The sequence below is a fragment of the Catellatospora vulcania genome, from assembly GCF_009720385.1.
Classification (GTDB): Bacteria; Actinomycetota; Actinomycetes; order Mycobacteriales; family Micromonosporaceae; genus Catellatospora; species Catellatospora vulcania.
The window spans coordinates 530937-761622 of the sequence record NZ_ML769302.1 but is presented as its reverse complement, the minus strand read 5'-3'; the positions used below and the strand labels follow the sequence as shown (position 1 = coordinate 761622).

At 70.9% G+C, this 230686-nt stretch carries 191 protein-coding genes, 18 tRNA genes, 1 other RNA gene and 4 pseudogenes (1 of these 214 running past the window's edge); 84 read left to right on the top strand and 130 right to left on the bottom strand.

Features of this window, described 5'->3' with window-relative positions:
* On the top strand, positions 1 to 41 hold the final stretch of the coding sequence (locus tag F6W97_RS07775) for an inorganic diphosphatase (RefSeq protein ID WP_155369420.1). The gene continues 451 nt to the left of window position 1, outside the view; 41 of the gene's 492 nt are visible here — the last part of the coding sequence; its start codon lies off the left edge, out of view; the stop codon is at positions 39 to 41.
* Positions 42 to 108: 67 nt separating this feature from the next.
* Here the strand turns inward: F6W97_RS07775 and eccCa are convergent, their stop codons facing one another.
* Entirely contained in the window at positions 109 to 4119 is a 4011-nt protein-coding gene (gene eccCa, locus F6W97_RS07770) for a type VII secretion protein EccCa (RefSeq protein WP_155369418.1), read from the bottom strand.
* Positions 4120 to 4332: 213 nt separating this feature from the next.
* Here eccCa and eccD point away from each other — a divergent pair, with 213 nt between their 5' ends.
* Together eccD and mycP are read left to right on the top strand one after the other, a co-directional pair.
* On the top strand, positions 4333 to 5781 hold the full coding sequence (eccD, locus tag F6W97_RS07765) for a type VII secretion integral membrane protein EccD (RefSeq protein ID WP_155369416.1): 1449 nt from the start codon (positions 4333 to 4335) through the stop codon (positions 5779 to 5781).
* A 151-nt stretch (positions 5782 to 5932) separates the two neighbouring features.
* Entirely contained in the window at positions 5933 to 7147 is a 1215-nt protein-coding gene (gene mycP, locus F6W97_RS07760; protein ID WP_407924552.1) for a type VII secretion-associated serine protease mycosin, read from the top strand.
* A gap of 19 nt (positions 7148 to 7166) precedes the next feature.
* Here the strand turns inward: mycP and F6W97_RS07755 are convergent, their stop codons facing one another.
* From F6W97_RS07755 to F6W97_RS07735, 5 genes are all read right to left on the bottom strand, one after another.
* Positions 7167 to 8345 (bottom strand): MarP family serine protease, encoded by a 1179-nt coding sequence (locus tag F6W97_RS07755; protein WP_155369413.1) that lies wholly within the window; start codon positions 8343 to 8345, stop codon positions 7167 to 7169.
* A 4-nt stretch (positions 8346 to 8349) separates the two neighbouring features.
* Positions 8350 to 9036 (bottom strand): NUDIX hydrolase, encoded by a 687-nt coding sequence (locus F6W97_RS07750; protein ID WP_155369412.1) that lies wholly within the window; start codon positions 9034 to 9036, stop codon positions 8350 to 8352.
* Positions 9037 to 9058: 22 nt separating this feature from the next.
* Positions 9059 to 9805 (bottom strand): TlpA disulfide reductase family protein, encoded by a 747-nt coding sequence (locus F6W97_RS07745; protein ID WP_196279012.1) that lies wholly within the window; start codon positions 9803 to 9805, stop codon positions 9059 to 9061.
* Positions 9806 to 9903: 98 nt separating this feature from the next.
* Positions 9904 to 10644 carry an endonuclease III gene (gene nth, locus F6W97_RS07740; protein ID WP_196279011.1) on the bottom strand — a complete coding sequence of 247 codons (741 nt, stop codon included), beginning with the start codon at positions 10642 to 10644 and terminating at the stop codon, positions 9904 to 9906.
* 10 nt (positions 10645 to 10654) lie between these two features.
* The gene (locus F6W97_RS07735; protein ID WP_155369586.1) at positions 10655 to 11836 is read right to left on the bottom strand and encodes a CapA family protein; all 1182 of its coding nucleotides are present in this window, start codon (positions 11834 to 11836) and stop codon (positions 10655 to 10657) included.
* A 242-nt stretch (positions 11837 to 12078) separates the two neighbouring features.
* On the opposite strand from F6W97_RS07735, the gene F6W97_RS07730 reads away from it, so the two are divergent.
* Both F6W97_RS07730 and F6W97_RS07725 read left to right on the top strand, forming a co-directional pair.
* Positions 12079 to 12756 carry a Crp/Fnr family transcriptional regulator gene (locus tag F6W97_RS07730; RefSeq protein ID WP_120317442.1) on the top strand — a complete coding sequence of 226 codons (678 nt, stop codon included), beginning with the start codon at positions 12079 to 12081 and terminating at the stop codon, positions 12754 to 12756.
* Between the two features lie 756 nt (positions 12757 to 13512).
* Entirely contained in the window at positions 13513 to 14631 is a 1119-nt protein-coding gene (locus tag F6W97_RS07725) for a chaplin family protein (RefSeq protein ID WP_196279010.1), read from the top strand.
* 439 nt (positions 14632 to 15070) lie between these two features.
* Here the strand turns inward: F6W97_RS07725 and F6W97_RS07720 are convergent, their stop codons facing one another.
* The 7 genes and pseudogenes from F6W97_RS07720 to F6W97_RS07690 all read right to left on the bottom strand — a co-directional run bounded on the left by F6W97_RS07720 (position 15071) and on the right by F6W97_RS07690 (position 24590).
* A complete protein-coding gene (locus F6W97_RS07720) occupies positions 15071 to 17092 on the bottom strand; it encodes an acetyl/propionyl/methylcrotonyl-CoA carboxylase subunit alpha (RefSeq protein WP_155369407.1) in 2022 nt (673 codons plus the stop codon).
* On the bottom strand, positions 17089 to 18366 hold the full coding sequence (locus F6W97_RS07715) for a carboxyl transferase domain-containing protein (protein WP_155369405.1): 1278 nt from the start codon (positions 18364 to 18366) through the stop codon (positions 17089 to 17091). The genes F6W97_RS07720 and F6W97_RS07715 overlap by 4 nt, the downstream gene beginning before the upstream one ends.
* Positions 18367 to 18621: 255 nt before the next feature.
* A pseudogene (locus F6W97_RS07710) lies at positions 18622 to 19431 on the bottom strand (serine/threonine-protein kinase); the annotation flags it as partial.
* Between the two features lie 3 nt (positions 19432 to 19434).
* On the bottom strand, positions 19435 to 23046 hold the full coding sequence (locus F6W97_RS07705; RefSeq protein ID WP_155369403.1) for an adenylate/guanylate cyclase domain-containing protein: 3612 nt from the start codon (positions 23044 to 23046) through the stop codon (positions 19435 to 19437).
* Between the two features lie 7 nt (positions 23047 to 23053).
* The gene (locus F6W97_RS07700; protein ID WP_155369401.1) at positions 23054 to 23755 is read right to left on the bottom strand and encodes an MBL fold metallo-hydrolase; all 702 of its coding nucleotides are present in this window, start codon (positions 23753 to 23755) and stop codon (positions 23054 to 23056) included.
* 178 nt (positions 23756 to 23933) lie between these two features.
* Positions 23934 to 24395 carry a RidA family protein gene (locus tag F6W97_RS07695; RefSeq protein WP_155369399.1) on the bottom strand — a complete coding sequence of 154 codons (462 nt, stop codon included), beginning with the start codon at positions 24393 to 24395 and terminating at the stop codon, positions 23934 to 23936.
* A 36-nt stretch (positions 24396 to 24431) separates the two neighbouring features.
* Positions 24432 to 24590, bottom strand: coding sequence for a DUF4177 domain-containing protein (locus F6W97_RS07690; RefSeq protein ID WP_120317449.1), 159 nt, complete (start codon positions 24588 to 24590; stop codon positions 24432 to 24434).
* Between the two features lie 134 nt (positions 24591 to 24724).
* Between F6W97_RS07690 and F6W97_RS07685 the strand changes: the two genes are divergently transcribed.
* The 3 genes from F6W97_RS07685 to F6W97_RS07675 are packed head-to-tail and all read left to right on the top strand — an operon-like array spanning position 24725 to position 27864.
* On the top strand, positions 24725 to 25723 hold the full coding sequence (locus F6W97_RS07685) for an Rv0361 family membrane protein (protein ID WP_155369398.1): 999 nt from the start codon (positions 24725 to 24727) through the stop codon (positions 25721 to 25723).
* 20 nt (positions 25724 to 25743) lie between these two features.
* The gene (locus tag F6W97_RS07680) at positions 25744 to 26730 is read left to right on the top strand and encodes an ArsA family ATPase (protein ID WP_155369396.1); all 987 of its coding nucleotides are present in this window, start codon (positions 25744 to 25746) and stop codon (positions 26728 to 26730) included.
* 9 nt (positions 26731 to 26739) lie between these two features.
* Positions 26740 to 27864, top strand: a complete 1125-nt coding sequence (locus tag F6W97_RS07675; RefSeq protein ID WP_155369394.1) for an ArsA family ATPase — start codon at positions 26740 to 26742, stop codon at positions 27862 to 27864.
* Between the two features lie 76 nt (positions 27865 to 27940).
* Here F6W97_RS07675 and F6W97_RS07670 read toward each other — a convergent pair whose 3' ends face one another.
* Positions 27941 to 28237: a WhiB family transcriptional regulator gene (locus F6W97_RS07670; RefSeq protein WP_120317452.1), complete on the bottom strand. Its 297-nt coding sequence runs from the start codon at positions 28235 to 28237 to the stop codon at positions 27941 to 27943.
* A 524-nt stretch (positions 28238 to 28761) separates the two neighbouring features.
* Here F6W97_RS07670 and F6W97_RS07665 point away from each other — a divergent pair.
* Positions 28762 to 31149 carry a penicillin-binding protein gene (locus tag F6W97_RS07665; protein WP_196279023.1) on the top strand — a complete coding sequence of 796 codons (2388 nt, stop codon included), beginning with the start codon at positions 28762 to 28764 and terminating at the stop codon, positions 31147 to 31149.
* A 68-nt stretch (positions 31150 to 31217) separates the two neighbouring features.
* Here the strand turns inward: F6W97_RS07665 and F6W97_RS07660 are convergent, their stop codons facing one another.
* Positions 31218 to 31673, bottom strand: a complete 456-nt coding sequence (locus tag F6W97_RS07660; protein ID WP_155369392.1) for a GatB/YqeY domain-containing protein — start codon at positions 31671 to 31673, stop codon at positions 31218 to 31220.
* 72 nt (positions 31674 to 31745) lie between these two features.
* Here F6W97_RS07660 and F6W97_RS07655 point away from each other — a divergent pair, with 72 nt between their 5' ends.
* Complete coding sequence (locus F6W97_RS07655; RefSeq protein WP_155369391.1) at positions 31746 to 32621, top strand: metallophosphoesterase; 876 nt, start codon at positions 31746 to 31748, stop codon at positions 32619 to 32621.
* A gap of 58 nt (positions 32622 to 32679) precedes the next feature.
* Positions 32680 to 32753: transfer RNA gene (locus tag F6W97_RS07650), tRNA-Pro, on the top strand.
* Between the two features lie 210 nt (positions 32754 to 32963).
* Here F6W97_RS07650 and F6W97_RS07645 read toward each other — a convergent pair.
* The gene (locus tag F6W97_RS07645) at positions 32964 to 36122 is read right to left on the bottom strand and encodes a S8 family serine peptidase (RefSeq protein WP_155369390.1); all 3159 of its coding nucleotides are present in this window, start codon (positions 36120 to 36122) and stop codon (positions 32964 to 32966) included.
* A gap of 266 nt (positions 36123 to 36388) precedes the next feature.
* Between F6W97_RS07645 and F6W97_RS07640 the strand changes: the two genes are divergently transcribed.
* Both F6W97_RS07640 and F6W97_RS07635 read left to right on the top strand, forming a co-directional pair.
* Positions 36389 to 36640 carry a hypothetical protein gene (locus F6W97_RS07640; RefSeq protein ID WP_155369389.1) on the top strand — a complete coding sequence of 84 codons (252 nt, stop codon included), beginning with the start codon at positions 36389 to 36391 and terminating at the stop codon, positions 36638 to 36640.
* Positions 36641 to 36937: 297 nt separating this feature from the next.
* Positions 36938 to 38389, top strand: coding sequence for a diguanylate cyclase (locus tag F6W97_RS07635; RefSeq protein ID WP_155369388.1), 1452 nt, complete (start codon positions 36938 to 36940; stop codon positions 38387 to 38389).
* A 117-nt stretch (positions 38390 to 38506) separates the two neighbouring features.
* On the opposite strand, the gene F6W97_RS07630 is transcribed toward F6W97_RS07635, so the two are convergent.
* Together F6W97_RS07630 and F6W97_RS07625 are read right to left on the bottom strand one after the other, a co-directional pair.
* Positions 38507 to 39568 carry an aspartate-semialdehyde dehydrogenase gene (locus F6W97_RS07630; RefSeq protein WP_155369387.1) on the bottom strand — a complete coding sequence of 354 codons (1062 nt, stop codon included), beginning with the start codon at positions 39566 to 39568 and terminating at the stop codon, positions 38507 to 38509.
* A gap of 2 nt (positions 39569 to 39570) precedes the next feature.
* The gene (locus F6W97_RS07625; protein ID WP_155369386.1) at positions 39571 to 40836 is read right to left on the bottom strand and encodes an aspartate kinase; all 1266 of its coding nucleotides are present in this window, start codon (positions 40834 to 40836) and stop codon (positions 39571 to 39573) included.
* A 296-nt stretch (positions 40837 to 41132) separates the two neighbouring features.
* Between F6W97_RS07625 and F6W97_RS07620 the strand changes: the two genes are divergently transcribed.
* The gene (locus F6W97_RS07620; RefSeq protein WP_155369385.1) at positions 41133 to 41909 is read left to right on the top strand and encodes a hypothetical protein; all 777 of its coding nucleotides are present in this window, start codon (positions 41133 to 41135) and stop codon (positions 41907 to 41909) included.
* Positions 41910 to 42285: 376 nt separating this feature from the next.
* Positions 42286 to 43998 carry a 2-isopropylmalate synthase gene (gene leuA, locus F6W97_RS07615; protein ID WP_407924551.1) on the top strand — a complete coding sequence of 571 codons (1713 nt, stop codon included), beginning with the start codon at positions 42286 to 42288 and terminating at the stop codon, positions 43996 to 43998.
* Positions 43999 to 44071: 73 nt separating this feature from the next.
* Here leuA and F6W97_RS07610 read toward each other — a convergent pair whose 3' ends face one another.
* Complete coding sequence (locus tag F6W97_RS07610; protein WP_230686476.1) at positions 44072 to 45550, bottom strand: MFS transporter; 1479 nt, start codon at positions 45548 to 45550, stop codon at positions 44072 to 44074.
* A gap of 95 nt (positions 45551 to 45645) precedes the next feature.
* Here F6W97_RS07610 and F6W97_RS07605 point away from each other — a divergent pair, with 95 nt between their 5' ends.
* Both F6W97_RS07605 and F6W97_RS07600 read left to right on the top strand, forming a co-directional pair.
* Positions 45646 to 46326, top strand: coding sequence for an HNH endonuclease family protein (locus F6W97_RS07605; protein ID WP_230686475.1), 681 nt, complete (start codon positions 45646 to 45648; stop codon positions 46324 to 46326).
* Between the two features lie 126 nt (positions 46327 to 46452).
* Positions 46453 to 46692, top strand: a pseudogene (locus F6W97_RS07600) (hypothetical protein); the annotation flags it as partial.
* Between the two features lie 2 nt (positions 46693 to 46694).
* On the opposite strand, the gene F6W97_RS07595 reads toward F6W97_RS07600, so the two are convergent.
* A complete protein-coding gene (locus F6W97_RS07595) occupies positions 46695 to 47789 on the bottom strand; it encodes a hypothetical protein (RefSeq protein WP_155369382.1) in 1095 nt (364 codons plus the stop codon).
* A 156-nt stretch (positions 47790 to 47945) separates the two neighbouring features.
* On the bottom strand, positions 47946 to 49616 hold the full coding sequence (locus F6W97_RS07590) for an ABC transporter substrate-binding protein (RefSeq protein ID WP_155369381.1): 1671 nt from the start codon (positions 49614 to 49616) through the stop codon (positions 47946 to 47948).
* Positions 49617 to 49862: 246 nt separating this feature from the next.
* Here F6W97_RS07590 and F6W97_RS07585 point away from each other — a divergent pair, with 246 nt between their 5' ends.
* Complete coding sequence (locus F6W97_RS07585) at positions 49863 to 52040, top strand: DNA polymerase III subunit gamma and tau (protein WP_155369380.1); 2178 nt, start codon at positions 49863 to 49865, stop codon at positions 52038 to 52040.
* A gap of 188 nt (positions 52041 to 52228) precedes the next feature.
* Here the strand turns inward: F6W97_RS07585 and F6W97_RS07580 are convergent, their stop codons facing one another.
* The 8 genes from F6W97_RS07580 to ffs form a co-directional block, all read right to left on the bottom strand.
* Complete coding sequence (locus F6W97_RS07580; protein ID WP_155369379.1) at positions 52229 to 53245, bottom strand: ABC transporter ATP-binding protein; 1017 nt, start codon at positions 53243 to 53245, stop codon at positions 52229 to 52231.
* A 64-nt stretch (positions 53246 to 53309) separates the two neighbouring features.
* Positions 53310 to 54443, bottom strand: a complete 1134-nt coding sequence (locus F6W97_RS07575) for an ABC transporter ATP-binding protein (protein WP_155369378.1) — start codon at positions 54441 to 54443, stop codon at positions 53310 to 53312.
* Positions 54440 to 55453 carry an ABC transporter permease gene (locus tag F6W97_RS07570; RefSeq protein ID WP_155369377.1) on the bottom strand — a complete coding sequence of 338 codons (1014 nt, stop codon included), beginning with the start codon at positions 55451 to 55453 and terminating at the stop codon, positions 54440 to 54442. Before F6W97_RS07570 ends, F6W97_RS07575 begins: the two co-directional genes overlap by 4 nt.
* 114 nt (positions 55454 to 55567) lie before the next feature.
* Positions 55568 to 57325, bottom strand: a complete 1758-nt coding sequence (locus F6W97_RS07565; protein WP_155369376.1) for an ABC transporter substrate-binding protein — start codon at positions 57323 to 57325, stop codon at positions 55568 to 55570.
* A gap of 69 nt (positions 57326 to 57394) precedes the next feature.
* Positions 57395 to 58405 (bottom strand): ABC transporter permease, encoded by a 1011-nt coding sequence (locus F6W97_RS07560; protein ID WP_155369375.1) that lies wholly within the window; start codon positions 58403 to 58405, stop codon positions 57395 to 57397.
* Positions 58406 to 58772: 367 nt separating this feature from the next.
* The gene (recR, locus tag F6W97_RS07555; protein ID WP_155369374.1) at positions 58773 to 59366 is read right to left on the bottom strand and encodes a recombination mediator RecR; all 594 of its coding nucleotides are present in this window, start codon (positions 59364 to 59366) and stop codon (positions 58773 to 58775) included.
* A gap of 12 nt (positions 59367 to 59378) precedes the next feature.
* Complete coding sequence (locus F6W97_RS07550) at positions 59379 to 59684, bottom strand: YbaB/EbfC family nucleoid-associated protein (protein WP_230686474.1); 306 nt, start codon at positions 59682 to 59684, stop codon at positions 59379 to 59381.
* 134 nt (positions 59685 to 59818) lie between these two features.
* Positions 59819 to 59914: signal recognition particle sRNA small type (ffs, locus tag F6W97_RS07545), an RNA gene on the bottom strand.
* Between the two features lie 60 nt (positions 59915 to 59974).
* On the opposite strand from ffs, the gene F6W97_RS07540 reads away from it, so the two are divergent.
* The 4 genes from F6W97_RS07540 to deoD all read left to right on the top strand — a co-directional run bounded on the left by F6W97_RS07540 (position 59975) and on the right by deoD (position 61941).
* Positions 59975 to 60062 (top strand) — tRNA-Ser (locus F6W97_RS07540).
* A 357-nt stretch (positions 60063 to 60419) separates the two neighbouring features.
* Positions 60420 to 60959, top strand: coding sequence for a hypothetical protein (locus F6W97_RS07535; protein ID WP_155369372.1), 540 nt, complete (start codon positions 60420 to 60422; stop codon positions 60957 to 60959).
* A 22-nt stretch (positions 60960 to 60981) separates the two neighbouring features.
* A tRNA-Ser gene (locus F6W97_RS07530) sits at positions 60982 to 61071 on the top strand.
* Positions 61072 to 61230: 159 nt separating this feature from the next.
* Entirely contained in the window at positions 61231 to 61941 is a 711-nt protein-coding gene (gene deoD / locus F6W97_RS07525) for a purine-nucleoside phosphorylase (RefSeq protein ID WP_155369371.1), read from the top strand.
* A gap of 67 nt (positions 61942 to 62008) precedes the next feature.
* Here the strand turns inward: deoD and F6W97_RS07520 are convergent, their stop codons facing one another.
* Both F6W97_RS07520 and F6W97_RS07515 read right to left on the bottom strand, forming a co-directional pair.
* The gene (locus F6W97_RS07520) at positions 62009 to 63364 is read right to left on the bottom strand and encodes a DUF6114 domain-containing protein (protein ID WP_155369370.1); all 1356 of its coding nucleotides are present in this window, start codon (positions 63362 to 63364) and stop codon (positions 62009 to 62011) included.
* Positions 63365 to 63427: 63 nt separating this feature from the next.
* Positions 63428 to 64054 carry a DUF6230 family protein gene (locus F6W97_RS07515; protein WP_155369369.1) on the bottom strand — a complete coding sequence of 209 codons (627 nt, stop codon included), beginning with the start codon at positions 64052 to 64054 and terminating at the stop codon, positions 63428 to 63430.
* 632 nt (positions 64055 to 64686) lie between these two features.
* Between F6W97_RS07515 and F6W97_RS07510 the strand changes: the two genes are divergently transcribed.
* Complete coding sequence (locus tag F6W97_RS07510) at positions 64687 to 64911, top strand: winged helix-turn-helix domain-containing protein (protein ID WP_144119775.1); 225 nt, start codon at positions 64687 to 64689, stop codon at positions 64909 to 64911.
* Between the two features lie 138 nt (positions 64912 to 65049).
* On the opposite strand, the gene F6W97_RS07505 is transcribed toward F6W97_RS07510, so the two are convergent.
* Both F6W97_RS07505 and F6W97_RS07500 read right to left on the bottom strand, forming a co-directional pair.
* Positions 65050 to 65122: transfer RNA gene (locus F6W97_RS07505), tRNA-Arg, on the bottom strand.
* A 59-nt stretch (positions 65123 to 65181) separates the two neighbouring features.
* A tRNA-Ser gene (locus F6W97_RS07500) sits at positions 65182 to 65272 on the bottom strand.
* A gap of 144 nt (positions 65273 to 65416) precedes the next feature.
* On the opposite strand from F6W97_RS07500, the gene F6W97_RS07495 reads away from it, so the two are divergent.
* Together F6W97_RS07495 and F6W97_RS07490 are read left to right on the top strand one after the other, a co-directional pair.
* A complete protein-coding gene (locus F6W97_RS07495) occupies positions 65417 to 67720 on the top strand; it encodes an MSCRAMM family protein (protein ID WP_155369368.1) in 2304 nt (767 codons plus the stop codon).
* Between the two features lie 160 nt (positions 67721 to 67880).
* Positions 67881 to 70205, top strand: coding sequence for a carboxypeptidase regulatory-like domain-containing protein (locus F6W97_RS07490; RefSeq protein WP_155369367.1), 2325 nt, complete (start codon positions 67881 to 67883; stop codon positions 70203 to 70205).
* 40 nt (positions 70206 to 70245) lie between these two features.
* Here the strand turns inward: F6W97_RS07490 and F6W97_RS07485 are convergent, their stop codons facing one another.
* Entirely contained in the window at positions 70246 to 70620 is a 375-nt protein-coding gene (locus tag F6W97_RS07485) for a hypothetical protein (protein WP_155369366.1), read from the bottom strand.
* Positions 70621 to 70654: 34 nt separating this feature from the next.
* Positions 70655 to 71452 (bottom strand): CPBP family intramembrane glutamic endopeptidase, encoded by a 798-nt coding sequence (locus F6W97_RS07480; protein ID WP_155369365.1) that lies wholly within the window; start codon positions 71450 to 71452, stop codon positions 70655 to 70657.
* A 63-nt stretch (positions 71453 to 71515) separates the two neighbouring features.
* Here F6W97_RS07480 and F6W97_RS07475 point away from each other — a divergent pair, with 63 nt between their 5' ends.
* Positions 71516 to 72628 carry a globin domain-containing protein gene (locus F6W97_RS07475; protein ID WP_155369364.1) on the top strand — a complete coding sequence of 371 codons (1113 nt, stop codon included), beginning with the start codon at positions 71516 to 71518 and terminating at the stop codon, positions 72626 to 72628.
* A 69-nt stretch (positions 72629 to 72697) separates the two neighbouring features.
* On the opposite strand, the pseudogene F6W97_RS07470 reads toward F6W97_RS07475, so the two are convergent.
* A pseudogene (locus F6W97_RS07470) lies at positions 72698 to 73651 on the bottom strand (helix-turn-helix domain-containing protein); the annotation flags it as partial.
* Positions 73652 to 73971: 320 nt separating this feature from the next.
* Between F6W97_RS07470 and F6W97_RS07465 the strand changes: the two are divergent.
* Together F6W97_RS07465 and F6W97_RS07460 are read left to right on the top strand one after the other, a co-directional pair.
* Positions 73972 to 74754 (top strand): (2Fe-2S)-binding protein, encoded by a 783-nt coding sequence (locus F6W97_RS07465; protein WP_155369582.1) that lies wholly within the window; start codon positions 73972 to 73974, stop codon positions 74752 to 74754.
* A gap of 217 nt (positions 74755 to 74971) precedes the next feature.
* Complete coding sequence (locus F6W97_RS07460; RefSeq protein WP_155369362.1) at positions 74972 to 75244, top strand: hypothetical protein; 273 nt, start codon at positions 74972 to 74974, stop codon at positions 75242 to 75244.
* 188 nt (positions 75245 to 75432) lie between these two features.
* Here F6W97_RS07460 and F6W97_RS07455 read toward each other — a convergent pair.
* A tRNA-Ser gene (locus F6W97_RS07455) sits at positions 75433 to 75519 on the bottom strand.
* A 75-nt stretch (positions 75520 to 75594) separates the two neighbouring features.
* Here F6W97_RS07455 and F6W97_RS07450 point away from each other — a divergent pair.
* Positions 75595 to 76566, top strand: a complete 972-nt coding sequence (locus F6W97_RS07450) for an NAD(P)H-quinone oxidoreductase (protein WP_155369361.1) — start codon at positions 75595 to 75597, stop codon at positions 76564 to 76566.
* Here F6W97_RS07450 and F6W97_RS07445 read toward each other — a convergent pair.
* The 7 genes from F6W97_RS07445 to F6W97_RS07415 form a co-directional block, all read right to left on the bottom strand.
* Positions 76520 to 77224 carry a glycosyltransferase family 2 protein gene (locus F6W97_RS07445; RefSeq protein WP_155369360.1) on the bottom strand — a complete coding sequence of 235 codons (705 nt, stop codon included), beginning with the start codon at positions 77222 to 77224 and terminating at the stop codon, positions 76520 to 76522. The genes F6W97_RS07450 and F6W97_RS07445 overlap by 47 nt on opposite strands.
* Before the next feature lie 154 nt (positions 77225 to 77378).
* Positions 77379 to 77936 (bottom strand): hypothetical protein, encoded by a 558-nt coding sequence (locus tag F6W97_RS07440; RefSeq protein WP_155369359.1) that lies wholly within the window; start codon positions 77934 to 77936, stop codon positions 77379 to 77381.
* Between the two features lie 34 nt (positions 77937 to 77970).
* Positions 77971 to 79386, bottom strand: a complete 1416-nt coding sequence (locus F6W97_RS07435; RefSeq protein ID WP_155369358.1) for a sensor histidine kinase — start codon at positions 79384 to 79386, stop codon at positions 77971 to 77973.
* Positions 79379 to 80059, bottom strand: a complete 681-nt coding sequence (locus F6W97_RS07430) for a response regulator transcription factor (protein WP_155369357.1) — start codon at positions 80057 to 80059, stop codon at positions 79379 to 79381. Before F6W97_RS07430 ends, F6W97_RS07435 begins: the two co-directional genes overlap by 8 nt.
* A 196-nt stretch (positions 80060 to 80255) precedes the next feature.
* The gene (locus F6W97_RS07425; protein ID WP_230686472.1) at positions 80256 to 80750 is read right to left on the bottom strand and encodes a hypothetical protein; all 495 of its coding nucleotides are present in this window, start codon (positions 80748 to 80750) and stop codon (positions 80256 to 80258) included.
* A gap of 89 nt (positions 80751 to 80839) precedes the next feature.
* Positions 80840 to 81784 carry a rhomboid family intramembrane serine protease gene (locus F6W97_RS07420; RefSeq protein ID WP_155369356.1) on the bottom strand — a complete coding sequence of 315 codons (945 nt, stop codon included), beginning with the start codon at positions 81782 to 81784 and terminating at the stop codon, positions 80840 to 80842.
* A 10-nt stretch (positions 81785 to 81794) separates the two neighbouring features.
* Positions 81795 to 82319, bottom strand: coding sequence for a peptidylprolyl isomerase (locus F6W97_RS07415; protein WP_155369355.1), 525 nt, complete (start codon positions 82317 to 82319; stop codon positions 81795 to 81797).
* 222 nt (positions 82320 to 82541) lie between these two features.
* On the opposite strand from F6W97_RS07415, the gene F6W97_RS07410 reads away from it, so the two are divergent.
* A complete protein-coding gene (locus F6W97_RS07410) occupies positions 82542 to 83222 on the top strand; it encodes a hypothetical protein (protein ID WP_155369354.1) in 681 nt (226 codons plus the stop codon).
* Positions 83223 to 83285: 63 nt separating this feature from the next.
* Here F6W97_RS07410 and corA read toward each other — a convergent pair whose 3' ends face one another.
* From corA to F6W97_RS07395, 3 genes are all read right to left on the bottom strand, one after another.
* Positions 83286 to 84350, bottom strand: a complete 1065-nt coding sequence (gene corA / locus F6W97_RS07405) for a magnesium/cobalt transporter CorA (RefSeq protein ID WP_230686505.1) — start codon at positions 84348 to 84350, stop codon at positions 83286 to 83288.
* A 509-nt stretch (positions 84351 to 84859) separates the two neighbouring features.
* Positions 84860 to 85954, bottom strand: a complete 1095-nt coding sequence (locus tag F6W97_RS07400) for an aminotransferase-like domain-containing protein (protein ID WP_155369352.1) — start codon at positions 85952 to 85954, stop codon at positions 84860 to 84862.
* A gap of 154 nt (positions 85955 to 86108) precedes the next feature.
* On the bottom strand, positions 86109 to 86507 hold the full coding sequence (locus F6W97_RS07395; RefSeq protein WP_120321578.1) for a CBS domain-containing protein: 399 nt from the start codon (positions 86505 to 86507) through the stop codon (positions 86109 to 86111).
* A 212-nt stretch (positions 86508 to 86719) separates the two neighbouring features.
* Here F6W97_RS07395 and F6W97_RS07390 point away from each other — a divergent pair, with 212 nt between their 5' ends.
* From F6W97_RS07390 to F6W97_RS07375, 4 genes are read left to right on the top strand one after another with little or no spacing between them, the layout of a single operon-like run.
* Entirely contained in the window at positions 86720 to 87469 is a 750-nt protein-coding gene (locus tag F6W97_RS07390) for a phosphocholine cytidylyltransferase family protein (RefSeq protein ID WP_155369351.1), read from the top strand.
* Positions 87457 to 88527 (top strand): iron-containing alcohol dehydrogenase family protein, encoded by a 1071-nt coding sequence (locus F6W97_RS07385; protein ID WP_155369350.1) that lies wholly within the window; start codon positions 87457 to 87459, stop codon positions 88525 to 88527. Before F6W97_RS07390 ends, F6W97_RS07385 begins: the two co-directional genes overlap by 13 nt.
* Positions 88514 to 89218, top strand: coding sequence for a CDP-alcohol phosphatidyltransferase family protein (locus tag F6W97_RS07380; protein ID WP_155369349.1), 705 nt, complete (start codon positions 88514 to 88516; stop codon positions 89216 to 89218). The genes F6W97_RS07385 and F6W97_RS07380 overlap by 14 nt, the downstream gene beginning before the upstream one ends.
* 54 nt (positions 89219 to 89272) lie before the next feature.
* Positions 89273 to 90718 (top strand): ATP-binding protein, encoded by a 1446-nt coding sequence (locus tag F6W97_RS07375; RefSeq protein WP_155369348.1) that lies wholly within the window; start codon positions 89273 to 89275, stop codon positions 90716 to 90718.
* Between the two features lie 136 nt (positions 90719 to 90854).
* On the opposite strand, the gene F6W97_RS07370 is transcribed toward F6W97_RS07375, so the two are convergent.
* The gene (locus tag F6W97_RS07370) at positions 90855 to 92009 is read right to left on the bottom strand and encodes a glycosyltransferase family 4 protein (RefSeq protein WP_155369347.1); all 1155 of its coding nucleotides are present in this window, start codon (positions 92007 to 92009) and stop codon (positions 90855 to 90857) included.
* A 50-nt stretch (positions 92010 to 92059) separates the two neighbouring features.
* On the opposite strand from F6W97_RS07370, the gene F6W97_RS07365 reads away from it, so the two are divergent.
* Both F6W97_RS07365 and F6W97_RS07360 read left to right on the top strand, forming a co-directional pair.
* Complete coding sequence (locus F6W97_RS07365; RefSeq protein ID WP_155369346.1) at positions 92060 to 92914, top strand: Fpg/Nei family DNA glycosylase; 855 nt, start codon at positions 92060 to 92062, stop codon at positions 92912 to 92914.
* A gap of 207 nt (positions 92915 to 93121) precedes the next feature.
* Positions 93122 to 94690 carry a sugar transferase gene (locus tag F6W97_RS07360; RefSeq protein WP_155369345.1) on the top strand — a complete coding sequence of 523 codons (1569 nt, stop codon included), beginning with the start codon at positions 93122 to 93124 and terminating at the stop codon, positions 94688 to 94690.
* Between the two features lie 52 nt (positions 94691 to 94742).
* On the opposite strand, the gene F6W97_RS07355 is transcribed toward F6W97_RS07360, so the two are convergent.
* Positions 94743 to 95300 (bottom strand): Uma2 family endonuclease, encoded by a 558-nt coding sequence (locus F6W97_RS07355; protein ID WP_155369344.1) that lies wholly within the window; start codon positions 95298 to 95300, stop codon positions 94743 to 94745.
* Between the two features lie 195 nt (positions 95301 to 95495).
* On the opposite strand from F6W97_RS07355, the gene F6W97_RS07350 reads away from it, so the two are divergent.
* The 8 genes from F6W97_RS07350 (at position 95496) to F6W97_RS07320 (ending at position 106368) form a co-directional block, all read left to right on the top strand.
* Positions 95496 to 96173 (top strand): response regulator transcription factor, encoded by a 678-nt coding sequence (locus tag F6W97_RS07350; protein WP_155369343.1) that lies wholly within the window; start codon positions 95496 to 95498, stop codon positions 96171 to 96173.
* Positions 96170 to 97324 (top strand): sensor histidine kinase, encoded by a 1155-nt coding sequence (locus F6W97_RS07345; protein WP_230686471.1) that lies wholly within the window; start codon positions 96170 to 96172, stop codon positions 97322 to 97324. The genes F6W97_RS07350 and F6W97_RS07345 overlap by 4 nt, the downstream gene beginning before the upstream one ends.
* Complete coding sequence (locus tag F6W97_RS07340; RefSeq protein ID WP_155369342.1) at positions 97287 to 99215, top strand: DUF4153 domain-containing protein; 1929 nt, start codon at positions 97287 to 97289, stop codon at positions 99213 to 99215. The genes F6W97_RS07345 and F6W97_RS07340 overlap by 38 nt, the downstream gene beginning before the upstream one ends.
* 67 nt (positions 99216 to 99282) lie before the next feature.
* Entirely contained in the window at positions 99283 to 100038 is a 756-nt protein-coding gene (locus F6W97_RS07335) for an ABC transporter ATP-binding protein (protein WP_155369341.1), read from the top strand.
* Positions 100029 to 101636, top strand: a complete 1608-nt coding sequence (locus F6W97_RS07330; RefSeq protein WP_155369340.1) for an ABC transporter permease — start codon at positions 100029 to 100031, stop codon at positions 101634 to 101636. Before F6W97_RS07335 ends, F6W97_RS07330 begins: the two co-directional genes overlap by 10 nt.
* A 106-nt stretch (positions 101637 to 101742) precedes the next feature.
* Complete coding sequence (locus F6W97_RS41195; protein WP_269059668.1) at positions 101743 to 101868, top strand: hypothetical protein; 126 nt, start codon at positions 101743 to 101745, stop codon at positions 101866 to 101868.
* Positions 101869 to 102099: 231 nt separating this feature from the next.
* Positions 102100 to 104418 (top strand): hypothetical protein, encoded by a 2319-nt coding sequence (locus F6W97_RS07325; protein ID WP_155369339.1) that lies wholly within the window; start codon positions 102100 to 102102, stop codon positions 104416 to 104418.
* A gap of 135 nt (positions 104419 to 104553) precedes the next feature.
* Positions 104554 to 106368, top strand: coding sequence for an NHL domain-containing thioredoxin family protein (locus tag F6W97_RS07320; RefSeq protein WP_155369338.1), 1815 nt, complete (start codon positions 104554 to 104556; stop codon positions 106366 to 106368).
* A gap of 90 nt (positions 106369 to 106458) precedes the next feature.
* On the opposite strand, the gene F6W97_RS07315 is transcribed toward F6W97_RS07320, so the two are convergent.
* The 3 genes from F6W97_RS07315 to F6W97_RS07305 are packed head-to-tail and all read right to left on the bottom strand — an operon-like array spanning position 106459 to position 108725.
* Positions 106459 to 107193, bottom strand: coding sequence for a LamB/YcsF family protein (locus F6W97_RS07315; RefSeq protein ID WP_155369337.1), 735 nt, complete (start codon positions 107191 to 107193; stop codon positions 106459 to 106461).
* On the bottom strand, positions 107177 to 108154 hold the full coding sequence (locus F6W97_RS07310) for a 5-oxoprolinase subunit C family protein (RefSeq protein WP_155369336.1): 978 nt from the start codon (positions 108152 to 108154) through the stop codon (positions 107177 to 107179). The genes F6W97_RS07315 and F6W97_RS07310 overlap by 17 nt, the downstream gene beginning before the upstream one ends.
* Entirely contained in the window at positions 108147 to 108725 is a 579-nt protein-coding gene (locus F6W97_RS07305) for a 5-oxoprolinase subunit B family protein (protein WP_155369335.1), read from the bottom strand. Before F6W97_RS07305 ends, F6W97_RS07310 begins: the two co-directional genes overlap by 8 nt.
* Positions 108726 to 108796: 71 nt before the next feature.
* On the opposite strand from F6W97_RS07305, the gene trhA reads away from it, so the two are divergent.
* On the top strand, positions 108797 to 109477 hold the full coding sequence (gene trhA / locus F6W97_RS07300) for a PAQR family membrane homeostasis protein TrhA (RefSeq protein WP_155369334.1): 681 nt from the start codon (positions 108797 to 108799) through the stop codon (positions 109475 to 109477).
* Positions 109478 to 109646: 169 nt separating this feature from the next.
* Here trhA and F6W97_RS07295 read toward each other — a convergent pair whose 3' ends face one another.
* Positions 109647 to 110159 carry a SixA phosphatase family protein gene (locus F6W97_RS07295; RefSeq protein WP_155369580.1) on the bottom strand — a complete coding sequence of 171 codons (513 nt, stop codon included), beginning with the start codon at positions 110157 to 110159 and terminating at the stop codon, positions 109647 to 109649.
* A gap of 179 nt (positions 110160 to 110338) precedes the next feature.
* Positions 110339 to 112174 (bottom strand): acyl-CoA dehydrogenase, encoded by a 1836-nt coding sequence (locus tag F6W97_RS07290; protein WP_155369333.1) that lies wholly within the window; start codon positions 112172 to 112174, stop codon positions 110339 to 110341.
* 320 nt (positions 112175 to 112494) lie between these two features.
* On the opposite strand from F6W97_RS07290, the gene F6W97_RS41190 reads away from it, so the two are divergent.
* Positions 112495 to 112629, top strand: a complete 135-nt coding sequence (locus tag F6W97_RS41190) for a hypothetical protein (protein ID WP_269059667.1) — start codon at positions 112495 to 112497, stop codon at positions 112627 to 112629.
* On the opposite strand, the gene F6W97_RS07285 is transcribed toward F6W97_RS41190, so the two are convergent.
* Both F6W97_RS07285 and dcd read right to left on the bottom strand, forming a co-directional pair.
* Positions 112626 to 113753, bottom strand: coding sequence for a PP2C family protein-serine/threonine phosphatase (locus F6W97_RS07285; RefSeq protein WP_155369332.1), 1128 nt, complete (start codon positions 113751 to 113753; stop codon positions 112626 to 112628). The two genes, F6W97_RS41190 and F6W97_RS07285, sit on opposite strands and share 4 nt — an antisense overlap.
* A 173-nt stretch (positions 113754 to 113926) precedes the next feature.
* Positions 113927 to 114505 (bottom strand): dCTP deaminase, encoded by a 579-nt coding sequence (dcd, locus tag F6W97_RS07280; protein ID WP_155369331.1) that lies wholly within the window; start codon positions 114503 to 114505, stop codon positions 113927 to 113929.
* A 183-nt stretch (positions 114506 to 114688) separates the two neighbouring features.
* On the opposite strand from dcd, the gene F6W97_RS07275 reads away from it, so the two are divergent.
* Together F6W97_RS07275 and F6W97_RS07270 are read left to right on the top strand one after the other, a co-directional pair.
* The gene (locus F6W97_RS07275) at positions 114689 to 115195 is read left to right on the top strand and encodes a pyridoxamine 5'-phosphate oxidase family protein (RefSeq protein WP_230686470.1); all 507 of its coding nucleotides are present in this window, start codon (positions 114689 to 114691) and stop codon (positions 115193 to 115195) included.
* Positions 115196 to 115270: 75 nt separating this feature from the next.
* Positions 115271 to 115344 (top strand) — tRNA-Gly (locus F6W97_RS07270).
* Between the two features lie 77 nt (positions 115345 to 115421).
* Here F6W97_RS07270 and F6W97_RS07265 read toward each other — a convergent pair.
* The 7 genes from F6W97_RS07265 to F6W97_RS07235 form a co-directional block, all read right to left on the bottom strand.
* Complete coding sequence (locus F6W97_RS07265) at positions 115422 to 115931, bottom strand: hypothetical protein (protein WP_155369330.1); 510 nt, start codon at positions 115929 to 115931, stop codon at positions 115422 to 115424.
* A gap of 114 nt (positions 115932 to 116045) precedes the next feature.
* Complete coding sequence (locus F6W97_RS07260; RefSeq protein WP_155369329.1) at positions 116046 to 116387, bottom strand: hypothetical protein; 342 nt, start codon at positions 116385 to 116387, stop codon at positions 116046 to 116048.
* A 73-nt stretch (positions 116388 to 116460) separates the two neighbouring features.
* The gene (locus F6W97_RS07255) at positions 116461 to 117342 is read right to left on the bottom strand and encodes a polysaccharide deacetylase family protein (protein ID WP_230686469.1); all 882 of its coding nucleotides are present in this window, start codon (positions 117340 to 117342) and stop codon (positions 116461 to 116463) included.
* 54 nt (positions 117343 to 117396) lie between these two features.
* Positions 117397 to 117834, bottom strand: coding sequence for an acyl-CoA thioesterase (locus tag F6W97_RS07250; RefSeq protein WP_155369328.1), 438 nt, complete (start codon positions 117832 to 117834; stop codon positions 117397 to 117399).
* Positions 117835 to 117844: 10 nt separating this feature from the next.
* A complete protein-coding gene (locus F6W97_RS07245; RefSeq protein ID WP_155369327.1) occupies positions 117845 to 118474 on the bottom strand; it encodes a TetR/AcrR family transcriptional regulator in 630 nt (209 codons plus the stop codon).
* A 183-nt stretch (positions 118475 to 118657) separates the two neighbouring features.
* Positions 118658 to 119560 (bottom strand): diacylglycerol kinase catalytic domain-containing protein, encoded by a 903-nt coding sequence (locus F6W97_RS07240; protein WP_155369326.1) that lies wholly within the window; start codon positions 119558 to 119560, stop codon positions 118658 to 118660.
* 20 nt (positions 119561 to 119580) lie between these two features.
* Positions 119581 to 120618, bottom strand: coding sequence for an SPFH domain-containing protein (locus F6W97_RS07235; RefSeq protein WP_155369325.1), 1038 nt, complete (start codon positions 120616 to 120618; stop codon positions 119581 to 119583).
* 96 nt (positions 120619 to 120714) lie between these two features.
* Between F6W97_RS07235 and F6W97_RS07230 the strand changes: the two genes are divergently transcribed.
* On the top strand, positions 120715 to 121392 hold the full coding sequence (locus F6W97_RS07230) for an NUDIX hydrolase (protein ID WP_155369324.1): 678 nt from the start codon (positions 120715 to 120717) through the stop codon (positions 121390 to 121392).
* A 160-nt stretch (positions 121393 to 121552) separates the two neighbouring features.
* On the opposite strand, the gene F6W97_RS07225 is transcribed toward F6W97_RS07230, so the two are convergent.
* Both F6W97_RS07225 and F6W97_RS07220 read right to left on the bottom strand, forming a co-directional pair.
* On the bottom strand, positions 121553 to 122494 hold the full coding sequence (locus F6W97_RS07225) for a C40 family peptidase (protein ID WP_155369323.1): 942 nt from the start codon (positions 122492 to 122494) through the stop codon (positions 121553 to 121555).
* Positions 122495 to 122631: 137 nt separating this feature from the next.
* A complete protein-coding gene (locus tag F6W97_RS07220) occupies positions 122632 to 123465 on the bottom strand; it encodes a LamG-like jellyroll fold domain-containing protein (RefSeq protein ID WP_155369322.1) in 834 nt (277 codons plus the stop codon).
* Positions 123466 to 123648: 183 nt separating this feature from the next.
* Between F6W97_RS07220 and F6W97_RS07215 the strand changes: the two genes are divergently transcribed.
* On the top strand, positions 123649 to 125628 hold the full coding sequence (locus F6W97_RS07215; RefSeq protein WP_155369321.1) for an N-acetylmuramoyl-L-alanine amidase: 1980 nt from the start codon (positions 123649 to 123651) through the stop codon (positions 125626 to 125628).
* Positions 125629 to 125691: 63 nt separating this feature from the next.
* On the opposite strand, the gene F6W97_RS07210 is transcribed toward F6W97_RS07215, so the two are convergent.
* The 5 genes from F6W97_RS07210 to F6W97_RS07190 all read right to left on the bottom strand — a co-directional run bounded on the left by F6W97_RS07210 (position 125692) and on the right by F6W97_RS07190 (position 132130).
* Positions 125692 to 126684, bottom strand: coding sequence for a C40 family peptidase (locus tag F6W97_RS07210; RefSeq protein WP_155369320.1), 993 nt, complete (start codon positions 126682 to 126684; stop codon positions 125692 to 125694).
* 278 nt (positions 126685 to 126962) lie between these two features.
* Entirely contained in the window at positions 126963 to 127973 is a 1011-nt protein-coding gene (locus F6W97_RS07205) for a hemolysin family protein (RefSeq protein WP_155369319.1), read from the bottom strand.
* Positions 127966 to 129258, bottom strand: a complete 1293-nt coding sequence (locus tag F6W97_RS07200; protein ID WP_155369578.1) for a hemolysin family protein — start codon at positions 129256 to 129258, stop codon at positions 127966 to 127968. The genes F6W97_RS07205 and F6W97_RS07200 overlap by 8 nt, the downstream gene beginning before the upstream one ends.
* A 206-nt stretch (positions 129259 to 129464) precedes the next feature.
* Complete coding sequence (locus F6W97_RS07195; RefSeq protein ID WP_155369318.1) at positions 129465 to 131633, bottom strand: (Fe-S)-binding protein; 2169 nt, start codon at positions 131631 to 131633, stop codon at positions 129465 to 129467.
* Between the two features lie 233 nt (positions 131634 to 131866).
* On the bottom strand, positions 131867 to 132130 hold the full coding sequence (locus tag F6W97_RS07190; RefSeq protein WP_155369317.1) for a cell division protein CrgA: 264 nt from the start codon (positions 132128 to 132130) through the stop codon (positions 131867 to 131869).
* A 115-nt stretch (positions 132131 to 132245) separates the two neighbouring features.
* Between F6W97_RS07190 and F6W97_RS07185 the strand changes: the two genes are divergently transcribed.
* From F6W97_RS07185 to F6W97_RS07170, 4 genes are read left to right on the top strand one after another with little or no spacing between them, the layout of a single operon-like run.
* Positions 132246 to 133049, top strand: a complete 804-nt coding sequence (locus F6W97_RS07185; protein ID WP_155369316.1) for a DUF881 domain-containing protein — start codon at positions 132246 to 132248, stop codon at positions 133047 to 133049.
* Positions 133050 to 133067: 18 nt separating this feature from the next.
* On the top strand, positions 133068 to 134297 hold the full coding sequence (locus F6W97_RS07180; RefSeq protein ID WP_230686467.1) for a class E sortase: 1230 nt from the start codon (positions 133068 to 133070) through the stop codon (positions 134295 to 134297).
* A complete protein-coding gene (locus F6W97_RS07175; protein ID WP_155369315.1) occupies positions 134297 to 134587 on the top strand; it encodes a hypothetical protein in 291 nt (96 codons plus the stop codon). The genes F6W97_RS07180 and F6W97_RS07175 overlap by 1 nt, the downstream gene beginning before the upstream one ends.
* Positions 134588 to 134592: 5 nt before the next feature.
* Positions 134593 to 135240: an aminodeoxychorismate/anthranilate synthase component II gene (locus F6W97_RS07170; RefSeq protein ID WP_155369314.1), complete on the top strand. Its 648-nt coding sequence runs from the start codon at positions 134593 to 134595 to the stop codon at positions 135238 to 135240.
* Between the two features lie 74 nt (positions 135241 to 135314).
* Here F6W97_RS07170 and pknB read toward each other — a convergent pair whose 3' ends face one another.
* The 7 genes from pknB to F6W97_RS07135 all read right to left on the bottom strand — a co-directional run bounded on the left by pknB (position 135315) and on the right by F6W97_RS07135 (position 143897).
* Positions 135315 to 137021: a Stk1 family PASTA domain-containing Ser/Thr kinase gene (gene pknB, locus F6W97_RS07165; RefSeq protein WP_155369313.1), complete on the bottom strand. Its 1707-nt coding sequence runs from the start codon at positions 137019 to 137021 to the stop codon at positions 135315 to 135317.
* On the bottom strand, positions 137018 to 138295 hold the full coding sequence (locus F6W97_RS07160; RefSeq protein WP_155369312.1) for a serine/threonine-protein kinase: 1278 nt from the start codon (positions 138293 to 138295) through the stop codon (positions 137018 to 137020). Before F6W97_RS07160 ends, pknB begins: the two co-directional genes overlap by 4 nt.
* On the bottom strand, positions 138295 to 139815 hold the full coding sequence (locus F6W97_RS07155; RefSeq protein WP_155369311.1) for a peptidoglycan D,D-transpeptidase FtsI family protein: 1521 nt from the start codon (positions 139813 to 139815) through the stop codon (positions 138295 to 138297). Before F6W97_RS07155 ends, F6W97_RS07160 begins: the two co-directional genes overlap by 1 nt.
* Positions 139812 to 141131, bottom strand: coding sequence for an FtsW/RodA/SpoVE family cell cycle protein (locus F6W97_RS07150; RefSeq protein WP_155369576.1), 1320 nt, complete (start codon positions 141129 to 141131; stop codon positions 139812 to 139814). Before F6W97_RS07150 ends, F6W97_RS07155 begins: the two co-directional genes overlap by 4 nt.
* Positions 141132 to 141285: 154 nt before the next feature.
* Positions 141286 to 142653 carry a PP2C family serine/threonine-protein phosphatase gene (locus F6W97_RS07145; protein ID WP_155369310.1) on the bottom strand — a complete coding sequence of 456 codons (1368 nt, stop codon included), beginning with the start codon at positions 142651 to 142653 and terminating at the stop codon, positions 141286 to 141288.
* Positions 142650 to 143141 carry an FHA domain-containing protein FhaB/FipA gene (locus tag F6W97_RS07140; protein ID WP_155369309.1) on the bottom strand — a complete coding sequence of 164 codons (492 nt, stop codon included), beginning with the start codon at positions 143139 to 143141 and terminating at the stop codon, positions 142650 to 142652. The genes F6W97_RS07145 and F6W97_RS07140 overlap by 4 nt, the downstream gene beginning before the upstream one ends.
* Before the next feature lie 6 nt (positions 143142 to 143147).
* Positions 143148 to 143897 (bottom strand): FhaA domain-containing protein, encoded by a 750-nt coding sequence (locus F6W97_RS07135; protein WP_155369308.1) that lies wholly within the window; start codon positions 143895 to 143897, stop codon positions 143148 to 143150.
* A gap of 279 nt (positions 143898 to 144176) precedes the next feature.
* Here F6W97_RS07135 and F6W97_RS07130 point away from each other — a divergent pair.
* Positions 144177 to 144262 (top strand) — tRNA-Leu (locus tag F6W97_RS07130).
* Positions 144263 to 144488: 226 nt separating this feature from the next.
* Here F6W97_RS07130 and F6W97_RS07125 read toward each other — a convergent pair.
* The 4 genes and pseudogenes from F6W97_RS07125 to F6W97_RS07110 all read right to left on the bottom strand — a co-directional run bounded on the left by F6W97_RS07125 (position 144489) and on the right by F6W97_RS07110 (position 148181).
* Positions 144489 to 145703: an ABC transporter permease gene (locus tag F6W97_RS07125; protein WP_230686466.1), complete on the bottom strand. Its 1215-nt coding sequence runs from the start codon at positions 145701 to 145703 to the stop codon at positions 144489 to 144491.
* Positions 145704 to 145876: 173 nt separating this feature from the next.
* Positions 145877 to 146524 (bottom strand): annotated as a pseudogene (locus F6W97_RS07120) (ABC transporter ATP-binding protein); the annotation flags it as partial.
* Entirely contained in the window at positions 146521 to 147645 is a 1125-nt protein-coding gene (locus F6W97_RS07115) for a peptidoglycan-binding protein (RefSeq protein ID WP_230686465.1), read from the bottom strand. The gene F6W97_RS07115 and the pseudogene F6W97_RS07120, both read right to left, overlap by 4 nt.
* Positions 147642 to 148181: a hypothetical protein gene (locus F6W97_RS07110; RefSeq protein ID WP_155369306.1), complete on the bottom strand. Its 540-nt coding sequence runs from the start codon at positions 148179 to 148181 to the stop codon at positions 147642 to 147644. The genes F6W97_RS07115 and F6W97_RS07110 overlap by 4 nt, the downstream gene beginning before the upstream one ends.
* A 164-nt stretch (positions 148182 to 148345) precedes the next feature.
* On the opposite strand from F6W97_RS07110, the gene F6W97_RS07105 reads away from it, so the two are divergent.
* From F6W97_RS07105 to F6W97_RS07080, 6 genes are all read left to right on the top strand, one after another.
* Complete coding sequence (locus tag F6W97_RS07105) at positions 148346 to 149002, top strand: response regulator transcription factor (protein ID WP_155369305.1); 657 nt, start codon at positions 148346 to 148348, stop codon at positions 149000 to 149002.
* Positions 148999 to 150201 (top strand): sensor histidine kinase, encoded by a 1203-nt coding sequence (locus tag F6W97_RS07100; protein ID WP_155369304.1) that lies wholly within the window; start codon positions 148999 to 149001, stop codon positions 150199 to 150201. Before F6W97_RS07105 ends, F6W97_RS07100 begins: the two co-directional genes overlap by 4 nt.
* An 88-nt stretch (positions 150202 to 150289) precedes the next feature.
* Positions 150290 to 150775 carry a SigE family RNA polymerase sigma factor gene (locus tag F6W97_RS07095; protein ID WP_155369303.1) on the top strand — a complete coding sequence of 162 codons (486 nt, stop codon included), beginning with the start codon at positions 150290 to 150292 and terminating at the stop codon, positions 150773 to 150775.
* Positions 150768 to 152078 (top strand): sialidase family protein, encoded by a 1311-nt coding sequence (locus tag F6W97_RS07090; RefSeq protein ID WP_155369302.1) that lies wholly within the window; start codon positions 150768 to 150770, stop codon positions 152076 to 152078. Before F6W97_RS07095 ends, F6W97_RS07090 begins: the two co-directional genes overlap by 8 nt.
* 171 nt (positions 152079 to 152249) lie before the next feature.
* The gene (locus F6W97_RS07085; protein WP_155369301.1) at positions 152250 to 153314 is read left to right on the top strand and encodes an NAD-dependent epimerase/dehydratase family protein; all 1065 of its coding nucleotides are present in this window, start codon (positions 152250 to 152252) and stop codon (positions 153312 to 153314) included.
* A gap of 29 nt (positions 153315 to 153343) precedes the next feature.
* Positions 153344 to 154162, top strand: coding sequence for a WecB/TagA/CpsF family glycosyltransferase (locus tag F6W97_RS07080; protein ID WP_196279007.1), 819 nt, complete (start codon positions 153344 to 153346; stop codon positions 154160 to 154162).
* A gap of 151 nt (positions 154163 to 154313) precedes the next feature.
* On the opposite strand, the gene F6W97_RS07075 is transcribed toward F6W97_RS07080, so the two are convergent.
* Positions 154314 to 154652, bottom strand: a complete 339-nt coding sequence (locus tag F6W97_RS07075; protein ID WP_155369300.1) for a hypothetical protein — start codon at positions 154650 to 154652, stop codon at positions 154314 to 154316.
* A gap of 166 nt (positions 154653 to 154818) precedes the next feature.
* Between F6W97_RS07075 and F6W97_RS07070 the strand changes: the two genes are divergently transcribed.
* Positions 154819 to 155592: a hypothetical protein gene (locus F6W97_RS07070; RefSeq protein ID WP_155369299.1), complete on the top strand. Its 774-nt coding sequence runs from the start codon at positions 154819 to 154821 to the stop codon at positions 155590 to 155592.
* Positions 155593 to 155698: 106 nt separating this feature from the next.
* On the opposite strand, the gene F6W97_RS07065 is transcribed toward F6W97_RS07070, so the two are convergent.
* Together F6W97_RS07065 and F6W97_RS07060 are read right to left on the bottom strand one after the other, a co-directional pair.
* Positions 155699 to 155917, bottom strand: coding sequence for a DUF397 domain-containing protein (locus F6W97_RS07065; protein ID WP_120321590.1), 219 nt, complete (start codon positions 155915 to 155917; stop codon positions 155699 to 155701).
* On the bottom strand, positions 155887 to 156771 hold the full coding sequence (locus tag F6W97_RS07060; protein ID WP_155369298.1) for a helix-turn-helix domain-containing protein: 885 nt from the start codon (positions 156769 to 156771) through the stop codon (positions 155887 to 155889). The genes F6W97_RS07065 and F6W97_RS07060 overlap by 31 nt, the downstream gene beginning before the upstream one ends.
* Positions 156772 to 157153: 382 nt before the next feature.
* On the opposite strand from F6W97_RS07060, the gene F6W97_RS07055 reads away from it, so the two are divergent.
* Positions 157154 to 157471 (top strand): hypothetical protein, encoded by a 318-nt coding sequence (locus tag F6W97_RS07055; RefSeq protein WP_155369297.1) that lies wholly within the window; start codon positions 157154 to 157156, stop codon positions 157469 to 157471.
* A 172-nt stretch (positions 157472 to 157643) separates the two neighbouring features.
* Positions 157644 to 157967, top strand: a complete 324-nt coding sequence (locus F6W97_RS07050) for a hypothetical protein (RefSeq protein WP_155369296.1) — start codon at positions 157644 to 157646, stop codon at positions 157965 to 157967.
* 70 nt (positions 157968 to 158037) lie between these two features.
* Here the strand turns inward: F6W97_RS07050 and F6W97_RS07045 are convergent, their stop codons facing one another.
* Both F6W97_RS07045 and F6W97_RS07040 read right to left on the bottom strand, forming a co-directional pair.
* Positions 158038 to 158853, bottom strand: coding sequence for a PASTA domain-containing protein (locus tag F6W97_RS07045; protein WP_155369295.1), 816 nt, complete (start codon positions 158851 to 158853; stop codon positions 158038 to 158040).
* 165 nt (positions 158854 to 159018) lie between these two features.
* Entirely contained in the window at positions 159019 to 159696 is a 678-nt protein-coding gene (locus F6W97_RS07040) for a PASTA domain-containing protein (RefSeq protein WP_196279006.1), read from the bottom strand.
* 97 nt (positions 159697 to 159793) lie between these two features.
* On the opposite strand from F6W97_RS07040, the gene F6W97_RS07035 reads away from it, so the two are divergent.
* Positions 159794 to 161032 (top strand): hypothetical protein, encoded by a 1239-nt coding sequence (locus tag F6W97_RS07035; RefSeq protein ID WP_155369293.1) that lies wholly within the window; start codon positions 159794 to 159796, stop codon positions 161030 to 161032.
* 58 nt (positions 161033 to 161090) lie between these two features.
* Here F6W97_RS07035 and F6W97_RS07030 read toward each other — a convergent pair whose 3' ends face one another.
* Together F6W97_RS07030 and F6W97_RS07025 are read right to left on the bottom strand one after the other, a co-directional pair.
* Complete coding sequence (locus tag F6W97_RS07030; RefSeq protein ID WP_230686464.1) at positions 161091 to 162338, bottom strand: CapA family protein; 1248 nt, start codon at positions 162336 to 162338, stop codon at positions 161091 to 161093.
* 52 nt (positions 162339 to 162390) lie between these two features.
* Positions 162391 to 163866: a glutamate--cysteine ligase family protein gene (locus tag F6W97_RS07025; protein ID WP_155369292.1), complete on the bottom strand. Its 1476-nt coding sequence runs from the start codon at positions 163864 to 163866 to the stop codon at positions 162391 to 162393.
* A 157-nt stretch (positions 163867 to 164023) separates the two neighbouring features.
* On the opposite strand from F6W97_RS07025, the gene F6W97_RS07020 reads away from it, so the two are divergent.
* On the top strand, positions 164024 to 164494 hold the full coding sequence (locus tag F6W97_RS07020; protein ID WP_230686463.1) for a MarR family winged helix-turn-helix transcriptional regulator: 471 nt from the start codon (positions 164024 to 164026) through the stop codon (positions 164492 to 164494).
* 287 nt (positions 164495 to 164781) lie between these two features.
* Here F6W97_RS07020 and F6W97_RS07015 read toward each other — a convergent pair whose 3' ends face one another.
* Positions 164782 to 167247, bottom strand: coding sequence for an ATP-binding protein (locus tag F6W97_RS07015; protein ID WP_155369290.1), 2466 nt, complete (start codon positions 167245 to 167247; stop codon positions 164782 to 164784).
* 264 nt (positions 167248 to 167511) lie between these two features.
* On the opposite strand from F6W97_RS07015, the gene F6W97_RS07010 reads away from it, so the two are divergent.
* On the top strand, positions 167512 to 168315 hold the full coding sequence (locus tag F6W97_RS07010) for a hypothetical protein (protein ID WP_155369289.1): 804 nt from the start codon (positions 167512 to 167514) through the stop codon (positions 168313 to 168315).
* A 106-nt stretch (positions 168316 to 168421) separates the two neighbouring features.
* On the opposite strand, the gene F6W97_RS07005 is transcribed toward F6W97_RS07010, so the two are convergent.
* From F6W97_RS07005 to F6W97_RS06980, 6 genes are all read right to left on the bottom strand, one after another.
* On the bottom strand, positions 168422 to 169567 hold the full coding sequence (locus tag F6W97_RS07005) for an acyl-CoA dehydrogenase family protein (RefSeq protein WP_155369288.1): 1146 nt from the start codon (positions 169565 to 169567) through the stop codon (positions 168422 to 168424).
* A gap of 11 nt (positions 169568 to 169578) precedes the next feature.
* Positions 169579 to 171099 (bottom strand): acyl-CoA carboxylase subunit beta, encoded by a 1521-nt coding sequence (locus tag F6W97_RS07000; protein WP_155369287.1) that lies wholly within the window; start codon positions 171097 to 171099, stop codon positions 169579 to 169581.
* Between the two features lie 269 nt (positions 171100 to 171368).
* The gene (locus F6W97_RS06995; RefSeq protein ID WP_196279005.1) at positions 171369 to 172265 is read right to left on the bottom strand and encodes a chaplin family protein; all 897 of its coding nucleotides are present in this window, start codon (positions 172263 to 172265) and stop codon (positions 171369 to 171371) included.
* A gap of 374 nt (positions 172266 to 172639) precedes the next feature.
* Positions 172640 to 173437, bottom strand: coding sequence for a hypothetical protein (locus tag F6W97_RS06990; protein ID WP_155369285.1), 798 nt, complete (start codon positions 173435 to 173437; stop codon positions 172640 to 172642).
* The gene (locus F6W97_RS06985) at positions 173430 to 173924 is read right to left on the bottom strand and encodes a SigE family RNA polymerase sigma factor (RefSeq protein ID WP_155369284.1); all 495 of its coding nucleotides are present in this window, start codon (positions 173922 to 173924) and stop codon (positions 173430 to 173432) included. Before F6W97_RS06985 ends, F6W97_RS06990 begins: the two co-directional genes overlap by 8 nt.
* A gap of 90 nt (positions 173925 to 174014) precedes the next feature.
* A complete protein-coding gene (locus tag F6W97_RS06980) occupies positions 174015 to 174929 on the bottom strand; it encodes a hydroxymethylglutaryl-CoA lyase (protein WP_155369283.1) in 915 nt (304 codons plus the stop codon).
* Between the two features lie 176 nt (positions 174930 to 175105).
* Between F6W97_RS06980 and F6W97_RS06975 the strand changes: the two genes are divergently transcribed.
* On the top strand, positions 175106 to 178339 hold the full coding sequence (locus F6W97_RS06975; protein ID WP_155369282.1) for a S8 family serine peptidase: 3234 nt from the start codon (positions 175106 to 175108) through the stop codon (positions 178337 to 178339).
* 75 nt (positions 178340 to 178414) lie between these two features.
* On the opposite strand, the gene F6W97_RS06970 is transcribed toward F6W97_RS06975, so the two are convergent.
* The 5 genes from F6W97_RS06970 to F6W97_RS40500 all read right to left on the bottom strand — a co-directional run bounded on the left by F6W97_RS06970 (position 178415) and on the right by F6W97_RS40500 (position 185010).
* A complete protein-coding gene (locus tag F6W97_RS06970) occupies positions 178415 to 179752 on the bottom strand; it encodes an acetyl-CoA carboxylase biotin carboxylase subunit (protein ID WP_155369281.1) in 1338 nt (445 codons plus the stop codon).
* A 171-nt stretch (positions 179753 to 179923) separates the two neighbouring features.
* Positions 179924 to 180526, bottom strand: coding sequence for a TetR/AcrR family transcriptional regulator (locus tag F6W97_RS06965; protein WP_407924550.1), 603 nt, complete (start codon positions 180524 to 180526; stop codon positions 179924 to 179926).
* A gap of 44 nt (positions 180527 to 180570) precedes the next feature.
* Entirely contained in the window at positions 180571 to 183438 is a 2868-nt protein-coding gene (locus F6W97_RS06960) for a hypothetical protein (RefSeq protein ID WP_155369279.1), read from the bottom strand.
* A 296-nt stretch (positions 183439 to 183734) separates the two neighbouring features.
* Positions 183735 to 184487 carry a hypothetical protein gene (locus F6W97_RS06955; RefSeq protein WP_155369278.1) on the bottom strand — a complete coding sequence of 251 codons (753 nt, stop codon included), beginning with the start codon at positions 184485 to 184487 and terminating at the stop codon, positions 183735 to 183737.
* A gap of 1 nt (position 184488) precedes the next feature.
* A complete protein-coding gene (locus F6W97_RS40500) occupies positions 184489 to 185010 on the bottom strand; it encodes a SigE family RNA polymerase sigma factor (protein WP_407924559.1) in 522 nt (173 codons plus the stop codon).
* Positions 185011 to 185194: 184 nt separating this feature from the next.
* Here F6W97_RS40500 and F6W97_RS06945 point away from each other — a divergent pair, with 184 nt between their 5' ends.
* The gene (locus F6W97_RS06945) at positions 185195 to 185977 is read left to right on the top strand and encodes a maleylpyruvate isomerase family mycothiol-dependent enzyme (RefSeq protein ID WP_196279004.1); all 783 of its coding nucleotides are present in this window, start codon (positions 185195 to 185197) and stop codon (positions 185975 to 185977) included.
* 52 nt (positions 185978 to 186029) lie between these two features.
* On the opposite strand, the gene F6W97_RS06940 is transcribed toward F6W97_RS06945, so the two are convergent.
* Both F6W97_RS06940 and F6W97_RS06935 read right to left on the bottom strand, forming a co-directional pair.
* Positions 186030 to 187931: a hypothetical protein gene (locus tag F6W97_RS06940; protein WP_155369275.1), complete on the bottom strand. Its 1902-nt coding sequence runs from the start codon at positions 187929 to 187931 to the stop codon at positions 186030 to 186032.
* Between the two features lie 82 nt (positions 187932 to 188013).
* Positions 188014 to 188787, bottom strand: coding sequence for an SGNH/GDSL hydrolase family protein (locus F6W97_RS06935; protein ID WP_155369274.1), 774 nt, complete (start codon positions 188785 to 188787; stop codon positions 188014 to 188016).
* Between the two features lie 104 nt (positions 188788 to 188891).
* On the opposite strand from F6W97_RS06935, the gene F6W97_RS06930 reads away from it, so the two are divergent.
* Positions 188892 to 189578: a DsbA family oxidoreductase gene (locus F6W97_RS06930; RefSeq protein WP_155369273.1), complete on the top strand. Its 687-nt coding sequence runs from the start codon at positions 188892 to 188894 to the stop codon at positions 189576 to 189578.
* 79 nt (positions 189579 to 189657) lie between these two features.
* Here F6W97_RS06930 and F6W97_RS06925 read toward each other — a convergent pair whose 3' ends face one another.
* From F6W97_RS06925 to F6W97_RS06910, 4 genes are all read right to left on the bottom strand, one after another.
* On the bottom strand, positions 189658 to 190143 hold the full coding sequence (locus F6W97_RS06925) for a hypothetical protein (protein WP_155369272.1): 486 nt from the start codon (positions 190141 to 190143) through the stop codon (positions 189658 to 189660).
* Between the two features lie 115 nt (positions 190144 to 190258).
* Positions 190259 to 191251, bottom strand: a complete 993-nt coding sequence (locus F6W97_RS06920; RefSeq protein ID WP_155369271.1) for a hypothetical protein — start codon at positions 191249 to 191251, stop codon at positions 190259 to 190261.
* A gap of 224 nt (positions 191252 to 191475) precedes the next feature.
* The gene (locus F6W97_RS06915) at positions 191476 to 192624 is read right to left on the bottom strand and encodes a hypothetical protein (protein ID WP_155369270.1); all 1149 of its coding nucleotides are present in this window, start codon (positions 192622 to 192624) and stop codon (positions 191476 to 191478) included.
* The gene (locus F6W97_RS06910; RefSeq protein ID WP_230686462.1) at positions 192621 to 193145 is read right to left on the bottom strand and encodes a SigE family RNA polymerase sigma factor; all 525 of its coding nucleotides are present in this window, start codon (positions 193143 to 193145) and stop codon (positions 192621 to 192623) included. Before F6W97_RS06910 ends, F6W97_RS06915 begins: the two co-directional genes overlap by 4 nt.
* Before the next feature lie 178 nt (positions 193146 to 193323).
* Between F6W97_RS06910 and F6W97_RS06905 the strand changes: the two genes are divergently transcribed.
* Both F6W97_RS06905 and F6W97_RS06900 read left to right on the top strand, forming a co-directional pair.
* Complete coding sequence (locus F6W97_RS06905) at positions 193324 to 194610, top strand: MFS transporter (RefSeq protein WP_230686461.1); 1287 nt, start codon at positions 193324 to 193326, stop codon at positions 194608 to 194610.
* Between the two features lie 115 nt (positions 194611 to 194725).
* Positions 194726 to 195583: a PIG-L deacetylase family protein gene (locus F6W97_RS06900; protein WP_155369268.1), complete on the top strand. Its 858-nt coding sequence runs from the start codon at positions 194726 to 194728 to the stop codon at positions 195581 to 195583.
* Between the two features lie 6 nt (positions 195584 to 195589).
* Here the strand turns inward: F6W97_RS06900 and F6W97_RS06895 are convergent, their stop codons facing one another.
* From F6W97_RS06895 to F6W97_RS06840, 12 genes are all read right to left on the bottom strand, one after another.
* Complete coding sequence (locus F6W97_RS06895) at positions 195590 to 196525, bottom strand: threonine/serine dehydratase (protein ID WP_155369267.1); 936 nt, start codon at positions 196523 to 196525, stop codon at positions 195590 to 195592.
* 73 nt (positions 196526 to 196598) lie between these two features.
* A tRNA-Cys gene (locus F6W97_RS06890) sits at positions 196599 to 196672 on the bottom strand.
* A 7-nt stretch (positions 196673 to 196679) separates the two neighbouring features.
* A tRNA-Tyr gene (locus F6W97_RS06885) sits at positions 196680 to 196762 on the bottom strand.
* A 19-nt stretch (positions 196763 to 196781) separates the two neighbouring features.
* Positions 196782 to 196855: transfer RNA gene (locus tag F6W97_RS06880), tRNA-Glu, on the bottom strand.
* 10 nt (positions 196856 to 196865) lie between these two features.
* Positions 196866 to 196942 (bottom strand) — tRNA-Pro (locus F6W97_RS06875).
* A gap of 12 nt (positions 196943 to 196954) precedes the next feature.
* Positions 196955 to 197028 (bottom strand) — tRNA-Arg (locus tag F6W97_RS06870).
* 11 nt (positions 197029 to 197039) lie between these two features.
* A tRNA-Ala gene (locus F6W97_RS06865) sits at positions 197040 to 197112 on the bottom strand.
* A 67-nt stretch (positions 197113 to 197179) separates the two neighbouring features.
* Complete coding sequence (locus F6W97_RS06860; protein ID WP_155369266.1) at positions 197180 to 197623, bottom strand: HNH endonuclease; 444 nt, start codon at positions 197621 to 197623, stop codon at positions 197180 to 197182.
* 32 nt (positions 197624 to 197655) lie between these two features.
* A tRNA-Gly gene (locus F6W97_RS06855) sits at positions 197656 to 197729 on the bottom strand.
* 17 nt (positions 197730 to 197746) lie between these two features.
* Positions 197747 to 197817, bottom strand: a tRNA-Glu gene (locus F6W97_RS06850).
* Positions 197818 to 198288: 471 nt separating this feature from the next.
* Positions 198289 to 200259: a cell wall-binding repeat-containing protein gene (locus tag F6W97_RS06845; RefSeq protein ID WP_155369265.1), complete on the bottom strand. Its 1971-nt coding sequence runs from the start codon at positions 200257 to 200259 to the stop codon at positions 198289 to 198291.
* Positions 200260 to 200462: 203 nt separating this feature from the next.
* Positions 200463 to 200732 (bottom strand): hypothetical protein, encoded by a 270-nt coding sequence (locus F6W97_RS06840; protein WP_155369264.1) that lies wholly within the window; start codon positions 200730 to 200732, stop codon positions 200463 to 200465.
* A gap of 31 nt (positions 200733 to 200763) precedes the next feature.
* On the opposite strand from F6W97_RS06840, the gene F6W97_RS06835 reads away from it, so the two are divergent.
* Positions 200764 to 201594, top strand: coding sequence for a PIG-L deacetylase family protein (locus tag F6W97_RS06835; RefSeq protein WP_155369263.1), 831 nt, complete (start codon positions 200764 to 200766; stop codon positions 201592 to 201594).
* A gap of 372 nt (positions 201595 to 201966) precedes the next feature.
* Here F6W97_RS06835 and F6W97_RS06830 read toward each other — a convergent pair.
* From F6W97_RS06830 to gyrB, 6 genes are all read right to left on the bottom strand, one after another.
* Positions 201967 to 202042, bottom strand: a tRNA-Ala gene (locus F6W97_RS06830).
* Positions 202043 to 202067: 25 nt separating this feature from the next.
* On the bottom strand, positions 202068 to 202196 hold the full coding sequence (locus F6W97_RS40495) for a DLW-39 family protein (RefSeq protein ID WP_230686460.1): 129 nt from the start codon (positions 202194 to 202196) through the stop codon (positions 202068 to 202070).
* Positions 202197 to 202219: 23 nt separating this feature from the next.
* Positions 202220 to 202293: transfer RNA gene (locus F6W97_RS06825), tRNA-Ile, on the bottom strand.
* 242 nt (positions 202294 to 202535) lie between these two features.
* On the bottom strand, positions 202536 to 203321 hold the full coding sequence (locus tag F6W97_RS06820) for a DUF3566 domain-containing protein (protein ID WP_155369262.1): 786 nt from the start codon (positions 203319 to 203321) through the stop codon (positions 202536 to 202538).
* Between the two features lie 3 nt (positions 203322 to 203324).
* Positions 203325 to 205817: a DNA gyrase subunit A gene (gyrA, locus tag F6W97_RS06815; RefSeq protein ID WP_155369261.1), complete on the bottom strand. Its 2493-nt coding sequence runs from the start codon at positions 205815 to 205817 to the stop codon at positions 203325 to 203327.
* A gap of 133 nt (positions 205818 to 205950) precedes the next feature.
* Positions 205951 to 207909, bottom strand: coding sequence for a DNA topoisomerase (ATP-hydrolyzing) subunit B (gene gyrB, locus F6W97_RS06810; protein WP_230686459.1), 1959 nt, complete (start codon positions 207907 to 207909; stop codon positions 205951 to 205953).
* 451 nt (positions 207910 to 208360) lie between these two features.
* Between gyrB and F6W97_RS06805 the strand changes: the two genes are divergently transcribed.
* Positions 208361 to 208915 (top strand): hypothetical protein, encoded by a 555-nt coding sequence (locus F6W97_RS06805; RefSeq protein ID WP_155369259.1) that lies wholly within the window; start codon positions 208361 to 208363, stop codon positions 208913 to 208915.
* Here the strand turns inward: F6W97_RS06805 and F6W97_RS06800 are convergent.
* The 5 genes from F6W97_RS06800 to dnaN all read right to left on the bottom strand — a co-directional run bounded on the left by F6W97_RS06800 (position 208900) and on the right by dnaN (position 213545).
* Positions 208900 to 209508, bottom strand: coding sequence for a hypothetical protein (locus F6W97_RS06800; protein WP_155369258.1), 609 nt, complete (start codon positions 209506 to 209508; stop codon positions 208900 to 208902). The genes F6W97_RS06805 and F6W97_RS06800 overlap by 16 nt on opposite strands.
* A gap of 341 nt (positions 209509 to 209849) precedes the next feature.
* A complete protein-coding gene (locus tag F6W97_RS06795; protein WP_155369257.1) occupies positions 209850 to 210383 on the bottom strand; it encodes a DciA family protein in 534 nt (177 codons plus the stop codon).
* Complete coding sequence (gene recF, locus F6W97_RS06790; RefSeq protein ID WP_155369256.1) at positions 210376 to 211482, bottom strand: DNA replication/repair protein RecF; 1107 nt, start codon at positions 211480 to 211482, stop codon at positions 210376 to 210378. The genes F6W97_RS06795 and recF overlap by 8 nt, the downstream gene beginning before the upstream one ends.
* A gap of 1 nt (position 211483) precedes the next feature.
* Positions 211484 to 212359: a phosphogluconate dehydrogenase (NAD(+)-dependent, decarboxylating) gene (gnd, locus tag F6W97_RS06785; protein WP_155369255.1), complete on the bottom strand. Its 876-nt coding sequence runs from the start codon at positions 212357 to 212359 to the stop codon at positions 211484 to 211486.
* A 37-nt stretch (positions 212360 to 212396) separates the two neighbouring features.
* Positions 212397 to 213545, bottom strand: coding sequence for a DNA polymerase III subunit beta (gene dnaN / locus F6W97_RS06780; RefSeq protein ID WP_155369254.1), 1149 nt, complete (start codon positions 213543 to 213545; stop codon positions 212397 to 212399).
* A 647-nt stretch (positions 213546 to 214192) separates the two neighbouring features.
* On the opposite strand from dnaN, the gene F6W97_RS06775 reads away from it, so the two are divergent.
* Both F6W97_RS06775 and F6W97_RS06770 read left to right on the top strand, forming a co-directional pair.
* Positions 214193 to 214723 (top strand): SigE family RNA polymerase sigma factor, encoded by a 531-nt coding sequence (locus F6W97_RS06775; RefSeq protein WP_155369253.1) that lies wholly within the window; start codon positions 214193 to 214195, stop codon positions 214721 to 214723.
* Positions 214720 to 215484 (top strand): hypothetical protein, encoded by a 765-nt coding sequence (locus F6W97_RS06770; RefSeq protein WP_155369252.1) that lies wholly within the window; start codon positions 214720 to 214722, stop codon positions 215482 to 215484. Before F6W97_RS06775 ends, F6W97_RS06770 begins: the two co-directional genes overlap by 4 nt.
* Here F6W97_RS06770 and dnaA read toward each other — a convergent pair.
* Positions 215481 to 217112 carry a chromosomal replication initiator protein DnaA gene (gene dnaA, locus F6W97_RS06765; protein WP_155369251.1) on the bottom strand — a complete coding sequence of 544 codons (1632 nt, stop codon included), beginning with the start codon at positions 217110 to 217112 and terminating at the stop codon, positions 215481 to 215483. The two genes, F6W97_RS06770 and dnaA, sit on opposite strands and share 4 nt — an antisense overlap.
* Before the next feature lie 666 nt (positions 217113 to 217778).
* Here dnaA and rpmH point away from each other — a divergent pair.
* The 8 genes from rpmH to F6W97_RS06725 all read left to right on the top strand — a co-directional run bounded on the left by rpmH (position 217779) and on the right by F6W97_RS06725 (position 223897).
* Entirely contained in the window at positions 217779 to 217916 is a 138-nt protein-coding gene (rpmH, locus tag F6W97_RS06760; RefSeq protein WP_144119903.1) for a 50S ribosomal protein L34, read from the top strand.
* Between the two features lie 20 nt (positions 217917 to 217936).
* Positions 217937 to 218380 carry a ribonuclease P protein component gene (gene rnpA / locus F6W97_RS06755; RefSeq protein ID WP_155369250.1) on the top strand — a complete coding sequence of 148 codons (444 nt, stop codon included), beginning with the start codon at positions 217937 to 217939 and terminating at the stop codon, positions 218378 to 218380.
* Entirely contained in the window at positions 218377 to 218661 is a 285-nt protein-coding gene (gene yidD, locus F6W97_RS06750) for a membrane protein insertion efficiency factor YidD (protein WP_155369249.1), read from the top strand. Before rnpA ends, yidD begins: the two co-directional genes overlap by 4 nt.
* Complete coding sequence (gene yidC, locus F6W97_RS06745; RefSeq protein WP_407924549.1) at positions 218658 to 219533, top strand: membrane protein insertase YidC; 876 nt, start codon at positions 218658 to 218660, stop codon at positions 219531 to 219533. The genes yidD and yidC overlap by 4 nt, the downstream gene beginning before the upstream one ends.
* 194 nt (positions 219534 to 219727) lie before the next feature.
* Entirely contained in the window at positions 219728 to 220276 is a 549-nt protein-coding gene (locus tag F6W97_RS06740; RefSeq protein WP_230686501.1) for a Jag family protein, read from the top strand.
* An 11-nt stretch (positions 220277 to 220287) separates the two neighbouring features.
* Positions 220288 to 221019 carry a 16S rRNA (guanine(527)-N(7))-methyltransferase RsmG gene (gene rsmG / locus F6W97_RS06735; RefSeq protein ID WP_155369247.1) on the top strand — a complete coding sequence of 244 codons (732 nt, stop codon included), beginning with the start codon at positions 220288 to 220290 and terminating at the stop codon, positions 221017 to 221019.
* A 519-nt stretch (positions 221020 to 221538) separates the two neighbouring features.
* Positions 221539 to 222810, top strand: coding sequence for a ParA family protein (locus F6W97_RS41365; protein WP_281286677.1), 1272 nt, complete (start codon positions 221539 to 221541; stop codon positions 222808 to 222810).
* Positions 222811 to 222850: 40 nt separating this feature from the next.
* A complete protein-coding gene (locus F6W97_RS06725; RefSeq protein ID WP_155369246.1) occupies positions 222851 to 223897 on the top strand; it encodes a ParB/RepB/Spo0J family partition protein in 1047 nt (348 codons plus the stop codon).
* Positions 223898 to 230686 lie beyond the last annotated feature (6789 nt).

The following is a 230686-nucleotide window of genomic DNA, read 5'->3' as shown; positions in this document are numbered from 1 at the left end:
TGCGCTCGTTCGAGCGCGCCAAGGAGAACGGCGGCCACTGAGGCCGGACATGTCGAAGGGGCGCGGCGGAGAGGTCTCCGGCCGCGCCCCTTCGGCGTGGTGTGCGGCTCAGAACGCGGGCAGCTCGGCGAGCTGAACCAGCCGGGAGCCGCGGCGGGTGATGAGGCGGCCGCGGCCGGGCGGCATGCGGTCGTACTTCATCCGGCTGCCGAACGGTGCGCTCACGATGTTCTCGGCGGACAGCATCAGGTAGGGCGCGTTGGCGGCGGCCAGGCGCGACAGCGCCGCGTCGTAGCTGGACCGGTTGCCGCCCCAGTTCGCGCCGGCGGCCGAGATCAGGTGCAGGCCGACGTCGCGGGCCTGGAACAGGAAGTCGGCCAGCGGCTCGATGGGGTGGCCGCCGCCGGAGACGACCACGTCGTAGTCGTCGATGATGAGGAAGAACTCACCGCGCCCGGCCAGCCAGGGCCGCAGCGGCATGTCCTGCGGGCGGGTGCCGTCCGGCGGCCTCCGCTCCTCCATTTTGACCCGGATCGCCTCGATGTAGTCGCGGATCTGGGACAGGTTGCTGATGTAGGCGAGTTGGTGCTCGGTGGTCACCGCGCCGAGCAGGCTGCGCCGCGGGTCGATGATGATCATCTTGGCCTGGTCGGGGGTGTACCGCTGGGTGATCGTGCGGGCGATCTGGCGCAGCAGCGTCGACTTGCCGCTCTCGCTCTCCCCGAACGCGGTGAGGTGCACGTCGGCATAGAAGTCGACGGTCGCCGGGGTGAGGTCGTCGGCGATGCCGATGGGCAGCGTCCACTCCCCGCCGGTCTCCAGGTTCATCCGCTCGTACGCGTACACGCTGGGCAGCATGCGCACCCGGGGCGCGGGCATGCCGTCCCAGTGCTTGGCGATGTGCCGGACCAGGTCGTCGCGGTCGCCGACGGCGTCCACGTCGGGGCGCAGCGCGAGCGTGAACAGCCCTTCGGGGGTGAGGCCGAAACCGGGCCGCGACGGCACCTGGGGTGCGATCTTGCGTACCCGGCAGATGGTGTCGCCGGGGTCGCCCAGCCGCAGCTCGATCTTGCTGCCGAACTGGTCCTGGATGTTGGCCCGGAAGTCGCGCCAGCGCAGCGAGGTCGCCACGACGTGCACGCCGTAGGCCAGACCGCGGGTCGCGAAGTCCGTGATGACCGGATCCAGGTCCTCGTAGCTCTCCTTGAGCGTGCTCCAGCCGTCCACGACCAGGAACACGTCGCCGTACGGGTCGTCGGTGAACCGCCCTGCGGCCCGCAGCCGCCGGTACGCCGCCATGGACTCGATGCCCTGCTCGGCGAACCGGGTCTCGCGCATGTTGAGCAGCTGCGCGACCTCGCTGACGGTGCGCCGGACCATCAACGAGTCCTGCCGCCCGGCCACGCCGCCGACGTGCGGCAGGTCGCGCAGCGCGCCGAGCGAGCCGCCGCCGAAGTCGAGGCAGTAGACCTGCACCTCCTGCGGGGTGTGGGTCAGCGCCAGGCCGGTGATCAGGGTGCGCAGCAGGGTCGACTTGCCGCTCTGGCCGCCGCCCGCGATCGCCACGTGCCCGGCGGCCCCGTCGCCCAGCCGCAGCCACTGCAGGTCGCGCAGCTGCTGAGCGGGCTTGTCGACGATGGCGACCGGCACCCGCAGCGCGCCGCGCAGGTCCGGGTTGGCGACCGTCAGGCCGCGGCCCTCGACCAGGCCGAGCTGCCCGAAAGCGAGGTCGAGCGGGTCGGAGACGTCCAGCGGCGGCAGCCACACCTGGTGGGCCGGCTGGCCCTGGCCGACCATGCGCTCGATCATGACGTCCATCAGGCTCTCACCCGGCTTGACGTCCCAGTTGACCTCGGGCTCGGCGTTCGCCGGGCGCTGCGGCACCGGCACGAAGTGGTTGCTGAAGTCGTAGACCAGGTCGCGGCCGTCGACCCGGCGGGCGGCGGCGGTCTCCCCCGCCTTCTTGAACGAGCCGGACACGTACGCGCCCTTGAAGCGCTGCAGCGGCTCCGAGCCGAACTTCAGGTAGCCGTGGCCGGGGGCCTTGGGCAGGTCGTACGCGTCGCCGACGCCGAGCACGGCCCGCGACTCCATCGCGGAGAAGGTGCGCAGGCCGATCCGGTACGACAGGTGCGTGTCCAGGCCGCGCAGCCGGCCCTCCTCCAGGCGCTGGCTGGCCAGCAGCAGGTGGATGCCGATGGACCGGCCGACCCGGCCGATCTGGACGAAGATGTCGATGAAGTCGGGGTTGGCGGTCAGCAGCTCGGAGAACTCGTCGCAGACGATGAACAGCGAGGCCAGCGGGGCCAGCGCGGCCCCGCCCGTACGCGCCTTCTCGTAGTCCTTGAGGTTGGCGAAGTTGCCCGCGGCGCGCAGCAGCTCCTGGCGGCGCAGCACCTCGCCGGTGATCGCGTCGCCCATGCGGTTGACGAGGTGGCTCTCGCCCTCCAGGTTGGTGATGACCGCGGAGGTGTGCGGCAGCCGGTCCAGCGAGGCGAACGTCGCGCCGCCCTTGAAGTCGACCAGCACGAAGTTGAGCTGCTCGGAGGAGTGCGTGGCGGCCAGGCCGAGCACCAGCGTGCGCAGCAGCTCCGACTTGCCGGAGCCGGTCGCGCCGACGAGCAGGCCGTGCGGGCCCATGCCGTCCTGCGCGGACTCCTTGATGTCGAGTTCGACCGGTGAGCCGTCCGGCCCGACGCCCAGCGGCACCCGCAGCATGTTGCGGTTCGCGCGCGGCGACCAGCCGTACGCCACGTCGAAACGCTCCGGGTCGGGAATGCCGAGCAGGTCGGCCAGGCCCTTCTCGGAGGTCATCGCGTTGCTGCTGGTGACGGTCGTGGCGGACAGGCGCAGCGGGGCGAGCCGGCGGGCCAGCGCCTCGGCCTCCACCACGCTGAGCCGGTCGGCGACGCCCACCTCGGCTACCGAGGACGCGGTGACGGTGTGCAGCGCCCGCTCCCGGCCGCGCACCTCGAGGGTGAGCATGCCGCGCTCCAGCAGCCGCGGCGGCGGGGAGTCGAGGTCCAGGATCGTCATGCCGGACAGGCCCTCGGGCACGGCGAGCTGCCCCGCCCCGGCCATGTCCGCGCCGTCGAGCACGACGACGACGTGCGGCGCAGCCTCGCCCGCGCCGAAGCGCGGCCGACCGGCCAGCACCTCGGCGAGCAGGCCCTCCATCTCCTGGGCGGAGGTGGCGAACAGCCGGGCCGGGCCCAGCGCGTCCACCCGGCTCGGGTGCTGGTGGTGCGGCAGCCACTTGGCCCAGTCCCACGCCTCGCGACGGTAGGACGAGCCGCAGATCGCGATGACCAGGTCTTCGGGCGCGTGGAACACGGCGAGCTGCGCGAGCATCGCCCGGGTCAGGCCGTGCACGTCGCCGCCGTCGCGGTGGTCGGCGGCGAACCCGGTGGTGGCCGTGTTGCTGCTGTACATGCCGTCGTTGCGCGGGGCGGCGCTGTCGCCGCGCAGGAACACCCGGCCGAAGCCGCGCATGGACAGCGCCACCGGCAGGTCGGGAACCACGGAGTACGCGTCGAGGAAGCGCCGCAGCGCCCCCGCGGTCATCGGCTCCAGCTCTTCGAGCGGGCGGGTCTCCGGCGGCAGCAGCGGGGTGGCCAGCGACTGCGGGCCGATGCCCACGCGCACGATGCCGAAGTCGGGGTCGTGCGGGCGGCGCTCCCAGAGCCGGAAGCTGTCCACCGTGGACCACAGCCGCTGCGGGTCGGGGTGGCGGTAGAACAGGCCGGTGCGCTGCTGCTGGACGGCCTGGCGGGCACGGCGGCGCAGCCCGGCGAGGTGGCGCAGGTACTCCCGCCGCGCCGCCATCATCTCGGCCTTCTTCGGCTGGCCCGCGCCGTTCATCAGGCTCGCGGCGATCATGCCGAGGCTGGAGACGCCCATCATGCCGCCGGCCACATAGGACATCTTGTCGCCGTTGCCGCGGCCGACCATCATCGCCATGCCCAGACCGCTGCCCAGCATCGGCAGGATCATCATGGCCTGCTGCCAGCGTCCACCCGCGGCCTGCGGAATCTCCGGCGGCGCGTCGATGACGAGCTCCCCGGCCGGAATCTCGGGCGCGGGACGCCGGGGTGCCCGCTTGACGATCACCGTACCCATGCGACGCCCTCCCCAAGACGGTCGGCTGAGTCATGGCGTGCCCGCTGCCGCAGCCTTAATCGCTGCCATCCTTACGCTTCGCTGCAGGATGACACCGAGCGGCCGCTCTCGCGGGCACGACGCCCGCCATGCTAGGCCATGCCACGGTTGTGCGCCCGTGCGCGGGAACGGCGCGGGATGACGCGCTGCGGCACAACGTGGTAGACGTACCGGGTGAGCTACCCCGCCGCCACGACCGCGTCCCCCACCGGCCTTGCCCGCATCACGCTGCACACCCCGCAGCGCCGCGTCGACGTGGCGCTGCCTGAGCAGGTGACGGTGGTGGATCTGCTACCGGATCTGCTGCGCCACGCCGGGGTCGGCCTCGCCGACGACGGCGAGCAGCACGGCGGCTGGGTGCTGCGCCGCGCCGACGGCAACCCGCTGACCGAGACCATGTCGCTGCAGCAGCAGTCGGTGCGCGACGGTGAGATCCTGCACCTGGTCCCGGCCCAGGAGCAGTGGCCGGAACTGGAGTACGACGACGTCGTCGAGGCGATCGCCGAGGGGGCTCGCCGCCGCGGCACCGTGTGGACCCCGGCGGCCACCCGCATGGCGACCCTGGTCGGCGCGGGCGTGCTGCTGGTGGCGGGCGTGCTGGCCCTGGTGCACGGCGGTCCGCAGTGGACGCCGGGCGGTTACCTCGCGCTGACCGTGGCGGTGCTGCTGCTGGTCGGCGGCGTGCTGGCGTCCCGGGCGTACGGCGACGGCGTCACCGGCAGCGCGCTGGCGGGCTTCGCGCTGCCGTACGCGTTCGCGGGCGGCGCGCTGGTGCTCGGCGGCGCGGACGGGGTCGGCGCACCGGGCCTGCCCGGCTGGCTCGGTGAGGCGCAGCTGCTGGTCGGCTGCGTGGCGGTGCTGCTGTTCGCGGTGCTCGGCGCCGCGGGGGTGGGCCACGGCCTGCGCGTGTTCACGGCGGGCGGCACGGCGGGCCTGCTCGGCGCGCTGACCGCACTGCTCGCCGGGCTCGGTGCGGCCGGTGCGGCCGCCGTGCTGGTCAGCGCCCTGGTCTGCGGCATCGGCCTGGTGCCGGTGCTGGCCATCCGGTTCGGCAAGGTGCCGGTGCCCTCGGTGACGCCGCCGCGCCCGGCGGACGGCGAGAGCGCCTTCGCGACGGTCCCGACGGCCCGCAACGCCGCCGACCTGCCCGACCGCTCCCGCGTCTTCGCCGCCGTGGCGCGCTCGGAGGAGCTGCTCACGGGCATGCTCATCGGGTACGCCGTGCTGATGGCGGCTGCCGGGTTCATCCTGGTGACCTCGGGCGGCACGGCCGGCCGGGTGCTCGTCGCGGTGTGCGCGACCGCGCTGCTGCTGCGCTCGCGCCTGTTCGTCACGGTGCGCCAGCGGGTGCCGCTGGTCGCCGCGGGCCTGTTCGGCCACCTGCTCCTGCTGGGCGCGGCCGTGTGGCTGTCCGAGGGCAGCGGCCGGGCCTTCTTCGCGGTCGGCACCGTCGTGCTGGCCCTGGTGATCGTGCTGGCCGGGCAGACCTGGTCCCGCAAGGCCCCCTCGCCGTACGTCGGCCGCGCCGCGGACCTGTTCGATCTGCTCGTCGTCGTCTCGGTGGTGCCGGTGGCGGCCTGGGTGCTCGGCGTGTACGGGCTGATCCAGGGCTGGGCGGCGTAGCCGGGTCCACCGGTTCGCGTCACCGAGAGGGGCGGCGATTCTTTCTCCACGCCGGAACACGTGTGAGAATGGCGGAACTGTGCCCAGACTCCGGACGCCCCGACTGGTCAGCGCCGTGCCGCGGAAAGATGCGACGGCGCTGCTACGTGTCGTGAGCGCGCTGACCCTGGCCGCGCTCGGCAGTATCGCCGCGACCACCCCGCAGGACGCGCCCGTGTCCGAGGTGTCGCAGCTGCGGGCCGACGCCGCCGAGCAGCGCGCCTCCCGCGCCGGGACCACGGACGAGCAATGGCAGCTGGGCACGCTGCAGGCCACGCGGGCCTGGCAGCTGGCTGACGGAGCGGGCGTCGTCGTCGCGGTCGTCGACTCCGGCGTCGGCGACCATCCCGACCTGAACGGCCAGGTGCTGAGCGGGCTGGACCTGGTGGACAGCTCCGGTGACGGCCGCGACGACCCGGTCGGCCACGGCACCACCGTCGCCGCGCTGATCGCGGGCCGCTCCGACGACGGCCGCGGGGTGATCGGGCTCGCGCCGAAGGCGAAGATCCTGCCGGTGCGGGTGCTCGACGAGGGCAACAAGTACGACGACGCCCGGGTGGTCGCCGAGGGCGTGCGCTGGGCGGTGGACCACGGCGCGAACGTGGTCAACCTGTCCCTTGGCGGCAGCGTCACCAGCGACGCGCTGGCCGAGGCCATCGACTACGCGTTCGACAAGGACGTCGTCGTGGTCGCCTGCGTCGGCAACGTGAGCACCGGCGGCCCCACCGAGATCTGGTATCCGGCCCGCGAGCCGGGCGTGCTCGCCGTCACCGCGATCGCCCCCGGCGACCGCCACCTGCTCTGGCCTGGCTCGCTCACCGGCGCACAGGCCGTGCTGTCCGCGCCCGGCACCGACCTGGTCGGCGCACGGCCCGGCGGCTACTGGAAGGTGCAGGGCACCAGTTTCGCCGCGCCGCTGGTCTCCGCGACCGCGGCGCTGGTCCGCTCGCGCTGGCCGGACATGCCCGCCGCCGACGTGGTGCAGCGCCTGATCTCGACCGCGCAGGACCTCGGCCGTTCGGGACGGGACGACAAGTACGGCTTCGGCCTGGTGGATCCGGTCGCCGCGCTCACCGCCGAGGTCGCGCCGGTGGTGACGAACTCGCTGGACAACGCGCCCCCGCCGGGCAAGACGGGCTTCGGCACCGCGCCGAGCCCGGCCACCAGCCCTTCGACGAGCACCCCGACCCCGGCCACGTCGCCGTCCGCCACGCCGCCGGTCGACGGTGACGTGCTGCCGCGCCGCGAGCGCGGCGGGCTCAACCTCGTCCGGCTCGAAGCCGCTCCCGGCCCGCTCCTCGACCTGCGGCCCGCGGCCCTCGGCTAGACCTGCCGGCGGCTGCCGTTCAGGCGCACTTGCCGGTACCGACCTCGCTCGTACGGGTGCGGCCCATCAGCGCGACTGTGGAGGCCTCGTCGGCGGTGACCGCGTACCCGACGTTCGGGTCGTCGGCGGCCGCCGCGAAGATCACGCCGAGCACGGTCCCGTCCGCGGAGACCAGCGGGCCGCCCGAGTTGCCGCTGCGCACCAGGCCCTTGATGGTGTAGACCTCGCGGGTGACGGTGCCGTCCTCGTAGATGTCCGGGCCGGTGATGTCGCCGACGTCGCGCACCCGGGCGGACTGCGCGTTGTACGGCCCGTCCAGTGGAAAGCCCAGCACGATCGCGTCAGCGCCGCTCCTGGCGGCTGAGTTCGCGAATCGCATCACGGGCGCCTTCAGCGACGGCACATGGATCACGGCGAGGTCGCGCTCCGGGTCGTACACCACGACCCGGCCCGACAGCCGGGCCCCGTTGAGCTCTATCCGGATCGTCTTCGTGCCCGCCACCACGTGCGCGTTGGTCATCACATGCTCGTCGGCGAAGACGAAACCGGAACCCTCGATGCGGCGGCTGCAGCTCGGCGCGCTGCCGAGCACCTTCACCACCGACTTCTTGGCGTTCAGCACCACCTGCGACCCGGCCAGCTTCGGATCCGGCGCGGGCACGTCCTTGACCTGGGTGGGCACCAGGTCGCCGAAGACCTCCGGGAAACCGTTCGTGTCGACGGTGTCGCGCAGTGCCTCGGTCAGCGTCTTCGCCTCGCCCGGCATCACCGAGTCGATGGCGGCGAGCAGGCTGCTGTTGCGCACCGCCTTGGCCAGCCAGGGCTGCGAGGCGTCGCTCAGCGGGACCGCGACCAGCCAGGCCACCAGCGCCACGGCGAGCACGGAGACGACCGCGCCGCCCAGGTCGTCGACCGTCTGCCCGGCCCGGTTGGTGATCGCCCGCCGCAACTTGCCGCCCCACCAACCGGCCAGCGACTGCCCCAGCACGGCCAGGCCGAACACCGCGATGAGCGACACCACGAGCTTGAGCACCTGGTCGGTGAGCAGCCCCGCCAGCAGCGGGCCGAGCTGAAGGCCGATCAGGGCGCCCCCGAAGAACCCGATGAACGAGAGCATGCCCACCACGAAGCCCTGCCGGTAGCCGCTCACGCCGAAGAGCAGCAGCAGGAGGATCAGGACACCGTCGACGACCGACATCGGCTCAGCCTACGGAAGGGACATCGGCGGTGCCACTAAGCGTGGCGGGCGAGCTGGGCAGGGCCTCGATCCGGTCGGTGGGCCAGGGCCGCGCCCAGCCGCCGAGTTCCAGCAGCGCGGACAGCACACCCGCGGTGAAACCCCAGACGAGCATGCCGCGCGACTGGAAGGCCGGGCCGATCCACCCGCTGGAATGGCGTACCCGCAGGCGGTGGTCCGGGTCGGCGAGCTCGGCCAGCGGCAGCCGCGCCACGTGCGCGACCTCGCCCGGGTCGTGCGCGCCGACCGGGTGCGGCGTATGCCACCAGGCCAGCACCGGGGTGACCAGGAAGTCGGTCACCGGGATCCACAGCGTGGGCAGCTGCGCCAGCACGGTGACGCTGGCCGGGTCCAGCCCGACCTCCTCGTTCGCCTCGCGCAGGGCTGTCGCGCTCAGGTCGGCGTCCGCCGGCTCGACCGCGCCGCCGGGGAAGGCCGGCTGGCCGGCGTGGTTACGCAGGGTCGCGCTGCGCTGCATGATCAGCACGTCGGGGCCGTGCTCGCCCTCGGCCAGCAGGATGAGCACGGCCGCGGGCCGGCCGCCCTCGTCGGGTGTCGGGATGCGGGTGAAGTCGACGGCACGCGCGGCGCGCACCCGGGTCAGCAGCGGTTCGAACCACGCCGGCAGCTGCCCGGTGACCACTTCACTCATGCCTTCTCCTCGGAGCGCTCGTTCATACGCGACCGAAGTGCTGCTGGAGCAGCTGCTCCAGGGTCTGGTCGGTCAGCGCCACGTCGCGGTAGACGCTCGCCCGGCCGTCCGCGCCGACGAACAGCGTGAGCGGCAGCAGGTTCTCGCCCACGGCGACCTTCAGCCCGCCGGACCGGTCGTACACGCTCGGCAGGCTCACCTTCAGCTCGTCGGCGAGCCAGGCGGCGGCGTCGCGGCCGTCCTCGGTCACCACGCCGAGCACCGACACCCGGCCGCTGTCGGCCAGCCGCTGGAACACGGGCAGCTCCCTGCGGCACGGCCCGCACCAGGAGGCCCACAGATTGATCACGAGCGGACCGCGCAGCGAGGACAGGCGCACCGCTTCGCCGCCGGCCATGCACTCCAGGGTCAGCTCAGGAAGATTGATCACCCGGGTGTCCCGGCGGGCCGGTGAACCGCTGGCGGCCGCGCCGTTCGCCTTCGGCGCCGAGCTGGTCGGCAGTGTCGCGATGGGCCCGTCGTGGCCGGTGGTCGGCACGACCGCTCCTTGGACGACCGAGGGTGACGCAGGCACCGGCCGACCGCTCGCGGCACCCGTGGCCGGTGCCGTGGTGACCCGGGGAGTCGCCGACGGGGCAATGGTCGCGGCACCGCCGCTGAGCGTGGCGCATGCCGCGAACGGCTGTGGCACGGTCTCGTCCGGCCCGGCAACTCCACCCGTCGAGGTGCACGCGGCCAGCAGCGTCGCCGCCAGAGCGGCCACCGCCATGGCGCTCTTTCGGGGAAGTTGCTGCTTCATCGGAGCAGATGGCAGCACTTTCCCCGAAAATGCGGCTCCGGCTGGGTCCCGGCTGAGGGCGCGAGGGCTCATGCGCCGACTCCGGCGAGGGCGGCGATCTCCGCGGTACGCGGGCCCTTGAGCAGCTTGACCGCCTCGGCGGGATCGACGGGGCCGACGCCGTACGACGGGCACATGCTTGCCAGCGGGCAGGCCCCGCAGGCGGGCTTGCGGGCGTGGCAGACCCGGCGGCCGTGGAAGATCACCCGGTGCGACAGCATCGTCCAGTCGCGCTTCTCGACGAGTGCGCCCACCGCGTGCTCGATCTTGACCGGGTCGGTCTCCTCGGTCCAGGCCCAGCGGTTCACCAGCCGCTGGAAGTGGGTGTCCACGGTGATGCCGGGGACACCGAAGGCATTGCCGAGGATCACGTTGGCGGTCTTGCGCCCGATGCCCGGCAGCGTCACCAGCTGCGCCAGCGTACGCGGCAACTCCCCGCCGAACCGGTCGACGAGCTGCTGGCCGAGCCCCATCAGGGAGGCCGCCTTGTTCCGGAAGAAGCCGGTCGGGCGGATCATCTCCTCCAGCTCCACCCGGTCCGCTCCGGCGTAGTCGGCGGCGGTGCGGTACTTCGCGAACAGGGCCGGCGTCGTCATGTTGACCCGCACGTCGGTGCACTGCGCGGACAGGATGGTCGCGACCGCCAGTTCGAGCGGGTCGGTGAAGTCCAGCTCGCAGTGCGCGTCAGGATGGATGACGGCGAGTTCGCGCGCCATTCGCCGGACCCGGCGCTTGCGCGCCAGGTCGGTCTCGCCCGTCACCGATACCACGGCAGAGAGCCTACGTCGCGGGTGAGCTGATCGCCCCGTCCGCGCTCAGCACCGCGCCGCTCTTGCCGAAGTCGTCCTTGGTCATCTGGGTGATCAGGCCGAGCGCGCGATCCTTGGTGTCGGGCTGCGGGACGCCGTGCGCACCGCTGAAGATCGTGGACTGGAACTGGCCGGAGACGAAGCTGCCGTCCTTGTTCAGCGTCACCTTCAGTACACCGCCCCAGCCCAGCCGGCCCTCGCTGCGCAGCTGGCCGCCACCGGCGAAGTTGCCCAGGCTGTACGCGATGAGCCGGCCCTTGTAGAACTCCATGCCCCGCACCACGTGCGGCCCGTGCCCGATGATCAGGTCGGCGCCCGCGTCGATCACGGCGCGGGAGAACGCGTGCGGGTTGCCCCGGTTCTCGCCGAGGAAGTTCTCGGTGCCCGGCCGGACGTGGCTCTTCTCGGCGCCCTCGGCCCCCATGTGCACCTGCACCACAACCAGGTCGGCCTGCTCCGCGGCCTTCGCCACGACCTTCTTGGCCGAGGTCAGGTTGAGCAGACTGTTGTTGCCCGCGTACGAGGAGAAGCCCAGCACCGCCACCTTGACGCCCTTGACGTCGACGACGGTGATCTGATTGGTGGCCCCAGTGTGCTTGAGCCCGGCCGCGTCCAGCGCCTTCTGGGTGTTGGTGAACCCGGTGCTGCCGTAGTCGCGGCTGTGGTTGTTGGCCGTGTTGAGCAGGTCGAACCCGGCGTCCACCAAGTGCTTGGCGTAGGACGGCGGCACCCGGAACTGGTGGCAGTTGACCGGCTCGCCCGGTTTGGGCGCCGGGCACTTGCCGGTGCCCGTCTCGTCCGTGATCGGCTGCTCCAGGTTGCCCATCACCAGGTCCGCCGGCAGCAACGGCTTGATCTTGTCGAAGTAGCCCTTGCCGCCGTTCGGCGGAAGATCCTGCGGCGCGTCGCCCATGATGATGTCGCCGGTCGCGGACATACTGATGGCGTTGGCCGCCGGGTCCGCAGTGGGCTCGGCCGGCGCGGCAGTCGGCGTGACGGCGGCGCCCTCGGGCGCGTGCCACTGCGCTGTCACCGCCTCGGCGGGCGAGGTGACGGCCGAGAAGCCGAGGCCGACGACTGTGACAAGGAGCACGATCGCGCCCGCGGCGGAGACCCCCGGCCGTGCACGAAGCGATGCGAACACCCGGTCCATGGTGGAGCGGGGCGGCGTTTCGGGCGACGATGCGGGGGTATCGGGGCGGCTCAGGGGGTGTATGGACATCGCCGGGCACTCTACCCGCCCGGTGCCACGACCGGCACCGGAGCAGGTCGCAGGATTACGGGGGTTGGCGTCCGGTTGCCACCTGCGTGCGCCTAGACTGACCTCGCGCGGCGTACGTGTAGCGACGAGTTAATCCACGGTATGCCCACGATCCGCGTCGATGGAGGTAGGCGATGGACGAGGTGCTGGCTCGTAGCGGGATCTTCCAGGGTGTCGACCCGGAGGCCGCCGAGGCACTTGCTCGTGAGATGGAAACGATCGAGATCCGCAAGGGCGAGATCGTGTTCAACGAGGGTGAGCCAGGGGACAGCCTCTATATCGTACTCTCCGGCAAGATCAAGTTGGGTCGACGCGCCGCCGACGGCCGGCAGAACCTCGTCTCCGTGATGGGTCCTTCCGACATGCTCGGCGAGCTGTCCCTGTTCGACCCCGGCCCGCGCACCGCCACCGCCACCGCGGTGACCGACGTGCGACTGGCGCGGCTGCGCAAGCAGGCCCTGCGCCCGTGGCTGAACAACCGGCCGGAGATCGCCGAGCAGCTGCTGCGGGTGCTCGCCCGCCGCCTGCGCCGCACCAACGACGCGCTGGCCGACCTCATCTTCACCGACGTGCCCGGCCGGGTCGCCAAGAACCTGCTGCAGATGGCGGGCCGCTTCGGCACCCGCGACGGCGGCGTGCTCCGGGTGACCCACGACCTCACCCAGGAGGAGCTGGCGCAGCTCGTCGGCGCCTCGCGCGAGACGGTGAACAAGGCCCTGGCCGATTTCGCCTCCCGCGGCTGGCTGCGCCTCGACGGCAAGAGCGTCATCATCCTCGACCCGGAGCGCCTGGCCCGCCGCGCCCGCGTCTGACCTTCCGCACCACACACGCGCCCACCTCCCGCGCCCACCCGGCGCGCGACGGTGGGCGCGCCTGTGTCCGGCCCGGCGGCGCTCGCCCCGTGCGTCATGCCCACGCCGGCCGGCCTGCCCGCACTGACCACCTCGCCCTGCCCCGCCCTGCCCGGGCCCCTGCGCCCCCTGCGCACCCCGCGCGTCTTGACCGCCCTGCTCGTCCTGGCCGGCCCGCGCGTCCTGGCCGCCCTGCGCGCTCCGCCCGCCCGTCCCCCGGCCGCCCGCCGCGGAGGGCTCAGCCCTCATGATCGCTCGACTTGCCCGGTACACGGGCGTATGCGGGCTCAAGATACGCGCACCTGCCGGGCAAGTCGGATGACCTTGGTGCGGTCCCGGCCCGGCCTGGCCCGGCGGCGAGGTCATACGTTCGGTTGGGGTAGGTGGGCCGAGCGACGGATGAGGGTCCGCGTCGTTAGGTGTGAGGGCAGGTGGTGACGGAACCCTCTGGATTCGTACGAAATCCGGACATACCTGTGCATATTGGCTGGTCAAAGTGTCGGGAACTTGTCGCTGACATGTCAGCCCATGAGGGACTTCGTTGGTCCGAGTGGTCGCGAACCTCGCAAATTGAGCGCGGCTAGACGTGTCCACATTGACCGATCGTGCGGTGACCTTTCGCCTGTGCTTGGGCGAACTGGACACCTCAGGCGCCGCCCCGATCGGTCGGTCGGATGTCTCCGACGATCGAAAGAGGTCCCTACCACTATGAACACGTTGGTTCGACGCACACTGAAGGTCGGCGCGCTCACTGCCGGCGCAGTCATGGCCACCGGCACCGCCGCGTACGCCGAGGCCACCGTCATCAGTGCGGGCAACACCGGGGTGCTCAACGGCACCCAGGTCTTCGCTCCGATCCAGGCTCCGATCAACCTCTGCGGTGTCGCCGCGAGCGTGGGCGGCGACGCGATCGCCGGCTGCGTCGGTGGCAGCGCCGCCGAGCTGGAGGGTGTGTACGACGCCCACCTGATCAGCACCAACAACCACGGCATCCTGAACGGCACCCAGGTCTTCGCGCCGATCCAGGCCCCGATCAACGTGTGCGGCGTGGCCGCGGGCGTGCTCGGCAACGCCGCGGCGAAGTGCAAGGGCGGCGCGAGCGCCGACCTCGACGGTCACCACCACAAGAAGAAGCACCAGTGCGACAGCCAGTGCGGTGGCGGCTACGACCGCGAGTCGACCGAGTCGGGTGACCTGCTGGGCGGCCTGCCGCTGGTGGGCGGCCTGACCAACGGCGGCCTGCCGCTGGTCGGCAACCTGGGTGGCAGCGGGCTGCCGCTGGTCGGCAACCTCACCGACGGCGGTCTCCCGCTCGTCGGCAGCCTCGGCAACGGCGGCCTGCCGCTGGTCGGCAACCTGACGAAGGGCGGCCTGCCGGTTGTCGGCGGTCTGCTGGGCGGCCAGGGTGTGGCGCGCAACGCCGACGCGATCGACATCGACGCCCTGGACGCGGTCGGCACCATGGGCCAGTTCGACACCGAGAGCGACGCCGCCGAGCACAACGCCAGCAACGGCGGCAACGGCGGCGGCACCGGCACGACCTGCAACAGCGGCTGCGGAGGCAACGGCGGTGGCCACAACCACCACCCGAAGCCCAAGCCGAAGCCGCGCCCGCAGCCCTGCCCGGACCACGGTCACGACCACGACCACCACCAGGGCAAGCACCACCGGCACGACGGCGACGTCAAGATGATCAGCGCCGGCAACCACGGCATTCTGAACGGCACCCAGGTGTACGCGCCGATCCAGATCCCGATCAACGTCAGCGGCGTGGCCGTCGGCGTGCTCGGTGACGCGGCCGCCTGGAGCGTCGGCGGCGCGTCGGCCAACCAGTAGCCGTCCGGCCTGCCGGCGGGCACGGCCCACGATGACTTGAGAAGTCACCCGCGGACCGGAACCGGCGAAACACTGCACCCGCCTCACCCCGCCGGCAGGCCGGCAGCCAGCGCGAGACCCTTTCGCTGACCGAAGAACCGCGCTGGCCCCAGCACCACCGAGGACGTCCCCAGGACCGGACACCATCCAGTCCGGCCCGGGGGACGTCCTTTCTCGTCCCCCGGGCGCCCACCCCCACCCCTCCCGCGCGCCCTACGGGCCGCCCACCGTGGGCCACCGGACCACTCCAGCCGCCAGGGACCGCCGCCAAGGGCCGAGTCCCGGGGCAGTCGGCAACCTTTGAAGACTCGCGCCCTCAGGAGGCTCCTGAGGGCGCGAGTCTTCAAAGGTTGCGGCGGGCACCGTACCGGGCCGGGTGGCCGAGGCGCGGGAGAGAGGGTCAGGCGGGGGTGAGGACGGCGAGGAGGGCGCCGGTGTCGACGAGGACGCCGGGGCGGACGTTGACCGCGGCGACCACGCCGTCGGCGGGGGCGTGCACGGGGTGCTCCAGCTTCATCGCTTCCAGGGTGAGGAGGAGGTCGCCGGCCCCGACGCGCTGGCCGGGGGCGACCAGGACGCGGCCGACAGCCCCGGGCAGCGGGGCCGTCAGCGAGCCTTCCTCCAGCTCCTGCACCGGTTCCGGGAAGCGGGGCAGGCGGCGCAGGGCGAGCGAGCCCTCGGCGCTGTCGACGTACGCGGTCTCGCCGACCTCGTGCACGTGCAGGGCGAGCCGGATGCCGGCCACGTCGAGCACGACCTCGTCCGGTGCTGCCGAGACGACCGCGACGGGCGGGTGGTCGTCGACGGGGCCGACCTGGCCCAGCCCCGCGAGGTCGAGCTCCTCGGGGTCGACGGCGCGGACCCACCACTGGGCCAGCGCGCCGGTGCCGTCGAGGCGGTAGCCGACCTCGACCGGGCCGGCGGGGCCGTCGTACACCACGGTCTGGGCTCCGGTGGGCACGTTGCGCCAGCCGGACGGGATGCCGCGCTGCACCGGGGCCGCGGCCCGCCGCCGGGCGGCGGCGGCCAGCGCCGCGGCCAGGCAGCTGAGCCGGACGGCCTCCACCGAGGACAGCAGCGGCGCGAACACCTCGGGCTGCCGGTCGAGCAGGCCGGTGTCGATCTGGCCGGTGAGGAACGCCGGGTGCCGCAGCACCCGGACCAGCAGGTCACGGTTGGTGACCAGGCCGTGGATGCGGGTACGGGCGAGCGTGCCGGCCAGCATGCGGGCCGCCTCGTACCGGGTGGGCGCCCAGGCCACGAGTTTGGCCAGCAGCGAGTCGTAGTGCACGCCGACGACGGTGCCGGGCTCGACGCCGGAGTCGACCCGGATGCCGGGTTGGAGCATGGGCCGGAACTGGGCCGAGACCTCGGGCACCTCGAACCGGTGCACCTGCCCGGTGGCGGGCAGCCAGTTGCTGGCCGGGTCCTCGGCGCACAGCCTGACCTCGATCGAGTGCCCGCGCATCGGCGGCGCGGACGCGAACGGCAACTGCCCGCCCTCGGCCAGGTACATCTGCAGCCGCACCAGGTCGAACCCGGTGACGCACTCGGTGACCGGGTGCTCGACCTGCAGCCGGGTGTTCATCTCCAGGAAGTAGAACTCCCCGTCGGGGCTGAGCAGGAACTCGACCGTGCCGATGCCGACGTAGCCGATGGCCTCCGCGACCAGGACGGCCGCGGCGCACAGGTTCTCGCGCAGCTCAGGGGAGACGGCCGGGGACGGCGCCTCCTCGATGATCTTCTGGTGGCGGCGCTGGATGGAGCACTCCCGCTCGCCCAGCGTCACCGTGTTGCCGTGCTGGTCGGCGGCGATCTGCACCTCGATGTGGCGGGCCTGCTCGACGTAGCGCTCGCAGAACACGGTCGAGTCGCCGAACGCGCCGAACGCCTCGCGCCGGGCCGAGGAGACGGCCTCGCCCAGCGACTCGGCGTCGCGCACGATGCGCATGCCGCGGCCGCCGCCGCCGATGGCGGCCTTGACCAGCACCGGGTACTCGTCCACCGCGGACGGATCGGTCCAGCTCGGCAGCACCGGCACCTCGGCCTCGGCCAGCAGCGCCTTCGCGTCGATCTTGGAAGCCATCACGGAAATGATCTTCGAGGGCGGTCCGACCCAGGTCAGCCCGGCGTCGACCACCGCCGCGGCGAAGTCGGCGTTCTCGGCGAGGAAGCCGTAGCCCGGGTGGATCGCGTCGGCCCCGGTCTTGCGGGCCGCCGCGATGATCAGGTCGCCGCGCAGGTAGGTCGCGCTCGGCGCGGAGCCGGGCAGCTGCACGGCATAGTCGGCCTCGGCGACGTACGGGGAGTCGGTGTCGGCGATGGAGTAGACCGCGACGGTCTCCACCCCCACCGCCCGGCAGGTCGCGAAGATGCGACGGGCGATCTCGCCCCGGTTGGCCACCAGCAGTCTGCGGATCATGACGCCACCTCACGCTCAGGCGCGTTGCCGGGTGCCCTGCGGGCCGGCGACGCGCTCACCGATAGGCAGATGCCCAGCACGGTCCGGGTGTCGCGCGGGTCGATCACACCGTCGTACGGCTCAGTGGACTCCTCGCCCACCGGCCAGCTGAACCGGAAGCCGGGCCCGGCCAGCGCCCAGGACCCGGGTGACGTGCCCAGCACCAGGGTGATCCGGTCGGCCTGGGCCAGCGCCCGCAGCAGCAGCGCGGAGCTGTCCGGCTGAATGTGCCCGGCCGGGTTGGCCAGCACGAGCACGGGCACGCCCGCCTTGCCGGCCAGCCGGGCCAGTTCCACGCCCTTGTCGGCGCTGTCGGGGTCGATCACCGGCCCGGCCGCCGCGAGCACCGCCACCGGGTGGCCGTGCACCGCGCCGAAGCCGGCCAGCAGCGCGCCGCCCCGCTGGGGGCGGAACTCGTCCAGGTCGGAGCCGTCGAGCACCCGCGCCAGCACCTCGCGCGGGTCGGTCACCGCGGACGGGTCGGCGCTGGCCACGGCGAGCAGCTCCTCCGCCTCGTACCGTGGCGGCTCGATCGCGCCGGGCAGCGGCCCCCGCTGGAAGGTGACCAGGCGGCGCACCGTCTGACGCACCATGCGCAGCGCGTCGCGCTCGTCCTCGGCGACCATGTCCATCCGGGCCGCGTCGCCGCGCCCGCGCACCGTGATGGCGTGGTCGGCCAGGCCGGGCAGCGGGGCGAGCCAGGCGTCGAGCGGGCCGAAGACGGCGCAGAGCACCGGCGCGGCCATCCGCCCGAGCCGCGCGAAGCAGGGATCGGGCACCCCGGCCCGGCCCTGCTCCTCGGGTGTCGACTCCAGCAGCAGCACCAGCGGCAGCAGGTGCCGGTCGGCCAGCTCCACGGCGCGGGCGAACTTGGCCCGGCCCGCCTGGGCGGGTCCGCCGACGTACACGGTCGGGTCGTTGGCGATGATCATGCATTCGATGCCGTCGACCACGCCCAGCGCGGTGACCAGCCCGGCGCCGACCGGCTCCCCCGCTGGGCGGCCCGCCGTGGCGGCGAGTTCCAGCAGCGCGGTGTCGGAGTCCACGAGCAGCTCGATGCGCTCGCGGGGCAGCAGCTTGCCACGGGCGTGGTGCCTGGTCACCTCCTTCTCGCCGCCGCCGTCGCGGGCCTGCCCGTGCGCCTGTTCCAGCGCACGCAGGGCCGCCTGGGCGGTGCTTCGGTTGTCCAGGAAGGAGGGCGCGCGGGGGTCCAGCGCGGTGTCGAGAGTCGCCATGGTGAACCTGCTCCTCGGTGCTCCACCGCTTGTTGACACCAGAGCAACGAGTGGTTCAAGGAGGGCGACACGCGCCCGGCGGCGCGTCGTGCCTTACACCCCAGGGCGGGTGACGTATCCACGCAGGTGCGGGCGCCTATTCGATCACTGGAAGAGTTTGTCGATGAGGTTGCCGAAAAAGCCCTGGCGCTGGGGCGGGACCTCGGACGGGCCGACGTTCGAGACGTCGACGGTCGAGGTGTCCTCCTGCGCCGGGCCGTCCAGGTCGACGGCGGCCAGCAGCTCCTCCAGCGCCCGCGCGGTGGGCCGGGCGCCGGGGTCGTTGTCCATGCCCTGGCGCAGGATGGCGCACAGCGCGGCGGGCACCTCGGGCAGGTCCGGCACGGGCAGCGCGAACATCTCGATCAGCGTGAGCAGGCCGGGCGGGTGGTCGCGTTCCCAGCGCGGCGGGGCGCCGCGCAGCAGCGCGTACAGGGTGGCGCAGAGCGCGTACACGTCACCGGGCGGTGCGGGCTCGGCCCGGCGGAACGCCTCGGGCGGCGCGTACGCCGGGGTCATCACGTCGAGCGTGATGTCGGGGTCGCGGATCTCGGCGAGGATGGCCAGCCCGAAGTCGGCCAGGGCCGGCTCGCCGAAGTGGCTGATCAGGATGTTCGCCGGCTTGACGTCGCGGTGCACCACGCCCCGCTCGTGCGCGTCGGCCAGCGCGTCGGCGATCTTGACGCCGAGGTCGCGCACCTCGTGCGGGCGCAGCGGCATGCGGTCCTGGTACGAGCCCGCGTACAGCTCCATGATCAGGTACGGGTGGTTGTCCGAGGTCAGGCCCGCGTCGAACAGGTCGGCCACGTGGGGGTGGCCGGACATCTTGCCCGCGGCCCGCGCCTCGCGCAGGAAACGCGAGCGGTCGCGATCGGTGTCGACCGTGCGGTTCTCCACCTTGACCGCGACCTCGCGGCCGACCGACTCCTGGACAGCCCGGAAGATCGTCGCGTAGCCGCCGACGGCGAGCAGCGACAGATCGGTGAGCCCGGGGATGTCCGGGAACGCGGTCGGGGTGTGCTTCACGCGCTAGACGGTAGCGCCTCGCCCCGACGTGACGGCACCCCATGTCGCCAATGCAACGGCACGTTCGCTCGTCTGCTGGGTCCCGTCCGCGAGCACGCGCGCCCGCTCGGCCGCGACCAGCGCCTGTTCGTCCTTTCCGGCGGCGGCCAGGACGCGGGCGTACGACGCCGCGGAGCGCACCAGGCTGCGCACGTCCACGGCGGGCAGCGACTCGGCCAGCTCCGCGGCGGCCAGCGCCTCCTCGACCTGGCCGGCGGCCAGCAGCGCGTCCGCGTACAGGGCGACGCCCTGGCGGCGGGAGTAGAGCATGGACGGCGCGTGCGGCGCGGCGGCCACCGGGGTCAGCAGCCTGATCGCCATCGCGGTGTCGCCCGCGGCCAGCCGCGCCGCGCCCAGCAGCGCCCGCGGGCCGACCCGGGCCGGGTCGAGCACGCCGTACGGCGACACCATGGTCAGCACGGAACGGGCGTCCAGCTCGGCGGCCTCGAAGTCGCCGCGGTCCAGCGCCACGAAGCCGCGGACCGTGCCGGCCATGCCCACCAGCAGCGGATGGCCGACCTTCTCGCCCTCCTCCAGCGCCTCGCCGAGCAGGTCCTCGGCGTGGCCGTACTCCCCCAGCCCGCGCGCCACCACGCCCCGGGCGACCAGCGCGAAGCCGCGCCCCCAGACGTCCTTGGCGGCGGCGAAGTCGCGGTAGGCACGGCGCGCCTCGCGGTCGGCCTCGCCCAGCTCGCCCAGCTCCGCGGCGGCGAACGCGGCGACCGCCCGCAGCGTGCCGACCGCCCACGCCTCGCCGACGCGCTCCCCGAACGGCAGGAACACGTGCGCCAGGCGCAGCGCCTCGGTCAGCCGGCCCGACAGCAGCCGGGCGAACGCGGACGTGCCGCGCAGCCAGGCCCGGCCCACCGGGTCCTTGGCCTCGGCGAACAGCCGGGCCGCGCGGGCCAGCGCCGCGTCCGCGCCGGCGAAGTCGCCGCGGGTGGTGGTCACCCAGGCCAGGTTCTGCAGCGACCAGGCCTGCGACTTGCGGTCGCCCGCGGTGACCGCGATCTGGTACGCCCCGGCGAACCGGCTGGACGCGTCGCCCAGCCGCCCGCCGAGGAAGTCGGCCATGCCCAGCCGGCGCATCGCCTCGGCGCGCTCGCCGGGCAGCTCGGCGTCGGTGGCCGTGGTCAGCGCCTCCGACCAGAGCCGGTAGGCGTGGTGCGGGTCGCCCTGCGACACGTGGGCCCGGCCCGCCAGCAGCAGCGCCCCGGCCCGGGTGCGCGGCTCGTCGGTGGCATCGGTGACCAGCTTCTCGGCGTCGTGCAGCGCCTCGGCGATCCGGCCGTACTGCAGCAGCGAGCGGGCGTGCACCAGGCGGTCGGCCACTGGCAGCGCGCCGGGGGCCAGCCGCGCGGCGCGCTCGCCGTAGGCGACGGCCTCGGCGGGTTCGCCGGACTGCCCCGCCCGGCGGGCTGCCCGGCCCAGTGCGGCCACGCCGAGCGGCGCCACCTGGCGGGCGGGCACGTCGGGGCGCAGCCGTACGGCGTCGGCCAGGCGGGTGGCGCGTTCGGCGTGCTCGGCCACGAAGGCGTCGCGCATCGCCTCGGTCACCCCGGTCAGCCCCGGCACGGCACGGCCCGTGGACACCTGGACCGGCGGCTCGCCGGGCGCGGCCCACCGGGCCAGGAAGGCGTGCCGGTCGGCGAGGTCGGCCTTGCCGACGCCGCCGTACGCGGCCTCGCGCAGCAGCGGGGTGGCGAAGGCGAACCCGCCCCGCACCCGGCGCAGCATGCGGCGTTGCAGCAGCTCGTCGACGGCCCGCTCCAGCTCCACGGCGACCACGGCGGCGGGCCGCCCGTCCCGGCCGGAGCGGCGCTCGCGCAGCGCCTCCAGCGCGCCGGTGGGCACCTCATCACCGACCACGGCCGCGTCGCGCAGCACCGCCCGCGCCTCGGTGGGCAGCGCGTCGATACGGGCCGCGAGCACCGCGGCCAGGTCGCGGGAGAGCAGCTGGTTGCCCAGCGAGCCGGGGGTGAGCCGCCACTGCGCGCCGGCCTTCGTCAGCGCGCCGCGCTCCATCAGCAGGGTGGTCAGCTCCGCCAGGTAGAACGGGTTGCCCTGGGCGGTGGTGAGCAGCCGGTCCTCGTCGGCCTGCGGCAGCCGCCCGCCCTTGAGGTAGGCGGTCAGCAGCCGGGCGGCGTCCGCACCGCGCAGCGGCGGCAGCGTGTTCGCCTCGGCGTCGGCGACCCGGGTCAGCTGCCCGGCCCGGCGCACCAGCTCGGGGCGGCCCAGCAGCAGCACCAGCACCGGCCCGGTCAGCGCCTCCAGCGTGACGCCGAGCGCGTCGAGGGTCTCCGGGGTGCCGTCGTGCAGGTCATCGACGATCACGACCAGCGGCGACTCGGTGGCCAGCGCGTCCAGCAGCCGCGCCACGGCGACCGCGAGCGTGGCGGTCTCCCGGCCGGGCTGCTCGGGGTCGTCCCCGGACAGCCCGTGCCACTGCGCCAGCTCGTTCGGGTCGGCGTAGCCGAGCAGCGACAGCAGCGCGTCGACGTCCACGCTGACCGGCTTGCCGGGCTCGCTGCGCTGGGTCAGCCGGGTGGTCAGCCGGCGCAGCCGCTCGTCGGCGACCTGCCGGGTGACCGCGGTGGCCGAGTCGGCGGGCAGGCCGATGGCCAGTCTGACCAGGTCGGACAGTGGCGCGAGGCGGCGGCGCTCGCCGTAGGCGGCACACCGCACCGACAGCACCCGGGCCTGGGTGCGCGCCGCGAAACGGCCGGCACTGACTTCGTACCCGTTGGCGAAGCGCTCCACCTCGGTGGCGAACCGGGTCTTGCCGATGCCCGCCTCGGCGGTGAACACCAGCACCCGCGGCTCGTCGCGGTCCACGACCTCGGCCAGGCGACCGGCGACCCGGCCCAGCTCGGGCTCGCGGCCCACGAACGGGCCCTCCTCGCCCAGCCCCGCCCGGCTGCCCCGGGCGTCGTGCAGGCCCAGCAGCTCGTACGTCTCGACCGGTTCGCGCTTGCCCTTCAACCGCAGCGGACGCAGGTTGCGCCAGCCCGCCACGGACCCGGTCGCCGCCACCGTGCGCGCCCCGGCGTAGACCGCGCCCACGGCGGCCGCGTCGGCCAGCCGGGCGGCGGTGTTCACCGTGTCGCCGATGACCGTGTACTCCAGCCCGGCCTGCACGCCCGCGACCACCGGCCCGGTGTTCAGCCCCAGCCGCAGCCCGGTCGGCGCGCCGCCGCCGCGCTCGTCGTCGAGCACCCGGCGCACGGCCCGCTGCATCGACAGCGCGGCCCGCACGGCCCGCTCGGCGTCGTCCTCGTGCGCCACCGGCGCCCCGAACACGGCCATGATGCCGTCGCCGGTCAGCTTGTCGACGTGCCCGCCGAACGTCTTCACGGCCCCCGCCAGCGCGGACAGCACCCGGTCGGTGACCGCGCCGACCCGCTCCGGGTCGCGCTCCTCCGACCACGAGGTGAAGTCGGAGAGGTCGCCGAAGAGCACCGTGACGACCCGGCGCTCGGTGGCGGGCAGCGTCGCCGCCGCGGGCAGGGCAGCCCCGCAGTGGTGGCAGAAGCGGGCCGCCGGCACCGGGACGGTCCCGCAGACAGGACAGGTCATGACAGCTTCACAGCTCGCTCAACGTCGCCAGGTACGCCAGTTGTGCCCGCACGGTCCACTCGGCCGCGAAGCGGATCCCCGGGTCGACGTCGGCGTAGACGAGGTCGACCACTTCCTCCGGGGTGCGCGCGCCCTGCTTCAGCGCGTTACGCACCTGGTCGAGGCGCTCCAGCCGGTGGGCCCGCAGCCAGGCCGCGGCCACCGCGCAGTTCGGCAGCGCCGGACCGTGTCCGGGCAGCCCCGGCACGGGGTAGCCGGTCAGCGTGTCCAGGCTCGCCAGGTAGGCCCCCACGTCCCCGTCGGGCCAGGCCACCACGCTGCTGCCGCGGCCCAGGATGGTGTCACCGGTGAACACGACCCTGGTCCCGTCGCGCTCCGCGACGAAGCACACTGAATCAGCGGTATGTCCAGGGGTGTCCAGCACGGTCAGCCAGTCCGGGGCCTCGCCGACGCTCGCGCCGGTCATCGCCGCCAGGGTGGCCACACCTTCCACATGGTCGTGGTGGCCGTGGGTGACCAGGATGCGGCGCACCGGCCCGGCCGCGACGATCGCGTCGAGGTGGGCGGGGTCGTCCGGGCCGGGGTCGATGACGGTGCCGTCGGCGAGCAGCCAGGTGTTCGTGCCGTCGAGGGTCATCGGGCCGGGGTTGGGTGCCCGCAGCCAGGTCACCCACGCCGGGAGGAGCTCCGAGGTCAGCCGCGCCGTCATGCCGAGAACTCTACTGAGCCGCGCGCCGGTCGCCCGCTCCCACGGTGGTCAGGTTTCGTCCCCCGCCCCGCCCGCGCGCCCCACCCGGCTTTATATAAACGTTGGCCTATCTGGATGAGAAATTCGCGATCGAACTCCTCCAGATAGGCCAACGTCTATGAAGAACGGTGCGGCGACGTCAGTCGCGGACCTCGGCGATCAGCTCGACCTCGACCGGGGTCCCCAGCGGCAGCTCGCCGACGCCGACGGCGCTGCGGGCGTGCTTGCCCTGCTCCCCGAAGACCGCGGCGAACAGCTCGGACGCCCCGTTGATGACGCCCGGCTGACCGGTGAAGCCGGGCGCGGAGGCCACGAAGCCCACCACCTTGACGATTCGGACGACCTTGTCCAGGCCGACCAGCCATTCAAGTGCGGCCAAGCCGTTGAGCGCGCATCGGGCGGCCAGCTCTTTCGCCTGCTCGGGGCTGATCTCGGCGCCGACCTTGCCGGCGGCCATCAGCTTGCCGTCGGCCATGGGCAGCTGGCCGGAGACGTACACGTGGTCGCCGGACCGGACCGCCGGCACGTACGCCGCCACCGGCGGGACCACCTCGGGCAGCTTCAGGCCGAGCTCAGCAAGCTTTTCGTACGGGTCAGACATCTTTGTCTCCTTCACCGCGTGTCCGCGGGGTTGTGCTCAGGCGGACTTCGGCCGCTTCAGGTAGGCCACCAGCTGCTCGGGGTTGGGGCCGGGCACGACCTGGACCAGCTCCCAGCCGTCGGCGCCCCAGTTGTCGAGGATCTGCTTGGTCGCGTGGACCAGCAGAGGCACGGTGACGTACTCCCACTTCGTCATGGCCATAACCTAACGTGCCGGGAGGATCTCCCTGGTCGATCCCTGCTGCGACAGGGTGCGAGGTGCGGTTAAGCTGAGCCGCCGCGGGGGCAGCTGAGTGTCGCGGCCTCGTAAAGAAGACCAGGGGAGATCGCATGACCCAGCCGCACGACGAACAGCAGCCGACTGCGCCGCAGCCGACGCAGCCGGCGTACCCGCCGCCGTCGGACCCGTTCTCGTCCCAGACGGTGACGCCGCCGACGACGCCGCAGCCCGCGGTGCCGCTGCCGCCCGAGGCCGAGCCGACCCCGGCCCAGCAGGCCCCGGCCACGCTGCCGATCGCCGAGAACCCGCCGGTGTCCGGCGCCCCCTCCCCGGTCTCGGGCGCGCCCGCGCCGGCGTTCCCGACCCCGCCGACCGCGGGGTACCCGACGCCGCCGACTGCGGCCTACCCGACCACGCCGCAGGCCGGCTACCCGGTCTCCGGCCAGCCCGCGTACCCGACCTCGGGCCAGCCCGCGTACCCGGCGCAGCCCGGCTACCCGGCCCCGGGCCAGCCGGCGTACCCGACCTCGGGCCAGCCCGCATACCCCACCTCGGGGCAGCCGGCCTACCCGACCTCGGGCCAGCCCGCGTACCCGGTGTCCGGCCAGCCGGCCTACCCGGGCATGACCTACCCCGGCGCACCCGGCGTGCCGGCCGCCCCGGTCAAGAAGAGCAAGGCGCCGCTGATCATCGGCATCGTGCTCGGTGTGCTCCTGCTCCTCTGCGGCGGCGGCATCGGCGCGTACGTGCTGCTGGCCCAGAACAACGAGGGCACCGGCGCGACGTCGGCCAAGGACGCCACGCAGAACTTCCTCACCGCGGTCTACAAGAACGGCGGCAACGCCGCCGCGGCCGAGAAGCTGGTCTGCGGTGACGCCCGCGACCGCAAGGACATCGACGCGAAGATCGCTGAGATCAAGTCCCAGACGGCCCAGCTCAAGGGCCCGAACTTCACCTGGGAGACCCCGAAGATCTCCGGCGAGACGGCGACCCAGGCGACGGCCGAGGTCACCATCAAGCTGGTCACCAGCGACGAGAAGATGTCCGAGCAGAAGCTCACATTGACGCTCGTCAAGCACGAGGGCTGGTTCGTCTGCGAGGTCAAGTAGCCACCTGGCACCATCGAGGGGTGCGAGACGACGGTAACGACGGGCCGGCCAGGCGCAGTGCACATGACACTGCCTGGCCGGCCCGGCTGCATGTGGTGACCGGAAAGGGCGGCGTCGGCAAGACCACCGTCGCCGCCGCACTGGCTTTCGCGCTGGCCGCGGGCGGGCAGCGCACGCTGCTGGTCGAGGTCGAGGGGCGGCAGGGCCTGGCCCAGCTGTTCGAGCTGGAGCCGCTGCCGTACGCCGAGCGCCGGCTCGGCGACGCCGGGGTGGACGTGCGGCTGCTCGCCGTCGACCCCGAGGAGGCGCTGCTGGAATACCTGGAGATGTTCTACCGGATGGGGGCTGCCGGGCGGGCGCTGCGCAAGCTGGGCGCGATCGACTTCGCCACCACCGTCGCCCCGGGCCTGCGCGACATCCTGCTCACCGGCAAGGTGAAGGAGGCCACCACCCGCACCGACGACAGCGGCCGCCGGGTGTACCGGTCGGTGGTGCTGGACGCGCCGCCCACCGGCCGGATCGGGCGCTTCCTCAACGTCACCGCGGAGGCCGCGAAGCTAGCCAAGCTCGGCCCGATCAAGTCGCAGAGCGAGGGCGTGGCCGCGCTGCTGCGCTCGCCGATGACCTCGGTGCACGTGGTCACCCTGCTGGAGGAGATGCCGGTGCAGGAGACCGCGGACGCGCTGCACGAGCTGTCCGCGCTCGGCATCGGCGTCGGGAAGATCATCGTGAACTGCGCCCGCCCGCCGCTGCTCGACGAGGGCCGGGTGACCCAGGCCGAGCTCAAGCGCGGGCTGGCCGCGGCCGGGCTGCCGGTCGACCGGCGTACGGTGACCGCCCTGCTCGACGAGTCGCGCGACCACCTGGCGCGCCGCGCGCTGGAGGAGGAACTGCGCGGCGAGCTGGCGACCCTGGGCCGCCCGGTGGTCGAGTTGCCGCTGCTGCCGGACGGGGTGGACCTGGCCGGTGTACGGCACCTCGCCGGGCTGCTGCGCCCCGCCCCTTAGGCTGAGCACATGCTCGACGTGGACGCCCTACTGGCTGATCCCGGCGTACGCATCGTGGTCTGCTGCGGTTCGGGCGGGGTCGGCAAGACGACCACCGCCGCGGCCCTGGCAGTGCGAGCCGCCGAGGAGCACGGCCGCCGTACCGTCGTGCTGACCATCGACCCGGCCCGGCGGCTGGCCCAGTCGCTGGGCCTGACCGAGCTGGACAACACCCCGCGCCCGGTGGACGGGCTGTCCGGCGACGGCGACCTGCACGCGATGATGCTGGACATGAAGCGCACCTTCGACGAGGTGGTGCTCAGCCACACCGCGCCGGAGCGGGCGAAGGAGATCTTCGCGAACCCGTTCTACCAGGCCATGAGCTCGACGTTCTCCGGCACGCAGGAGTACATGGCGATGGAGAAGCTGAGCCAGTTGCGGGCCACCGACCGGTGGGACCTGATCGTGGTGGACACCCCGCCGTCCCGGTCGGCGCTGGACTTCCTGGACGCGCCGGCCCGGCTGGGCCGTTTCCTGGACGGCCGGATGCTGCGCCTGCTGATGGTGCCCGCGCGGGCCGGCGGCAAGAGCATGTTCAACCTGGTCACCGCCTCGTTCGGGGTGTTCTCCAAGGCGGTGCAGAAGATCCTCGGCGCGCAGCTGCTGACCGACCTGTCCGGCTTCGTGTCCGCCCTGGACTCGACGTTCGGCGGGTTCCGCGAGCGGGCCGACCGGACCTACCGGGTGCTGCAGGATCCGCAGACCGCGTTCCTGGTGGTGGCAGCCCCGGAGCCGGACGCGGTACGGGAGGCCGCCTACTTCGCCGAACGGCTGGGCGCGGAGCGCATGCCGCTGGCCGGGCTGGTGCTCAACCGGGTGCACCGGTCGGAGCTGCCGGACCTGTCGGCGGCCGACAGCGCGGAGGCGGCCGAGAAGCTGTCCGCCGAATACGCGGAGCACACCCTGACGGCACAGGCGCTGCAGGTGCACGCCCTGCTGATGCGGCAGGTGGCCCGGGAGACCGAGGTCTCGACCGGCTTCACCGACGAGTTCCCGCTGGTGCCGGTCGCCTACGTGCCGGCGCAGCCGACCGACGTGCACGATCTGGCGGGCCTGCGGGCGATCGGCGCGGCCCTGGCCGAACGCACCGAGTGAGCACGGAGGCAACCGAAGGGCCGCTCCCGCCGATCCGGCAGAAACGGCCCTTCGGTGATGAGATGGGTGTAATCAGTCAGACACGGACCAGCTCACGGCGGTCCTGCTCCTGCATGGCGACCTCGAAAGCGCGCTTCCAGCTCGCCACGTGCGGGTGGCGGCGCAGCAGTGCGCGGCGCTCCCGCTCGGTCATGCCGCCCCAGACGCCGAACTCGATGCGGTTGTCGAGTGCGTCCGCCAGGCACTCGTACCGAACCGGGCACCCGCGACAGACTCTCTTGGCGACGTTCTGCTCCGCGCCCTGAACGAACAGCGCGTCCGGATCTCCGTTCCGGCACGCCGCGAGACTGGGCCAATCGTTGACCATGCCCATGTGTCCACGTCCCCCCTGACGTTCCCCTCACCGCTCGCGACTTGCCCTTTTCGGCAGACCAATGGTCCGCTGAGCAGGGCACATCCCCCCGATGGTTCCCCCGAACCGACGCGAACGGTGTGCGTTACTCGCCCGCCCATCATGCTCCGTAGTCAGACGATTACGCAACGTTGTCAGCCAAAATGGCGGAAAAAGGTCTTTTACTGCGTGAGCCAGTACCTGAGCAGCGAGTACGCGCGCCGGGGGTGACGTCCGCCCGCGGGCCCGGACGGGGGTCCGGCGGCCCGCGGCGGAGCGTCGATATGCGAGTAACGGGGCGGCCAGGATGTCCGGGGGGACATCTCGTGACCGGGGCGACGCAACCACACGCCAGGGGTCGTGCGTCTTGGACAACGAACACATGCCCGGAACGGTTGCGGGCGACGGGGGCGTCACTGCGCCGCACCCTGCCCACGCAGCCTGAACCGGTATGGTGCGGCACGCGACACCGAAACCTGCTCACGTAACCTGAGGCGGTGACCCTGATGCGAAAGCGCGACCACAACATACTGGCCAACGCCGCATCTCTCCTGATTTGCGGCCTGCTAGCCGGAGTGGTGGTGGCTGCGGCCGCATTCCCCGCGGTGGCACTGTCCGGTCTGGCCGCCAAGGCGGGCGGTGAAGCCTTCGGTCAGCTCCCCGACGAGCTGGTCGTCAAGCGCTCCCCCCAGATCAGCTACGTCTACGCCAACGACGGCAAGACGCTGATCGCGACCATGTACGACGAGAACCGGCGCGACCTGCCGATCGCCGAGATCCCCAAGATCGTCCAGCAGGCCATCCTCGCCGCCGAGGACCAGAAGTTCTACGAGCACAACGGCGTCGACGTGATGGGCATCGCCCGCGCCTTCGTCGCCAACAAGCAGGCCGGCGACGTCCAGCAGGGCGCCTCGACGCTGACCATGCAGTTCGTCCGGCTGTCCATCTCGTACTCGGCCGACACCGCCCAGGAGGTCGTCGACGCCACCGAGGACACCACCAAGCGCAAGGTCCGCGAGATGCGCTACGCGATGGCCATCGAGCAGCGGATGTCCAAGGAGCAGATCCTCGAGGGCTACCTCAACACCGCATACTTCGGAAACCGGGCATACGGCATCTACGCCGCGGCGCAGGTCTACTTCGGCAAGGAGCCCGCGACGCTGACCGCCGCCGAGGCCGCGTTCCTGGCCGCGCTGGTGAAGTTCCCCGGTGACTTCAGTGTGGAGACCCGCTCGGGCGAGAAGCTCGCCGTCGACCGCCGCAACTACGTGCTGGGCGAGATGGTCGGCACCGGCGCGCTCACCGAGCAGCAGGCCACGCTGGCCAAGGCCGAGGCGCTGAACGTCGTCGGCAAGATCACTCCGAACGGCTGCGTGCAGGCGACCAAGAACGCCTGGGGCTTCTTCTGCGACTACTTCCAGCGCTGGTGGAACGACCAGGAGGTGTTCGGCACCACCGCGTACGACCGGGAGCGCACCCTGAAGTCCGGCGGTTTCCGCATCGTCACCTCGCTGGACCCGATCGCCCAGAACGCCGCCAACAAGAACATCGCCGCGCAGATCTCGACGAAGAACGACAAGGCGCTGATGCTGGCCGCGATCGAGCCGGGCAGCGGCAAGGTGCGGGCGCTGGCGGTCAACCGCAACTTCAAGCTCGACAGCAAGACCAAGCCGCAGAACGGCCTCTCCTCGGACCCGAAGAAAAGGGCGAAGAAGGTCCTCGGCACCTACCCGAACACCACCAACCCGCTGATGACCGGCGGTGACGGGTTCACCGGCTACCAGGCCGGCTCCGCGTTCAAGATCTTCACCATCGTGGCCGCCCTGGAGAAGGGCTACCCGCTGGCCACCAGCATCGCGACCAAGAAGCAGTTCATCACCAAGTTCCCGGTCAGCGGTTCGGACGCCAACTGCAACGGCTACTACTGCGCCAGCGGCGGCGGCGGCGCCATCCAGAACATGTGGACCGGCTTCGGCAGCTCCGTCAACACCTTCTTCGTCCCACTGGCGATCATGGCCGGGATCCAGAACGTGGTGAACGTGGCCAAGAAGATGGGCATCACGTTCCACGACGAGCCCAACACCAATCAGGACGACCTCGGCTACTCCAACAACGCCAGCCAGTGGGGCGCGTTCACGCTCGGCGTCTCCGCCACCACGCCGCTGCAACTCGCCAACGCGTACGCGACCATCGTCGCCGACGGCCTGTACTGCGAGCCCACCCCGGTGGAGTCGATCACCGATATCAAGGGCAACAAGCTCTCCGTCGCCGACAAGCGCTGCAAGCAGGTCATCGCGCCGGACATCGCCCGCGCGGCCGTCGACGCCGGGCGCTGCCCGGGTGGCGACGACTCCGCCTTCCGCGAGTGCAACGGCCACGCGACCAACCGCACCTCCCGCGGCATCGTCGGCAAGCCGATCACCGGCAAGTCCGGCACCACCGACAAGGACCGCTCGGCGACTCTGACGCTGTCCACCAAGCAGCTGACCGTCTCCGGCTTCCTCACCAACCCGGACTGGGCGTTCGACACGGGCATGGACCACGACACGGTCAACCCGGCCGTGCAGAAGACACTGCGCGACTACATGAAGGGCAAGCCCGCGGTCGCCTTCACCAAGCCCAGCCGCAAGATCGCGTACGGCGACCAGATCTCCATCCCCTCGGTGGAGTGCAAGTCGGTGGCCGAGGCCCGGGCGATCCTGCGCGCCAAGGGCTTCGAGGTCGACGTGGCCACCGAGCAGGTCGACTCGAAGTGCGCGAAGGGCATGGTGGCCGGCACCACGCCGAGCGGGCGCACCATCAAGAAGGGCCCCGTCACGATCGAGATCAGTAACGGCACGAAGGCCCCCAAGCCAGGCAACGGACCCGGCAACCCGCCACCGCCGGGAGGCTGACCCGTCCAGCAGACGAGGCCCCGTTCGCACCACGCGAACGGGGCCTCGCCCTTTGCTCAGTTCAGAAGTCAGCCGGCCAGCTGGCGGCGTACCTCCGCGGAGACCTTGCCGCCCTCGGCGCGACCGGCCACCGCGGCCTGCACCGCCTTCATGGCCGGGCCCATCGACCCCATGCCGCTGAAACCGCCCGCAGCCAGCGTCTGCGACACCAGCTGCGCGATCTCGGCGTCGGTGAGCTGCTTCGGCAGATACCGGGCCAGCACCTCCTCCTCGGCACGCTCCTTCGCGGCCTGCTCGGCACGGCCCGCGTCGGCGAACGCCGTCTCGGCCTCCCGGCGCTTCTTCGCCTCCTTGGCGAGCACCGCGAGCACCTCCTCGTCGTTCAGCTCACGCTTGGCCTTGCCGGCGACCTCGGCGACGCCGACGGCAGCCAGCGCCATCCGCAGCGTGCCGGTCACGACCTCGTCCCGCGCCTTCATGGCCGAGCGCATGTCCTCGGTCAGGCGCTCCTTCAGGGTGCCCATACCCACCTCTCCGTGCTCCGCACATCCGACGGCACTGTGGTGCCCCCGGGCGATGAAACTACTCTTAGCCTCATGGGTCCGCTCGGGAAAATCGCGTTGGGCGCCGTCGTGGTCGGCGCGGGCACGCTGGCATACGGCACGCTCATCGAACGCAACTGGTTCACGCTGCGCCGCTACGACGTGCCGCTGCTCGCCCCCGAGGCCGAGCCGCTGCGCGTGCTGCACCTGTCCGACCTGCACCTGACCCCCAAGCAGCTACGCAAGCAGCGCTGGGTGCGCGAGCTGGCCGGACTCGACCCCGACCTGGTCGTGGTCACCGGCGACAACATGGCCCACCCGGACGCGGTGCCCGGCGTGCTCGCCGCGTACGAGCCGCTGCTGGAGCTGCCCGGCGCCTTCGTCTTCGGCTCCAACGACTACAGCGGCCCGGTGCTGAAGAGCCCCTTCGGCTACTTCCGTGAGGACCGCGAGTACGAGCACGGCGTCGAGCTGCCCACCGAAGACCTCCGCGCGGCCTTCCTCGACGCGGGCTGGGCCGATCTCAACAACAACCGCGCCACCCTCAAGGCCGGCGGCCGCGTCGTCGACCTGGCCGGTGTCGACGACCCCCACATCGACCTCGACGCCTACCCCGCCGGACCGGCCGACCCGGCCGCCGCGGTGCGCATCGCGCTCAGCCACGCCCCGGAGCCCCGGGTCCTCGACGCGTTCGCCGCCGACGGCTTCGAACTGCTGCTGGCCGGGCACACCCACGGCGGACAGGTGCGGGTGCCGGGCGTCGGCGCGCTGGTCACCAACTGCGGCCTGGACCGCAGAATGGCCCGCGGGCTGCACCGCTGGGACCGCGCCTGGCTGCACGTGTCGGCGGGTCTGGGCACCCATCCGACGGCTCCCGTGCGCTTCGCCTGCCGCCCGGAGGCGACCCTGCTGACGCTCATCCCACGCTGAGGGGGATACCCGTTTTGGAGCCGGGGACCGGGTCAGCTAGTATTTCGGAGCACCGCTTCGGGGTATAGCGCAGCTTGGTAGCGCGCTTCGTTCGGGACGAAGAGGCCGTCGGTTCAAATCCGGCTACCCCGACCGAGGTAAGTGCAGGTGAGGGCCGGTCTTCCGCCAAGGGAGACCGGCCCTCACCGTTTCAAGATCTGCTCTGCGAGAAACCGGGGAGAAGATCTTGAAAGTCGACGGTCACATCGCGCCTGTCCGCCCCGTCAGAGAGTCCCTCACGCTCCGCAGAAACCAGCGGGCCCCGCACCCGGAAGGGTGCGGGGCCCGCTGCTGTTTCGCCGGTCAGCCCACGAACGAGAAGCTGTAGCCGGGGTTGGCGCGCCCGTCCGTGTCGCGGACGGCACCGACAACCACCCGGTACGCGACCCCGCTCTCGGTGAGCGGCAGGTACCGGACCAAGCCGTCGGCCGAGGTCATCGTGCGGTAGAGCGTGATCTTGCGGGTGGCCGGGTCGTAGCTGACCTTCACCGGCACGGGAACTCCCGTGTTGCCGCGCAACAGTTTGACGGTCTGGCCGTTGACCGTGGCCGGGTCCAGCCCGGCCGCCATCGTGACGGTCACCTTCGTGGTGGGACGGGCGGTGGCGGCGCCGACCGAGAAATCGGCCACGCTGGTCGACCACACCCAGTCCTGCGCCCCGACCGGGAGCGTCACGCCAGGTGGCAGCGCCCCCTTCGAGTTGTACGCCACGGAGTAGCCCGCGTAGTAGTTGACCGCCGTGACGACGTCGGGGTAGGTGTCGCCGTTCAGGTCCCCGAGGACGAGGCAGTCCGATGAGGGCCACTGCGCCACGGACATCGGCGAGTCCTGACCCGCGCCGAGCGTCCCGTTGGACTGCTGCCGGAAGAGCCGGACCGGACCGCTGTTGTAGGTGGCGACGACGTCCAGTCGACCGTCCTTGTCCCAGTCGGTGAGCTCTACACCGATCGCGTTGACGCCCGTGTTGATCGTCTGCGACTTCGTGAGCGTCTTGTCAGCTTGCTGCTTGAAGACGTCGAGCGGACTCGGGTCGACGGCGTACGTGACCGAGACGACGTCGTCCAGACCGTCGCCGGTCACGTCGCCGACCGCGATCCCGCGGATCGGCACCGTGTTGGTGGTCGAGTAGTTGGTGTGGGTCCACCCGGCCACGGCGTTGAGATGCACTGCGAACTTGCTGCTGCTGTTGAACGAGACGACGTCGAGCCGGCCGTCGTTGTCGAGGTCGCCGACCTCGACCTCCCCGTTGCCCTCGTTGTCCGTGGCGACCTGGGTCTTGGTGAAGGTGCCGGCGGGGCCCTGCGTGAGCAGGAAGATCCCCGCGCCGGAGGCGACGATGTCCTTGTCGCCGTCCTTGTCGAAATCGGCCGCGGTCAGATCGACGTGCCCCTGGGCGTCGGAGACCTGGAGGCCGGCGTCGAGGGTCCCGGCCGCGTTCTGCGCGAGCATCTGGACGCCGTTGCCGGTGCCGAGGAAGACATCGTTCTTGCCGTCACCGTTGCCGTCGAGCACCGCGACGCTGGGCGATCCGCCGCCCGCGGGCGCGTAGCCGACCGCCGGGTTGAACGTGCCGTCGGCCTTCTGCGTGGAGACGAGGACCTTGTTGTCCGTCGCGGGGTCGTTGTAGGCCGACGTCGCCACGAGGATGTCCGGACGCCGGTCGTTGTTGACGTCGCCGATCGCCACGGCGTCGGTGAAGGAGTTGCCGAAGATGTGGCTGCTCGGGCTGGCGAACGGCGGCACGACGGCGGGCGGCTGGACCGTGAAGTAGGTGCTCAGCGTGTAGTTCCTCGCGTCAGCCGAGCCGTTGAAATTCTCGATCTTCACGTAGTAGGTGCCGGCCGGCATCAGCTTCGAGACCTCCTCGGCATTGCCCGGAGCCGAGCCGTCGGAGTGTCCGATGATGTGCAGCGTCGCGTCGTACACGCCGAGCACGATGTCGACGTTCTGCGGCCTGGCCTCGTCGTGGGCGGGCGGGGTGGCCCGCACCGTGAGCGTCCCGTCCTGGGCGAGCACGACCTTGTACCAGTCGACGTCGCCCTCGACGGCGATGGTGGCGGTGACGCTGGAACCTGCAGGAACCGTGGTCGCGCGGGCCGGCACATCGTTCGGCTCGGACGTACCGGCCGACAGCTGCGGGAACACGCTGCCCGTCGTGCCGCCGAGGGCCGCGTACGCGTCGAGCATTCCCGCGCCGTAGTAGGGGTCGAAGCCGCGGGGTCCCGCGTCGCGGGTGGTGGACTTCAGCCGGTCGATGATCTGGGCCGGGGTCCAGCTGGGGTTCTTGGCCTTGAGCAGTGCGGCGACACCCGAGACCATCGGTGCCGAGAACGAGGTGCCCGACCACCAGCCGTAGCACCACGACGGGTTGCAGTCGGCGGCACGCGGGAAGGTCGAGAAGACGTCGAAGCCGGGCGCCACGATGTCCAGGTGCTCGCCGAACGAGCTGAAGTCGGTGAGGCGGCCGCTGTCGTCGGTGGCGCCGACCGAGATGACCTCAGGGAAGGCCGCCGGGTACTGCGGCACGTCGTTGCCTTCGTTGCCGGACGAGACGACCACCACGGCGCCCTTGCTCACGGCGTACTTGACCGCGGTGTGCATCACGGTGCTGCCGCCCGGTCCGCCGAGTGACAGGTTGATCACCTTTGCGCCGTGGTCCACGGCCCAGGTGATGCCCTCGGCGACATCGGAGTCGCTCGCGTACTCGCCGTCGAAGACCTTGATCGGCATGACGCGGCCGTTCCAGGTGACGCCGGCGACGCCGGCGCTGTTGTTGGTGTTGGCCGCGATGATGCCGCTCACGAACGTTCCGTGGCCGGCCGTGTCGGCCACGCTCGCACCCGGGCTGACGGCGTTGTATCCGGCGACGGTACGGCCGACGAGGTCCGGGTGGCCGGTGTCGACACCGGTGTCGACCACTGCCACGACGACGCTGGACGCCGACTTCAGCAGGTTCCAGGCCGACGGCATACGGATGGTCGACAGGGCGTACTGCTCGCCGTAATAGGTGTCGTTCGGCGTCGCGGTCAGGTAGCGGACCCGGTCGTACTCCGCCGTGGCGACGGCGGGATCCTTGCCGAGCTTCGTGATCGCGGCGTCGGCGGACCCGGCGGTCGTGATCTTCAGGTAGCCGTTGCTGAGTGTCCGGGCGAGCTTGCCGCCGATCGCCGCGAGCATCCGGTCACGGTCGGCCGTCGAAGCGCCGGACCGCAGCTTGACCAGGACCGTTTTCGGCTGGTTGGCAACGGCTTTCCGCTTGCCAGGGCTGATTGCCGCCCGGTGCGTGACTTCGCGGCCGTTCGGCAACCGGGTGACCTTGCGGCCCTGGTCGTCGGTGAACGTGGTGAGTTGATTCGCCTGCGTCGCAGCGGTCAGCGCGTTCGCGCCGGAGGGAACCGCCGATGTGAGCGAGGCGAGGAGTACGGCGCTGAAAGCAGCCGCAAGCGGTCGGTGGATCCGCACGAAATCCTCCCCGTGAGGTCTGTGCGCACAAGGCGCCGCAGCAGCTTGGCAGGCTCCCGTGGCAGGCACAACCGACGTTCGGCCAATAGAGGATCATCTGGACCAGGCGCATCGGCAGGCGATCCTGTTCGCGCATCGGCGCATCGCGTCGGGCGGACCGGGCATCGCACCGCGCGAGCACGATCAAGGCAGTGGCCCGGTCGCGGGGCCACGTGACGAGCGCTGCTGTCGTACGCTGCGAACCGTTCCCGGCCCGAGGAGGCGGCGTGCGCCATCCGGCACAGACCGGCAGGTTCTTCTACATCGCGGTCACGTTCACGCTCTTCGGCCTGGCCTGCGTCGGCGCGGTCACCTCCGGGCCGAGTGAGACCTACCGCCCGCTGGCGTTGATGGTCGGCTGGGTGCTGCTCGCCATCGGGTTGATCAACTTCGCGGTGCACGCGGCCGCGGTGCTGATGCGTGATCACGAGATGTGGCGTGCCACCCACTTCACCGAGGTCACCGAGATCGACGAGTGAGCCGCAGTCACCCGAAAGAGTGACCTCGGCGGTCGGCAAGGTTGATCGCATCGTGACGCACCGTCGAACACCGCCATAAGTCGACGATCGGCGCATAAGGCCCACGCCCTCCCGACACGTGGGACGAAGAGGCCGAGATCACGTCGGGTGCGGACCGGTGAGCAGGGCAGGGATGCCCACTCGCCCGATGGTCACGCCGGGCGAACGATTTTCATAATGGCCGCTGTACCCGCCTACGGTGAGTAAACTTCATCGCCGTAAGCCCCTCACCCCGGACAAAGAGCGAAATCCTGCCTCGTGCCCCTTTCTCGCATCATTGATGATGTTTCCGCAGCACTGCGAACCTCCCGCAGCGCGGTAGAAGCCTGCAATGCCACGGTCTCCGTGCTCAGCAGGCCCACGCCCGCGCTGATCGAGGCGCTGCTGCACGTGAAGGATCAGCTCCGGTGCGTCTCGGCGAGCGGCGCCTGGCAGGTGTTCTCCGCCGTCCCGCTGGGCCACGGCGTGGTCGGCCGGGTGTACGCCAGCGGCAAGCCCGTCACCATTCTCGACGTCGCCAACGACCCGGACTACATCCGGCTCGGGCCGCCGATCACCTCCGAGATCTGCGCGCCGATCATCGACCGGACCGGGCACCCGGTCGGCGTGATCAACGCCGAATGGGCCGAGGCGCAGCCGCTGGACGGGTGGGAGGAGACCCTCACCGAGGCCGGCCGGCTGCTCGGGGCACGCCTTTCCGAGCTGGGCGGGCCGCCCGCGGAGACCCGCAGCGAGCAGCTGCTGCGGCACGCGCTCGCGCTCACCAACGCCGAGACCGATGCCGACGTGCTGATCCGCGCCTGCCGCGCGGCGCGGGAGGTGACCGGGCTGGCCGCCGCCGTGCTGCTGCGGCCCGCTCCGGATCTGCTGCCCGAGGATCAGGACCTGCGTGTGGTCGTCGCGGCCAGCTCCCCGGAACCCCGTGACCGGCCCCTGGTGGCCCGGCTGGGGCAGATCGACCCCGACCGGCTCGCCGCCCTGCTCGACGAGGCCTGCCGGTACGGCGCGTCGTACACCCTCGGTGATCCTGCTGTGCTCGACGCCCGCGGGTTCGAGGCGCTGACCGCCGCCGGGGTGCGCACCATGATCGCCGTACCACTCGGGGCCGGCACGCCTGTGGTGTCCTCCTCGGTCGGCGCGCTGGTGGTGCTGGACGAGACCGCGATCGTGCCGGACAGCGCGCTGGTGAACCTGCTGGAGCTGCTGGCGGCACAGGCCAGCACGTGCCTGGAGAAGCTGACCACACTGCGCCGCCTGCACCTGCAGGCCAACTCCGACCCGCTGACCGGCCTCGGCCATGGCGGGCCCTTCGGCGACCGCCTCGCCAACGCCACCCCCGGCCGGACCGCGCTGCTGGCCATCGACATCGACCAGTTCAAGGCGGTCAACGACACGCTCGGCCACGCCGCGGGCGACCGCGTCCTGGTGCAGATGTCCAGTGCGCTGCAGCAGGCGCTGCGGCTCGGTGACGAGCTGTTCCGGGTCGGTGGTGACGAGTTCGTGGCGGTGATCGACGTGCCCAGCGCCGCGGAGGCGCTGCTGGTTGCCGAGCGGCTGGTCGCGGCGGCACGGGCCACCGGACGCACGATCAGCGTGGGGGTGGCCGTCCAGGGCGAGCTGGAGCCGCCGGAGGCCGCCATGTACCGCGCCGACCAGGCCCTCTACGCCGTCAAGCGCAACGGCCGCAACGGGGTCCGGCTGGCCCCCTGACGGCCCGCCCTTCGCCTCCCGCGCCCCATCGCTGCGCAGGTCACGTCACGTGCTGCGTTAAGAAGGGCACCTTCTGCAACGCATAGCGTTGTGAAGGTGCCCTTCCTTTCGTTCGGGTCAGGGGCGGAACTCGGCGGCGAGGAGCTCGGCGATCTGGGCGGTGTTGAGGGCGGCGCCCTTGCGGAGGTTGTCGCCGGTGACGAAGAAGTCGAGGGCGCGGGGGTCGTCGACGGCGCGGCGGATGCGGCCGACCCAGGACGGGTCGGTGCCGACGGCGTCGATGGGCATGGGGAACTCCCCTGCCGCCGGGTCGTCCACGACGATCACGCCGGGCGCGCCCTGGAGGACCTCACGGGCGCCCATGGCGTCGACCTCGGAGCCGAAGACCGCGTGCACGGCGACCGAGTGGCCGGTGACCACGGGGACGCGTACGCACGTCGCACTGACCTTGAGGTCGGGCAGACCCAGGATCTTGCGGGACTCGTTGCGCATCTTCAGCTCTTCGCTGGACCAGCCGCCGTCCCTGAGGGAGCCGGCGAACGGCACCACGTTGAGCGCGACGGGCGCGGCGAACGGGCCCAGCTCGTCGCCGACGGCGTGGCGCACGTTGCCCGGCCGGGTGCCGAGCACCCGGTCCCCCGCGATCTTGGCGATCTGGTCGTGCAGGGTGTCCACGCCGATCTGCCCGGCTCCGGAGACGGCCTGGTACGAGGCCAGCACCAGCTCCTTGAGGCCGTACGCGTTGTGCAGCGGGGCGATCGCCACGATCATCGCCAGGGTGGTGCAGTTGGCGTTGGCGATGATGCCCTTGGGCCGGTTGCGGATCTGCGCCGGGTTGATCTCGGGGACGACCAGGGGGACGTCGGGGTCCATCCGGAACGCGCCGGAGTTGTCGACCGCGACCGCGCCCCGGGCCGCGGCGATCGGCGCCCAGTAGGCGGAGACCTCGTCGGGCACGTCGAACATGGCGACGTCGACGCCGTCGAACGCCTCCTCGGTCAGCGCGACGACCTCGACCTCCTCGCCGCGCACGAGCAGGCGGCGACCCGCCGAACGCGCGGAGGCGACGAGCCTGATCTCGCCCCACACGTTGCGGCGGTTGCTGAGGATGTCGAGCATCACCGTGCCGACAGCGCCGGTGGCCCCGACCACGGCGAGAGTGGGCAGCTTATGGCTCATGCTCAACGACCGGTTCCGGCGTACACCACGGCCTCTTCGTCGCCGCCGAGTTCGAACGCGTCGTGGACTGCGCGGACTGCGGAGTCGAGGTCGGTGTCGCGGCAGACGACCGAGATGCGGATCTCCGAGGTCGAGATGATCTCGATGTTGACCCCGGCGCGGGCCAGCGCCTCGCAGAACGTGGCGGTGACGCCCGGGTTGGACCGCATGCCGGCGCCGACCAGGGAGATCTTGCCGATGTGGTCGTCGTAGAGCAGGCCCTTGAAGCCGACCCGCTCCTGGATCTTCTGCAGGGCGGCCATCGCGGTGGGGCCGTCGTCCTTGGGCAGAGTGAAGGAGATGTCGGTGCGCCCGGAGGCCTCGGTGGAGACGTTCTGCACGATCATGTCGATGTTGATCTCGGCGTCGGCCAGCGTACGGAAGATCGACGCGGCCTCGCCCGGCTCGTCCGGCACGGAGACGATCGTGATCTTCGCCTCGTTGCGGTCGTGCGCGACGCCGGTGATGAGTGCTTGCTCCACGGAAAGGTCCTCCATTGATCCCGTCACCATGGTGCCGGTGTTGTTCGAGTACGACGAGCGGACGTGGATCGGCAGCCCGAACCGGCGGGCGTACTCCACGCTGCGCAGGTGCAGGATCTTCGCGCCGGACGCGGCCAGCTCCAGCATCTCCTCATAGGTGATCTGGTCGACCTTGGCCGCGTTGGGCACGATGCGCGGGTCGGCGGTGTACACGCCGTCCACGTCGGTGTAGATCTCGCAGACGTCGGCCTTCAGCGCGGCGGCCAGCGCCACCGCGGTCGTGTCCGAGCCGCCGCGGCCGAGCGTGGTGATGTCCTTGGTGTCCTGGGCGACACCCTGGAATCCGGCCACGATCACGATCGCGCCCTCGTCGAGCGCGCCGCGCAGGCGGCCCGGGGTGACGTCGATGATGCGCGCCTTGCCGTGCACCGACGTGGTGATGACGCCGGCCTGCGACCCGGTGTACGAGCGCGCCTCGTAGCCCAGGTTGTGGATGGCCATGGCGAGCAGCGCCATCGAGATGCGCTCGCCCGCGGTGAGCAGCATGTCGAACTCGCGGCCCGGCGGCAGCGGGCTGACCTGGTGCGCCAGGTCGATCAGCTCGTCGGTCGTATCGCCCATCGCGGAGACGACCACGCACACGTCGTTGCCGGCCTTCCGCGTCGCGACGATGCGCTCGGCGACCCGCTTGATCCGCTCAGCATTGGCGACTGACGAGCCGCCGTACTTCTGCACGACGAGGGCCACGGTTGCACGGCTCCTCTCCACCTCAGGGACTAAAGACGCTTCAGCTTAGCGGCGGCTCATGCCGCACCTGCCGGGTCGATCCCAGCTGTCGGGCAGCGCGACCCGAGAAGTCCGAGATCCTCTTCCGTACGGCTCCCGCCGCCGTGCAGTCACCCGCCTGTTCCGCATCGCCGCCGCAGGATTTAACGGTTGTGACGCGCGCCACAGACCGCGCGTTGCCTGCTTAATCGCCGATCTTGTGTCAGTCCGGGGCGCGTCACGCCGAAGACGGGGCGGGTTGGGTTGAGAATGGGCGCGTGCGCCGGGCTGTCCTCTCCCTCTGTCTCCTCGCCGCCTGCTGGTCGGTCTCCGCCTGCGGCGGCGGCACACCGCAGACGGCGCCCACGTCGGCCGCCCCGGTCTCCACCGTGGCCGCCGAGCCGACCGAGCCCCGGGCGCAGCTCGCCGCGCGGGCCGCCGCCGCCAAGGACCTGCGCCAGGTGGCCCTCTACACCTTCAAGGCCCCGAAGCGACCGGACCGCCGCGTGGTCATCACCCGGGCCGTCGACGGCACCTGGCGCATCGACGTACCCGGCGGGGCGCACAGCGGCGCGGTCGACATCGCGCTGGTGTTCGCGGGCGGCACCCTGCACCAGTGCGCGCTGGCCGCGGGCAATCACCCGTACTCGGGCTGCGTGCGGATCGCCGGGGCGCTGCCGGCCAAGGCCGATCTGAAGATCCAGCACCTGATCAGCGACTGGCAGCACATGCTCACCGACCGGCGGCTCGCGCTCGCGGTGGCCGAGGTCGCCCCGCTGCCCGGGGCCCGCGGCCGGTGCTACTCGGTGGAGTCTTCCGCGGCCAGCATCGCGCTGCCGCTGGACGCGGGCATCTACTGCTACGAGGCCGACGGCACGCTGACCGCCGCCAAGGTCGGCTTCGGCACCCTGCTGCTGGAGGGCACCCCCGGCCTCGCCCCACCGTCGGTGCAGCTGCCCGGCCCGGTCGTGCCCGGCAACCCGCTGCCGCTGAACGCGCCGCCGTCCCCCAAGCCCTCGGCCAGCACCTCCACCTCGCCATCGCCGAAGGCCTGACCTGAGCCCTGCGCATGATCACTCGACCTGCCCGGGCAGGTGGGCGAATGGCTGGTCGAGATACGCACGAGTGCCAGGCAAGTCGAGCGATCTTGGGACTTGCGTCCCAAAGAGCGGACTTGCGGGCCGGATGGCGATCTATGGGCGTAGAGTGGCCGACATCATGTGCTGCGTGAGCCTCCTGCTTCGCCGCCGCGACGAGGTCTGACCGACCGGCACCTCGTCGCGGAGTAGCGACGTGCGCTCGCCCGCTGGTCCCCGCATTTCCGGGTTGCCCGGCAGAAGTTGCCGGTTCAACGAATCTTGATGACGGCCTATGTCGCCTTGGGCACATTCTGCCGCCGGACCACGCGCGAAACACATGATGTCAAGGAGCATGGAAGCCATGTCTGCTGCTGCTCAGCGCCCCAGCAAGATGCCGTACCAGCGTTACCGCGGCTACCACGAACAGTTCCAGGTCGAGGTACCCGACCGCGCCTGGCCGACCCGCCGCGTGAGCGCCGCCCCCCAGTGGTGCGCGGTCGACCTGCGCGACGGCAACCAGGCCCTGATCGACCCGATGTCCCCCGACCGCAAGCGCCGCATGTTCGAGCTGCTGGTGCGGATGGGCTACAAGGAGATCGAGGTCGGTTTCCCGGCCGCCAGCGAGACCGACTTCTCGTTCGTACGGCAGCTCATCGAGGAGCAGCTGATCCCGGACGACGTGACCATCCAGGTGCTGGTCCAGTGCCGCGAGCACCTGATCGAGCGCACCTTCGAGAGCCTGCGCGGCGCCAAGCGGGCGATCGTGCACTTCTACAACTCGACCTCCACGCTGCAGCGCGAGGTGGTGTTCGGCCTGGACAAGGACGGCATCACCGCGATCGCGACGGACGGCGCGCGGCTGTGCCAGAAGTACGCCGAGATCATCACCCCGGACACCGAGATCCGGTACGAGTACTCCCCCGAGTCCTACACGGGCACCGAGCTGGAGTACGCGCTGGAGGTGTGCTCGGCGGTCATCGAGGTGATCGACCCGACGCCGGACCGCCCGCTGATCATCAACCTGCCGGCCACCGTCGAGATGGCCTCGCCGAACGTGTACGCCGACTCGATCGAGTGGATGGACCGGCGGCTGCCGCGGCGTGACTCGGTCATCCTGAGCCTGCACCCGCACAACGACCGCGGCACCGGTGTCGCCGCCGCCGAGCTGGGCCTGCTGGCCGGCGCCGACCGGATCGAGGGCTGCCTGTTCGGCAACGGCGAGCGCACCGGCAACGTCGACCTGGTCACGCTGGGCCTGAACCTGTTCAGCCAGGGCATCGACCCGCAGGTCGACTTCTCCGGCATCGACGAGATCAAGCGCGCCGTGGAGTACTGCAACCAGCTGCCCGTGCACGAGCGCCACCCGTACGCCGGGGACCTGGTCTACACGGCGTTCTCCGGGTCGCACCAGGACGCGATCAAGAAGGGCCTGGACGCGCACGCCCGCAGGGCCGAGAAGGCCGGGGTGCCCGTCGAGGCGTTCGAGTGGGGCGTGCCTTACCTGCCGATCGACCCGAAGGACCTGGGCCGCTCGTACGAGGCCGTCATCCGGGTCAACTCGCAGTCCGGCAAGGGCGGCGTCGCGTACATCATGAAGTCCGAGCACCAGCTGGACCTGCCGCGCCGGCTGCAGATCGAGTTCTCGGGCGTCGTCCAGCGCCGCACCGACGACGCGGGTGGCGAGGTCACCCCGGCCGAGATGTACGCCGTCTTCGCCGACGAGTACCTCACCGACCGCCGCCTGGCGGTGCGCTCCTACTCGGTGGCAACCGTCGACGGCAAGGTGGAGCTGGTCGCGGAGGCCGATCTGGACGGCAGCGCCTGTCGCCTGACCGGCGTCGGCAACGGCCCGATCGACGCGTTCATCCATGCGCTGAGCGACCACGCGGTCAGCGTGCGGGTGCTGGACTACGCCGAGCACGCGCTGACCTCCGGCGGTGACGCGCAGGCCGCCGCGTACGTCGAGTGCGACGTGGACGGCGAGACCCGCTGGGGCGTCGGCGTCGACGCGAACATCGTGACCGCCTCGCTGAAGGCCGTCGCCAGCGCCGTCAACCGCCACTGACCAAGACGAAGGAAGGGCGCCTTCTTGACGGACGTCCGTCAAGAAGGCGCCCTTCCTTCGTTCGGTCCGGGGTTCAGGGGCAGCGGCCGCGTTGGAGGACCTGCGGGAGGTGGCTCTCGCGCTGCTCGGGGGCGGCCGTGCGGGCCGGGCGGTCCAGGCGGACCTTGCCGCACACGAACAGGGCCAGCACGGCGGCGAGGACCATCGCCCCGGCGCACCACATCCCGGCGTCGTAGAACGCTGCGCCCAGGGCCGCGCCGTTCTCGTATTCCTCGCCCGACAGCCCCACCACCAGCGGCAGCGCCGCCACGGCGAGCAGCGAACCGGCCCGTGCCGCGGTGTTGTTGACGCCGCTGGCGACCCCGGCGAAGCGCACCTCGACGGCGGACAGCACCGAGGCGGTCAACGGCGCGACGAGCAGCGTCAGCCCGAGGCCGTAGATGAGCACGCCGGGCAGGATCCCGGTCAGGTAGCTCACGCCGGGGGTGATCTCGCGGATCAGCATGATTCCCGCTCCGCAGCACAGTGGGCCTACCGTCAGCTGCAGTCTCGGCCCGAACTTCGTGGCTGCCGCGCCGGACAGCTCCGAGCCGAGCAGCATGATCAGCGTCATCGGCAGCGTGGCCAGCCCCGCCTCCAGCGCGTCGTAGCCGAGCCCGGTCTGCAGGTAGATGACGAGCAGGAAGAAGAAGCCGCCGAAAGCGCCGTAGGTCAGCACCGTGTACAGGTTGAGCACGGAGAACACGCGCGAGCGGAACAGCCGCAGGGGCAGCATCGCGGCCGTCGCCCGAGCCCGTTCCACCAGCAGGAAGCCGATCGCCCCGGCCAGCCCGAGCACGAACCCGCCCAGCACCGCGATCGACGCGAATCCCTGCTCCGGCCAGGCGATCAGGGCGTACGTGACACCACCCAGCGCGGTCGCGCCGAGCAGCGCCCCGGCCACGTCGAAGTGGTGCGCCGACGCGCTGTCCCGGCTCTCCGGCACGTAGACCTTGCTCAGCCAGACGACCACCACGGCCAGCGGCAGGTTGATCAGGAAGATCCAGCGCCAGGACACCTGGTCGATGAGCACCCCGCCGACGAAGGGGCCGAGCGCGGTGGTCGTGCCGGCCAGCCCGGACCAGGCCCCGATCGCACGGGCGCGGTCCTCCTGCCGGAACGACGACTGCAGCAGGGCCAGCGAACCGGGCGCCAGCAGCGCCCCGCCCACACCCTGCACGACCCGGGCCACGATCAGCGTCTCCACGTTCGGCGCGATGCCGCACACCAGCGAGGCCAGGGTGAACCAGACGACGCCGGTGACGAATATCCGACGCCGCCCGAGGTGGTCGCCCAGCGCGCCGCCGAGCAGCACGAACGCGGCCAGCGTCAGGGTGTACCCGTTGATCACCCACTGCAGCTGGGCCAGGCTCGCGCCCAGCTCGCGCCCGAGCGTCGGCAGCGCCACGTTGACCACGGTGGAGTCGAGGAACGCCATGCCGGAGGCGAGCACCGCCGCGGCGAGCGTGCCCCGCCCGGCGGCGCTGCTCATCCGCAGTCCGACCGGCTCCATTCCGTCCATTGTCGTCCCCCCGCCCGCCGCCGCGCCGGGTAACGCGAAGGTGACGGATGCGTGGTGATGGTGAGGACTACTCGTATGGTGAGCGGGTGCGATCCCCCAAACGCCCCAGACGTACCAGAATTCTCCTGCTCCTGGTGGCGGCCGTCGCGGCCGTCGCGACCACCACCGCCTGCGACCCGGTCGAAAGCGGTCCCGGCAGCCCGGCCGGGCCCGGTGGCGTCAACGTCGACCCGAACGCGGGCAGCAACGCGCTCGCGTCACTGTCCACCCTGAAGGTCGCCGCCGCGCGGCCGATGACCGGCTACACGCGGGAGAAGTTCCCGCACTGGAACAAGGCCGGGTCCAACTGCGACGTGCGCGACACCGTGCTCGCCCGCGACGGCAAGAAGATCAAGCTGGACGGCTGCAACGTCACCGGCGGCGAGTGGTCCAGCGTGTACGACGGCCTCAAGACCAGCGACCCGCTCAAGGTGGACATCGACCACATGGTGCCGCTGGCCAACGCGTGGCGCTCCGGCGCGGACGAGTGGACCAACGAGAAGCGCTCGCAGTTCGCCAACGACCTGGACCGGCCGCAGCTGTTCGCGGTGTCGGCGACCAGCAACCGGTCCAAGGGCGACCAGGACCCGTCGACCTGGAAGCCGCCAAGCAAGGACTATTGGTGCACTTATGCGCAACAATGGATCACGGTGAAGACCCACTGGAAACTCACCGTGACCACGGCCGAGAAGGCCGCCCTGACCGACATGCTGGGGACCTGTGTATGAGCGAGCACGCCCGCACTCGTGTGGTGGACATCCGTAGCAGGTTCATCGCATGAGCGCGCGAAGCGAGCGAATCATCAGCGCCGGTATTCATGCTGCGAACGCGCGAAGCGGGTTCGCAGCATGAGCGCGTTGACCACGAACATCGTGGCCGGGCCTGGCGGTGTCATGACCGACGAGGTGGGCGTGGTCACCGGTGAGCTGACGCTCGCCACGGAGCTGGGCGGCGACGGCACCGCCCGGCTCCGCGTCCAGTACCTGGGCGCCGAGGAGTGGTACACGGTGACCGGCGCGACCGTGCCGGTCACCGACCCCGCCCAGGCGCTGCACGCGCTGGCCGTGGGCCTGCTGAACCGCCCGGAGGGCTGACCTCAGCCGCGGTCCGCGGCGCGCTTGCGCAGGGCGAGGGCGATGCTGGTGCCGACGATGAGCAGGCCCAGCATCGAGTACACCAGGATGCCGGTCACCTCGTCGAAGAAGCTGTAGGGCTCGTCGGCGGCCAGTTCCTCCTGCACCGCGACGGGCACGTGTTCGGGCTGCGTCAGGGTGACCGCCTGGTTCTCCGAGTCCGGCCCGGCCGCGGCGGGGTCAACCGGCACGGCCCGCGGCGCGGGCTCGGCGAACACGTCGCTGCGGGTGCCGGGCAGGTGCCTGGTGCAGCGGCCGGTGTCGTACACGCAGACCATGTAGACGGCCAGGTTGTCGGTGACGATCCGGTCGTACGCGCCCTCGACCGTCATCGCGACGTGCGGCTCCGCCGGCTCCGCGCCGGTCAGGCGCATGGTGAAGCCGAGCCGCCGGGACTGTCCGGCAGGCAGCTCGACCAGGCAGGCGTCGCCGTCGTCCTCGGGGCAGTCGGACCAGGCCACGTCGTCGAACCCGGCCGCGACCGGATCGGCGACGCGCAGCCGGGCGGGCACCGGGCCGGTGTTGCGGTAGAGCACGCCGAGCGTCGCGGTGTCCCCGGTGTGCAGGTCCACCCGCGGCTGCTCGGCGACCGCCGCGACGTCGGTGTAGGGCGGCGACGAGATGGCGACCCCGAACGTGCCGTACGCCGCGGGCACGCCGATGCCGCGGGCGCTGACGGACACCGTGCCCGCCTCGCCCAGCGCGGCCTTCTCGCGGGCGCGCAGGTCCAGCCGGATGGCGAAGCCCTGGCCCGGGTTGATCCGGTCGACCTTGCAGGTGGCGGTGGTCTTGGTGTGGTCGCACCAGTCGGCCGAGGCCAGCTCGACCCGCTGGCCGAGACCGCCGGTCAGCCGCACCTGGAGCACGACCTTGCTCAGGTCGTGGCCGGTGGTGTTCTTCAGGCTGACGACGGTGTCCCCGCCGCCGAGCGCGGTGGCCCCGGCCGCGGCCGGCAGGTCGAGCTTGAGCCCGCCGTCGGCCGGGGCGGCGGCCGCGGGCAGCCCCGCGGCGAGACCCAGGGCGGCTCCGAACGCGACGGTCATCCAGCTGCGGACCACGATTCCCCCATCGAGCGCGGCACGTGACCCGTGCGCGCGGCGCGGCCCGCGCTATGCGGGTCGATTTGCTCTGGCAAGGTGGCAGGCTACCGCTTATCGCCGCATAACCAGACAATCCGATGGCTGCGACACGCGCCGTTCCCGCCGGGGGATCTGTCAGGTGAACAGCGCGACGGCGAAGTCCTCATCGGTGAGCGGGCTGGGCGTGATCCCGATCAGGTTCTTGTCCAGCACCAGCGCGTCCGGCCCGTGTGCCAGTGGCACGGCGGGCAGCAGCTCCAGCAGGCGCGCGTTCAGCTGCTCGTACAGCGGTCGCCGCCGGGCCGGGTCGCCCGTCCCGTCGACCGCCTTGAGCTGCGCGAACAGCTCGGCGTCGGTGAACCCGAACTCGGCGTTGGGCTTGGCGAACAGCTGGCCCATGAAGTCGTAGGCCTCGCCGTAGTTGCCGGTCACGCCGTACAGGTGCAGGTCGTGGGCGTTGCCCTTGGACACCGTGTTCAGGTAGTCCGGCGTCCAGCGCTGCTCGACCCCGTCGACCTCGATCCCGGCGGCGCGGAGGTCGGCGGCCAGCAGCTCGAAGATCTTCTTCGGGTCGGGCAGGTACGGCCGGGTGACGTTGCGCGGGTAGTGGAAGCGCAGCCGCAGCCCGCTGCCGTAGCCCGCGGCGGCCAGCAGCTCCTTCGCCTTGGCCGGGTCGTGCGGGTACGCCTCGACGCCGGGGTTGTAACCGGGGAGCAGCTCGGGCTGGAAGTTCAGCGCGAGTTTCGCGCCCTCGGGGAAGACCTCGGCGACCAGCCGCTGCCGGTCGACGGCGTACGCGATCGCCTGGCGCACCTCCGGCTTGGCCAGGGCCGGGTTGCCGCTCTGGTTGATGCCCAGGTAGAGCGTGTTGAACGCCGGCCGGGTCAGCACGTGGAAGCCCTGCTCGGCCAGCGGCTTGCGGTCGGCGAACGCGACCAGGTCGTAGCCGTCGATCTTGCCGTCCAGCAGCGCCTGCTTGCGCAGCCCCGCCTCGACGGTTTGGAACACCAGGTGCTTCACCTTGGCGGCCGCGCCGTGGTAGCCCTCGAACGCCTCCAGCTCCACCTTGCGGCCAGGCTTGTCCCAGGACACGAAGCGGTAGGGACCGGTGCCCACCGGGCTGTTGCCGTACGCCGGGTAGCGGCTGCCCGCGACCGGCTTGTCCGCGGCCTTCTCGCGCAGCGCCTTCGGGCTGGAGATGGCGAACGCCGGCAGGGTGAAGGCCGCCGGGAAGCGGCTGCTGGCCCGGGTGAGCGCGATCTCCGCGGTGGCCGGATCGCGGGCCGTGCACGACTTGAACAGGCTAGCCCCGAGGCGGCTCGACGCGTTCTTGGCGAAGCCACCGAAGACCATCTGCCAGGCCGCGCTGATGTCGCCCACCTGGAGCGCCGCAGGGAAGCGATGCCAGCGCTGGAAGTTGGCGCAGACCGCCGCGGCGTCGAGGTCGGCGCCGTCGTGGAACTTGACGCCCTGCCTCAGGTGGAAGGTCCAGACCGTGCCCGTGCCGTCGACGGAGAAGGTCTCCGCCAGGCCCGGCCCGGCCACTGCGGCGCCCGGCTCGGGCTGCAGCAGCGTCTCCAGCACCTGCCGGGTGATGCGCAGCGACTCGGCGTCGGGCGACAGGGCCGGGTCCAGGATGCGGATCTGGCCCATCGCGAAGACCAGCCTGTCCTCGGTGCTCACGGCGGGCGGGGGGCTGGACGCGGTGACGGGCGGGCCGTCCTTGTCGCCGGTGCAACCCGCGGCGGGCAGCAGCGCCGCCGCCGTGATCGCCGCCGACCAGATCCGCCACCGTCGCGCGCGCATCGCGGCCACCTCTGTCCTATTTGCGTGAGAACTCGACGACGCAGGGTCACCCTGGGCTGACCATAACGGCCGTCGATGTGTTGTCGCACGTGCGAGCGGGCAAGTGATACCGAACCGTTGTTCGGAATCGCCCCGGACACCGGAGACATATCGCCCGGCGGGGCCGCAGCGCGCACCGGTCCAGCAGGCCGGTGGTCAGACCTGCGCGGTACGGTAGCGGGCGACGTTCGTAGGAGGTGTACGCCCGTGGCGCTGGCGCTGTATCGCAGGTACCGGCCTCGCACCTTCGCCGAGGTGATCGGCCAGGACCATGTCACCGAGCCGCTCATCCAGGCGCTCAAGAGCGGTCGGCTGAACCATGCCTACCTCTTCTCCGGCCCCCGCGGCTGCGGCAAGACCTCCAGCGCGCGCATCCTGGCCCGCTCGCTGAACTGCGCCAAGGGCCCGACCCCGGAGCCGTGCGGCGAGTGCGACTCGTGCAAGGCCCTGGCCCCCGATGGGGCCGGCTCGATCGATGTGATCGAGATCGACGCGGCCAGTCACGGCGGTGTCGACGATGCCCGGGAGCTGCGTGAACGAGCGTTCTTCGCGCCCGCCATCAGCCGCTACAAGATCTACATCATCGACGAGGCGCACATGGTCTCGTCGGCGGGCTTCAACGCGCTGCTGAAGCTGGTCGAGGAACCGCCGGACTACGTCAAGTTCATCTTCGCCACCACCGAGCCGGAGAAGGTGCTCGGCACCATCCGCTCGCGCACCCACCACTACCCGTTCCGCCTCATCCCGCCGAGCGCGCTGCGGCCATACCTGGAGCAGCTCTGCAAGCTCGAGGGCGTCGCGGTGGAGCCGCTGGTGCTGCCGCTGGTGGTGCGGGCGGGCGGGGGTTCGGCCCGGGACAGCCTGTCCGTGCTCGACCAGCTCATCGCGGGCTCCGGACCGGCCGGGGTGACCTACGCGCGCGCGGTGGCGCTGCTCGGGGTCACCGACAACGCCCTGATCGACGAGATGGTCGACGCGCTGGCCGCCGGGGACGGGGCGGCCGCGTTCGGCGCCATCGACCGGGTCGCCGAGGCCGGGCACGACTCCCGGCGTTACGCCAACGACCTGCTGGAACGGCTGCGCGACCTGATCATCCTGCGGCAGGTGCCGGACGCGGCCGGCAAGGGCCTGATCGACGTGCCCGAGGAGCAGCTGACGCGCATGCAGGCGCAGGCCGCCCAGCTCGGCTCGGCGACCCTGTCCCGCTGCGCGGACATCGTGGCCAACGGGCTGGTGGAGATGCGCGGCGCGACCTCGCCGCGGCTGCTGCTGGAGCTGATCGCGGCCCGCATGCTGCTGCCCGCCGCGGACGAGTCCGGAGCCGCCCTGCTCCAGCGCCTGGAGCGGCTGGAGACCGGTTTCGTGCCCGGCGCGGTCGCGCGCCCGGCGGGCGACGACACCCCGGTCCGTCCGCAGGCGCCGACGGGCCAAGCCCAGCGCGAAACCGCCCCCGGCCAGCGCGACTCCGGTTCCGACCAACGGACCGCCGACGGCGCCGGAGCCTCCGCGCTCACCGGTCGCGAGGCCGCTCGGGCGGCTGCGGCCAGTGCCGCGGCACACGAGAAGCCCGGCTCGGCCGCCCGCCCTGAGGCGACCCGGCCGGACGGTGACCCGGACCGCCGCGCTGCCGACTCCTGGCCCTCGCCCGAACCGGCCCGCACGGCCGAACCGGCCCGGGTGCCCGAACCAGCTCGCACCGAAACCACCCCGGCGCCCGCGGCCGCGCCTGCCCCCGCGGCCGTCGCGGCGAGCACGCCGCAGGCCGGGACGGACGACGCGACGGCGGTACGCCGGTCCTGGGACGAGATCGTCCGGCTGGTGGGCCGCACCAGCAAGAAGGCGGCGGCGTTCGCCCGCGAGGCGGTGGTCCGCGACATCGACGGCAACACGCTGGTGCTGCTGTTCAAGCACAAGATCCACGCCAACGGGGTGGAGAACGACCCCACCCCGTTGATGGAGGCGGTGCACCAGGTGCTCGGCGGCAAGTGGCAGCTGCGCTGCGAGGTCGGCGGAGATCCCCGCGCCGCGGCGGTCGCCCCGGCCTCCGCTCCGCCGCGCAACACGCCGCCGAAGGCGGCCCCGGCGCGCGCCCCCGCGCCCGCGGGCGACGACTGGCCGACCCCGGCCCGTGTGGGCGGAGCCGCACCGGCCGCACCCGCACAGTCCACGGGACGGCGCGCTGCGGCCACCGACGACGGCCCCCCACTGGAGGAACCGCCGTACGACCCGGAGTATGACGGGCCGCCGCCGCGCACCATCGAGGGCTTCGACCCCGGCGACGAGCCCACCGACGAGATCGTCGACGCCGCCGTGGCCCGCCAGACCACCGAGCAGGCCGCCGTCGACTCCCTCCGCCGCAGCTTCAACCTCGAAAAACTCGACTGACCCACCCCGCCCTACCGCACCGCGCGACCACCCGGCCCCGCCGCGCTCCGGGCCGCAACTCTTAAAGAGTCGCGCCCTCGTGGTGGCCGATGGCTGCGACTCTTCAAGAGTTGCGGCGGGTGGGGGTGGGGGAGACGTGGAAAGGCCCCGAGGGCGTGTGCCTCGGGGCCTTTTCGTGGGTGTCGCGGTCAGCGCTTTTCGCCCAGGGCCATCGGGAAGTGGCAGGCGGCCAGGTGACCGGCGTTGTCGTCGCCGTGGCGGACCAGCGGCGGCGGCGTGGTCGCGCAGATGTCCTGCGCCTTCCAGCACCGGGTCCGGAACCGGCAACCCGACGGCGGGTTGATCGGGCTGGGCACGTCGCCGGTGAGCAGGATGCGCTCACGCTGGCCGAGCTCGCGCCGGCGCGGGTCGGGCACCGGCACCGCCGACAGCAGTGCGGCCGTGTACGGGTGGCGCGGTGCACGGTACAGCGACTCGCGGTCGGCGACCTCGACGATCTTGCCGAGGTACATCACCGCGACCCGGTCGGAGATGTGGCGCACCACCGACAGGTCGTGCGCGATCACCACGTAGGTCAGGCCGAGCTCGGTCTGCAGGTCCTCCAGCAGGTTGACCACCTGAGCCTGGATCGACACGTCCAGTGCCGACACCGGCTCGTCCGCGATGATCATCTTCGGCTTCAGGGCGAGCGTGCGGGCGATGCCGATGCGCTGGCGCTGGCCGCCGGAGAACTCGTGCGGGTAGCGGTTGTAGTGCTCGGGGTTGAGACCGACCAGCTCCAGCAGCTTCTGCACCTCGCGCTTGACGCCGTGTTCGGTCTTCACGCCCTGGATCCGGAACGGCGCGCCGACGATGGCGCCGACCGTGTGCCGGGGGTTCAGCGACGAGTACGGGTCCTGGAAGATCATCTGCAGGTCGCGGCGGAACGGGCGGAGCCGCCCCTGCGACATGTGCGAGATGTCCCGGCCCTCGAAGTGGATGCTGCCGGCGGTCGGCTCGATGAGGCGGGTCAGCAGCCGGCCGGTGGTCGTCTTGCCGCAGCCGGACTCGCCGACCAGGCCGAGCGTCTCTCCCGGCAGCACGTCGAAGTCGAGGCCGTCGACGGCCTGCACCGCGCCGACCTTGCGGCGCAGCACGCCCTTGGTGATCGGGAAGTGCTTCTTCAGGCCGCGCACCGACAGCAGCGCCTCGTCAGGGGTACTCATGCGACCTCCTCGCTTCGCTCGTCGGCCGCATCGATCAGCCACATGAATCGCTCGCTGTGCTCGCTCATGCGACCTCCTCGCTTTGCTCGTCGGAGGCCGACGGCAGCTCTGACATGCTCGCCACGCTCTGCCCCGTGCCCTCCAGGGTCGGCTTGATCTCGTCACGCCAGATCTGCTGACGCACCTGCGCCGGCATGTGGCAGCGCACCCGGTGCCCGCTGGTACCGGTGAGCTGCAGCTCGGGCACGAGCGTGTCACTGGCTCCCGCGGTGCGCCCCTCGAAGGCGCAGCGCGGGTGGAAGGCGCAGCCGGACGGGATGTTGATCAGCGACGGCGGCGTGCCCTTGATGGGCAGCAGCCGCTCGGTGACCGGCTGGTCCAGCCGCGGCATCGAGCCGAGCAGGCCCCAGGTGTACGGGTGCTCGGGGTTCTCGAAGATCTCGGTGGCCGCGCCGTACTCGATGCACTTGCCGCCGTACATGACCAGCACGTCGTCGGCGAGTTCGGCGGTGACGCCCAGGTCGTGGGTGATGATGATCAGCGCGGAGTTGAACTCCTGCTGCAGGTCGCGCATCAGGTCCAGGATCTGCGCCTGCACCGTCACGTCGAGGGCGGTGGTCGGCTCGTCGGCGATCAGCAGCTCCGGGTCGCAGGACAGCGCCATCGCGATCATCGCGCGCTGGCGCATACCGCCGGAGAACTGGTGCGGGTAGTCGTCCACGCGCTTGTCCGGCTGCGGGATGCCGACCCGGGCCAGCAGATCGATCGCGTGCTTGCGGGCGACCTTCTTGGACACCTTGTGGTGCACCCGGTACGCCTCGATGATCTGGGCGCCGACGGTGTAGTAGGGGTGCATCGCCGACAGCGGATCCTGGAAGATCATCGCCATCCGCTTGCCACGCAGCCCGCGTACGGTCTCCGGCGACGAGCTGACCAGTTCCTGGCCGTCCAGCCAGATCTCGCCCGACACGTTCGCGTTGCGGCGGTGGTAGATGCCGAGGATGCCCAGGCTGGACACCGACTTGCCGGAGCCCGACTCGCCCACGATGCCGAGCGTCTTGCCCCGCTCCAGCGAGAAGGACAGTCCGTCGACGGACTTGACCACGCCGTCGTCGGTCGGGAAGTGGATCTTCAGATCGCGCAGCTCAAGGAACGGCCGGGCGGTGGGATCCTGCCGAGGAGAGATCACGGTGTTCATGACAGCCTCACCCGCGGGTCGACCACCGCGTAGAGCATATCGACGATCAGGTTGGCGACGACGACGAAGAACGCCGCGAACATCGTCACGCCCATGATCTGTGGGAAGTCCTGCTTGTTGATGGCGTCGATGGCGAAGTAGCCCAGGCCCTTGAGCCCGAAGGTGCTCTCCGTGAGGATCGCGCCGCCGAGCAGCAGGCCGACGTCCAAGCCGAAGATCGTGATGATGGGGGTCAGCGCGGCGCGCAGGCCGTGCTTGGTGACCACCACCCGTTCGTGCAGGCCCTTGGCCCGCGCGGTGCGGATGAAGTCCTCGCCCATCGTGTCGAGCATGCCGGCCCGGGTGAACCGGGCGTAGGCCGCCGCGTTCAGCATCGCCAGCGTGATCCAGGGCAGGATCAGGCTGAACGCCCACTCCCCCGGATCATCCGTGAAGTTGACGTAGGTGCCGCCGGGCGCGGTCAGGTCGAACTGGTAGCTGAAGAAGTAGAGGAACATCAGGCCGGTGAAGTACGGCGGCAGCGACACACCCGCCAGCGCGCCGGTCATCGCGGCCCGGTCGAAGAAGCTGCCCTTGCGCAGCGCGCTCAGCACGCCGACCGCGACACCGCCCACCAGCCAGAGGATCGAGGCCCCCACGGTCAGCGAGAAGGTGACCGGAAGCCGGTCCACCAGGTCGTCCCAGACCGGGTGGTTGGTTCGGAACGAGTAGCCGAAGCAGGGTGCGGCGCAGTGTTCGATGCCGGTGCCGTAGTCGTAGTCGGTGCCGACGAAGATCGCCTTGATCCAGTTCCAGTACTGCAGCCAGAGCGGGTCGTAGAAGCCCAGTTTCTCGGCGAACAGCTGTTGGGCGTGCGCATCGGCGGTCCGGCCGAGGTATCGCGCGGCGAAGGTCTCGGGCGTGGCGCCGGCGAGGCGCGGCAGGCCGAAGAAGATCAGGAACGTCGAGATGCTGACCACGAAGAGCATCAGCACCGCGCCGATGGTCCGGCGGATGAAGAAAGTGACCACGATTTCGGCTTGGGCAGCCGGTCCGGCCGGGCAAAACGAGCCCGGCCGGACCGGCCACCCTGCGCCTTCACCTACCTTTGATGATTGCCAGGTGGGTTGGAGCAGGTGTGCTGCTTACTGCGCCACACCCATGGAGAGGTAGTCGTACTGACCGAACGCCTCGTTGACGAAGACGTTGGTCGCGCCCTTGCCACGCAGCGTGAGGGCCTTGGACCACACGCCGGGCAGGATGACCGCCTCCTCCATGACGCGCTTGTCGATCTGCGCCCAGAGCGCTTCGCGCTTCTTGACGTCGGTCTCGGCGAGCGCCTGGTCGATCAGGGTGTCGACCTCGGGGATGATGACCGAGAGGTTCGACGAGCCGCCCGAGTCACGGATGACCCGGCTGTCCACGATCTGCGACAGGAAGCCGTAGCCGTCGTTCCAGTCCGCGCCCCAGCCGTTGGCCATCAGGCCCAGGCCGGTGGACGGGCTGTTGCGGTAGGACGGCTTGCCGGCGTACAGCGAGAAGTAGTCACCGGTCGGGAAGCCCTTGATGGTGACCTTGATGCCCACGCGGGCCAGCGCCTGCTGGAACGCCTCGGCGGTCGCCTTCTCCTTGGGACGCTCGGCCCGGAAGCCCATCGTCACGTCGAAGCCGTCCGGCTTGCCGCAAGCCTGCAGCGCGGCCTTGGCCTTGTCCAGGTCACCCTTGTTGTCCGCACCCGCCGGGTAGACGTTGGTCGGCGCGTAGCCCGGGATCTGCGGCGGCATGATGCTGGTGGCGATCTGGCCACCGGCGAACTCGCCACCGAAGGCGGCCTGGTACGAGGTGCGGTCCATCGCGTACATGACGGCCTCGCGGCACTCCTTCTTGTCGAAAGGAGCGACCTTCGGGTTGATCGAGGTGTACCAGAGGCGGGCGACGGCCGGGTTGTCGGCGTACGCCTTGATGTCCTCGTTCTGCAGCACCTTCGGCAGCGCGGCCGGCTGCACACCGGTGCCCGCGATGTCGACGTGCAGGTCACCCGAGATGAGCTGGTTGTCGATGTCGTCGGCGTTCAGGCCGATCTTGACGTCGTACGCGTCCGGCAGAGCCTTGCGGTTCGGGTCGGTCGCCTTGTCCCAGTTCGGGTTGCGCTTGAGCGTGAAGCCCTTGCCCGCCTCGTACTTGTCGAACATGTACGGGCCGGAGGCGACGACGTGCTCCTTGTACTTCACACCGGTGTCCTTCGCGGCCGGCACCGGCACGGTGGCCGGCAGCATCGCGAAGTAGTCGAAGCCACCGAAGGCGGACTTCAGGTGGAAGACGATGGTCTGGTCGTCCGGGGTCTCGATCGCCTTGGTGTCGGCGGCCTTGTCCTTGAACGGGCCCTTGTAGTCGGCCTCGAGGTCCAGGAAGTCGTTGAAGTAGGTGTAGCCGTTGACCAGCACCTCCTTGTCCATCGACCGCATGACCGCGTACTTCACGTCCTTCGACGTGATCGGCGTGCCGTCCTCGAACTTGACGCCGGCGCGCAGCTTGTACGTCCAGGTCTTGCCGCCGTCGCTGGGCTGGCCCAGGCTCTCGGCGAGGTCCGGGACCAGCTCGGAGCTGGCAGCGCCCGGAGCCGGCTTGAACATGACCAGCGACCGGCCGTAGAGGCGGAGCAGGTTCCAGGAGAGGCCGTAGTAGGTGTCGCCGGGGTCAACGGAGTCCCAGTCGGACGAGATGGCCATCTTGAGCGTGCCACCCGGCTTGTCAGACGGGTTGAACACCGAGGTGAGCGCACCGTTGAACTCGGGCTTCACCTCCTGGGTCTTCGGAGTTTCTTCACCGGAGCCGCAGGCTGCGGTCACCGCGAGTGCGAAAACGGCCGTGGCCGCCGCCAGCACCCTTCCCTTGTTTCTCACTAACTTCCTCCCTGGGGGGAGCGGTCCGTGTCTCGAACCGCGCTGTGGGTGGTGTTGCGTTGGCTCGGGTCAGCGCTTGCTCTTGGGATCGAGCGCGTCGCGGAGTCCGTCGCCGAAGAGGTTGAAGGCCAGCACGGTGATGAAGATCGCCATGCCGGGGAAGAACATGAAGTGGACCACCGAGTTGCGCGCCGCGTCCGAGAGCAGACCGCCCCAGGTGACACCGGGCTCGCCGACGACCTGCCGCTGCACACCGACGCCGAGGAACGACAGCGCCGCCTCGAACAGGATGTTCGTCGGGATCAGCAGGGTGGCGTAGACCAGGATGGGCGCCACCAGGTTCGGCAGCATCTCCTTGACGATGATGTACGGCCCGCGCGCGCCCAGGCTGCGGGCGGCGTCGACGAACTCGCGCTCGCGCAGCGACAGCGTCTGCCCGCGCACGATCCGGGCGATGTACGGCCAGTTGAAGAAGCCGATGATGAAGATCAGCAGGGCGATGCGCAGCGAGTTGCCGGTCAGCCCGAACGCCGTGTCGGGCAGCACGCCGACCAGCGCGATCGCGAACAGCAGCAGCGGGAACGCCAGGAAGACGTTCATCAGGAAGCTGATCACGGTGTCGGCCATGCCGCCGAAGAAGCCGGCGATGACGCCCATGGCCGAGCCGATGAGCACCGACACCAGGGTGGCGAGGAAGGCGATCAGCAGGGAGACCCGGGCCCCGTAGACGATCTCGCTGAACAGGTCGCGGCCGTTCTGCGGCTCCAGGCCGAAGAGGAAGTCACCGCTGATGCCGCTGTTCTCGAAGAAGAGGAAGTCGCCGCGCGGCAGGCCGCCCAGCTCTGCCGCGAGCAGGTCGGCATCCTGGTGGAACTCGTTGGGCGGGTGGCCGAACCAGCTCACGATCAGTGGGGCGAAGACCGCCATGATGATCAGCAGGATCACGACTATGCCGCCGGCCATGGCCGCCTTGTCGCGCTTGAGGCGCGTCCAGGCGATGCGGCCGAGGGAGCGTCCCTCGATCGCCTTCGCTGGCGCCTTCGTCCCCTCGGGGGCCGAGGTGTCGGTTCGCGTGGCCATATACCGGCTGCCTCCCTGCGGAGGCGACGACGTCGCACCGGTACGCCCGGACGGGCGGGGGGCGGTGCGCCGCGCGCGACATCCGCTCGGTTGTTACCTGCGTGATTCGCGCCGCCCGACCCTCTCTCCACCGTGGGGGCGGTCAGATGACAGGGCGACAGCGGTGGAGTGTGGTGCACGCCACCGCATGATCAGAGCATTCTTCGCAAGTTCGTCCGGCGTCAAGCTCACAGGGTGCCTGTAACCAAGTTCAGGCCGGTCCGTGATGAGGGCGTTATAAAAAACGGACGCCAGGTACGAAGAAAATCGCAGGTAAAAGCTAAGAAGACATCGAACTATGCAAATCTTTACGGCGCTGAACGGCCGCTCAGAGGGTCCGTCGGCCCTCGAAGGCGCGACCGAGAGTGATCTCGTCGGCGTACTCCAGGTCGCCGCCGACGGGCAGGCCGCTCGCCAGCCGGGACACCGTGATACCCATCGGCTTGACCAGCAGCGCGAGATACGTCGCCGTCGCCTCGCCCTCGGTGTTGGGGTCCGTGGCGAGGATCAGCTCGGTCACCAGCCCCGAGCTGAGGCGGGCCATCAGCTCGCGGATGCGCAGGTGGTCGGGCCCGATGCCCTCCAGCGGGTTGATCGCCCCGCCGAGCACGTGGTAGCGGCCGCGGAACTCGTTGGTCCGCTCGATCGCCACGACGTCCTTGGGCTCCTCGACCACGCACAGCGCATCGTCACGCCGCCGCGGATCGCGGCAGATGCGGCACTGCTCCTCCTCGGCGACGTTGAAGCAGAGCACGCAGAAGCGCACCTGCTCCTTGACCCGGGTGAGCGCGGCGGCCAGCCGCTTGATGTCCGTCGGATCGGCCGAGAGCACGTGGAACGCGATGCGCTGGGCGCTCTTGGGCCCCACTCCGGGGAGCCGGCCGAGCTCGTCGATGAGGTCCTGGATCGCGCCTTCGTACACGGTCGGCCGGGCCTAGAAGGGAAGGCCCATGCCGCCGAGACCGGCGGACAGCGGACCCATCTTCTGCTCGGTGAGCTTGCGCACCTCGTCGGCGGCATTGGTGATCGCGGCGGACACCAGGTCCTCCAGGGTCTCCACGTCCTCCGGATCGACCGCCTTGGGGTCGATGGAGATGCTGCGGAACTCGCCGGAACCGGTCATCTTCACGGTCACCAGCCCGCCGCCGGCCGTGCCGGTGACCTCAGCCTCCGCCAGGGCCGCCTGCGCCGAGGCCAGCTGCGCCTGCATCTTCTGCGCCTGCTTCATCAGCTGCTGCATGTTCGGCTGTCCACCCGGCCGCATCGCCGCACTCCCCTACCAGTCACCCGTCGGATGTCGCCCTCAGCCTAGTCCCCGCCACCGTCACGAATATTGATCATGAGGTCGAGTGGCCGCGGGCGGCGGGCGTGGGCACGAAAGGGCCCCCGTGCACCCGGTATTGCCTGCTTATCCTTGCTGCCTTCCGGCCCTGGGGAGGTTCACAGGGTGCCGCCGCACGGGGGCTGAGCAAACTGTACCCGGCGGGGGTGCACGTGCCGACCCCGACCCCGGTATGTATCCTTCTCGACGGAGGATTCGCCTAGAGGCCTAGGGCGCACGCTTGGAAAGCGTGTTGGGATAAAACCCTCACGAGTTCGAATCTCGTATCCTCCGCCACCAGCGCAGCATATGCGCCGCGCAAAGCCCCGGTCCCCTGTGGATCCGGGGCTTCCGCCGTTTCGGGGCCTCATCGTCACCGCGGGCCCGAGGCCGCCGTTCTGTTCCATGCGGGCCTTCTCCGCTGGACGGCTCCGGGCGCCGCAGATTTCTGGGCGGACTTTCATCCCTCTCTGGGAACTTTCACCTGGTTAGCGATGCATAAAACACCGCCAGACTGGATATAAACGGGCAAGGTGCAACGTGAATCGACCTCAGCGTGAGGTGGCAGTCACGGAATGTAGTCGTATAGTCGAGGGCACGACCTCACCCCCGGTGGGAGTCGCCTCACAGGCCGTTGTCTTTAGGGGGACAGCCATGCGCGGAGCTCTCGCCCTCGCGACCGTCATGATGCTGAGCGCAGCGTGCGCCCAGGCGACGCAGGCCACGACCGCCCCGGCACAGGGGCCGGCCGTCAGCGCCACGCCGGTGGTCCAGGGACCGGACATCGTCCACCTGCAGGGGGTGCGCGACGTGCGCTTCGGCGCCAAGCGCGCGGACCTCGAACCGCGCCTGGACAAGGCACGCAACGGCTGCAGCACCCAGGTCACCGGCATGCCGCAGGGCAACCTCGTCTTCGCCGCCGACGACCGGCTGGTGATGATGTGGTTCGACGCGCCGCTGCGCACCCCTGAGGGCGTGCACACCGGCAGCTCGCTGCAGGAAGCCCGGACCGCGTACCCGGACGCCCAGGTGCTGACCGCGCCCGCGGGCAGCCACCGCTTCGACGGGCTGCTGGTCGTCCAGGGCGATCGCGGCTACCTGTTCCTGCACGACGGCGTCACCGTGCAGAAGGCCGTGGCGGGCTACGGCGAGTACCTGACCCGACTCTTCAATACCGGTTTCGGGAGCTGCTGAACCTTCGTGTAGAGTCTCCGGCGGTGGCGTGTCCGAGCGGCCTAAGGAGCACGCCTCGAAAGCGTGTGAGGGGGTAACTCCTCCGAGGGTTCAAATCCCTCCGCCACCGCCAAACGGCAGAACGCCCGGCAGTCCTTCCACGGACAGCCGGGCGTTCTCCTTTTTCGCGCAGATCGTGCCCCTGGCTCCGACGCGGCGAGGCAGAGGTGACCGAAGCCGCCTGGGGCTGATCTGCCGCCGGGGCCCGACGACCGCGTGGGAAGATCGGCTAATGAGTACGCATATCGGCGCCAAGCCCGGTGAGATCGCGGACCGGGTCCTCATGCCGGGCGACCCGCTACGGGCCAAATGGATCGCGGAGAACTACCTCGAGGACGCCAAGTGCTACTCGACGGTGCGCAACATGTTCGGTTTCACCGGCACCTACCAGGGCACCCGGGTCTCCGTGCAGGGCTCCGGGATGGGCATGCCCTCGGCCTCCATCTACGCGCACGAACTGATCAACGAGTACGGCGTGAAGACCCTGATCCGGGTGGGCTCCTGCGGAGCCCTGGCCGAGTCGCTCAACCTGCGCGACGTGGTCGCCGCGATCGGGTCGAGCACCGACTCGAACATGAACCGGATGCGCTTCGACGGCCTGATCGACTACGCGCCGGTGGCGAACTTCGCCCTGCTGCGAAAGGCGGTCGAGGTGGCCGAGCAGCGCGGCATCACCATGCGCGTCGGCCCGATCCTGGCCGCGGACGCCTTCTACACCGACCGTCCCGACCTGTACGACACCCTCGCCGACTACGGCGTGCTCGCGGTGGAGATGGAGTCGGCGGCGCTGTACACGATCGCAGCCCGCTACGACGCCCGCGCGCTGACCATCCTCACCGTCAGCGACCACATCAAGCGCGGCGAGGCCACCACGGCGCAGGAGCGCGAGCAGACGTTCTCGCAGATGGTCGAGATCGCGCTCGACACCGTCGTCGCCGCCTGACCCACCTCGCACACGACAAGGCCCCCGGCCGCGGAGCGCTCCGCGGCCGGGGGCCTCTTGGTCGTGCTCAGATCCGGTGCTCGTCGATCTTCATGTCGGGTGCCCGCAGCTTGGGCGAGTCGACGTACACCAGGTCGATCACCGGGTCGGTGAAGAAGACCAGCGGCGGCGTCAGCAGCGGCGGCTCGTCGGGCGTGTAGTCGACGTCCAGCACGCCGAGGGCCTTGCCCCGGAACCGGCTGGTGTAGAAGTACACCCGGTCGCCCTCCACCGTGAGCTTGGGCGTGGTGATGTCGGTGACCCAGTTGTCCTTGCCGTACACCCGCAGCCGGAAATCGTTGGTGTCCGACTTGTCCATGGAGAAGCGGAGCGTCCGTACGGTCCCGCCGTCCTTGGTGGGCAGCTCGACGATCCCGTCGAAGGCGAGCCCGTACATCGTCACCCGGCTGCCCGTCATCAGCGCCGGCCGCTCGGCGACCGGCTGCTGGCCACGGGCTGCCTTGATGATCGGCGCGGGCGACGGGGTGGGGCTGCCGGACGGGTCGGGCGAGGCCGACCCGCTCGGCGAGGGACTGCCGGACGGATCCGGCTTCGGGGAGGCCGACGGCTTCGGCCCCCCGGTCGGTGACGCCGACGGCTCCTCCGGGGAGGGGCACGGTTCCGGCGACGCCGACGGCGACGGGCTGGGCGACGCCTGGTCGGCGCCGAGCAGGCCGCCGACCGCGTCGAGGATCCCGCCGATGACCTCGCGCACCGGCCCGGTCCGGACCGCCGCCGTCTGCGTGCCGCAGTCCGCGGCCCGCGCCGGCTGCTGTGCCACGACGAGGCTGAGTGCGCTGGCCGCGAGCGTCGCCACGGCGATCACCATGGCGGCGTGACGCGGGCCGCCGTGGTGCCGGTCGTCGGCGACGGTCTGGTCGTCGCCTGCCTGGCGGGGGGCGGGCACTCCGTCGCGCAGCGGGTTCACCGCGCGCGGCAGGGTGTCCGTCATCGGGCCGTCGAGCAGGCCGTCCATGTCCGCGTGCTGGTCGCCGTCGTCACCGGACTCCGGCTCGCCACCGCCCGCCGGGTCACCGTCGGCCGGGTTCCACGCGAAGATCAGGCCGCCGCCGGCGATGCCGAGCAGCGTCCCGAGGAACCAGCCGCCCAGGTTGACGGCGAGCAGCGAGTAGATCGCGACGAACACGGCGATCAGGCCGTAGAACATCCGCTGCGCGGGCGTGAACCAGGCCAGCAGGCCGGCCAGCACGAGCATCAGCGGGATGAGCAGTGCCTGGAAGCCGTTGATGCCGACGCTGAGGGTGGCCCCGTCCAGGGTCATCTTCGTGGTGGCGATGATCTCCACGCCGGCCAGTGCGGCCAGCAGACCACCCCAGAACGGCCGGCTGCGCCGCCAGGCGCTGAACCGCTGCCACAGGGTCACGGGTGCCTCCAAGAATCAGGGTGACCGGGAACGTGCCTAGCCGACACGTCCCCGGTCAACAGCTCAGCCAGCGAAGCAGCCCGTGCTGTCCATGGAGACCGTCAGCGACAGCCCGTTCAGCGCGAACGTGCCGGCCTGGGTCAGCCGGGCGATCTGCTTGACGCCCGTGATGTCGGCGCGGTCGGCCTCCTGGCCGAACAGGCCGGCCTGGCCGTGGTGCGGACCGCCGGCGGTCAGCTCGGAGGCGTCCGCACCGATGTTGATGTTGGTGAAGACGGCGTCGCCTTCCAGGCTGTCCATGCCGATGAGCAGGTCCTTCGCCTTCACCGGCGCGCCGTCCTCACGGCCGGCCCGGATGAACAGCGTGACGTTGCCCAGGCCCGGGATCGGCGTGGTGACCGACTGGCACAGGTTGGTCAGCGTCGCGTCCTTGATCGCCGACATCGCCACCGGGTGCGGCGTGCCGTTCTTCTCCTGGACCACGCTGCCGTACTGGCTGAAGCCGTCGGCCACCAGCTTGTCCGCCGAGATCTTGGCGGTCTGCCCGGAGACATGGAAGGTGACCGGGACGGCGCCGTTGGCCACGCCGGCCATCAGGCCGGAGACCGCGATGGTCGCCGGGATCACCACGGCGGCGAAGCGCCGCCATCTGGTACTGCCCAGTACCAGATTGCCTTGCGAGTCCTTCACAGGTCCTCCTCGCGATGGGGTTGCCCCGCGGCGCACCGCCTGCGGGGTCTGTCTTCGCCGTGCGCAGGGTGAGACCGCGCTCGGGGTGCCGACGATGTTTCCGTCTTATGACGCGGACCACAAGAGCCAAGCTACTGACCAGTAACAGTCGGTGGTGTGCTCGTTCCATTGCAGTGACGCACCGTCATGAATCGCCTGGCATTTCGCAGAAGATGCCCGCTTTGCCGATGACGGGCGTCACACACCGTCGAGATTTGCTGATCAGTAACGTTTTGGTAACGGCGCTCTGCGTGCGGCTCTCCCATCGGCCGAATGGCCAGGTCCGGCCGCCGACTGGATCTTATATAGACACCCGACCATGCGAGCGTGGCGACCGACCCGATGACGTCGGCGCACTGGAGGGCGCGGCGGCTCGCGGCACACGTGAAGCGTCCGCCGCGCCCGGCATACCGCCTACGCGTCCCTCGCAGCAGTCGGCACACCAACGGTCTCCATCCCCGGGGTGCGAGCCAGGGAGATGAGACCGCCATCACCATAAACGAGCTAGTTGACTATGTCTAGATATCCAGCTGAAGAGTTGATTCGGGGCGAGTGACGGTGATCTACTACTGAGGCGAGCCATGGGAGATGGTATGACCGCGAAGTACGAGCGGCTGGCTAACGCCATCCGCGAGAAGATCCGCTCGGGGGAGCTGAAGCCGGGCGACAAACTGCCGTCCATCAGCCAGATCCGGGAGGAGTACCAGATCAGCTACGGTTCCGTCCGCGGCGCGATGCTGGTGCTCAAAGCCGAGGGCCTGATCGAGGGACGCCAAGGGGACGGAGTCTTCGTCAAGGACCCCAACCGCAAGGACTGACCCCCTCCGACGCCTGCACGCCCGCGCCGCCACGGTGGTGCGGGCGCGACGGCGTGTGCGCCGACAACGCTCATGCAGCACGTCGAAACCCGGAAACGCAAACGCCCCCCTGAACATTGCTGCTCAGGGGGGCTTCTGTGCGCCCGAAGGGACTCGAACCCCTAACCTTCTGATCCGTAGTCAGATGCTCTATCCATTGAGCTACGGGCGCTCGCTTGGTGCGGGATCAGCATACACGGCCGGTTTCCCGGCCGTTCAGGTGGTCCTGCGCGGAGGCTCCGGGATTCGAACCCGGGAGGGGCTTTAAGACCCCAACCGCATTAGCAGTGCGGCGCCATAGACCGAACTAGGCGAAGCCTCCATGGCGATCCTCAGGTTGCCCTGTTGACCACCGACGCAGAAGAATACCGTGCCCCCACGGCCGAGAGCAAAGCGGATACCGTGTCGCGCACGGGGACTTCCCCTCGCTGTGTTCAACCCCTCCTTCACACCAGTCGAGGACCACATGCGCAGGACACCGCTGCGCCGGGTCGGACTCGTGCTGCTCGCTGCGACCATCGCCACCATGGGACTGGCCGCGCCTGCCCACGCCGACCCGGACACCGGCACCATCACCGGACACCTCACCTACAACGGCCAGCCCGTCGCCGACGCCCAGGTCAACGCCTCGGGCGACGGCTGGGGCTCCGCCTCCACCGATTCGACCGGGCGATACGAGATCACCGGGCTTACACCCGGCCCGTATGTCGTCCAGTTCCAGGCCGCAGGCCACCCGGAGCAGTTCGCCCACAACGGCCGCACCTGGGACGAGGCTGCCCAGATCGCGGTCACCGCCGGGGCGGTGACCACCGTCGACGAGAGCCTGCTGCCGTTCGGCACCGTCACCGGTCGCCTGGTCGACGCGGACGGCAACGGCCTCAGCGCCTACATCACCGCGCAGGCCGACAACGGCATGAGCTCGTCGGCCTGGTTCTCGGACGGCGACTTCACGCTGGGCGTGCACCCGGGCCGCTACCAGGTCCAGTTCCAGTTCGGCAACGGCACGTCCCAGTGGGCGTACGGCGCCCGCGACAACGGCGCCGCGACGTACTTCGACGTCGCCGCCGGCCAGACGGTCACCGTCAACGACACCAAGCTGCCGGCCGGCAGCGTGGCCGGCCGGATCACCGCGGCCGACGGTGGACCCGCCGCCGGTGTCGACGTCCAGCTCTTCGAGGTCAACGGCAACTACGGCCCGAGCGCGTACACCGAAGCCGACGGCACCTACCGGATCGACGGCGTGTTCAGCGGCGAGTGGCGGATGCGCGTGACCCGCGAGTCCGGGCTGCAGCAGTGGTACCCGAACGTGTGGACCGAGCAGGCCGCCGGCACCGTCACGGTGACGGCGGACAGCGTGCGCACCGTGGACCAGCAGCTGCTGCCGACCGGCTCCATCTCCGGGCACTTCACCGACGCCGGCGGCGACGGGCTGGCCGACGTCTCGGTCGGGCTCCAGAACGCCGCCGACGGCAGGTACCTGGACGTGTCGGCGACGACCGACGCGGACGGCGCCTACAGCTTCCCCGAGCTGCCCGCCGCCCAGTACGTGGTGCGGTTCGACGGCGCGCAGGGCGTCGACCAGTACGCGCGCGGCAAGACCAGCTACGGCGCCGCGGACCGGGTCGCCGTCACGGCCGGCCAGAACACCGTGGTCGACGACGTCAAGCTGCCCAGCGGCAGCCTGAAGGTGACCGCGAAGAACGCGATCACCGGTGCCGCGGTCGGCTCGTTCTCGGTGGACGTGGGCGTCCGCTCCGAGAGCACCGACAACGGGGTCGTCACCATCTCCGACCTGCGGGCCGGGGACTACGTGGTGCGCCCCTGGGCGAACGGCTACGCAGCGACCGACGTTCCGGTCACCATCACCGCGGGTGAGCAGGCGACGGTCGTGCTCACGCTGACCCCGCAGGCCAAGCTGGTCACCAAGGTCGTGGACAAGGCGACCGGGCTGCCGTTGGCCGGTGTCTGCGTCTTCACGATCCTGCCGGCGCACCCGGTGCTGCCGGACGGCTGTGAGCCCACCGCCGCCGACGGCAAGGTCACGCTGAACGTCGACCCCGGCAAGGTGCAGCTGTTCGCCTTCCCGTCGAACGCGCCGGGATACGGCGCGCAGTGGCTCGGCGCCAACGGCGGCACCGGCCTGCAGGGCCAGGCGCGGGACTTCACCCTCACCGCCGGGCAGACCCTCACCGCACCCACGATCAAGATGGACAAGGCGGGGACGATCACCGGCAAGGTCACCACCAAGACGGGCGGCATCCAGTACGGCTCGGTCCGGGTGCTCGACGAGGGCTTCAACGTCGGCGGCGGGCTCGGCTCGGTCGACGTCGACACCGACGGCCGGTACACCATCGACTTCCTCGGGCCGTACCAGTGGCCGCTGCTGTTCAAGGCGCTGGACCACGCTCCGCAGTGGAGCGGCGGCACCGGCAACCGGTTCATCTCCGAGCGGATCACGGTGACGGCAGGTCAGACCACCACCTACGACTACAAGATGACCCGGGGCAACCTGATCACCGTGAAGGTCCCGGGCCAGCTCGGCACCGGGTTCGTCCTGGTCGAGAACGCCTCCGCCGGCGACGTCTCCGGCGCCGGGTGGACGGAGCAGAGCTTCGCGGACGGAGCCACGTTCCGGGTGCTCGGCCCGCAGACGGTGAAGATCCGCTGGATCGAGAGCGACGGCTGGAACTGGTACGGCGGAGCCGACCGCGAGCACGCGACCGTCGTGTCCGTCCCGGCGGGCGGCAACACGGTGTTCGTGCTCAGCTGACGGATCACCTGCACGGGCGGGGCCGGGACGTTTCGTCCCGGCCCCGCCCTCTTGATATCGGGCAGCGCATTGACGGACCGGACCGCTAATGTGCGATCCACATTCACGGGGGCCCTTCATCACCCGTGTGTGCACATCCCCTCTCACACCTTGAGGACGTATGCGCAGACACACGCTGCGCCGGCTCGGGTTGACGCTGCTCACCGTCGCGGTCGCCACCATGGGACTGACCGCGCCGGCGCAGGCCGCACCCGCAACCGGCACCATCACCGGACAGCTCACCGACCACGGCGTGCCCGTCGCGGGCGTCGCGGTGGACGCCTACGGCGAGAGCTACGGCTCCGCCGTCACCGACGAGGACGGCCGCTACCGGATCGCCGACCTGGTGCCCGGCAACGACTACCGGGTCTACTTCATGCCGCCGGGTCGGCTGCCCCAGTACGCTCACCGCGCCGTCGACTGGGACTCGGGCACGCCGATCACGGTCACCTCGGGCGCCGAGACGGTCGTGGACGACAGCCTGATCCCCGTCGGGACCATCACCGGCCGGGTCACCCGCCCCGACGGCAGCCCGATCGCCTGGTGCTGGGTCTCTGTCGCGCTGCCGGACGCCAACAGCATCACGGGCACGTACACCGATCAGAACGGCTACTACACGCTCTCCTCGCCCACCGGGCCCCAGCGGCTCCGGTTCACCGGGCCGATCGCCGAGCAGTACGCGCCCGGCAAGCGCGAATACAGCGAAGCGGGCCTGTACGAGGTCGTCGAAGGCCAGACCATCACCGTCGACGAGACGGCGCTGGCCGTCGGCACCGTCGCCGGGCGCGTCACCCGGGTCGACGGCTCGCCCGTGGCCTGGCAGACGGTCGTCGCCGAGCCGGTGACCGGCGGCAACGACATCGGCGTCGCCAGCACCGACGGCAACGGCGCGTACCGGATCGACGTCCTGCCCGGCGACTACGTGGTCGGCCTGGAGTTCGGCGAGTCGATGAAGTACGTGCCGGGCGGCCGGTCCCGCGCGGACGCCCAGGTGTTCACGGTTGCCGCGGACACGGTGACGACCGTCGACGAGGTGTTGCGCGGCACCGGCCGGGCGCAGGGCAGGTTCACCGACAGCACGGGCAACGGCCTGGACAACGTCAGGGTCTCCTTCGAGGACACCGTCAACGGCGGCTGGTTCACCGCGACGACCGACTTCGACGGCTACTGGCGCCGATACGACATCCCGGAGGGTGACTACAAGGTCTATTTCTCCTCGACGGACCACGGAATCAGCCAGTGGGCGTACGGCAAGGTCAGTGCGGCCGAGGCCGAGACGATCACCGTCGCGGCGAGCCAGACGGTGTACGTGGACGACACGAAGCTGCCCGGCGGCAGCGTCCGGATCACCGCGAAGAACGCCGTCACCGGTGCCGTCATCGAGGACTTCTCCGTGTCGTCCGGCCGGTTCCACGCGGTGGGCTGGCAGGGTGTCGCGCTGCTGCCCGACGTGCCCGCGGGCGCCCACGAGCTGAACGTCTACGCCATGGGCTTCGTCAACACGGTGGGCGTGCAGGTCACCGCGGTGGCGGGCGAGCAGACCGAGATCGAGGTGGCCTTGCAGCCGTACGCCCGGCTCAAGGCCCAGATCGTCGACGCCGAGACCGGCGCGCCGATCGAGGGCGTCTGCCTGCACCCGGCGACCACGGACCGGTTCCGGCTGTTCGAGGGCTGCCAGTCGGCGAGTGCGGCCGACGGCTACGTAACGATCTTCGTCGAGGCGGGCCGCTACCAGGTCTTCGCGCTGCCGGAAGGTGACTCGCCCTACGGCGCGCAGTGGGTCGGCCAGGACGGCGGCACCGGTGACCAGCGCGAGGCCAAGTCGTGGACGTTCACGGCGGGCCAGCTGCGCGACATCCACAAGATCCGGATGGACCGTGCCGGTGTCATCACCGGTGTCGTCACCGGCGCCGACGGGGCTCCGGTCACCGGCGGCAAGGTCGCGGCCGCCACCCCGGTGGTCGGCAACGGCAGCCTCGGGGAGGTCGCGATCGGCGGCGACGGCCGGTACACCGTCGACTTCCTCGGGCCGTACCAGTGGCCGCTGAGCTTCCGGACCGGCTCCCACGCCTGGCAGTGGAGCGGCGCACAGGCCAAGCGGCACGACGCGGTCGAGGTGAGCGTGCAGGCGGGTCAGACCACCACCTTCGACCAGCAGCTCAAGCTGGGCACCGAGGTCCGGGTGACGGTCGCCGGCGGGCCGCCCGGTGGTTTCGCCGTGGCGTACACGGTCGGCACCGGTGACGTGGCCGGTTACGCCTGGGTCGAGCAGTCCGGCGCCGAGGCGGTGTTCCGGGTGCTCGGCTCGCAGCACGTGAAGTTCCAGTACGACACGGGCAGCGGCAACCGGCACGGCTGGTACGGCGGCACGGACTTCGCCTCGGCGACGTCGGTGCGCGTCTACGCCAACGGCACCCCGACGGTCGTGTCCTACCAGTTCAGTTGATACGCGCAAGGGGGCGGCCGTGGGCCGCCCCCTTGCTTCGTCAGCGGGCGGACAGCCGCCCGGCGAACGCGGCCGCCAGCACGGCGCCCGCCATCAGCACCGTGAAGCAGACCCAGGCCAGGGGCCACGGGTTGGCGTCCGGGGCCCGGTGGGTCAGGTACGACACCAGCAGCAGCGCCGACGGCACGCCCGCGCCGAGCGGCATCGCCTGCCAGGGCGGGACCCCGGCCCGGCCGAGCCACAGCCCCAGCGCGAGCAGCACCAGCACGAACACCACCACGGCCCAGGTGCGCACCGGTGTCGTCTCGATCAGCTCACCCGGGTGCTCCGGCCGGTTGCGCAGGTCCCAGGGGATCAGCAGCAGGTAGGCCGCCCCGGACAACACCGGGGCGAGCACGCTCGCGAGAGTCCGCATGAATGCATGCTTACCCCGCTTGGGCGAAGATCGCTCAGATCCAGTCGAGCTGGTCGGCCAGCAGGGCGTATCCGACGAAAGCCACGATGTCGAGCAGCGAGTGCGCCACGATCAGCGGCCCGGTGCGCCGGTAGCGCAGGAAGAACAGCGCGAACACCACGCCCATCACCGCGTTGCCGACGAAACCGCCGAAGCCCTGGTAGAGGTGGTAAGCGCCGCGCAGCAGCGCGCTGGTCGCGATCACGGCGGGCACGCCCCAGGACAGCTGGCGCAGCCGGGTGATCAGGTAGCCGACGACGACCACCTCCTCCAGGATCGCGTTCTGCACCGCGGCCAGCAGCAGCACCGGCAGCGCCCACCACACCTCGCCGAGGCCTTCGGCGACGACGGTGGTGTTCAGGCCCAGCTCCCGGGCGGCCACGTACAGGGCCAGCCCGGGGATGCCGATCGCGGCGGCCAGCAGCGCCCCGGATCCGGCGTCGAAGCCGCGGCGGGTCCCGTCGAGCCCGAGCAGGCCGCGTGCGTCGAAGCGGCCGTCCCAGCCGGGCCCGCGGTTGAGCAGGTGGGCCGCGAACAGGGCCGGGACCAGCGCGAAGAAGATGCCGGCGAGCTGGAACGCCAGATCCAGCCAGGGCCGGTCCGGGGTGCGCGCGACGTTGAGCTCGGAGGCCTGCTGGTTCAGTGGCGCCGGGCGGGTCAGTTTGTCGATCAGCGACAGCGCAGACCACACCGCGGAGTGCCCGAGCGAGACGCCGAGCAGCAACCAGACCTCGTTGCGCAGGACCGGTCGGGTGGGGGCGGTGATCCCCCGGACGAGCTCTTCAGCAGCCATGACACAAGAGGGTCGCACAGTCTGTGCGACGGGCGACCGCGTTGCGTTGACATCGTTACGAACGTGAGCGACCTTCAGCGGCTGTTGAAAGAAAGCTGGACACTTGTCGAGGAGCAACAGGACAAAGTGGCCGGCTATTTCTACGCGCGGATCTTCCTCAACAATCCGGGCGTGCGGGACATGTTCCCGGTGACGATGGACGTGCAGCGGGCCCGGTTGCTGGGGGCGATCGTGACCGCGGTGCAGTCCGTCGACGACCCGGAACGGTTCGACGAGTATCTGCGCTCACTCGGGCGCGACCACCGCAAGTTCCAAGTGGTGCCCGAGCACTACGAGGTGGTCGGCGCGGCGCTGCTGGAGGCGATGCGCACGTTCGCCGGGCCCGAGTGGTCCTACGAGTACGACCAGGCCTGGCGGGACGCGTACGACGTCATCGCCCGCAAGATGCTCGCGGGCGCCTCGGCGGACAGCAACCCCGCCTGGTGGCACGCGGAGGTCATCGCGCACGAGCGCCGCGCCAACAACATCGCGATGCTCACCGTGCGCCCGTTCCAGCAGCTGGAGTACCGCGCCGGGCAGTATGTGTCGGTCGAGGCGCCCAAGTTCCACCCGCGGGTGTGGCGCACCTACTCGGTCGCCAACGCGCCGCGCACCGACAACACGATGGACTTCCACGTGCGGGCGCTGGGCGCGGGCTGGGTCTCCGGCGCGCTGGTGCGCCGGGTGCAGGTCGGCGACCTGGTGCGGCTGGCCGCCCCGATGGGGTCCATGGTGCTGGACCGCCGGTCCACCCGCGACATCGTCTTCGTCGCCGGCGGCACCGGGCTATCGCCGATCAAGGCGCTGCTGGAGGACCTGACCACGTTCAACCGCACCCGCTGGGTGCACGTCTTCTTCGGCGCGCGCAACCGCGACGACCTCTACGACCTGGCGGCGCTGCAGGAGATGGCGGCCGCGTACCCGTGGCTGTCGATCGTGCCGGTGTGCAGTGACGACCCGGGCTGGGGCGGCGAGGAGGGCTCGGTCGCCGACGCGCTGGCGAGGTTCGGCCCGTGGATGGAGCACGACTTCTTCGTCTCCGGCTCGCCGAGCATGGTTCGCGGCACGCTCCGCGCGGTGTCGCAGCTCAAGGTGCCGCAGACCCGCATCCGGTACGACGCCTTCAGCGAGCACTGAGCCGCCGCCCACCGACCTGAGGCCCGCCGGACCGGCGGGCCTCGTCGTGTGTCAGTGCGCCGCGACCACGGGCGGTGCGGAGGTCACGGCGCGGAAGCGCCACTGCAGCTGGAACCGGGCGTTGAGCGAGGGGTCCTCGGTGCGCCAGGTGAACACCGCCCGGTCGCCCTCCAGTTCGCGCACGATCGGGGTGCGCAGCGGAGCCTCCTCGGCCGCCATGGACGTCTCGACACCCCACACCTGCGGGTCGAGCATGGCCGGGAAGCGCATCTGCACCACCAGCCGCCGCGTGGGCAGCCGGACCGCGCGCTCGAACCAGCTGCCCCATTTCAGCTCGTCGACGCGGTAGCGGTACTCCACGGTGGTCCGCTCGCCAGGATAGAGCGGAAACCGGCCGTCGGCGTTCTCGAACAGCAGCCAGATCTCCTTGAACGCGTCACGGTCCTGCTTCGCCCGCCACACCATGGGCTCGGCGGCCCCCGGCTCCCCGCAGAACGCCACCAGGTGCAGTTCGTCCAGCCCGAGCGGGTACGCCCGGTGGTGGGCGTTGGAGCGCTGCGGCTGGCCGGGGTAGCGGTCGACGGCGACCCGGATCAGGTAACGCGTCACCGGCTCGTTGCCCGCGTTGTAGAGGGCGCGGCGCACGATGACGTGGTAGCCGCCGTCCACGTACGTCAGCTGGGCTTCCTCCAGCTCGACGACGAGGCCCGTGCCGGGCGGCAGCCACTGGGTGGGCACCGCCGGTTCCCGGGTGAGCAGCGTGGCCGGCCCGCGAGCCTGCCTGGCCTCCTCGTACTCCTGGAAGCGGCGCCAGATCACGCCGCCCGCGTTGAGCACGGCTTCGGCCCGGCGGGCGAAGTCCTCGGTCGGCCGATGTCTTCGGCCCTCGATGTGGCTGATGTACGACGGATCGAACCCCATCCTGCTGGCGAGCTGCTTCTTGGTCATGCCGCGGTCGATCCGCCACCGGCCGAGCTCGGCGGCGAACGCCTCGACGGCGCGTTCCACCGGCGAAACGCTCATGACCCTGCCTCGCTCCGCTCGGTCATGCCACACCCCGCCCCCTCCTCCGCTCGTCGTGAATCCTCATTCTTCGCGGCTACGGGACCAGTTAATGGGAACTGCTGATTACCTGACAAAAACCTTGACAGGCGATCAAGCGGCCAGGCGGTGCGGCAGTCGCCAGAACCCCCGCAGAAGTGACACACGGTGAGCGAATTGGCGTAAACTGGCACCGGTCTGGTTAGCCTAGCCTTATCGGGGTACAGTGAGGTCAACCCCGTGATGTGCTGGTGCATGTGCGAGAAAGGTTCGGTGAGGAACGAGTGCGTACACTAACGCCTCTGGTCCTGACCGACGCTCTGCGCCCCCTCGCCGTCACCCTCAGTGCAGTACGCCGTCGCCGAGGGCTCTCGGCCGTGCACGGGCTCGCCGATCCACTGCTGGTGACCGACGACGAAGGCTGGACCCCGGCCGGCCGACTGCTCGACGGTTCGGCCCTGCCGGCCCTGTTCGACACCGCCGTCCAGCGCTGGGGAGCGGCCCCGCACGCCGCCGCGACGCTGGCCTGGAAGTCGTACACCTACTGGGTCGCGATGCCGGCCGTGCTCAGCTGGGCCGCCGCACGCCGCGTGCCGATCGTCGACACGGACACCACCCTGCTGCGCTTCGGCGGCGACGAGCCCGGTGCGGCCCTGGTGCAGGTCGGCCTGCGCGCCCCTCAGGTCGCGGTGCTGCCCGACGACCCGCTGGCGCACTCCGGCATGCCCGGCATCACCGTCGTGCCGGACGAGACGCTGCTGCTCAAGACCCTGCGCACCAGCCTGCTCGACCATCACCTCGACCCGCTGTCCGAGCGCATCCGCGCCGAGGTCAAGGTCGGCCGGCGCACCCTGCTCGGCTCCGTCGCCTCCGGCATCGCGTACGCGGTGCTGCGCAGCGCGCCCGCCCTGCCGGGCTCGACCTCCGCCGGCGCCGCCCAGCAGCTGCTCGACGCGCTGGACCTCGCCGACCTGGTCGACATCGGCACGGGCGAGAACGGCGAGCCCGAGGTCCACCGGCGCACCTGCTGCCTGGCCTTCACCCTGCCGCAGCCGAAGGTCTGCTCCGGCTGCTGCCTGCGCTGACCTCCCGCCGTTGCCCGGCAAGGAACACCGTTTCACGAGTCTCGTTCCCCATCGCGGCGCGTGAACTCGATTCCTATGTAGATGAACGGCGTGAGCCGCGCTTCAGTGTCTCCACCTGCGATTCACTCCTCGCCGAAGGAGTGACGGAAGCTATCGCCGCTCCGCACGAATCGATATGTTGGCATCTCCTATCACTCCTAGTTATGGAGGTGTCACGATGCGCAAGCTCAACGGCATCGGCAAGCGGCTCGCCGTCATCGGCGCGGCCACCCTCGCGTTCGCCGGAGCATCGGCGATCGCGGCCACCCCGGCCCACGCCACCCCCGGCGACTGCAGCGCGTACCTGGCGGCGCAGGGCTTCGGCGGGGTCGAGTTCGGGCTCGCCTGCACCCTGGGCGACCTGTCCTACACCGTCTGCACCACGCAGCTCACCCTGCTGAGCGTCCCGCCGGCGACGGCGGACGTGGCCTGCCGGCTCGCGGCGGTCTGACGGTGCGAACGGGTGCGGCCCTCGAACATCCTGGGTCCGAGGGCCGCACTCCCTCAATGTAAGTGCCGCGCCCACACGGTGGAGACCGGCCGTTCGCCGGAGTCTCACCCATGCGGCACCAGCACGGCTCAGGGCCGGCGGGAAGAGTTTCTCCCGCCGGCCCTGAGCCGTGTTCCGCTGGTTCGCGGCGGAGGGTAAGGGATTCGAACCCTTGAAGACATCGCTGCCTTAGTGGTTTTCAAGACCACCGCCATCGGCCACTAGGCGAACCCTCCTGGCGTATCGCCGACGACCAGTGTGCCAGACGTGCCGCGCGCCCGTCCGGACCGGTCTCGGGGCAAGATGGTCTGGTGCACGCGATGACGATCCCCGCCAAGGGTGAACTTGCCTGGTCAGAGGTCCCCGATCCGGTCCCGGCCGAGGGCGGTGTGCTGATCAGGATCGCTGCCACCGCGGTCAACCGGGCCGACCTGCTCCAGGTCGCCGGCGTCTACCCGCCGCCCCCGGGCGCGCCGCCGTACCCGGGCCTGGAGTGCTCAGGCGTGATCGAGCAGGGTGCCGGGCCGTGGCGGCCGGGCGACGAGGTGTGCGCGCTGCTCGGCGGGGGCGGGTACGCGGAGCTGGTGGCGGTCGACGCGGCACACGTGCTGCCGCTGCCGGACGGCGTGGACCTGGTCACCGCGGGCGGGCTGCCCGAGGTGGCGTGCACGGTGTGGTCGAACCTGACCATGGTCGCGGGCCTGCGGGCCGGGGAGACGGTGCTCATCCACGGCGGCGGCAGCGGCGTGGGCACGTTCGCGATCCAGTACGCCAAGGCACTGGGTGCGCGGGTGGTGGCCACGGCGCGGGCGGCCAAGCACGAGCAGCTGCGGGAGCTGGGCGCGGACGAGTGCCTGGACTACACCAGCGACGATTTCACCGGCGTGGGCGCGGACGTGATCCTGGACATCATCGGTGCGGCCTATCTGGAGCGCAACGTGCAGGCGCTGGCGACCGGCGGCCGGCTTGTCGTGATCGGCTTGCAGGGCGGCACGAAAGCGGAGCTCAACCTGGGCGCGCTGCTGGCCAAGCGGGCCTCGGTCACGGCGACCGCGTTGCGCTCCCGGCCCGCGGCGGAGAAGGCCGCGATCGTGGCGGGGGTCCGGCGGGACATGTGGCCGCTGCTCGCGTCAGGCGCGATCCGCCCGGTGGTGGACCGCGTGCTGCCGCTGACCGAGGCGGCGGCCGCTCAGCGGACCGTCTCGGCCAACGAGCACGTCGGCAAGGTGTTGCTGGTTACTTCCGGGCCGACTTCGGCACCGGGCGCAGCCGCTCGCGCATGAGGATCAGCAGGGCTTCGATCCCGTCCATCGCGGTGATCTTCTTGCCCTCCTCGCGGGTGCGGGCGGTGTAGCTGATCGGCACCTCGTACGGCCGGTTCTTGCGGCGCAGGAGCTTGCCGGTGACCTCCGCCTCCATGCCGAAGCCCTTGGACTTGACGTTCAGCGAGCGGTAGAGCTCCAGCGGCATCAGCTTGAAGCAGGTCTCGAGGTCGCCGATGTACGAGTTGAACAGCACGTTGGCGAACAGGGTGACGCCCTTGTTGCCCATCACGTACCAGAACGAGAAGGCGGCGTGGCCGCCGAAGCTGCGATTCCCGTAGACGACCTTGGCGCGGCCGTCGAGCACGGGGCCGAGCAGCTTGGGGATGTCCTTGGGGTCGTACTCCAGGTCGGCGTCCAGGATGACCATGTAGTCACCGGTCGCGGACTCGACGGCGGTGCGGATGGCCGCGCCCTTGCCGGCGTTCTTCGCGTGGTGGTAGGCCTGCAGCCGCGGGTCGTCGCAGGTGTTCAGGATCTCCGCGGTGCGGTCCTTGCTGCCGTCGTTGACCACGACCAGCTCGATCTCACACGGGTAGTCGACGGCGAGTGCCTGCTTGAGCGCCTCGCCAAGCCGGGCCTCTTCGTTGTAGACCGGCATGAGAATCGATAGCTTCACGGGGCTCTCCGCTGCTGACGCTGGCTGGACCGGCCGAGTCTAGCCCTTGTGTCGGATCCCCGCACATCAGGAGAGGTCAACGCCCCCTGACAAAAAGGAAGGGCACCTTCTTAACGGTATACGTCGTGGAAGGTGCCCTTCCTCACTCGCCGGCTCAGCGGGCCAGCGGGATCACGATGAGGCGGGCGGTGGGGGTGTCGCCGTCCTTCGGGCCGGCGACGGCCACCTGGGCGCCGGCCTTGAGCTCGGTGGCCTGGATCGTGGCCCGCTTCTCCACCACCCGCAGCTTCTCCCCGTAGTGCCAGGTCTGGGTGAATCCGTCGGCGGACTTCACGGTGATCGACGTCGCGTCGACGGCGGTGACCACACCCCGCTGGACGAGCACGGTCACGGGGCCCTTCTTGCTCTCCACGACAGCCTCGCCGTGCTGCACGTCACGGCGCAGGGCGACCCGCAGCGCGTGGCGCTTGCGCCAGTTCTCCGCCCGCTCGCCGAGCTTGTCCTTGGCGTCGGGTGCGGGCGAGGCGGTGGTGTCGAGTTCACTCTCGGCGGCGACGAGGTCCATGGGCGCGACACCCATCGCGGCGAGCGCCTCGGCCTCGACCGAGGCGACCAGGCCGGTGGCGGCCGACGACATGTCAGACGGGCCGCAGGCGGTCAGGCCCAGCAGTGCGGACAGACCCAGGGCGACGGTGAGGCCGATTCTTCTCATGACGCCAGGCTCTCCCGCCCTCGCCTGGCGGCGGTCAGGCCGATGTTCGGGGCAGGTAAACCGTGAACCGGGCCCCGCCCTCGGCCGCGTGACCGGCCTCGATGACCCCACCGAGGCGTCGGGCCAGCCCCGCGGCCAGGGCCAGGCCCAGGCCGCTGCCGGTCTGGCGTACGCCCTGGTAGCGCTGGTGCAGCGCGCCGCGTTCGAAGGCGACGGCCAGGTCGTCGTCGGTGAGACCGGGGCCCCCGTCGCGGACCTCGATCGCGGTGCGGTCGGGCAGGGGGCGTACGGCCACCACGATCGGGCGGCCGGGCGGCACCACCCGCAGCGCGTTCTCGACCAGGCCGTCGATGATCTGGCGCAGCCGCAGCGGATCGGTGTGCACCCACACCTCGCCCGCCGGGACCTCGGCGTGCACCGGCACGCCTGCCTGGGCGCCGCGCGGTCCGAAGGCCCGCTCGGCCGAGGTCACCAGCGACACCAGGTCGACGTCGGTGAGCTGGATGGCGAAGTCGGCGGCGTCGAGCCGGGCCAGTGAGAGCAGGTCGGCGACGAGCCGGTCCAGGCGCTCGGCCTCGGCGAGCACGGTCTGCCCGACCTCCTGGGCGCCGTCGGGGCCGACCACGCCGTCGGACAGCGCCTCGGCGTACCCCTTGATGGTGGTCAGCGGGGTGCGCAGTTCGTGCGAGATGGACAGCAGGAACTCGCGCTGGCGTCCCTCGCTGGTGGCCAGCGCCTCGGCCAGCTCGTTGATCGAGTGGGCGAGCCGTTCCACCTCCTGCGGCGGCTCGGCGGCCAGGCGCACCGTGCGGTCGCCCGAGCTGAGGCGGGCCGCGGCGGTGGCCGCGTTGCGGATGGGGCGGGCCAGCCTGCGGCCGAGCAGCACGCCCGCCAGCACGCCCGCGCCGAGCCCGGCCAGCAGCGGCAGCCACAGGTTGCGCAGCACCTGCCGGCTGATCCCGGTGGCGGCGGGCCGGGCGAGCACCACACCGTCGCCACCGCCGAGCGTGCGGCCCTCCACCATCGACGGCCGGCCGCCGACCATGACCAGCCGCTCGCTGACCGGCTTGCCGTCCGCGACCTGCTGCACCACCCGGGCGGGCAGCCCGGGCCGGTCGGCCGCACCGGAGGTGATCAGGTACGCGTTGACGTCTCCGTCGAGCTTGCGCAGCTGCTCGATCAACTTGGCGTCCGCGGCGGCGGCCCGCCGGGAGCGCAGCACCTGGGCCACCACGTCGGTCTGCGAGGCGAGCCCTTCCCGGGCGGCCCGCTCGGCGGCGCGGGCGGCCAGCGGCACCGCGACCAGCGCGCCGGCCACCAGCGTGATCAGCGCGACGATCACCCCGGCGAGCACGGCCCGGGTGGTCAGCGTGCTCGTGCTGACGGTGGGCCGGGAGGGGGCGGCGAGCACCCGGATCGGCACGGTGAGGTCGGCACGGCGGTCAGGCATCGGCGGTGTACCCCACGCCCCGGACGGTGCGCACGATGATCGCGGCCTCGCCGAGCTTCGCCCGGACCTGGGCGACGTGCACGTCCACGGTGCGGGTCCCACCGTGTGCGGCGTACCCCCAGACAGCGGACAGCAGCTCGTCGCGGGTGTAGACCCGGCCGGGCCGGCTCATCAGGTGCGCCAGCAGGTCGAACTCGGTGCTGGTCAGTTGCACGGCGGCAGCGCCGACGGTGACCTCGCGCCGCGCGGGGTCGAGTCGCACCGGCCCCACCACCCGGCTGCGGTCGGGCTCGGGCGTCCCGCCGGAGCGCCGCAGCACCGCCTTGAGCCGCGCGACCAGCTCCCGCGGACTGAACGGCTTGGTCAGATAATCGTCGGCCCCCAACTCCAGCCCGACGATGCGATCGACCTCGTCGTCGCGCGCGGTGAGAAAGATGATCGGCACCCAGATGTCCTCGGCCCGCAACCGCCGGCAGATCTCCGTCCCGTCCATCGACGGCAACGCGATGTCCAGCACACACGCGGCCGGCCGCAACCTCCGCGCCGCGGCAAGCCCCGCCGCCCCATCGGACTCCACCTGCACCCCGTACCCGTCCCGCTGCAGGTAAAGCCGGATCAGATCCGCGATAGGCCGCTCGTCTTCAACGACGAGCACCAGCCCTTTCTCACTCACGCCGCCATCATGTCCGACCCATGTACGAACCACGTAAGCGCGCCGCAAACCTTCCCCCGCCCCCGCCGCCACCCCACCCCACCCCAACAAAGCGACGATCTTGCGCGAACCGTGGGTGCGACACGCTCATATCGGGCGTACCGGCAACGGTTCACGCAAGATCGTCGCGATCTTGGCGAGGACCCGGGGGGATGGGTCAGGCGCCGACGAGGTGGTCGGCGAAGGAGGCGTAGGGGGTGGCGTTCATGCCGGCGGTGCGCTGGGCGATCAGCTTCGGCTTGAAGACGTGGCTGAACAGGGCGTCCAGGTGCCAGACCTGCTTGGGGTGTCCCGCGTGGATCCAGAAGCGCTCCCGGATGCCGTCGACGGCGGTGGCCGCGAACTCGATCGCCGACAGGCGCGGGTCCGGGTGCCAGGTGACGTTGGCGAGGTGGCGCAGGTCGGTGTTCAGGTGCAGGCGGAGCCGGCGCATGATGCGGCTCTCCTGGGTGATCACGAGCCGGCGGTACGTCAGCAGCATCAGGAACTCACGGCCGAGCGGGCGCTCGGGGCGTAGGGCGCGGGCGACGAGCACGGTGGCGTCACCGGCTTCGACACAGCGCCGGAAGATCGGCATATGCCGGCTGACCGTGGCCATGGGAATGCCGGCCTCGCCGGTGGCGGGAAGGAACGTACGCGAGAAGACGTCCATGTAAGGAGCAACGAGCGCGCGTGACACACGTCACGCGGGTCACTCATGCGATCAGCGCTCGACCATCGTCGATGTGACGATTTCCCAGGTCAGCGGGTCAGTGACAGGGCCACTGTCACACCCATGAGGCCGAGGAACGTCAGCACCAGCACGGCCGTCTGCACCAGGGTCCGGTTCTCCCTGGGCGCGTACGCCAGACCGGCGCCCACGATCGCGCCCGTGGCGAGCCCGCCGAGGTGGCCGGCGATGCCGATGCCCGGGATGGCGAAGGAGATGGCCACGTTCACCACGATCACCGGGATGATCGCGGACGCGTCCCGGCCCAGCCGCTTCAGCACGAAGAAGTAGATGGCGAACAGGCCGTAGATCGCGGTCGAGGCGCCCGCCCCGACCCCGTTCTCGCTGAAGATGTAGCCGGCGACGTTGCCGCCGATGCCGCAGAGCAGGTAGGCCGCCGCGAACCGGACCGGGCCGAGCGCCGCCTCCAGCGGCCGGCCGAGCACCCACAGCGCCCACATGTTCATCACGAAGTGGATGACGCCGTAGTGGATGAACATCGCGGTGAACAGCCGGTAGTAGCCACCGTCGTTCAGCCCCGGCCAGACCGAGCCGAAGTCCGGGAACGCACCCGCGTAGATCGCCCCCTGCGGGCCCACGGTGATCGTTTCGCCCAGCACGCCGCCGATGAACTGCCACTCGGTCACGTTGGTGAACAGGCCCCCGGCGAACAGTGCGGGCATGCCCACCAGCAGCGCGCCGGCGATGAGCGCGAGCAGGTTGAGCCCGATCAGCGTCTTGGTGACGTAGCCGTGCATGCCGACCTGGGACCCGCCGAAGTGGGTCAGCGCGGGGCGCTGCGTACGCCGGCCCTCGGCCACGCAGTCGGGGCAGTGGTGGCCCACCGAGGCCGGGATCATGCAATCCGGGCAGATGGGCCGCTCACAGCGGGTGCATTTCAGGTGCGTCTCCCGCCCCGGGTGGCGGTAGCAGCTCGGTACGGGCGGCAGGCCACCCTGGGGTGCGGGAGACGTCATGGGTGCGAGATTAGCGCTCGATGTCGATTCGCTCGATGACGATCGCCTCGCGCGGCTTGTCGCCGGCGTCGGTCGGCGAGCTGGAGATAGCGTCGACGATCTTCTGCGAGTCCGCGTCGGCGACCTTGCCGAAGATGGTGTGCTTGAAGTTCAGCCAGGTCGTGGCACCGGTGGTGATGAAGAACTGCGACCCGTTGGTCTTCGGGCCGGCGTTCGCCATCGCCAGCAGGTAGGGCTCGCTGAAGCTGAGTTCCGGGTGGAACTCGTCGTCGAAGGTGTACCCCGGGCCACCACGACCGGTGCCGGTCGGGTCGCCAGTCTGGATCATGAAACCGTCGATCACCCGGTGGAACGGCGTGCCGTCGTAGTACGGGCCGGTGATCGGCTGGCCGGTACGCGGGTCGGTCGCCCCCGCCTTGGTGCCCTCCGCCAGCTCCACGAAGTTCTTGACCGTCTTCGGGGCGTGGTTCGGGTAGAGCTCCAGGCGGATGGGACCGGCGCTGGTGTGCAGGACGGCGAAACGGGCGTCAGCCACGTCTAACTCCTGATATTCGAGTGGTTGGTTACCGACAGATTCTCCCATGTGCCCGTTCCGGGTGTGCGATGGCGTCCGGCGAGGCAGGATGGCAGTCAGGGACATGAACGGGGCGCGCTTTCGTCGTGACGGCGCGCCCTGCGATACCACCGCACGGGCGCGGGGGCGTCTGGAGCGATCGTCTGCCTCGCGCGGGGGTGCGGGGCAGGAAGGCGGGGGAAGATGCTCGGATTTCACAAGAAGACGCGCGCGGAGCTGATGCGCGAGGAAATGGGCCAGAGCTGGGACCATTTCCTGCAGGCGGCGACACATGCCGCCGGCGGGGTCGGGGCGTCGTTCGGTCCGACCACCGGACGCATGCGCCAGGTCACCTCGCGGGGCATGGGCTCGACGATGTCCGCCCTCACGCCGCTCGCCGCGGCATACCGGGAGGGCGCCGCCGACGCCATGCACGCCAGCAAGAAGGCTCATGCCAAGGCGCGCAAGCACAAGAAGGGGGGCCACGTGTCACGCAGTGGCAACACGGGGATGCTGATCGGGCTGCTCGCCGCGGGCGCGGCCGTCGGCATCGCCGGTGCGCTGGTCATGAAGCGCCGTCGCCAGCAGCAGTGGTCGGAGTACGACCCGAGCCAGGCGCTGGAGTCGATGCGCTCGGAGACCAAGTCGATGACGGACAAGACGGCCGGCAAGGCCGACTCGGTGATCGACAAGGCCACGCAGCACACCAGCAAGGCCATGGACAAGACGGCCGACAAGCTGCACGAGGCGGCGTCCTCGCTCAAGGGCGGCGGCCGCGACACCATGAAGTCGAAGGTCGGCGACGCAGCGGAGGCGGCCAACGACGCCACCGACAGCTTCGCGTCGAAGTACTCGTCCAGCGGGTCGAAAAACGGCCGCATGTGACCCTCGACGTCAACAGGGGCACCTTCTACAGCGCATAGCGATGTGAAGGTGCCCTTGCTTTGTTCAGAGCCAGCCGGAGCGGCGGAGCATGCGGTAGACGGCGTATGAGGACGCGAGCATCACGGACAGGGCCATCGGGTAGCCGTAGGTCCATTTGGTCTCCGGCATGAAGTCGAAGTTCATGCCGTAGATGCCCGCTATCGCGGTGATGACCGCGGCGATACTCGCCCAGGCGGCGACCTTGCGCATGTCGTTGTTCTGGTCGACGGTCACCTGCGCCAGCCGCGCCTGCATGATCGAGATCAGCAGGTCGTCGAAGGAGCTGACCTGGTCGACGACCCGGGCCAGGTGGTCCTGCACGTCCCGGAAGTACTTGCGCAGTTCCTTGGTGACCTCGGGGGTGTCGCCGATCAGCGACTGCAGCGGCCGCTGCAGCGGCAGCACCGCCCGCTTGAACTCGACCAGCTCCCGCTTGAGCTGGTAGATGCGCTGCATCCGGCCGCTGGAGTCGCGGGCGAAGACGCTCTCCTCGATCAGGTCGACGTCCTGGCTGATGCCGTCGGCGGCCTCCACGTAGAGGTCGACCACGTGGTCGAGCACTCCGTACGCCACCGCCCAGGGGCCCTGCTTGAGCAGCTCGGGCCGCGCCTCCAGGTGCGTGCGCACCGGCTTGAGCCGGCAGGCCTCGCCGTGGCGTACGGAGATCACGAAGTCCGGCCCGATGAAGAGCATGATCTGCCCGGTCTCCACCACCTCGGAGTGCTCGGTCAGCTCCTTGTGCTCGACGTAGCGCGCCGCGCGCAGGGCCAGGAAGTGCACCTCGCCGAACTGCTCCAGCTTGGGCCGCTGGCCCGCGTTGACGACGTCCTCCACGGCCAGCTCGTGCAGGTCGAACGCTTCGGCGATGCCCTCCATCTGCTGGGTGTCCGGCGCGTGCAGGCCCAGCCAGACGAACCCGCCCCGGTGCCGGCGTGCCTGTGCGAGCGCCTCCCGGTAGTCGCCGGTCGACGGCTGGCGGATGCCGTCGAGGTATACGGCGCAGTCCACGATCGCGTCGCGGCGCTCGCCGGGCTGCGCGGGCACCTGACCGGCGTCGGCGTCTCCGCTCAGCCCCACCAGGCGGCCCATCACGCGGGCGGGGGCGGTGAAGGCGCGGGTCAGGCGATCGCCGTTGGAGGCGCGCCGGCCGTTGTCGTCTCGGATGTCGTCAACCACGATCGCCTCCTCCGCCGGGTCGCCGACCGCCGGAGACTCCTCAGACAGGCTACTTGGCGGTCGGACCGGCGCGGACGCGCGTGATCGTGAGTGGACTCGGCGCGGCGGGCAGAAAAGAGGCGCCGGGTGGACCATGTGTGCCGCTATCGGGGGGAATGCGACTCGGTCCACCCGGCGCCGGAACGCCACCCGGGGTGGGGGTGGGCGACGTTCCTTTTTCATTGGGGGCGGGGGCAATGCGGGCGGGGGCCCACGCGCCACGAGGTCCCGATCACCGCGGCAAGCCGCGTGCTCATCACTCGGTCGGCGACAGGCGCCCGACGCATTGTGATCCTCGTAACCTCGCGAGGGGAACCCCACCCGCCCCCGATCCGACTGTCAGAAATACGACAGAACAGCCGTCGGATATCCGAACCGGCGCATCAACCGCGAACGGCGTCGATGGCCTCGGCGAGCCGGCGCACACCCTCGTCGATCTGGTCGGCGGTGACCGCGCTGAACGCGAGCCGCAGCGCGTTCTGCCCGCCCTCCAGCAGGAAGTCCGAACCCTTCACCACGGCCACGCCGCGCTCGGCGGCAGCCGGCAGCAGCTTGTCGACGTGCACGTCGCGCGGCAGCTCGATCCAGAGGAAGTAGCCGCCGTCGGGCTCGGTGAACGACACCCCGTCGATCCGCTTGCGCAGCGACTCCGCCAGCACCGTGGCCCGCTCGGCCAGCGCGGCGCTGACCGTGGCCACCGAGCGGTCGATGTCGCCGGAGGCGCAGAACTCGTACACGATGCCCTGCGCGACCTGGCCCGCCGAGATGTAGAGGTTGGTGGCCTTGCCGGCGATCGCGTCGATCAGGGGCTTGTCCCCGACCAGGTAACCGACCCGGACACCCGGGCAGACGGTCTTGGTGAAGGAGCTGGCGTGCACCACGACGCCCGCGGTGTCCAGCGACAGCATCGTCGGCAGCGCGTCGCCGCGGAACCGGATGTCGACGTACGGGTCGTCCTCGAAGATCGTGAAGCCGTACTCCTGCGCCAGCGCGAGCAGCTCGTGCCGCTTGGCCTCGGACAGCGTCACACCAGCCGGGTTCTGGTAGTTCGGGATGATGTGCGCGAGCTTCGGGCGCACCCCCGACTCCAGCAGGGTGCGCAGCTCCGCCGTGTCGATGCCGTCCGGGTGCAGCGTCACCTGGTGCACGACAGCGCCGAGGTTCTTCAGGTTCAGCAGGGTGCGGTCGTAGGTCGGCTTCTCCACCACGACGTGGTCACCGGGCTGTACGAGGTGGTTGAAGAGGAACGCGTCGGCCTGCAGGGAGCCGTTGGTGATCAGCACCTGGTCGACGGCCACCCCGTGCTTGGCCGCGATCCACTTGCGGAGCGGGCCGTAGCCGTAGGAGTTGCCGTACGCGGTGAGCCCGGCCGGGTCGTTGGCGAAGGCGCGGACAGCCGCGGCGCTGAGCCCTTCGACATCGACGATGTCGAGGCTCGGAGCGCCCCGGGCGAACGAGATGAGCTGCTCGGCGGTCATGTTGAACAGGTTAATGCGCCCGAAATGCGAGAACGCTCCACCCATCCCTTCGTGTCATCCGCCATGATCACGACGATCCTTGCGGGAACCGGGGCCGCCCGCCGAAAACCGGCGTGCGTGAACCACGGTTCCCCGCAAGATCGTCAAAGGCGGGTCAGACGGAGGCGGCGGCCTCGGCCCGGCGCAGTGCCCAGACCCGCATCAGGTCGCGAACGGAGATGATGCCGAGCACCTCGTCGCCGTCGAGCACGACCAGGTGGCGGAACCCGCCGCGGGCCATCGCCATGGCGGCCTCCTCGAGGCTCCAGTGCGGCGCGGCGTAGACGACGTCCCAGGTGATGTGGTTGGCGCACTGCTCCACATCCGGGTCGAGGCCGGAGCCGATGGCGTTGAGGACGTCGCGCTCGGTCATGATGCCGAGCCCCTCGCCGTCCGGATCTATCACGATGGCCGAGCCCACCCGGCGCATCGCCATCAGCTGAGCCGCCTGGCGCAACGTGTGCTGTGGGCCGACCATCAGGACCGGCTTGCTCATCGCCTCACGAACATGCATCGCGTGCGCCTGTGCAGCGTTAGCCATATGCAATCACCCCTTCGGAACGCAACCCCATTGAAACGCACCGTACGGACATCTTGGGCCGGGTTGTGGGCAACTCACAAGACTTGTTATAGGTCGCGGCTTGTGCTGGCTCGGCCGCCACGCTCAGGTGCAGTAGCCTTCACCAGCGACGAAACACCTCCATACCCCCCTCGAAGGAGCCACCAATGATCGGGATGGTGCTGGCCGCGGGCGCTGGACGCCGGCTGCGCCCCTACACCGACACGCTGCCCAAGGCCCTGGTGCCGGTGGACGGCGAAACGACGATCTTCGACATCGCCCTGCGCAATCTGGCGAAGGTCGGGCTGACCGAGGTCGTGGTCGTGGTGGGTTACCGCGCCGAGGCCGTCGAGGCCCGCCAGGCGGCCCTGGAGAGCAAGTACGGCGTCACCCTCACCCTCGTGCACAACGACAAGGCCGAGGAGTGGAACAACGCGTACTCCCTCTGGCTGGCCCGGGAGCACTTCGCCCGGGGCGTGCTGCTGGTCAACGGCGACACCGTGCACCCGGTCTCGGTGGAGCACACCCTGCTGGCCGCGGCCGAGGCCGCCGAGCACGCCGACGCGGGCATCGTGCTGGCGCTCGACGACCACAAGAAGCTCGCCGACGAGGAGATGAAGGCGATCTTCCACGAGGACGGCCGCCTGGCGAAGATCACCAAGCTGATGGACCCGGCCACCGCGCACGGCGAGTACATCGGCGCGACGCTGATCCGCCCCGAGGCCGCCGACGCGCTGGCCGACGCGCTCAAGACCACCTTCGACCGGGACCCCAACCTCTACTACGAGGACGGCTACCAGGAGCTCGCCAACCGCGGCGGAGTCATCCGCGGCGCGTCGATCGGGCGCATCGACTGGGTAGAGGTCGACAACCACGACGACCTGGCCCGCGCGCGGGAGATCGCATGCCGCTACTGACCCGCTCGGTGCAGACCCCGCTGAGCATCGACGTCCGGCGGGGCGCCGTCGCGGGCCTGGCCGCACTGCTGGCCGACCGGCGCATCTCGGCCGGCGGCGACGTGGCGGTCGTGGTGGGCCCGGGCCAGGGTGAGCGGATCGTCGACCTGATCGGCCCCTCGCTGGACCGGGCCGAGTTCATCAACATCGAGGGCGGCACCCTCGAATCCGCGCTCGACCTGGGCCAGCGCCTGCGCGGGCGCAACTACGACGCGGTGGTGGGCATCGGCGGCGGCCGGACCATCGACACCACGAAGTACGCGGCCTCGCGGTACGGCATACCGATGGTCAGCGTGGCGACCAGCCTCGCCAACGACGGCATCGCCTCCCCCATCGCGACGCTCGACCACGACGGCGGGCGGCCGTCCTACGGCGTGCACATCCCGCTCGCCGTGGTGGTGGACCTCGACTTCGTCGAGGCCGGGCCGGACCGGCAGACCCGCTCCGGCATCGGCGAGACGCTGAGCAACGTCAGCGCCATCGCCGACTGGGAGCTGGCGCACCGGGTACGCGGCGAGCCCGTCGACGGCCTGGCCGTGGCGATGGCCCGGTCCGGGGCCGAAGCGGTGATCAACCACCCGGGCGACGTCACCGACGACGTCTTCGTGACGCTGCTCGCCGAAGCGCTGATCACCACGGGCCTGGCCATGGCCATCTGTGGCACGTCGCGGCCGTCCAGCGGCGGCTGCCACGAGATCTCGCACGCGCTGGACATCCTCCGGCCGGGCACCGCGGCGCACGGCGAGCAGTGCGGCGTCGGCGCGCTGTTCTGCACCTACCTGCGCGCGTCCGTCGACAAGGTGCATGAGGCACGGTTCGCCCAGCTCAGCGCTTGCCTGAAGCGGCACGGGCTGCCGCGTACGCCGGCCGACCTCGGCATCAGCGACTCCGAGTTCGTCGCGGCGGTCGAGTTCGCCCCGCGGACCCGGCCCGACCGGTACACCATCCTCGAACACCTCGACCTCAGCCGCGACGAGCTGGGCGAGCGGGTGGCAGACTACGCGGATGCCGTCCACTGACACGCTGACCACGCCCCGCCCCGGGGTCGCCGACTTCTACGCGGTGAACCGGGGCGGCGGGCTGTTCTCCGAGGCGTTCAGCCAGCGCCTCGGCGCGGTGTTCGCGCTGGTCGCGGCCCGCACGGGGCTCAAGCCGACCCACCTGACCCTGCTCAACCTGGTGCTCGGCATCGCCGTGTCGACAGTGCTGGTGCTGCGGGCCCAGGACGGCACCGCGGCGATCACGCCGCTGTACGGGCTGCTCGCGTTGCTGGGCTGGCAGGTGGCGTACTCGCTGGACTGCGCCGACGGGCAGCTGGCCCGGGTGACCCGGCAGGGCAGCCCGGCGGGTGCCCGGATCGACATCCTGTGCGACGTGGCCTCGCAGATCCTGCTGGTCACCGCGCTGGTGGCGGTTGCCCGGCCGCCGGTATGGCTGGGCGCGCTGTTCGCCGCCTCCTGGATGGTCAACCTCGTCACCAGCGTGCTGGCCTCCGCAGGTGACGCGAACTCGATGGTCACCTCGACGTCGCTGCCAGTCCGCATCGTGAAGCTGGTCCGCGACTACGGCGCGGTCATCTTCGTCGCCGGCTTGGTGCTGACCGTCGCCCCGGCCCTGACGATCTGGTTCATCGCCGCGTTCACCGTGGTCAACTTCGGCTTCCTGCTGGCCAGCATCACCTTCACGGCCCGTACGGCACTGCGCGGCTGAGTTGTTAGAACCATAGTTCTTAGAACTACACCTCTAAGAACTATGGTTCTACCTATGCTCGCGAAACCGGACAACGTCTTCGACCGCACCGCCGAGTGGGCCGCGCTGGCCCGCTTCGCCGGCTCCCCCGCTGCCAGCGCCCGGTTCGGCGTGGTCAGCGGGCGCCGGCGGCAGGGCAAGACGTTCCTACTGGATGCGCTGGCACGGGCGACCGGCGGCTTCTACTTCGCGGCGACCGAGGACACCGAGCTGGAGTCGCTGCGCCGGTTCGGACGTGCGCTGGCGGCCCGGGCGGGCACCGGCGGCGAGTTCCAGCTGCACAACTGGGAGGACGCGCTCCGGCAGCTGTACGCCGTGGTGCCGGATGGTTTGATCATCATCGACGAGCTGCCCTACCTGCTCGCCGCCAGTCCTGCGCTCGCCTCGCAGCTGCAGCAGGTGCTGGACCCCGGCGGGATCGCCCGTGAGACGACGTCGAAGCTGCTGGTCTGCGGCTCGGCGATGGCCGTGATGGGCAGCCTGCTGTCCGGCAACGCCCCGCTGCGCGGCCGGGCGAGCCTGGAACTGGTCGTGCCACCCATGGACTACCGCACCGCAGCGGACTTCTGGGGAGTGCTCGACCAGCCGGAACTGGCCGTGCTGCTGCACAGCGTCGTCGGCGGCACACCCGCGTACCGGCACGAGTTCGTGCACTCCGACGCCCCCGCCGACCTCGCCGACTTCGGCGACTGGGTGGTCCGCACGGTGCTGAACCCGTCCGTCCCGCTGTTCCGCGAGGCCCGCTACCTGCTGGCCGAGGAGACCGGGGCCCGGGACACCCCGCTCTACCACGGTGTGCTGGGCGCGATCGCGCTCGGCCACAACACCCGCGGCGGCATCGCCGGATACCTGGAACGGCCGTCGACGAACATCAGCCACCCACTGACCGTGCTGGAGGACTGCGGGCTGGTGTCCAAGGAGCCCGACGCCTTCCGCACCGGACGCTCGACGTACCGGATCGCGGAGCCGCTGATCACGTTCTACTCGGCGGTGATGCGGCGCAACTGGAGCTTCCTGGAGCGGGGCATGGCCGAGCAGGCCTGGCAGGCCGGGCAGGAGACGTTCCGGGCCCAGGTCGCCGGCCCACACTTCGAGCAACTGTGCCGGGAGTACGCCCTACGCAACGCAGTCGCCCTGTTCGGCGCGCCGCCGAGCACTGTCGCCGCGGGCACTGTCGCGGACCCGGCCGCCAAGTCGCAGATCCAGGTCGACGTGGCCGTGCTGGGTACCGAGGGCGCGGTGCTCTCGCTCGGCGAGGCCAAGTGGCAGCAGACCATGGGGCTGCCCCACCTCGACCGGCTGCGCCGGGCCCGCGACCTGCTCGCCGCCAAGGGCCACCGGACCGGCGGCACCCGGCTCGCCTGCTACAGCGGCGCGGGCTTCACGCCCGACCTCCGCCGCGCCGCCGAAACCGACAACGTCCTGCTGGTCGACCTCCCGGCGCTCTACGCCGAGCCGTGACTGTCGGTCGACCTTGACCGGCGCGGCCTTGATCGTTCGACTTGCCAGGCACCTGTGCGTATCTTGCGCGCGGATACCCACAGGTGCCGGGCAGGTCCGCCGATCATGGGCGGCACGCGGCTGGGAGCGCGGCGGGTCAGGGACGGCGGAGGGAGTCGTAGACGGCGAGGAGCTGGCCGGTGACGACGTCGGGGTGGAAGGTGTCGAGGTAGCGGCGGCGGGCCACGTCGGTGAGGGTGGGAGCGGCCTTCAGGGCGTCGGGCAGGGCCGCGGCCCAGTCGTCGACGGTGGGCGGGACCGCGAAGCCGGCGTTGTCGATCAGGTACGGGATGCCGCCGAGGTTGGTACCGATCACCGGGCGGCCGTTCGCCAGCGCTTCGAGGATCGCGGTCGGTAGCACGTCGTGCCAGGTAGACGGCACGGCGACCATGGCGGAGGTGCGCAGTGCGGCGCGGACCCCCATGCGGTCCATCGGGCCGAGGTACTCGACGTCGGCGCGCTCGGCGGCCACCTGCTCGGCCAGGGGGCGCAGCTCGCCGTCCCCGGCGATCCGGAGTCGGCCCAACGCGCCGTCGGGGTGCCGCCGCCACGCGTCCAGCAGCAGGCCGAGCCCCTTCTCCGGGGACAGCCGGGCGGCGAAGAGCAGGCCGTCGCCGGCCGCCGGGGGCGGACCTGGGTCCTCCACCGCGTTCGGCTTGACCGTGATCTGGCGGTCGGTGATGCCGTAATCGCGCAGATGGTCGGCGATGGCCTCGGTCAGCGCGATGTAGCGGTCGACCGAGCGCCAGGTCGAGCGGTGCACCGCGAGCGTGGTCGCCATGATCGCGCTCTGCGCGGTGGAGCCCCGGTAGCACTTGTGCTTGATCGCGGGCAGCGCGAACGCCTTGCCCCGGCACTCGTGGCAGGCATGGCCGTCGCGGAAGTACAGGCCGGGTGCGCATACCTGGCGGTAGTTGTGCACGGTCTGCACCACCGGCACGCCGTGCGCGTGGGCGGTGCGCACCACCCAGGGCGACAGCAGGGGGTACGGGTTGTGCAGGTGCAGCACGTCCGGGCGCTCCTCGCGGAGCAGCCTGGCCAGGTCCTTCTGCGCGGAGGGGGCCCAGATCGGGGAGATCGGCAGCAGCACCTTCTGCGCGGCCGACAGCGACGGGATGTCATCGGAACTGCGCAGGAACGGCAGCACGGTGACCCCGGCCGCTTCCAGCTGCGCCATCTCCAGGTCGACGATGACGTTCTCGCCCGAGGGCAGCTCGGAGCGGTACCGATTGTGGGCGACCACGACCTTCAACGGTTTCCTGCTCTCTGCTCGGCTGACCCTAGAACGGTAGCGTTAGCGCCGTGCCCGAGTTGCCCGAGGTGGAGGCGCTCGCCGCGTACCTGCGCGAGCGAGCGGTCGGCCAGCGCGTCGAGCGGGTCGACGTGTCTGCGATCAGCGCCCTCAAGACGTTCGACCCGCCCCTGTCCGCGACCCATGGACTGACGATCACCGGTGCCGGCCGGCACGGCAAGTTCCTCGACATCGAGCTCGGGGACCTGCACCTGGTGATCCACCTGGCCCGTGCGGGCTGGCTGCACTACCGCGACGCGCTGCCGGACACGTTGCTCAAACCGGGCAGCGGGCCGATCGCGCTGCGGGTGCGGCTGGCCGACCGGTCGGGCTTCGACCTGACCGAGGCCGGCACCCGCAAGAAGCTCTCGGCGTACCTGGTGACCGACGTGAACCAGGTGCCCGGTGTCGCCCGGCTCGGGCCGGACGCGCTCGGCCTGGACCTGGCGGGTCTGACCGAGTTGCTGCGCCCCCTCAACTCACAGATCAAAGGGGTGCTGCGGGACCAGCAGGTGCTCTCCGGGATCGGCAACGCCTACTCCGACGAGATCCTGCACGTCGCCCGCATCTCGCCGTTCGCGCGGGCCGACCGGCTGTCTCCCGGGCAGCTGGAGAACCTGTACGAAGCGGTACAGAAGGTGCTGAAGGAGGCGCTGGAGCGCTCGGTCGGGCAGAAGGCGGCGACGCTGAAGTCCGAGAAGCGGGCCGGGCTGCGGGTGCACGGCCGGACGGGGCAACCCTGCCCGGTGTGCGGCGATACGGTGCGTGAGGTCTCGTTCGCCGATTCGAGCCTGCAGTACTGCCCCACCTGCCAAACCGGCGGAAAACCGCTCGCAGACCGTCGACTTTCCAGACTCCTGCGCTAGTGTCACGCACAGCCCAGTTCGTATAGTGTCCCGGTCCTGGAGTCTTCGGACGCATCGCCAACACGGTGTCTCCCCCGACCCCGGACAAACCATGCGAGACTGAACGATGTGGGCGACACCCGTCCTGCCGCACGTTCCCATCGCAGGGCTGCAGCACCTGCCGGCGCCACCGGGCAGGAACGTGACGCACGGGAGGACCCAGGTGAGGTGACGACGAGCCTGAAGCACCCGACCACCGTGCCCAAGCGGTCGAATGTCCCGGATTACGTAGCCGACCGATACGAGCTGCCCCCCGTGCCCAAGACCAACGGCGTCGCCCGCAACGCGTTCGCCCGGCCTACCGCGCGCCGGGCCCGCTGGCACCGGCCGTACATCCTGTGCCTGGTCATCGGCGACGTGCTCTGTGCGATGGCGGCGAGCTGGACCGCGATCTCCCAGTTCTCGATCAATCGGGTCACCTCCGGTTTCGACCAGATCGTGCAGTTCCAGCTGGTCGCGTACGGCATCATGCCGTTGATCTGGCTGCTGCTGCTCTGGGGCAACGGCGCATACGACCGGCGCGTGATCGGTCTGGGCACCGACGAGTTCAAGCGGGTCTTCCGCGCCACCATCGCCGTCGCGGCGACCGTCTCCTTCCTCGCCTTCGGTTTCCAGAAGGCCGGGCCCGGCGAGGGTCTGTCCCGCGGCACCGTCGGCTTCGTGATCATCGCCGCGATGGCGTACATCTTCGGCATGCGCCTGCTCGCCCGCCGCGCCCTGTACGTGGTGCGCCGCCGAGGCAGGCTGGCCACATACCGGATGCTGCTGGTCGGTTCGCTGCCCGAGACGCTCTTCGTCTACAAGGTCGTCTCGCGCAACCCGAAGGCCGGGCTGGTGCCCGTCGCCATCCACCTGCACGAGCACCTGCCGGCCTCCCGCCGGGCCCAGGCTCCGGTGCCGGTGCACTACGGCCGCAACCTCGTCGACCTCGTACACGAACTGCGCGCCGACACCATCGCGGTGTGCGGCTCGGCCGGCGCGGAGCCCGACGAGCTGCGCCGCCTGGCCTGGCAGCTGGAGGGCACCGGCATCGACCTGGTGGTCGCGCCGCAGCTCACCGACATCGCCGGGCCCCGGGTGCACATCCGCCCGATCGAGGGCCTGCCGCTGCTGCACGTCGAGGAGCCCAAGCTCTCCGGCATGGCCTGGCTGGCCAAGAACCTGCTGGACCGGGTCGCCGCCTTCTTCGGCCTGCTGCTGCTCGCCCCGCTGCTGCTGGTGATCTCGCTGGCCATCTCGATCACCGACCGCGGCCCGGCGTTCTTCCGGCAGCTGCGGGTCGGCCACGAGGGCCGGGTGTTCAAGGTGTGGAAGTTCCGCACCATGTACACCGACGCCGAGGAGCGCAAGAGCAAGCTCGAAGCCCAGAACGAGGGCGACGGCATGCTCTTCAAGATCCGTGACGATCCGCGGGTCACCCCGGTCGGGCGCTTCCTGCGGGCCAGCTCGATCGACGAGCTGCCCCAGCTGATCAACGTGCTCAAGGGCGAGATGTCGCTGGTCGGGCCGCGCCCGCTGCCCGCCGACGACGGCGACTACCTCGGCGACGTGCGCCGCCGGCTGCTGGTGCGGCCCGGCATGACCGGCCTGTGGCAGGTCTCCGGCCGCTCCGACCTGAGCTGGGACGAGGCGGTCCGGCTGGACCTCTACTACGTCGACAACTGGTCCCTGGCGTACGACCTGAGCATCCTGTGGCGCACCGTCGGCGTGGTGCTGCGCCGCAAGGGCGCGTACTGACGAAGACCTCAGAACGGCCGGGCAGCCGCGAGCTGCCCGGCCGTTTCGCTGTTCAGGCGAAGATCTTGGCTAGATCCAGCTCGTACGGGAACGGCGCGGCACCGCTCATCGTGCCGGTGCGCTTCTCCTCAGCGAGGTAGCCATCCGAACGTGGCTGGGTGAGCGCCAGAACCTCCTGGGACCGTGAGTCGACGATCCAGTACTCGGCGACGCCGATCATCGCGTAACCGGAACGCTTGAGCACCAGATCGTTGCTGGGGTTGCTCGGCGATACCACTTCGATTACGAGCTTCACCCCGGCCGGGGGCAGCGCCGGGAGCGAGCTGTCGAGCAGGCCGGCGTCGAAGATCACCAGATCGGGGATGAAGAAAGAGGTGCCGTCCGGACGTAGCACGGCGATGTTTTCGCTCACGGCCAGCGCATCGGGCGCCTGCCGATCAAGGGCACGACGCAGCCGGTAGACAAGGTTCGCGTGAGGCAGCGGAGGTGGTGGGGTCACGAGCAGGGTCCCGTCGAAGATCTCGTACCGGTAGCCGTCGTCCGGCGAGTCGAGCAGGTCCTCGAACTGCCAGGGGCGCAGCGGCTGAGGCCGGAGCAGCGGATGGGTCATCGTTGTCACCCGTCCTCTCTATCGGTGCCCGTGTGACATCTCCAGAGTGCAGCACCAATCTGCGGTTAGGAAGCTTCCCCAGGTCAAATAGGGGACGCTCGGCGCGGCCGCCGGTGCGCTCGCACCATGGCCGCGCACAAGTCCTTCACAACTGGGACTGAGGATCCGCACAGGTGACCGCTACAGTCCCTGGTCATGAGTGAACGTCGCGTCCTGGTGGTGGAGGACGATCCCACCATCGCCGGGTCGGTGATCGCCCGGCTGCGGGCCGAAGGTTTCGCGGTCGCGCACGCCGGGACCGGTCCCGCCGCCGTGGAGGCCGCGGGGCGGCTGAAGCCGGACCTGATCGTGCTGGACCTGATGCTGCCGGGCTTCGACGGGCTGGAGGTCTGCCGCCGGGTGCAGGCGCAGCGGCCGGTGCCGGTGCTCATGCTCACCGCCCGCGACGACGAGAACGACCTGCTGGTCGGGCTCGCCGTGGGCGCGGACGACTACCTCACCAAGCCGTTCTCGATGCGGGTGCTCGCCGCCCGGGTGCACGCGCTCATGCGCCGGGCCGAGCGGTCCACCGCGCCGGACGCGCCGATCAAGCTGGGCCCCCTGGAGATCATCCGGTCGGAGCGCCGGGTGCGCCGGGACGGCGCCGAGGCGCACCTCACCCCGACCGAGTACGACCTGCTGGTTTACCTCGCCGAGCGGCACCGGGCGGTGCTGCCGCGGGAGCGGCTGCTGGCCGAGATCTGGGGCTGGGCCGAGGGCTACGGCACCCGCACGGTCGATTCCCACATCAAGGCGCTGCGCCGCAAGCTGGGTGCCGACCTGATCCGCACGGTGCACGGAGTCGGATACGCCCTGGAAGCCGAAACCACGTGATCGAACGTGTCCTGGACTGGCTCACCCACCCCATGTACCGGGTGCTGGGGCCGCTGATCGTGCTGTCCAACCGGGCGCTGGACCGGCTGCCGCGCCCGCTCGACCCGTTCCGGTCGATCAAGCTGAAGCTGGCCATCCTGCTCGGCATCTCCGGCGCGACCGGCCTGCTGGTGTTCTGGGGGCGGCTCGGGTTCGTCAACTGGCCGGTCGCCATCTCGGCCGCCCTGGTCGGGGTGATCACGCTGCAGGTGCTGGCGCACGGCATGACCAAGCCGCTGCGCCAGATGACCGCGGCGGCGCGGGCGATGGCCCGGGGCGACTACAGCCGCCGGGTCCGCGCCACCAGCCGGGACGAGGTCGGCGAGCTGGCCCGCGCCTTCAACCTGATGGCGGCCGACCTCGCCGCCAGCGACCAGCAGCGGCGCGAGCTGATCGCGAACGTGTCGCACGAGCTGCGTACGCCGATCACCGCACTGCACGGGGTGCTGGAGAACATCGTCGACGGGGTGAGCGAACCCGACCCGGCGACGCTGCGCACCGCGCTGGCGCAGACCGAGCGGCTGGCCCGGCTGGTGACCGAGCTGCTGGACCTGTCGAAGGTCGACGCCGGTGCGGCGACGCTGCGCCGGGTGCCGATGCCGGTCGCGGAGTTCCTGGCCCGGGTCGTCGAGGAGGCGAGCCTGAACGCCCCCGCGACCCGGTTCCGGCTGCACGACGTCGACCCGCACACCATCAACGCCGACCCGGCGCGCCTGCACCAGGTCTTCGCGAACCTGCTGGAGAACGCGGCCCGGCACAGTCCGGCCGGCGGGCTGGTCACCGTCAGCGCCCGGCCGTCCGGCACCGAGACCGTCTTCGAAGTGCTCGACCAGGGGGTGGGCATCGCGCCTGCCCTCCGGGAACGCGTCTTCGAGCGTTTCACCAGGGGCAAGAGCGCCGAGTCGTCCGACGGCGGCACGGGACTCGGCCTCGCCATCGCCCGCTGGGCGGTGGAACTGCACCACGGCACCATCGCGATCGTCGACCCGCCAGGCGGGATCGGCTGCCGCATCCGCATCACCCTGCCCCAGAAGTCCATACCTCATCAGTCGCCCGCAGAAGTCGGAGCCAACGATGTCAGACACCTCTCCGGACACCCCACCGCAGCCTGACGAGTCCTCGCCACCTGCCGTGGAGTCGACCGTGCCGGCGAAGAAGGCACCGGCCCGCAAGCGCACGCCCGCCAAGGCCGCGGCCACCGCCCCGGACGCGCCGGAGGCGGAGCCGACCACCACGTCGGAGGCCCCGACCGCCGACGCAGCCCCGGCGCAGGCTCCGGCAGAGACCTCGGCCGACGCTTGGACCGCACCGGACCCGGGAACCCCGGCCACCGCGACCGCCACGGAAAGCCCGGCCGCCGAGGCGACTCCCGCCCCGGCCGCCGCGACGACCGCTGCACCTGCTGCCGTACCGGCTGCCGTACCGGCTGCTGTGCCGGTCGCGGCAGCCGCGGTGCCGCCGCAGACCTACCCGGCCGACATGGCCAGGTTCTCGCCGCTGCCGCCGCCCCCGCCCGGTTTCCTGCAGACGCGCTGGCAAGGGCCCGACTACTCGGGCGGTCCGGCGGCCTGGATCGCCGCGCTGATCGGCGGCCTGGCCACCGCGATCGCGCTGCCGCTGAGCCGGCCCGGCATCGGCTGGCTGCTGGTGGGCCTGGTCATGACGGGTGCGGTCTGGCATGCGGCGCGGTTCGGGCCGAAGCCGGACACGAAGGTCGAGCGCTGGGTCCGGGTCGGCTGGGCGGTGCTCGCCGTGGCGCTGCTGGCCGTCGGCACCTTCCGTGACGCGGGCTGGCTCTACGTCTTCTGCGTGCTCGGCGCGCTGGCCTGCGGTTCGCTGGCGGTGGCCGGCGGCCACTCGGTCCGCGCCGTGATCGTGGGCGCGCTGGCGCTGCCGCTGGCCTTCTTCCGGTCCATCCCGTGGCTGGCCAAGGGCGCGAGCGCCTGGCAGAAGACGCGGGAGAAGAGCGGCACCGCGGGCCGCATCGGCCTGTCCCTGCTCGTGACGATCGTGCTGCTGGTCGTCTTCGGTGCGCTGTTCGCCTCCGCCGACCCGGCGTTCTCGAAGCTGCTGGGCGACATCCTGCCTGAGATCAACGCCCGCGCCATCTTCCGCGGGGTGCTGTACACCGTGGTCGGCGGCCTGATCACCGCCGGTGCGATCTTCACCGTGCTGGCCCCGCCGGACCTGTCCGGGCTGGAGCGGCCCGCCACCCGGCGCATCGGCCGCATCGAGGTCGCGCTGCCGCTGGGCGGCCTGGTGCTGCTGTTCGCCGCGTTCGTCGCGGTGCAGCTGCGCTTCTTCTTCGGCGACAAGGCCTACATCCAGAAGACCAGTGGGCTGACCTTCTCCGAGTACGCGGTGCAGGGCTTCGGCCAGCTGCTGGTGGTGACCATGCTGACCCTGGTCGTCATCGGCCTGGTGTCGCGCTGGGCGGCGAAGGAGAACCGGCAGGACCGCATCCTGCTGCGCACCCTGCTCGGCGCGCTGGTGCTGCTGAGCATGGTGATCGTCGGCTCGGCCGTCTGGCGCATGTGGCTCTACCAGAACACCTACGGCTGGACCCGGGAGCGGCTGTTCTTCGGCTCGGTCGAGCTCTACCTGGGCGGCGTGTTCATCCTGATCGCGATCGCCGGGTGGAAGCTGCGGGCCACCTGGTTCCCGCGGGCGGCGGTGGCGGGCTTCGCCGGGCTGCTGCTGTTCCTGGGCGCCGCGAACCCGGAGCACTTCATCGCCGAGCAGAACGTCGAGCGCTTCCAGAAGATCGATTTCTGGTACCTGCGGGCGCTCGGCCCGGACGCGGCGCCGGCCCTGGCCCAGCTGCCGGAGCCGTACCGCAGCTGCGCGCTGAGCTGGATGATCCGCGACCTGAAGGCCAACCCGGATCAGTGGTACTCCTGGAACCTGAGCCGTGCCCACGCCCGCGAGATGCTGGAAGACATCCAGACCATGCCCGCCGGCCGGGCCTGCACCGAGTCCGACAACCTCAACTCGCGCAGGTAGTCCGCGGCCTGCCCGTCGCCTCTGCGCAGGGGCGACGGGCGGGCCCCGCGCGTCTACAGTCGGACGCGTGATCGAGGACAGCGCGTTCGCCCTGCAAGGGCTCGTCAAGAGGTTCGACACCAAGGTCGCCGTGGACGGCGTGGACCTGGCGGTGCCGGCGGGTTCGTTCTTCGGCCTGCTCGGGCCGAACGGGGCCGGCAAGACCACCACCCTGTCCATGGCCGTCGGCCTGCTGCGGCCGGACGCCGGGCGGGCCCTGGTGCTCGGCCACGACGTGTGGCGCGACCCGGTCCGGGCCAAGTCGCTGATCGGCGTGATGCCCGACGGCGTACGCCTCTTCGACCGCCTCGACGGCACCGAGCTGCTCACCTACCAGGGCCTGCTGCGCGGCATGGCGCCCGACGTCATCGACGCCCGGGTCACCGAGCTGCTGGACGTGCTGGCCCTGACCGACGCCGGGCGCACGCTGGTCATCGACTACTCGGCCGGTATGAAGAAGAAGATCGCGCTGGCCTGCGCGCTGCTGCACGCGCCCCGGCTGCTGGTGCTCGACGAGCCGTTCGAGGCCGTGGACCCGGTCAGCGGCGCGGCCATCCGCGACATCCTCACCCGTTACGTCGCCGGCGGCGGCACGGTCATCTTCTCCAGCCACGTGCTGGAGGTGGTGGAGCGGCTGTGCACGCACGTCGCGATCATGGCGAACGGCCGGATCAGCGCCGTCGGCTCCCTCGACGAGGTGCGCGCCGGGCGGACCCTGGAGGACGCCTTCGTCGCGGTGGTCGGCGGGCGCGTGGCCACCGGCTCGGAGCTGTCATGGCTCTGACCTTCGCCCGCCTCAAGCTGCGCGTGCTGCGCAACGGCTTCCGCGGCCGCCCCGGCAAGGTGGTGCTGTTCGTGATCGGCGCGCTCTGCGCGCTGTTCTACGGCGCGATGGCGGCGCTGTTCTTCCTCATCCCGTTCCTGCCCGACGGCCCCGACTTCGGCCCGCTGGTCCCCGCGTTCGGCGGGACGCTGCTGGTGCTCGGCTGGATCATGATGCCGCTGGTCTGGTTCGGCGTCGACGAGACGCTGGAACCCGGCCGGTTCGCGCTGCTGCCGCTGCCCCGGGCGACGCTGCTGCGCGGCCTGCTGATCGCCGCGGTGCTGGGCGTGCCCGCGTTCGGGACGCTGCTGGCCACCTCGGGCCTGGCCATCGGCGCGGGCCTGGCCGGGGGCCCGCTGCCGGCCGTCGTCGCGGCCGTCGGCGTGCTGCTCGGCCTGCTGCTGTGTGTGGTGGTGAGCCGGGCCGTGACCAGCGGTTTCTCCCGCGCCCTGCGCGCCCGCCGGACCCGCGACCTGGCCGCGGTCGTGCTCGCCGTGCTCGCCGCGTCGCTGGGCCCGCTGCAGTACCTGCTCACCTCGGGCGCGCAGCAGGTCGGCACGCAGCGGCTGACGGCCGTCGCCGACGTGCTCGGCTGGACCCCGCTGGCCGCGCCGTACGTGGTGGGCCTCGACGCGGTGCAGGGGCGCTGGGGCGCGGTCGCCGCGCGGCTGGCCATCACGGTCGTGACGATCCTGCTGCTGGCGTGGTGGTGGTCCCATTCGCTGGAGTCGGCGATGCTCGGCACGTCCGGCGGCGGGGCGGTGCGGGTGCGCACGGCCACCGGCGCTCCGGTCGCCCGGTTCTTCGGGCGCGGTCGTCAACCGCGCACCGCGTACGGCGCGATGGTGACGCGCGAGCTGCGCTACTGGGTGCGCGACGTGCGGCGGCGGGCCAGCCTGATCACGTTCGCGGTGATCGGGGTGTTCCTGCCGGTGGTCACGAACCTCGGCCCGAGCGCGGATGGCAACCTCGTCGCGAGCAGCGTGCACGGCGGCTCGATGGTGCTGGTCGGCGCGCTGGCCGGGCTCGGCATCGCGAACCAGTTCGGCTACGACGGCACCGCGTACGCGATGCACGTGGTGTCCGGCGTGCCGGGCCGGACGGAGCTGCGGGCCAGGACGGTCGCGTACTCGTGGTACATCGTGCCGCTGCTGCTCGGCCTGGCGGTGCTCAACGCGGTGCTGCGCGGGGACCTGCTGCTGCTCCCGGTCATGTTCGGCACCCTGTTCGCCGCGTACGGCACCGGGCTGGCCTGCTCGATGCACGTGTCGGTGTGGGCGGCGTACTCCCTGCCGGAGAACCAGAACCCGTTCGCGATCAACACGGGCACCGGCGTCGCGAAGAGTTTCCTGGCGATGGCGGCGTGGCTGGCCGGCATGGTGCTGGCCCTGCCCGTGCTGCTGCTGGTGCTGCTCGGCGGCTCGGTCGGGGCGGTGCTGGCCCTGCCGGTCGGGCTGGCGTACGCGGGCGGCGCGGTCTGGCTCGGGCTGATCACCGCCGGTGACATCCTCGACCACCGGCAACCCGAGCTCCTGGCGGCGATCACCCCGCGGTCATGAGGCGTTCACCTACGAATCGTCGGTCCGTGGTGCAGCTCACCGAATAATCGTTGGAGTTAGCAGGGCTCCATACGCTGTAATAGTCGGTATGAGCATCATGAAGAAGATGCGGACGCGGAGCCGCAGCGCCGAGCAGATCCACCTCGAGCGCACCCACGCCGAGCGCGCGCACCGTCGCCGCGCCGCGGAACTGGGTGACCCCATGGCAGCCGTCTTCGTACGCCTGCACTGAGACGTTTCTCCTCCTCCAAGAGCGTTGCGGCCCCTGTCGCGCCATCCGGCGACAGGGGCCGCAATGCGTCGCGGTCCTGGCAGGCCACCGACGTGAACCCACCTCCCGTATTCCGGTCGCGCGTGAGTACCGGTACGGTGGGCACGGCCGCCACCCCTCGGCTCCTGACCCCTGCGCTCCTTCCGCACGGTGTCGCCCCAGGGCTGGCGAAAGAGAGGGAGGCGTGCGCGTATGACGTCCGAGGCACCGCAGCAGTCCGGCTGGCCGCCGGCTGACGCAGCCGAACGCAACAACGGGTTCGGCTTGTTCGAAGCGCCGCCGGCGCCCGACGAGTTCCCGGTCTTCACTCCGTACGGCAGCGCGCCGGAGGAGTCTTTCCCGCCGGACTCGGTTGCCGGCCAGGCCCCGCCGGCGTTCACGGGATTCCCCGCCGAACCCGCGGCCGCGGCGACGACCGGCGACGAACCGCCGTACGTCCCGGCCCCGGCCGTCGTGCCGATCCCGGGGGTCCGCCACGAGATGTCGTCGTCGTTCGCGGCGCACGAGCCGTTCGTCTCCTCGGCTCCCCCGGCCGAGCCGGACTGGTCGACGCCGTCGGCCCAGCCCGACTGGGCCACGTCGCAGGACTGGTCCACCCCCGCCGAGCAGCCGTGGCAGGCCGAGCCCGCCGCGGAGCAGCCCTGGCAGCCGGCCGCCGCCGCGCCCGCCGCGGAGCAGTGGCCCGACTACTCCGACTTCGGCCAGCCGCAGGAGCAGCCGCCCGCCGCTCCCGCCTACGAGCCGCAACCGGCCGAGCCGGCCAGCTCCTCGGTCTCCTGGGCCGCCTTCGCCGCGGGCGAGTCGCCCAAGCCCAGCGCCCCGTCCGGCCCGTGGACGCCGCCGCCCGCGGTCGCCGCGCTGATGGACCCCGAGCCGGAGGCCCCGGCCGCGCCGGCCTACGAGCCGCCGCCCGCGTACGAGCCGGCCCCGCCGCCGTACGAGCCCGCGCCGTACGCGCCGACCTCGTCCTACGAGCCGACGCCGTCGCCCTCCTACGAGCCCGCCTCCTACGAGCCGGCGCCGTCGTATGAGCCCGCCCCGTCGTATGAGCCCGCGCCGTCGTACGAGCCCGCGCCGTCGTACGCGCCCGCGCCGTCGCCGGCCTACGAGCCTGCCTCGTCGTACGAGCCGTCGCCGTCGCCGTCGCCGTCGTACGAGCCCGCATCGTCGTACGAGCCCGCATCGTCATACGAGCCGACGCCGTCGCACGAGCCCGCGTCATCGCCGTCGTACGAACCGGCCTCGGCCTACGAGCCCGCACCGTCCTACGAGCCGGCCCCGTCGTATGAGCCCACGGCCCCGGCTGCGCCGGCCTACGAGCCGGCCGCGGCTCCGGTGAGCACGCCGCCGACCGCCGGTCCGGTGAGCACGCCGCCCGCGCCTACGACGCCGGTGAGCACGCCGCCGGCCATCCCGGTCACGCCGCCGCCGTCGGTGGCGCGCGCCTCCGCCGGGGTCGCCTCCGTGTCGGTGCCGACCGCCAGCCGGGTGAGCCCGGCCGAGGATGTGCCCGCTTCGATGCCCAAGTCCCAGGGTCGGGTGTACGGCTCCGCCACGGTGTCCGCGCCCGTCGAGCCGGAGACTCCGGCGGCCGCGCCGACGTCGCCGCCGCCCCCGCCCCCGGCGCGGCCTGCGGCCGGTGCCGCGCGGGCCACCGCTCGGGTGACCGTGGCCGGCGCCCAGCCCGTTCCGGCGGAGCCGCACGCCGCCCCGCCGATCGCCCGTTCGTCCACCGTGTACGGCGCGCCTGCACGTCCGGCCGAGCAGCCCGCTCCGCCTGCCCCCGAGCAGGCCGGACCGCAGGGTGGCGCCCCGGCGCCGGCTCAGCGCCAGCCCCGCCAGCACGCGTTCGGCGATCTGCTCCAGCCCGCCGGGGCTCCGCAGGCCGCCGCCGTACCTCCGGCCGCGCCGCCGGCTCCGGCCGGCCCGCCGCCGTCGGTGTACGGCGCACCGCCCTCGTCGCCGCCCGGTCCGCCGGCACGCGGCCCCATGCAGCCGCCGGGCCGTCCGTCCGGTCCTCCGCCTGGCGCGGGCTTCGTGCCCGGCCAGCGCCCGCCGATGGACTCGCCGCCGCCCCTGGCCCAGGACCAGTCGAAGTTCGACAAGTTCAAGCCCGACGAGACCGGCACCGGCACCGGCGCCGTCGAGATCAAGCCGGTCCGCACCGGCCGCGTGATCATCATGGTGGTCGTGGGCTGCGCGCTGCTGCTCGCGGTGGCCTTCGGCGTCCTGATCGGCGTGCAGAAGCTGCTCAGCGGCGGCGAGCAGGATCCGACGTTCGGCGTCGGGGACTGTCTCAAGCAGTCGGGCGGCCTGGCCGTCGCGGCCGTCTGCACGGAGCCGCAGACGTACAAGGTCGTCTCGGTCGGCGACAGCAAGGAACAGTGCACGGACAAGACGCAGCCGCACGTCACCGTCGGCAGCAAGGTGCTCTGCCTGGTGCCCAACAGCGCGGAGGGCGGCCAGCCGTCCACGGCTCCGTCGGAGCCGGCGGCCACGCCGACCCCGTGACCTCGCCGAACTCGTAAGTGACGAAGGGCCCTGTGGTGGTGACCACAGGGCCCTTCGTCTCGTCCGCTCGGCGGCGGTCGTAGTGATGGTCACACCCGGTCCGGGCCCCGGCGGGGCGTGTCGCATGATTGGCAGATGGCAGAGGTACGAGTGCGCGCGCCTGAGCTGCGCGGCCGGGCATGGCTGAACACCGGTGGAAAGGACCTGAAGCTCGCGGATCTCCGCGGCAAGATCGTCCTGCTCGATTTCTGGACCTTCTGCTGTATCAACTGCCTGCATGTGCTCGACGAGCTGCGCCCGCTCGAGGAGCAGTACGCCGACGTGCTCGTGATCATCGGGGTGCACTCGCCGAAGTTCGAGCACGAGCGCGACCCGGTGGCGCTGGCCGCCGCGGTGGAGCGCTACGGAGTGGACCACCCGGTGCTTGACGACCCGACCATGGACATGTGGCAGCAGTACGCCGCCAAGGCCTGGCCGACCCTGTCGGTGATCGACCCCGAGGGCTACGTGGTGGCGAACATGGCCGGCGAGGGCCACGCCGAAGGCCTGCGCCGGCTGCTGGACCAGCTGATCGCCAAGCACGAGGCGAAGGGCACGCTGCACCGCGGCGACGGCCCGTTCGTGGCCCCGCCGCCGAGCGACACCCTGCTGCGCTTCCCCGGCAAGGCGCTGCCGCTGCCCGACGGCACCGTGCTCGTCTCCGACTCGGCCCGGCACAGCCTGGCCGTGCTCGACCGGGACCTGTCTGCGGTGCGACGGCGCGTCGGCACGGGCGCGCGCGGGCACGCCGACGGCGGCCCCGAGCAGGCGAGCTTCTCCGAGCCGCAGGGCGTGTGCCTGCTGCCGCCGGACGTCGCCGCCCTGGTCGGCTATGACGTCGTCGTCGCGGACACGGTGAACCACCTGCTGCGCGGCGTACGCCTGGACGACCTGGCCGTGACGACGGTCGCCGGCACCGGCAAGCAGTGGCGGTCCAGCCTCGACGACCACGCCCACGACGCCCGTGCCATGGACCTGTCCTCGCCGTGGGACGTCGCCTGGTACGACGGCAAGGTCATCGTCGCCATGGCGGGCACGCACACGCTGTGGTGGTTCGACCCGGTGAAGCGGACCGTCGGCCTGTACGCGGGCACCACCGTCGAGGCGCTGCGCGACGGCGCGCTGGACCAGGTGTGGATGGCGCAGCCGTCCGGCCTGTCCACCTCGCCCGACGGCCGCCGGCTGTGGCTCGCCGACTCGGAGACCAGCTCGCTGCGCTGGATCGAGGACGGGCAGATGCACACCGCGGTCGGGCAGGGGCTGTTCGACTTCGGGCACGTGGACGGCCCGGCCGAGCAGGCGCTGCTGCAGCACCCGCTGGGTGTGTGCGCGCTGCCCGACGGCTCGGTGCTGATCGCCGACACGTACAACGGCGCGGTCCGGCGCTGGCAGGACGGCACGGTGTCCACCGTGGACAGCGGACTGGCCGAGCCCAGCGACGTCGTGCTCGACGCGGACGGCAGCGTGATCGTGGTCGAGTCGGCCGCGCACCGGCTGGTCCGGCTGGCCGCCACCACGGCCGGCGTGGTCGACGGCGGGCGGCACAAGGTCGAGCGGCCGCCGTCGCCGCTGGCTGCCGGCACGATCACGCTGGACGTCATCTTCACGCCCGCGCCGGGCCAGAAGCTGGACCGCAGCTTCGGCGACCCGACCCGGCTGGAGGTGTCCGCCTCTCCGCCCGAGCTGCTGCTCGAAGGGTCCGGGGTGACCACCGACCTGTCCCGCAAGCTGGTCCTCAACCCGGCGGTCCCGCAGGGCGTGCTCCAGGTCGTGGCGCAGGCGGCGACCTGCGACGCCGACGCCGAGTACCCGGCCTGCCACCTGACCCGTCAGGACTGGGGCGTGCCCGTCGTCATCACGCCCGACGGCCTTGACCGCCTTCCCCTCATCCTGCGCGGCCTCGACGCCTGACCTCCGCCCCGACTCCCGCGGCGCAACTCTTAAGCTTCGACCCCCACCTGGCCCCGACTTTTAGGAGTCGCGGCCACGGTGGGTGGGGGGTCAGGAGAGGAAGGGGCGCAGGCGGACGTCGGCGTACTGGAGGGCTTCGCGGACGGCGCGGGCGAGGGCGACCGCGCCGGGCGTGTCGCCGTGCAGGCAGATGGAGTCGACGGCGTGCGGCAGCACCGTGCCGTCCAGCGCGATGACCCGCTGGTCCACCGCCATCAGCAGGGCGCGGGCCACCACCTCCTCCTGGTCGGTGATGACAGCCCCGGGCTTGCTGCGCGGGAGCAGGGTGCCGTCGGCCCGGTAGGCCCGGTCGGCGAAGCCCTCCGCGTAGACCGGCACGACCGCGTCCCCGGCCGCGGTCGCCAGCGGCGAGCCGGGCGCGCACAGCACCGGCAGCGCGGTGGCCTGCGCTGCCTCGACGATCGCGTCGATGTGCGCGGTCGCGTGGTAGAGCGCGCCGTGGGGTTTGAGGTAGCGAACCCGGGCGCCCTCGGCCGCGGCGAGCGCCTGCAGCGCCCCGACCTGGTAGATGATCTCGTCGCGGAGCTGGTCTAGGTCGTACTCGATGAACCGGCGGCCGAAGCCGGCCAGGTCGCGGTAGCCGACCTGCGCGCCGACGGTCACGCCCTGCCGCGCGGCCAGCTCACAGGTGCGGCGCATGGTCGCCGCGTCCCCGGCGTGGAAGCCGCAGGCGACGTTGGCGCTGGTCACCACGTCGAGCAGGGCCTCGTCGTCACCGAGTTCCCAGCGGCCGAAGCCCTCGCCGAGATCAGCGTTGAGATCCATGGAAGAACACCCTAGTGCCTGGACGCGCCTGCGCGAGCAGCCCGAGATCGGCGGGATGGACCACCGCGACGACCGGGTAGCCCCCGGTGGTCGGGTGATCGGCGAGGAACACCAGCGGCCGCCCGTCGCCGGGCACCTGGACCGCCCCGGCCAGCAGGCCTTCGCTGGGCAGCTCGCCGGTCACCGCGCGGGCCAGCGGCGGCCCGTCCAGCCGCACCCCGATCCGGTCGCCCTGGCCCACCGTGTACGCATGTCGCAGCAGCTCACCGGGGTCGCTGAACCAGTCGTCGCGCGGACCGCGCCGCACCCGCAGCCGGATCTCGCCGCCCGGCATGGTCGCCGGAACGAAGTCGACCGCGAACGGTCCCGCTCCGGACGCCGGCATCGCCCCGGTTTCCGGACCGCGGACTTCAGGGCTGACGGCGTCGCGGGCGGGGGGCGCGGCGGCGCGCCTCGCGTCGCCTGCTCCGGGCAGCACGCTGCTTGCGGCCCGCGCACCGGGGTCGCCCGGTCCGACCGGCAGGATCCGGCCGGTGTTCAGTGGCTCGGGGCCGATGCCGGAGAGGGTGTCGGTGCTGCGGGAGCCGAGCACGGGCGCGACCGCGATGCCGCCCGACACGGCCAGGTAACTGCGGATGCCGTACCGCGGGAGTCCGATCGCGAGGCTCGAGCCTGCGGGCAGCCCGAAGGCCACCCCGTAGGGCGCCGGGCGGCCGTCGACCGACAGTGGCGCGGCCGCGCCGGTGAGCGCGCACCAGACCGACGTGTGGGCCCGCAGGGCCGCGCCGCCGTAGGTGAGCTCGATCGCGGCACAGCTCTCCGGGTTGCCGACGAGCCGGTTGGCCAGCCGCAGCGCCGCGATGTCGAGCGCGCCGGACCGGGACACCCCGAGTTCGGCGTAGCCGACCCGGCCCAGGTCCTGCACGGTCGCCAGCGGCCCCGGCGCCAGCACCTCAAGCATCGGTGAACCTGACCGACGTGCCCGGTGCGAGCAGCGCGGGCGGCTCCCGGTCGAGGTCGAACAGGACCAGCTCGGTGCGGCCGACGAGCTGCCAGCCGCCGGGTGAGCTGCGTGGATAGATCCCGGCGTACGGCCCCGCGAGCGCGACGGATCCTGCCGGCACCCGGGCCCGCGGGCTGGCCAGTCGGGGTAGCCACCGCCGCTCGGGCAGCCCGGCCAGGTAGCCGAAGCCGGGCGCGAACCCGCAGAACGCGACCGTGAACTCGGTCTCCCGGAGCACCCGCGCCGGGTCGGCCTGCCAGGCCGAGGCGACGGCGTCGAGGTCCGGCCCGTCCCAGTGCACCGGGACGTCCAGGCGCGACGGCGGGGCGGGCGGGGCCGCCGAGGGTGTGAGGTCGGTCCAGCGCGGCTCGCCCCGCACGCCGCGCAGCAGCACGGTTCGTGCCGCGGGCACGATCTCCTCGCACGTCAGCTCGCCGCGCTCGCGGGCGGCGCGCAGCGTGCGGAACCACGCCGCCGGGTCGTCGACCTCCAGCAGCAGGCCGTCCCAGCCGTACCTCCTGACCAGCACGTCCCAGATGTTACCGGCCTCACGCCCAGAGGCTACGCGCGAGTAACCTACGGTGCCGTAGCCTAGGGGGCATGACTGGCACAGCCACCCCGCAGCGCCTGCGCCCCGTCGACATCGGCAAGCCCCGGATGCGCGGCTGGCTGCACGCGTACGCCTTCTTCGTCGCGCTGGTCTGCGGCATCGTCCTGGTGTCCATCGCCGCGTTCCGGCCAGGCAGCACACCCGTGATCAGCGTCGCGGTCTACAGCATCACCGTCTGCGGGCTGTTCGGCGTCAGCGGGCTCTACCACCGGCGGGTCTGGAGCGAACGCGGCTACCAGACCATGCGGCGGCTCGACCACGCCATGATCTTCATCTTCATCGCGGGCACGTACACGCCGTTCTGCCTGCTCCTGCTGCCGCCGGGCAAGGCCGCGCTGCTGCTGGCGCTGGTCTGGGCGGGCGCACTGGGCGGGGCGGCGATGTCGCTGATCTGGCCGCACGCGCCGCGCTGGGTGTCCGCGCCGCTCTACCTCGCGCTGGGCTGGGTCGCCGTCGCCGTGCTGCCCGACATCCTGCACAACGGCGGCGTCACCGCGCTAGTCCTGCTCATCGTCGGCGGCCTGACCTACAGCGTCGGCGCCGTCTTCTACGCGCTGCGCCGCCCCAACCCCTGGCCGACCGTCTTCGGCCACCACGAGTTCTTCCACGCCTGCACCCTGCTCGCCGCGATCTGCCACCACATAGCCATCTACTTCGCCCTCTTCGCCTGACCCACCGCCTTCGCCCCGCGGACCGCCCGCCAGCCCGCCGGCGCCCCGCCGGCCCGCCGGCCCGCCCCGGCGCAACTCTTAAGGAGTCGCGGACTCAACGGCCCTCGGAAGCCGCGACTCTTTAAGAGTTGCGGCAGGGGAGCGCAGGGGAGCGCAGGGGAGCGGCGGGTCAGGCGCGGGCGGTGTGGGCGGCGACGAGTTTGGCGGTGTCGGTGACGGGCCAGTCGGACTCGGGCTGGTGGACGGCTATGCCGCAGGTGCGCAGGCCGTCGGAGTCGACCTCGCCGCCGCCCGTGTCGAGCAGTTCGGAGAGCTGGGAGATGGTCGGGTTGTGCCCGATGACGAGGACCGTGCGGAACTCCGGTTCCACGGTCCGGATGAGGTCCATCAGGTCGTCGGGCGCTCCTTCGTACAGCTGGCGTTCGTAGCGGACCACCGGCGACCCGGCGCCGGCCAGCGCGACCGCGACCCCGTGCCAGGTCTGGCGGGTACGCCGAGCAGGCGAGCAGAGCACGAGGTCGGGCACGTATCCGTGGTTGACCAGCCACGCGCCGGCCGTGGCGGCATCGGCGTGCCCGCGGTCGGTGAGCGGGCGATCGGTGTCGGACAGGCCGACCGGGCGGTCGGCCTTGGCGTGACGCAGCAGCACCAGAGTGCGTGGGCGCGTTGCGGCGCCGGTCAGCGGAGCCATGAGCCCAGCTTGCCGCAAGCGGCGCGGTTGCGCATCCCAACTTCGGCGATAACAACCCGGGCACCCGGCCGACCCGCGGATACGGGAACGGCGCCCCCGCTGCTGCGGAAGCGCCGTTCACCTATTCGTGGGATGGGCGCGGGGCGTGGCCGGGGCCGCGTCCCGTGGGGTCAGAAGGAGGCCTCGTCCAGGTCCATGGCGTCGAGCGTGGCCAGCTCGACGATGCGCCGGTCGGAGCCCAGCCGCGGCAGCACCTCGCGCGAGAAGAAGCGGGCGGTGGCCACGACGCCGTTGTAGAAGGCCTCGTCGCTGCCCGGCTCGCCGGACAGCTTGCGCAGCGCCACCTCGGCGCGGCGCAGCAGCAGCCAGCCGACGACCAGGTCGCCGATGGCGAGCAGCAGGCGGCGGGAGTGCAGGCCGACCTTGTACAGCGCGCGCGGGTCGTCGCCCTGCGACTCGGCCAGCCAGCCGGTGAAGGTGCCCAGCATCGCCTGCACGTCGCCCAGGGCGGCGGCGAGCGATACCCGCTCCTCCTTGAGCTGGCCGTTGCCGGACTCGTTGGTGAGGAACTCCTGGATCTCGCCGGCCACCGACATCAGGGCCCGGCCGTTGTCCCGCACGATCTTGCGGAAGAGCAGGTCGAGGCTCTGGATCGCGGTGGTGCCCTCGTACAGGGAGTCGATCTTCGCGTCGCGGACGTACTGCTCCAGCGGGTAGTCCTGCAGGAAGCCCGAACCGCCGAAGGTCTGCAGCGACTCCGAGCCCAGCAGCTCGAACGCGCGCTCGGAGCCGCAGCCCTTGACCAGCGGCAGCAGGAAGTCGTTGATCGCCGAGGCCCGCTTGGCGGCCTTCTCGTCGCCCGCCGCGGTGGCGATGGCGACCCGGTCCTGCCAGTACGCGGTGTACGCGACCAGAGCGCGCAGGCCCTCGGCGTACGACTTCTGCAGCAGCAGCGAGCGCCGCACGTCCGGGTGGTTGGTGATGGCGACCCGGGGCGCGGTCTTGTCCGTCATCTTCAGCAGGTCGGCGCCCTGCACCCGCTCCTTGGCGTAGTCCAGCGCGTTGAGGTAGCCGGTCGACAGCGTCGCGATGGCCTTGGTGCCGACCATCATGCGGGCGTTCTCGATGATCAAGAACATCTGGCGGATGCCCTCGTGCACCTCGCCGACGAGCCAGCCCTTGGCCGGGACGCCGTGGCCGCCGAAGGTGGTCTCGCAGGTCGTGGAGACCTTGATGCCCATCTTGTGCTCGACGTTGGTGACGAAGACGCCGTTGCGCTCGCCCAGCTCGCCGCTCTCGGCGTCGAAGTGGAACTTCGGCACCACGAACAGGGACAGGCCCTTGGTGCCCGCAGCGTGGCCCTCGGGGCGGGCCAGCACGTAGTGGATGATGTTGTCGGACATGTCGTGCTCGGCCGAGGTGATGAAGCGCTTCACGCCCTCGATGTGCCAGGAGCCGTCCTCCTGCTTGACCGCCTTGGTGCGGCCGGCCCCGACGTCCGAGCCCGCGTCGGGCTCGGTGAGCACCATCGTCGAGCCCCACTTCTTGTCGACGAACAGCTCGGCCCACTTCTTCTGCTCGTCGGTGCCCTCCAGGAAGAGCACGTGCGCGAACGACGGGCCCGAGCCGAACATCCAGACCGGCGCGTTCGAGCCGAGCACCAGCTCGGCGAACGCCCAGGTCAGGGTGCGCGGGGCGGAGCTGCCACCGAGGGCGGGCGGCAGGTCCAGGCGCCAGAACTCCGAGTCCATCCAGGTCTTGAAGGACTGCTTGAAGCTCTCCGGCATGGCCACGGTGTAGTTCGCCGGGTCGTAGACCGGCGGGTTGCGGTCGGCGTCGGCGTAGCTCGCGGCCAGGTCGACGCGGGCCATGCGATCGATCTCGCTCAGCACGCTGCGCGCGGTGTCGGCGTCGATGTCGGCGAAGTGGCCCTCGCCGAAGGGCGTGTCGAAGACCTCGAACAGGTTGAACTCAAGATCCCGCAGGTTGCTCCGGTAGTGGCTCATTCTTCCCGCCCTCAGCGCATTCAGTTACCGACCAGTAAGTCCGACTCTATTACTCACCAGTAACCACCGGCAAGCGAACTGCCGAGAAGTTCACATCACACCAGTGGGTCCAAGATCGCTGTTTACGGCCAGAAATTGCGGTCACGCACCACTTTCCGACCGCAAACAGCGATCTTCGCCCGCAACCCGCCAGGACATAGTCCCCAAAACGGACATAAGCAAGCCACCACGCCGCGCCGCGCAACCTTTCCGCATCGACGTCGTTCTTCCGGGTGACGCGCGGGCACCCTCGCCCCGCCGCCACAGGGGAGGAAGAAAAGATGATCGAGAACCTGCGCAAGCTGCTGTTCGAGCCCCGCTACCCGGTCCGCTACATCGGCCGCCACCGGGCCCCGAGCGCGCTGCCGGCACTGACCCTCGCGGTCCGCCGCAACCGGTCGACCTCGGTCGCCTAGTTCGTCGCGCCGAGTTCCCAGCTGGGCACCGGCAACGGGGTGGGCTGCGACGGGCCCGCGTACTCCATCAGGATCAGCGCGATGTCGTCGTCGAGCCGGTTGTGCACCCATTCCATCAGTGCCGACTCGACCGAGGCCAGTCCGTCGCCCACGGTGCCGTGGCCGAGCAGCTTCCAGGCCCGCTCGGTGATCGGGAAGAACTCGCCGTCGCGTCGCGCCTCGGCCAGGCCGTCGGTCAGCATCAGCAGCCGGTCCCCCGGCTCCAGCCGCTCCACCCGGCTGCGGACCACCGGCATGAAGCCCAGCGGCGGCGCCGGCGAGGGCGGATCAAGGGTGATCACCTCGCCGCGCCGGATCAGGATCGGGGCCGGGTGGCCGCAGTTGACGATGGTGAGCGTGCCGCCGCGCTCCTCGACCAGGCACGCCGTGACGAAGTCCTCGTCGCCCACGCTGCGGGCCACGGCCCGGTCCAGGTCGGCGACGATGGCACGCAGGTCGGCCCGTTCGAAGGCGACATGGCGGTACGAGCCCAGCACGATGCTCGCCGTGCGCACCGCGTCCAGGCCCTTGCCCCGCACATCACCGATGATCATGCGCACGCCGTACGGGGTGTCCAGCGCCTCGTACAGGTCGCCGCCGATGTCGGCCGCGGCGGTCGCGGAGATGTACCGGCCCGCCACCGCCAGCGTGCCCACCTTCGGGCCAAGGGGCCGCAGCACGGCCTGCTGCGCGATGGTGGCGAGCTTGGCCAGCTCGGCGATGCGTTCGGCCTGCCGCTGCCGGACCACCGCGACCAGCGCCGCGATGCCGGTCGCCAGACCGATGCCGATGACGTTGATGAACGCGGACAGGTCGTCCTGGCTCATCCCGAAAAAGGCGAAGACCGTGCCGACCGCCGTCGCGACGCCCCCCGCGACCAGCACGGCCTGCCACGGCGCGAACACCGCGGCGAGGAACGGCACCGTCGCCATGAGGCCGATGAAGCGCGCCTCACGGCCGTCGGCCAGCTCCACGGCGCTGATCAAAAAGAGCAGCACGAAGGCCGCGCCGAGTCCGGCGCGGAATCCAGGGCTTAGCGGGCGGCCGCCCGACAGGGCAAGTGGTATGCGTACGGCAACCAGCATGCCTGATCAACTCCGCCACACCGCTCAGATTGTCTCGTCGGCGGACCGCATTCTGTACGGTCGGATGAGACGGTCTTTCACGTTTTTTCAGAAACTGTTTGGCTGGTTTTGGAAACGGGCAGCGTCCGGGTACTTTCCGCCATCCGGCGGAGTCTCGACTCAGGCGGCCGGGCTCAGGCCGTCGGCCACGTGCGCCAGTTGAGGTACGACCGCGACGCCGTCGGGCCGCGCTGTCCCTGATACCGCGAACCGTTCACGCTGGAGCCGTACGGGTGCTCGGCCTCCGACGACAGCCGCAGCACGCACAGCTGGCCGATCTTCATCCCCGGCCAGAGCCGGATCGGCAGCGTCGCCACATTGGACAGCTCCAGCGTCACGTGCCCGGAGAAGCCCGGGTCGATGAAGCCGGCCGTCGAGTGCGTCAGCAGGCCCAGCCGGCCCAGGCTCGACTTGCCCTCCAGCCGCGCCGCGAGCTGGTTGCCGAGGGTGACCACCTCGAGCGTCGAGGCGAGCACGAACTCGCCCGGGTGCAGCACGAACGGCTGCCCGTCCTGCACCTCGACCAGCGTCGTCAGGTCGTCCTGCTGCTCGGCCGGGTCGATGTGGGTGTACAGGTGGTTGTTGAAGACCCGGAACAGCCGGTCCAGCCGGACGTCGATGCTCGACGGCTGCACCAGGCTCGGCTCGAACGGCTCCAGCTCCAGCTGGCCGGACTTGATCTCGGCCACGAGGTCCCGGTCGGATAGCAACACGCTGGGGAGCCTACCTTCCGGCGGCGCCGCGCCGCGATTTCGCCGCCCCGGCCCGTCCGAACGGGCGGAATTCTCCGCTCCGCCGCAGCCCACGAGCGCTTCTTCCGCCGGCGATCACTCGATGGGGGACGTACCGCGTGTCTCGATAGCGATCTCGAACATGTGTTCGATAAAGTCCCGCTCATGGCTACCTGGACCGAATTCGCCGCCGCCACGCCGTGGCTGGCCTCGTCGATCCGCGCCCTGCTGCACCAGTACGGTCCGGGCATGGGCTACCTGGCGACCGTACGGGCCGACGGCGGGCCGCGGGTGCACCCCGTCTCCCCCATCGTCACCGACGAGGGCCTCTACTGCTTCGTGATCGACTCACCGAAGCGGCGCGACCTCGAACGCGACGGGCGCTACGCCCTGCACGCCTTCCCCGCCGAGGACAGCGACGTCGAGGCGTACGTCAGCGGCCGCTCCTACCCCGTCACCAGCACCACCATCGTCGAGCGCCTCGTCCGCCGGCACCGGGCCGCGCCCACCCTCGACTGGCGGCTGTACGAGCTCACCGTCGAGTCGGCGCTGCTACACCGGCACGAGGCCGGCGCATACCCGCACACCTGGCGCGACCCGGCCGCGGGCAGGAACGGGCCGGCGCACGAACGCCGGCCCCGCAAACCGTTCCTGCAGCTAGTGGCGGCGTGAACGAAGTACGCGGCGAACTGCCGCGGTTACCTACGTGCACGTGACCCGTGACGTCAGGTACAGTGGTGGCCGCTCGCGGGTGTAGTTCAATGGCAGAACATCAGCTTCCCAAGCTGACAGTGAGGGTTCGATTCCCTTCACCCGCTCCACGAAGAAAAGCCTGGTAGGACACGAGTCCTGACCAGGCTTCTCTATTCCTCACGATCACGTCTCCCCGCCAGACCGGTCAGCCGACGTGCAGCACGAAGGCCTCGTGATCCCCGAGCGCGGCTATCTGATCCCGCAGAATCTCCAGGCCCTCGCGCGCGGCTGTGCCGGCTTCCTCGAACCCGTAGCCCATCTCTTCGAAGTGCTGAAGCAGCTCCTGATCGCTGTGCACGGCGGGATCCAACTGCGGTAGGTGCACCTTGTGCGTCGACGTCATCAGCACCGTCAGGTTGTACGAGGAGTTGATGACGTCGCTCTCGGTCCCGTACTCGGATTCGAACAGGTCAACACCCCGGTCGCTGAGGTACGTCAGCAGGTACAGCATGCAGTAACCCGACCAGCCGTAGTCATCCCCGAGCTCTCGGCCGACTGTGCGCAGCGTGTCCCCCGGCAGCTCGTAGTCACCGTCGGCCACATCCTCGAACGTGACATCCGGTCTCGCATCAAGTGCGGCGGCGAGTTCGGCCGCGGCCACCAGCCTGGCGATGTGCGCGCGGTCGAGGACGTAGAAACTTGCTATCGCGGACACTTGTCCTGCACCTCAGTCCTCATCATGATCGGGCGAGTGCCGACACGGTACAGGCTGACTGCCTGGGCTCCTCCGCCCCTGACCCGGGCTGCCGCCGGGCCTGGTGCCCGCTCACTAGTCCAGGGTCGCGCCGCTGTGGCAGTGCGCCGTGGTGCGTATGCCCAGCGGGACGGAGTCGGTGGCGAAGCCGGTGACGAACACGGCCGCCAGGACGAGCGCCCCGACGAGCCCGCCGACCGCGAAGTCACGTGACTCCGGCGCGTCGGTTTCGAAGAGCGTGGACAGGCTGCCCAGGAACACGATGGACCAGGGAACCACGCCCAGGAAAGCGGCGGTGAGGTACCACGCCTGTGCGCAGTTGCCGAAGTCGGACCGGCTCAGCAGGTACACCAGCGCTGCCGGAGACAGTCCGACCAGGACACCTGAACTCCGTCGCACCCATCTGGCCGCCCCCATGCGGCGAGGCTATGACATCCGGCCCGATTCGTGGGGGCAGCGGCCGCCGGCCTGGGACGTTCCTTCGCCCGGTTCAGCCTGCCAGCACCTCGGACAGCGTCGCGGGCTTGAGGCCGCGCTCGGCCAGCCCTTTGAGGATGTGCGGCAGGGCCTCGTCGGTGAAGCGGGCGTTGGCCTCGGTGACGTGCAGGATGATCACGGAGCCGGGCTTGACCTTCTTGAGCACCGCGTTGACGATCGGCCGCCAGTCGGTGGCGAACGGGTCGCCGCTGACGACGTCGCCGTCGACGACGGTCAGGCCCAGCGAGGCCATCGCGCGCAGTGCGGCCCGGTCGTGGCACAGGCCGGGGAAGCGGAAGTAGCGGGTCTGGCGTCCGCCGTACCGTTCGATGATTTTGAAGGTCTTCGCGACGTCCTCGGTCATCGCGGCCGAGGGGATGCGCGGCAGGTCGTAGCAGTCGGCGGTGAACGCCTGGTGGCCGAAGGTGTGGTTGGCCAGCTCGAAGCGCGGATTACGGGCGAGGCGTTCGGTCAGCTCCGGGTAGCGCTGCACCCACTTGCCGGTCAGGAAGAAGGTGGCCGGGATCTTGTCGCGCTCCAGCATCTCGATGATCCGGACGTTGGCGTACGACTTGACGTTGCCGTTCTTGAGCTGGGCCAGCATGCGGTCGGTCATGTCCGCGTCGAAGGTGAGCGCGACCAGGTCGCCGGTGCGCGGGCCGTGGTCGACCACCGGCGGCAGCAGCCCGGCCTTGGTCTGGCCGGGGCGGCCCGGGGCGGCGCTCGGCGACGCGGTGACGCTAGGCGTGGGCGACGGCGCAGCCGGGGACGGTGCGGCGGCGCTGCTGGTGGGCGGGGGTGCCACGAAGGTCGGCTCGTCCGCCTCCGCCCCGCACGCGGCCAGCAGGACGGCGGCCACGGCGCACAGGGCGGGCACGGCGGAGGGGAGACGCACGCGGCAATGATGGCAGGTGGAGCGCCTCCCCTGTCGCCCTAACCCGAAACCTTCTCAGCGCAGCAGCCGGCCGGCGATCTTGCGACCCTGCTCGGTCCACGGTGCGGGGCGGCCGGTGCGGTCCATCTTCACCATGACGCGGCGGCCGTCGGCGAAGACCGTCGTGCCGTCCTCGGACAGGAACCGGAAGCCGTACACGGCGCTGGTCTCGCCCATGCTGTCCAGCCAGAACTGGACCTTGATCGGGCCGGTGCCGCGTACCGGCGCGTGGTAGGTGATGGCGAACTCGCGTACCGCGGCGATCATGTCGGGGCTGCTCGGCGCCCCGTCACGGAAGCCGTAGCCGTGCTCGGCCCAGAACTCCGACATGGCCCGTTCCAGGATCAGGGCGTAGCGGGCGTTGTGCATGATGCCGACGATGTCGAGGTCGTCGATGTGTACGACGGCCCGGCGGACCGTGCCGGTGGTGGCGTCGAGCGTGGCGGTGGTCATCTGGGGCCTTTCAGTGGTGCGGGAGCAGGTCGGGGTCGGTGGCGAGGCCGCGCAGGCGGGCGAGCACGGCTTGGCGGGCGTCGTCGAGGCTGCGCGCCAGCAGGCGTGAGTGCAGCAGCGCCGCGACCCCGGCCGCGTCGACCTCGAAGGCCAGCCGCTGGGGTACCGTGTCCGCGGGCAGCTCGCCCAGCTCGACGGCCTCGGTGACCAGGCGCTCCAGCAGCGTGATCCACTCGCCGAGGACGACGGCGAGCCGGTCGGGCACTGCCCCGGTGCGGCCGGTGGACTCGAACTCGGCGTTGGCGAAGAAGCAGCCGCCGGGGAGCACTCGCTCGCTGTAGAAGGCCAGGCGGGACTCGTGCAGCGCGAACAGGCGGCGCACCCCGCGGGGTACGTCGAGGGCCGGGCCGACGACGCGGCGGGCCCACTGGTCGCGGGCGTGCTCGATCGCGGCGAGCTGCAGCTCCTCCTTGGAGGACCAGTGCGCGAAGAGCCCGGACTTGCTGACGTGCAGGCGGTCGGCGAGCTGGCCCAGGGACAGCCCGTCAAGCCCTGCCTCGCTGGCCAGCGCCACGGCGGCGTCGAGCACCGCGGTGCGGGTGCGCTCGCCGCGGGCCAGCCGGCCGTCTGTTCCGGTCATGGGTGCCAGGGTATAAAAAAGACCGATCGGTCGTACGGTTTTGTGAGGCGCCTCACGAGATCGCGCCTGTCGCCGCAGCTCAGCACCACCGAGCCGACGGGAAGGGCATCTTCCGCATCGCAAAGCGAGGGATCGAGCTGCTGCTCGTCTCGCCGACGCGAGCTGACGATGCCCTTCCTCGGTTCAGGGGGTGACGAGGTTGAGGTGGCGGGTGCCGGTGGCGATGGTGATGCGCTGGCCCCAGGCCAGCACGAGGTGGTCGGATTCGACGCCGTCGGCGAAGGCGACGAGGCGCTCGCTCTCGCTGGTCAGGGTGAGGCGCTGGCCTGCGCCGATGCGGCCGGCGGTGAGTTTCGCACCGGTGGCCGGCGAGGGCCACGCCTCGCGGACGAACCAGCACAGGTCGGCGGCGTCCTGGCCGGGCAGCGTGTTCGCGAGGTTGCGCATCAGGGCGACCGAGGCGCACCAGCCGGTGGCGCCGGTGCCTGTGCCCACCAGCACCCCTGACGACGAGTGCCGTTCCTGCTCGCCCTGCGGCGTGGTGATGACGTAGCGGGACGACTGGTGGGTCTGGTGGCCCACGTAGATCTCGTTGAGGCCGGCAAGCTGCTGGCCGTCGTCGAGAGTGGCGACCGCCATCGCGCGCGACTGGGTGGCGGCGCGGCCCGCGAGCACGGCGGGCAGCAGGTCCGCCAGGTCGCGGGCGGCGAACCGGGCGAGCACCCCGGGGTTGCGGTCGGGCTCGGGGTTCACGCCGAGCACCGGCTGCCCGGCCAGGTACTTCGCCACGTTCGCGACCAGGCCGTCCTGCCCGACGGTGACCACGATGTCCTCGGCGGCGAACAGGAAGCGGGACAGGTCGTCGCGGTGCACCTGCCCGCGCCGCCAATCCGCCGGCACGGCGGCGCTGACCGTCGACAGCGCCGCCTCCTGCGCGGCGTGGCGCGCCTCCACCTCGGCGATCTCCCTCCCCCGTTCCCTCAGGAAGTACGCCGCGGCGGCGCGCGTGCCGTGCCGGCCCAGCAGCTCGTCGAGCTCGCTGCGCCGGGACACCACGACCACCCGCGGGGCCAGCGTCGCGCTCATGACTCCTCCTCGCTGCTCGCTCAGCGGTCCGACGAGCCCGCGCCGAAGCGCGACAGCAGGCCCGTGATGACATCGGGAGTGACCGTGAGCTGGCCGATCTCGGGCAGCTGACCGGCCAGCTCGCGCAGCGCCAGGCCCTGCAGCACCTCGGGGCGCAGGTCCCGGTATGCCGCGAGCTTGGCCGCCTCCGCCTCGCCCTGGGCCACGCCGAGGGCCCGGACACCGGCGGCCTTGGCCTCGGCCAGGAGCTGCTCCTTCTCCGCCTCGGCGGCGTTGAGCAGCTTCTCGCGCTCGGCACGGCCCTGTGCCTCGACGAGCTGCGCGGAAGCGACCAGCTCGGCCTTGCGGCGGGTGTTGGCACCGTTCTGCTCGACCAGCTGCTGCTCGCGCCGGGCCAGCTCGATCTTGTTCTGGAGCTCGTTCTCGGCGATGCCGCGCTCCTGCTCGACGGCCTGGGCTCGGCGGGCGAAGGTGGCCCGGTCGGCTTCGACCTGCACCGCCTCCCGGGTCGGGGTCTGCAGGGCGCGCTCCAGCTCCGGCTCGGGCCGGATCGCCACCACGCGGGCGCTGACCACCTGCACGCCCAGGTCGGACAGGCGCGGCTCGTTGCCCAGCGCGACCGACACCGCCTCGCGGACCGCGGCGACCTCGGTCAGCGCCTGGGCCAGCGGGAGCTTGGTGAGCAGGTCGAGCGCGGGCTGCTGGGCGAGCTCGGCGAGCAGGGTCGCGATCTGGTCCAGCGGGCGGGCGCGGGCCTTGCCGAGGTACGGGTCGATCGAGAAGTCGAGCCGGCCGACCGCGACGGCCGGGTCGGCTACCCGGTAGGTCACCGTGGCCTGCACGGTGACGTCGGTGAAGTCGCTGGTGCGGGCGTGGAACAGCAGGGGCAGTTCGCGGTCGTCGACCGGCACCTCGCTGAGCACGGCGGTCAGCGGCCGGTACCAGAAGGCCAGGCCGACGCCTTCCCGCTTGGCCTGGCCGCGCACGCTGTGGCGCACCCAGTTCGTCGGCGTGCTGCGCAGGTGGCGCATGAAGAAGCGCTTGGACACGTCAGCCATCGTGATCGTTCTCCTTCGGAGGATTCCCCGGTCCCTTTTTCGTCAAGATGACGATAAGCTCCGTGATACATTCTCGTCAAGGTGGTGATAAATCAGATGGCCGACTTTCCCGCGTGCTTCGTCACAGCTGACCTGGTGGTGCTGACGGTGCAGGACAACGAGTTGCGGGTGCTGCTGGTGCGGCGGGGCATCGAGCCCTACCGGGGGGTCTGGGCGCTGCCCGGCGGCTTCGTGCTGCCCGACGAGGACCTCGACGCGGCCGCGGTACGCGAACTGCGGGAGGAGACCGGGCTGACCGCGCCGGTGGGCCACCTCGAACAGCTGGCCAGCTACGGCGCACCCGGCCGGGATCCGCGCGGCCGGGTGGTGACCGTGGCGTATCTGGCACTGCTGCCGCACCTGCCCGCCCCGGTCGCGGGCAGCGACGCGGAGGGCGCGGCCTGGGCGGCGCTGCCCGTCGCAGACCTGGCCTTCGACCACGCGCGCATCCTGGCCGACGGCGTCGAGCGCGCCCGCGCGAAGCTGGAGTACTCCCCGCTGGCGACGGCTTTCTGCCCGCCCGAGTTCACCATCACCGAACTGCGCGAGGTCTACGAGACGGTCTGGGGCGCGCGGCTCGATCCCCGCAACTTCCACCGCAAGGTGACCGGCACCCCCGGCTTCGTGGAACCCGTAGGCCGCAGCATCGCCGCCGAACGCGGCCGCCCGGCCCAGCTCTTCCGCCGCGGCCCCGCCCGCCTCCTCCACCCGCCCATGCTCCGCCCCACCCCCTGACCCCTCCCGCGCCCGCGACTCCCCTGCCGCAACTTTTAAAGAGTCGCGGCCTCGGAGGGTGTCCGAAGCCGCGACTCTTTAAAAGTTGCGCCGGGGTGGGGGTCGGGCCGGAGGCCCGGGGGCGGGGTCAGGCGGGCCCGGGTTCAGGCCGGGCCCGGGGTCAGGCGGGGCGGCCGAAGCTGTGGATGGGGGCGGCGTCCATGCGGCGCATGGCGATGGGTTTTCCGGTCTGGGAGGCGTGGACGATCCAGCCGTTGCCGGCGTACATGCCTACGTGGTGCAGGTCGTTGTAGTAGAAGACCAGGTCGCCGGGTTTGAGGTTGGCGCGGGTGACCGACTTGACGGCGGCGCGCTGGGATCTGGCGTTGTGCGGCAGGGAGACGCCGGCCTGCGCCCAGGCGGCCTTGGTCAGGCCCGAGCAGTCGAAGGTCGACGGGCCGTCGGTGCCCCAGCCGTACATCTTGCCGATCTGGCGGCAGGCGAACTGGACCGCCTTACCGGCGGCGCCACCGGGATACGTCGTCGGGCAGGGCACGGGCGCGAGCTTGCCGATGCCGGAGCCGGAACCGTACGCCTGCAGCCGCAGCTTGTTCAGCTTGGCGATCTCCGCCTCGATGGCCTTGGTCCGCGTCCCCTGCTCAGCCTCCGTCTTGGCCAGCTGCGCGATGGTCTCGTCCAGCGGCTGTTTCACGGCGTCCAACGAGGCCTTCGCCGTCATGGTGTCGGCGATGCGCGCCTTCTTGTCGTGCGCCAGCTGGTCGAGCACGACCAGCCGCTCGGCCATGGCGGTGGCGTCACCGCTGCGCAGGAACGCGTTGACCTGGGCCAGGGTGCCACCGCGGTAGAGCTGGTCGGCCAGCACGCCGATGCGGGCGCGGGTGACGGACACCTGCTGCTCCAGGGGCGCGAGCTGGGCGGCCAGCTCGTCGGCCTTCTTGCGCTGCTTGGCCAGCTTCGACTTGGTGGCGTTGTGCTCTTCGATGACCGGTTCCAGCTTGTCCCACTGCTCGTCGATCTGTTTCTCGATCTCGGCAGGGGTCGGGCCGGCTTGGGCCTGCGCGGCGGGCGCGAGCAGGGCGAGAAGGACGACGGCGACCGTCATGAGGCCGCGCCGTATGCGTGGTGCGCTGGGGAGCCCCGCGTCGTGGGGCCGATTATGGCTACACACGGGGATTCACGTTAGGCAAGACCGTTACAAGAACGCAATTCCGTCGATGCCGTCGCGTGTCACCTGGGGCTCTATCCGATCGCGACGAACAGGTCGTCGAGCGTGCCGTGGAACTGGTCGTTGTTCGGGGCGACGCCCTTGCCGCCGATACGCAGCGGGGCGTCGTTGGAGATGGCCAGGTCAGCGGGGATGGTGGCCTCGCCCTGCGGCACCCCGTCCACGGAGATGCGCAGCACGGCGCCGTCGCGGGAGCACTCGACGGTGTGCCAGCTGCCGTCGGCGACACCCTTCGTGGCCTGCGCCACGTTGATGACGTTCTTGCCGTTCTGCGGACCGGCCACGACGCAGGAGGGGATGCCCTTGACCCCGTCGACCTGCAGCTTGAACTGCGTGCCGAACTGCGAGTAGCCCTTCTGCAGCACGTTGGCGCCCTTGCTCGTCTCCTCCGGGGCCATCAGCACGGCCGCGCCCCAGCGGAACGCGCGCAGGCCGGGGTTGAGCGCCGGGCTCGCGCCGGCGTCGAGGATCGCGCGGGGGCACTGCTTGTCGTCCTTGCTCGCGCACGGGCCGGGGAAGCGCACCGCGAAGTCGCCGTCGCGCGGCACGAGCGAGACGTCGCCGCCGGTCTGGCTCTCCTCGCGCACCGCGAGGGTGCCGGCATCCGAGCCGACCACGCGGGCCTGCTCCAGGCCGTTCTTGAAGTCGAACACCACGCCTTCGCCGATGACCGGGGCGGACGGGCTCGGGGCCGCGGCGCTGGGGCTCGGGGCCGCGGAGGCGGACGGCGACGGGGTCGCGCTGGGAGCCTCGGGCTCGTCACCGCTCAGCCACACCACCAGGACCGTGCCGACCACCGCCAGCAGGACGAGTCCGGCAATGATCGCGGGCCACCGCTTGATTCCCATTCGCACATGTTTACCAGAGCTCCGCACGCCCCGGATACCCGGTGAACAGCCGTCGCACCTGCCGGAACGGCCCATGCCACTTCTGAAGAATAGTTTCATGTCTGCAACTGATAGCGGTAACTATTGACTAACCGTACGGCCGAAGGCAGGGTGACCGCATCGGACAGTCGAAGGGAGCCGTACGTGTCACCCCGAATCCCCCTGCGCCGGTTGGCGCTGCTCACCGCGGTGGGTCTGGGGCTCGGCGCCGGCGTAACGCCGGTGGCCGCCCAGGCCGAATCACCACCCACCCGGCAGGCCGACTACCAGGCCGCCGCCCAGGAGTACGGCGTACCCGTGGACGTGCTGCTGGGCGTCTCCTATCTGGAGTCCCGCTGGGATGCCAACGCGGGCGCGCCCAGCACCTCGGGCGGCTACGGCCCGATGCACCTCACCGACGCGGCCTACGTGGCCGCGCTCGCCCCGGCCGCCGCTCCGGAGACCGCGGGTGACCCCGCGCCCGCCGAGGACGCCCGCGGCGACGACAGCCGCCCCAAAGCGGCCGGCCACCCCGTCGACGCCCCGGCTCCGGCCGAGGCGGCGCTGCACACCCTGCCGGCCGCGGCGGAGCTGACCGGCCTGTCCGCCGAGACGCTGCGTGCCGACCCGGTCGCGAACATCCTCGGCGGCGCCGCGCTGCTGGCCTCGTACCAGGAGGCGCTCGGCGCGCCGAAGGGCGCGGACACCGACCCGGCCGCCTGGTACGGCGCGGTCGCCCGCTACTCCGGCGCGGACAGCGAGCAGGCGGCGGCGGCGTTCGCCGACGAGGTGTACGCGACGCTGCGCGACGGCGTCGCCCGCACCACCGACGAGGGCCACGCGCTCACCCTGAGCGCCCGGTCGGTCACCCCGATCAAGGACTGGCTGATCCGGCTCGGCCTGCGCAAGCTGGCCCGCCCCGACGGCATCGAGTGCCCGATCGACATCTCGTGCGAGTCGCTGCCCGCCCCGTACGAGGCGTTCGGCGACGGCGACTACGGCAACCACGACCTGGGCAACCGGCCGCAGCAGCAGCGCATCGAGTACATCGTCATCCACGACACCGAGGCCAGCTGGGCGACGACCCTGAAGCTGGTCGCCGACCCGACGTACGTCAGCTGGCACTACTCGCTGCGCTCGGTCGACGGGCACGTCGCCCAGCACGTGAAGGCCAAGGACGTCGGCTGGCACGCGGGCAACTGGTACGTCAACGCCAAGTCCATCGGCCTGGAGCACGAGGGCTTCGCGGCGAACGGCGCCTGGTACACCGAGGCGCTCTACCGCACCTCGGCGAAGCTGGTGCGGCACCTGGCGCTGCGGCTGGGCATCCCGCTGGACCGCAAGCACATCATCGGCCACGACAACGTGCCCGGCACCATCACCTCCACGGTCGCCGGCATGCACTGGGACCCGGGCCCGTACTGGGACTGGTCGCACTACTTCGACCTGCTCAAGGCCCCGTTCCGCGGGCTGCCGGAGCCGCTGGCGGGCCACGCCGGGCTGGTCACCCTGAACCCGGACTACGCCACCAACAAGCCCGCGTTCACCGGGTGCACCGGTGCGGCGAGCAACCCGTGCCCGCTGCGGTCCAGCTCGTCGGTCATCCTGCGCACCGCGCCCGACCTGACCGCCCCGCTGGTCCGCGACCCGGGCCGGTGCGGCACGAAGGCGAGCACCATGGTGGTCAGCGACCACTGCGCCCGCGCCTCGGCGGGCCAGACGTACGCCGTGGCCGAGCGCTCCGGCGAGTGGACGGCGATCTGGTACCTCGGCCAGAAGGCCTGGTTCCGCAACGCCGACGCGGGACCGCTGTGGAACGTCGGGTTCGTCGTCGAGCCGAAGCCGGGCCTGGCGAGCATCCCGGTGTTCGGGCGGGCCTACCCGGAGGCGGCGGCCTACCCGGCCGGCGTGCCGGTGCAGGCGGTCAGCCCGCTGGCGCAGTACACGATCGCGGCTGGTCAGCGTTACGCGGCCGGGCCGGTGCTGGCCGGGGAGTACTACCGCGCCGCCACGTTCGACGGGTCGGGTCCCGGCGACCGCACCGTCATCCGGGGCGAGCAGCAGTACGTGCAGATCCAGTTCGGCCAGCGCATCGGGTACGTGCTGCGGGCCGACGTGGTGCTGAAGCCGGCCGTGTCCTTCTGACCGGTACCACGGAAGAAGGGCTCCCCGCGGTCGCGGGGAGCCCTTCTTCTTAAGCGTTGGGGGTCAGTAGGCCCGGCGGTAGCCGGCGACCGGCATGACGTCGATGTACTGCATCCGGACCACGTCACCGGTGTGCGGCGCATGCACCATCACCCGGCGGCCGCCGACCGTGCCGACGTACATGCCGACGTGGTGCAGGTCGCCGTAGAAGAAGACCAGGTCACCGACCTGAGGCGTGGACACCTTCGTCGTCTCGCCCCACTGGTCCTTGGTGTAGTGGGTGAGGCTGACGCCCGCCTTGCCGTACGCCCACTGGGTCAGGCCGGAGCAGTCGAAGCTGCTCGGGCCGGCGGCGCCCCACACGTACGGCTTGCTGATCTGCTTGCAGGCCCACGAGGCGGCGGTCTGGCCCTTGCCCGAGCCCATCTGCGCCGGGCAGGCCGCACCGATCTTCAGCGCGCCACCGGAGCCGCCCGAGCCGTAGGCCTTCGTCCGCAGCTTCTGCAGGTTGGCCATCTCCGCCTCGATGACCTTCTTCTTCTTGGCCATGTCCTCGTCCTTGACCTTCTGCTCGGCGATGGCCTTGTCGAGGGACTCCTTCTCGACGTCGAACTTGGCCTTCGCCTCCGCGGTCGCGGAGATCTGCTCCTGCTTACCGTGCGCGATCTGCTGGAGGATCATGAGCTGGTCCGCGAACTGCTTGGGCGAACCGCTGCCCAGCAGCGCGTTGACCTCGGTGCTGCGGCCGCCCTTGTAGTACTCCGAGGCGATGACGCCGACCCGGGTCCGGGTCACCTCGACGGTCACCCGCAGCGGCTGGAGCTTGGCGTCGAGCGTGGCCGCCTTCTTCTGCAGCTTCTTCAGCTCGCTGTGGACCTTGTTGTAGTCCTCGATCAGCGGCTCGAGCTTCTCCCACGTCTTGCTGATCTCGGCCTCGATCTCACTGATCGACGGCTCGGCGTGCGCGGGCAGCGCCGGCGCGACGCCGACGAGCATGGCTGCGACCAGCACAAGCGCTCGGGTGAGCGAGCGCGACGCGGTACGGAGGGGGGTCACCGGAGCTCCTTTTCCGCCGACCGCGACCGGTGAAGCAGGGGGTGAACCCGGGCGCGGTGTCCGGGGCGGGGTCGCGAGGGGTCACAACCCGGCGTACGCACCAGACGGTGACCAACCCTAGAAAAGAAGGTGAGCTGGTTTCAAGCCAGAACGGAGACAACTTCGCTGAGCTGCCCTGATGTCACTCAGCGTGCCCCACGATTCCCGGCCTGCGGAGCTGACGGCGGAGGCCCTGACCTGCGCGGGCGTCGCCGCGGTCACGCTCGGTCAGGACCGCGTCAGGCCGCCGGGGCCATGATGGCGTTGAGCACATCGTCCAGCGTCACCACACCCACCGGCAGCTGGCCCTCGCTCACCAGCACGATGTGCCGGCGCTCGCGGCGCATCGACAGCAGCAGCTCGGCCAGCGACCGGTCCGGCGGCACGATCGCCAGCGGCCGGATCAGGGTGCCCGGGATCGGCTCACGGCGGCTGGCGCCCTCCAGCCCCAGCACGTCCTTGATGTGCACGAAGCCCAGCACCCGCCGGGTCCCGCGGGCCACCACCGGGAACCGGGACCGGCCGGTGCGGGTGGCCAGCACCTCCAGCGTCGCCGGGGAGGTGTCGTCGGTGACGATGGTGACCGACGACCAAGGCCGCAGCGCGTCCCCGGCGGTGCGCTGGTGCAGCGCCAGCGCGCCCGCGATCCGGGCGTGCTGCTCCGGGTCCAGCAGACCCTCGGTGTGCGCCTGCTGGACGAGACCGGCCAGCTCCTCGGCCGTGAAGACGGTCTTGACCGCGTCCGCGGCCTCGACCCGCCACAGCCGCAGCACCTTGCGCGACGCCCACTTCATCGCCACCAGCAGCGGCTTGGTGGCGATGCAGAACGCCAGCATCGGCGGCCCCAGCCAGAGCACGCTGCCCTCGGGCCCGGCCAGCGTGATGTTCTTCGGCACCATCTCGCCGATCACGGTGTGCAGGAACACCACGATGAGCAGGGCGATCACGAACGCGATCGGGTGCCGCAGGTTCTCGGGCAGGCCGAGGGCATGGAACGCCGGCTCGATGAAATGGGCCAGCGCCGGCTCCGCGATCGCGCCCAGCGCCAGCGAGCACAGCGTGATGCCCAGCTGCGCGCCCGCGATCATCAACGGGATCTGGTTCATCGCCGACAGCGCCCAGGCCGCCGGGCGCGAGGTCTGCGCCTTCGGCTCGATGACGGTACGCCGGGAGGCGATCAGCGCGAACTCGGCGCCGACGAAGAACGCGTTGCCCAGCAGCAGCGCCGCGGTGATCAGCAGTTCAGTCATCGTCGTCGCCCGCCAGCCGGACCAGCCGCACCTGCTCCACCCGGTGCCGGTCCATCTCCACCACGGTGAACTCCCAGTCGTTGGCGACCAGGGCGTCGCCCACCACCGGGATCCGGCCCAGCTCCGCCATCAGGTATCCGGCCAGCGTCTCGTACGGCCCCTCGGGCAGCCGGAACCCGGTCTGCTCGTCCAGCTCGTCCTCGCGCAGCATGCCGTCGACCAGCCAGGTGCGCACACCGCCGGGGACGGTCACCTCGATCGAGCCCGACTCCTCCTCCTCGGCGGTGTCGTGCTCGTCGGCGATCTCGCCGACCAGCTCCTCGACCAGGTCCTCGATGGTGACCACACCGTCGGTGCCGCCGTACTCGTCGACGACGATGGCGAAGTCGGAGCGGCCCGCCCGCAGCGCGGCGACGACCTTGTCCAGGTCGAGCGAGCCCGGCACGAGCACGGGTTCGCGAGCCACCGCGGCGACCGTGGTCAGCGAGCGGCGGGCCGGGGGCACCGCGAGCGCGTCGTTGACCGAGACCACACCGGTGACGGTGTCCAGCGTCTGCTCGTACACCGGGAAGCGGCTGTGCCCGGTCTCCCGCGCGGCCTCGAACAGCTCCGCGACCGTGGCCGAGCCGGCCAGGCCCACCACGTCGATGCGGGGTGTCATCGCCTCGGCCGCGTGCTTGTCGCCGAAGCGCACCGTGCGCTGCAGCAGCAGGGCGGTGTCGGAGGGCAGCGCGCCGGCCTGCGCCGAGATGGCGGCCAGCAGGCCCAGCTCCTCGGGCGAGCGGGCGCTGGCCAGCTCCTCCTGCGGCTCGATGCCCATCCGGCGGACCAGCCAGTTGGCGGTGCCGTTCAGCGTGAAGATCAGCGGCTTGAACATGCGCGAGAAGACCCGCATCGGTCCCGCCGTACGCAGTGCCACCGGCATCGGTCGGGACAGCGCCGCGTTCTTCGGCACCAGCTCGCCGAAGAGCATGGAGAACAGGGTCGCGATGCCCAGCGAGATCACGTGGCTGAGCCCGGCGGACACGCCCAGCGGCTCGACGAGCGGCCGCAGCGCGGGCTCGGCCAGGTAACCGGTGAGCAGTGCGGTCAGCGTGATGCCCAGTTGCGCCCCGGAGAGCTGGAAGGACAGCTCCCGCAGGGCCCGGCGCACCGTGCGGGCCGGGCGCTCGCCCCGGTCGGCCCGGGTGTCGATCTCGGCCCGGTCGACCGTGACCAGCGCGAACTCGGCCGCCACGAAGAACGCGGTGCCGACCGTGAGCAGCACGAAGAACAAAATGGGCAGGATTGCCGACAACGCGTCGATGACGAGATCACCTCAGCGCCCGATTCTGCCAGAACCTCGCACCCCACCCACCCCCGCGGGCGCGCCGACCCCCGCACACCTGCCGCAACTCTTGAAGACTCGCGCCCTCAGCACGTGGCGGAGGGCGCGAGTCTTTAAGAGTTGCGGCCCAGGACCGGCCCAGGACCGGGCCGGGCGGGTGGGGGTCAGGCGGTGGGGGTCGGCTTGACGGAGCGGAGGAGGACTGAGGCGACGTCGATGACCTCGACCTCCTCCTGGCCCTTGGAGCGGACGCCGTCGGTGATCATCGTGGAGCAGAAGGGGCAGCCGACGGCGATCGTCTTCGCGCCGGTGGCCAGGGCCTCCTCGGTGCGCTCGACGTTGATCCGCTTGCCGATGCGCTCCTCCATCCACATGCGGGCGCCACCGGCGCCGCAGCAGAACGAGCGCTCCTCGCGGCGGCCCATCTCGATGATCCCGGTGCCGCCCCCGGCGGACGTGGTCGCGCCCGCGCCGATGGCCGCCCCGAGCACCTCGCGCGGCGGGGTGAAGACGCGGTTGTGGCGGCCCAGGAAGCACGGGTCGTGGTAGGTCAGCCCGCCGTCGATCGGCGCGACCGGGGTGAGCTTGCCGGTCTTGACCAGGTGTGCCAGCAGCTCGGTGTGGTGCACCACCTCGACGTCGAGACCCAGCTCCTGGTACTCGTTGCCGATGGTGTTGAAGCAGTGCGGGCAGGTCGCGACGATCTTCAGCGCGCCCGACTCCTTGATCGTCTCGACATTCTGCTGGGCGAGCATCTGGTAGACGAACTCGTTGCCGATGCGCCGGGCCGGGTCACCGGTGCAGGTCTCGTTGTTGCCGAGGATGGCGAAGTTGACTCCGGCCTCGTTGAGCAGCGTGGCGACGGCCCGGGTGGTCTTCTTGGCCTTGTCCTCGAACGCGCCGGCGCAGCCGACCCAGAACAGGTACTCGAACTCCTCGGTCTCGCCGACCCGCGGCACCGCGAAGTCCAGGCCCTTGGTCCAGTCCTCGCGGGTGTTGGGCGGCGCGCCCCACGGGTTGCCCTTGTTCTCCAGGTTGCGCAGCATCGCACCGGCCTCCGACGGGAAGCTCGACTCGATCATCACCTGGTAGCGGCGCATGTCGACGATGTGGTCGATGTGCTCGATGTCGACCGGGCACTGCTCCACGCAGGCGCCGCACATGGTGCAGGACCACAGCGCGTCCGGGTCGATGACGCCCAGCTCGGCCGCGCCGCCGACGAGCGGCCGCTCGGCCTCGGCCAGCGCGAGCACGTTGACGTTCGCCAGCTGCTCCGCGGTGCCCTTCTCGTCGCCGGACAGGTCCTTGCCGCCGCCGGCCAGCAGGTAGGGGGCCTTGGCGTAGGCGTGGTCGCGCAGCGACAGCACGACCAGCTTCGGCGACAGCGGCTTGCCGGTGTTCCAGGCCGGGCACTGCGACTGGCAGCGGCCGCACTCGGTGCAGGTGGAGAAGTCCAGCAGGCCCTTCCACCCGAAGTGCTCGACCTGGGAGACGCCGAAGGTGTCCTTCTCCGGGTCGGCCTCTTCGAGGTCGATCGGGGCGCCGTTGGAGGTCATCGGCTTGAGCGCGCCGAGCGCGGGGGCTCCGTCGGCGTTGCGCTTGTAGTAGATGTTGAAGAAGGCCAGGAAGCGGTGCCAGGCCACGCCCATGGTCACGTTCAGGCCGATGGTGATCGCCCAGGCCATCGAGACCAGGATCTTGATCAGCGCGGTGATCGTGATGGCGTTCGGCCAGGCGGGCAGGACGGCCCCGAGCGCGTGCGACAGCGGGGTGGCCCAGGCCGGGTGGTGGAACATGTCGTTGGCGACCTTGAAGCCGCGGATCAGGAAGCCCAGGATCAGCACCGCGAGGATGACGTACTCGACGAAGTAGGCCTGCCACATCGTCGAGCCGGCGAAGCGGGAGTTCGAGGTGCGGCTGGGCCGCTGGCGCAGCCGGATCGCGATCAGCACGATGATCGCCGGGATGCCGAGGATGCCGATCCACTCGGTCACGAAGGCGAAGACGTCCCAGCCGCCGAGGACCGGCAGCTCCCAGGCCGGGTTGACGACCTCGAAGTAGGCGCCGGCGACCAGCGTCGACAGCACTATGAAGCCGATCATCACGAACCAGTGGGCCGCGCCGACCACGGACCACTTGAACATCCGGGTGTGGCCGAAGGTCTCCCGGAACATGGTGGCGAGCCGGGTGCCCCGGTCGTTGGAGCGCGTGGGGTCGGGCTGGCCGAGCCTGATCACGGCGAGCATCTGCCGCACCGCCCGTACGACCAGCGCCACCGCGACCGCGGTCACGGCCACTGCGAGGACCGTACTTACGATCTGTACGCCGCCCATACCCACGCCTCCCTGCGTCGGAACAGCCTTTTGTATAAATCCCACCGCAGCCTACGCCCTAGTTACCGTTCAGTAATGTGAGGGTTCGCACAGGCTGTCCATCACCCTAGGCCAGCAGCAGGTCAGCGGGGCCGCGGACGGTCCCGGACAGCAACCGGGGTCACGGCCGCCGCGCGCATGGCGCAGGCGGCCGCGACCCCGGTTCGCGAGCTATCGTGGGCGGCTGCGGAAGCTCAGCGCCACTTGGAGAGAAGACCGAGCGCGCCGACCATGGCGCCGAAGCCGACAGCGAGGTTCCAGTACCCCCAGCCCGCCACCGGGTACAGCGTTTCGGACAGGTAGTACACCACCAGCCACGCGATGCCGAAGACGATCAGACTGACCGCGGTGATCGGCAGCCAGATCGGGCTCGGCTTCTTGTCCCCGGCGGTCGCCGAGGGCAGCACGTCGGTGGGCGGCGTGTAGATCTTCTTCTTGCGGACCTGCGACTTCGGCACGGTTGTCTCCTGGAGGGGCCCTGCCCACACCGGTCGATGACCTCGAGCATGGGCCTGAATAATGTTCGACGGATAGCGTAGTCAGATCGTCGCGTTTTGGCACGGAGGGGGAGTGGTGGAATACACATCCGGCACCTCGTCATGGCGTAAAGCCGTGCTCCGAGCCGGGCGCGCGTTCAATCGCCTGCCCGGTCGACGCCGCAGCGGGTGGACCCTCGGCGTGCCGCTGATCGCGGTCACTGCAGGCCTGCTGTTCACCGTGAGCGCGACCACCTCCCAGGGAACCACGCTACGCGAGGACAACAGCGTTCGGCTGGATCAAGTGGTAGGCAAAAAAGAGGCCGAGGTCGGCGCAGCCCTGCGGGACGTGAACCGGCTGCGCGCCGACGTCGACCGGCTGACCGGCGCGCAGGCCGGCGGCGACGGCCCGCTGGCGGAGGAGCGCGCCCGTGGCGAGAGCTACCTGGCCGACGCCGGGCTGACCGCGGTGCACGGGCCGGGCCTGACCGTACGCATGGACGACGCGCCGCCCGGCGGCAACGGCCTGTCCACCGGGGCCACCCAGGACGACCTGGTCGTGCACCAGCAGGACGTGCAGGCCGTGGTGAACGCCCTGTGGGCGGGCGGGGCCGAAGCCATGACGATCATGGGCGTCCGCGTCGTCACCACCACCGCCGTGCAGTGCGTGGGCAACACCCTGCTGCTCGAAGGACGGCGCTACTCCCCCGAGTTCGTGATCTCGGCGATCGGCGACCCGGTCAAGATGCAGGCGTCACTCGACGCGGCCCAGGGCGTGCGGGCGTTCCGTGACGCTGTACGCGCATACGGGCTGGGATATAGCGTCACCCGGGAGACCGACATCGTTGCTCCCGCGTACCAGGGATCGGTGCTGCTGCGCCATGCCTCGGTGCCGCGTTAGTAAGAGCCGGAGACACGGATGAGCAGGCATCGGGCACAAGAACCCGAGGACGACCAGACGACCACGTTCCCCCGCGTGGTCGAGGCCGCGCCCACGGCGGACGCCTCCATCACCAGCGTGCTGCCGATCGTCCCCGCGGACGCCACCACCGTGCTGCCGATCATCACCTCCGCCGGCGCGCCACCGGCACCTCGGCCCGCCGCGCCGCTGGACCAGGTCAGCCCGGCCGCGCCGCTGAGTCCGGCCGCGCCGACGAGCCCGGCCGCGCCCGTCAGTCCTTCCGCGCCCTCGAGCCCCGCTGCGGCCGACGAGACGACGCTGCTGCCCCTGATCACCGACCAGACCGCCCGACCGCCCGGGATCGCCCGGCCCGCGCCCGCCGTGGTGACCGGACGAGCGGTCGCCACCGACGAGACGGGCCTGCTGGGCGCGATTCCGCCCGCGCCGCCGCCCTCGCCCGAGGACGAGGTCAAACCGTCGCCCCGGCCCCGCTGGAGCGGCGAGCCGCCGCCGGTTCCGGTCAAGGCGATCCGGGCGGGCGAGAAGAACTACCGGAGCATCCACTCCGAGTACACCCGTACCACGGTGGGCTCGGTGGTCCGCACGACGCTGCGGGGCACCGGCGAGCTCATGATCACGTTCGGCCTGATCATCCTGCTGTTCGCCGGGTACGAGGTGTGGGGCAAGACGGCCATCGTCGACGCCCACCAGAGCGAGCTGGAGCAGGCGCTCAACTGGGACGAGCCGACCGTCGGCCCGACCCCGACGGCGTCGGCGGCCCCACCGCTCGCGCCGCTGCCCGGCAACGCCGTGGCCAAGCTCTACCTGCCCTCGCTGAAGAAGCACTGGGTGGTGGTGCAGGGCGTCACCCAGCGCGACATCCGGTACGCCCCGGGCCACTACCCCAACAGCGCGATGCCGGGCCAGAAGGGCAACTTCTCGGTCGCCGGCCACCGCAACCGGGCCACCTTCTGGGACCTCGACAAGCTGCACGCCGGCGACAAGATCGTCGTGGAGACGAAGTCCGCCTTCTACGTCTACGAGGTGGTCAAGCAGCGCATCGTGCTGCCGACCGCGGTGGAGGTGGTGCGCGCGGTGCCGCCGACCATGGAGGCGGGCAAGCTGATCACGCTGACCACCTGCAACCCGAAGTTCGACAACTACCAGCGGCTGATCATCCACGGCAAGCTCGTCGACGAGCAGCCGCGCTCCGAGGGACGCCCGGTCGAGCTGGCGGGGATGGCCTGATGTACGCGTGGATCTGGCGCAAACTGCCCTTCGGCCTCGGCGGCAAGCTGGCCGGCTCGCTGGTGCTGCTCGGCGTCGTCGGGGCGCTGCTGTGGTATGTGATCTTCCCCTGGGCCGAGCCCCTGCTGCCCTTCGACGACGTCCAGGTCGGCGACCCCGACAGCGGGTACACGCAGCTGGACGAGACGATCCCGGACCCGTCGGGCACGCCGTCCGGCGATTCGGGCGACGGCCACGACATCCCCTACGACACCGGCGAGACCCCGGCGCCGTCGACCAGCGCCAGGTGAGGCCCATGCGTGTACTGGTGATCGACAACTACGACTCGTTCGTCTACAACCTGGTGCAGTACCTCGGCCAGCTCGGGGTCGACTGCGAGGTCCGGCGCAACGACCAGATCAGCGTCGCCGACGTCGGGCGGGTCGGCGCGGGCGGCGTGCTGCTCTCTCCCGGGCCGGGCGCGCCCGAGTCGGCCGGCATCTGCCTCGACGTCATCGCCGCGTACGCCGGGAAGATCCCGCTGTTCGGGGTGTGCCTGGGGCACCAGGCGATCGGCCAGGCGTTCGGCGGCACGGTGACCCGCGCCCCGGAACTGCTGCACGGCAAGACCTCGCAGGTCACGCACACCGGCGTGGGCGTGCTGGCGGGGCTCCCGGACCCGTTCACGGCCACCCGGTACCACTCGCTGGCCGTGCTGGAGGAGACCTTGCCCGCCGAGATCGAGGTCACCGGGCGGACGGAGTCGGGCGTGGTGATGGCGATGCGGCACCGCACGCTGCCGATCGAGGGCGTGCAGTTCCACCCGGAGTCGGTGCTCACCCAGGGCGGCCACCTGATGCTGGCGAACTGGCTGGCCTCCTGCGGCCACCCGCAGGCCCTGGACCGCGCGCCCGAGCTCGCCGAAGAGGTCGAGCAGCGCCGCCTGGCCGCCTTCCCCGCCTAGCCGCCCCGCCGAGCCGGCCCGGAACGACGACGGCGCCCGTCCCCGCGAGGGACGGGCGCCGTTCACAGCTGTGGTCAGCCCGGCGACGCCGAAGGGCTCGGCGAGGTCGGCGGCGGCTCCTCGGCCTTGAAGACGACGATGGTGATGGTCGAGCCCAGCGCCTTCATCGTGCCCGCCGGCGGATCCTGGAACTGCACCGTGCCGACCTTGTCGGGATCGCCGGTCGGCGGCCCCTGCTTCACGTCGTACTTGAAGCCGGCCCCCTCCAGGATCGCGATGGCCTGCGCCTCGGTCTTACCGGTGACCGGCGGCACCGCCTTGCGGTTGCCCTTCGACACGAAGACCTGAACGGTCCCACCCTCGGTGACCTTCTCGCCGGCGGCCGGGTTCGTCTCCAGCACCTCACCGGCGGGCCGGTCGCTGTCGCGCTCCTTGAACTCCCCGACGAGCTTGCGGCCGGACAGCAGGCTCTCCGCGTTGGCACGGGTCGACCCGACCATCGGCGGCACCTCGACCAGCGGCTTGCCGCCGCAGATCTGGAAGCCGACCTCGGACTTCTCCCGGACCTCGCTGCCCTTCGCCGGGTTCTGTTTGGCGACGGTGTTCTCCTGGCAGTCCGACTGCAGCAGCGGGTCGTCGAGGCGCGCCTTGAGGCCGGCGGCCGTCAGGGTTTCCCGCGCCTGGGCCTCGGTCAGGCCGAACAGGTCCGGGACCGGGACGTCCTTGGGCTGGCTGGCGATGATCAGGCCGGCGGTCAGCGCGACCACGGCCAGCACGCCCAGGGCGGTCAATGTCGCGATGACCCAGCCGGAGGCGCGGCGGCGGCGGGCGTCGCCGACCCGGGCCGGGGCGTTGCTGCGGTTGCCGCCGGTCCGCGCGGGGGCGGTCATCGGGATCGTCTGCTCCTCGCGGAGCACCGGCGTCGCCAGGACCGGGCGGCCCGCGGCGGCGCGCAGCAGGTCGGCACGCATCTCACCGGCCGACTGGTAGCGGTTGGCCGGGTTCTTGGACAGCGCCTTGAGCACGACCGCGTCGATGTCGGGGGTGACGTCCCGGTTCGACTCGCTCGGGGCCGGGGGCTCCTCCCGTACGTGCTGGTAGGCCACCGCGACCGGGGAGTCGCCGACGAACGGCGGGTGCCCGCAGAGCAGCTCGAACAGCACACAACCGGCGGCGTACACATCGGAACGGGCGTCCACTGCCTCGCCGCGGGCCTGCTCCGGGGAGAGGTACTGCGCGGTGCCGATGACGGCGGAGGTCTGCGTCATGGTGGTCGCGCCGGACGCGAGCGCCCGCGCGATGCCGAAGTCCATGACCTTGACCTGGGCGTTCGGCGTGAACATGACGTTGCCGGGCTTGATGTCGCGGTGGATGATGCCGTGCCGGTGGCTGAACTCCAGCGCGGCGCAGATGTCCGCGGTGATCTCCATGGCGCGCCGGGGCATCAGTCGCCCCTCGGCGGCCAGCACCTCCTTGAGGGTGCGGCCGGCCACGAACTCCATCACGATGTAGGGCAGGACCTCGCCGGTGGGCCCGCGCTCCTCGCCGGTGTCGTAGACCGCGACGATGGCCGGGTGGTTCAGGGCCGCCGCGTTCTGCGCCTCGCGGCGGAACCGCATCTGGAACGTCGCATCCCGTGCCAGGTCCGTGCGCAGCAACTTGATCGCGACGTCGCGCCCGAGGCGCAGGTCGCGTCCGCGGTGCACCTCGGCCATGCCGCCGTAGCCGAGCAACTCGCCGACTTGATACCTGCCACCCAGCAGGCGGGCCTGCGCGTTCATCGCGTACGTCGTCCTTCGGTCATTGGGTCCATGCTCACGTGGTCCGCCCCGTTCAGCCATCCGCGGGCCGAAAGTGTGACAAGTTCGGAATGTACGGCGCTGCCCCCGAGGGCGTTGCCCTTCTTCTTCTCGTTCTCTCGGACCAGGTAGCCGATGTAGCCGGCGCACGCGAGCACTGCCAGCATCCCGAGGACCACCAGGATCACGGTCAGGGCGGTCCGCCCGCCGCTGCCGGCGGGTGTGGGAGCCTGCGGCCCGTACGGTACCCCGTGGACGGGGGTCAGTGAGGCAGGCGCAGCCGGGACAGGCGCAGATCCTCGCTGGTAGCCCCCGTTGGGGCGAACCGGAACGGGGGTGGCCGGGCTCAGCGGGCGCGACGGGCCCGGCGAGACCGGGCTGGCCGAGACCGGGTTCGGCGACACCGGCTGCACGGGCAGCGTCGGTCCGGTGCCGTGGGTCAATGCCCCAGCGGCCTGGCGGGCGGCGTTGGCGAACGAGGCCGCCGTCGGCCACCGGTTGCCGGGCTCCTTGGACATGGCCCGCTCGACGATCTGGCGGACCACCGGCGGGATGTCGTTCGGCATCGCCTTGGGGGTGCCGGTGACGTGCTTCATCGCGATCTCGAGCGGGGTGTCCCCGTCGTAGGGCCGGTGGCCGGTGAGGCACTGGTAGGCCACCACGCCCAGCGAGTACACGTCGGACGCGGCCGAGGCGCCGACGCCGGAGGCCTGCTCCGGGGCGAGGTAGGAGGCGGTGCCCATGACGGCGCCGGTGGCCGTCAGCTGGCTGGCCGCCGCCGACCGGGCGATGCCGAAGTCGGTCAGCACCAGCGTGCCGTTGGGGCGCACCAGCAGGTTGCCCGGCTTCACGTCGCGGTGCACGATGCCCTTGTCATGGGCGGCCTGCAGCGCGTCGGCGGCCTGCGCGATCAGCAGCATGGTGCGGGCCGGGGTGAGCCGGCCGACCTTGTTGAGCGTCCGGTTGAGCGGGTCGCCCTCGATCAGCTCCATGATCAGGTACGCCAGGTGCTGGTCGTTGCCGAAGTCGTAGATACGCACGACGCCCGGGTGGTTGATGCCGGCCATCGTCTTGGCCTCGGCGTGGAAGCGCTTGACGAAGCCGGGCTCCTCCAGCAGCGCCGAGAGCATGATCTTGATGGCGACGGTGCGGTCGAGCACGTCGTCGGTGCCCTTCCAGACGTCGCCCATGCCGCCGGAGGCGATCCGCGAGTCGATGCGGTAGCGGCCGTTCAGCACGGTGCCAGGGGAGACCATCACTTGCCACCCTTGTCCTCGATCACGCCTTTCATGACCAGCCCCGCGATCCGGGCCGCTTCCCCGCTACCACCCTTGCCGGCATCATCCAGGATCACTGCGACAGCGGCGACCGGTCGGCCGTCCTTCATCGCGAACCCGATGAACCAGCCGTCGGAGCCCGCGTTGGCCTCCTCGTCGGCGGTGCCGGTGCCGGTCTTGCCACCGACCTGGTACCCGTCGATCTGCGCCTTCTTGCCGGTGCCGTTCTCGACGACGCTGAACATCATCTCGCGCAGCTGGGCCGCCTCGCCCGTGGTGCAGCTGCGGCGCAGCTCCTTCGGGGCCGCGGAGTACAGGCCGGTGGTGAGGTCCGGCCCGACCAGCCGCTCGATCAGGTACGGCCGCATCTGCGAGCAGCCGTTGGCGATCGCCGCGGCGACCATCGCGTTCTGCAGCGGGGTCACCCGGACCTCGTTGAGGCCGATCGACGAGATCGCGATGTTCGGCTTGTCGTCGCCGCCCGAGCTGGTGGTCAGCGGGCCGAGCACGCTCTCCTCGACGCGCAGGCCGCGGTCGGTCGCGGACAGGTTGCCCACCCGCAGGCTGTTGTCGTAGAAGCCGAACGCCCGCGCGGTGTCGTTGAGCCGCTGCGAGCCGAGCTCGACGCCGAGGCGGGCGAACGCCGTGTTGCAGGAGACGGTCAGCGCCTCCTTCAGCGTGAGCTGCTCCTCGGGACAGGTCGACGAGGTCGCGTTGCGGATGATGTGCGACGTGCCCGGCGCCTGGTAGCCCGGACCGGCCTGCAGTGGCGTGTCCGGGTTCCGGTTGGCGGACAGCGCCGCGGCCGAGACCAGCACCTTGAACGTCGACGCCGGCGGGTAGGTCTCCTGCAGCGCCCGGTTCAGCAGCGGGTTGCCGGCCTGGCCTTCCAGCTTCTTGTACGCGTCACTCGCCTTGCCGTCGTGGGCGACCAGCGGGTTCGGGTCGAAGCTGGGGAAGGACGCCATGGCGAGGATCGCGCCGGTGTTCGGGTCCAGCGCGACCACCGCGCCCGACTTCGCGCCGAGCTTGTTCTTGGCCAGCTGGTCGTACGCCGTGTCCTGCGCGGTCTTGGACAGCGTCAGCGTCACGTTGCCGCCGGCGGTGTGCGAGCCGGTGAAGATGTCGCGCAGCCGGTCGGCGAAGAGCTTGTCGGAGGTGCCGGAGAGGATGTCGTTCTCCAGCTGCTCCACGCCGGTTGCCGTGCCGTTGACCGGCTTGTAGCCGATCACGTGCGCGTAGGCCGCGCCACCGGGGTAGCTGCGCAGGTACTTCAGGTTGTTCTTGGTGGCCGTGGAGAGCGCGATCGGCTTGCTGCCGGGGTTGCTGACCATGATGTAGCCGCGCTGGCGGTCGTACTCGTCGATCTGCACGCGCCCGTTGTAGGGGCTGGTCCGGTAGTCGTTGCCCTTGTACGCCTGGACCCAGTTCAGGTTGGCGAAGAGCAGACCGAACAGCACCATCACGACCACGCCGACTCGTCGCAGAGGGGCGTTCACCGGCGTACACCTCCCGTCGATGCGGGCGTGCGCGCCGCGTCTGAGATCCGCAGCAGCAGCGCCACCAGCAGCCAGTTGGCCACCAGGGACGAGCCGCCCGCGGACAGGAACGGCGTGGTCTGACCCGTCAGCGGGATCAGCTTGCTCACCCCACCGATGATCACGAACACCTGCAGCGCCAGCGTGAACGCCAGACCGCCGGCCAGCAGCTTGCCGAACGAGTCGCGAACGGCCAGCGCGGCGCGCAGGCCGCGGGAGACGACGAGCAGGTACAGCGCCAGCATCGCGGCGAGGCCGAACAGGCCGACCTCCTCGCCCATACCGGCGAAGATGAAGTCGTTGCGCACCTCGGGCACCAGCAGCGGGTTGCCCGCGCCGGGCCCGGTGCCGAACATGCCACCGGTGCCCAGGCCCATCAGCGACTGCACGAGCTGGTAGCCGCGGTCGTACGGCTCGGCGAACGGGTCCAGCCAGATCTCGACCCGCTGGCCGAAGTTGGTGAACGGGCCGCCCACCACGCCGGCCAGCACGTACGCCAGCACGGCCCCGCCGAAGAACAGCACCAGACCGATGATCAGCCAGCTGACCCGCTCGGTGGCGATGTAGAGCGTCACCACGAACATGCCGAAGTACAGCAGCGAGGTGCCCAGGTCCTTCTCGAAGATGAGGACCAGGAGGCTCATCGCCCAGACCACGATGACCGGGCCCAGGTCGCGCCCGCGCGGGAAGTCGATGCCGAGGAAACGGCGGCTGGCCAGCGCCAGCACCTCGCGCTTGCGGACCAGGTAGTACGCGAAGAAGGCCAGCAGCATCAGCTTGGCGAACTCACCGGGCTGAATGGCGAAGAAGCTGCCGAACCGGATCCACAGCTTGGCGCCGTTGACCTCGGAGACGCTGCCCGGCAGCACCGCGGGCAGCATGACCAGGACGATGCCGGCCAGGCCGAGCGTCCAGGCGAACTTGGAGACCTCGCGGTGGTCACGGACGAACCACAGCAGCACCATCGCCCCGGTCACCGCGATCAGCGTCCAGAGCAGCTGCTTGCCGCCGTCGCCCGCGAAGATCGCGAGCTCGGGCCGGTCGTCGATCTTCGCGCGGCCCAGGTCGAGCCGGCGCAGGAACGCCACGCCGAGACCGTTGAGCAGGGCCACTGTCGGCACCAGCACCGGGTCGGCGAACGGCGCACGCAGCCTGATGACCACGTGCAGCGCCAGGAACACGGCGGTCAGCACACCTGCCGGGTACCAGAAGTCCATCGTGACCGTGTCGAGCATGTTCGCCTCGACCGCCGCCAGGTAACCGGCGACCATGGCCATGGCCAGCAGGAGCAGCCACAGCTCGGTGCGGCGCACCCTGCGGGCCGCCGGATCCAGGCGCAGCAGCGACGGCTTGGCCGCCACAGGCGTCTCGGGGACGACTGCGGCTGCTGCGGGAGGGGCGGTATGGGGGGTGGTCACGACGTCCTCAAGCTCAATTCGGCCGGCAGGGCACCGGACTCGGCACCACCGGCTCGCTGGGCGGGCTGCTCGCGTCGGCGGCCGGCAGCGGGGTGGCCGTCGGCGTGACCCCGGGCGACGGCGTCGCCGAGGGAGCGGGGCTGGCCGAGGTCGGGCAGCTGGGCAGGATGTTCATGTTGGCCGGATCGTCGCGGATCAGGTTCTCCAGCCGGGAGACCGCGTCGGCCTCGTTGTCGGCCTGGATCCCCTTGCGGACCTGCTCCTGGGCGATGCTGGTCAGGTCGTCCAGCGTGACCTCGCTGACCTGCTCCGGCTGGGAGAGGTCGAAGCCCGCGATCTGGCCCGGCACGCCGCGGAAGATCGCCACCTGCCCGGCCTCGGTCGCGCCGATGTAGTAGCGCGACTGCGAGTAGTCCCAGGCGAACCAGACGCCCGCGCCAAGCACCACGAGCAGGCCCAGCACGAGCAGCCCGGCACGCACCGGGTGCCGGGCGCGCCGCGCCGCGGGTTCCGCGGGCGGCGGCGGCTCGGCTGCGGCCGGGCGCGGGGTGGCGGTCAGCGCCGAAGCGCGGGCCGCCGGGGTCGACTCGACCTGGGCTTCGCTGGTGTTGCCGCGATCGCGGGCGGCGGCTCCGCCGACCACGGGCGCCTGCTCGACGATGTCCTCGTCGGTGGCGTCCGCGATGATCACGGTGATGTTGTCCGGCCCGCCGCCCCGCAGGGCGAGCGCGATGAGGCGCTCGACGCAGGCGGTCGGGTCGACGTACTCGCGCATGGTCTGCCCGATGGTGTCCGCGCTGACCACGCCCGACAGTCCGTCGGAGCAGATCAGGTAGCGGTCGCCGGGGTGCACCGGCCGGACCGTGTAGTCCGGTTCGATGTCGCGCCCGTCCATCGCGCGGGTGAGCAGCGAGCGCTGGGGATGGCTGCTGGCCTCCTCCGCGCTGATGCGACCCTCGTCCACCAGCATCTGGACGTACGTGTCGTCCTTGGTGATCTGGTTGAACTCGCCGTCGCGCAGGAGGTAGGCCCGCGAGTCGCCGATGTGGGCCATGCCGAGTTTGGAGCCGGTGAAGAGCATCGCGGTCAGGGTGGTGCCCATACCCTCCAGGTGGGGGTTGGCGTCCACGGTGTCGCGAAGCTGCTGGTTGGCGAGGTTGACGGCCGACCGGAGGGCGTCGACGATCGCATCGCCGGGGACGTCCTCGTCGAGCGGGGCCATGGCGCCGATGACGATGTTGCTGGCGACGTCACCGGCGGCCATGCCGCCCATGCCGTCGGCAACGGCGAGCAGCCGCGGCCCAGCGTAGACGGAGTCCTGATTTCCGTCTCGGATGAGGCCGCGGTCACTGCGGGCCGCGTAGCGCAGGATGATTGTCATGGCCGTAATTCGAGGGACGTGCGGCCGATGCGAATCGGCACGCCGAGGGGTACGGGAGTAGGTCCGCTCACCTTGCTGCGGTCCAGATACGTGCCATTGGTCGAGCCGAGGTCCTCCACCATCCACTGCCCGTCCCGGGGGACCAGGCGGGCGTGGCGGGCGGAGGCGTAGTCGTCGGTGATGACCAGCGTGGAGTCCTCCGCCCGGCCGATGGTGATCTGAGCCTCGCCCAGCGTGATCTTGGTGCCGGCGAGCGAGCCCGCCGTGACCACCAAGGTGTGCGCGGCCCGGCCCTTCTTGACCTTGGCCGGGCGCGCGCTACCCGCCGCCTGCGCGTTCCCCGCGACTCCGCGGGGTGCGGCGACCAGCCGGCTCGTACGCGAGCCGGCGAACAGATCCCGTCGGATGACGCCGACCACCGTGAACACGAAGATCCACAGCAGCACGAGGAAACCGAACCGGGCGGCGGTGAGGACGATTTCAGGCAAGGCCGATCAGCCGTCCACGCGGAACGTCAGGGTGGTCGTGCCGATCTGGATCATGTCGCCGGGATTCAGGGCGACCGCGGAGACCCGCTGGCCGTTGACCATCGTCCCGTTGGTCGACCCGAGATCGGTCAGCACCACCTGGGCGCCGTCGAAGTCCAGCCGGGCGTGCCGCCGCGAGATGCCGACGTCGGGCAGGCGCAGGTTGGCCTGGTCCCCACGACCGATCGTGGTCGAGCCGATGGCCAGCGGGAACGTCCGCCCGTCACCGGAGACGAGGCGCACGTTGCGCGCGCCGCCGCCACCCGGCGGTGGGCCGGCCTGCTGGCCGCCGTACGGCGGGTACTGCTGCGGCGGGGCCTCGTAGCTCGCCTGCGGCGCCTGATCGGCCGTGTAGACCTCGGCCGAGACCCGGAACATGCCCGTGTCCAGCCCGTCTCCACGCTCGATCTCGACGATCACGTCGCCGTACACCGTCCAGGCCTGCTCGCCGATGAACTCGGCCTGCGACTGCGCCAGCTCCTGAGCCAGCGCGGCCGCGTACGGCGCCAGACGACTGTGGTCGTAGGGCGAGAGATCGATCACATAGCGGTTCGGCACGAGCGTGCGCCCACCAACCAGGATCGCCTTGTGAGCTTCTGCCTCACGCTGCATGGCATTCAGGATCTCCACAGGGTGGACGACCCCCTTGAATACCTTCGCGAAGGCGCCCTCAACCAGGCCTTCCAGGCGTTTCTCGAAGCGTTGCAACACGCTCACCGGTCCTCCTCGGGTTCCGAGGACATGATGTTATCTGCCCTCCACTCCCGCGTCTTCGCCCAATACGTCCGCCGTTGCCGACGCCACGCCAGCATGACGACCATCCTTGCCTCCGATTTCACCCATGGCCAGGTGGTCGTGTTAATGTTCTCCCCGCAACGCCGACCGGGATAACCGGTTGGCGAGGCGGAGCAGGCATAGCGTAAGCTGTGCCAGCACGCAACGGGAGGTGACTCCCTTGCGAACCGCGGGGACTCCCAAAGTTCCTGCACACGCCGCGGGGATGTGGCGGAATGGCAGACGCGCACGGTTCAGGTCCGTGTGTCCGAAAGGACGTGGGGGTTCAACTCCCCCCATCCCCACCAGCAAGTTGAGGTCTCCTCCGGGAGACCTCTTCTTTTTGTCCAGGTTGGGCAGCGGGCACCGGACTGTCGGCGGTTTCACAGAAAGATCGCTGTTTCCGGTCAGTACCGCCTCACCTCGGCCTCACCTGCGCCACCGGGCCGACCGTCCCCCGGCCCAGACGGGTCCCGGTGTTCGGAAGGGCACCTTCTTCTACGCGGAGCGTCAAGAAGGTGCCCTTCCTCGCAGTCACGGCGTGGCGAGGGCTTCCGTGGGCGAGAGCCGGGACGCCCGGATCGCCGGATACAGCCCGGCCAACCCCCCGATCACCAGCGTCGCCCCCAGCCCGCCGAGCATCGCCCAGGCCGGGACCACCGTCGGCCAGCCCTGGTACGCCGAGTAGGCGGAGGTCACCGCGATGCCCAGGAGCACCCCGCCGACCCCGCCCAGCGCGGACAGCAGCAGCGACTCGGCGAGGAACTGCAGGCGGACCTGCCCGCGGGTCGCGCCCAGCGAGCGCCGCAGCCCGATCTCGGCCCGCCGCTCCAGCACCGAGATGACCATCGTGTTGGCCACCCCGACCCCGCCGACCAGCAGCGCCACCGCGCCCAGCCCGAGCAGCAGCCCGGTGAACGCCTGGTTGGCGGCCTGCTTGGCCTGCAGCGCGTCGGACGGCCGCGACACGTCGACCTCGTTCGGGGCCTCCGGGTTCGCGGTCGCCGCGAGCACGCCCTGCACCGCGGTCACGGCCGACTCGACCGAACGGGTGTAAACGATCGTCGGATGACCGTCGAAGGCGAGCCGGTCGGCGGCAGCGGGCCAGCCGACGAGCACCGCGGCGTCCAGTTCGGGCGCCAGCGGCACCGGCTCCAGCACGCCCACCACGGTGAACCGCTGGCCGCCGACCATGATCTGGGTGTCCGGGCCGACCGCGCCGATGCCGAGCCGAGTGGCCGTGTCCGCGCCGATCACCACCGCCGGGTAGCGCTCGGTGGCCTCGTTGAGCCAGGTCCCGGCCCGGAGTTTCGCCCCGACCGTGTCCATCAGGTCGAGCCGGGCGGCGTACACGCCCAGTCCGTTGGTCTGCGCCGCGGGGATGCGGTCCGACCGGTAGACCTTGGCTCCGTCGACCTTGCCGACCGCCGACACCTGCTCCACCGGGGCGATCCGAGCGATCATCGCGACCGACTCCATCGGCAGCTGGGCATCCGCGCCGAACATGGTCCGGCCCGGGGTCACCGTGAGCAGGTTGGTGCCCAGTGCGGCCAGGGTGCGGTCCAGTTCGGCCCGGGACGACGACGAGATGCCCACCACGGCGATCATCGCCGCGATGCCGATCGCGATGCCCAGCGCCGACAGGAACGCCCGCACCGGCCGGGTACGCAGCCCCACTCCCCCGACGCGGAGCACGTCGCGGGGTCGCATCCGGGCCGGATGGAGCCTGGGCAGGGCGGGGGCGGTCATCGTGCCCTCCCGCCGGCGCCCAGCGCGTGCGCCGCTGGTCCCGCCGGCGGATCAGCCGCCGCCGAAGCCTCGCCGGGGGCGGGTTGCCCCACCGGCATGCGGCCCGCAGTCGGCACGGCCGCGACGGCCGGATGACCCGCAGGCTGGGCCACGGCGGCCGGGCCGTTGTCGGCGACCACTTTCCCGTCGCGCATCTGCACCTGGCGGGGCACGCCGGCGGCGATCTCCCGGTCATGGGTGATGATCACCACAGTGGTGCCCGCGGCGTGCAGCTCGTGCAGCAGCGCCATGATCCCCGCGCCCGAGGCCGAGTCCAGGTTGCCCGTGGGCTCGTCGGCCAGCAGCAGCGGCGGATTGCCCACCACGGCCCGCGCGATGGCGACGCGCTGGCGTTCGCCGCCCGACAGCTCGTGCGGCTCGTGGTCCATCCGGTGGGCCAGCCCGACCCGGTCCAGCGCGGCGACCGCCCGGCGGCGGCGCTCGCCGAGGGCGTGCCCGCCGTAGAGCAGGCCGTCGGCGACGTTGTCCAGCGCGCTCACCCCTGCGGCGAGGTGGAACTGCTGGAACACGAAGCCGACCCGGGCCGCCCGCAGTGCCGACAACTGCCGGTCCGACAGGTCCGCCACGTCGTAGCCGGCGATGCGCACCGACCCGGCGCTGGGCCGGTCCAGCGTGCCGATGATGTGCAGCATGGTCGACTTGCCGGAGCCGGACGGCCCGACGATCGCCGCCAGCTCGCCCGCGCCCACGGCCAGCGACACCCCGTCCAGGGCGGCGACTCCACCCGGGTAGACCTTGGTGACGCCGTCCAGGGCGATCATCGGGGGATCCCCACGGTCATGCCTTCGGCGAGGCCCTCGCCGTTGACCTCGACCCGGCCACCGGAGAACAGGCCGGTCTCCACCGCGAGGTAGCGGCTCGCGCCGTTCTCGACGACCTCGACGCCGTACCCGCCCTCGCGCAGCGCGACCAGCGCCGACACTGGCACGGTGAGCACGTCGGCGCGCTCCGCGGCGGTGAAGGTGACGTCGACGGCAGCCTGGTTGAAGCCCGCGACCGCCTTCTGGTCGGCCAGCGAGACCACCGCCTCGATCTTGGTGGTGGCCTCCTCGCCCTGGCCGCCCGCCTCGATCACGGTGTACGCCTTGGCCACCTTGCCCTCGGCCGTGCCGCCCGCGGGCAACTCGACCTTCACATCTGCGCCCACCTTGGCCAGCCGCTGGTCGGCGACGTCGAGTTGCACCACCACGACCCGGACCGTGCCCGTGTACTTGAGCACCGCCGCACCGGGCTGCGCCGGCGCGCTCACCGTGGCCTCCAGACTCTCCACCCGGACCTGCCCGGACGCGAAGACGACCCGGCCGAACTCGACCCGGCCCGTCTCCGCGAGCCCGAGCTTGTCCTGCCACTTCTTCACCGCGGTGGCGGTGGACGCGGTGAACTCGCTGTCCACCGTGAAGCCGGTGTAGCCGAGCGCCTTGAGGTTCTGCTCCAGCTGCCTGACGTCGGCCCCCTTGTCGCCTGCCTTGAGCTCGCGGTACGCGGGCACGTTGCCGTACATCAGCACGGCCGGACTGTTATCGATCTTGTAGAGGGGTTTGCCGCGGTTGACCACCGCGCCGGACTCGGGCAGCCAGGTCACCGTCCCGTTGAGCCGGTTCACGGCCGAGTAGGTCGGGCCGAAGCCGAGCTCGCCGTCGAGGGTCTGACTGTCCTGCAGGGTCTGCCGGGTGACCGGGGCGGTGGCCGGAGGCAGGTTGCTCGCGGGCGGCGTGCTGCCGTTCCCGCCGCCGAAGCCGACCGCGGCGGCGGCCGCGGCCCCGCCAGCGGCCAGCGCGCCGACGACGAGCAGCGCGGTACGTGCCCCGCGTCGGCGGCGGCGCCGGACGGGAGCCGCCGCATCGGGGGTCTCCAGTGGGGCGAGCTGTGCGGTCTCGGTCACGGCGCCTTCTTCATGGTCGCGCCGGGCATGAACTTCTCCTGGCACAGCTTCTGCGCGGCCTCGAAGTCCGGGTCGTCGCCGATCGACTTGTCGATCATCACGCGGCCGCCGTCCGGGTCCGGGAAGTTCGGCACCCCGTTGTCACGCATGCACTGGGCGAACTTGCGCATGTTCTCCGCCGCCTCGGGGTCGAGCTGACCCGGCCCGCCCTCGCCGAACGGCGAGTACTGCTTGCACGCCTCCTGCGCCTTCTCGAACTTGTCCCGGTCGACCGGTCCGCCGCTGATACGTATCCGGACCGGACCGCCGTTGGGATCGGGGTCCGGCATGTCGACGCCGTTCTCGCGCATGCACTGCGCGAACTTGAGGCTTTTCTCCTCCTGGCTCAGGCTCGGCCCGGCGCTGGGCGTCGCCGCCGCGGTCCCGTTGCCGACCGAGGCGATGCCGTCGTCGCCGTCCGGCTGCGCGCAGCCGGTCAGCGCCAGCGCCGCCATCAGGGGCAGCGCCAACGCCGCCCCCAGTAGCCCTCGCTTCATCGCGTGTCTCCTTCGTCGGGCCGCCGGCCGGTCGCCGGCGGCACGGGGGCCAGTTCACGCGGGGGGCCGTTTCGCGGCCGTTTCCGCTCGCGATAACGCCGAGGAAACATCACGTCGGGTAACTATTGGCGGGCCGGACCAACCGGCGGGGAGGCGGACCGGACATGCGGGTACTCGTGGTCGAAGACGAGGCGCTGCTCGCCGACGCCATCGCCGAATGGCTGCGTGACGACGCGCACGCCGTCGACGTGGTGTACGACGGTGACGCGGCGCTGGAACGGCTGGCCGTGCACGACTACGACGTGGTGCTGCTGGACCGGGACCTGCCGGTGGTGCACGGCGACGACGTCTGCCGGTTCCTGGTCGACTCGCAGGCCGACGCCCGGGTGCTGATGCTGACCGCGGCCGCCGAGGTGGGCGACCGGGTGTCCGGGCTGACCCTGGGGGCCGACGACTACCTGTCCAAGCCGTTCGCGTTCGCCGAACTCGCCGCCCGGGTGCACGCGCTGGGCCGGCGTGCCCGCCCGGCTGCCGCGCCGACCCTGGTCCGCGGGGGGATCCGGCTCGACCAGGCCCGGCGGGAGGTCTTCCGGGACGGCCACTACGTGCCGCTGTCGCGCAAGGAGTTCGGTGTGCTGGCCGAGCTGCTGCGGGCGGAGGGGGCGGTGGTCTCCGCGGAGAGCCTGTTGGAGAAGGTCTGGGACGAGCACGCCGACCCGTTCACCTCCGCGGTCCGGCTGACCATCCTCAAGCTGCGCCGCAAGCTGGGCGACCCGCCCGTCATCACCACCGTCGCCGGAGTGGGGTATCGCCTCCCGTGAGACTGCCGTCGTACCGCCTGACCATCCGGGCCCGCCTCACCCTCGTCTACGGCGGGCTGTTCTTCCTGGCCGGGCTCGCCCTGCTGGTGGTGACCTACTTCCTGGTCGACCAGTCGCTGCTGCAGAAGTTCACCTTCCGCGCCCCGCTGCCCGACCTGGCCCAGCCGCCCGGGGTGGCCGGGCTGGCCGAGCAGGGCGGCACGCGGGTGCGGGTGCTCATCGACAACAACCCCGACCTCGTCTACTACATGGACAAGCAGGCCGAGTCGCTGCGCCACGCGACCATGATCGCGCTGCTCCAGCAGGGTGCGATCGCGCTGGTCGTGGTCGGCGCCGTCGCCATCGCGCTGGGCTGGCTGCTCGCGGGCCGGCTGCTGTCGCCGCTGCACCGGATCACCGACACCGCCCGCCGGATCAGCACCGCCCCGGCCGCCGACCGCGGCCTGCACGAGCGCATCGCGCTGCGCGGCCCGAACGACGAGATCCAGGAGCTGGCCGACACCTTCGACGCCATGCTGGCCCGGCTCGACCAGGCCTTCGACGGGCAGCGGCGCTTCGTCGCGAACGCCTCGCACGAGCTGCGTACGCCGCTGACGCTGAACCGGTCGCTGGTGGAGCTGGCGATGCACCGCAAGACCGCGTCCGACGACGTGAAACGGCTCGGCGAGACGCTGCTGGACATCAACGGGCGGCACGAGCGCCTGATCGAAGGGCTGCTGCTGCTGGCCCGCTCGGAGAACGAGGTCGTGGAGCGGCGGCCGGTGGACCTCGCCGACGTCGTCGACCACGTCGGCCTGCAGAGCGCGGGTGCGGCGGCCGAGGCCGACGTCGCAGTGGCCGTCGAGCCGGCCCCCGCGGAGACCACCGGTGACCCGGTGCTGCTGGAGCGGGTGGCGCAGAACCTCATCGGCAACGGCATCCGGCACAACGTCCGGGGCGGCTGGGTGCGGGCCGCGACCGCCACCCGGGGCGACCGGGTGGAACTGGAGGTGTCCAACAGCGGGCCGGCGGTGGCGGCGTACGAGGTGGAGGGGTTGTTCGAGCCGTTCCGCCGGGGCAGCGAGCGCACCCGCTCCGACCAGGGCGTGGGGCTCGGCCTGTCGATCGTGCGCGCGATCGCCCGCGCGCACGGCGGCACGGTCGCGGCCCGGCCGCGCGAGGGCGGCGGGCTCGTGGTGACGGTCTCGCTGCCCCGCTAGATATTCGCCTGCAACATTCCCGCGTCCCACCGCGTGCCAGAGGAAAGCCGCCGCTGTGGGCGGCCCCGGCCCGCACGGGGAGCGTCGTATGTCACCACCCGCAGGGTTCACCGAGCTCTACGCGACCCACTTCCAGCGCCTCGCCACGCAGCTCTACGCCTACCTCGGCGACCACGCCGAGGCGCAGGACCTGGCGCAGGAGGCGTTCTGCCGGGCCTACGACCGCTGGCACCGGATCAGCGCGTACGACGACCCGATCGGCTGGGTGCGCCGGGTCGCCTGGAACCTGGCCACCAGCCGCCTGCGGCGGCGCGCCACCGCGCTGCGCTACCTGGCCCGCCAGCGCCAGGAGCACGTGGCCGGGCCGGAGCCGGACCGGGTCGCGCTCGTGGAGGCGCTGGCGAAGCTGCCCGCCAAGCACCGGCTCGCGGTCGTGCTGCACCACCTCGGCCGGCTGTCCACCGCCGAGATCGCCGAGCAGCAGGGCGTCGCCGAAGGCACCGTCCGGTCCTGGCTGTCGCGCGGCCGGGCCGCGCTGGCCGCCCATGTCAGCGAGGAGAGCAGCCGTGCCTGAGCCGATGGACCAGACCTTCGCCGACTTCGCAGACCGCACCGCGGGCACCTTCCGGGCCGCGCCGGTCGAGGCCGTGGCCGTGGCGGTACGCCGCCGCCGGCGCACCCGGCGCGGCGCACTGGCCGCGCTCGCGCTGGCCGCGGTCATCGCGCCGCTGACGCTGCTGAGCCTCGGCGGGCGCGGCGAGACCCCGCCGCCTGTGATCACTCCGTCCACACCCGCGGTGACCAGCCCCACGGGCAGCCCGTCGCCCAGCCCGTCGCCGGAAGCCGGCCCCGCCGTCGAAGTCCGGCCGGTGCAGGTGCCCGGGGTCCCGCCCGGCTTCCCCCCGCACCTCGTGTTCACCGACGCCGACCACGGATGGGCCCTGCTGGAGCGGTGTCCGGCCGACAGCACGGCATGTGTGGAGGACGACTGCTCGCAGGCCGGCCACACGTGCGCCGTGGTGCTGGCCCGCACCGAGGACGGCGGGCGCACCTGGCGCCGGGTCACCGGCGTGCCGAGCCTGGACGGCAAGGTGATCAACATGTACGCCCTCGACGCGCAGACCATCACGCTGCACCTCATCAGGGAGAGGTTCCTGCTGACGCGGGACGGCGGAGCGACCTTCTCGAGCCACCGGCTCTCCACCCCGCCGAAGGAGGCGCTGCTGGCCGACGCCCGCGCGTACGGCCACGAGGGCTACATGGTGACCTGCCCGGGCGCGACGGGTTTCGAGGACGGCGCGTCCGGCGTCGAGTGCGAGCGTGAGCAGCTCGTCAAGATCGGTTCTGGCCCGGTGCGGCCGCAGCCCAGGCTCGGCGGCATGCCCAACAGCGCGTCCTCGCTGCACCGCGGCGCGGACGGCCGGTTCTGGCTGCTCACCTCGCCCGAACGCGAGGGCGGTGCCATGCGGATCCAGCTGAGCGAGGACGGCGCGCGCACCTGGCGGCAGGTGCCCGTACCCGCGCAGGCGAGCAGCTTCGGCCTGCTGCTGTCCCCCGACGGCGCCGAGGTCTGGCTCACGGGCGACGCGCAGCAGCTCTGGCGGCTGGTCGACCGAGCCTGGCAGCGCCAGGCGGATCTGCCCGAGGAGAGCCCGCCGTACCAGATCGTGGCGCTGGGCGGCGGCATCCTGCTCGCCGCCAACGCGGCAGGGGTGTGGCGGCTGCAGGACGGCGTCTTCGCCCAGGTGCCCGGCCTGCCCGAGATGAGCCTGAACCACCTGCCCGACGGTACCCTGCGCGGCTACGCGATCGGCTCGGTCTGGCTGAGCCCCGGCACCGGCACGGCCGCCGACCGTCCCTGGATCAAGATCCAATAGCGGCGGGCGGGCGGTGTCGACTCCTCCCCCGGGCGTCACGCCCCAGAGGACGTCGGCACCGCCCCGTCGGCGGAGTGATCCGGACCCCGGCTGACGGGTAGGCACGGGGCGTAGTGGGCCAGGTAAGCTCTCCGCTGGTCGCGTTCGTCGATTGGTTACAGGGAGTGTCTGGTGAGCGTTGCGTTGGTGACCGGTTCGGCCGGTCTGATCGGTTCCGAGGCAGCCCGCCACTTCGCCGGCCTGGGTATGCACGTCGTCGGGCTCGACAACGACATGCGCAAGTACTTCTTCGGCGAGGACGGGTCCACCGCCTGGAGCCTGGTGAACCTCACCAGCAAGCTCGGCGACTCGTACACGCACTACGACGTCGACATCCGCGACCGTGACGTGCTCAAGAAGATCTTCGAGCGGTACGGCAGGGACATCTCCCTGGTGATCCACACCGCGGCCCAGCCCAGCCACGACTGGGCGGCCAAGGAGCCGTTCACCGACTTCGACGTCAACGCCGTCGGCACCCTGAACGTGCTGGAGTACACCCGCCAGCACAGCCCCGACGCGGCGTTCATCTTCTGCTCGACGAACAAGGTGTACGGCGACACCCCGAACCGCCTGCCGCTGGTCGAGCAGGAGACCCGGTACGAGATCGACGCGAACCACCAGTTCGCCAACGGCATCACCGAAGACATGACGATCGACAACAGCATGCACTCGATCTTCGGCGTCTCGAAGGTCGCCGCGGACGTGGCGGTGCAGGAGTACGGCCGCTACTTCGGCATGAAGACGGCCTCCTTCCGCGGCGGCACGCTGACCGGCCCGGCCCACTCCGCCGCCGAGCTGCACGGCTTCCTGGCGTACCTGATGCGCTGCGTGATGGAGGGCCGGACCTACAACCTGTTCGGCTACAAGGGCAAGATGGTCCGCGACGCCATCCACTCGCACGACGTGCTCACCGCGTTCGAGGCGTTCTTCCGCAGCCCGCGCTCCGGCGAGGTCTACAACCTGGGCGGCGGCCGCTTCTCCAACACCTCGCACCTCGAGGCCTTCGCCATCGCCGAGAAGATCGCCGGCAAGGAAGCGAAGGTCAACTACGTGGAGCAGGCCCGCATGGGCGACCACCAGTGGTACGTGAGCGACATGGCCAAGTTCCAGGCGCACTACCCGGACTGGCAGATGACCTACAACGTGCCCGCTATCCTCAACGAGATCTACGAGGCCAACGCCGACAAGTGGATGTAGGCCCCCACCTGCGCGAACAAGGAACCCGGATGACGACGACGCTGAACAGCGGCAGCAAGCGCAACGTGCTCGGCGTCCTCGTCGACGCCACCGACTACGCCGACGCCACCGAGCGGATCATCCGCGCCGCGGCGGAGGGGCGGCCGTACGCGGTCACCGCGCTCGCGGTGCACGGGGTGATGGAGGGCGTCGCCGACGGCACGCTCGGCGCGCAGCTCAACAGCTTCGACCTGATCACCCCGGACGGCCAGCCGGTGCGCTGGGCGCTGAACCTGCTGCACGGCGCGGGCCTGCGCGACCGGGTCTACGGCCCGGAGCTCACCCTGCGGGTGCTCGGCCGCGCCGCCGAGCAGGGCCTGCCGGTATATCTCTACGGCTCCACCCAGCCCGTGCTGGACCTGCTCATCCCGGCGCTGATCGCGAAGTACCCGGCGCTGAAGATCGCCGGTAGCGAGCCGTCGAAGTTCCGCGGCGTACAGCCCGGCGAGGCCGAGCAGATCGCCGCCCGGATCACCGATTCGGGCGCGCGTATCGTGCTGGTCGGCCTCGGCTGCCCGCGACAGGAGAAGTTCGCCTACGCGATGCGCCCGCACCTGGAGATGCCGCTGCTGGCGGTCGGGGCGGCGTTCGACTACCACGCCGGCGGGCTGCGCAAGCCGCCCGCGTGGATGCAGCGGCACGCCCTGGAGTGGCTGTGGCGGCTGGGCCTGGAGCCCAAGCGCCTGTGGCGCCGCTACCTGATCCTCAACCCGAAGTACCTGGCCCGCCTCGGCGCCCAGAAGACCCGCCTGTGGCGCGCCACCCCGGTGACCCCGGCCACGGACTCCCCCGCCACCTTCGCGGTCTGACCGCCCCGGGCCTGCCACCACCGGCCCTGCCCCGCCCCTGGCCGCAACTCTTAAAAAGTCGCGGCTTCCAGGGGAGTCGGATGCCGCGACCTTTTAAGAGTTGCGACCCGGAGTGAGGGCGGGTCGGCGGATGGCAGGTCGGTGGGTGGGGTTATTTGCGGAGGTAGATGAGGCCCAGGACTGAGCGGGTGGCGTCGAACCAGCGGTCGAACCATTCCTCGGTGGGCGGGGTGTTGCGGGGCGGGAGCTCCAGGAGCAGGCCGCGTAGCAGCGGGTGGTCTACCAGCGTCGACTCGGCGGGCATGTCCAGCCAGCTCGACGGGGTGAACGACTGGTCGCCGAACCGGTCCAGGCCGAGCGCCTGCAGCGGCCCGGGGCCCGGCTCCAGCAGGGTGTCGCCGGGCAGCTGGGCCCGTTCGGAGTCGCGCAGGCTGCGCTCGCGCGGGGCGGGGCTGGCGTTCTGGCTGGGCACGTGTTCAGGCATCGTCATCTTCGTCCTACCCGGTCGGCGAGTTTCGCGGTGTGGTGGGGCGCCGTCTGATACAACGACCGCAACGGAATGCAGGCGACGGTCTACCCGCGATCGTCACTGCACGTGTTGCTTGCGTGACTAAGCGCAAGCTAACCAGTTGTGCTTCACGTGCGGGGGAACCACCATGGCTGCTGAACCGGCGTCCACACCATTGCCGTCCCAGGTCACGCCGGCGCAGCTCATCGGCGAGATCAGCCGGCTGGTACGGCAATTGCCGTGCCCGCACTGCGGCCAGGAGGACGCCGGCTCCACGCGAGCCCACTACCAGGCGCTGGTCCCGGCCGCCCGGGAGCCCTACGACGACGTCGCCCCGCTCGATCCGCTGGACGAGATCGGCGACGAGGAACGCTGGCTGTGGCGGCTGGTCGAGGAGGCCGAGCGGGTGGCCGAGGCGGCGCCGCCCGGACCGGACCCGCGCCAGGTCGCGCTCGCCGAGCAGCGCTGCCTGGAGGCCTACGAGGCCGAGCAGAAGGTGCAGGCGCGCATCCATGCGACCATCGCCGCGCTGGCCCAGCCGTCGTCCTGGCTGCGGCCACGCCATCGGGCCGCGCTCGCCCGGCATCTGCGCGAGGACCGGTCCGCCGCCGTGCTGACCGCGATCCAGCGGGGGCGGATCGAGGAGATCCGCGGGCGGCTGCGTGCGGTCTCCAACCGGCGGGCGGACTACCTCACGATGCATCGCGCCACGCTGGAGGCCGGGCGCAACGCGCGGGTGGAGCTGACCCGGGTGCTCGACGACCTGATCGACCGGTACGCCCGGATGACGCAGCCGCCCGCCTGGTTCAAGTTCGGGCTGGACTACCCACCGGAGCCGGGTACCCGCCGGGAGTGGCTGCAGCAGGCCCGCGAGACCATGATCGAGCGGCGGCGGGCCAACCTGCACAGGGTTTTGCTCTAACGGGCCGGCACGGCAAAGGACCCCCTTCGGCGCCTTTGAGGGTGGCGCGAAAGGGGGTCCTTCGCAAGCATGATCCAGAGTTGTCGGCCCCGGGCGCGGGTCCGACCTAGAGATCGAACTCCCCGTCTTTGGCACCCTCCACAAAAGCGTCCCACTCGTCCGGCGTGAAGATCAGTGCCGGACCGGTGGGGTTCTTGGAGTCGCGCAGCGCGATCGCACCACCCACGAATGCGACTTCAACACAGTTGTCGCAGTTCGGTCCACTCCGTGTGCTCTTGTACCAACGTGCTTCGCTCAGATCGACTCGAAACCCCTTGGTCTCGATTTCCATAGTGGCTCCTCCGCCAGTTGTGCGATCAGCTCGGCGGACTCCTCGGGGCTCAACGCAGCCCTCCGGATGTTCTCGAAGATCTTGGTGTACTTCCCCAGCTCGTCGTTTTTCTCCAGGAAGAGTCCCCCGGTCGCATTCTCCGCGTAAACGACATCTGAGTCACCCTGTTCGGGAAACTCCAGAATGGCGAAAGTACCGTCCATACCGGCGTGTGGACCTGCCTCGAACGGCAACACCTGCAAGGTCACGTTAGGCCACGAGGTTGCTTCGGCCAGTAGTCGAAGCTGGTCTCGCATAACCTTGTCGCCGCCCACGGGCCGGCTCAACACCGACTCATCGAGCACCACCTGAAACCTGATCGCATCGTCTTGTCGCGTGAGCAACGATTGACGGCCCATCCGGACACGGACACGATTCATGATCGCTTCTTCGTCCCAGTCCGGCCAGGCGCCGCGAATCATCGCCTCGGCATACTCAGCTGATTGCAGCAGGCCGGGGACAACCTGCTGTTCGTACGCGCGGATGGAGCTGGCCGCGGCCTCCAGTCCGACATAAGCGCCCACGAGCACGCTGCTGTACGGATGCCACCAGCCCTTCTGCCGTGCCTCCTTGGCGATCTCCACGAGCACGTCGACCTCGTCGGTCGGCGTGCCGTAGATGGTCAGCATGTCGCGGACGTCGCGACTGGTCACCGAGCTGTGCCCGGTCTCGATCCGCGAGATCTTGGACTGTGAGCACTCCATCCTCTCGGCCACGAACTCCAGCGTGATGCCGGCATGTTCGCGCCGCTTGCGCAGTTCGGCGCCGAGTCTTCTTCGGCGCACGGTCGGGCTCTGTCGGGTTGTCACGGCGCACCTCCGCGACGCACGTCGGCGGAGGCACGAAGTCGGTGCCCCCGCCCGGTGGAATTGCATATGTCGTGTTGCGAGTCTGCTCCGACGATCGGCGAATCTTCAACCGGCCGAACGCACAGAGGGTGCGACACGACATCACTGGGCTGACCGACACCAGCTTGTCATATACCGGACGAAGGACACCAGAGCGCATACGCACTTTGCAACTTGCATTCAGCAAAGTCTTCCGGCACAGTGTCTGTTATGGCCCTCGCTGTGCTGATCTTCCGTTTTCATGATCACGCACGGTGGGCGGAGCTTCACCTCTAGCGTTCAACGAGCGACTCCCGAATACGTGTTGTCCATATCGCACCGGTACGAGAGAGCAGGAGAAAAGGTGACTCCCCAAGCCGGCGACATCCTCCACGTCACTCGCGAAGCCAGCGTCCAGTTCCTCCGCCCGATGATGTTCCGGGTGATCCGCGTGCACGACTGGCCGACGTACGAGGGCTGGGTCTGGCTCGACGGTTACCAGCTCAACGCTGCCGGTGACGCGGTGGAACGGCGCTCGATCTTCGTACAGCGCGCCGGCCTGCGTATCGTGCCCGACAACAGCGCCGCGGCCCGCGCCCGCACGTCGCCCGCACGGGCCGGCCAGCGTCCTTCGCTGAGCCGCACCCCGCACCTGCGCCCCGCGACCGCCGGCGCACGCTGAGAATTTCTCGCGATCCGCCTCCGGTCGGCCCACACCGGATCTACGCTCGAAGAACCCTAGTTGAACGACGGTGGCGACTCGCCCGGCCGAATGCGGTCCGCAGGCGGCCGCGACGAGTCTCTATCGTCTGCCTCCGCGTGGCACGGCACCCGCTCACCCGGGGGACGGCGCCATGGACATCAGAACGATCGCTTCTGGACGTGAGCCCAGGGCGACCATTCCACATCGGTCCCACCGGCTGGCCGCACTGTGCGGTGCGGCGCTGGCAGCGGCGTTCTTCACGCCGGTGCCGGCCACGGCCGGAACGACCGAGGTGCGGTCCGCAACGGTAGCGGACGCATCCATCGCCCGGCAGGCACCGGCGCCCGCCGCAGTCAGTGCCCATTCGGTGCCGTCTGAGCTGATGGCACACTCACTCATCTCCACCGGGATGATCGGCATCGGTCTCGCGCTGGGCGGGATCGTCATCGTCACCCACCGGCGCCGCCAGTGGTGACGACCGCTCTCCCGAAACAGAACGCGCCCATGCCGTATGACGGCATGGGCGCTGTTCACGTGCAGGACGGTCAGTCGCCGTCCGGGCTCGGGCTCTCCTCCGGGCTGGGGCTCGCCTCGGGGGACGGGCTGGCCGGCGGCGCCGAGGCCACCACGATGGTCACCGTCGATCCGGGTTCCAGCAGCGTGCCGGGTTCCGGTTCCACGTCCACCACGGTGCCCGGGTCGGCCTCGTCGGTGACGCGCTCGGTGATCCGCGGGTTCAGGCCCACCGCGTTCAGCGCGTCGATGGCCTCCTGCTGCGACAGGCCCACCAGGTCGGCCGGCACCGGGACCGCCGACGCCTGCGGTGACGGCGACGCCGACGGGCTCGGCGCGGCGCTGCTGGGCGCGGCCGAGGTCAGCGCAGGGCTCGGTGAGCTGCTCGGGGCCGGCGTCGGTCCGCTGCCGCGCAGCGCGAACCAGGCACCCACCCCGAACAGCGCCAGCAGCAGCAGCGCGATGCCGATGATGATCAGAGGTGCCCGCCAGGTGCGCTCGCCCTCGCCGTACTCGACGCCCGGCGGCGGGGTGGCGTCCCGCATCGGCCGGGGCTCCCGCTCGGGCACACCCGCGCGGCCGGTCCAGACGTCCTGAGCCGGCATGACCGAGGTGCGCTCGTCCGGCGGCACGGAGCGGCCGCCGACCGGCGGGATCACCGAGGTCGGCTCGTTACCCGTCGGCGTCGCGGCAGGCCCGCCCGCGGGCAGCACGGTCGTCGCGTCGTCACCGCGCCCCCCGCCCGCGGGCAGCACGGTCGTCGCCTCGTCGCCCTGCCCGCCGGCCGGCAGCACCGTCGTCGGCTCGTCGCCGGGCGCGGGCCGCTCGTCCGCTCGGTGAGCAGGCATCGGGGCGGTCTCATCGGGTGGGGGCGACCAGGGGTCGCTCCCGCTCGCTGCCGGATCGCTGTCGTCGTGCCGCTGCTCATCGGACATGCTGAGGTCCTACCACGTCGACGGGTCGGTTACGCCTTACCGGGTGCGTGGCGCACCGGAGCAGGCCAGGCACCGTCATCAGCCCGCGGCCGGGGACGGTGGTGCGGCCGTCTCGCAGGTGAGCGAGACCTCCGTGTTCCACTTGAGCTTCGTGCCGGCCTCGGCGCTGGCCGCGGTGACCGTGCCGACCTTCTCGGCCGGATACGGCCCGACCCGCAGGCCTGCCGCGACCACGGCCTTCTTGGCCTCCTCGCAGGACGTGCCCACCAGCGTCGGCACGTCCACGTCGACGGTCGAGCCGGCGACGAAGATCTTGATGCTCGTACCCGGGCGCACCGGGGCGTCCGCGGCGGGCTCGGTCTTGACGATGGTTCCGGGCTCGCCCTCCTGGTCGAAGACGACGTTGACGGTCACCTTCAGTTCCGTGATGAGGTGGCGGCGGGTGCCCTGGAACTCCTGGCCTAGCACGTTCGGCATACGCGTGCCCTCGGGAGCCGCCGAGGTGCTCGGCTCGACCGTCGGGGTGGGCGAGGGCAGCTCGCTCGGGGAAGGGCTGGCCTCCGCCGATGCCACCACACTCGGGGTGGGGGTGACCTGGGCGTTCGGGTCGCCGTCGCCGGCGACGAACCATCCGATCGCGAGCCCCGCGACGGCCAGCAGCACGGTCGCCGTCGCCAGGATCGCGATGGTGCCGGGGCTGAACCCACGTGGTCGCTGCGGCGTCAACGGCGCCGTCTGTGCCCACGGGTCGGTCATGATGGTCTCCTCTTTCGGGTACGCCCGGCGAACGCTACGCCGCAACGAGAGTAAACCGTTCACACGAACCGCCCTCGCATTGCTATACGCTCGCGTCATGTCACTTCAGGGCCCGGGTACGCGGCTGGGACTGAGCTCCGTCGCCGTCGCGGTGGGAGTCGCCGCCGCAGCGGGAGCAGCACAGTTGGGCGTCGGATACGGCTTGGGCGTCTTCTCCTGGGTCCCCACCGTGCACGGCGGGGACGAGGCCGCCTGGCTGGCGAGTCTGGCCTGGACGGTGTGGATTTCCGCCCTGTCGGTGGTGCTCGGTGCCGTAGTGGCCGATCGCGTCGGCCAGCCGACTGTCCAGTCGTCGACAGCGGTCCGCGTGCTGCGCCGCGCCGCGCTGTCGATCGCGGCGGCACTGGGTGGTCTGGTCGTCGTCGCGCTGACCGCGGTGCCCGCCCGGGTCGCCGAGCGTGCCGACACGTTCGCCCCGCACCTGATCGTCGGCGGATACGCCATCGCCGGGGTGCTGCTCGGCCTGTTCATCTCGGTGGCCGCCCTGGTCGCCCGCTCGATCGCGGCCAACGTGCTGGCCACCGGCGGCTGGTTGTGGCTGCTCGCGGTCACCGCGGTGGCCGACGGCATCGCGGCCGGGCGCCAGACCGTCGTGGCGCAGCTCGGCTCCTGGCCGGTCACCACCGACGGGCCCTGGTTCCGCAGCGTCTACCTGCCCGGCGCGGCCATCGCCGCGCTGGCCGCCGTGGTCATCGGGTTCCTCGCCGCACTGCCCGCCGCCCGCCGCCGGGACGGCCAGGCTGGGGTCGCGCTCTCGGGCGCCGCCGGCCCGGCCCTGGTCGCCGTGGCCTACCTGCTGGCCGCGCCGAAGCTGACCGGCGCGCTGCCGGAGCAGCTCTCCGCCCATCTGGTCGCGCCCTACGCCGTGTTCGCCGGCCTGATCGGCTCGGTGCTGGCGCTGGTGCTCTGCAGCCCGCGCCGCCCCCGGCCGGTGAAGGCGGCGACCGCGCCCGTCCCACCGCAGTACACCGGTGCCGACGCCACCCCGGCTCCGGCCGTGCCAGCGCAGGCCACCCCGGACAAGAGCGACGCGGACAGGACCGGATCGCTCAAGGACACCTCCGGCAAGGAGGCGTCGGGCAAGGCCGCCTCCGGCAAACCGGCCTACGGCAGGGCCTCCGTCGCCAAGGCCGCCCCGGCGCAGGCCGCCGCCGAGAAGCCGGCGGACGAACCCACCGCTGACGTGCCGGTCAGCGACACACCGGCCGGCACGGGCGACGCCGTCTCCCCCACGGCTGGCCCGCCCAGCCCGAAGCAGCCCCGCAAGAAGCGCTGACCTGCCCTGATCGGCACGGCCCTCCCGGCAGTCGGGCGGCCCGTCACGACAGCTCGGCTCAGCGCACCACGACCAGGCCGACGCTGCCCGCCCCACGCGAGCGCAGCACCCGGGCGGAGCGCTCGCCGCTGGCCCGGCAGGCCGCGCGGCGGGCCGCCGGACACGCAGTCACCAGCAGCACCCGGGCCGGACCATCGTTGAGCTGCATGTACGTCGGCAGCGCGGCGACCGCGGAGACGGTGAACCGGCCCGGCGCGGTCTCCACGAAGGTGAACCTGCTGATCACCCCGTCGCGGGTGTCGTCGGAGAAACTCTGGTTCGACACGTGGTTGCCCATGCCGTACGCGACCCAGCGCCCCGCGATCCGCTCGAACGGCTGCACCACGTGCGCGTGGTGGCCCAGGATCAGGTCCACCGCGCCGTCCCGGAGCAGCTGCCGTGCGACGGCCACCTGCTGCTCGTTCGGGCGGTGCTGGTACTCGGTGCCCCAGTGGATCGACACGATGACGACCTCGGCCCCGGCCTGCCGGGCCCGGCCCGCCGCCTGCCGGACGCGCGCCGGATCGAGGGCGTTGACCAGCCAGTCCTTGCCCTTCGGCCGGGTCAGGCCGTTGAACGAGAAGGTGTAGGACAGCAGCGCGACCCGCACTCCGCGTACCGTGACGATGGTGGGCTTGTCCTGCTCGGCCCGGCTGCGGGCCATGCCCGCGTGGGCGATCCCGGCCGCGTCGAGGGCGGCGAGCGTGCGCCGCACCCCGGCCTCGCCGCCGTCCAGGGAGTGGTTGGACGCGGTGGAGCAGGCGTCGTAGCCGGTCTGCTGCAGGGCGGGCACGATCTGCGGCGGAACCTTGAAGATCGGATAACCGGTGAACGGGCCCTGCGGGCCGCCCAGCGGCGTCTCCAGGTGGCAGACGGCCAGGTCGGCCGACTCGATCACCGGGCGCACCCCCTTGAGCAGCGGCGCGAAGTCGTAGCCGCGGCCGCCCGCGTCCCGCTGCGCCTGCCGCCACAGGCCCCCGTGCAGCAGCACGTCGCCGCTGCCGACGACGGTGAACGAACGCGGCACGAACGGCCCGCCCACGGGAGCAGGCGAACCGGTCGCCGGGCTCGGTGAGGGCACCGGGGACCGGCTCGGCGCGGGCTGCGGCACCGGCACGCTCGCGGCCGGCAGGACCTGCGTCGACGAAGGCCGCGGGGCTCCCCCGGGCAGCCACGGCGGCAGCGCCACCGCGGCGACCACAGCCGCCAGCGCGGCCAGCGTCGCCGGCAGCGCCCAGGGCCGGGCGTCATCACTGTCACCGGTCACGGCTGCACCCTCCCCCGAGGTCGACGGTCACACCATCCGCTGTCAGGCCGAATCAGCCCACGGGCCAGGTGTGCACCGGTTCGTTGGTGCGCTGGTGTTCGGCGTACCGGCCGACCATGGCGCGCAGCGCCGCGGGCCGGGTCGCGCCGGCCGCCTCCAGCGCCCGTACCGTGGCGACCTGCCAGGTGGAGCCGTTGCGCCCGGTGAGGCAGCGCTGCTCGATGATGCCCAGCAGGCGGTCGCGGTGCGCCGGGTCGACGCCGAACCGGTCGAGCCCTTCGGCGGCCTTCGGCAGCAGCATCTCCAGCACCAGGTCGGTCACCCGGATCTCGCCGAGGCGCGGCCACCAGACCGGTGCGGCGATGCCGCGGCGGGCGGCGGCGTGGAAGTTGTCCTGCGCCACGCTGAAGGGCAGCTGCGTCCAGAGCGGACGGTCCTCCTCCACCAGCGCACGCACGAGTCCGAAGTAGAGCGCGCCGTTGGCCAGCATGTCGACCACGGTCGGGCCCGCGGGCAGCACCCGGTTCTCCACCCGCAGGTGCGGGCGGCCGCCCATGATGTCGTACACCGGCCGGTTCCAGCGGTAGATGGTGCCGTTGTGCAGCCGCAGCTCGCCCAGCCGGGGCACGCCGCCGCTGTGCAGCACGGCCAGCGGGTCCTCCTCCTCCGCGATCGGCAGCAGCGGCGGGAAGTAGCGGACGTTCTCCTCGAACAGGTCGAAGATCGAGGTGACCCAGCGCTCGCCGAACCAGACCCGGGGGCGTACGCCCTGGGCCTTCAGCTCGTCCGGGCGGGTGTCGGTGGCCTGCTCGAACAGCGCGATCCGGGTCTCCGACCAGAGCTGGTGGCCGAACAGGTAGGGCGAGTTCGCCCCGACCGCGACCTGCACCCCCGCGATGACCTGCGAGGCGTTCCAGTAGGCGGCGAACTCCGCGGGCGAGACCTGCAGGTGGAACTGCAGGCTGGTGCAGGCCGCCTCGGGGGCGATGGAGTCGGTGCGGATGCGCAGCCGGTCCGCTCCCCTGATGTCGACGCCGATCTGCTCGCCCCGGGCGGCCAGGATCTCCTCGTTGAGCGAGCGGTAGCGCCCGTTGACGGACAGGTTCTCGGTGACCGTGTGGTCGGTGGTGAGCGTCGGCAGGATGCCGATGGTGAGGATCGCGGCGTCGTGCTTGCGGGCGTGTGCGTCCGCGCGGCGCAGGCTCTCAATGATCTGCTGCTCATACAGCACCAGCCCGTCTTCCGAGATGAGCCGCGGCGGGACGTTCAGCTCCAGATTGAACCGTCCGAGTTCGGTCTGGAACTGGGGATCGGCCAGGTCGCGCAGGACCTCCTCGTTCACCATCGTCGGCAGGTGGTCCGCGTCGACGAGGTTCAGCTCGATCTCCAGCCCGGTGGTCGGATGGTCGTGGTCGAAGCTGAAGTCGTTGAGCATCAACGCGAACACGTCCAGGCAGCGTCTCACCTTCTGGCGGTAGTGCTCCCGTTCCTGGCGGGTGAACGTCTGCAGCGAAACGTCCTTGCCCATGAGCCCTCCCCGACACACGGTCACCAAACGAACCCTCAGAGTACGGTTCGCGGGCGACAGTCGTATCGGGTGGTCGTCCCGATTGGCACACCCGTCGTCCCACTCTGCGGGAAACGAAGGGCAACAAATGTGCCATCTCTCCATATACGATGCGCAAATGGAGCTACTCGAGGATTCGAGGCTCACCGCCATGGGCCTTTTGACAGAGGCGTACACCAGCCTCAACACCCTCTGCGCGGAGCAGCTCGCCGCGCACGGCCTGGCACCCGTCGAGTTCGAAGTGCTGCTGCGACTGGCCCGCTCTCCCGAACGACGGCTGCGCATGACCGACCTGTCCCGACAGACCTCCATGAGCACGAGCGGGGTGACCCGCATGATCGACCGGCTCGAGCGGGAGGCCCTGGTCTGCCGGGTCCCCTGCGACATCGACCGGCGCAGCTCGTTCGCCGCCCTCACCAGCAAAGGCCTGGCCCGCCTGCAGGAGACCGTTCCGGGCCACCTGGAACTGCTTGACGAATGGCTCATCGGCCCACTGACCCAGCGCCAACTGCAGGGCTTGCTCGTCGGCCTGCGCGTGGTGCGCGACGCGGTCCGCCCGGAGGCGACCGCCGGCATTCATGACCAGTGACGATCCCATGCCGCGGGCAGTGCTGCCGCTGCGGCAGAACCGGCGGCAGAAGTGCCGAAGTCGCGCCAGAAAGGACGGTTAAAGCCCCGAATCGGGTGAACCGGGCTGCTAGCGTCATGGCCCTGTGGAGGACGGCCGGGCCGACACGGTTGTCGGCGGTCCTGCACGGGGCTGCATCGGCGCGGGCGGAGACGGCGGGGGGCGCGGTTCGCTTCGGCGGCCGCGGAGGGACATCATCCGTCGGGGGGCCGCCCGCGCCGAACGCAGCTTCCGGGCTCCGCCACCGGTCAGAGGTGGCTGAGCAGTTCCAGCGTTCGCGGCGTGAGCGAGATGCCCGTGCTGTCCCGCAGCTCATAGAGCCGGGTCACCACCTCGGCCGGCTCGTCGCTGGTCGCCGCCAGCCCGACCAGGGCCTCCATCATGTCCCGCCGGTCGTTGAGGCCGCTGGTCAGCCGTGCCGCCGCCGCGAACCACGAGGCCGCGAGCGTGCGGTGCCCGCGCTGCCAGGCCACCGTCGCCTCGATCATGGCGCAGTACCAGTCCTCCTCGGGCTCGACCGAACCTGGCACGTCGAATCCGGGGTCCGGCTCGTCCTCCAGCATCGCGCGGATGTCGGCCAGCGTCTTGTCCGCCTCCTCCAGCCGCCCGCCCTGGGCGTACGCCAGCCCCACCACGCCCACCAGCCGCCGGCGCTCGCCCGGATTGCCGACCTCGGCCAGCATCTCCACGGCCTGCTGCCCCACCCGCACCGCCTCGTCGTAGCGGCCGTCCAGGCGTAGCACCTCGGCCAGGTTGGCCCGCGCCAGCGCGCGCAGTTTGTGCTCCCCGGACCGCGCCGACAGCCGGTCCACCGCGGCCAGCCGCCGCTGCGCCGCGGCGAGATCACCCTCGCGCAGGTCGTGCCAGATCAGGTTGTGCTGGGCCACCGCCATGTCGTTCACCCGGCCGGTCCGGGTGGCCAGTGCCAGCGTCGCCTCGCCGTGGCGGCGGGCGTCGTCGTACTCCCCCGCGCTCTGGTGCACGAACTGCAGCACCCCGCGCGCCGCCAGCTCCCCGGTCACATCGCCCACCAGCAGGAACGCCGCCAGTGCGGTCTCGCCGCGGGCCAGCTCGGCCCGGCCCGCGCCGTGTTCGGCCGCGAGCTGCACCACGCCCAGGTTCGCCCAGGCGCGCACGATCGGGTCGGCGTCGGCGGTACGCGGGTCGTCGAGCAGCCGCAGCAGCCACTGCCTGCCCTGCTGGTCCCGGCCGCGGAAACGCCACCACCGGGGCAGCTTCGAGGCCAGGCACAGCGCGGTGTGCGGATCGTGCTCGGCGGAGTGGGCCAGCGCCGCCCACAGGTCGCTGGCCAGGTCGTCGAGCCGGGCCACCGCCGCGGCCAGGGTGGACCCCACCATCGTCGGGGCGGTGCGGGCCGCGAACCGGGCGAAGACCACTCCGTGCCGGCGGCGTGCGGCGGCCAGCTCGCCGGCCACCTCGGCCTGCTCGGCGGCGTACTCCTTCACGACGTCCAGCAGCACGAAGCGGAACGCCCCCGAGCCGCGCACCTGCACCAGGCCCAGTTCCACCAGCCGTTCCAGCACGGGCACCACGTCGACCTGCGGGCCGAGCAGCTCCTCGGCCAGCTCGACGGACCAGCGGTAGCCGAACACGGCCAGCCTTCGCAGCGCCTCCCGCTGCGCCGGCTCCAGCAGGCGGTAGCTCGCCGTCACCACGTCGCGCAGGGTCACCAGCGGCGGCGAGGCGGCGACGTCGGCGCTGCCCAACTCCAGCAGGCGGTTGCCGTACCGGGCGAGCATCTCGGCGGGGTCGAGCACCCGGCCCCGGGCGGCGGCCAGCTCGATCGCCAGCGGCAGCCCGCCGAGGCGGCGTACCAGCGTGACCAGCGCCTCGACCTCGACGTCAGCCGACGAGCGGCGCACCTGCCGCCACCGGGCCAGGAAGAGCGCGCTCGCCGGGTGCCGTTCCGCCTCGGCCAGCGTGCGTGTTCCGGCCGGAGGCAGCGCCAGCGGGCCCAGCGGCCACACCTGCTCGCCCGCGGGACCGAGCGGGGCCCGCGCCGAGGCGAGCACGCGCAGCGCGGGGGCCTGCGCGAGCAACTCGCCCAGCACGGTCCGGAAGGCGTCCGGCGACCGGTCCACCGCGTCGATCATGAGCAGAACCGGCTGCTCCAGCCGGGTCGGCAGGTCAGCGGGGCGGTTCACGCCGAGGACCGCGCAGACGACGTCGCGCACATCGGTGACGGTGTCGCCCGCCGCGATGCTGATCGCGGCCACCCCCGCCGGGAACTGCGGCTGCACCAGATGGGCGACGCTCAGGGCCAGCGCGCTCTTGCCGACCCCGGCGAGGCCCACCAGCGTGGTGAGCCCCGGCTGGGCGACCAGGTGTGCCGCCAGCGCGGCCGACTCCTCCGCCCGGCCGTAAAGCTCGGGCGGCGCCGGCAGGGTGAACGTCGCGGGCCGCGGGGGCGGCTCGGGCCGCTGCTGGGCCTGGCCGCGTGCGGCCGTGTAGAACTCCGTGGCCGGGTCGCCGGTCAGCCCCAGCGCGCCGACCAGCAACTCGACCGTGCTGCGCTGCGGTCGTGAAGCCCGGCCGTGCTCCAGGTCCCGGACTGTGCGCACGCCGAGCCCGGCCCGCGCGGCGAGTTCCGACTGGGTCAGCCGCGCGGCGTCCCGGTGCGCGCGAAGGAGCGCGCTGAAGGAGGCCGCCGACGTGTCGGCGGCCTCAACGGGAACCGGGTGACCTGGGACCATGGCCGCAAAGACTACGCATCCGAAACCGAACGTGGGAGTCGAGCGTCTACTTTTTGGCGCACTCACCGGGCATGACCGGTGTCACACCGCAACCTTTCCGCCGACCGGCCGCGTGCCGGGCCCGAGCGGCACTGTCCGACCGGCGACAGGCCGCAACCGGATCGCCGCCCATCGAGTGTCTTCAGTCACCGGGCCGTCACGGGGCGGTCCGGTATACGACGGGGACCTCGGCCGTGCCGCGGTCGACCGGTGGAAGGAGCGCTCATGACCGCACCGAACATTCCGTGGCGCGTGCTGGCCGTATCAGCGCTGGTCGCAGCGCTGGCCGGGGGCTGCGACCGGCCGGGGCCCCCGCCGGTCACCGCGCCGGCGTCCGGCACGTCGCAAACGCTCGCCCCGGCGAGCCCGGAGCCGACCGGGCAACCGTCCGCGCAGCCGTCGCCCGAGCCGCCTGCGGGCGGCCGCTGCCTGGACACCTACCCGGGCCTCATCGCCGACGCGCTGTTCCTGCCGGGCACGTTCACCGAGGACCGGGGCGAGCTCTGCTATCACGTCCGGCCGGCCCCGCCCGGCGAGCCGGACCCGGCGGGGTACGACATCCTGCCGCGGGTGTGCGCTACGGGCACGCTGCCCAGCGAGGCGCTGGTCGCCGACCGGCGCGGCGGCCGCCGGCTGTGGAACAGCAGCAGCACCCCCGGCGAGATCTCCACCGACAGTTACGACCACACGGTCACCCGCTATTCGGCCGGCGGCGCCCGGAACTACCTGGCCGACCTGCGCGCGGCCGTGAACCGCTGCGGCTCCTACACCCGCGACGGCGCCCGCTACGAGTACTCCCTGGTCACCGCGCCGAAGCTGGGCGACGAGTCACTGCGGCTGGTACTGCACCACCGCTACCTGCAACCGCAGGAGGCCTCACCCCGAGAGGCGCGATACCTCATCGCCGTGATCCGCCGGGGCGACCACGTGGCCGTCGTCTTCGACCACGGCTGGGAAGGCACCCCCACCCGCACCGCCGCCATCACCACCGTCTTCACCGACGCCGCCCGCCTCCTCCCTACGCCCTGACCCGGCCGTTCCCCCGCACAACTCTTGAGGAGTCGTGCCTTCCGGACCGCCGGAAAGGCGCGACTCCTCAAGAGTTGCGGCAGGAGAAGGGGCGCGGGGGGCAGGGTCAGCGGAGGCCGAGGTCGCGGGCGATGATCATGCGCTGGATCTCGGAGGTGCCTTCGCCGATTTCGAGGATCTTGCTGTCGCGCCACATGCGGGCGACCGGGAACTCGTTCATGAAGCCGTAGCCGCCGTGGATCTGCGTGGCGTCCCGGGCGTTGTCCACCGCGACCGTACTGGCGTGCAGCTTCGCGATTGCCGCCTGGCGCTTGAAGTCCTCGCCGGCGACCAGCCGCTGCGCCGCGTCGCGCCAGGCCAGCCGCGCGGTGTGGGCGCGCGTCTCCATGTCCGCGATCATGAACTGGATGGCCTGGTACGACCCGATCGTGTGCCCGAAGGCCTCACGCTGCGACGCGTACTTCAGCGACTCGTCGACGCAGCCCTGGGCCAGGCCCGTGGACAGCGCGGCGATGGCGATCCGGCCCTCGTCGAGGATCTGCAGGAACTGCGCGAAGCCGCGGCCCCGCTGCCCGAGCAGGTTCTCCACCGGCACCCGGCAGTCGACGAAGGTCAGCTCGTGGGTGTCCGAGGAGCACCAGCCGACCTTGGAGTAGCCGGGCGCGACCGTGAAGCCGGGCGTGCCCGACGGCACGATGATCGAGGAGATCTCGCCCTCGCCGGTCCGCGCGGTGACGGTGACCAGGCTGGTCATCGTGGTGCCGGAGTTGGTGATGAACGCCTTGCTGCCGTTGATGATCCACTCGGTGCCGTCCTCGGACAGCCGGGCCGTGGTCCGCGTGCCGCCCGCGTCGGAGCCGGCCCCCGGCTCGGTGAGGCCGAACCCGGCCAGCGCCTCGCCCTTGATCAGGGCGGGCAGCCAGCGCTTCTTCTGCTCGTCGCTGCCGAATCGGTAGATCGGCATCGCCCCCAGCGAGATGGCCGCTTCCAGCGTGATGGACAGCGACGAGTCGACCCGGGCCAGCTCCTCCAGCACGATGCACAGGGCGAGGTAGTCGCCGTCCATCCCGCCGAACTCGCTGGGGAACGGCAGCCCGAACAGCCCCATCTCGCCCATCTGGCGGACCAGGTCGTACGGGAACTCGTGCCGCTCGTACAGGTCGCCGATCACCGGCGCCACCTTGTCCTGGGCGAAGCGCCGCACGGTGTCGCGCAGTTCCCGGTGTTCCTCGGACAGCCCGAAGTCGGTCATCACGGCCTCTCTCAAACAGGAGTCACGCCGTGTCGGCGGCGTGAGAAGTGACGGTCCTTGCCCTGTGCGGCGCGGTACCGCTGGATGAGCTCGTCGCGGAGCCGATCGGGCTCCACGATCGAGTCGATGACCAGCTCGCTGGCGAGCCGGACCAGGTCGATGTCGGTCTCGTACTCGGCGCGCTTGGCGGCGATGAACGCCTCCCGCTCGGCCTCGTCCTCGATCGCGGCGATCTTGTTGGCGTAGACGGCGTTCACCGCGGCCTCGGCGCCCATGACGGCGATCTTGGCGGTGGGCAGCGCGATGGTCGCCTCGGGCATGAACCCTGGTCCGGCCATGGCGTAGAGGCCGGCGCCGTAAGCCTTGCGCACCACGACGCAGATCTTCGGCACGGTCGCCTCGCTGATCGCGGTGACCATCTTCGCGCCGTGGCGGATGATGCCCTGCCGCTCGACCGCGCTGCCGACCATGAAGCCGGGCACGTCGCACAGGAACAGCAGCGGCACGTTGAACGCGTCGCACAGCTGCACGAACCGGCTGGCCTTGTCCGCCGAGTCGACGAAGAGAACGCCACCCTTGTGCAACGAGTTGTTGGCGACGATGCCTACGACCTGGCCGTCGAGGCGGCCGAAGCCGACCGTCAGCTCCTTGGCCCAGCGCGCCTGGATCTCGAAGTACTCGCCGCCGTCGAGCAGGCCCTTGACCAGCTTGCGCATGTCGAACGCGCGGCGCTCGCTCTCCGGCACGATCGCGGCCAGGTCCGTCTCCGGCGCGGGCAGCGAATCCTGCACGGGCGGCTGCTCGGTCCAGTTGGCGGGCAGGAAGGACAGGTAGCGGCGGACCACGCCGAGCGCCTCGTCCTCGTCCTTGCACAGGAAGTGGCCGACGCCGGACTGCTCGGTGTGCACCTTCGCGCCGCCCATCGCCTCCAGCGTCGTCTTCTCGCCGGTGACCATCTCGACCATGCGGTCCGAGCCCAGGTACATCGAGGCGTTGCCGTCGACCATGGCGACCACGTCGCAGAACGCGGGGATGTAGGCGCCGCCCGCCGCGCTCGGCCCGAACAGGGCGCACACCTGCGGGATGCTGCCCGAGGACTTCACCTGCTGGTAGAAGATGTTGCCCGCGCCCCGGCGGCCGGGGAACAGGTCGACCTGGTCGGTGATGCGCGCGCCGGCCGAGTCGACCAGGTAGACCATGGGCACGCCCTGGCCGTAAGCCCGCTCGATGATCCTGATGATCTTCTCGACGGTGCGCGCGCCCCAGCTGCCGGCCTTGACCGTGGAGTCGTTGGCCATCAGGCACACCGCCCGGCCGTCGATGGTCGCCTGGCCCGTGATCACGCCGTCGGCGGGCAACCCGTGCGCCAGCGCGTTGGCGAACATCCCATCCTCGACGAAAGAGCCCTTGTCCACCAGCCGGGCGATGCGCTCGCGCGCGAACAGCTTGCCCTTGGCCTCGTTGGCCTGGTGGTACTTCGGCGCCCCACCGGCCCCGATGCGCTCTCTCAGCTCATCAAGTCCCTCGTGCATAACGCGCCTCTCCTCCCACCGGGCACAACCTGAACGATCGTTAGGCTACCACCATGTGAGACGCGCCGCTTCCCCCCGTCCGCCGACCCACCGGCGCCCCCTGCCGCAACTCTTAAAGAGTCGCGGCCTCAGTCGGCCCCGGATGCGGCAAGTCTTTAAGAGTTGCGGCAGGTGGGGGGCAGGGCGGCGGGCGGCGGGCGGGTAGGCGGCGGGGTAGGCGAAAGGGCCGGCGCGCGTCCGCGCCGGCCCTTTCTGGTGGGGAAGATCGTTCAGCAGAAGTTCGCGGTCGAGCCGCCGACGCTGGACGCGTTGGCGTTGCCCAGCAGCGCGCCCACGGCCACGCCGGAGACGTCGATCGGCGCCTGGACCGGCACGAACACCTGGTTGCCGCTCAGGATCCCCGAGTTGCCGAAGGTGTTCCAGTTCAGGTCGCAGGTGCTCGGCGCGGCGTGCTGCCACTTCTTGCGTGCATTCATCAGCTGCTGCTGCTGCGCCTGCTTGGCGCCGATGCCGACGCTGGCGCTGGTGTTGCCCACCGCGCTGGTCAGGCCACTGGTCAGCCCGTTGATCGGCAGCAGGCCGGTGATGACGTCCAGCGGGGAGCTCTCCGCCACGGTGCTCTCGATCGGAGCCGCCGTGGACACGAAGTCCTTCGTCTTGTTCTTGCCCTTGTGCTGGTGCCAGCTCGGCTCGCCGTAGGGCTGCGGGTACGGGTCCTCGTCGGTGTCCTCGCCGGGCTGGCCGGGCAGGTTGGCCTCGGAGCCACCGACGCACCACGCGTTGGCGTTGCCGAGCACGCCGACCCCGACGCCGCAGGCGTCGATCGGGACCTGGATCGGGGCCAGCACCTGGTTGCCGCTCAGGACGCCCGAGTTGCCGAAGGCGCTCCAGTCGGTGGCCAGGGCGTCCTCGCCGTAGTTGGCCTCGCTGCCACCGGTGCAGCTGGCGTTGGCGTTGCCCAGGATGCCGATGGCGATCCCGCAGATGTTGATCGGGGCCTGCACCGGCAGCTTGATCTGGTTGCCGCTGCCGATGCCGCTGTTGAAGGAGGTGTTCCAGTTGTCAGCCGCGTGCGCGCCCGTACCGCCGACGAGCAGCACGCCGGCGGACAGGACGCCGACCTTCACGGACGTCTTGGTCCACGTGCCCAGCGAAGTCGCAGTCATGTGAATCGCAGTGCCTTTCGATCTGGAATTGCCACGGGGAGATGCAGTGTCTTGCCATGTCACGGCTACTTTTCGTAGCGACCTATGTGCACGATGAGCGCGCCGGAGCACGGTCACTCCGGCTGTCGACGTGCGCTCGTGGTCACCTGAATCGGCTCGTACAAATAGGGCATTTATGACATCGCAAGGGTCAACGAGCCTGCCATTCGCCGGACACGGATCAACCGTCCGATCTCCAGGGGTGCCGAATGCCATTCCTGGCACGAATTATTCCTTATGTCCGATTTGATCTACTTCTGGAGTTCAGTAACAGTCGGAAAAGCGACAGGGAGTGACCGACGGTCACTCCCTGTTCGCATTGCATCATCGCGATTTCAGCAGACCGCCATCGTCGCGCAGATCCTTTCCGCCGCCCGGACAGCCAGCTGCCGCACCTCGGCAGGCGACGTGCCCTCCCGGTTGTGGATCACGGCATACACCGCGCCGACCCGGAACGTGGCATACAGGAAGGTGCGGTCGGGCTTGTCCGGCATCTTGACCACGAAGGTGACCAGCAGGGACTCGTCTCCGGCGAAGCCGGTCTCGGAGATCGTGAAGGAGTGGGTGAACCCGCCGCCCATGTCGAGGAGCGCACAGTGCTCGAAGCCCGCCCGGTCATGGGCCAGTTGCTGGGCGGCGAGCTCAGCCGAGGCGTAGCCACCCACCCATTGGGTGTATTCCGCGGTCTGCCGGGCCGGGTCGAGGCGGTACGCCGCCGTCCGGCGGACCGCGTACCCGGCGACCGGGGCCTTCGGGGTGCCGTCCCACATCCCTTCGGACTGGCACCGGGCCACCGAGTCGTACCTCGGGTCGTCGACCTCGCCCGGCATCAACTCGACGCCCGCGCCGATGTCGGCCGGCGTGAGCAGCGCGGTGGACGGGATGTCGCTGACACCCGCCGACGCGCTGACCTGTGGCGATGCGCCCGGCTGCGGTTCAGCTGAGCCGCCGCCGAGCGCCATGGCCGTGCTCACGCCGGTCACCACCAGCAAGACCGCGGCCGCGCCCGTGGCGGCCGTCCGTACGAGCCGCCGCCGGTCGCCGCGACGCCGGATCTCGGTGGGCGAGGCCCACGCCACCGGTGGGAGTTCTGCGCCGAATCCGGCGAACTGCTGATCGAGATCATCACGCATGGCGGCGTCCCGTCGTCTCGGTACGGAGCAGGGGGGCGAGTGCCTGGCGGCCGCGGGAGAGCCGGGCCTTGACGGTGCCCTCGGCGACACCGGTCTCGGCGGCGATTTCCGCGACGGACCGGCCCGCGAGGTGGTGCAGCACGATGGCCCGGCGCTGGTCCTCGGGTATGCCGCGCAACGCGGTCACCAGTGCCACGGTGTTCTCGTCCGGCGCTGGAGCGGCCGGCTCCGCGCCGTGCCGGCGATGGGCGGTCAGCGCGGACTTCGTGCGCCGCCAGCGGCTCACCGCGATGCGGTACGCGACGGTGCGGACCCAGGCCTCCGGGTCGCCGTAGTCGCCGATCCGGCCCCAGTGCTGCCAGGCCCGGGCGTACGCCTCCTGCAGCACGTCCTGCGCGTCCTGCAGGTCTCCGTTGACGGCATAGACGTACCGCAGCACCCGCTGCCTGCTGCTCAGGTAGAACTCGTCGAACGAGGGTGGCGACATCCAGGTCTCCCGTTGGTGGCTGTCATGTCACCCACCAGTCACGCCTGCGACCACCCCGCGGTTGCGAACGATTTTCGGCGTACCTTGACGTCAGCTCACCGTGCGGCTGCGCGGGCCCGCCCGCAGCACTCCGGAGGGCAGCTCGCGGCCGACGATCTGCTCGGCCAGCCGGGCCGCCTCGATCAGCTTCTCCAGGTCGATCCCGGTGTCGACGCCCATGTCGTGCAGCATGTGCACGACCTCCTCGGTGGCCACGTTGCCCGACGCGCCCGGCGCGTACGGGCACCCGCCCAGGCCGCCGACGCTGGCGTCGTACTCGGTGATGCCGAACTCCAGCGCCGTCAGGATGTTGGCCAGGCCGGTGCCGCGGGTGTTGTGGAAGTGCAGCAGCATCGGCACGTCCGGGTGCCGCTCGCGGACGATCGACAGCAGCTCGCGTACCCGGCGCGGGGTGCCCATCCCGGTGGTGTCGCCGAACGCCACCCGGTCCGCCCCGTCGGCGACGACCCGGTCCACGATCGCGGCCACTCGCTTCGGATCCACGTCCCCCTCGTACGGGCAGCCGAAGCTCGTCGCGATGATCACCTCGGCGGTGGAACCGCCCTCGTGCAGCGCGGGGATGAGCTGGGCGATCTCGTCCAGCGACTCCTCGGTGGCGCGGTTGATGTTGCGGCGGTTGTGCGTGTCGCTGGCCGACACCACCACCTCGACCTCGGTGAACCCGCCGGCCAGGGCCCGCTGGGCACCGCGCAGGTTGGGCACCAGGGCGCTGTAGCGCACCTTCGGGTCGCGGGCCGCCGTGCTCCACACCTCGTCGGCGTCGGCCATCTGCGGGATCGCCTTGGGGTGCACGTATGACACGGCCTCGATGCGGCCGACGCCGGTGGCGCTCAGCGCGTCGATCAGCCTGACCTTGTCGGCGGTAGGCACGGGGTCCTCGTTCTGCAGCCCGTCACGCGGGCCCACCTCACGAATCGACACCCGGTCCGGCAGCACAGCAACCATGCGGCCACCTTAACCCTCGTTAACCTCGCCTGCCCACCCCTCCCCTGACCTCGCCGTTTGCTGAACCTTCACAAGGATTTGAGGTATTCACTCATTTCTCTGCACAACGCATCGACCATTCGACGCGTCTCTACGAACGACAGTCCAAGGCGGACTGATCGATCGGACGGAGGAACATGCGATCCAGCAGAGGAACGAGGGCATTGCTGGCCGGGGGGATCGCCGCCGCGCTGCTGATGGCCGCGCCCGGCACCGCGGGCGCTGAACAGGCCGCCTCACCACAAGCGGCGCGGGCCGCGCTCGGCAACGCGAAGACGCAGACGGTGGCACTGATCACCGGTGACCGGGTGTCGGTGCACGGCAACGGCCGGATCAGCCTGACGCCGCGCGACGGCGTCACGTACCGCAGCTACCGAGTCAAGGACCACCAGTACGTCATTCCGTCCGACGCGGTGCCGCTGCTCGCGGCGAACCGCCTGGACAAGCGGCTGTTCGACATCACCGAGCTGCTCGCGGTCAAGGCCGCGCGCAAGACGACGCTGCCGCTCATCGTCTCGGGCGCGAGCGCAGCCCCCGGCCTGACCGCCGAGCGCAGGCTCCCGGCCGTGAAGGGCTTCGCGGCCGAGGTTGCGGAGGAGTCCCTGGCCACACAGTGGCAGGCGACCCGCAAGGCGAGCACCGGCAAGATCTGGCTGGACGCCGTACGCAAGCCGGCGCTGGACGTCAGCGTCCCGCTGATCGGCGCACCCGCGGCCTGGTCGGCCGGGTTCGACGGCACCGGCGTCAAGGTCGCCGTGCTCGACACCGGCGTCGACATCACCCACCCCGACCTGGCCGGCAAGATCAGCGCCCGGCAGAACTTCACCGAGGGTGAGGAGGACGACCTCGACCGGGTCGGCCACGGCACGCACGTCGCCTCGACCATCGCGGGCAGCGGGGCCGCCTCCGGCGGCAAGTACAAGGGTGTCGCCCCCGGTGCGTCGCTGTTCGACGGCAAGGTCTGCGTCGAGTACGGCTGTGCCGAGTCGTGGATCCTGGCCGGCATGCAGTGGGCGGCCGAGTCCGGCGCCGACGTGGCCAACATGAGCCTCGGCGGAACCAACACCCCCGAGATCGACCCGCTGGAGCAGGCCGTCAACGACCTGACCGCGCAGTACGGCACCCTGTTCGTTATCGCGGCGGGCAACTCCGGTGCGGACGAGACCGTCGGCTCCCCGGCGACCGCGGAGGCGGCGCTGGCCGTCGCCGCGTTCACCAAGACCGACGAACTCGCCGACTTCTCCAGCCGGGGCCCCAGCGCCGACGGCTGGACTGTCAAGCCCGAGATCGCCGCGCCCGGCCAGGACATCGTGGCCGCGCGTAGCAAGGACGGCTTCCTCGGTGAGGCCGGCCAGCAGTACATGCCGCTGTCCGGCACGTCCATGGCCACCCCGCACGTCGCGGGCGCTGCGGCGCTGCTGACCCAGGTGCACCCCGAGTGGACCGCGGCACAGCGCAAGTCCGCGCTGATGGCCTCGGCCAAGCCGTCCGCCGACATCGGCGTGTTCGCGCAGGGCGCCGGGCGGGTGGACGTCGCTCGCGCGATCACCCAGCAGGTGACCACCAGCCCGGCGTCGGTCACGTTCGGCCTGCAGGAGTGGCCGCACGAGGACGACGACGTGCGCACCAGCACCGTCACGTACCACAACGGCGGCAGCTCGGCGGTGACCCTGCAGCTCGCGCTGACCGGGGCGCCCGCCGGGATCTTCGCGCTCAGCGCCGACACCGTCACGGTGCCGGCCGGCGGGGACGCGTCGGTGACCATCAGCGCCGACACCCGCCAGGGCGGCGACCTGACCGGCGGCATCGGCGGCCGGATCACCGCGACCGCGTCGGGTGTCTCCGTGCAGACCCCGTTCGGCGTGGTCCGCGAGGAGCTCAAGCACACAGTCCACGTCACCGCCACCGAGCGGGACGGCGACGCGGCCGAGAACGCGTTCACGGTGCTGTTCGACTTCCAGAACTTCCGTGACTACATCGTGGCCGGGACGGGCGGCGACCTGCGCCTGCCGCCGGGCAAGTACTTCGCGTTCAGCTGGATCGACGAGGAGAACGGCGACAGCTTCTCCACCACCCAGGTGGTGTACCCGCTGTACACCGTGAGCGGTGAGCAGTCGCTGTCCATGGACGCGCGTGGCGCCGGCAACTTCGACGTCACCGTGCCCGACCCGAAGGCCGACGTGCTGCTGGCCGCCTACGACGTCAACATGTCGTACGGTGACGCCGGCATCGGGGTCGGCGTGCTGGCCGACGCGTTCGCCAACGTGTACGCCAAGCAACTCGGCCCGAAGAAGGTGGCCGGTCTCAGCTCGGCGCTCACCGGCACCCTGGCCGAGGTCGACGAGGAGGGCAACCCGGCCCTCTCGCCGACCGCGTACAACCTCGGCTGGTACAAGGGTGACGGCATGCTGACCGGCCTGGTCAAGCACCTGCGCTACAGCGACCTCGCCACCGTGAAGGCCACCCACGCCGTGCTCGACAAGGGCACCAACGGCGTGAAGCTCAACTTCATCGCGCCGCCGGACGGCGGAGGCGGCTGGGCCACCGGCTGGCCGGTGCCGCTGCCGTTCACCCGCACCGATTACTACGCGGGCAACGTGCCGTGGCAGGTCGAGTTCATGGTGGAGAAGCCCGCCGTGGGCGACGACTGGCCCGAGACGGTGTCCGACAACAGCGCCAAGGCGGACTACAAGGCCGGCAAGACCTACCACGAGCAGTGGAACAAGGGTGTGTTCGGGCCCAGCGTGGCGCCGTTCTTCCCCGGTGACGTGCCGGCGGAGCGCACGGGCGACGCCATGTACGTCGGTCCGGCGCTGCTCGGCGACGGGCAGGGCAGGGCGGGCTTCGGCCAGATCACCAGCGGCCGGGGCGCGCTCTACCGCAACGGCGAGCTGATCGCCGAGGCCACGGACGGGCCGTACGCCTTCATCGAGGAGGTCGACCCGGCCAAGGCGTCGTTCCGGTTCGACGGCAGCCTGGAGCGCGACTCCCGGCTCACCACGAAGATGTCGGTGAGCTGGACGTTCCGTTCGGGCCACGTGGACGGGTCGGCGTCGCTGCCGCTGACCGCGGTCGCCTTCGCGCCGAAGCTGGACGAGAACAACGTCGGCAAGGCCGGCGGCCTGGGTGTCTACCCGGCGACCTTCACCCAGACCGCAGGCTCCGGCCGCGTGGTCAAGCTGTCGGTGAAGGCGTCGTACGACGACGGCAAGACCTGGGTCAAGGTGCCGGTGCTGTGCTTCGGCGGCGACTGGGTCGTCATGGTGGCGCACCCGAGGGCGGGCGGCTTCGTGTCGCTGCAGGCCTCGGGCGCGGACTCGAAGGGCAACACCTTCGACCAGACCGTGATCCGGGCGTACGAGATCCGCTGATCACATCATGAAGAAGGGGCCCGGCGACCGTGGTCGCCGGGCCCCTTCCCGGTGCGCCGGCAGATCGGCGCCGGCTCAGCGCATCCGCGAGACCAGCCCGGTGTCGTAGTCGCCGGAGACGAACTCGGCGTTGTCCATCAGCTCGGCGAAGAACGGCAGGTTGTTCTTCGGGCCGATCAGCTCGAACGCGGCCACCGCCGCCTTGGCCCGGATGATCGCCTCGGCCCGGTCGGCGCCGTACACGATGACCTTGGCCATCAGCGAGTCGTAGCTCGGGGTGACGATGTTGCCCTCGGCGTAGCCGGAGTCGACCCGCACGCCCTCGCCCACCGGCTCGATCCAGGTCGTGATCGTGCCGGGTCCGGGCAGGAAGCGCTTCGGGTCCTCGGCGTTGACCCGCAGCTCGATGGCGTGGCCCACCGACGCCAGCGTGGAAGGCTCGAACTGCACCGGCAGCCCGGCCGCGACGCGCAGCTGCGCCTCGACCAGGTCGATGCCGAAGACCAGCTCGGTGACCGGGTGCTCGACCTGCAGCCGGGTGTTCATCTCCAGGAAGAAGAACTCGCCGGTGGCCGGGTCGAACAGGCACTCGACCGTGCCCGCGTTGCGGTAGCCGACGGCCTCGCCCGCGCGGACCGCGGCGGCCAGCAGCTTCGTGCGCTGCTCGGGGGTGAGCGCCGGGGACGGCGACTCCTCGACCAGCTTCTGGTTGCGCCGCTGCACCGAGCACTCGCGCTCGCCCAGGGCGATCACGGTGCCGTCGGCCATGCCGAGGATCTGCACCTCGACGTGGCGCACCCGCGGGAAGTAGCGCTCCAGCAGCACCGAGCCGTCGCCGAACATGCGCTCGGCGAAGCCGCGCACCTTCTCGTACTGCTCGGTCAGCTGGCCTGCGTCGTTCGCGACGGCCATGCCCATGCCGCCGCCGCCGGCCGCAGCCTTGACCATGACCGGGTAGCCGATCTCCTCGGCGGCGGCCAGCGCGTCCTCGACCGTGGCGGCCGGGTCCGCGGTGCCGGGGGCGACCGGCACTCCGGCGGCGGCCATCAGGTTGCGAGCGTTGATCTTGTCACCCATCGCGGTGATCGCGTCGGCGCCGGGACCGACCCAGATCAGGCCATTGGCGGCGACGGTACGCGCGAAGTCGGCGTTCTCGGAGAGGAAGCCGTAGCCGGGGTGGATCGCCTGCGCGCCGGTCTGCTTGGCGGCGTCGAGGATCGCCTCGGCGTTGCGGTACGACTCGGCAGGGTTGGCCGGGCCGACGCACACCGCCTCGTCGGCCTCGCGTACGAACGGCAACTCGGCGTCGGCCTCGGAATACACGGCGATGGTGCGGATGCCCAGCCCTCTGGCGGTGCGGATGATGCGCCGGGCGATCTCTCCCCGGTTCGCGACCAGCAACGACTCGATCATGCCGTGTCCCTCCTACGCTCAGCCAACCACACCAAGCCTAAACGCACGTTAAGTTCCGCCCGCCAAGCGGGGCCGCGACGCGGTCGCGACCAGCAGTTTCGGGGAAACTGCGGCTTCCGGGCACGCCGAAGGCGCAGTTTCCCCGAAACTGCGCAACGGTGCGCGGGGGCGTCAGCCCAGGAGGGCGGCCAGGGCGGCGGCGCGGAGGAGGGTGGCGCGGCGTTGGCGTTCGACTTCGCCGCCGAGGAAGGGGGTGGAGTTCATCAGGCCGAAGGCGGCGTGGGCGAGGACCCGGGCCTCGCCGCCGGTGACGTCGCTGCGTACGGCGGTCAGCACCTGCACCCACTCCTCCACATACTGGCGCTGCAGCCGCCGGATCTCGCGGCGCGGCTCCTCGGGCAGGCGGTCCAGCTCGTGCAGGTGCAGCGCGATCACGGCCGGGTTGGCCAGGGCGAACTCGACATGGAAGTCGACCAGGGCCTCGACCGCGGCGCGCGGGTCGCCGACGTGCTCGGACACCTGGCCGCGGCCACCCGCCAGCAGGCCCTCGCTCACCGGCATCAGCGCGGCGACGAGCATCGCCTCCTTGCCGGCGAAGTGGTGGTAGAGGGCGGGCCCGGTGACGCCGGCGGCGGTGCCGATGTCGTCCATGGACACGCCGTGATAGCCGCGCGCGGCGAACAGGCCGACGGCGATCTCCAGGATCTCCTCACGTCGCGACCTGCGTGCCGGCTTTGCCGGGGGGGTGTCTACCTGCTGCTCCACTGCCGTCACCCGGGACATGCTACTCGCCGGTCAAGCCGAAGCTTAACGCCCGTTTAGTCCAGTTCGAACCCATATTCCCCTGCCAACCGGCGGGCTTCGTCCGCCCGGTCGCACTGCATCAGCGTGTGCGCGAGCGCGTACGCCGCCCGCGGCAGCGTCGCCGAGTCCCGGGGCAGGCCGTTGAGCACCTCCCGCAGGATCGGCTCGGCCACCTCGGCCCGGCCCAGCGTCAGCAGCACCTCGCCCATGGTCAGGTCGGCCAGGAACGCCTCCCCGAACGCCTCCAGCCCGCGGAAGCGCTCGGCCGCCCCGCGCACCCGGATCAGCGCCGCCTCCGGATCACCCGCGCCGACCATGGCCCGCGCCCCGTCCAGGGCGAGCCAGGCCAGCTCGTACTGTGCCTCGGGCTCCTTGGCCAGCCCCGGCGGCAGCTCCGCGACCGCGGCGTCGGCCAGCTCCACGGCCTGCCGGGCCCGCTCGGGATCGTCGGCGTACATCGCGGCCACGGCCTGCCGTCGCCTGGCCCGCATCTCGTCCAGCGGCAGCCGCGCCATCCGGTACGCCGCAGCGGCCGAGCCGAGCCGGGTCGCGGCCAGCGCGTCACGATCGAGGTCGAACAACAGCTCGCCGGCCTGTTCCAGGACCCGGGCCCGCCCCGCCGCGTTGTCGAACCCGTCCAGGTTCGCCGCGAGCTGATCGAGGTACGACAGCGCCTGGTCGGTCTCGCCCAGCCGCTGGTAGATCGCCGCCAGCAGGTGGCGTACCTGGTCGGCGAGGTTCTGGTTGCCGGCCCGGTCCGCGCCGTACACCGCCTCCTCGGCGACCTCGGCGGCCTCCTCCACCCGGCCGGTGTTGAACAGCGCCACGGCCAGGTGGAACCGGGCGTGTTCGGCGTCGTCGTCGTGCTCCTCGCCTGTCTCGGGCGTGCCGCCGAGCCGGGCGACCATGGCGACCAGGTCGTCGACCGCCTCCCGGGCCCGCGGCGTGCCGGCCAGCAGTACCGCGCGCCGCTCCCGGACCTCGCGCTCCAGCGGCTCGGGCAGCACCCGCGCCAGCGCCCGGTCGAAGGCCGCCGCGGCGCCGGCGTTGTCGTCGAGCATGCTCAGGCCCTGGCCGAGGAAGAACTCCCCCAGGCCGATCATCTCGTCCTGGCCCCCGGCCACGGCCTGCTCGATCAGCTGCCGGGCCGCGTCCGCGGACTCCTGCACCCGCCCGTCCGCGCCGAGCGCCTGCGCCCGCAGCAGCATGACCTGCAGCCGCACCCGCGCACCCGGGTCGGGCTCGCCGACTGCCGCGACACGGTCCAGCTCCCGTAGCGCCTCACCCGGCTGCTGGGCATGCAGCAGCGCGACCGCGAGCCGCCGCAGCGCGCCGGCCTGGTCCTTCGGTTCTCCGTGCGCCAGCAGGTACTCCGAGGAGGTGCGAACCTGCGCCAGACCCTCCTCCGGCTGGCCGTGCCGGCTGCGGTGCAGCCCCAGCCGCCCCCGGATCCGCTGGCAGCGCACCTCGTCCCCGGCCGCGGTGTAGCGCTCCAGCGCCTCGGTCCAGGCGTGCTCGGTCTCCTCGGCCGCCTCGCCGTGCAGCCGCATACCGCGCAGGTCGGCCAGCCGCCCCTGCTGCAATGCGGTCAGCCCGGCCGCCCCGGTGAACGGCTGGATGAGCTGCCACAGCGCCTCGGAGCGGGGCTCGTCGTCGCGCCGCAGCGCCTCCTCGATCAGATCGAGCAGCAGGTCGAGGCCTGCGTCCGCGGGCACGTCCGGCAGTGCCGCCACGACCGGCGGCGACGGCGCGACCGCGGGCGTGTCCCGCACCGCCGCGCTCGCCCGCGCGGTCAGGCTCAGCGGCACCCGCTCGGCCAGCGGCTCGGCCGCCAGCAGCGCGGCCACCCGACCGCTCTGCGCGGCGGTGCCGTTACGGAGGTCGAAGCGCGACGCCTGCGCGACGGCGCGCTCGGCCAGCTGCTCGGCCAGTTCCGCGACGCTCTGCTCCGTGCCCCGCACCGGCTGCGCGCCCTGCCCGGCGGCGGCCAGGCAGCGCAGCACGAGCGCCGCCGCGGCAGCGAACTCCATCTCCACCATCGGTGAGGCCGCCTCCGGCAGCCACGGCAGATGCCGCTCGACCAGCTCCAGCCCACGAGCGGCGTTACCGCTCACCGCGAGGAAGAACGCGTGCTCGGCGATCGTGCCGAGCTTGCCGCGGTCCGCCCGGATCGCTCGGTAGGCCTGGTGGTGCGCCCTGCGTGCGTCGTCGAACCGGCCGGTACGCAGATACGGCAGCAGCAGCGCGGTGAGAATCTCCTGCGGCTGCTCGACGCAGGTCAGCTGCCCCGCCAGCACCGGCCCGGTCAGCTCGATGGCCTCCGCGTCCCGGCCCCGCTCGGCCAGGTGCCGCACCTGATCGGTCGGGTCGCACCCGACACAGTCCGAGTTGCCGTCGCGGGCGGCCGCCAGCCAGCGCTCGTAGTGCAGGTCCGCGGACGCGCTGTCGCCGAGGTGGAACGCCAGCAGCCAGCGGTGCTTGTGCACGGCCTGCAGGCTGTGCCCGCCCTCCTCGTAACGGCGCTGCATGTCGTCCAGCACCGCGTAGGTCCGGGCGAGCGGCACGTCCGGGAACCGGGTAGCCGAATTGATCACGTACTTGTAGTGCCAGAGCAGCAGGTACTCCTGGTCGCCGTACCGTTCCGGGTAGGAGTCGAAGCGGGCCAGGCACCAGGCGAACGTCACGAACCCCTCAGCCGGCAGGCCCGCCCGCTGGTACGCCTCCGTCGCCGCCATCCGGGCGTGGAACCGCAACTGCTCGTCACCGAGCACGTCCGCCTGGGCGATCGCCTCCTCGGCCAGCGCCACCTGACCCGCGCCACGGGGCGCGTCCCAGCACTGCTCGATCAGGGCGCGAATCCGCTCGGGATGGGGGTTGGTCATGGAGCGCGGTTCTCCTCGTCGGTGCTCACGCCCGGCTCCGTGGGTCCGGCTCCGGTAAAGACGCGGTAGGCGGCGCTAAAGGGTCGCGACACACGGCGACCAGTTGCGGACACGACGGCACGGCTCGCGCACCTGCGCGGCGGCGCGGGATCGACAGGTCGACGACACCCCGTGGCTCGACCTGAAACGAGTGGTCCACGCCGGACACCGTACCCGGATCCGGCCATGTGCGCGCGATACGGCCAAACGGGCGGCTCTGCGCGGAGTGCCGCCCGTCTGCCGCCGGCCGGGCACGGTCACTCGTAGCAGTCTTGATTCCGCAGTTGCAGGCTGATCTGGATCACCGACGTCCTGCCCATCTCGATCCGGTAGGTGGCGTCGGGGTTGCCGGGAACCTTCACATAGCCTCGCCCGCTCGGCTCACCGGGTTCCACCACCGATTCCCAGCTCGGGTAGATCGCGATCAGCTCCTCGTAGGTCATGCCCAGACGGAGCCCTTCCGGGGTCTCGACACCCGGCATGGCGTAGATGGCAGCGAGACCGAGCCGCCGGGAGAAGAACAGCTGCCCGTCGACGTCGCGCTCGTCCTCCGCCGCTGGTGTTCCCTTGAGGAAGGCGCTGCTGTCGCACGTCATGCCGTCATCGATCTGCCCGTCAGCGACGACCAGGCCCGTTGCGAGGGCCTCCGCAGGACTCTGTCCGAGCAGAAGATCGCCGTAGCCGCGTGGCCCGAGCACGAGTCTCACCGGACTACCCGCCGGTGACGGCGTCGCGGAGGGGGATGGCGCACCACTCGGCGAGACGGTGTGCTCCGGCGTCGTGGCGACCACCGGCGGGCCCTGGTCGCCACGGTCCATCGAGGCGTATGCCACGGCCGGCGCGGCCAGCAGCAGCACCCCGAGCACGCTCAGAGCTGCGGTCGTGCGAGCCCGGCGGCGCTTGACGGTGTGCCGCACCGCGCCCGCGCCTGTGGCGTGTACCGACGGCGCCGCGGCCGCGGTGAAGCCCGCGAAGGCGTCATTGATCAGGTCGTCGTCGAAGTCGGTCATCTCAGTTCTCCTTCTTGAGCTGGGCGGCCAGCGCGGCGCGACCGCGGCTGAGCCAGGATTTGACGGTGCCTTCGGCGACGCCCTCCTGGGCCGCGATCTCGGCGATCGGCAACTGCGCCATGTAGTGCAGGACGACGGCTCGACGCTGCTGGGCAGGGATGACGGCGAGCGCCCGGGTGAGCGCGACCCGGTCCGGGTCGGGACCTGCGGCGTGCTCCTCGCGCTGGCGGCGCAGGAAGTTCAGCGCCGTACGCCGCCGCCGGAAGGTGCTCGTCGCCAGGTTCCAGGCGACCCGGCGGACCCAGGCCACCGGCTCGTCGTACCGGCTGATCCGGCTCCAGCGGGCGTATGCCCGGCAGAACGCCTCCTGTACCAGGTCCTGGGCCTCGCCGAGGTCACCCAGGTAGGCGTAGAGCTGCAGGCTCAGCGGGGTGAAACCCGCCGCGTAGAACTCGTCGAAGTCGCGTGGTGCGGCGGATGCCGCCTGGTCCGCGACCCAGACCTCCCCGTGCTGCGTGGCCACTGTGGTCACACGGTCCTTCCTCCCCGATGCCACCGGTCCGATCCGGTGGATGGCACCAACACGCGTGATCTCCGGTGTCGGTTGCACCCCGATCCAGCCGGAAGCATCGTGCCGTCCGAACCGGGTGCGCCGCCGTCCCGGCGGGAGGCTTGCGTCGCAGGTGCGGACGAGGAAGGCTGCGGCCATGTCCGCACACGACCGCGCCGCCGCGGCCTGCCGTCACAGCCTGCACGCCCTCGTCAAGATCGGTGAGCAGCTCACCGACGAGCAGTGGGCCGCCCCGACCGACTGTCCCGGCTGGACCGTGGGCGACGTGTACGCCCACGTGGTGAGCCTGGAGCAGTGGATGGCCGACGGTGGCGCCGCGCCGCAGGGCCCGCCGCAGCAGCTGATCGACTCCGGGGTGGCGCAGTGGCGCGGCGCTGCTCGCACCGAGGTGCTGGCGGCCCTGCGCGCCCTGCTGGCGGTACGCGAGCGCCAGCTCACCGACGAGTTGCGGGCCGCGGATGCGCCCGGTTGGTGGGTGTGGGCGAACACGGAGGTCCCGTTCGCGGTGCAGCTGTCGGCGCGCGCGTTCGACCTGTGGGTGCACGAGCAGGACGTGCGGCGCGCCCTGCGCCGGCCCGGCAACCTGGGCTCACCCGGCGCGCAGAACACCCGCGACCTGGTCCTGCAGGCGCTGCCGCGGATCGTGGTCAAGAAGGCCGGTGCGCCGCCCGGCGCGGCGGTGCGCTTCACCACGCTGGGCGAGCTGCCCCAGGACTTCGCCGTGTACGTCGACGAGCACGGCCGCGCCTCGGTGGTGCCGAGCGACACCCACCGGTCCACCGCGCACGCGACGCTGAGCTGGGAGGCGTACGCGCTGCTCGCCGCCGGGCGCAGCACCCGGGACCGGCAGCAGGTCTGGCTCACCGGCGACGTCGCCCTGGCCGAGCGGGTCCTCGACCACCTCAACATCGCCCCGTGAACGTGCGAAGGCGGGCCGGGCGTCAGCCCGGCCCGCCTTCGCTGTGCTCTCGTCAGGCGACGATGAACGAGTGGTACCCGGAGTAGTCCCCCCGGGTGCCGTCCGCGCGGACCGCGTACACCTCGAGGTTGAAGTACCCGCTGGACTGCGGCGCCCACGTGACCGAGGCCCGGCCGTCGGCACCGGCCGCGACGAACGTGAAGTCGACGCCGTCGAAGGAGTACTCGTAGCCGGACAGCCCGACCCACTCCGCCCCGACCGGGCGGGTGAAGGTGAAGGTCCCCGGCACGCCGACGCCGCCCTTCGGCTCCCACACGTCATAGACGTCCGCGGCCACCCCCGGCCAGGGGAAGAACGACAGGTCCCAGCGGGTCTCGGGGGAGACCCAGCCGTTGGCGCTGTGACTGCGCACGGTCACGTTGTGCCCGTACTCGTTGCTCGCGAGGAACCGGATCGTCGCCGTGCCGTCGGGGCCCGCCGCCACGGTGCGCGGCTCGCCGAAGTCGACGCGGTACTCGAACTCCGTCGTGCCCGAGATTTCCGCGGCCGCCGCGAACCGCAGCGTGACCTGCTCGTTCCACTGCGGCGCGGCACCCACGACCGAGATCACCGGGTCGCCCTGCCACGGCGCGAAGATCTCGTAGGAGACCTCGCCGGAGCGGTTGCCCGCCGCGTCAAGAGACCTCACCCGCAGCGTGTTGTACGTGCTCTGCGGCGGGCTCAGCCGCACGGTGGCCGAACCGCCGGGCACGTCGGCCCGCACGACGTTCGGACCCTCCAGCGGGTCGGCGCAGACCAGCTGGCCCACGTCGCCGCCGTAGCTGCAGCCCGGCACGCCCAGCATCTCCCAGGCGTACTCGAAGCCCGCCACGTCGGCGTTGCCGCCGCCGGAGAAGGTGAACTCGCCCGGCACGCCGAGCGGCGTCGCCTCACCGCTGTCCGCGGCGGGGTAGTTCGACGACGTGACCGCGGGCGCGGCCGGTGCGGTGCGGTCGTAGACGAAGTAGCACGTCCGGGACCAGGCGGTGGTGTCCGCGCCGTCGCCGACCCGGTACTGCCAGGCGTAGGTCCGGCCGTCGGTCAGCACGCCTTCGGGCACGGTGCCGGTCGCGACGCGGTCGGGCACGCTGAACGGGCTGGCGAACTCGGTCCGCGCCGCCGGGTCGTCCTGCGGCCAGAGGGCGAAGTCGTAGTCGAGGTTGGTGCCGTCCCACTCGTCGCCGTCGACGGCCAGCGCCTGCAGCGAGTTGCCGAAGTAGCCGAGGTGCGGGTACGGCTGCGCCTCGACGCAGGGGCGGCCGCCGTTGTACATGTGCTGGTCGCGCAGCTCCGGGACGCTGTTGTACTGGACGTGCAGGCCGACGCTGGTGTACCAGTACAGCTTGCGGCCGTAGCTGACGTCGCCCTCGTACTGCTCGGGCACGCGGATCTCGAAGGTGATCCGCGACTGGCCCTGCGCGATCGCCTGCTGCACAGCTCCCGACACGTCGAACGTGATGTTCGCCGGGCAGTACTCGTTGGTCAGGATCTCGTCCAGTTTCGACACCGCCTGGGGCGCCTTGTGCCAGGAAGGCGTCTTGGTGACCGTCTTGGTCTGCCAGATCTCGATGGCGCGCTTCGAGCAGTCGACCACGTCCCGCTCGCGAACCGCCACGGTGCCGCTGAGGATGCGCTTGCCGTGGAACGGGTCCAGCTCGAAGGTCGCGTAGACCCGCGACTTGTGAATCTTGCCGTTCTCCCCGGTCCAGGCACCGATCGGCAGGTTGACCTGCTCTTCGGCGTCGTACGCGGCGTTCTTCTTGGCCGAGTCGGTATAACCGATCTGGCGTGCCGCGGCCTGCTCGGAGTGCGGAGCCGCCGCTGCGGGCGACGCGGTGCCGAGCACGGCCAGTCCGGCGCCCATCGTGATCGCGAGCGCGGCGGTGAGGCCGCGTCTGCGTACGGTAATCACCATTCTTCTGTTGTCCTCCCCGTTTCACCGGGCGCGAACGCACCCGGCGAAACGTGAGGGTAGAGCAGGAATCCCTTGGCGTCGTTCAGATTTTCGGATCGATCGGGCCGAGTTCCGGACGCTTGGCGGTGACGGTGTCGCCGGACGAGCGGCCGGTGAGGCGGCGCTTGATCCAGGGGGCGAGGTAGCGCCCCGCCCAGGCCAGGTCGTCGGCGCGGGCAGCCGGCCAGGACTTCATCGCCGGCCGGGTGGGCACGTCCCACCAGGCCGGGTCCGCCGGCACCCCGAGCGCAGCCAGCACGTGGGCGGCGGTGCGCCGGTGCCCGGCCGCCGACAGGTGCAGGCGGTCGATGCTCCACAGCGCCGGGTTGGCGTACTCGTCGTCGTGCCACAGGTCGACCAGGCGCGCGCCGTTGCGGTCGGCGACCTCACCGACGGCCTGGTTGAGGTAGCGGATGCGCGGGGCGACCAGGTTGTTGCCGGGCAGCCGCGACATCACGTCGGCGAACCGGAACAGCAGCACGTCCGCGCCGGTGCCCCGGAGCCGGGCCACGGTCTCGTCGAAGCGCGCCATCAGGGTCGGCGGATCGCACTTGCGGCGCAGCACGTCGTTCGCGCCGGCCGCGAAGCTGATCAGATCGGGTTTCATGGCCAGCGCCGGTTCGAGCTGCTCGCCCACGATGCCGTCGAACAGCCGCCCGCGGATGGCCAGGTTGGCGTAGCCGAACCCGGGCCCGCTGACCTGGCTGAGCCGTCCGGCGACCAGGTCCGCCCAGCCCCGGAACACCCCGTCGGCGTACGGATCGTCTATGCCCTCGGTGAAGCTGTCCCCCAGCGCCACATACCTGCTCCAACTCACCGCGACATCTTGCCACCGCCGGGTGTACCGGCGGGTAGTGCCCTTGCGCACACCGGCCCGCGGTGTGGGGAACAGAACTCCCCGGCGCCGTGTTGGATGAGCACGTGCAGATCGAGATCTACTCCGACGTCGTGTGCCCCTGGTGCTGGATCGGCGAGCAGCGCCTGCTGACCGCCCTCGACGGCTTCGCCGAGCCGGTGACGCTCACCTGGCGCGCCTTCCAGCTCGACCCGTCGGCCGAGTCCGCGCCGCTGGTGCAGTGGCTGGGCCGCCGCTACGGCGGCGAGGCCAACGCGCGGCGGATGTTCGACCAGGTCACCGAGGTCGGCCGGGGCGAGGGTCTCACCATGAACTTCGACCGTGCGATCAACGCGAACACCTTCGACGCGCACCGGCTGATCTGGTGGGCCGGGCAGCACGGCGAGCAGCGCCCGATGGTCGAGGCGTTGCACCGCGCCCACTTCACCGACGGCCTCGACCTCGGCGACCGGGCCGCGCTGGCGACGGTCGCGGCCGGGCTCGGCCACGACGAGCAGGAGATCCGCGCCCTGCTCGACTCCGCCACGGGTGTCGCCGAGGCGCAGGGTGAGCTGGCCATGGGCCGGGAGCTGAACATCACCGGCGTGCCGATGTTCGTCTTCGCCGGCAAGTACGCCATCAGCGGCGCACAGGACCCCTCGACGCTGCGCGAGGTGCTGGACGAGGTGCGCCGCCGCGAGGGCGGCTCGCCGCTGACGGTGCTGCCGACACCTCGCGGCGAGGCCTGCGACGACGACTCCTGCGCCATCTGACGCGGTAGACCAGCAAAAAGGCCCCCTGACCAGGGGGCCTTTTGTCCTTTTTGTCGATGTTTCACGTGAAACGGTATCGTCAACCGCCGATGCGGAACAGGTCCTTGCTGTCCTCTTTCGCGCGGACCCGCGCCCGGCCGCGGCGCACGGCGCGCACCACCACGAAGACCCAGCCGATCGCCGCCGCGATGCCCGCCAGCGTGAAACCCGTGATCAGCAGGTACGTCGAGCCGCCCGTGGTGGCGAACACGCCCTTGCGCGCTCCCGTGTCGACGGCGTCGACGGTCTTGCCTACCCGCATCGAGTCCGGCTCGTCGTACAGGATGACGTCCTTGCGCGTGCTGCCGTCGGCCGTCTCCCACTCGCCGTAGAACGAGCAGCTGTACTTGCCGCAGTCCTCCCGCATCGCGGTGAACAGGCCCGGCGTGCCCGCGCCGGAATGCGCCTGCCAGGCCGGGACCAGGTCCTGCGTGCCGTAGAGTAGGCCGATCCCCGCGATCAACGGCAGGCCGATCCACAGGAAGAAAGCCGTCCGCCAGTTCTCGATCCGCCCCAGGATGCTCATGGCCGCGGAGCCTAGCGTCAACCCGCCGGTGCGAGACACCGGCCGAACATGCACAAAGGCGGTGCCGGACCGAGGTCCCGCACCGCCTTGCCAGGCAGCTCCCGAGCCGCCGACCTCAGCCGATGACCGCCTGGAACAGGCTCGCCCCTGCCAGCTTCGCATCGGACACCGGCGCCTGCGCGATCACCCGGCCGTCGGCGGCGAGGTGGTACAGCACCGGCTGCGCCCCGCCGACCTGCACGATCATGGTGCCGTCGGGCTGGAAGTAGACCCGATCGACCTTGCCGACCGTGAACTCGACCGGCTTTCCGGTGGTCATGTCGATGACCGCGGCCACGCCGAGCTGCCGACTCGGGTCACCGGCGCCGACACTCGCCGCCGCCAGCCGGCCGTCGTGAGAGACGCCCAGCACGATCGCGTCCATGCCGTTCGGGTCCTGGTAGTCGACCGAACGCGGAGCCGAGCCGTCGGCCTTGGTCACGGTGAGCTTCCCGTCGGCGATCACGCCCCGGAACGGGCTCGCCGGCCGGGACGCGGCCGTCCAGTCGGCATGGCTCATGGCGCTGAAGCGCCCGGTCGCGAGGGCGACCCGGCCGCGGGTCTCCTTGCCGTCGGCCAGCAGCGTGACGTAGAGGGTGGCGGAGTCGGCGGCCCACCGGATCGAGCTGCTGCCGAGGCAGGACACCTGCTTCACCGTCTCGCGTGCCCGGCCCGAGGCGTCGGTGATCGTCAGCGTGCCGGTGGAGCCGGTGGTGTCGCCCGCGTCCTTCACCCACGCCAGGTGCTTGCCGTCCGGCGACACGACGACCGAGTTGCCGGGGCAGGTCCCGCCATCCGTCGTCCATGCCTGCTCGGCGACGCCGCCCCGCAGGCGGACCACGGCCTGACCGCTGCCCGCCTCCTTCAGGAAGTAGAAGGTCCCCGGCACGGCGGCGGCGGACGGCGCGGTCGAAGCCGACGCCGCGGTGGTCGGGGCCGTGGAAGGCGCCGGAGCCGACGGCGACTGCGGGTCGCACCCCGCGAGCAGCGCGGTGGCCGCGCAGGCCAGCAGTGCGGTGCCCAGCATGGCGCGGCGACGGGCCGGCGTGCCGAAGGTGTTCGAGTTCATCTGTTCCCCCGTGAGTCGAGAAGCGGTGCCGGCGGTCGGCCGCCGGCGGAGATCCGCGTCGTGCGGTACTGCGACATACAAGATGTCTGCTTCCCCGCGAAGGTTGCCGCCCCGGCGAAGAAAACTCATGCGGCTCCCGTGCAGGGCTCGGCGCATACGACAGCGGTGCGGGACCGAAGTCCCGCACCGCGGTCACCACCTGGCAGACCTGTGTCCTGCCGCGCTCAGCCGAAGGCGACCTGGAACGGCAGCTCCTTCTTGAACACGGCCCGGTCGACCGGGATCTCGGCGACCACCTGGCCGTCCGCGTTCAGGCGGTAGAGCCTGCCCGGGTCGCCCGCCACCCCCAGGGCCAGCGAACCGTCCGGCTGGAACCACACCCGGGCGACCTTGCCGACCGGGAACACGACAGGCCGACCCGTGGTCATGTCGACGACCGCGCCGACGTCCAGCTGCCGGCTGGGGTCACCGGCTCCGCTGCTCACCGTGGCGAACCGGCCGTCGTAGGACACCCCGAGCACCACCACGTCCATGCCGTGCTCGTCCTCGTAGGCGACCGACCGCGGAGCGGTGCCGTCCGCCTTGGTCACGGTCAGCCGGCCGCCCTGCACCGAGCCCCGGAACTGCCCGGTGGCCAGGGTCTCCGCCTCCGTCCAGGCATCGCGCTCCATGGCGGTGAACCTTCCGGTGGCCGCGTCGACCGCACCGACGGTCGCGGCGTTGTCCCGCTTGCCGACGTACAGCCGGGTGGAGTCGGGCGTCCACCCGAGAGCCCGGGTGCCCGCGCACAGCACCCGGGTCCCCCGCTTCTGCGGCGTCCCGCCCCGGACGTCGGCGATCATCAGATCGCCGCTGGTGTTGCCGGGGTCGTCGGCCCCGACGATCCAGGCGACCTGGCGGCCGTCGGGCGACACCGTGACGGAGTTCGCCGGGCAGGCGTCGCCGGCCTGGATGCTGATCGTCCGCAGCTTCTCGGTCCGGGTGTCCGGGACACACGTGCCCGGCGCAGGCGTGCCACAGTCGTAGCTCTCGTGCAGCACGTGCAGTTCGAGCTTCGTCGCGCCGGCCTCCCGGAGGAAGTAGTAGTCACCGGTCACCGTGGGCTGCGCCGATGGGGCCGACGGCGACGGCGCGGCGACGGTCGCCGTGGCCGACGCGCCCGGACCGACCTCCCCACTCCCGCCCCCGGTCAACGCGACCGCGGTGACGCCGGCGCTGCCCAGCAGGACCAGCGACAGCGCCGAGGTCAGCGCCGTACGCCGCAGCCCGATCCGGCGCGAGGTCCGCAGCGCGCGGTCGCGCAGGTCCACCGGGTGCACGTCGTCGGCCAGGTGCGCCAGGCCGGACCTCAGGTCGTCCATCGGGGCGTTCATCGGGCGGCTCCGTTCGCGGCGTGGAGGTCGGACAGTTCGGGGGCGATCACACGCAGCCGCGCGAGCGCCTTGGCGGTCTGGGACTTCACGGTGCCGACCGCGACGCCGAGCACCTCGGCGGCCTCGGCCTCCGTGCGGTCCTCGAAGAAGCGCAGCACCAGCACGGCCCGCTGCTTGTCGGACAGCTTCAGCAGCGCGGCCCGCAGGCTGAGCTTGAGCGCGGACGAGCCGGAGTGATCGCCACCGCGGCCGCGTTCGGGCAGCTCACCGGGTAGCACCTCGGCGACCTTGCCGCGGCGCCACCAGGAGACCTGCAGGTGATACATGACTTTGCGGGTGTACGCCTCGGCGTTGCCGCTGTCGTGCAGCCGCCGCCACGACCGGTGGGTCCGGGCGAGCGCGGACTGCACCAGGTCCTCGGCCAGGTGCTGGTCGCCGGTGAGCAGGTAGGCGGCGCGCAGCAGCGCCGGCGAGCGGTGCCTGACGAAGCTGTCGAACTCCGCTGAGTGCGAGTCGACCACGTATGCCCCCGTGGAATGAGCAGTGGTGGCAGGTGAGGTGTTCCTGCCGTGATGACGTTCTGCAAGATGCGTGCTCCGCGGCGAAGGTTGCCGCGGTCCCCCGAATCTTTTTCGCGCAGCGGTTGTGTGGGTCACCAGCCCTGGCCCGCAGATCGTTTGCTCGGCTAAGGTTCTGCCCGTGAGCGAGGTAGCCGAGAAGCAGGCCGAACCAGGAGCGGCCGTTCCCGCGCAGCGTCGCCGGTTCTTCATGGACACCCGGCCGCTGCGGCACCGACCGTACCGGCGGCTCTGGACCTCGACCATCGTGACCGCCCTGGGCAGCCAGCTGACCGCGGTCGCGGTGCCCAAGCAGATCTACGACATGACCGGCTCCTCGGTCTGGGTCGGCATCGCCAGCATCGCCGGGCTCGCCCCGCTGATCATCTTCGCGCTGTGGGGCGGCGCGATCGCGGACACCGTCGACCGCCGCCGGATGCTGCTGTTCACGAACTCGGGCATCGCCCTGCTGTGCGTGGCCTTCTGGCTGCAGGCGGCGCTGGACGTGCGGTCCATCCCGCTGCTGCTGGTACTGGTCGCGGTGCAGCAGGCGCTGTTCGGCATGAACATGCCGGCCCGCACCGCCTCGGTCGCCCGGCTGGTGCCCGCCGCGGAGCTGCCCGCCGCCGGAGCGCTCAACTCGACCGTGATGCAGGGCGGGCAGATCGCCGGCCCGATGCTGGCCGGAGCCCTGATCCCGCTGCTCGGACTGCCCCTGCTGTACCTGTTCGACGCCATCGCGCTGTGCGCCGCGCTGTACGCCGTGTGGCGGCTGCCGTCGCTGCCCCCGCTGTCCGGCGTCGCCCGCCGGGCCGGGCTCGGCGACATCCTGGCGGGCTTCCGCTACCTGGCCACCCACCGGCTGCTCATGGTCTCCATGGCCGCAGACGTCGTCGCCATGGTCTTCGGCATGCCGCGAGCGCTGTTCCCGCAGCTCGCCGACACCGCTTTTCCCGGCGTGAACGAGAACTTCGCGCTCGGCATGCTCTACGCCGCGGTGCCGATCGGCGCCCTGCTGGGCGGCCTGCTGTCGGGCGTCTTCTCGCACGTACGCCGGCACGGCCTGATGGTGGTCATCGCGGTCTGCGCCTGGGGTGCGGCCATCGCCGGCTTCGGCATGAGCAGCTCACTGTGGCTGGCCGTGGTGTTCCTCGGCCTCGCCGGCGTCGCCGACATGGTCTCCATGGTGTTCCGCGGCGCGATCCTGCAGGCCGCGGCGACCGACGAGATGCGCGGCCGGATGCAGGGCATGCACACCGTCGTGGTGGCGGGCGGGCCCCGGCTGGCGGACCTGCTGCACGGGGTCGCGGTGCCGGTGGCCGGCGCGAGCGCCGCGGTGGCGGGCGGCGGCGTGCTCGTGATCGTCGCGATGACCGCGCTCGCCCTGGCCGTGCCCGCCTTCCTGCGCTACCGCGGCCCGGCCCGCTGACGAGGGAGTCTGAACACCTATTAAGGTGGTCCGACCGGAGCTGGGCTGGTCCGGGCGCGGCCGTCCGGCCCGCCGGGGCAGCGGTTCCGCCCACCCCCTCGGAACGGAACAGCACATGCGCGTCACCCGGCGAAACAAGATCCTCCTGTCGGTGCTGGCAGCTGTGCTGGTCCTGCCGGCGGTCACGGTCTTCGGCCTCAACCGGTACGTCAACGACACCTCGGTGCCGTTGACCGACAGCCTTTTCCCGGAAAGCGCGCCGAAGCGGCTGCTCGCGGTCTTCGCGCACCCCGACGACGAGATCACCGTGGCGGGCTCGCTGCGCCGGATGAGCGAGGAGGCCGACGCCGAGATCACCATCGCGTACCTCACCCGCGGCGAGGCGGCGGATGTGCCCAAGGTGTCGCTGTCCGATCTCGCGGAGCGTCGTACGGCCGAGGCGGACAACGCCGGCAAGGTGCTCGGGGCGGACAATGTCGAGCTGTTCGACTTCCGCGACAGCGGGCTGCCCGCTGCCGACGCCGCCAAGGCGCAGCAGACCATCTCGAACCTGATCGACGAGTACCGGCCCAGCGTCGTGATCAGCTTCGATGACCGGGTCGGCTTCTACGGCCACCCGGACCACGCGCAGGTCGGGGTCTGGGTCAAGACCGTGCTGAACAACCGGCGGCACGCGCCCGACTTCCCGGTCAAGCACTTCTACCAGGCCACCCTGCCCGAGTCGATGATCTCGGTGGCGAAGGACCTGTCCCCCACCTTCCGCGACATGTACCCGACCGACCCGGCGCAGGGCCTACCGGAGCCGACGGTCGCCATGACCATCGACAGCGTGGCGAGCGAGAAGCGCGCCGCCCTGGACGCCCACGTCAGCCAGGTCACCGTCCTGCAGGCGGTCCAGCCGGCCTACGACAAACTCCCGTCCTGGATCTACTTCCGCATCCTCAGCCGCGAATACTTCACCCAGGTCTTCTGACCGGGGTCAGAGGTCGGCGGGGTCGGTGTTGGCGCCGCAGGCGATGACGACGACGCGCTCGCCGTCGGCAGGGCGGTAGGCGCCGCCGCTGAGGGCGGCCAGAGCGGCGGCGGCACCGTGTTCGAGCACGATGCGCCGGTCGGCCCACAGCGCGCGCCGCGCGGCCACGATGTCGGCGTCGCTCACCAGCACGCTGCGCACACCGTCGCGCCTCGCGACCGCGTACGCGATGTCGCCGACGCGGCGCGCGCCCAGCGAGTCGGCCGCGACCCCGGACACCGCGACATCCACCGGCTGTCCGGCGGACAGCGCCGCATGCAGGCTCGGTGCGAGTTCGGGCTCGACGCCGACCACCCGGGCCTGGCCCGCCAGCGCCGTCGCGATCCCGGCCATCAACCCGCCGCCGCCGACCGCGACCAGCACCGTGTCGAAACCGCCGGGGATGTCGGCCAGCAGCTCCAGCCCGATGGTCCCGGCCCCGGCGACCATCTCCGCCTGGTCGTACGCATGGCAGTAGACCGCTCCCGTGTCGGCGGCATGCTTCACAGCGGCCTCGTACGCCATCGCGTACTCGGTGCCGTGCTGCTCCACCCGGGCACCGAGGCCGCGCAGCTTGTCGACTTTGAACGCCGGGGCCGTCGCCGGCACGAAGATCGTCGCCGGGACTCCACAGGTGCGGGCCGCGTACGCGACCGCCAGCCCTGCGTTGCCGCCCGATGCGGCGACGACGCCCACCGCCGGATCCAGCTCGCCGGCCTGCTGCGCCGCGAGCACCCGGTTGAGCGCACCACGCGCCTTGAAACTGCCGGTGTGCTGCATGTACTCGCACTTGAGCCAGGTCGTGCCGAACAGGCCGCCCGGCTCGACAGGCGCCAGCGGCGTACGCCGGAAACGCCCGGCGATGCGGGCTGCCGCATCGGCCACATCGACTTTTGTGATCATTAGAGCCGCCCGGTCGTTGCCACCCCCGCACGATAACCGAGCGACGGGAACCCACAGTGGATGACGTAGTCAGAGGCCTCGCCGGGAGTCGAACCCGAGTTCATCCGTTTTGCAGACGGAGCGCCCCACCCGGAACGCCACGAAGCCGTGAAAGTGCGGATGGAGAGATTCGAACTCTCTGCGCGCAGGGCACCCGGGTTACAGCCGGGCCCGACTCTCCAACGTCGGCGCATCCGCGTGGTGTTGCTTTTTCGAGCAGCGCGGACGGGATTCGAACCCGCAACACTCCCGCTTGAAAGGCGGGTGACTCTTCCGTTCGTCCACCGCGCCGTGGACTTGCTGGTCGGGATGGCCGGATTCGAACCGACGACCTCTGCACCCCCAGTGCAGCGCGCTACCTGGCTGCGCCACATCCCGTGCTGTACCGCGTGCCCTGAGCAGGATTCGAACCTGCAACCCCCGGCTTCGTAGACCGGTGCGCTGTCCAGTTGCGCCATCAGGGCGGGTGGAACCGTGGACCCAGCCGGAGTCGAACCGGCCGCCTCCGCTTTGCAAGAGCGGCGCTCTACCAGATGAGCTATGGGCCCTTGTGCAGGCTGCGGACCCCCATCCGCAGCCCGGCGAGCTGCGGGCCCCGTGGTCCCGCAGCTCGCGTCAGCGCTTGGCCAGCACCGTCCAGGACGGCGCCGACGGGTGGAACCGCAGCGGCATCCGCGCCTCGGCGGGCGTACGGTCACCCTTGCGCTGGTTGCAGCCGCCACAGGCGGCCACCGTGTTGAGCCAGCTGTTGCGCCCGCCCCGGGAGCTGGGCAGGACATGGTCGATGGTGTACGCCGGGCCGCCGCAGTAGGCGCACCGGTGCTGGTCACGGGCGAGCACGCCGCGCCGCGACCAGGCCGGCCCGCCGTTGTAGCGCCAGCGGGTCACCACGTAGCTGACCAGCCGCACCACCTTGGGCATCGGCCACACACCGATGGCCTGATCGGGCTCCGCCTCGTGCACCACCGCGACCTGCCGCCACAGCATGCGCAGGGCGTGACGCAGGCTGACCCGGTGGAGCGGGCCGAGGTCGGCGTTGAGGACGAGTACTGCGTTCATCGGGTCACCTCCTGGGAATGCTGTGATGGATGTGGAGCGGTAGCCGGGAGTCGAACCCGGATCTCTGCCATGGCGAGGCAGCGCACTGCCGTTGTGCGACAACCGCGAGCTTCCTTCATTGCGTAGTCGATGCGGGACTCGAACCCGCTTTCCCGCGTCGAGAGCGCGGAGGCCTACCCATAGCCGAATCGACCGCTGCGCCGCTGCATGCGACGCGCTTTCTGATAAGTCATCCACTGTGGAGTTCTCAAGGTGCGACACCACCGGCCGGAGCCGGGGCTTCACGCTGTCTTCGCTGCTCGGTCATGCCGTAAAACGAGAACGCCGCCCGCTTCCGAGTCCGGAGGCGGGCGGCGTCAGCCGCTTGTCATGGTGCTTGCTCAGCACCATCCGCCTCGTCCGGGGACGAGTTCCCAGCCATAACGCCCACCGCGTCGGGCGGCGGCGGGCATGGTCTTCTCGACGCACGGCGTCAGCCGGTGCATCGCGTTCGAGAAGGCGCTCATGTCTGTCTCCGGTCCGTATTCCTGCGGTGTCGTTCTTGGTGTGGGCATACCGTATTGGCGACCGTGTCGGCGAGGCAACCTCATTTTCCGGTCGCGCAAAACGATGATGGGCCCGGCTCCCTGCGGAGCCGGACCCATCAGTGATCAGTTGATCTGTGCTCAGTGCTGGTCGCGGGTCGGGAGCTCGCCCGCGGCCGCCTTGATCTCAGCCGTGCTGCGCAGGTTGCCGTTCGCCGCGGCGGACGGGTTCAGGCTGCGCATGGCCAGCGCGTTGATCGCGGCCGGGTTGCTCGACTGCGTGTAGTTGTTCGCGCTGATCCAGGTACCGATCTGGGTCGCGACGGTGTTGCTCACGACGCCGACGTCACCGAACACGTAACCCGTGTCGATCGAACCGCTGCTGACGTCGAGGTGCCACGCGGTTTCGATGTTCAGGTTGTTGCCCGGGGTCAGCAGCAGCGGACCGTTGAGCGTCGCCATCATCGCGCCACCGGCCAGAGCGTCCGGCCAGTTCGTGCCGACCGCGACACCGGCGACCCGCGAGCCGGCGAAGAAGACCTGGCCGACGTACAGCGCGGTCTCGTAACGGCTGTCGCCGTTCAGCTCCATGAGCACGGACTGGTAGGCGGGGACCGACGACATGGCCTGGACGGCCTGGCCGCCGATGCCGAAGATCTCGGTGGGAGCCGACGAGTCAGCCAGCGCCGCGTCCACGTACGCCTTGGTGTCCGCCGGCAGAACGCCGTCGTTGGTCAGCACGACCACAGCCGAGCGGTTGCTGCCGGGCATGTTGTACGAACCGGCGGCGGCACCCGCGGCGAGCGCGTCCGGGAAGTTCTTACCGGTCGCGGCGAGCACGTAGTCCGGGTCCGGCGTGATCGCCTCAGCGATCTTGACCGAAGTCGAGTACCGGTTGGCGCCGCCCAGACGGGTCACGTTGTAACCCAGGCTCTTGATCTGGGCCTCGGTCGAGGCCGACACGGCGCCGACGTCACCCAGGATGTAGACCATCTTGCCCGTGCCGGGACCCAGCACGCGGATGATCTCGGCCTTGGTGTCCACGTTGAACACGGTCGGCGGGGTCATCAGCAGCGGACCCTGCTTGGCCGCGGCCAGCGCCGAACCACCCAGCGCGTCGGCGAAGTTGTCGGAGCGCGACAGCGTCACCGACTGGGCGGCACCGTCCGCCCACAGCGACTTCGACACCGACACGGCGGTGCCGAACCGGTTCGCGCCGGCGAGCCGGACCACCTTGTTCTGCTTGCCCGGCCGGTACGCGGGGATCCCGGTGATACCGGCGCTGGTGGCGGTGCCACCCGCGGCCGGAACGGTCTTCACCGAGCCGCTGTTGCTGAAGGCCAGCGTCTGGCCGTTGGGCGACCAGGTCGGGTTGTCGTCCGACCCGGAGGTGGTGATCTGGAGGAACTCGTCGTCCGCGGTGTCCGACACCTCGTTGATCGTCAGCACCCAGATGTTGCCGGCACGAACGAACGCGACCTTGGTGCCGTCAGGCGAGAAGGCCGGGTTCGCCGCGTTGGCGATGAGGGAGATCTGCTGCTCAGCAGCAGTGTCGCCGAGGGTGAAGTCGTGCAGGACCACCGCGTTGGCGCCCCGCTGGTACACGAGCCGGCCGTCGAGAGCGCCGTCCGGGTTCGTGTATTCGGCGCCGTCGTCCGGCGTGATCTGCCAGGGGGTCCAGCCGTAGGACGAGGTGTCGCCCATGATGCGGTGCACGCCGCCGGAGTCCCGCTCGGCCCAGGCGACCGAACCGGCACCCCGCCAGGTCACCTGACGCCGCTCCACGGAGGGTTCCGCGTCCTCGACGTACCAGATGTCGGTGTCGTCGTCGAACCGCATGGTCGCGATTTCGCCCTGGTGGCTGGCGAACACCGCGCGGCTGCCGTCCGGCGACCAGGCGACGCTGTCGACGCCGCTGACGTACTCGTTCGAGGGCGTGAAGGTGCCGCCGCCCTGGACAGTGATGCTGTACCCGGAGGCAGCGGTCAGCACGCTGCCGGTGCCCGGGTAGCTGGCGTTGGCTGAGGTCGCCGGCAGGCCGAGCGCGGTGAGCGCGCCGACGGCCAGCACCGAGGCAGCAGCCATCGGTTTTTTGAGGGGTCGTGCAGACAAGGGGGAACTCCCTTTGATGTGCGCCGAACCAGTCCCACGTAGCAGCCGGTCTAATCGGCTCCAGGGCGGCGCAGGTCCTGACTCTAGAATCAACTGTCAACTTTTTGCTACCGGTGATTCGGATGATTTCCGATGACACGTTCGCCGAGACGGTGTGAAAACAGGCCATCGCCCGGCGGACGGTTCTGACGCCGGGCCGACGCTCAGCCGTCCGCGTTCTGGTCGGTCGTGGTTCTGCGCGAGCGCCGGACGAAGAGCGCGCCGCCCAGGCCCAGCAGGGCGAGCACCACGACGGCCACGCCGATGCCGATCGGTCCGCGGCTGCTGGACGACTGCGGAACCAGTGCCACCGGTCGTTCGGCCGTAACCGGCGCGCCGCCGTCGCCGAGGCCGCCAACCTCACCATGGCGCCTGCGGCGTACCTGCTCGCGGACGCGGGGCGGCGCGGGTGGGGGTGCGGCGGTTACGCTCACGATCCTCCCCTGACGTACTGGAGCTGACCCCGTGAACCGCCGTACCCTCATGCGCACCGGCGCCGTGCTCGGCGTCGCTTCCGCGCTGGCCCTGCCGCGCGCGGCCTCGGCCTCGGCCGCCACCGCCCCGCCGATACTGTTCGTGGCCGCCCACCCTGATGACGAGACCCTGGCCATGAGCGTCGCCATCGCGGAGGCTTGCGCGGCCGGGCGTGACGTGCACGTGCTGCTACTGACCGACGGTGAGCGCTCCGGCGCGCTGGCGGTGCTCAACGGCACCGTGCTGTCCCCCTGGTGGGGCAGCCTGCACCGGCCCGCCGTGGAGGGCTACGCCCCGTTCACGGCCGCGACCATGGCCGCGGCCCGCGTCACCGAGGCGCGCAACGCCGTCGCCGCGCTGTCGTCCGGGCTGCCCGGCCGGCTCACGCTGCACCGGGCGCTGCTGCCCGACGGCGCGGTGACAGTGGCTGCCGCGCGGCTCGCCGTGCTGTCCGCGGCCGACCGGATCGCGCCGGGCGCGCCCGTGGCGCTGCGCGTGCACAGCGACGTGTTCGACTACCACCGCGACCACGTCGCCGCCGGGGCGGCCTGCCGCGCACTGCGGCTTTCCAGCCCTGGACGGTTCGGCGACCTGCGCTACTACGTGGAGCCGCCCGATTGGATGGACACCCGCCTCGGCCGCGTCCGCCGCACCTGGGACACCCCGGCCACGCCCGACATCGCAGCCCGCGCCACCGCGGCCTACCGGGCGTACGGCACATGGGCCCCGGCCGCGGGCACCTTCGCCATCGGCTACCACTCGGTGTACGCCACGCACTTCGTGCCGCTTCTGGCCAACCCGCGGTGCATGTCGCACGTCTGACTCAGTTGCCTTCCCAGATGTCGGTGCAGGTCGGCTGGTCGGACGCAGATACGACGGTCAGCAGCCCGCCGCAGAGCGGGCCGGGCTGGACTGGCTCCGGCTACACGACCTGCGGCATGCCTTCGCAACGTTCTTGCTCCACGACGGGCAGGACGGCGGACCGTGATGGACCTACTCGGCCACTCCACGATCCGGCTCACGGCCGACACCTACGGCCACGTCCTGCCCGCAAGAGCACGCGACGCAGCGGACGGCATCGATCGAATCATGGGCGAGGCAGGGAAGGCGAGAAGAAGCCCCAATAGGTGGATCCAAAAACTCTAGGCTGTACCGGTGGCTGCAGTGCAGCCGTCGATACAGCCTAGTTTTTCCTGGTGGAGCCTAGGAGAATCGAACTCCTAACCCCCGCCTTGCAAAGGCGGTGCTCTGCCAATTGAGCTAAGGCCCCGAGGGACGGGCTCGGCCCGTCTGACTCAGCGGAGATCCGGTGCGGTGGTGGCCTCGTGCCACAGTTCCCGCTCGTCGTTGGCCGCCTTGAGCTTCTTGGCGACCAGTGCGACCGCCACGCCGACTCCGGCGACGATCAGCAACTTCTTCCACATGATGAGCACCTTACGCTCGGGAGTGGGGCTAGCTGGAATCGAACCAGCGACCTCAGAGTTATCAGCTCTGCGCTCTAACCGACTGAGCTATAGCCCCGCGCGACAACGAACCTTACCGCACCGCTGACGCCACTTCCAAACCGGTATCCCCTCCCCGCGTGGCGTGTCCCGACCCGGTCGCCGGCGGAAAGCGAAGATCGCCGTTTGAGGTCGGAACCTGCGTGCTCACCTCAGGTTCTGAACTCAAACGGCGATCTTGGAAGCGGCGCCCGCGCGGGGTGCGGGCACACCTCAGCGGTCCGTGGGCGAACCGCGGACCGCTGTGGGTGTGGCGTGAGGTCAGTCCCGCTCGGCGAGCGTGATCTCGACGCCGCCGACCAGGTCGGCACAGACGTTGTAGATGAACGCGCCCAGGGTCATCAGCGCGGTGAACAGCACCACGTTGATCGCGCCCAGGATGGCCGATGTCCCGATCACCGCGCTGGCGCTGATGCGGAAGTCGCCCGCGCTGCCGTTCGAGGCGAACAGGTCGGCCAGGGTCGTGTTCAGCGAGGTGAACACGCCCATCGCGTCCAGCGCCAGGTACAGCACCGAGGTGGCGACCACGATGACGACCAGGAGCACGAAGGACACGGCGAAGGAGAACTTCATGACCGACCACGGGTCGATGCGCTTGATGCTCAGCCGGGCCCGGCGCGGGCCGCGCGAGGCGGCCGAGCCGGCGCTGGTCCGCGCCGCACGCACGGCTTCGGTGACACGCACCGCACCGGCGCTGGCACTGCTGACCACCGAGCGCAGCGTCGAGGAGCCCGCCGCGGCCCGCCCGGTGGCCGTCGCCGGCCGCTCGGAGGTCGCGATGGCGCCCGTAGGCTCCGAATCCGGGACGGGCATGCCCGCCGGCCGGGTGAAGGTGCCGGTGGTGGTCGCGGCGGCAGCAGCGGTGCTGCCGGCCGACTCGTCACCCCCGGTCGCGGACCGGGCCGGGGTCGGCTCGGACTGATCAGCGGGGACTGTCGCGCGGCCTACGGCCGCCCGGCCGGTCGACGAGGCGGCGTCGCCGCCGTCCTTCTCGACCGGACTCGCCGGAGCCCCCGCGGTCTCCGACATCGCCTGTGTCTCCGTCATGCACTAGTCCTGTTCGTCCGGCTCATCGGCATTGCGGGCAATGGCGACGAGGGTTACGCCTTCTGGGAGGTCCATCAGCTTGACACCCATTGTGTTCCGATCGCGCGTCCGCCGCACGGGCTTCACCGGAGTTCGGATAACTCCGCCGTTACTCGTGATAGCGAAGAGCTCGTCTTCCGGGCTGATAACGACCGCACCCACCAGTCCGCCACGGCGTTCGGTGATCTTTGCGGTCAGTACGCCCTTTCCGCCCCGGCCCTGGACGGGGTACTCGTCGATCGGGGTGCGCTTGGCATAGCCGCCGTTGGTCGCCACGAGGACGTCCATGCCGTCACGGACCACCTCCATGGCCAGCAGCTCGTCGCCGTCGCCGAAGCGCATGCCGATGACACCCGACGTCGCACGGCCCATGGGGCGCAGCGCGTCGTCGGTGGCGTTGAAGCGGATGGCCTGCGCCTGCTTGCTGACGAGCAGCAGGTCGTCCTCCGCGGCGATCAGCGCTGCGCCGACGAGCTCGTCGTCGTCGCGCAGGTTGATCGCGATGATGCCGCCGCTGCGGTTGGAGTCGAACTCCGCGAGCGAGGTCTTCTTGACCAGTCCGTTCTTCGTGGCCAGCACCAGGTACGGCGCGACCTCGTAGTTCTGGATCTCGATGACCTGGGCGATCTGCTCGTCGGGCTGGAAGGCGAGCAGGTTCGCCACGTGCTGGCCCTTCGCGATGCGCGAGGCCTCGGGGAACTCGTACGCCTTGGCGCGGTACACCCGTCCCTTGTTCGTGAAGAACAGGATCCAGTCGTGCGTGGAGCAGACGAAGAAGTGGCTGACGATGTCGTCCTGGCGCAGCGTGGCCCCGGAGACGCCCTTGCCGCCCCGCTTCTGCGAGCGGTACAGGTCAACCTTTGTCCGTTTGGCGTACCCGGTACGGGTGATGGTCACCACGACGTCCTCGCGCGCGATGAGGTCCTCCATGGAGACCTCGCCGTCGAACGGGATGATCTTCGTGCGCCGGTCGTCGCCCCACTTGGCGACGATCTCGCCGAGCTCGTCGGAGATGATCTTCCGCTGCCGCTCGGGCTTGGCCAGGATGTCCTTGAGGTCGGCGATCTCGAGCTCGATCCGGGCCAGCTCGTCGATGATCTTCTGACGCTCCAGCGCGGCCAGGCGGCGCAGCTGCATGTCGAGGATCGCGGTCGCCTGGATCTCGTCGACGTCGAGCAGCGCCATGAGGCCGGTCTTGGACTCCTCCGCGCTCGGCGCGCGGCGGATGAGGGCGATGACCTCGTCCAGCATGTCCAGCGCCTTGACCAGACCGCGCAGGATGTGGGCCCGCTCCTCGGCCTTGCGCAGCCGGTACGCCGTCCGCCGCTGGATGACCTCCATCTGGTGGCTGACGTAGTACATCAGGAACTGGGCGAGGTTCAGCGTGCGCGGCACGCCGTCGACCAGCGCCAGCATGTTCGCGCCGAAGGTCTCCTGGAGCTGGGTGTGCTTGTAGAGGTTGTTCAGCACCACCTTGGCCACGGCGTCGCGCTTGAGCACGAGCACCAGGCGCATGCCGGTGCGGCCGGACGACTCCTCGCGGATGTCGGCGATGCCGCCCAGCTTGCCCTCCTTGACCAGCTCGGCCACGCGCTCGGCGAGGTTGTCCGGGTTGACCTGGTACGGCAGCTCGGTGACGACGAGGCAGGCGCGCCCCTTCTTGTCCTCCTCGACCTCGACCACGGCCCGCATGCGGATCGAGCCGCGCCCGGTGCGGTACGCCTCCTCGATCGTGCCGGTGCCGACGATCAGACCGCGGGTCGGGAAGTCCGGGCCCTTGACGATCTGCAGCGCGGCTTCCAGGACCTCGGCCTCGTCGGCCTCCGGGTTGTCCAGGCACCACTGCACGGCCTTGCCGATCTCGCGCAGGTTGTGCGGCGGGATCTTGGTGGCCATGCCGACGGCGATGCCTTCGGAGCCGTTGACCAGCAGGTTCGGGAACCGGGCCGGCAGGATCGTCGGCTCCTGGTTGCGCCCGTCGTAGTTCGGGATGAAGTCGACGGTGTCCTCGTCGATGTCGCGCAGCAGCTCCATCGCGAGCGGGAACAGCCGGCACTCGGTGTACCGCATGGCGGCGGCGGGGTCGTTGCCCGGCGAGCCGAAGTTGCCGTTGCCGTCGATCAGCGGGTAGCGCAGCGACCACGGCTGCGCCATGCGCACCAGGGAGTCGTAGATCGCGGTGTCGCCGTGCGGGTGGTAGTTACCCATGACCTCGCCGACGACGCGGGCGCACTTGAAGTAGCCGCGGTCGGGGCGGAAGCCGCCGTCGTACATCGCGTAAAGGATCTTGCGGTGTACCGGCTTGAGGCCGTCGCGCACGTCCGGCAGCGCCCGGCCGACGATGACGCTCATGGCGTAGTCGAGGTACGAGCGCTGCATCTCCACCTCGAGCCCGACGGGCTCGATGCGGCCGTGCACGCCGACCTCTTCCGGCTGAGTGTCAGGAGTCTCGCTCACTGTTTAAAACTCTTTTCCTGCGTATGGAGCTGAGGAAGCTGTGGATAACGCTGTGGATCAGGGCCCGACCTGTGGATAAACAGTTCGTCTATCCACAGGTCGGCACGTTCCAGGACTAGTTGCCCAGCCTCGACTAGATGTCGAGGAAGCGGACATCCTTCGCATTGCGCTGGATGAACGAGCGGCGTGCCTCAACGTCCTCGCCCATCAGCACGCTGAAGAGTTCGTCTGCGGTTGCCGCGTCGTCCAAGGTCACCTGACGCAGTGTCCGGGTACCCGGGTTCATCGTGGTCTCCCACAGCTCCGGGTAGTTCATCTCACCCAGACCCTTGAACCGCTGGATGTCGTCCGGCTTGGCGTTCGGCTTGGTCTCCTGACGCAGCCGGATCAGGCCGTCGCGCTCCCGGTCGGAGTACGCGTACTGCGCGTCGTCGCCCTTCTTGTTCCACTTGATCTTGAACAGGGGCGGCGACGCGAGGTACACGTGCCCCAGCTCGACCAGCGGGCGCATGAAGCGGAACAGCAGCGTCAGCAGCAGCGTCTGGATGTGCTGGCCGTCGACGTCCGCGTCGGCCATCAGCACGACCTTGTGGTAGCGCAGCTTCTCGATGTCGAAGTCGTCGTGGATGCCGGTGCCCAGCGCGGTGATCAGCGCCTGGACCTCGTTGTTGCGCAGCACCTTGTCGATGCGCGCCTTCTCCACGTTCAGGATCTTGCCGCGGATCGGCAGGATGGCCTGCACCCGGGGGTCGCGGCCCTGCTTGGCCGAGCCGCCGGCCGAGTCGCCCTCGACGATGAACAGCTCGCACATCTTCGGGTCGGTGGACTGGCAGTCGGCCAGCTTGCCCGGCATCGAGCCGGACTCCAGCAGCGACTTGCGCCGGGCCAGCTTGCGCGCCTGCGCGGCGGCGATGCGAGCACGGGCGGCCTGCGAGGCCTTCGTGATGATCATCTTGGCGTCGGCGGGATTGCGCTCCAGCCAGTCCGCCAGCCACTCGTTGCAGGCCTTCTGCACGAAGCTCTTGACCTCGGTGTTGCCCAGCTTCGTCTTGGTCTGGCCCTCGAACTGCGGGTTGGCCAGCTTCACCGAGATGATCGCGGCGAGACCCTCGCGGATGTCCTCACCCGAGAGCTTCTCGTCGCCCTTGAGGATCTTCTTGTCGGCGCCGTACTTGTTGATGATGGTCGTCAGCGCCGCCCGGAAGCCCTCCTCGTGCGTGCCGCCCTCGTGGGTGTTGATCGTGTTCGCGAAGGTGTAGACCGACTCGCCGTAGGACTCGTTCCACTGCATCGCGATCTCGAGCGACATGTTCTCGCCCTCGGCGTCGAACTCGACCACCGACTTGTGAATGGGGCTCTTGGTGTTGTTCAGGTGCCGCACGAAGTCGGCGATGCCGCCCTTGTAGCAGAACGTCACCTCGCGGACCTCGGCGTCCTCGCCGTCGGAGGCCAGCGCGCGCTCGTCGCGCAGCGCGATGGTCAGGCCCCGGTTGAGGAACGCCATCTCCTGCACGCGGCGGTAGATGGTCTCGAAGTTGAACTCGACCGTCTCGAAGATGTTCGGGTCCGGGTAGAAGGTGGTGGTCGTGCCGGTGCGGTTGGTCGGCTCGCCCTTCTCCAGCGGTCCGGGCTTGGAGTGGTCGTAGCGCTGACGCCAGACGAACCCGTCCTTGTGGATCTCCAGGTCGATGCGCGTCGACAGGGCGTTCACCACGGAGATGCCGACGCCGTGCAGACCGCCGGAGACCGCGTACGCCTTGCCGTCGAACTTGCCGCCCGCGTGCAGCACGGTCATCACGACCTCGACGGTCGGCCGCTTCTCCACGGGGTGGATGTCGACCGGGATGCCGCGGCCGTTATCGGAGACCCGCACCCCGCCGTCGGCCGTCAGCGTGATGGAGATGAGGTCACACACCCCGGCGAGCGCCTCGTCGACGGAGTTGTCGACCACCTCCCACACGAGGTGGTGCAGGCCCCGCTCACCGGTGGAGCCGATGTACATGCCGGGACGCTTGCGAACCGCGTCCAGGCCCTCGAGAACGGTGATCGAGGAACCCGTGTACTCACTGTTCTGCTGCTTCGGCGTTGCCACTCTCAATCCCTCCTCCGCCGCCCGAGGCGACGGGGACGACAACCAAGTCCTGCCTGCCGCGTCCGTATACCCACGCACCCGGGACAGGCTTCGCCGGGATCGGCATACGCGGGACGGGGGTGACACACGGCGCAACGCAGGGCGGACCTGCGGTGTGCGGGACAACCCACCGGTGTCGCGTACACGGTCCACCCAGTGTTCTGCTCTCACGCTCGATCCTACTGTGTCGTGCCGACATCTGCCGCACGCGGCACCCACAGAACGTCGTTTCAAGGCCCTGGCAGCCCCGTAGCCGCCCGAAAGCCTCCGGTCGCAACTCCCCCCACGGACGCGACGCTCCTGAGGGCCGGTGGCGAGCGGGCCCAGAAGCACCGGTTCAGAGGGTCGCGCAATGTCCCCCGTATGCCGTAAGTTGCGCACGGCCTGGAACTCAAGCGCTCGAGAGGCTGACATGGGTCTGGACAACGTCGCGGTGCAGTGGCCGGCCACCGGCCGCTTCTACGACCCGGTGGCGCCCGCGGAATTCGTCGACTTCGCCGAGCTGGCCGAACTGCCGACCACCGCTGCGCCGACCGCTGCCCTGGCAGGTCACATCGCGCGCACCGGCACGGTCCGCGCGACCGCGTACACCGAGGTCGTCGATCTGCTCCTCGGGCTCAAGGGCGTGCTCTACGCCACCGAGGCCGCCGAGGAGGACGAGGACCCGGTCATCGACCCCGACGGCTGCGCCTGGATCGCGGGCGGCCTGGAGAAGTTCGTCGCGGGTCACGCGCCGCACGGCGACGCCGTCTCGTTCGACAGCGTCGCCGCGGTGCTCCGTGCCGCACTGACCGATTCCCGACTCCCCGAGCAGCAGCTGCGGTGGCTCGAACAGCGCCTCGACGCGCTGCGCGAGGAGACCGACGGCGACCCGCAGTGGAGCTTCCCGCTGTCGGAGTTCGCCGTGCTCGCCCAGTTCTACCGCCGCTGCGCCGACCGCGGGTTCGCCGTCTACGCCGAGTCCTGACCGACCGGCCCGGCCTCGCCGTCGTGTCCGGCGTTCGCGGGGCCGGGGTCCGTCTGCGCCGCAGGCCCGGCTCCGGCATCCGCCGGACCGGACGCCAGGTGTGCGGACCTTCGGCGCAGCACCCACCAGAGCGCCAACGCGGCGACCAGCAGGACCGCACCGCCGCCGATCAGCGCGGCCACCGGCACGTCGCCTTCCAGCTCCACTTCCGGTGCCGCCCCGAGCAGCTCGTTGCCCGAGCACAGGCTCGTCTGACCCTCCCGGCTGTAGACCAGGTAGCGGTTGCCCTCGACGAAGTCGAAGCCGCAACTGGGCCCCTCCATCGCCGTCTTCACCTCGACCGGGCCCTGCGCGGTTCCCTTGCGCACCTGCTCGACGGTGAGCCGGGCGGTCATCAGATCCCCGGTCGACGTGCTGAACGCGGGCCGGTCGATGTCGACCACCACCCCGACGAACACCAGATCGGCCCAGGCCGTGTTCTCCACCGGGTCGGGCTCGGCGCAACTGCATGCGCACGCCGTCCCCGACGGTCCGACCACCAGCACCGAGGTCAGCACCATCAGCGCCGCGAAATGTCCCCACAGTCTCCGCATGGCCTTCAGATGCCCCACCCGCCACCCGGGTTCCATAGATCCACCCCCGCCCTGCGGACGGCTCGCGGCCATACGCCACCGCCACCGCCACCGGCTCCGCCACCGCCACCGCCACCGGCTCCGCCACCGCCACCGGCTCCGCCACCGGCTCCGGCTCCGGCTCCGGCTCGGCTGATGATCGCAGTCTGTGGTCAAAAGGTGTGGTCTGACCGCAGATTCCGACACGAAACAGCGATCATCGCCCGCCGAGCCCACCCAGCGCGCCTGGCGCGTTAAGAAGGGCACCCTCCTCTACGCATAGCGATAAGAAGGTGCCCTTCCTTCGGGCAGGAGGGGGTGGGTCAGCCGTAGGTGTCGCCGGGGCCGGTGCCGCGGACGCGTTTGCGGCCGTGGGACCAGGAGGGGGCGGCGGGGCCGTGGATGTGGAGTTTGGTGACGACGTTGTTGCCGACGGTGCCGGCGATGCGGGTGAGGATGGTGCGAGCCAGCAGGCGGAGCTGGGTCGCCCAGGCTGTGGACTCGGCTTCGACGGTCAGCTCGCCGTTCTCCAGCTTGATCGGGCGGCTGTGTGCGGCGATGTCGGGGCCGACGCACTTCTCCCACTCGCCGAACACGGTCGCCTCGGCCGTCGGGCGCTGCCAGCCGCGCGCCTTCATCAATCGGGACAGCACGTCGCCGAGCTTCGCCGGATCGCGCGGGTCGGGGCCCGGGCCTGAATAGCCGCGCGGCCGGTAACGCGTGCCGGGGCTGTCGCCCTTGGCCCGCGCCTCCGCCGCGGCCTGGTTGCGTGCGGCACGCTTCCTGAGCGCGGCGTCGAGTGCGGCCCGCGCCAGTTCCGGTCCGTTCCGGTCCCCCGGGGGTACGGCGTCAGCCACGGCTCACCTCTCCGGGTGTCACGAAGTATCGGGCGCCACGCAGGGCGGTGGGCACGTCGGCCTCCACCGCACACGTGATGATCACCTGTGCGGCGTCGCCGATGAGCTGCGCCAGCCGCTCGCGGCGGCCGGTGTCGAGTTCGGCGAAGACGTCGTCGAGGATCAGCACCGGTTCGATGCCGTCGGCGCGGAGCAGGCTGTAGCCGGCCAGCCGCAGGGCGAGCGCGTACGACCAGGACTCGCCGTGGCTGGCGTAGCCCTTCACGGGCAGGTCGCCGAGCCGGAGCACCAGGTCGTCGCGGTGCGGCCCGGCTAGTGTCGTGCCTCTGGCGATCTCGTCGGAGCGCACCTCGGCGAGGGCGGCGAGCATGGCCTCGGGCGTGGGTTCGGGCACCGAGGCGCGGTATTCCGCGACTGCCTTGCCGACTCCTGCGCTGACCTGCTGGTAGGCGTCCTCGAGGAAGGGCGCGAGCTGCTCGACGAGGCTGAGGCGGGCGCGCAGCAGTTGCGCGCCGTGCTCGGCCAGGTGGGTGTCCCACACTTCGAGGGTGCTCAGGTCGCCGCCGCGCGCACCGCCGACCTTGCGGCTGAGGTACGCGGTGCGCAGCAGGGCGTTGCGCTGCTTGAGCACCCGGTCGTAGTCGGCGCGCACCGCGGCGAACCGCGGCTGGCGGGCGGTGAGCAGGTCGTCGAGGTAGCGCCGCCGCTGGTCGGGGTCACCGCGGACCAGGGACAGGTCCTCGGGCGCGAACAGCACCAGCCGCAGCGCGCCGAGGATGTCGCGAGGGCGGCGAGCCGGGGACCGGCCGAGCCGGGCGCGGTTGGCCTTGCCCGGCACGATCTCCAGCTCGACCAGCAACTCGCGGCGCTCGTGCACGATCGCGCAGCGGATCACGCCGGTGCTCGCGCCCACCCGCACCAGCGGGGCGTCGGTGGAGACCCGGTGACTGGCCAGCGTGGCGACGTAGCCCAGCGCCTCGACCAGGTTGGTCTTGCCGACGCCGTTCGGGCCGATCAGCACGTTCGGCCCCGGCTCGAGGTCGACGCCCACCCGTGGGTACGAGCGGACGTCGACGAGTTCGAGCCTTCTGACGTACAACTCAGCCGGCCTGCTGCACGGCGTGTCCACCGAACTGGTTGCGCAGCGCGGCGATCGCCTTCATGGCCGGGGAGTCGTCCTGGCGGGATTCGAAACGGGCGAACAGCGAGGCTGCGATGACGTGCATGGGCACGGCGAGGCGGATGGCCTCTTCCACGGTCCAGCGGCCCTCGCCGGTGTCGTCGGCGTAGCCCTTCAGCTTCTCCAGGTGCGCGTCGTCGGTGAGCGCCAGGTCCATCAGGTCGAGCAGCCAGGACCGGATGACGGTGCCCTCACGCCACGACCGGAACACCCCGGGCACGTTGGTCACCAGCTCGGAGGCCTCCAGCAGTTCGAAGCCCTCGGCGTAGGCGTGCATCAGGCCGTACTCGATGCCGTTGTGCACCATCTTGGCGTAGTGGCCGGCGCCGACCGGGCCGGCGTGCACGAAGCCGAACTCGCCCTCGGGCTTGAGCGTCTCGAAGATCGGCATGAGCCGGCCGACGTTCTCGTCGGAGCCGCCGACCATCAGGCCGTAGCCGTTCTCCTTGCCCCACACGCCACCGGACACGCCGCAGTCGACGTAGCCGATGCCGAGCTTGCTCAGCCGCTCGGCCCGCGGGCCGTCGGCGGAGAAGCGCGAGTTGCCGCCGTCGATGACGATGTCACCCGGGCTGAGCAACGGAGCCAGCTCGTCGATGGTGGCCTCGGTGACGCCGGCGGGCACCATCACCCACACCGCGCGCGGCGCCTCCAGCTTGGCAACGAGGTCGGCCAGGTTCTCGGCGTCGGAGAGCTCCGGGTTGCGGTCGTATCCGACGACGTCGTGGCCCGCCTCGCGCAGGCGGTCACGCATGTTGCCGCCCATCTTGCCAAGTCCGACCAGACCGAGCTGCATGTCTTCCCCCTTGGTGCGTTGGAGCCTGGCCGCTGTGTCAGCGGCCCACCCTGATCGGCATGATCAGGTAGCGGAACCCGGGGATCGCCGCACCGTCGGCGTCGGCGGGGGTGATCACCGCGGGCTTGAACGGATCGTTGAACGAGAACACGGCCGTCGGTGCGCCGAGCGCGCCCAAGCCCTCGATCAGGTACTGCGGGTTGAAGGCGATCGTCATCGACTCACCGGTGAAGGTGGCGTCCATCGCCTCGCTCGCCCGCGCTTCTTCGGTGCCGCCGGCCTCGACCACGAGACCGTCCTCGCTGAAGCTCAGCCGCACCGGGGTGGCCTTCTCCGCCACCAGTGAGACGCGCTTGACGACCTCGACCAGCGCTGACACGGTGACCCGGGCCTCGGAGGCGTAGCTGGGCGCGAACAGCGAGCGCACCGGCGGGTAGGACTGGCCGTCGAGCAGGCGGCTGGTGGTCCGGCGGGAGCCGCCGACCTTCGAGCCGCCCAGGAAGCCGATCATGCCCTCGCCCGCGCCGCCGCTGGCCAGCGCGATGGTGACGTCGCCGCCGGTCGGGCCGAGCGTCTTGGCGGTGTCGGCCAGGGTGCGCGCCGGGACCAGCGCGTTGACGCTGATCTCCGGGTCGTCCGGCGTCCAGGAGATCTCCCGGATGGCCAGCCGGTAGCGGTCGGTGGCGAGCAGGGCCAGGGTGTCGCCGTTGAGCTCCAGCCGGACGCCGGTCATCATCGGCAGCGTCTCGTCGCGCCCGGCCGCGATGGCGACCTGGGACACCGCCGAGGCGAACACCGCGGCGTCGACGCGGCCGGCGCTGGCGGGCAGCTCCGGCAGGGTCGGGTAGTCCTCGACCGGCATCGTCGGCAGGGTGAACCGGGCACTGCCGCAGACCAGCTCCAGGTGCGCGCCGACGGCGGCGATCTCCACCGGCTTGGCCGGCAGCGCCTTGGTGATCTCGGCGAGCAGGCGGCCGGAGACCAGGGTCGCGCCGTCCGCGTCGGCCTGCACCTCGACGTCCACCTGGTTGGAGACCTCGTAGTCGAAGCCGGAGACGTGCAGGCGGCCGTCGGCGACCCGCAGCATCACACCTGCCAGAACCGGCACCGAGGGCCGGCTCGGAAGGCTCTTGGCGGTCCAGGCCACGGCGTCGGCGAGCGCGTCACGCTCTACCCGAAACTTCATCTTCAGCCCTCCTGTGGTCACGTCGATGCTGCCAAGCTGACCACTGAAACCTTAGGACCTCCGAGCGATCTCCCCTCGGCGACCCCTGTGGATCGGCGGCGGCCGAGCATCCACAACTTCCCGAACCCCGATGATTTCTTGATTTCTCTCTTAGAGATAACTCCCGTCTTCATCATCGGTGCTGTGGAAACTGTGGATTAACGCCGTATTCCCAGGTCACCCCGCATGCAGGGGTGTGGAGGAGCGGTGGACGGGCGGTGGATAACCGGCCGAGTTCTCCACAGCCGGAGCTTCGTCCACCGGTTGTCCACCGGCGTCCACAGGTTATCCACCGGCTATCCCCAGTGGTTCTCCCCAAACTGTGGACACCGGGCATCCACGTTCTCCACAGCGATATCCACCGATCATGGCCCGCTGTCCACGGATCAAGGGCTCCGTCCACACGCGCGTCCACACTCTTTCCACAGCAAGATTTTTGGCGGAATCTCTGTCCACATCCGTCCACAGCGGATCCACAGGCAATCCACCGGGTTATCCACGGACTTATCCACGATCTCTGTGGACAACGGGCAACCTTTCGCCGCCGCGGGCCACTTACTGGGGGCGTACCCGGCACCGGACACCCTCTACCCACAAGGCGGATCCCGATGACGGCATCGCGCGCCGAAGAGTTCGAGGCGTACGTACGGGCACGCACGCCGGCCCTGCTGCGAGCGGCATATCTGCTCACCGGCGACCAGCATCTGGCCGAGGATCTCGTCAACGACGCGCTGATCCGTACCCATCAGGCATGGCCTCGCCTGTGGGACGGCAGCCCCGAGGCGTACACCCGCAAGATCATGTATCACCTGCAGATCTCGTGGTGGCGTCGCCGACGGCGTTCCCCGGAACGGCTGACCGACGTCCCGCCCGAACCGGCCCGCACCGCGCGCGTCGACGAACAGGCGCAGGCCGTCACCCGGCTGGTCCTGCAGGACGCGCTCAGCCGGCTCGGCGCCCGCCAGCGGGCGGTGCTCGTGCTGCGCTACTTCGAGGATCTGTCCGAGTCGGAGGTCGCCGAGCTGCTCGGCGTGACGGTCGGCACGGTCAAGTCGCAGTCCGCCAAGGCGCTGGCGAGGCTGCGCGTCATCGCGCCTCATCTCCTCGACTCCCCGACCAGCGACAGGAAGCTGCGATGAACGACTCCTTCCGCGCCCGGCTCGCCGACCTCGCGGCGCAGGCCGAACCTGCCGACCTCTATACCCGGGTGCTCACCGGCTCCCGGCGCCGGTCGCGGCGCAGGACGACCGCCGTGCTCGCGGCGGCTGCGGTGCTGTCGGGCGGTCTGGTCGCCGGCACGGTGCTCGTCAGCCGGTCCGTGCCGCCCCCGGTGACCACGCCCTCCGCATCGGCCGGCCCGGTCACCGCGACGCAGGTCCCCAGCGGATCGCCGCCCGCCGGTGTTTCGCCCGCGCCGGCGGTGGACGCGCGCAACGCGACCTTCGACGTCCCGGCGATGGCCCAGTGCGCGGCGGGCCGCCGGACGTTCGTCGACGGCACGGAGCGGGACGGCCCCTACAACAGCCTGACCGTGGCCGAACTGTCCCCGCCGATCCGCGCTGATCTCGACGGGTTGCCAGGGGACGAGTTGGTCGTGCTCGTCAGCTGCCGGATCGAGGGGATCTTCACGCGCAAGCAGCTGCTCGCGCTGACCGTCGACGGCGGCGCGCTCCGCCCGCTCGGTTTCATGCTCGATTCCCGGACCTTCGACTTCTTCCCCTGGATCGACCCTGCGCAGGTGTCGGTGAGCGGGGACGTGGTCACGGTGCGGATCGAGGGCTACGGCAACGACGACGGGGCGGAGCGCATCACGCCCCAGGAACGCGGGTTCGCGTACCGGGACGGGGCGTTCGTCCAGATCAGTGGACCGACGGAGCGGCCCTCGCCGCTCCCCCGCTAGACCTGCTTGATGCGGTTGGTGAGTTCGGCGATCTGGTTGTAGAGGGATCGCCGCTCCGCCATCTGCTGCCGGATCTTGCGGTCGGCGTGCATGACGGTGGTGTGGTCGCGGCCGCCGAAGGCCTGCCCGATCCGGGGCAGGGACAGGTCGGTCAGCTCGCGGCACAGGTACATGGCCACCTGGCGTGCGTTGACCAGCACCCGCGAACGGGAGTGGCCGCGCAGGTCCTCCAGGCTGACGCCGAAGTACTCCGACGTCGACAGCATGATCTGGTCGGCGGTGATCTCCGGTGCCGCGTCGTCGGGGATGAAGTCGCGCAGCACCTCCTCCGCGATCGACAGCTTGACCTGCTCGCGGCTGAGATTGGCGTACGCGGTGACCCGGATCAGCGCGCCCTCGAGCTCGCGGATCGAGTTCGACACCCGGGAGGCGATGAACTCCAGCACGTCGGCGGGAGCGTGCAGGCGCTCCTGAGCGGCCTTCTTCTGCAGGATCGCGATGCGGGTCTCGAGGTCCGGCGGCTGGATGTCGGCCAGCAGGCCCCACTCGAACCGGGTACGCAGGCGGTCCTCCAGCGTCGACAGCGCCTTGGGCGAGCGGTCCGACGTGATCACGATCTGCTTGTTCGCGTTGTGCAGCGTGTTGAAGGTGTGGAAGAACTCCTCCTGGGTCCGGTCGCGCTTCTCCAGGAACTGGATGTCGTCGATCAGGAGGATGTCCACGTCGCGGTAGCGCCGCTGGAACGCGCTGGCCTTGTCGTCGCGGATCGAGTTGATGAAGTCGTTGGTGAACTCCTCGGTCGACACGTACCGGACGCTGCGGGCGTGGCCGAGCTCCTGGGCGTAGTGGCCGATCGCGTGAAGCAGGTGGGTCTTGCCCAGCCCCGAGCCGCCGTAGATGAACAGCGGGTTGTACGCCTTTGCGGGCGACTCGGCGACCGCCACCGACGCGGCGTGCGCGAAGCGGTTGGAGGAGCCGATGACGAAGGTCTCGAAGCGGTACTTCGGGTTCAGCTTGTTGCCGCCGGCGTCGTTCGCGGCCGAGCCGGGGGTGGCGCCGGGACGGCGCTCCCGCTCCTCGCGTACCTGGGCCAGCGGGTGCGGCACGGATCGGCTGTCCATCGGCCCGGTGCCCCGGCCGGGGCCGGAATCGGACGGGCCGTCGCGGTGGTCGGGCGTGCGGAGCACGGCGGCGCGCACCGGGGCGACCTCGGGGTGGCGCGGGACCGGGACGGCGAACAGCGCGTCCTCGCCGTCGGCGGCGGGCGCCACGACAGGATGCTCGATGGGCGGCGGGCTGTAGACGGGTGCCGTGTATGCCACCGGCGCGTACTCGGCGGGCGGGGCGGCCGGAGCCGCCGGGCGGGCCGCGGACTCGTCCGGCGGACGCACCTTCACCGCCACCTGCACCGGCCGGCCCATGATCCGCGACAGCGTGTCGGTGATCGCGGTGCGCAGCTTCGTCTCGATGACGTCGCGGATGAACGCGTCCGGCACGCTCAGCAGCACGAGGTCGTCGACCACCGCGAGCGCCTGGGTGAGTCTCAGGTACGCCCGGTGCTGCGCCGAGACGATCTCGTCAGCGAGCTCGTCGGTGGCGGCCAGCCACACGGCGTTGAGGTCGCTCACTTGTCAGCCTCGTTCATGCGCTCGACCCTTCGATTCCGTGTAGCGGGGCTCGGTCTGGCACCGGTTGCCCGTCAGCTCCCGCACGACGGCTCCGATCAATGACGATGTAGTCACGGACCGTGGTTTTCCCCCGGGTTATCCCCCGAATCCTCGAGGTTCTCCACAAGTTATCCACAGGCTGTGTGTCGATCGGTATCCGGGGTCCGGCTGGTATGGGTCGCCCTATCCGGCGCTTGAGCGCCTGCAACACGGCCCACCGTGCCGAACGAGCCACCTTATTGCCCGGTTTTGCGGTAGCCGTCACAATTAACGGCTGGCGCCGTCAGTCGGGCACTCCGGCACGCTAACAGGGTTATCCACAGGCGTCCACCTGTTGTCCACAGCTTCACTCTCGGTGAGTGTTGATAACGACACTGTCGGTTGCCGTCGAGCGCTCGCTGTTGACACGATGAGTGAGCTGCGAAGAGTTCTTGGCGGACATCGACGGCACGTGTACCCTGGAGCGGTTGCTCCATCACCCTCTGCTAGGGTGTCGGTTGCGGCGTCCGCCCTGACTCAGACAAGATCGAGACTGCTCGTCCCGATCCTGCCGTCAACCGGGCGGTGCACCCGCGGAAAGCTAGAACTTCCCCGCCTCAGCGCGGGGCGATCCCCAGGAGACCTGACGTGAGCAAGCGCACGTACCAGCCGAACAACCGTCGGCGCGCGAAGACCCACGGCTTCCGGCTGCGTATGCGCACCCGCGCCGGGCGCGCCGTGCTGTCGCAGCGCCGGGGCAAGGGCCGCGCCCGCCTGGCGGTCTGAAACCCCCGGACGGGCCTCGGATGCTGTCGGCTGCGCACAGGTTGAGGCGAAGCGCTGACTTCGCCGCCGCCGTGCGGGCCGGCCGCCGAGCCGGTCGTGGCGCCGTGGTGGTGCACCTGACGGTGCCCGCAACGGCCACCGAGCATGAAACGGCGTGGCAGGGAGACGATCCCGGCCACGCCGTTGCCGTGTCCGGGCAGGTATCCCAGGCAGGGTTCGTGGTCTCCAAGGCGGTGGGGAACGCGGTGACCCGCAACACGGTGAAGCGCCGGCTGCGTCATCTGGCAGCGGACCGGCTGGACGGGCTGCCCGCCGGGGCCACCGTGGTGGTGCGCGCGCTGCCGCAAGCGGCGTCCGCCTCGTACGAACAACTGGGCCGGGACCTCGACGCCGCGCTCGTCGCGGCACTCAAGCGCGACCCCGGCCAGGCATCGCGCCGCAGGTCGACGGGGGGTAAGGCATGACTCAGCCGTCGCGACCCACGACACTCGCCGGGCGCGTGCTGGCCCTACCCATCATCGCGTACCGTCGTTGGGTGAGTCCGGGCCTGCCAGCCCGTTGCCGGTTCTACCCGTCCTGCAGCGCCTACGCGCTGGAGGCAATCTCGCGTCACGGCGCGGCGCGGGGGTTCTGGCTGACGGTCAAACGGCTCGGTCGCTGCCATCCCTTTCACCCGGGCGGATATGACCCAGTGCCACCCAACACCCGCCGCAGTACTGATGTGACTGGAGCAACACCCTCATGATGGACTGGATCTATACGATCGTCTCGAAGGTCCTGCTGCTATGGCACAGCCTCTTCGACAAGCTCTGGGGCGACGGGACCTGGCTCGCCACCAACTGGGACTGGGTCCTGGCGATCGTCTTCCTGGTGCTGACCGTCCGTGTGATCCTGTTCCCGCTGTTCATCAAGCAGATCCGGTCGCAGCGGGCCATGCAGACGCTCCAGCCGCAGCTCAAGGCGCTGCAGGAGAAGCACAAGGGTGACAAGGAGACGCTCCAGCGCGAGATGATGGAGCTCTACCGGCGGGAGAAGGCCAACCCGCTGATGGGCTGCCTCCCGCTGCTGATCCAGATGCCGATCTTCTTCGGCGTCTTCCACGTCATCAAGCGCCTGGGCACGGGCACCAGCGACGAGACCCTCTACGGGTGGACCGCGGCGCAGTTCCAGAGCGGCATGTCCGCCGACCTGTTCGGCGTGTCCATCGGTGCGACCTTCCGCGACGGCGGCATGGCCGCCGTGCTCTGCGGCATCCTCGGCGTCGTCATGATCATCACGACCTACATGACCAGCCGCCAGATGATCCTGAAGACCGGCTGGTCCGAGGACCCCACGCAGAAGATGATGCAGAAGCTGATGCTGTACGGCATCCCGGCGACGCTGATCATCTCCGCGGTGGCCTTCCCGCTCGGTCTGATCATCTACTGGACCACGACGAACCTCTTCACCCTCGGCCAGCAGATGTGGGTGCTGAAGAAGTACCCGCCGCCGAAGATGGGCGCCAAGCCGGAGCCGAAGGTCATCGACCCGGAGGTCGCCAAGGCGCTCGCGCCGAAGGTGGGCGCCAAGCCGACCAACGCCAAGCAGCGCAAGACGGTGAAGAAGAACGTCGGCTGAGCTGAGACAGGGTCGCCTGCGGTAGCGGCGGGCGACCCCGGCTGACTGCCACCCCCACACAGACCTGCTCGTGATCCCCGCGCCGCGGCGCGGGGCCGATCACGGGGTTTTGATCGGACCGAACACCCGGAGAGAACGTGACCGACCAGACTGAGCTGGACGACGTGGCAGTCGAAGACCTCGCCGACACCGAGATTCAGAAGGCCCCGGCAGCGGCCGAGGAGGGCGACGAGGCTGAGGAGGGCGCCGACGAGGCCGCCACTCCCAAGCGCAAGGCCGCCAGCGACGCCGACCTGTTCCGGCAGAGCGAGATCGCGGCGGACTACATCGAGGGCCTGCTGGACATCCTGGACGCCGACGGCGACATCGACGAGCTGGTCTCCGCCGGCCGCCCGGTGGTCGAGGTGGTCGGCAGCCGCCTGCAGTCCCTCGTCGGCCCGCGCGGCGCGACGCTGGAGGCGCTGCAGGAGCTGACCCGCCTGGCGATCTTCAAGCAGACCGGTGAGCCGAGCCGCCTGCTGCTGGACGTCGGTGGCTACCGCGACCAGCGCCGCAAGGAGCTGGGCGCGCTGGCGAAGAACGCGGTGGAGAAGGTCAAGCAGCACGGCGAGGCCGTCAAGCTGGAGCCGATGTCCGCCTTCGAGCGCAAGTGCGTGCACGACGTGGTCAACGCCGCGGCGGGGGTGCAGAGCGAGTCCGAGGGCGTCGAGCCCAACCGCCGGATCGTGGTACGTCCCGCGTGAGTTCCGATGACATGACGGAGCCGGTCATCCCCGACGGGGTGGCCGGCTCCGTGCTCTCCCCCGACCTCCGCCCGGCGGCCGAAGCGCTGTTCGGCGACCGGCTCGACACCGCCACGCGGTACGTCGAGCTGCTGGCCACCGACGGCGTCGTGCGCGGCCTGATCGGCCCGCGCGAGGCGCCCCGGCTGTGGGAGCGGCATCTGCTGAACTGCGCCGCCGTGGCCGAGCTGATTTCCCCGTCCGCCACGGTCGTCGACGTGGGCTCCGGAGCCGGTCTGCCCGGTATCGTGCTCGCAGTGGCTAGACCGGATATTTCGGTCATTCTGGTTGAACCACTGGCACGTCGGACCGCCTTTCTGGAAGAGGCGGTGGCGGCCCTCGGCCTGACCGGCCAGGTCACCGTGGTACGCGGCCGCGCGGAGGAGCAGATCGGCCAGCTCAGCGCGGACGTGGTCACCGCTCGCGCGGTGGCGCCGCTGGACCGGCTGGCGGGTTGGTGCCTGCCGCTGGCCTCGCTGGGCGGTCGCCTGCTGGCGCTCAAGGGCATGTCAGCCGCGGACGAGATCGTGGAGCACGGCGACGCCGTCGCCCGGCTCGGCGGCGGACCGGCCGTGATCCACCAGTGCGGCGTCGGCCTGATCGACCCGCCCACCACCGTGGTGGAGATCGTCCGGGAGCGCGAAGTCGTGCCGAAGACTGCCAAGCCGTCCCGGCGGGCAGGGCGCGGAGGGCGCCGGCACTGACGGTGCGCCCTCCGCTCACGGAGAGGGCGCACGACGATGGGTGTGCTGCGAACCGACGGTGCCGGCACGTCCGCCTCGGCTGACGTGCCGCGCCCTCGTACCTATGCCGGCGCGTTTCCCGGGGCCGGATCTGCCATCCGCTCGCCCCTGTCCGGTGCGGTGCTGGCGACCGGTGCGCCACCTGCCCGGCGGGTCATGCGCGCTGCCCCGGTCGCTCCCGTGGCCGCGGGCTGGCCCGGTCCTACCACGGCACAGCGGCGGCTGGGATGTCGCATGTCACTGGTGCCGGGATTCTTGGTGTATGTCCAGCCAGAAGGCGGTCTCGGGCGTGCCCAACCGGACGACTGTGGTAGCTTCCGTCGCCCGACCGCCGTAGGCTGGCCGCGCGTCGATAATGTGGACCCGACTGTCGCGGGTGCGGTCGTTGCACCGCCGGCAGAGACGCCAGCGCGCGCCGGACCGGCCGGCGCAGCCATCCGATCCGATGCGGGCAGGGATGACACGGTGCAGGAATACGGCATGAGCCTCCCCCAGGGCTCTTACGGCGTTGTTTCACGTGAAACATCAACCCCGGCGCAGCGAGGCGCCGCCAACCCGGGCTCCGGTATGAGGCCTACCGTCGCGAACACGTACTCGTCGAGCGCGGCAGGCTCCCACCCGGTGTCCAGTGGTCCGGCGAGCCCCGACGCGACCGGTTTCCGCGCGACGGCCTCGGTGCCGCCGCCGGGGAGCAGTGTGCCGCCCGCGGAGTTCTCGTCGGCTCCGCACGGCGCCACCGGCTACGTGCCGGTGTCCGCTCCCCCGGCGAACCGTCCGCCGTCGCCCCGCCCTCAACCCAGTTCTACGCATGTCGCGGGTGAGGATCAGAGTGCGACCGCGTACGGTGCTTCTGACGCGAACACGACAGCGTCCGGTAGTTCGGAGGACCCACCGTTGGCCATGGAAGCGATGCGCGCCGTACAGATTTTGAACCCGAGCGGCGAGGTGACTATGCCTCGCCCGACCCGGCAGCGCGTCATGTGCGTCGCCAACCAGAAGGGCGGCGTGGGTAAGACGACCACGACGGTGAACCTGGCGGTGGCCCTGGCCCTGCACGGCAACCGGGTCCTGGTGGTCGACCTCGACCCGCAGGGCAACGCCTCGACCGGACTCAACGTGCCGCACCACGCGGGCGTGCCGGACGTCTACGACTGTCTGATCGACCAGGTGCCGATGGAGGAGGTGGCGCAGGCGGTCGAGGGCATTCCGAACCTCTACTGCGTGCCGGCCACCATCGACCTCGCCGGCGCCGAGATCGAACTCGTCTCCGTGGTCGCCCGCGAGTCGCGGCTGGGCCGCGCGATCCAGGGCTTCCCGATGGAGTTCGACTACGTCTTCATCGACTGTCCCCCGTCGCTGGGCCTGCTCACGGTCAACGCGTTGTGCGCCGCGCAGGAGGTGCTCATCCCGATCCAGTGCGAGTACTACGCCCTGGAGGGCCTCAACCAGCTCCTGAACAACATCAACCTGGTGAAGGCACACCTCAACCCGAACCTGGACGTGTCCACCATCCTGCTGACCATGTACGACCGCCGTACCCGCCTTGCGGACGCGGTCGAGCAGGACGTGCGCAACCACTTCGGGGAGAAGGTGCTGACCTCCGTCATCCCCCGCAACGTGCGCGTCTCCGAGGCGCCGAGCTACGGCCAGTCGGTCATGACTTATGATCCCGGTTCGCGCGGAGCCACCAGTTACTTCGAGGCGGCGCAGGAGATCGCCGAGCGCGGCGCGAAGATCGGAGTTGCGGCATGAGCACGCGGAACAGCACCACTGCGGAAGGTGAGGCGCCGGCATGACCCCGCCCCCTCTTCGTAAGGGAGGCCTCGGCCGCGGTCTGGGCGCGCTGATCCCCACCACGCCGATCGCCCCCGAGCCCTCTGTGGTGGCCCCGGTGCCGACGCAGGCCGCTCCGGTGGAGGTTGTGCCGGTCTCCGCTCCCCCGGCCGCCACGGTCGCTGTGGAGGTGCCGCAAGCCCCTCCAGTGGTGGAGATGCCGCCCCCGGCGCAGGTGGCCGACCTCGCGCCGGTGCCCGGCGCGCGGTTCGCGGAGATCCCGGTCGGCTCGATCGTGCCCAACGCGAAGCAGCCCCGGCAGATCTTCGACGACGAGATGCTCGACGAGCTGAAGATCTCCATTCAGGAGGTCGGCTTCCTGCAGCCGATCGTCGTCCGCGAGCTCGGCCAGGACAAGTACGAGCTCGTCATGGGCGAGCGGCGCTGGCGTGCCGCACAGGCCGTCGGCAAGGAGATGATCCCGGCGATCATCCGGGACACCCGCGACGACGCCATGCTGCGCGACGCCCTGCTGGAGAACATCCACCGGGCCCAGCTGAACCCGCTGGAAGAGGCCGCGGCGTACCAGCAGCTGCTGGAGGAGTTCGGCGCCACGCACGACGAGCTCGCCAAGAAGATCGGCCGCAGCCGTCCGCAGATCTCCAACACCATCCGCCTGCTGAACCTGCCCCCGCAGGTGCAGAAGCGGGTGGCCGCCGGGGTGCTGTCGGCAGGCCACGCCCGAGCACTGCTCAGCCTCGACCAGGCTGACGCCCAGGACAAGCTGGCGACGCGCATCGTCGCTGAAGGGCTGTCGGTGCGGGCGACGGAGGAGCTGGTCACCCTCGCCAACGCGGAGGGCGACGCCAAGCAGCCCGCTGCCAAGCGCCGCGCGAAGCCGCATGCCCCTGCCCTGGTCGACCTGGCCGACCGGCTGTCGGACCGGTTCGACACCAAGGTGAAGGTGGACATCGGGCGGAGCAAGGGAAAGATCACGATAGAGTTCGCGACGGTAGACGACTTGGAGCGGATCGTCGGGATCATCGGCGTGGAGAACCAAGAATAGACTAGGTTGATGAAGCGGGCCGTCCTCAAGGGGCGGCCCGCTTCTTTGTGTTCGTGATCGGTGCAGCCTCGTGACCAGCTGAGCGCTGGTCGGCCGGTGCGTCGTGATCAGCCAGGCATCGGGCCAGGCGTGCCGGCAGTATCCAGGGCGGGTCCGCGCCGCCCATCCGCGCCGCCCGTGCTACCACGGCCGCCGTGGGTGGACCGGCCCATCCCTCTGTGCGGTGCCGGTCCTTGCGTGTCCGACTGTCCGCAACCGCTGCCCCCGGCCGCCCTCTCCGGGGCCGGTGTCGTGGCAGTGCGGCGGCCCTGGAGACAGCCGCTATGGGACGACGCCTTCCCGTCTTGCCCAGGGCAGGTGCCTACCCTCACCCGTCGTACCGTCCCCGTAATGGCGGTCCCCTGCCTACTGCCGGGTCTTCGCTCTCACGCCCTATCGCCGCTCCCGCACTGGGTCTGCGCCACAGGACTGCCCTGAATACCAGGCCCGGTCTGAGTGCCGGGCTCGTGCCCACTGCACGGCCGACGCCTACAGCCGTGCATGCCTTAGGTCTGCCCGGCGGGCTGCCTGGTCTGCGGGGCTGTGGTGGGTGCCCTGGGATGGGACAAGGCGGCAGGGCGGGAGGGTGCCGGGTGTGTAGAGCGCCCCTTGGGGGACCTGGCGCTACTCGGTTCGCTGCACGGATACTCAGGGATGGGTACTTAGGCGGTCCCCGAAGCGGGAGTACGGTGCCCGACCTGCAGCCGTCCCGCCACCCTGTGCCTGCCGCATTCCTGTGGGCATGGTGCGGTCAGCTCTCGCCTAACGTGGTGCACATCGGGTCTTCGCTGGCTCCCCCAGTTGCAGACCCGGCTTCGAGCCGGGTGCGTGATCGGCGCAAATTTTTGGTTGGTCCGTCGGCGTAGGAGCCCGAATCAGGGCCAGAAGGCGCCTGGCGTGAACGGCTCATGGTGCGGCACGACCTTGCCCACTGGCCGCGGTCGCGCCGCACGCCCGATGCGGTTGGTGGCCTCCCGACCGGACCGCGGCCGAGTCCTTGGGTGGTTGGGACGCTGCCATGCTTGGGCGGTCGGGCAAGCCTCTGACTGTGCTGTGCTGTGCCGTGCCGTGCCGTGCCGCGCCGTGCCGAGCCGAGCCGAGCCGAGCCGAGCCGTGCCATGGCGTGCCGTGCCATGCCGTGCCGGGTCGTGGTCGCGGTCAGCACGGCCCGCAGCGCGGTCGGGGTTCGAGCCGTGCCACATTGCCGATATGCCAAGCCGGAGGAGGTGTGGCACACCGCCCGGCAGTTCGCTTCAGGCAAGACGATGCCGGTGCGCCATGCGGCCGGCGGTTCGCCTCATCGGGAACTTCAGGTGAAGAGGTCGACCGAATCTCGCGGCCCGGCCGAACGACTCGTCGCTCCGCGTACAGTTGGCCGGCCGCGCTTGGCTGTGCGTGGGCCCCTCAGGAAAATCGGGCCGCAGGGTGATGTGGTCCCTTCCAAACGCGCACCGATCCTGGCATCCGTTTGGCACAGCGTTGCCCAGCCCCGTCCAGCAAGGAGCCGAGCGCTGTGCGCACTGGGCTGGACCGGACCCGACCTCCTGTAGCGACAGGGGTCATCGCCACACCTGGACGCTGCCGACTCCACCCATTTCCGCAACGGCTTGGCCCGCGCGTTGAGCAGACGAGCCAATACTTGCGGTGCGCCCGAAGCGGCCCGACCGGACGAAAGCGCAACCGGGCTGTGCTGGCAGTGGGATGCGTCGGAGCTCGGGCTGTGGTGGCCCCGAAGACCCGGGGGGGTGGAGGGCAACGCGGGGCGGCGCAAGTCGGATGACACTGAGTGGATCAGGTTGTGCGATGGCTTGTACCGGGCCGGCTGGCCGCCACGCACTCCGGAGTCGTAGCGATGTTTCACGTGAAACCGAGAGATCGTCTGTGGGCTCGCGGGCCGATGGAACTCGCCCGAAGCCCAGCCAGTGTGGTGCGGCTGCGCCGGCCCGCCCACGCGCAACCGCGATCTGAGGTCGCGCAAGCGCACCCCTCGTCTCGTCCCGTCTTTGGGGTGTCGAGGTGTTGCGAGTTCGCCAAGGCTGGGGCCGCCGCTTGGCCGTCCTTGTAAAAGTGTGTTGTCGCGTCACTGGGCATCCTCGCCGGGCGGCGTGCACTCGGGATGAAGCCAGGGATGAAGCCAGTCTGCGAGGCGGCGATTGGCCCTTGGCTTCTGCGTGGGCTATCGCGGCACGCAGCACCTCGCGCCAGCGCGGCGTCTCCCGGGCCGCCTGGGGCCAGGTTGGTGGGTCACCCGATACGGCGCAGTTGGCGCTATGCCTCTGTCCATGGCGCACCAGGACGTCATAACCCGCTCCCATGCGGACCCGCTTCACGCTCGCCACTGCCTGTCTGACAGCACAAGTCCAGTCACTCGGGTCGAGCTAATCTTCGTAGCTGCTTCCAGGAGTCACGGCCTTCCCGGCACGGTTGCCGATACGTTCACGGCCTTGACCATCCTCTGACTCCAGCCGTCGGTCGACCGTGCCCTTGGAGTCCGAGGGCGGAGGCGGACGCTCAGTGTTCGGCGCTGCCGTTCATCGCGCCGAGGTTCGGGGGCGAGGTTCTGTCGATCTTCTTGTTTCACGTGAAACCTTGCGATCCGAGTTCGCACTGGGGCCGTGAGTCTCTCGAGTAGCGGATCAAAGGCTCCGCCGAGCTGGAGCCGGCTGGACAATGCGCCACATCGGGGCGCGCTGTCGCCCGCTCTGGTGAGTGGGCGACAGCACCGCCGGAGCATCCATCTTCAGGTCGTATCAGCACTCGCGCGTCTGCATGTGCTCGGCCGCGATGACGGCAGTATGACTCGGCCACCGCTCCCGTCCTACAGGCTCAGCCGTTAGCGCATCTGAGTCTTTGTGTCAGGGGCTAAGCCGGCACGGCACACCACTTCCAGCGTTGGTGCGCGCGAGATGCGGTGTGCTTCGGCGACGCAGGTCGCCGTTCCTGTCGCCAAACCTGCACGCGCTTCAGTAGCCAATAGAGAAGCCGGTCATGGGCGCTTGGCAGTCATGTGACCGGGAGGAAAGAGTCTGGTCCATCCGCAACGTGGTGCCAGATCCACACCCGCTGGGATCGGCATGGGCTGGCGGTGCGGATGGTTGAGTGATGTCGGGCTGCGCCCAGGCCCACCGGCACAGCATCCGGGAAGGTTGAGGCGCGGAGCAACTGAGGGTATGCACCCATCCCCACCGTGTGGCTGGTGACCAGTTCGCTATGCGCGCGTCGACTGGAGAGCTCGCATGGCATCAGTATCCGTAGGGGTTGGCGGATCCGCGTTTGTGGGAGGGCGTGCCCTCCGACCACAGTCAGGCGGCCGTCCGGTTGCCCGGCTCCGATGCCGGCTATACCGCCGCGCGGCGAGCGGACGGCATCCCGCTGGCCGCGATGGCTTCGTCGACCCGGTGCGGACCAACCGTGGATCGGCCAGCTACTAGCTCCGAAATTCTAGGGACAGCCGGGAGTCTGGGGGCCTGCAGTCTGATTGCCTGCCGACATCGGCCGGAGTGCGAGCCGCGTGGCTCCCGCGAACCTTGCGGTTCCGGCGCGATCCAGTCGCGGCAGATGGCGTGCCGTCGCTCGGCGCATCGGTGTCGTGCGGATTCGCGTAGTCCGGGTGACTCGTCGAACGTGGGGTCACAACCGGACTGGGTGACTGGAGTGGCGCGGAGAAGACCCGGCGCCTACTCCCCTGTCTTGTCAGCTACTCCGGTCGCCGTCGCCGTCGCCGTCGCTGGTGCCATCGGTGCGGTCAGGCCGGCTGGCGTCGGGGTACTCCTGGCCGGCTCGTCACGACCCGGTTGGAGTCGGGCACCACCAGCTCGGGGACGCGTCCGCGTCGGCACCCGCGTATGGAGGGGTAGCGGTGACCGTACCGGTACCGGCTACAACCGGGTGATCCCGAACAGCGCCGAGGCCACCGCGCCTACCGGGCAGATGAAGGATGACATCGCCAAGCTGGGCGTCTTGCCCGCGAGCATGCGGCGAGTTTCGCCTCCCCACAGCGGGCGATACCACGATGCTTGGCCGGGGTGACTTGAGTCGGCCCGCACTCCGGACCGGCCGTCCACCTTCGCACGAACAGCTGGGAGTACGGGGCACCACAGCGGGGTTCCAGCAGGACCCGGGCGATGAACGCGCGAGGCCGGGTCACCGCCTCCGTGCTGCGCGTACCGCCGGTGCCCCGCTGATGGTCCTCCGAGTCGCGGCCCGGCGATAGAAAGATGCGGGCACCGAGTTCTGCGACAGGCGAGGTGTGGCTGCGCGGCCTGCCTTGTCGGTGCGTTGGATGCAGAAGCACGGCGGTTCGGGCAGGTTCCCGTCGGCGGTGGTGACCCATGTCGCGACCGAGATGACACACGATGGCGAATCCAGCCGGCAACGCCCCACCGGAGCGGATGGCCGAGTTAGGCGCTGCGCGTTCCTACGGGGCGAACGCTCACTGTTTCACGTGAAACACGATGATCGCGTTTGCGACTGCGGCATCAGGTGCCAAGTGACGATGACCCGGACCTGTGCCGCCTCCGATGCGGATCTGGACGGCGGTACGGAGAGACGCGCGCCGACCGTCGGTCTTGGGTGAGCCCGGTGTGCACGGGGCGGCGAGCGGCATTCGCCGTACCGCAGAAACATGGCGATGCTCAGCGCCCACGCGTCGGTTCACGGGCCTGCTTGGCGCGTCGTGCCTTCATCGGTGATGCGCGTGACGAGCTGGGCGCTGAAAACGTGCGCCCCGGGCACCGATTGGCGCACCGCAACTCGCGAGTCGGCGTACGTGCTCACGCGCGACGGCGTGTAGCAGTGCCCAAACTCGCGTACCGCTCTCGGGCTTCTCGACACTTCGGAAGGACACCCGGCCGCACGAATAACTGGTCGCTGGGTGCGGTTCGATGCCGGAGTGAACCCCTCCCGCACGACCGCTAGGTACTTCCGGTCGTCGGAGGGTCTGAGACTCGGGACGAACCAGTGTTGACGCGTGTATCTGAACGGTTGGCCGGCTCGGGGTTCAGCGACCTGAGCACGCGCCGCCGACTCCGATCCACGCTAGCGGCTCCGTGTGTTCGACCCCGCCGTTGCCTTCGCTGTCGCGCTGGGCGCGCTCTCGACTGCCAGCATCGAACCACCGGGGAACCGCTGGGGCGGCGAAGGTGGAGAGCCACTTCATTTGCGTCCGCCGGCGCACGATCGGACCGATGGTTCAGCGTTGCCCGGCCGCGGTAGGGCACGACACGGTGCGCACCCGCTACGGGAAGTGCGGCTCTGACCAACGCTCGCTCGGTCAGGATGAAGCTACGATCCACGCGGGAGCCGCCCGCCATTTCGGGGTTCGTTGCCAGGCCCGGAATTTGCCACGCCCGCCAGCCGGTCGCGGACACTGCTGGGCGCGGGTGTGAGAGGTGCGCGGAGTCCGCGGGCGGCAGTAAACCGCGCCGTCCAGTCGACCCGCACCGCTGTCGCTCGGACCCGGTATCTCGCTCTCAGGAGATCTGATGTCAGCGAGCCCGAACAGGCTCGGACGTCACTGGCCCAGCCTCAGCACGCGGACTTTCGTGGCCCGCCGGGTTGACGTGCTTCAGGGGCAGCGCGACTGACGGTGCTCTGCTCTGCGGCCGTGGGATCGGCGAAGCTGTCGGGTGATGGTGCCTGTGTGGCAGTAGAACTGTGTCCTGCCCCGACCTGACTGGCCGGTGAGGTCAGGGTCAGCGCTACGAGCGACGCACCGACGGTCCCGGGCTACGGCGCCGTTGGGAGGGGTGTTGCCGTGTCGGCTCGTGCAGAGCAGCCTTGTCCAGACCAGCGGCACGCGGAGCGCTTCGCTGAGGAGCGGCGGACCTGTCGCCTGTCGAGCCTTGGCGGCGTGTTCGAACGGAGAACCTTCGTCAAACCGCCCTTCGTTCCGGTCGTGGTTTCACGTGAAACTACGACCGAGGATCAGGCTACGGTGCGGCACGGAAGCGTTAGATCGCGCAGGCTCGGATCCCGATCTGACGCGAGGTCGTGCCGTCGAAGTGCGAGTCAGGCTCTGCCAACGGTCTGCCGCTGACTGATGCCGTTGACCTCCCACGCCCGACGCCCGACGCCGGATGCCGGATGCCGGATGCCGGAAGCCGCACGCCGGAAGCCGCACGCCGCACGCCGCACGCCGGACGGGGCCGGCGCGCCGTCGAACTGTGGACGGGCCTGTGGAACCGGGCACGTAACCGCTACCTTGTCTGCCTTCAACAGACCAGCCGCTAGAGCCACCCGGTGGACCTGACCGCGGAGCCGCAGAAATGGCGCGAGGGTCCACGGGTTGGCACCCCGGGCGGGGCAATCCGGACCCGGATGCAGACCGGCCGACGCTGTTCACGATCCGCAGTGGGCGCGAACCAGCCGGCGGGCCACTGCCGACGTCGTTTGTAGGGGACAGCTGTCAGTGGGCGAAATTTGCGGCCTCGTCCGGTCCGCGAGACGGCGAGGCAACCTCTGCCGATGCCACCCCCGGAACCCCAGGGGGCGTAGACGAGTCGTTGGTGGCGCGGGTGCACACAGTGGTCGTCACGGGCCCGCTTGGGCACCTGGCCGACAGGCCCTGCACCGTCAGAACGAGGCCGAGCCGAGCCCGTCACCACCACGCAAGCCGATCAGTTGCTCCCCGGCTCCCCGGCTCCCCGGCTCCCCGGCTCCCCGGCTCCCCGGCTCCCCGGCTCCCCGGCTCCCCGGCTCCCCGGCTCCCCGGCTCCCCGGCTCCCCGGCTCCCCGGCTCCCCGGCTCCCC

Coding starts and splice junctions, on each gene's coding strand:
- eccCa (WP_155369418.1), bottom strand. CDS start 4,119: ATGGGTACGGTGATCGTCAAGCGGGCACCCCGGCGTCCCGCGCCCGAG.
- F6W97_RS07755 (WP_155369413.1), bottom strand. CDS start 8,345: ATGTCGGTCGTCGACGGTGTCCTGATCCTCCTGCTGCTGCTCTTCGGC.
- F6W97_RS07750 (WP_155369412.1), bottom strand. CDS start 9,036: ATGAGTGAAGTGGTCACCGGGCAGCTGCCGGCGTGGTTCGAACCGCTG.
- F6W97_RS07745 (WP_196279012.1), bottom strand. CDS start 9,805: ATGGCGGTGGCCGCTCTGGCGGCGACGCTGCTGGCCGCGTGCACCTCG.
- F6W97_RS07735 (WP_155369586.1), bottom strand. CDS start 11,836: ATGGACCGGGTGTTCGCATCGCTTCGTGCACGGCCGGGGGTCTCCGCC.
- F6W97_RS07730 (WP_120317442.1), top strand. CDS start 12,079: ATGGACGAGGTGCTGGCTCGTAGCGGGATCTTCCAGGGTGTCGACCCG.
- F6W97_RS07720 (WP_155369407.1), bottom strand. CDS start 17,092: ATGATCCGCAGACTGCTGGTGGCCAACCGGGGCGAGATCGCCCGTCGC.
- F6W97_RS07715 (WP_155369405.1), bottom strand. CDS start 18,366: ATGGCGACTCTCGACACCGCGCTGGACCCCCGCGCGCCCTCCTTCCTG.
- F6W97_RS07705 (WP_155369403.1), bottom strand. CDS start 23,046: ATGACCTGTCCTGTCTGCGGGACCGTCCCGGTGCCGGCGGCCCGCTTC.
- F6W97_RS07700 (WP_155369401.1), bottom strand. CDS start 23,755: ATGACGGCGCGGCTGACCTCGGAGCTCCTCCCGGCGTGGGTGACCTGG.
- F6W97_RS07695 (WP_155369399.1), bottom strand. CDS start 24,395: ATGTCTGACCCGTACGAAAAGCTTGCTGAGCTCGGCCTGAAGCTGCCC.
- F6W97_RS07690 (WP_120317449.1), bottom strand. CDS start 24,590: ATGACGAAGTGGGAGTACGTCACCGTGCCTCTGCTGGTCCACGCGACC.
- F6W97_RS07685 (WP_155369398.1), top strand. CDS start 24,725: ATGACCCAGCCGCACGACGAACAGCAGCCGACTGCGCCGCAGCCGACG.
- F6W97_RS07675 (WP_155369394.1), top strand. CDS start 26,740: ATGCTCGACGTGGACGCCCTACTGGCTGATCCCGGCGTACGCATCGTG.
- F6W97_RS07670 (WP_120317452.1), bottom strand. CDS start 28,237: ATGGGCATGGTCAACGATTGGCCCAGTCTCGCGGCGTGCCGGAACGGA.
- F6W97_RS07665 (WP_196279023.1), top strand. CDS start 28,762: ATGCGAAAGCGCGACCACAACATACTGGCCAACGCCGCATCTCTCCTG.
- F6W97_RS07660 (WP_155369392.1), bottom strand. CDS start 31,673: ATGGGCACCCTGAAGGAGCGCCTGACCGAGGACATGCGCTCGGCCATG.
- F6W97_RS07655 (WP_155369391.1), top strand. CDS start 31,746: ATGGGTCCGCTCGGGAAAATCGCGTTGGGCGCCGTCGTGGTCGGCGCG.
- F6W97_RS07630 (WP_155369387.1), bottom strand. CDS start 39,568: ATGAGCCATAAGCTGCCCACTCTCGCCGTGGTCGGGGCCACCGGCGCT.
- leuA (WP_407924551.1), top strand. CDS start 42,286: ATGGAAGCCATGTCTGCTGCTGCTCAGCGCCCCAGCAAGATGCCGTAC.
- F6W97_RS07610 (WP_230686476.1), bottom strand. CDS start 45,550: ATGGAGCCGGTCGGACTGCGGATGAGCAGCGCCGCCGGGCGGGGCACG.
- F6W97_RS07590 (WP_155369381.1), bottom strand. CDS start 49,616: ATGCGCGCGCGACGGTGGCGGATCTGGTCGGCGGCGATCACGGCGGCG.
- F6W97_RS07580 (WP_155369379.1), bottom strand. CDS start 53,245: ATGAGTACCCCTGACGAGGCGCTGCTGTCGGTGCGCGGCCTGAAGAAG.
- F6W97_RS07575 (WP_155369378.1), bottom strand. CDS start 54,443: ATGAACACCGTGATCTCTCCTCGGCAGGATCCCACCGCCCGGCCGTTC.
- F6W97_RS07560 (WP_155369375.1), bottom strand. CDS start 58,405: ATGGCCACGCGAACCGACACCTCGGCCCCCGAGGGGACGAAGGCGCCA.
- F6W97_RS07550 (WP_230686474.1), bottom strand. CDS start 59,684: ATGCAGCAGCTGATGAAGCAGGCGCAGAAGATGCAGGCGCAGCTGGCC.
- F6W97_RS07535 (WP_155369372.1), top strand. CDS start 60,420: ATGCGCGGAGCTCTCGCCCTCGCGACCGTCATGATGCTGAGCGCAGCG.
- deoD (WP_155369371.1), top strand. CDS start 61,231: ATGAGTACGCATATCGGCGCCAAGCCCGGTGAGATCGCGGACCGGGTC.
- F6W97_RS07510 (WP_144119775.1), top strand. CDS start 64,687: ATGACCGCGAAGTACGAGCGGCTGGCTAACGCCATCCGCGAGAAGATC.
- F6W97_RS07495 (WP_155369368.1), top strand. CDS start 65,417: ATGCGCAGGACACCGCTGCGCCGGGTCGGACTCGTGCTGCTCGCTGCG.
- F6W97_RS07490 (WP_155369367.1), top strand. CDS start 67,881: ATGCGCAGACACACGCTGCGCCGGCTCGGGTTGACGCTGCTCACCGTC.
- F6W97_RS07485 (WP_155369366.1), bottom strand. CDS start 70,620: ATGCGGACTCTCGCGAGCGTGCTCGCCCCGGTGTTGTCCGGGGCGGCC.
- F6W97_RS07480 (WP_155369365.1), bottom strand. CDS start 71,452: ATGGCTGCTGAAGAGCTCGTCCGGGGGATCACCGCCCCCACCCGACCG.
- F6W97_RS07460 (WP_155369362.1), top strand. CDS start 74,972: ATGCGCAAGCTCAACGGCATCGGCAAGCGGCTCGCCGTCATCGGCGCG.
- F6W97_RS07440 (WP_155369359.1), bottom strand. CDS start 77,936: ATGAGAAGAATCGGCCTCACCGTCGCCCTGGGTCTGTCCGCACTGCTG.
- F6W97_RS07435 (WP_155369358.1), bottom strand. CDS start 79,386: ATGCCTGACCGCCGTGCCGACCTCACCGTGCCGATCCGGGTGCTCGCC.
- F6W97_RS07425 (WP_230686472.1), bottom strand. CDS start 80,750: ATGGACGTCTTCTCGCGTACGTTCCTTCCCGCCACCGGCGAGGCCGGC.
- F6W97_RS07420 (WP_155369356.1), bottom strand. CDS start 81,784: ATGACGTCTCCCGCACCCCAGGGTGGCCTGCCGCCCGTACCGAGCTGC.
- F6W97_RS07410 (WP_155369354.1), top strand. CDS start 82,542: ATGCTCGGATTTCACAAGAAGACGCGCGCGGAGCTGATGCGCGAGGAA.
- corA (WP_230686505.1), bottom strand. CDS start 84,350: ATGGGCCGCCTGGTGGGGCTGAGCGGAGACGCCGACGCCGGTCAGGTG.
- F6W97_RS07400 (WP_155369352.1), bottom strand. CDS start 85,954: ATGACCGCCGAGCAGCTCATCTCGTTCGCCCGGGGCGCTCCGAGCCTC.
- F6W97_RS07395 (WP_120321578.1), bottom strand. CDS start 86,507: ATGCATGTTCGTGAGGCGATGAGCAAGCCGGTCCTGATGGTCGGCCCA.
- F6W97_RS07390 (WP_155369351.1), top strand. CDS start 86,720: ATGATCGGGATGGTGCTGGCCGCGGGCGCTGGACGCCGGCTGCGCCCC.
- F6W97_RS07385 (WP_155369350.1), top strand. CDS start 87,457: ATGCCGCTACTGACCCGCTCGGTGCAGACCCCGCTGAGCATCGACGTC.
- F6W97_RS07380 (WP_155369349.1), top strand. CDS start 88,514: ATGCCGTCCACTGACACGCTGACCACGCCCCGCCCCGGGGTCGCCGAC.
- F6W97_RS07375 (WP_155369348.1), top strand. CDS start 89,273: ATGCTCGCGAAACCGGACAACGTCTTCGACCGCACCGCCGAGTGGGCC.
- F6W97_RS07355 (WP_155369344.1), bottom strand. CDS start 95,300: ATGACCCATCCGCTGCTCCGGCCTCAGCCGCTGCGCCCCTGGCAGTTC.
- F6W97_RS07350 (WP_155369343.1), top strand. CDS start 95,496: ATGAGTGAACGTCGCGTCCTGGTGGTGGAGGACGATCCCACCATCGCC.
- F6W97_RS07340 (WP_155369342.1), top strand. CDS start 97,287: ATGTCAGACACCTCTCCGGACACCCCACCGCAGCCTGACGAGTCCTCG.
- F6W97_RS07330 (WP_155369340.1), top strand. CDS start 100,029: ATGGCTCTGACCTTCGCCCGCCTCAAGCTGCGCGTGCTGCGCAACGGC.
- F6W97_RS41195 (WP_269059668.1), top strand. CDS start 101,743: ATGCGGACGCGGAGCCGCAGCGCCGAGCAGATCCACCTCGAGCGCACC.
- F6W97_RS07325 (WP_155369339.1), top strand. CDS start 102,100: ATGACGTCCGAGGCACCGCAGCAGTCCGGCTGGCCGCCGGCTGACGCA.
- F6W97_RS07320 (WP_155369338.1), top strand. CDS start 104,554: ATGGCAGAGGTACGAGTGCGCGCGCCTGAGCTGCGCGGCCGGGCATGG.
- F6W97_RS07315 (WP_155369337.1), bottom strand. CDS start 107,193: ATGGATCTCAACGCTGATCTCGGCGAGGGCTTCGGCCGCTGGGAACTC.
- F6W97_RS07310 (WP_155369336.1), bottom strand. CDS start 108,154: ATGCTTGAGGTGCTGGCGCCGGGGCCGCTGGCGACCGTGCAGGACCTG.
- trhA (WP_155369334.1), top strand. CDS start 108,797: ATGACTGGCACAGCCACCCCGCAGCGCCTGCGCCCCGTCGACATCGGC.
- F6W97_RS07290 (WP_155369333.1), bottom strand. CDS start 112,174: ATGAGCCACTACCGGAGCAACCTGCGGGATCTTGAGTTCAACCTGTTC.
- F6W97_RS41190 (WP_269059667.1), top strand. CDS start 112,495: ATGATCGAGAACCTGCGCAAGCTGCTGTTCGAGCCCCGCTACCCGGTC.
- F6W97_RS07285 (WP_155369332.1), bottom strand. CDS start 113,753: ATGCTGGTTGCCGTACGCATACCACTTGCCCTGTCGGGCGGCCGCCCG.
- F6W97_RS07275 (WP_230686470.1), top strand. CDS start 114,689: ATGGCTACCTGGACCGAATTCGCCGCCGCCACGCCGTGGCTGGCCTCG.
- F6W97_RS07260 (WP_155369329.1), bottom strand. CDS start 116,387: ATGGGGGCGGCCAGATGGGTGCGACGGAGTTCAGGTGTCCTGGTCGGA.
- F6W97_RS07250 (WP_155369328.1), bottom strand. CDS start 117,834: ATGACCACCGCCACGCTCGACGCCACCACCGGCACGGTCCGCCGGGCC.
- F6W97_RS07245 (WP_155369327.1), bottom strand. CDS start 118,474: ATGACCGGAACAGACGGCCGGCTGGCCCGCGGCGAGCGCACCCGCACC.
- F6W97_RS07240 (WP_155369326.1), bottom strand. CDS start 119,560: ATGAGCGCGACGCTGGCCCCGCGGGTGGTCGTGGTGTCCCGGCGCAGC.
- F6W97_RS07235 (WP_155369325.1), bottom strand. CDS start 120,618: ATGGCTGACGTGTCCAAGCGCTTCTTCATGCGCCACCTGCGCAGCACG.
- F6W97_RS07230 (WP_155369324.1), top strand. CDS start 120,715: ATGGCCGACTTTCCCGCGTGCTTCGTCACAGCTGACCTGGTGGTGCTG.
- F6W97_RS07225 (WP_155369323.1), bottom strand. CDS start 122,494: ATGACGGTCGCCGTCGTCCTTCTCGCCCTGCTCGCGCCCGCCGCGCAG.
- F6W97_RS07220 (WP_155369322.1), bottom strand. CDS start 123,465: ATGGGAATCAAGCGGTGGCCCGCGATCATTGCCGGACTCGTCCTGCTG.
- F6W97_RS07205 (WP_155369319.1), bottom strand. CDS start 127,973: ATGACTGAACTGCTGATCACCGCGGCGCTGCTGCTGGGCAACGCGTTC.
- F6W97_RS07195 (WP_155369318.1), bottom strand. CDS start 131,633: ATGGGCGGCGTACAGATCGTAAGTACGGTCCTCGCAGTGGCCGTGACC.
- F6W97_RS07180 (WP_230686467.1), top strand. CDS start 133,068: ATGAGCAGGCATCGGGCACAAGAACCCGAGGACGACCAGACGACCACG.
- F6W97_RS07175 (WP_155369315.1), top strand. CDS start 134,297: ATGTACGCGTGGATCTGGCGCAAACTGCCCTTCGGCCTCGGCGGCAAG.
- F6W97_RS07170 (WP_155369314.1), top strand. CDS start 134,593: ATGCGTGTACTGGTGATCGACAACTACGACTCGTTCGTCTACAACCTG.
- pknB (WP_155369313.1), bottom strand. CDS start 137,021: ATGAACGCGCAGGCCCGCCTGCTGGGTGGCAGGTATCAAGTCGGCGAG.
- F6W97_RS07160 (WP_155369312.1), bottom strand. CDS start 138,295: ATGGTCTCCCCTGGCACCGTGCTGAACGGCCGCTACCGCATCGACTCG.
- F6W97_RS07150 (WP_155369576.1), bottom strand. CDS start 141,131: ATGGCCATGGTCGCCGGTTACCTGGCGGCGGTCGAGGCGAACATGCTC.
- F6W97_RS07145 (WP_155369310.1), bottom strand. CDS start 142,653: ATGACAATCATCCTGCGCTACGCGGCCCGCAGTGACCGCGGCCTCATC.
- F6W97_RS07125 (WP_230686466.1), bottom strand. CDS start 145,703: ATGACCGCCCCCGCCCTGCCCAGGCTCCATCCGGCCCGGATGCGACCC.
- F6W97_RS07110 (WP_155369306.1), bottom strand. CDS start 148,181: ATGAAGCGAGGGCTACTGGGGGCGGCGTTGGCGCTGCCCCTGATGGCG.
- F6W97_RS07105 (WP_155369305.1), top strand. CDS start 148,346: ATGCGGGTACTCGTGGTCGAAGACGAGGCGCTGCTCGCCGACGCCATC.
- F6W97_RS07095 (WP_155369303.1), top strand. CDS start 150,290: ATGTCACCACCCGCAGGGTTCACCGAGCTCTACGCGACCCACTTCCAG.
- F6W97_RS07080 (WP_196279007.1), top strand. CDS start 153,344: ATGACGACGACGCTGAACAGCGGCAGCAAGCGCAACGTGCTCGGCGTC.
- F6W97_RS07075 (WP_155369300.1), bottom strand. CDS start 154,652: ATGACGATGCCTGAACACGTGCCCAGCCAGAACGCCAGCCCCGCCCCG.
- F6W97_RS07070 (WP_155369299.1), top strand. CDS start 154,819: ATGGCTGCTGAACCGGCGTCCACACCATTGCCGTCCCAGGTCACGCCG.
- F6W97_RS07050 (WP_155369296.1), top strand. CDS start 157,644: ATGGACATCAGAACGATCGCTTCTGGACGTGAGCCCAGGGCGACCATT.
- F6W97_RS07045 (WP_155369295.1), bottom strand. CDS start 158,853: ATGCCTGCTCACCGAGCGGACGAGCGGCCCGCGCCCGGCGACGAGCCG.
- F6W97_RS07040 (WP_196279006.1), bottom strand. CDS start 159,696: ATGACCGACCCGTGGGCACAGACGGCGCCGTTGACGCCGCAGCGACCA.
- F6W97_RS07035 (WP_155369293.1), top strand. CDS start 159,794: ATGTCACTTCAGGGCCCGGGTACGCGGCTGGGACTGAGCTCCGTCGCC.
- F6W97_RS07025 (WP_155369292.1), bottom strand. CDS start 163,866: ATGGGCAAGGACGTTTCGCTGCAGACGTTCACCCGCCAGGAACGGGAG.
- F6W97_RS07020 (WP_230686463.1), top strand. CDS start 164,024: ATGGAGCTACTCGAGGATTCGAGGCTCACCGCCATGGGCCTTTTGACA.
- F6W97_RS07015 (WP_155369290.1), bottom strand. CDS start 167,247: ATGGTCCCAGGTCACCCGGTTCCCGTTGAGGCCGCCGACACGTCGGCG.
- F6W97_RS07010 (WP_155369289.1), top strand. CDS start 167,512: ATGACCGCACCGAACATTCCGTGGCGCGTGCTGGCCGTATCAGCGCTG.
- F6W97_RS07005 (WP_155369288.1), bottom strand. CDS start 169,567: ATGACCGACTTCGGGCTGTCCGAGGAACACCGGGAACTGCGCGACACC.
- F6W97_RS07000 (WP_155369287.1), bottom strand. CDS start 171,099: ATGCACGAGGGACTTGATGAGCTGAGAGAGCGCATCGGGGCCGGTGGG.
- F6W97_RS06995 (WP_196279005.1), bottom strand. CDS start 172,265: ATGACTGCGACTTCGCTGGGCACGTGGACCAAGACGTCCGTGAAGGTC.
- F6W97_RS06990 (WP_155369285.1), bottom strand. CDS start 173,437: ATGCGTGATGATCTCGATCAGCAGTTCGCCGGATTCGGCGCAGAACTC.
- F6W97_RS06985 (WP_155369284.1), bottom strand. CDS start 173,924: ATGTCGCCACCCTCGTTCGACGAGTTCTACCTGAGCAGCAGGCAGCGG.
- F6W97_RS06980 (WP_155369283.1), bottom strand. CDS start 174,929: ATGGTTGCTGTGCTGCCGGACCGGGTGTCGATTCGTGAGGTGGGCCCG.
- F6W97_RS06975 (WP_155369282.1), top strand. CDS start 175,106: ATGCGATCCAGCAGAGGAACGAGGGCATTGCTGGCCGGGGGGATCGCC.
- F6W97_RS06970 (WP_155369281.1), bottom strand. CDS start 179,752: ATGATCGAGTCGTTGCTGGTCGCGAACCGGGGAGAGATCGCCCGGCGC.
- F6W97_RS06960 (WP_155369279.1), bottom strand. CDS start 183,438: ATGACCAACCCCCATCCCGAGCGGATTCGCGCCCTGATCGAGCAGTGC.
- F6W97_RS06955 (WP_155369278.1), bottom strand. CDS start 184,487: ATGACCGACTTCGACGACGACCTGATCAATGACGCCTTCGCGGGCTTC.
- F6W97_RS06945 (WP_196279004.1), top strand. CDS start 185,195: ATGTCCGCACACGACCGCGCCGCCGCGGCCTGCCGTCACAGCCTGCAC.
- F6W97_RS06940 (WP_155369275.1), bottom strand. CDS start 187,931: ATGGTGATTACCGTACGCAGACGCGGCCTCACCGCCGCGCTCGCGATC.
- F6W97_RS06925 (WP_155369272.1), bottom strand. CDS start 190,143: ATGAGCATCCTGGGGCGGATCGAGAACTGGCGGACGGCTTTCTTCCTG.
- F6W97_RS06920 (WP_155369271.1), bottom strand. CDS start 191,251: ATGAACTCGAACACCTTCGGCACGCCGGCCCGTCGCCGCGCCATGCTG.
- F6W97_RS06915 (WP_155369270.1), bottom strand. CDS start 192,624: ATGAACGCCCCGATGGACGACCTGAGGTCCGGCCTGGCGCACCTGGCC.
- F6W97_RS06900 (WP_155369268.1), top strand. CDS start 194,726: ATGCGCGTCACCCGGCGAAACAAGATCCTCCTGTCGGTGCTGGCAGCT.
- F6W97_RS06895 (WP_155369267.1), bottom strand. CDS start 196,525: ATGATCACAAAAGTCGATGTGGCCGATGCGGCAGCCCGCATCGCCGGG.
- F6W97_RS06860 (WP_155369266.1), bottom strand. CDS start 197,623: ATGAACGCAGTACTCGTCCTCAACGCCGACCTCGGCCCGCTCCACCGG.
- F6W97_RS40495 (WP_230686460.1), bottom strand. CDS start 202,196: ATGTGGAAGAAGTTGCTGATCGTCGCCGGAGTCGGCGTGGCGGTCGCA.
- F6W97_RS06820 (WP_155369262.1), bottom strand. CDS start 203,321: ATGACGGAGACACAGGCGATGTCGGAGACCGCGGGGGCTCCGGCGAGT.
- F6W97_RS06805 (WP_155369259.1), top strand. CDS start 208,361: ATGGGTCTGGACAACGTCGCGGTGCAGTGGCCGGCCACCGGCCGCTTC.
- F6W97_RS06800 (WP_155369258.1), bottom strand. CDS start 209,508: ATGCGGAGACTGTGGGGACATTTCGCGGCGCTGATGGTGCTGACCTCG.
- gnd (WP_155369255.1), bottom strand. CDS start 212,359: ATGCAGCTCGGTCTGGTCGGACTTGGCAAGATGGGCGGCAACATGCGT.
- dnaN (WP_155369254.1), bottom strand. CDS start 213,545: ATGAAGTTTCGGGTAGAGCGTGACGCGCTCGCCGACGCCGTGGCCTGG.
- F6W97_RS06775 (WP_155369253.1), top strand. CDS start 214,193: ATGACGGCATCGCGCGCCGAAGAGTTCGAGGCGTACGTACGGGCACGC.
- F6W97_RS06770 (WP_155369252.1), top strand. CDS start 214,720: ATGAACGACTCCTTCCGCGCCCGGCTCGCCGACCTCGCGGCGCAGGCC.
- rnpA (WP_155369250.1), top strand. CDS start 217,937: ATGCTGTCGGCTGCGCACAGGTTGAGGCGAAGCGCTGACTTCGCCGCC.
- yidD (WP_155369249.1), top strand. CDS start 218,377: ATGACTCAGCCGTCGCGACCCACGACACTCGCCGGGCGCGTGCTGGCC.
- yidC (WP_407924549.1), top strand. CDS start 218,658: ATGATGGACTGGATCTATACGATCGTCTCGAAGGTCCTGCTGCTATGG.
- rsmG (WP_155369247.1), top strand. CDS start 220,288: ATGACGGAGCCGGTCATCCCCGACGGGGTGGCCGGCTCCGTGCTCTCC.
- F6W97_RS41365 (WP_281286677.1), top strand. CDS start 221,539: ATGAGCCTCCCCCAGGGCTCTTACGGCGTTGTTTCACGTGAAACATCA.
- F6W97_RS06725 (WP_155369246.1), top strand. CDS start 222,851: ATGACCCCGCCCCCTCTTCGTAAGGGAGGCCTCGGCCGCGGTCTGGGC.